221 protein-coding genes, 1 tRNA gene and 1 pseudogene (1 of these 223 running past the window's edge) are annotated in these 222257 nt (G+C 65.5%); 132 read left to right on the top strand and 91 right to left on the bottom strand.

The window, feature by feature from the left end; all coding sequences use genetic code 11:
- Positions 1-936: 936 nt before the first annotated feature.
- From ABGN05_RS25040 to ABGN05_RS25065, 6 genes are all read right to left on the bottom strand, one after another.
- The gene (locus ABGN05_RS25040; protein ID WP_367956752.1) at positions 937-1575 is read right to left on the bottom strand and encodes a hypothetical protein; all 639 of its coding nucleotides are present in this window, start codon (positions 1573-1575) and stop codon (positions 937-939) included.
- Between the two features lie 44 nt (positions 1576-1619).
- Complete coding sequence (locus tag ABGN05_RS25045) at positions 1620-4787, bottom strand: phage tail tape measure protein (protein WP_367956753.1); 3168 nt, start codon at positions 4785-4787, stop codon at positions 1620-1622.
- Between the two features lie 21 nt (positions 4788-4808).
- Positions 4809-4994 carry a hypothetical protein gene (locus tag ABGN05_RS25050; RefSeq protein WP_367956754.1) on the bottom strand — a complete coding sequence of 62 codons (186 nt, stop codon included), beginning with the start codon at positions 4992-4994 and terminating at the stop codon, positions 4809-4811.
- Positions 4995-5088: 94 nt separating this feature from the next.
- Complete coding sequence (locus ABGN05_RS25055; RefSeq protein ID WP_367956755.1) at positions 5089-5367, bottom strand: hypothetical protein; 279 nt, start codon at positions 5365-5367, stop codon at positions 5089-5091.
- The gene (locus tag ABGN05_RS25060) at positions 5364-5606 is read right to left on the bottom strand and encodes a hypothetical protein (RefSeq protein ID WP_367956756.1); all 243 of its coding nucleotides are present in this window, start codon (positions 5604-5606) and stop codon (positions 5364-5366) included. Before ABGN05_RS25060 ends, ABGN05_RS25055 begins: the two co-directional genes overlap by 4 nt.
- 5 nt (positions 5607-5611) lie before the next feature.
- The gene (locus ABGN05_RS25065) at positions 5612-5803 is read right to left on the bottom strand and encodes a hypothetical protein (RefSeq protein ID WP_367956757.1); all 192 of its coding nucleotides are present in this window, start codon (positions 5801-5803) and stop codon (positions 5612-5614) included.
- Between the two features lie 469 nt (positions 5804-6272).
- On the opposite strand from ABGN05_RS25065, the gene ABGN05_RS25070 reads away from it, so the two are divergent.
- The 7 genes from ABGN05_RS25070 (at position 6273) to ABGN05_RS25100 (ending at position 14741) form a co-directional block, all read left to right on the top strand.
- Complete coding sequence (locus ABGN05_RS25070; RefSeq protein WP_367956758.1) at positions 6273-6803, top strand: hypothetical protein; 531 nt, start codon at positions 6273-6275, stop codon at positions 6801-6803.
- Positions 6804-6975: 172 nt separating this feature from the next.
- Entirely contained in the window at positions 6976-9720 is a 2745-nt protein-coding gene (locus ABGN05_RS25075) for a hypothetical protein (protein ID WP_367956759.1), read from the top strand.
- A gap of 1307 nt (positions 9721-11027) precedes the next feature.
- Entirely contained in the window at positions 11028-11591 is a 564-nt protein-coding gene (locus ABGN05_RS25080; RefSeq protein ID WP_367956760.1) for a hypothetical protein, read from the top strand.
- A 106-nt stretch (positions 11592-11697) separates the two neighbouring features.
- Positions 11698-12378 carry a hypothetical protein gene (locus tag ABGN05_RS25085; protein WP_367956761.1) on the top strand — a complete coding sequence of 227 codons (681 nt, stop codon included), beginning with the start codon at positions 11698-11700 and terminating at the stop codon, positions 12376-12378.
- Positions 12375-12608 (top strand): hypothetical protein, encoded by a 234-nt coding sequence (locus ABGN05_RS25090; RefSeq protein ID WP_367956762.1) that lies wholly within the window; start codon positions 12375-12377, stop codon positions 12606-12608. The genes ABGN05_RS25085 and ABGN05_RS25090 overlap by 4 nt, the downstream gene beginning before the upstream one ends.
- Before the next feature lie 723 nt (positions 12609-13331).
- Complete coding sequence (locus tag ABGN05_RS25095) at positions 13332-13787, top strand: hypothetical protein (protein WP_367956763.1); 456 nt, start codon at positions 13332-13334, stop codon at positions 13785-13787.
- Positions 13788-14021: 234 nt separating this feature from the next.
- On the top strand, positions 14022-14741 hold the full coding sequence (locus ABGN05_RS25100; RefSeq protein WP_367956764.1) for a hypothetical protein: 720 nt from the start codon (positions 14022-14024) through the stop codon (positions 14739-14741).
- Positions 14742-14745: 4 nt separating this feature from the next.
- Here the strand turns inward: ABGN05_RS25100 and ABGN05_RS25105 are convergent, their stop codons facing one another.
- The 4 genes and pseudogenes from ABGN05_RS25105 to ABGN05_RS25120 all read right to left on the bottom strand — a co-directional run bounded on the left by ABGN05_RS25105 (position 14746) and on the right by ABGN05_RS25120 (position 17126).
- Complete coding sequence (locus tag ABGN05_RS25105) at positions 14746-15003, bottom strand: hypothetical protein (RefSeq protein WP_367956765.1); 258 nt, start codon at positions 15001-15003, stop codon at positions 14746-14748.
- Between the two features lie 20 nt (positions 15004-15023).
- Complete coding sequence (locus tag ABGN05_RS25110) at positions 15024-15518, bottom strand: hypothetical protein (protein ID WP_367956766.1); 495 nt, start codon at positions 15516-15518, stop codon at positions 15024-15026.
- 163 nt (positions 15519-15681) lie between these two features.
- A pseudogene (locus ABGN05_RS25115) lies at positions 15682-16125 on the bottom strand (aminopeptidase); the annotation flags it as partial.
- An 86-nt stretch (positions 16126-16211) separates the two neighbouring features.
- Positions 16212-17126, bottom strand: a complete 915-nt coding sequence (locus ABGN05_RS25120; RefSeq protein WP_367956767.1) for a LysR substrate-binding domain-containing protein — start codon at positions 17124-17126, stop codon at positions 16212-16214.
- A 92-nt stretch (positions 17127-17218) separates the two neighbouring features.
- Here ABGN05_RS25120 and ABGN05_RS25125 point away from each other — a divergent pair, with 92 nt between their 5' ends.
- The 3 genes from ABGN05_RS25125 to sbmA all read left to right on the top strand — a co-directional run bounded on the left by ABGN05_RS25125 (position 17219) and on the right by sbmA (position 20253).
- Entirely contained in the window at positions 17219-17440 is a 222-nt protein-coding gene (locus ABGN05_RS25125; RefSeq protein WP_367956768.1) for a hypothetical protein, read from the top strand.
- 218 nt (positions 17441-17658) lie between these two features.
- Positions 17659-18828: a YbfB/YjiJ family MFS transporter gene (locus ABGN05_RS25130; RefSeq protein WP_367956769.1), complete on the top strand. Its 1170-nt coding sequence runs from the start codon at positions 17659-17661 to the stop codon at positions 18826-18828.
- A gap of 147 nt (positions 18829-18975) precedes the next feature.
- Entirely contained in the window at positions 18976-20253 is a 1278-nt protein-coding gene (gene sbmA / locus ABGN05_RS25135) for a peptide antibiotic transporter SbmA (RefSeq protein WP_367956770.1), read from the top strand.
- 12 nt (positions 20254-20265) lie between these two features.
- On the opposite strand, the gene ABGN05_RS25140 is transcribed toward sbmA, so the two are convergent.
- A complete protein-coding gene (locus tag ABGN05_RS25140; RefSeq protein WP_367956771.1) occupies positions 20266-21255 on the bottom strand; it encodes a polysaccharide deacetylase family protein in 990 nt (329 codons plus the stop codon).
- Between the two features lie 2 nt (positions 21256-21257).
- Here ABGN05_RS25140 and ABGN05_RS25145 point away from each other — a divergent pair, with 2 nt between their 5' ends.
- From ABGN05_RS25145 to ABGN05_RS25185, 9 genes are all read left to right on the top strand, one after another.
- Positions 21258-21968 (top strand): NnrU family protein, encoded by a 711-nt coding sequence (locus ABGN05_RS25145; RefSeq protein WP_367956772.1) that lies wholly within the window; start codon positions 21258-21260, stop codon positions 21966-21968.
- Positions 21969-22075: 107 nt separating this feature from the next.
- On the top strand, positions 22076-22741 hold the full coding sequence (locus tag ABGN05_RS25150) for a tetratricopeptide repeat protein (RefSeq protein WP_367956773.1): 666 nt from the start codon (positions 22076-22078) through the stop codon (positions 22739-22741).
- A 9-nt stretch (positions 22742-22750) separates the two neighbouring features.
- Positions 22751-24181, top strand: a complete 1431-nt coding sequence (gene der, locus ABGN05_RS25155) for a ribosome biogenesis GTPase Der (protein WP_367956774.1) — start codon at positions 22751-22753, stop codon at positions 24179-24181.
- Positions 24182-24288: 107 nt separating this feature from the next.
- Positions 24289-25476 carry a cell wall hydrolase gene (locus tag ABGN05_RS25160; RefSeq protein ID WP_373695982.1) on the top strand — a complete coding sequence of 396 codons (1188 nt, stop codon included), beginning with the start codon at positions 24289-24291 and terminating at the stop codon, positions 25474-25476.
- 215 nt (positions 25477-25691) lie between these two features.
- Positions 25692-26102: an AtpZ/AtpI family protein gene (locus ABGN05_RS25165; protein ID WP_373695983.1), complete on the top strand. Its 411-nt coding sequence runs from the start codon at positions 25692-25694 to the stop codon at positions 26100-26102.
- 51 nt (positions 26103-26153) lie between these two features.
- Positions 26154-26903 (top strand): F0F1 ATP synthase subunit A, encoded by a 750-nt coding sequence (locus tag ABGN05_RS25170; RefSeq protein WP_367956777.1) that lies wholly within the window; start codon positions 26154-26156, stop codon positions 26901-26903.
- Between the two features lie 70 nt (positions 26904-26973).
- Positions 26974-27198: a F0F1 ATP synthase subunit C gene (locus tag ABGN05_RS25175; protein WP_367956778.1), complete on the top strand. Its 225-nt coding sequence runs from the start codon at positions 26974-26976 to the stop codon at positions 27196-27198.
- A 68-nt stretch (positions 27199-27266) separates the two neighbouring features.
- On the top strand, positions 27267-27854 hold the full coding sequence (locus ABGN05_RS25180) for a F0F1 ATP synthase subunit B (RefSeq protein ID WP_367956779.1): 588 nt from the start codon (positions 27267-27269) through the stop codon (positions 27852-27854).
- A gap of 9 nt (positions 27855-27863) precedes the next feature.
- Complete coding sequence (locus tag ABGN05_RS25185) at positions 27864-28343, top strand: F0F1 ATP synthase subunit B (RefSeq protein WP_367956780.1); 480 nt, start codon at positions 27864-27866, stop codon at positions 28341-28343.
- Positions 28344-28412: 69 nt separating this feature from the next.
- On the opposite strand, the gene rnhB is transcribed toward ABGN05_RS25185, so the two are convergent.
- The 3 genes from rnhB to ABGN05_RS25200 all read right to left on the bottom strand — a co-directional run bounded on the left by rnhB (position 28413) and on the right by ABGN05_RS25200 (position 31590).
- On the bottom strand, positions 28413-29093 hold the full coding sequence (gene rnhB / locus ABGN05_RS25190; protein WP_367956781.1) for a ribonuclease HII: 681 nt from the start codon (positions 29091-29093) through the stop codon (positions 28413-28415).
- 67 nt (positions 29094-29160) lie between these two features.
- Positions 29161-30585, bottom strand: a complete 1425-nt coding sequence (locus tag ABGN05_RS25195; RefSeq protein WP_367956782.1) for an FAD-binding oxidoreductase — start codon at positions 30583-30585, stop codon at positions 29161-29163.
- Positions 30586-30588: 3 nt separating this feature from the next.
- Positions 30589-31590, bottom strand: coding sequence for an L-threonylcarbamoyladenylate synthase (locus ABGN05_RS25200; protein WP_367956783.1), 1002 nt, complete (start codon positions 31588-31590; stop codon positions 30589-30591).
- 175 nt (positions 31591-31765) lie between these two features.
- Here ABGN05_RS25200 and ABGN05_RS25205 point away from each other — a divergent pair, with 175 nt between their 5' ends.
- Positions 31766-32386: a hypothetical protein gene (locus ABGN05_RS25205; RefSeq protein ID WP_367956784.1), complete on the top strand. Its 621-nt coding sequence runs from the start codon at positions 31766-31768 to the stop codon at positions 32384-32386.
- 162 nt (positions 32387-32548) lie between these two features.
- On the opposite strand, the gene glyS is transcribed toward ABGN05_RS25205, so the two are convergent.
- From glyS to ABGN05_RS25220, 3 genes are all read right to left on the bottom strand, one after another.
- Positions 32549-35143 (bottom strand): glycine--tRNA ligase subunit beta, encoded by a 2595-nt coding sequence (gene glyS / locus ABGN05_RS25210; protein WP_367956785.1) that lies wholly within the window; start codon positions 35141-35143, stop codon positions 32549-32551.
- A gap of 110 nt (positions 35144-35253) precedes the next feature.
- Entirely contained in the window at positions 35254-35844 is a 591-nt protein-coding gene (locus ABGN05_RS25215) for a cysteine hydrolase family protein (RefSeq protein ID WP_367956786.1), read from the bottom strand.
- Between the two features lie 28 nt (positions 35845-35872).
- A complete protein-coding gene (locus ABGN05_RS25220) occupies positions 35873-36793 on the bottom strand; it encodes a glycine--tRNA ligase subunit alpha (protein WP_367956959.1) in 921 nt (306 codons plus the stop codon).
- 203 nt (positions 36794-36996) lie between these two features.
- Here ABGN05_RS25220 and ABGN05_RS25225 point away from each other — a divergent pair, with 203 nt between their 5' ends.
- A complete protein-coding gene (locus ABGN05_RS25225) occupies positions 36997-37308 on the top strand; it encodes a hypothetical protein (RefSeq protein WP_367956787.1) in 312 nt (103 codons plus the stop codon).
- A gap of 151 nt (positions 37309-37459) precedes the next feature.
- Positions 37460-37759, top strand: a complete 300-nt coding sequence (locus tag ABGN05_RS25230) for a hypothetical protein (protein ID WP_367956788.1) — start codon at positions 37460-37462, stop codon at positions 37757-37759.
- An 81-nt stretch (positions 37760-37840) separates the two neighbouring features.
- Here the strand turns inward: ABGN05_RS25230 and ABGN05_RS25235 are convergent, their stop codons facing one another.
- Positions 37841-39820, bottom strand: coding sequence for a tetratricopeptide repeat protein (locus ABGN05_RS25235; RefSeq protein WP_367956789.1), 1980 nt, complete (start codon positions 39818-39820; stop codon positions 37841-37843).
- 141 nt (positions 39821-39961) lie between these two features.
- Positions 39962-40978 carry a polyprenyl synthetase family protein gene (locus tag ABGN05_RS25240; RefSeq protein WP_367956790.1) on the bottom strand — a complete coding sequence of 339 codons (1017 nt, stop codon included), beginning with the start codon at positions 40976-40978 and terminating at the stop codon, positions 39962-39964.
- 157 nt (positions 40979-41135) lie between these two features.
- Between ABGN05_RS25240 and ABGN05_RS25245 the strand changes: the two genes are divergently transcribed.
- The 6 genes from ABGN05_RS25245 (at position 41136) to moaB (ending at position 44837) form a co-directional block, all read left to right on the top strand.
- The gene (locus tag ABGN05_RS25245) at positions 41136-41360 is read left to right on the top strand and encodes a putative signal transducing protein (protein ID WP_367956791.1); all 225 of its coding nucleotides are present in this window, start codon (positions 41136-41138) and stop codon (positions 41358-41360) included.
- Between the two features lie 13 nt (positions 41361-41373).
- A complete protein-coding gene (locus ABGN05_RS25250; RefSeq protein WP_367956792.1) occupies positions 41374-42159 on the top strand; it encodes a tRNA1(Val) (adenine(37)-N6)-methyltransferase in 786 nt (261 codons plus the stop codon).
- 84 nt (positions 42160-42243) lie between these two features.
- Positions 42244-43113 carry a S49 family peptidase gene (locus ABGN05_RS25255; RefSeq protein ID WP_367956793.1) on the top strand — a complete coding sequence of 290 codons (870 nt, stop codon included), beginning with the start codon at positions 42244-42246 and terminating at the stop codon, positions 43111-43113.
- Positions 43114-43193: 80 nt separating this feature from the next.
- Positions 43194-43379, top strand: coding sequence for an NfeD family protein (locus ABGN05_RS25260; protein WP_367956794.1), 186 nt, complete (start codon positions 43194-43196; stop codon positions 43377-43379).
- 22 nt (positions 43380-43401) lie between these two features.
- Positions 43402-44280, top strand: a complete 879-nt coding sequence (locus tag ABGN05_RS25265) for a 4-(cytidine 5'-diphospho)-2-C-methyl-D-erythritol kinase (RefSeq protein WP_367956795.1) — start codon at positions 43402-43404, stop codon at positions 44278-44280.
- A 2-nt stretch (positions 44281-44282) separates the two neighbouring features.
- The gene (gene moaB / locus ABGN05_RS25270) at positions 44283-44837 is read left to right on the top strand and encodes a molybdenum cofactor biosynthesis protein B (protein ID WP_367956960.1); all 555 of its coding nucleotides are present in this window, start codon (positions 44283-44285) and stop codon (positions 44835-44837) included.
- 12 nt (positions 44838-44849) lie between these two features.
- Here the strand turns inward: moaB and ABGN05_RS25275 are convergent, their stop codons facing one another.
- Positions 44850-45386, bottom strand: a complete 537-nt coding sequence (locus tag ABGN05_RS25275) for a glycosyltransferase (RefSeq protein WP_367956796.1) — start codon at positions 45384-45386, stop codon at positions 44850-44852.
- Between the two features lie 138 nt (positions 45387-45524).
- Here ABGN05_RS25275 and ABGN05_RS25280 point away from each other — a divergent pair, with 138 nt between their 5' ends.
- Positions 45525-46679: a PA0069 family radical SAM protein gene (locus ABGN05_RS25280; RefSeq protein WP_367956797.1), complete on the top strand. Its 1155-nt coding sequence runs from the start codon at positions 45525-45527 to the stop codon at positions 46677-46679.
- A gap of 436 nt (positions 46680-47115) precedes the next feature.
- A complete protein-coding gene (locus ABGN05_RS25285) occupies positions 47116-47679 on the top strand; it encodes a DUF6101 family protein (RefSeq protein ID WP_367956961.1) in 564 nt (187 codons plus the stop codon).
- 15 nt (positions 47680-47694) lie between these two features.
- On the opposite strand, the gene ubiA is transcribed toward ABGN05_RS25285, so the two are convergent.
- Complete coding sequence (gene ubiA, locus ABGN05_RS25290) at positions 47695-48678, bottom strand: 4-hydroxybenzoate octaprenyltransferase (protein ID WP_367956962.1); 984 nt, start codon at positions 48676-48678, stop codon at positions 47695-47697.
- Between the two features lie 173 nt (positions 48679-48851).
- Here ubiA and purD point away from each other — a divergent pair, with 173 nt between their 5' ends.
- The 6 genes from purD to ABGN05_RS25320 all read left to right on the top strand — a co-directional run bounded on the left by purD (position 48852) and on the right by ABGN05_RS25320 (position 52203).
- On the top strand, positions 48852-50132 hold the full coding sequence (gene purD, locus ABGN05_RS25295) for a phosphoribosylamine--glycine ligase (RefSeq protein WP_367956798.1): 1281 nt from the start codon (positions 48852-48854) through the stop codon (positions 50130-50132).
- A 328-nt stretch (positions 50133-50460) separates the two neighbouring features.
- Positions 50461-50718 carry a hypothetical protein gene (locus ABGN05_RS25300; RefSeq protein ID WP_367956799.1) on the top strand — a complete coding sequence of 86 codons (258 nt, stop codon included), beginning with the start codon at positions 50461-50463 and terminating at the stop codon, positions 50716-50718.
- Positions 50715-51017, top strand: coding sequence for a hypothetical protein (locus tag ABGN05_RS25305; protein ID WP_367956800.1), 303 nt, complete (start codon positions 50715-50717; stop codon positions 51015-51017). Before ABGN05_RS25300 ends, ABGN05_RS25305 begins: the two co-directional genes overlap by 4 nt.
- Positions 51010-51153, top strand: coding sequence for a hypothetical protein (locus tag ABGN05_RS25310; RefSeq protein WP_169858323.1), 144 nt, complete (start codon positions 51010-51012; stop codon positions 51151-51153). Before ABGN05_RS25305 ends, ABGN05_RS25310 begins: the two co-directional genes overlap by 8 nt.
- Before the next feature lie 136 nt (positions 51154-51289).
- Positions 51290-51634: an ArsR/SmtB family transcription factor gene (locus ABGN05_RS25315; protein ID WP_367956801.1), complete on the top strand. Its 345-nt coding sequence runs from the start codon at positions 51290-51292 to the stop codon at positions 51632-51634.
- Positions 51631-52203 carry an SRPBCC family protein gene (locus tag ABGN05_RS25320; protein WP_367956802.1) on the top strand — a complete coding sequence of 191 codons (573 nt, stop codon included), beginning with the start codon at positions 51631-51633 and terminating at the stop codon, positions 52201-52203. Before ABGN05_RS25315 ends, ABGN05_RS25320 begins: the two co-directional genes overlap by 4 nt.
- Before the next feature lie 14 nt (positions 52204-52217).
- On the opposite strand, the gene ABGN05_RS25325 is transcribed toward ABGN05_RS25320, so the two are convergent.
- Positions 52218-52433 carry a hypothetical protein gene (locus tag ABGN05_RS25325; RefSeq protein WP_367956803.1) on the bottom strand — a complete coding sequence of 72 codons (216 nt, stop codon included), beginning with the start codon at positions 52431-52433 and terminating at the stop codon, positions 52218-52220.
- A 250-nt stretch (positions 52434-52683) separates the two neighbouring features.
- Between ABGN05_RS25325 and ABGN05_RS25330 the strand changes: the two genes are divergently transcribed.
- The 5 genes from ABGN05_RS25330 (at position 52684) to ABGN05_RS25350 (ending at position 57807) form a co-directional block, all read left to right on the top strand.
- Positions 52684-54456, top strand: coding sequence for an acyl-CoA dehydrogenase family protein (locus tag ABGN05_RS25330; protein ID WP_367956804.1), 1773 nt, complete (start codon positions 52684-52686; stop codon positions 54454-54456).
- A gap of 16 nt (positions 54457-54472) precedes the next feature.
- Complete coding sequence (locus ABGN05_RS25335) at positions 54473-55225, top strand: crotonase/enoyl-CoA hydratase family protein (protein ID WP_367956805.1); 753 nt, start codon at positions 54473-54475, stop codon at positions 55223-55225.
- A 346-nt stretch (positions 55226-55571) separates the two neighbouring features.
- Complete coding sequence (locus ABGN05_RS25340) at positions 55572-55937, top strand: cupin domain-containing protein (protein ID WP_367956806.1); 366 nt, start codon at positions 55572-55574, stop codon at positions 55935-55937.
- A 215-nt stretch (positions 55938-56152) separates the two neighbouring features.
- Positions 56153-56761 carry a TetR/AcrR family transcriptional regulator gene (locus ABGN05_RS25345; protein WP_367956807.1) on the top strand — a complete coding sequence of 203 codons (609 nt, stop codon included), beginning with the start codon at positions 56153-56155 and terminating at the stop codon, positions 56759-56761.
- A 233-nt stretch (positions 56762-56994) separates the two neighbouring features.
- Positions 56995-57807, top strand: coding sequence for an adenylate/guanylate cyclase domain-containing protein (locus tag ABGN05_RS25350; protein ID WP_367956808.1), 813 nt, complete (start codon positions 56995-56997; stop codon positions 57805-57807).
- Between the two features lie 12 nt (positions 57808-57819).
- On the opposite strand, the gene pdxH is transcribed toward ABGN05_RS25350, so the two are convergent.
- The gene (gene pdxH, locus ABGN05_RS25355; RefSeq protein ID WP_367956809.1) at positions 57820-58434 is read right to left on the bottom strand and encodes a pyridoxamine 5'-phosphate oxidase; all 615 of its coding nucleotides are present in this window, start codon (positions 58432-58434) and stop codon (positions 57820-57822) included.
- Between the two features lie 43 nt (positions 58435-58477).
- On the opposite strand from pdxH, the gene ABGN05_RS25360 reads away from it, so the two are divergent.
- From ABGN05_RS25360 to ABGN05_RS25375, 4 genes are all read left to right on the top strand, one after another.
- Positions 58478-58951, top strand: a complete 474-nt coding sequence (locus ABGN05_RS25360; RefSeq protein WP_367956810.1) for an RT0821/Lpp0805 family surface protein — start codon at positions 58478-58480, stop codon at positions 58949-58951.
- Positions 58952-59055: 104 nt separating this feature from the next.
- On the top strand, positions 59056-59973 hold the full coding sequence (locus ABGN05_RS25365; RefSeq protein ID WP_367956811.1) for a DnaJ C-terminal domain-containing protein: 918 nt from the start codon (positions 59056-59058) through the stop codon (positions 59971-59973).
- Between the two features lie 88 nt (positions 59974-60061).
- Positions 60062-60880, top strand: coding sequence for an enoyl-ACP reductase FabI (gene fabI / locus ABGN05_RS25370; RefSeq protein WP_367956812.1), 819 nt, complete (start codon positions 60062-60064; stop codon positions 60878-60880).
- 43 nt (positions 60881-60923) lie between these two features.
- Positions 60924-61511, top strand: a complete 588-nt coding sequence (locus ABGN05_RS25375) for a histidine phosphatase family protein (protein WP_367956813.1) — start codon at positions 60924-60926, stop codon at positions 61509-61511.
- Between the two features lie 34 nt (positions 61512-61545).
- On the opposite strand, the gene ABGN05_RS25380 is transcribed toward ABGN05_RS25375, so the two are convergent.
- Positions 61546-61794 (bottom strand): DUF1344 domain-containing protein, encoded by a 249-nt coding sequence (locus ABGN05_RS25380; RefSeq protein WP_367956814.1) that lies wholly within the window; start codon positions 61792-61794, stop codon positions 61546-61548.
- A gap of 200 nt (positions 61795-61994) precedes the next feature.
- Here ABGN05_RS25380 and aroC point away from each other — a divergent pair, with 200 nt between their 5' ends.
- The 6 genes from aroC to ABGN05_RS25410 all read left to right on the top strand — a co-directional run bounded on the left by aroC (position 61995) and on the right by ABGN05_RS25410 (position 67657).
- Positions 61995-63119: a chorismate synthase gene (gene aroC / locus ABGN05_RS25385; protein ID WP_367956815.1), complete on the top strand. Its 1125-nt coding sequence runs from the start codon at positions 61995-61997 to the stop codon at positions 63117-63119.
- 137 nt (positions 63120-63256) lie between these two features.
- The gene (ribB, locus tag ABGN05_RS25390) at positions 63257-64366 is read left to right on the top strand and encodes a 3,4-dihydroxy-2-butanone-4-phosphate synthase (protein WP_367956816.1); all 1110 of its coding nucleotides are present in this window, start codon (positions 63257-63259) and stop codon (positions 64364-64366) included.
- Positions 64363-65343, top strand: a complete 981-nt coding sequence (locus ABGN05_RS25395; protein ID WP_367956817.1) for a hypothetical protein — start codon at positions 64363-64365, stop codon at positions 65341-65343. Before ribB ends, ABGN05_RS25395 begins: the two co-directional genes overlap by 4 nt.
- A 37-nt stretch (positions 65344-65380) precedes the next feature.
- Positions 65381-66373, top strand: coding sequence for a hypothetical protein (locus tag ABGN05_RS25400; RefSeq protein ID WP_367956818.1), 993 nt, complete (start codon positions 65381-65383; stop codon positions 66371-66373).
- Between the two features lie 100 nt (positions 66374-66473).
- A complete protein-coding gene (locus tag ABGN05_RS25405; protein ID WP_367956819.1) occupies positions 66474-67400 on the top strand; it encodes a histone deacetylase family protein in 927 nt (308 codons plus the stop codon).
- 5 nt (positions 67401-67405) lie between these two features.
- Entirely contained in the window at positions 67406-67657 is a 252-nt protein-coding gene (locus ABGN05_RS25410; protein ID WP_367956820.1) for an exodeoxyribonuclease VII small subunit, read from the top strand.
- Positions 67658-67673: 16 nt separating this feature from the next.
- Here the strand turns inward: ABGN05_RS25410 and ABGN05_RS25415 are convergent, their stop codons facing one another.
- The gene (locus ABGN05_RS25415; protein WP_367956821.1) at positions 67674-68069 is read right to left on the bottom strand and encodes a winged helix-turn-helix transcriptional regulator; all 396 of its coding nucleotides are present in this window, start codon (positions 68067-68069) and stop codon (positions 67674-67676) included.
- A 264-nt stretch (positions 68070-68333) separates the two neighbouring features.
- Here ABGN05_RS25415 and ABGN05_RS25420 point away from each other — a divergent pair, with 264 nt between their 5' ends.
- From ABGN05_RS25420 to ABGN05_RS25445, 6 genes are all read left to right on the top strand, one after another.
- Positions 68334-68522 carry an MAPEG family protein gene (locus ABGN05_RS25420; RefSeq protein ID WP_367956963.1) on the top strand — a complete coding sequence of 63 codons (189 nt, stop codon included), beginning with the start codon at positions 68334-68336 and terminating at the stop codon, positions 68520-68522.
- Between the two features lie 157 nt (positions 68523-68679).
- Entirely contained in the window at positions 68680-69132 is a 453-nt protein-coding gene (locus ABGN05_RS25425; RefSeq protein WP_367956822.1) for a MarR family winged helix-turn-helix transcriptional regulator, read from the top strand.
- Between the two features lie 73 nt (positions 69133-69205).
- Positions 69206-69919 carry a DUF8737 domain-containing protein gene (locus ABGN05_RS25430; protein WP_367956823.1) on the top strand — a complete coding sequence of 238 codons (714 nt, stop codon included), beginning with the start codon at positions 69206-69208 and terminating at the stop codon, positions 69917-69919.
- 141 nt (positions 69920-70060) lie between these two features.
- Positions 70061-70321, top strand: a complete 261-nt coding sequence (locus tag ABGN05_RS25435; protein ID WP_367956824.1) for a type II toxin-antitoxin system Phd/YefM family antitoxin — start codon at positions 70061-70063, stop codon at positions 70319-70321.
- The gene (locus tag ABGN05_RS25440) at positions 70318-70710 is read left to right on the top strand and encodes a type II toxin-antitoxin system VapC family toxin (RefSeq protein WP_367956825.1); all 393 of its coding nucleotides are present in this window, start codon (positions 70318-70320) and stop codon (positions 70708-70710) included. The genes ABGN05_RS25435 and ABGN05_RS25440 overlap by 4 nt, the downstream gene beginning before the upstream one ends.
- Before the next feature lie 15 nt (positions 70711-70725).
- The gene (locus tag ABGN05_RS25445; RefSeq protein WP_367956826.1) at positions 70726-71643 is read left to right on the top strand and encodes a pirin family protein; all 918 of its coding nucleotides are present in this window, start codon (positions 70726-70728) and stop codon (positions 71641-71643) included.
- Here the strand turns inward: ABGN05_RS25445 and ABGN05_RS25450 are convergent.
- Positions 71624-72091, bottom strand: coding sequence for a hypothetical protein (locus ABGN05_RS25450; RefSeq protein ID WP_367956827.1), 468 nt, complete (start codon positions 72089-72091; stop codon positions 71624-71626). The genes ABGN05_RS25445 and ABGN05_RS25450 overlap by 20 nt on opposite strands.
- Before the next feature lie 129 nt (positions 72092-72220).
- Here ABGN05_RS25450 and dxs point away from each other — a divergent pair, with 129 nt between their 5' ends.
- The 4 genes from dxs (at position 72221) to ABGN05_RS25470 (ending at position 76609) form a co-directional block, all read left to right on the top strand.
- Positions 72221-74140, top strand: a complete 1920-nt coding sequence (dxs, locus tag ABGN05_RS25455) for a 1-deoxy-D-xylulose-5-phosphate synthase (protein WP_367956828.1) — start codon at positions 72221-72223, stop codon at positions 74138-74140.
- Positions 74141-74272: 132 nt separating this feature from the next.
- Complete coding sequence (locus ABGN05_RS25460) at positions 74273-74545, top strand: hypothetical protein (RefSeq protein ID WP_367956829.1); 273 nt, start codon at positions 74273-74275, stop codon at positions 74543-74545.
- Between the two features lie 52 nt (positions 74546-74597).
- A complete protein-coding gene (locus ABGN05_RS25465; RefSeq protein ID WP_367956830.1) occupies positions 74598-75362 on the top strand; it encodes a TlyA family RNA methyltransferase in 765 nt (254 codons plus the stop codon).
- Between the two features lie 5 nt (positions 75363-75367).
- Entirely contained in the window at positions 75368-76609 is a 1242-nt protein-coding gene (locus ABGN05_RS25470; RefSeq protein WP_367956964.1) for a class I SAM-dependent RNA methyltransferase, read from the top strand.
- A gap of 1 nt (position 76610) precedes the next feature.
- Here ABGN05_RS25470 and ABGN05_RS25475 read toward each other — a convergent pair whose 3' ends face one another.
- The 3 genes from ABGN05_RS25475 to ABGN05_RS25485 form a co-directional block, all read right to left on the bottom strand.
- The gene (locus tag ABGN05_RS25475) at positions 76611-78287 is read right to left on the bottom strand and encodes an FAD-dependent oxidoreductase (RefSeq protein WP_367956831.1); all 1677 of its coding nucleotides are present in this window, start codon (positions 78285-78287) and stop codon (positions 76611-76613) included.
- Positions 78288-78589: 302 nt separating this feature from the next.
- Positions 78590-80317 (bottom strand): M28 family peptidase, encoded by a 1728-nt coding sequence (locus tag ABGN05_RS25480; protein WP_367956832.1) that lies wholly within the window; start codon positions 80315-80317, stop codon positions 78590-78592.
- Positions 80318-80497: 180 nt separating this feature from the next.
- Positions 80498-81328, bottom strand: a complete 831-nt coding sequence (locus ABGN05_RS25485) for an IclR family transcriptional regulator (RefSeq protein WP_367956833.1) — start codon at positions 81326-81328, stop codon at positions 80498-80500.
- 121 nt (positions 81329-81449) lie between these two features.
- Between ABGN05_RS25485 and ABGN05_RS25490 the strand changes: the two genes are divergently transcribed.
- The 28 genes from ABGN05_RS25490 (at position 81450) to ABGN05_RS25625 (ending at position 114062) form a co-directional block, all read left to right on the top strand.
- Positions 81450-82205: an aspartate/glutamate racemase family protein gene (locus ABGN05_RS25490; protein WP_367956834.1), complete on the top strand. Its 756-nt coding sequence runs from the start codon at positions 81450-81452 to the stop codon at positions 82203-82205.
- Between the two features lie 68 nt (positions 82206-82273).
- Positions 82274-83932: an ABC transporter substrate-binding protein gene (locus ABGN05_RS25495; RefSeq protein WP_367956835.1), complete on the top strand. Its 1659-nt coding sequence runs from the start codon at positions 82274-82276 to the stop codon at positions 83930-83932.
- Positions 83933-84049: 117 nt separating this feature from the next.
- Positions 84050-85027: an ABC transporter permease gene (locus ABGN05_RS25500; protein WP_367956836.1), complete on the top strand. Its 978-nt coding sequence runs from the start codon at positions 84050-84052 to the stop codon at positions 85025-85027.
- A complete protein-coding gene (locus ABGN05_RS25505; RefSeq protein ID WP_367956837.1) occupies positions 85020-85946 on the top strand; it encodes an ABC transporter permease in 927 nt (308 codons plus the stop codon). Before ABGN05_RS25500 ends, ABGN05_RS25505 begins: the two co-directional genes overlap by 8 nt.
- On the top strand, positions 85943-86977 hold the full coding sequence (locus ABGN05_RS25510) for an ABC transporter ATP-binding protein (RefSeq protein WP_367956838.1): 1035 nt from the start codon (positions 85943-85945) through the stop codon (positions 86975-86977). The genes ABGN05_RS25505 and ABGN05_RS25510 overlap by 4 nt, the downstream gene beginning before the upstream one ends.
- A complete protein-coding gene (locus ABGN05_RS25515; protein WP_367956839.1) occupies positions 86974-87966 on the top strand; it encodes an ABC transporter ATP-binding protein in 993 nt (330 codons plus the stop codon). Before ABGN05_RS25510 ends, ABGN05_RS25515 begins: the two co-directional genes overlap by 4 nt.
- Before the next feature lie 14 nt (positions 87967-87980).
- Positions 87981-88979: an NADPH:quinone reductase gene (locus tag ABGN05_RS25520; RefSeq protein ID WP_367956840.1), complete on the top strand. Its 999-nt coding sequence runs from the start codon at positions 87981-87983 to the stop codon at positions 88977-88979.
- Positions 88980-89011: 32 nt separating this feature from the next.
- Positions 89012-90847, top strand: coding sequence for a hydantoinase B/oxoprolinase family protein (locus tag ABGN05_RS25525; protein WP_367956841.1), 1836 nt, complete (start codon positions 89012-89014; stop codon positions 90845-90847).
- The gene (locus ABGN05_RS25530; RefSeq protein WP_367956842.1) at positions 90834-92876 is read left to right on the top strand and encodes a hydantoinase/oxoprolinase family protein; all 2043 of its coding nucleotides are present in this window, start codon (positions 90834-90836) and stop codon (positions 92874-92876) included. Before ABGN05_RS25525 ends, ABGN05_RS25530 begins: the two co-directional genes overlap by 14 nt.
- Complete coding sequence (locus tag ABGN05_RS25535; RefSeq protein WP_367956843.1) at positions 92873-94258, top strand: M20/M25/M40 family metallo-hydrolase; 1386 nt, start codon at positions 92873-92875, stop codon at positions 94256-94258. Before ABGN05_RS25530 ends, ABGN05_RS25535 begins: the two co-directional genes overlap by 4 nt.
- Before the next feature lie 269 nt (positions 94259-94527).
- A complete protein-coding gene (locus ABGN05_RS25540) occupies positions 94528-95685 on the top strand; it encodes an MHYT domain-containing protein (protein ID WP_367956844.1) in 1158 nt (385 codons plus the stop codon).
- Between the two features lie 181 nt (positions 95686-95866).
- On the top strand, positions 95867-96721 hold the full coding sequence (locus tag ABGN05_RS25545) for an FAD binding domain-containing protein (RefSeq protein WP_367956845.1): 855 nt from the start codon (positions 95867-95869) through the stop codon (positions 96719-96721).
- Positions 96722-96734: 13 nt separating this feature from the next.
- Complete coding sequence (locus ABGN05_RS25550; RefSeq protein ID WP_367956846.1) at positions 96735-97226, top strand: (2Fe-2S)-binding protein; 492 nt, start codon at positions 96735-96737, stop codon at positions 97224-97226.
- Positions 97223-99643, top strand: coding sequence for an aerobic carbon-monoxide dehydrogenase large subunit (locus ABGN05_RS25555; RefSeq protein ID WP_367956847.1), 2421 nt, complete (start codon positions 97223-97225; stop codon positions 99641-99643). The genes ABGN05_RS25550 and ABGN05_RS25555 overlap by 4 nt, the downstream gene beginning before the upstream one ends.
- 61 nt (positions 99644-99704) lie before the next feature.
- Positions 99705-100580 (top strand): AAA family ATPase, encoded by an 876-nt coding sequence (locus ABGN05_RS25560; RefSeq protein ID WP_367956848.1) that lies wholly within the window; start codon positions 99705-99707, stop codon positions 100578-100580.
- A complete protein-coding gene (locus ABGN05_RS25565) occupies positions 100580-101767 on the top strand; it encodes a vWA domain-containing protein (protein ID WP_367956965.1) in 1188 nt (395 codons plus the stop codon). The genes ABGN05_RS25560 and ABGN05_RS25565 overlap by 1 nt, the downstream gene beginning before the upstream one ends.
- An 11-nt stretch (positions 101768-101778) precedes the next feature.
- A complete protein-coding gene (locus tag ABGN05_RS25570) occupies positions 101779-102618 on the top strand; it encodes an XdhC family protein (RefSeq protein WP_367956966.1) in 840 nt (279 codons plus the stop codon).
- Positions 102615-102746, top strand: a complete 132-nt coding sequence (locus ABGN05_RS25575) for a hypothetical protein (RefSeq protein WP_367956849.1) — start codon at positions 102615-102617, stop codon at positions 102744-102746. Before ABGN05_RS25570 ends, ABGN05_RS25575 begins: the two co-directional genes overlap by 4 nt.
- 17 nt (positions 102747-102763) lie before the next feature.
- Entirely contained in the window at positions 102764-103225 is a 462-nt protein-coding gene (locus tag ABGN05_RS25580; protein WP_367956850.1) for an SRPBCC family protein, read from the top strand.
- A 297-nt stretch (positions 103226-103522) separates the two neighbouring features.
- The gene (locus ABGN05_RS25585) at positions 103523-104278 is read left to right on the top strand and encodes an ABC transporter ATP-binding protein (protein WP_367956851.1); all 756 of its coding nucleotides are present in this window, start codon (positions 103523-103525) and stop codon (positions 104276-104278) included.
- Complete coding sequence (locus tag ABGN05_RS25590) at positions 104271-105014, top strand: ABC transporter ATP-binding protein (RefSeq protein WP_367956852.1); 744 nt, start codon at positions 104271-104273, stop codon at positions 105012-105014. Before ABGN05_RS25585 ends, ABGN05_RS25590 begins: the two co-directional genes overlap by 8 nt.
- A gap of 44 nt (positions 105015-105058) precedes the next feature.
- The gene (locus ABGN05_RS25595; protein WP_367956853.1) at positions 105059-106252 is read left to right on the top strand and encodes an ABC transporter substrate-binding protein; all 1194 of its coding nucleotides are present in this window, start codon (positions 105059-105061) and stop codon (positions 106250-106252) included.
- 72 nt (positions 106253-106324) lie between these two features.
- Complete coding sequence (locus ABGN05_RS25600; protein WP_367956854.1) at positions 106325-107212, top strand: branched-chain amino acid ABC transporter permease; 888 nt, start codon at positions 106325-106327, stop codon at positions 107210-107212.
- Between the two features lie 53 nt (positions 107213-107265).
- The gene (locus tag ABGN05_RS25605; protein ID WP_367956967.1) at positions 107266-108195 is read left to right on the top strand and encodes a branched-chain amino acid ABC transporter permease; all 930 of its coding nucleotides are present in this window, start codon (positions 107266-107268) and stop codon (positions 108193-108195) included.
- 126 nt (positions 108196-108321) lie between these two features.
- Positions 108322-109083 (top strand): hypothetical protein, encoded by a 762-nt coding sequence (locus ABGN05_RS25610; RefSeq protein ID WP_367956855.1) that lies wholly within the window; start codon positions 108322-108324, stop codon positions 109081-109083.
- Positions 109080-111017 (top strand): hypothetical protein, encoded by a 1938-nt coding sequence (locus tag ABGN05_RS25615; protein ID WP_367956856.1) that lies wholly within the window; start codon positions 109080-109082, stop codon positions 111015-111017. The genes ABGN05_RS25610 and ABGN05_RS25615 overlap by 4 nt, the downstream gene beginning before the upstream one ends.
- Positions 111017-113029: a vWA domain-containing protein gene (locus tag ABGN05_RS25620; RefSeq protein WP_367956857.1), complete on the top strand. Its 2013-nt coding sequence runs from the start codon at positions 111017-111019 to the stop codon at positions 113027-113029. Before ABGN05_RS25615 ends, ABGN05_RS25620 begins: the two co-directional genes overlap by 1 nt.
- Before the next feature lie 196 nt (positions 113030-113225).
- Positions 113226-114062, top strand: a complete 837-nt coding sequence (locus ABGN05_RS25625) for an alpha/beta fold hydrolase (protein ID WP_367956858.1) — start codon at positions 113226-113228, stop codon at positions 114060-114062.
- A gap of 119 nt (positions 114063-114181) precedes the next feature.
- Here the strand turns inward: ABGN05_RS25625 and ABGN05_RS25630 are convergent, their stop codons facing one another.
- From ABGN05_RS25630 to ABGN05_RS25655, 6 genes are all read right to left on the bottom strand, one after another.
- Positions 114182-115036: a fumarylacetoacetate hydrolase family protein gene (locus ABGN05_RS25630; protein WP_367956859.1), complete on the bottom strand. Its 855-nt coding sequence runs from the start codon at positions 115034-115036 to the stop codon at positions 114182-114184.
- A 29-nt stretch (positions 115037-115065) separates the two neighbouring features.
- Complete coding sequence (gene gtdA / locus ABGN05_RS25635; RefSeq protein WP_367956860.1) at positions 115066-116115, bottom strand: gentisate 1,2-dioxygenase; 1050 nt, start codon at positions 116113-116115, stop codon at positions 115066-115068.
- 35 nt (positions 116116-116150) lie between these two features.
- A complete protein-coding gene (locus tag ABGN05_RS25640; RefSeq protein WP_367956861.1) occupies positions 116151-118109 on the bottom strand; it encodes a TRAP transporter permease in 1959 nt (652 codons plus the stop codon).
- Positions 118110-118163: 54 nt separating this feature from the next.
- Complete coding sequence (locus ABGN05_RS25645; protein WP_367956862.1) at positions 118164-119129, bottom strand: TAXI family TRAP transporter solute-binding subunit; 966 nt, start codon at positions 119127-119129, stop codon at positions 118164-118166.
- A gap of 91 nt (positions 119130-119220) precedes the next feature.
- Entirely contained in the window at positions 119221-119886 is a 666-nt protein-coding gene (locus tag ABGN05_RS25650; RefSeq protein WP_367956863.1) for an NADPH-dependent FMN reductase, read from the bottom strand.
- Positions 119887-119896: 10 nt separating this feature from the next.
- Positions 119897-120745, bottom strand: coding sequence for an SDR family NAD(P)-dependent oxidoreductase (locus tag ABGN05_RS25655; protein WP_367956864.1), 849 nt, complete (start codon positions 120743-120745; stop codon positions 119897-119899).
- Positions 120746-120936: 191 nt separating this feature from the next.
- Here ABGN05_RS25655 and ABGN05_RS25660 point away from each other — a divergent pair, with 191 nt between their 5' ends.
- Positions 120937-121632 (top strand): GntR family transcriptional regulator, encoded by a 696-nt coding sequence (locus ABGN05_RS25660; RefSeq protein WP_367956865.1) that lies wholly within the window; start codon positions 120937-120939, stop codon positions 121630-121632.
- 42 nt (positions 121633-121674) lie between these two features.
- Here the strand turns inward: ABGN05_RS25660 and ABGN05_RS25665 are convergent, their stop codons facing one another.
- Both ABGN05_RS25665 and ABGN05_RS25670 read right to left on the bottom strand, forming a co-directional pair.
- On the bottom strand, positions 121675-122847 hold the full coding sequence (locus ABGN05_RS25665; RefSeq protein WP_367956866.1) for an LLM class flavin-dependent oxidoreductase: 1173 nt from the start codon (positions 122845-122847) through the stop codon (positions 121675-121677).
- Positions 122847-123623: an alpha/beta fold hydrolase gene (locus ABGN05_RS25670; protein ID WP_367956867.1), complete on the bottom strand. Its 777-nt coding sequence runs from the start codon at positions 123621-123623 to the stop codon at positions 122847-122849. Before ABGN05_RS25670 ends, ABGN05_RS25665 begins: the two co-directional genes overlap by 1 nt.
- Positions 123624-123854: 231 nt before the next feature.
- Between ABGN05_RS25670 and ABGN05_RS25675 the strand changes: the two genes are divergently transcribed.
- Positions 123855-124646, top strand: a complete 792-nt coding sequence (locus ABGN05_RS25675; RefSeq protein WP_367956868.1) for an SDR family NAD(P)-dependent oxidoreductase — start codon at positions 123855-123857, stop codon at positions 124644-124646.
- A 171-nt stretch (positions 124647-124817) separates the two neighbouring features.
- Here ABGN05_RS25675 and tldD read toward each other — a convergent pair whose 3' ends face one another.
- Positions 124818-126233 carry a metalloprotease TldD gene (gene tldD / locus ABGN05_RS25680; protein WP_367956869.1) on the bottom strand — a complete coding sequence of 472 codons (1416 nt, stop codon included), beginning with the start codon at positions 126231-126233 and terminating at the stop codon, positions 124818-124820.
- 87 nt (positions 126234-126320) lie between these two features.
- On the opposite strand from tldD, the gene ABGN05_RS25685 reads away from it, so the two are divergent.
- Complete coding sequence (locus tag ABGN05_RS25685) at positions 126321-126746, top strand: DUF1801 domain-containing protein (protein ID WP_367956870.1); 426 nt, start codon at positions 126321-126323, stop codon at positions 126744-126746.
- 22 nt (positions 126747-126768) lie between these two features.
- On the opposite strand, the gene ABGN05_RS25690 is transcribed toward ABGN05_RS25685, so the two are convergent.
- Positions 126769-127284, bottom strand: a complete 516-nt coding sequence (locus ABGN05_RS25690) for an invasion associated locus B family protein (RefSeq protein WP_367956871.1) — start codon at positions 127282-127284, stop codon at positions 126769-126771.
- A 418-nt stretch (positions 127285-127702) separates the two neighbouring features.
- On the opposite strand from ABGN05_RS25690, the gene coxB reads away from it, so the two are divergent.
- From coxB to rnhA, 11 genes are all read left to right on the top strand, one after another.
- On the top strand, positions 127703-128527 hold the full coding sequence (coxB, locus tag ABGN05_RS25695) for a cytochrome c oxidase subunit II (protein WP_367956968.1): 825 nt from the start codon (positions 127703-127705) through the stop codon (positions 128525-128527).
- 37 nt (positions 128528-128564) lie between these two features.
- Positions 128565-130214 (top strand): cytochrome c oxidase subunit I, encoded by a 1650-nt coding sequence (gene ctaD, locus ABGN05_RS25700; RefSeq protein WP_367956872.1) that lies wholly within the window; start codon positions 128565-128567, stop codon positions 130212-130214.
- Positions 130215-130296: 82 nt separating this feature from the next.
- The gene (locus ABGN05_RS25705) at positions 130297-131226 is read left to right on the top strand and encodes a heme o synthase (protein WP_367956969.1); all 930 of its coding nucleotides are present in this window, start codon (positions 130297-130299) and stop codon (positions 131224-131226) included.
- Positions 131227-131237: 11 nt separating this feature from the next.
- Entirely contained in the window at positions 131238-131402 is a 165-nt protein-coding gene (locus tag ABGN05_RS25710; protein WP_367956978.1) for a cytochrome c oxidase system small membrane protein, read from the top strand.
- Between the two features lie 7 nt (positions 131403-131409).
- The gene (locus ABGN05_RS25715; RefSeq protein ID WP_367956873.1) at positions 131410-132042 is read left to right on the top strand and encodes a cytochrome c oxidase assembly protein; all 633 of its coding nucleotides are present in this window, start codon (positions 131410-131412) and stop codon (positions 132040-132042) included.
- Position 132043: 1 nt separating this feature from the next.
- Positions 132044-132934 (top strand): cytochrome c oxidase subunit 3, encoded by an 891-nt coding sequence (locus ABGN05_RS25720; protein WP_367956874.1) that lies wholly within the window; start codon positions 132044-132046, stop codon positions 132932-132934.
- Between the two features lie 189 nt (positions 132935-133123).
- A complete protein-coding gene (locus ABGN05_RS25725; RefSeq protein ID WP_367956971.1) occupies positions 133124-133504 on the top strand; it encodes a DUF983 domain-containing protein in 381 nt (126 codons plus the stop codon).
- Positions 133504-134265 (top strand): SURF1 family protein, encoded by a 762-nt coding sequence (locus ABGN05_RS25730; RefSeq protein ID WP_367956875.1) that lies wholly within the window; start codon positions 133504-133506, stop codon positions 134263-134265. Before ABGN05_RS25725 ends, ABGN05_RS25730 begins: the two co-directional genes overlap by 1 nt.
- 73 nt (positions 134266-134338) lie before the next feature.
- Positions 134339-135343, top strand: coding sequence for a 4-hydroxy-3-methylbut-2-enyl diphosphate reductase (ispH, locus tag ABGN05_RS25735; RefSeq protein WP_367956876.1), 1005 nt, complete (start codon positions 134339-134341; stop codon positions 135341-135343).
- Between the two features lie 9 nt (positions 135344-135352).
- Complete coding sequence (locus ABGN05_RS25740) at positions 135353-136321, top strand: homoserine kinase (RefSeq protein WP_367956877.1); 969 nt, start codon at positions 135353-135355, stop codon at positions 136319-136321.
- Complete coding sequence (gene rnhA / locus ABGN05_RS25745; protein WP_367956972.1) at positions 136315-136791, top strand: ribonuclease HI; 477 nt, start codon at positions 136315-136317, stop codon at positions 136789-136791. The genes ABGN05_RS25740 and rnhA overlap by 7 nt, the downstream gene beginning before the upstream one ends.
- On the opposite strand, the gene ABGN05_RS25750 is transcribed toward rnhA, so the two are convergent.
- Complete coding sequence (locus ABGN05_RS25750) at positions 136792-137277, bottom strand: peroxiredoxin (protein ID WP_367956973.1); 486 nt, start codon at positions 137275-137277, stop codon at positions 136792-136794.
- An 86-nt stretch (positions 137278-137363) separates the two neighbouring features.
- Positions 137364-138170: a protein-disulfide reductase DsbD domain-containing protein gene (locus ABGN05_RS25755; RefSeq protein ID WP_367956878.1), complete on the bottom strand. Its 807-nt coding sequence runs from the start codon at positions 138168-138170 to the stop codon at positions 137364-137366.
- A gap of 143 nt (positions 138171-138313) precedes the next feature.
- On the opposite strand from ABGN05_RS25755, the gene ABGN05_RS25760 reads away from it, so the two are divergent.
- Positions 138314-138922: a YqgE/AlgH family protein gene (locus ABGN05_RS25760; protein ID WP_367956879.1), complete on the top strand. Its 609-nt coding sequence runs from the start codon at positions 138314-138316 to the stop codon at positions 138920-138922.
- Here ABGN05_RS25760 and ABGN05_RS25765 read toward each other — a convergent pair.
- From ABGN05_RS25765 to thrC, 4 genes are all read right to left on the bottom strand, one after another.
- Entirely contained in the window at positions 138913-141720 is a 2808-nt protein-coding gene (locus ABGN05_RS25765; protein WP_367956974.1) for an EAL domain-containing protein, read from the bottom strand. The two genes, ABGN05_RS25760 and ABGN05_RS25765, sit on opposite strands and share 10 nt — an antisense overlap.
- An 85-nt stretch (positions 141721-141805) precedes the next feature.
- Entirely contained in the window at positions 141806-142417 is a 612-nt protein-coding gene (locus tag ABGN05_RS25770) for a GNAT family N-acetyltransferase (protein ID WP_367956880.1), read from the bottom strand.
- Between the two features lie 27 nt (positions 142418-142444).
- A complete protein-coding gene (locus ABGN05_RS25775; RefSeq protein ID WP_367956881.1) occupies positions 142445-143737 on the bottom strand; it encodes a M16 family metallopeptidase in 1293 nt (430 codons plus the stop codon).
- A 23-nt stretch (positions 143738-143760) separates the two neighbouring features.
- Positions 143761-145158, bottom strand: a complete 1398-nt coding sequence (thrC, locus tag ABGN05_RS25780) for a threonine synthase (RefSeq protein WP_367956882.1) — start codon at positions 145156-145158, stop codon at positions 143761-143763.
- 117 nt (positions 145159-145275) lie between these two features.
- Here thrC and ABGN05_RS25785 point away from each other — a divergent pair, with 117 nt between their 5' ends.
- Positions 145276-145854 carry a hypothetical protein gene (locus ABGN05_RS25785; RefSeq protein ID WP_367956883.1) on the top strand — a complete coding sequence of 193 codons (579 nt, stop codon included), beginning with the start codon at positions 145276-145278 and terminating at the stop codon, positions 145852-145854.
- A 173-nt stretch (positions 145855-146027) separates the two neighbouring features.
- On the opposite strand, the gene ABGN05_RS25790 is transcribed toward ABGN05_RS25785, so the two are convergent.
- From ABGN05_RS25790 to ABGN05_RS25800, 3 genes are read right to left on the bottom strand one after another with little or no spacing between them, the layout of a single operon-like run.
- Positions 146028-146390, bottom strand: coding sequence for a nuclear transport factor 2 family protein (locus ABGN05_RS25790; RefSeq protein WP_367956884.1), 363 nt, complete (start codon positions 146388-146390; stop codon positions 146028-146030).
- Positions 146391-146413: 23 nt separating this feature from the next.
- Positions 146414-146698: a putative quinol monooxygenase gene (locus ABGN05_RS25795; RefSeq protein ID WP_367956885.1), complete on the bottom strand. Its 285-nt coding sequence runs from the start codon at positions 146696-146698 to the stop codon at positions 146414-146416.
- A gap of 37 nt (positions 146699-146735) precedes the next feature.
- Entirely contained in the window at positions 146736-147113 is a 378-nt protein-coding gene (locus ABGN05_RS25800) for a nuclear transport factor 2 family protein (RefSeq protein ID WP_367956886.1), read from the bottom strand.
- Positions 147114-147180: 67 nt separating this feature from the next.
- Here ABGN05_RS25800 and ABGN05_RS25805 point away from each other — a divergent pair, with 67 nt between their 5' ends.
- Positions 147181-147759, top strand: coding sequence for a TetR/AcrR family transcriptional regulator (locus ABGN05_RS25805; protein WP_367956887.1), 579 nt, complete (start codon positions 147181-147183; stop codon positions 147757-147759).
- A gap of 253 nt (positions 147760-148012) precedes the next feature.
- Here the strand turns inward: ABGN05_RS25805 and ABGN05_RS25810 are convergent, their stop codons facing one another.
- Positions 148013-148699 carry an HAD family hydrolase gene (locus ABGN05_RS25810; protein WP_367956888.1) on the bottom strand — a complete coding sequence of 229 codons (687 nt, stop codon included), beginning with the start codon at positions 148697-148699 and terminating at the stop codon, positions 148013-148015.
- 168 nt (positions 148700-148867) lie between these two features.
- Here ABGN05_RS25810 and ABGN05_RS25815 point away from each other — a divergent pair, with 168 nt between their 5' ends.
- Positions 148868-150001: a site-specific DNA-methyltransferase gene (locus ABGN05_RS25815; protein ID WP_367956889.1), complete on the top strand. Its 1134-nt coding sequence runs from the start codon at positions 148868-148870 to the stop codon at positions 149999-150001.
- A gap of 120 nt (positions 150002-150121) precedes the next feature.
- On the opposite strand, the gene ABGN05_RS25820 is transcribed toward ABGN05_RS25815, so the two are convergent.
- Together ABGN05_RS25820 and mutY are read right to left on the bottom strand one after the other, a co-directional pair.
- Positions 150122-150748, bottom strand: coding sequence for an HAD family hydrolase (locus ABGN05_RS25820; protein WP_367956890.1), 627 nt, complete (start codon positions 150746-150748; stop codon positions 150122-150124).
- Entirely contained in the window at positions 150748-151881 is a 1134-nt protein-coding gene (gene mutY / locus ABGN05_RS25825; protein ID WP_373695984.1) for an A/G-specific adenine glycosylase, read from the bottom strand. The genes ABGN05_RS25820 and mutY overlap by 1 nt, the downstream gene beginning before the upstream one ends.
- Before the next feature lie 76 nt (positions 151882-151957).
- Between mutY and ABGN05_RS25830 the strand changes: the two genes are divergently transcribed.
- The 3 genes from ABGN05_RS25830 (at position 151958) to smc (ending at position 156820) form a co-directional block, all read left to right on the top strand.
- On the top strand, positions 151958-152455 hold the full coding sequence (locus ABGN05_RS25830) for a DUF721 domain-containing protein (RefSeq protein ID WP_367956891.1): 498 nt from the start codon (positions 151958-151960) through the stop codon (positions 152453-152455).
- Between the two features lie 162 nt (positions 152456-152617).
- Positions 152618-153298: a DsbA family protein gene (locus tag ABGN05_RS25835; RefSeq protein WP_367956892.1), complete on the top strand. Its 681-nt coding sequence runs from the start codon at positions 152618-152620 to the stop codon at positions 153296-153298.
- Between the two features lie 60 nt (positions 153299-153358).
- Positions 153359-156820 carry a chromosome segregation protein SMC gene (gene smc, locus ABGN05_RS25840; RefSeq protein WP_367956893.1) on the top strand — a complete coding sequence of 1154 codons (3462 nt, stop codon included), beginning with the start codon at positions 153359-153361 and terminating at the stop codon, positions 156818-156820.
- Between the two features lie 8 nt (positions 156821-156828).
- Here the strand turns inward: smc and ABGN05_RS25845 are convergent, their stop codons facing one another.
- From ABGN05_RS25845 to ABGN05_RS25860, 4 genes are all read right to left on the bottom strand, one after another.
- Positions 156829-157173, bottom strand: a complete 345-nt coding sequence (locus tag ABGN05_RS25845; protein WP_367956894.1) for a VOC family protein — start codon at positions 157171-157173, stop codon at positions 156829-156831.
- 88 nt (positions 157174-157261) lie between these two features.
- Positions 157262-157588, bottom strand: coding sequence for a hypothetical protein (locus tag ABGN05_RS25850; protein ID WP_367956895.1), 327 nt, complete (start codon positions 157586-157588; stop codon positions 157262-157264).
- A 70-nt stretch (positions 157589-157658) separates the two neighbouring features.
- The gene (locus tag ABGN05_RS25855) at positions 157659-158282 is read right to left on the bottom strand and encodes a nuclear transport factor 2 family protein (protein ID WP_367956896.1); all 624 of its coding nucleotides are present in this window, start codon (positions 158280-158282) and stop codon (positions 157659-157661) included.
- 91 nt (positions 158283-158373) lie between these two features.
- The gene (locus ABGN05_RS25860) at positions 158374-159135 is read right to left on the bottom strand and encodes a hypothetical protein (protein ID WP_367956897.1); all 762 of its coding nucleotides are present in this window, start codon (positions 159133-159135) and stop codon (positions 158374-158376) included.
- A 286-nt stretch (positions 159136-159421) separates the two neighbouring features.
- Between ABGN05_RS25860 and ABGN05_RS25865 the strand changes: the two genes are divergently transcribed.
- The 4 genes from ABGN05_RS25865 (at position 159422) to ABGN05_RS25880 (ending at position 163213) form a co-directional block, all read left to right on the top strand.
- The gene (locus ABGN05_RS25865) at positions 159422-160468 is read left to right on the top strand and encodes an ABC transporter substrate-binding protein (RefSeq protein WP_367956898.1); all 1047 of its coding nucleotides are present in this window, start codon (positions 159422-159424) and stop codon (positions 160466-160468) included.
- A gap of 64 nt (positions 160469-160532) precedes the next feature.
- A complete protein-coding gene (locus ABGN05_RS25870) occupies positions 160533-161345 on the top strand; it encodes an ABC transporter ATP-binding protein (RefSeq protein WP_367956899.1) in 813 nt (270 codons plus the stop codon).
- On the top strand, positions 161342-162424 hold the full coding sequence (locus ABGN05_RS25875; RefSeq protein WP_367956900.1) for an ABC transporter permease: 1083 nt from the start codon (positions 161342-161344) through the stop codon (positions 162422-162424). Before ABGN05_RS25870 ends, ABGN05_RS25875 begins: the two co-directional genes overlap by 4 nt.
- Before the next feature lie 123 nt (positions 162425-162547).
- The gene (locus ABGN05_RS25880; RefSeq protein ID WP_367956976.1) at positions 162548-163213 is read left to right on the top strand and encodes an SDR family NAD(P)-dependent oxidoreductase; all 666 of its coding nucleotides are present in this window, start codon (positions 162548-162550) and stop codon (positions 163211-163213) included.
- A 20-nt stretch (positions 163214-163233) separates the two neighbouring features.
- Here ABGN05_RS25880 and ABGN05_RS25885 read toward each other — a convergent pair whose 3' ends face one another.
- The 7 genes from ABGN05_RS25885 to ABGN05_RS25915 form a co-directional block, all read right to left on the bottom strand.
- Complete coding sequence (locus tag ABGN05_RS25885; RefSeq protein WP_367956901.1) at positions 163234-163752, bottom strand: pyridoxamine 5'-phosphate oxidase family protein; 519 nt, start codon at positions 163750-163752, stop codon at positions 163234-163236.
- 79 nt (positions 163753-163831) lie between these two features.
- Positions 163832-164365 carry an Hsp20/alpha crystallin family protein gene (locus ABGN05_RS25890; RefSeq protein WP_367956902.1) on the bottom strand — a complete coding sequence of 178 codons (534 nt, stop codon included), beginning with the start codon at positions 164363-164365 and terminating at the stop codon, positions 163832-163834.
- A gap of 396 nt (positions 164366-164761) precedes the next feature.
- Entirely contained in the window at positions 164762-165586 is an 825-nt protein-coding gene (locus tag ABGN05_RS25895; RefSeq protein ID WP_367956903.1) for a universal stress protein, read from the bottom strand.
- 426 nt (positions 165587-166012) lie between these two features.
- Positions 166013-166180: a hypothetical protein gene (locus ABGN05_RS25900; protein WP_367956904.1), complete on the bottom strand. Its 168-nt coding sequence runs from the start codon at positions 166178-166180 to the stop codon at positions 166013-166015.
- Positions 166181-166260: 80 nt separating this feature from the next.
- Positions 166261-166653: a hypothetical protein gene (locus tag ABGN05_RS25905; RefSeq protein WP_367956905.1), complete on the bottom strand. Its 393-nt coding sequence runs from the start codon at positions 166651-166653 to the stop codon at positions 166261-166263.
- A 71-nt stretch (positions 166654-166724) separates the two neighbouring features.
- Positions 166725-168350, bottom strand: a complete 1626-nt coding sequence (gene groL / locus ABGN05_RS25910) for a chaperonin GroEL (protein WP_367956906.1) — start codon at positions 168348-168350, stop codon at positions 166725-166727.
- Positions 168351-168393: 43 nt separating this feature from the next.
- Positions 168394-168711, bottom strand: a complete 318-nt coding sequence (locus ABGN05_RS25915) for a co-chaperone GroES (RefSeq protein WP_367956907.1) — start codon at positions 168709-168711, stop codon at positions 168394-168396.
- 283 nt (positions 168712-168994) lie between these two features.
- On the opposite strand from ABGN05_RS25915, the gene ABGN05_RS25920 reads away from it, so the two are divergent.
- Positions 168995-169258: a DUF1488 family protein gene (locus ABGN05_RS25920; protein ID WP_367956908.1), complete on the top strand. Its 264-nt coding sequence runs from the start codon at positions 168995-168997 to the stop codon at positions 169256-169258.
- 160 nt (positions 169259-169418) lie between these two features.
- Here ABGN05_RS25920 and ABGN05_RS25925 read toward each other — a convergent pair whose 3' ends face one another.
- The 3 genes from ABGN05_RS25925 to ABGN05_RS25935 all read right to left on the bottom strand — a co-directional run bounded on the left by ABGN05_RS25925 (position 169419) and on the right by ABGN05_RS25935 (position 171433).
- Positions 169419-169976: a hypothetical protein gene (locus ABGN05_RS25925; protein WP_367956909.1), complete on the bottom strand. Its 558-nt coding sequence runs from the start codon at positions 169974-169976 to the stop codon at positions 169419-169421.
- A gap of 129 nt (positions 169977-170105) precedes the next feature.
- The gene (locus ABGN05_RS25930) at positions 170106-171200 is read right to left on the bottom strand and encodes an AI-2E family transporter (RefSeq protein ID WP_367956910.1); all 1095 of its coding nucleotides are present in this window, start codon (positions 171198-171200) and stop codon (positions 170106-170108) included.
- Positions 171201-171358: 158 nt separating this feature from the next.
- A tRNA-Gln gene (locus tag ABGN05_RS25935) sits at positions 171359-171433 on the bottom strand.
- 184 nt (positions 171434-171617) lie between these two features.
- On the opposite strand from ABGN05_RS25935, the gene ppdK reads away from it, so the two are divergent.
- Positions 171618-174278 carry a pyruvate, phosphate dikinase gene (gene ppdK / locus ABGN05_RS25940; RefSeq protein ID WP_367956911.1) on the top strand — a complete coding sequence of 887 codons (2661 nt, stop codon included), beginning with the start codon at positions 171618-171620 and terminating at the stop codon, positions 174276-174278.
- A 143-nt stretch (positions 174279-174421) separates the two neighbouring features.
- On the opposite strand, the gene ABGN05_RS25945 is transcribed toward ppdK, so the two are convergent.
- Together ABGN05_RS25945 and ABGN05_RS25950 are read right to left on the bottom strand one after the other, a co-directional pair.
- Positions 174422-174733: a hypothetical protein gene (locus tag ABGN05_RS25945; RefSeq protein ID WP_367956912.1), complete on the bottom strand. Its 312-nt coding sequence runs from the start codon at positions 174731-174733 to the stop codon at positions 174422-174424.
- The gene (locus tag ABGN05_RS25950; protein ID WP_367956913.1) at positions 174730-177951 is read right to left on the bottom strand and encodes a type ISP restriction/modification enzyme; all 3222 of its coding nucleotides are present in this window, start codon (positions 177949-177951) and stop codon (positions 174730-174732) included. Before ABGN05_RS25950 ends, ABGN05_RS25945 begins: the two co-directional genes overlap by 4 nt.
- A gap of 280 nt (positions 177952-178231) precedes the next feature.
- Between ABGN05_RS25950 and ABGN05_RS25955 the strand changes: the two genes are divergently transcribed.
- Positions 178232-178894, top strand: coding sequence for a hypothetical protein (locus tag ABGN05_RS25955; RefSeq protein ID WP_367956914.1), 663 nt, complete (start codon positions 178232-178234; stop codon positions 178892-178894).
- A gap of 37 nt (positions 178895-178931) precedes the next feature.
- Here ABGN05_RS25955 and ABGN05_RS25960 read toward each other — a convergent pair whose 3' ends face one another.
- The 3 genes from ABGN05_RS25960 to ABGN05_RS25970 form a co-directional block, all read right to left on the bottom strand.
- The gene (locus ABGN05_RS25960; protein WP_367956915.1) at positions 178932-179306 is read right to left on the bottom strand and encodes a DUF427 domain-containing protein; all 375 of its coding nucleotides are present in this window, start codon (positions 179304-179306) and stop codon (positions 178932-178934) included.
- Positions 179307-179332: 26 nt separating this feature from the next.
- Complete coding sequence (locus tag ABGN05_RS25965; protein ID WP_367956916.1) at positions 179333-180727, bottom strand: aminotransferase; 1395 nt, start codon at positions 180725-180727, stop codon at positions 179333-179335.
- A gap of 105 nt (positions 180728-180832) precedes the next feature.
- Positions 180833-181411, bottom strand: coding sequence for a TetR/AcrR family transcriptional regulator (locus ABGN05_RS25970; protein WP_367956917.1), 579 nt, complete (start codon positions 181409-181411; stop codon positions 180833-180835).
- Positions 181412-181602: 191 nt separating this feature from the next.
- Between ABGN05_RS25970 and ABGN05_RS25975 the strand changes: the two genes are divergently transcribed.
- From ABGN05_RS25975 to ABGN05_RS25985, 3 genes are read left to right on the top strand one after another with little or no spacing between them, the layout of a single operon-like run.
- The gene (locus tag ABGN05_RS25975) at positions 181603-182103 is read left to right on the top strand and encodes a (2Fe-2S)-binding protein (RefSeq protein ID WP_367956918.1); all 501 of its coding nucleotides are present in this window, start codon (positions 181603-181605) and stop codon (positions 182101-182103) included.
- Positions 182100-183158: an FAD binding domain-containing protein gene (locus ABGN05_RS25980; protein WP_367956919.1), complete on the top strand. Its 1059-nt coding sequence runs from the start codon at positions 182100-182102 to the stop codon at positions 183156-183158. The genes ABGN05_RS25975 and ABGN05_RS25980 overlap by 4 nt, the downstream gene beginning before the upstream one ends.
- Entirely contained in the window at positions 183148-185403 is a 2256-nt protein-coding gene (locus tag ABGN05_RS25985) for a xanthine dehydrogenase family protein molybdopterin-binding subunit (RefSeq protein WP_367956920.1), read from the top strand. The genes ABGN05_RS25980 and ABGN05_RS25985 overlap by 11 nt, the downstream gene beginning before the upstream one ends.
- Before the next feature lie 61 nt (positions 185404-185464).
- On the opposite strand, the gene ABGN05_RS25990 is transcribed toward ABGN05_RS25985, so the two are convergent.
- Both ABGN05_RS25990 and ABGN05_RS25995 read right to left on the bottom strand, forming a co-directional pair.
- Positions 185465-185839: a hypothetical protein gene (locus tag ABGN05_RS25990; protein ID WP_367956921.1), complete on the bottom strand. Its 375-nt coding sequence runs from the start codon at positions 185837-185839 to the stop codon at positions 185465-185467.
- Between the two features lie 221 nt (positions 185840-186060).
- Positions 186061-186489 carry a lipocalin-like domain-containing protein gene (locus ABGN05_RS25995; RefSeq protein ID WP_367956922.1) on the bottom strand — a complete coding sequence of 143 codons (429 nt, stop codon included), beginning with the start codon at positions 186487-186489 and terminating at the stop codon, positions 186061-186063.
- Between the two features lie 376 nt (positions 186490-186865).
- Here ABGN05_RS25995 and ABGN05_RS26000 point away from each other — a divergent pair, with 376 nt between their 5' ends.
- Positions 186866-188494 carry a 3-(methylthio)propionyl-CoA ligase gene (locus ABGN05_RS26000; protein ID WP_367956923.1) on the top strand — a complete coding sequence of 543 codons (1629 nt, stop codon included), beginning with the start codon at positions 186866-186868 and terminating at the stop codon, positions 188492-188494.
- Positions 188495-188583: 89 nt separating this feature from the next.
- Positions 188584-189360 carry a DUF1499 domain-containing protein gene (locus ABGN05_RS26005; protein WP_367956924.1) on the top strand — a complete coding sequence of 259 codons (777 nt, stop codon included), beginning with the start codon at positions 188584-188586 and terminating at the stop codon, positions 189358-189360.
- 16 nt (positions 189361-189376) lie between these two features.
- On the opposite strand, the gene ABGN05_RS26010 is transcribed toward ABGN05_RS26005, so the two are convergent.
- From ABGN05_RS26010 to ABGN05_RS26020, 3 genes are all read right to left on the bottom strand, one after another.
- Positions 189377-190645, bottom strand: coding sequence for a cation:proton antiporter (locus ABGN05_RS26010; protein WP_367956925.1), 1269 nt, complete (start codon positions 190643-190645; stop codon positions 189377-189379).
- Between the two features lie 111 nt (positions 190646-190756).
- Positions 190757-191347, bottom strand: a complete 591-nt coding sequence (locus ABGN05_RS26015) for an exopolysaccharide biosynthesis protein (RefSeq protein WP_367956926.1) — start codon at positions 191345-191347, stop codon at positions 190757-190759.
- A 117-nt stretch (positions 191348-191464) separates the two neighbouring features.
- Positions 191465-192370, bottom strand: a complete 906-nt coding sequence (locus ABGN05_RS26020; protein ID WP_367956927.1) for an MBL fold metallo-hydrolase — start codon at positions 192368-192370, stop codon at positions 191465-191467.
- 131 nt (positions 192371-192501) lie between these two features.
- Here ABGN05_RS26020 and ABGN05_RS26025 point away from each other — a divergent pair, with 131 nt between their 5' ends.
- Positions 192502-193095 (top strand): biotin transporter BioY, encoded by a 594-nt coding sequence (locus ABGN05_RS26025; RefSeq protein WP_367956928.1) that lies wholly within the window; start codon positions 192502-192504, stop codon positions 193093-193095.
- 365 nt (positions 193096-193460) lie between these two features.
- Here the strand turns inward: ABGN05_RS26025 and ABGN05_RS26030 are convergent, their stop codons facing one another.
- On the bottom strand, positions 193461-194744 hold the full coding sequence (locus ABGN05_RS26030; protein ID WP_367956929.1) for a DUF2793 domain-containing protein: 1284 nt from the start codon (positions 194742-194744) through the stop codon (positions 193461-193463).
- A 261-nt stretch (positions 194745-195005) separates the two neighbouring features.
- Positions 195006-195875 (bottom strand): helix-turn-helix transcriptional regulator, encoded by an 870-nt coding sequence (locus ABGN05_RS26035; protein ID WP_367956930.1) that lies wholly within the window; start codon positions 195873-195875, stop codon positions 195006-195008.
- 247 nt (positions 195876-196122) lie between these two features.
- Here ABGN05_RS26035 and ABGN05_RS26040 point away from each other — a divergent pair, with 247 nt between their 5' ends.
- The 8 genes from ABGN05_RS26040 to ABGN05_RS26075 all read left to right on the top strand — a co-directional run bounded on the left by ABGN05_RS26040 (position 196123) and on the right by ABGN05_RS26075 (position 206738).
- Positions 196123-197535 carry an aldehyde dehydrogenase gene (locus tag ABGN05_RS26040; RefSeq protein WP_367956977.1) on the top strand — a complete coding sequence of 471 codons (1413 nt, stop codon included), beginning with the start codon at positions 196123-196125 and terminating at the stop codon, positions 197533-197535.
- A 418-nt stretch (positions 197536-197953) separates the two neighbouring features.
- The gene (locus tag ABGN05_RS26045; protein ID WP_367956931.1) at positions 197954-199420 is read left to right on the top strand and encodes an aldehyde dehydrogenase; all 1467 of its coding nucleotides are present in this window, start codon (positions 197954-197956) and stop codon (positions 199418-199420) included.
- A gap of 71 nt (positions 199421-199491) precedes the next feature.
- Positions 199492-200688 (top strand): amino acid ABC transporter substrate-binding protein, encoded by a 1197-nt coding sequence (locus ABGN05_RS26050; RefSeq protein ID WP_367956932.1) that lies wholly within the window; start codon positions 199492-199494, stop codon positions 200686-200688.
- A gap of 205 nt (positions 200689-200893) precedes the next feature.
- Entirely contained in the window at positions 200894-201760 is an 867-nt protein-coding gene (locus ABGN05_RS26055) for a branched-chain amino acid ABC transporter permease (RefSeq protein WP_367956933.1), read from the top strand.
- Entirely contained in the window at positions 201757-202719 is a 963-nt protein-coding gene (locus ABGN05_RS26060) for a branched-chain amino acid ABC transporter permease (protein WP_367956934.1), read from the top strand. The genes ABGN05_RS26055 and ABGN05_RS26060 overlap by 4 nt, the downstream gene beginning before the upstream one ends.
- Positions 202716-203444 (top strand): ABC transporter ATP-binding protein, encoded by a 729-nt coding sequence (locus tag ABGN05_RS26065; RefSeq protein ID WP_367956935.1) that lies wholly within the window; start codon positions 202716-202718, stop codon positions 203442-203444. Before ABGN05_RS26060 ends, ABGN05_RS26065 begins: the two co-directional genes overlap by 4 nt.
- The gene (locus ABGN05_RS26070) at positions 203437-205275 is read left to right on the top strand and encodes an ATP-binding cassette domain-containing protein (RefSeq protein WP_367956936.1); all 1839 of its coding nucleotides are present in this window, start codon (positions 203437-203439) and stop codon (positions 205273-205275) included. Before ABGN05_RS26065 ends, ABGN05_RS26070 begins: the two co-directional genes overlap by 8 nt.
- 2 nt (positions 205276-205277) lie before the next feature.
- Positions 205278-206738 carry an aldehyde dehydrogenase family protein gene (locus ABGN05_RS26075; RefSeq protein WP_367956937.1) on the top strand — a complete coding sequence of 487 codons (1461 nt, stop codon included), beginning with the start codon at positions 205278-205280 and terminating at the stop codon, positions 206736-206738.
- Between the two features lie 64 nt (positions 206739-206802).
- Here ABGN05_RS26075 and ABGN05_RS26080 read toward each other — a convergent pair whose 3' ends face one another.
- The 9 genes from ABGN05_RS26080 to ABGN05_RS26120 form a co-directional block, all read right to left on the bottom strand.
- Positions 206803-207000: a hypothetical protein gene (locus ABGN05_RS26080; protein WP_367956938.1), complete on the bottom strand. Its 198-nt coding sequence runs from the start codon at positions 206998-207000 to the stop codon at positions 206803-206805.
- Between the two features lie 404 nt (positions 207001-207404).
- The gene (gene ligM / locus ABGN05_RS26085; RefSeq protein WP_367956939.1) at positions 207405-208820 is read right to left on the bottom strand and encodes a vanillate/3-O-methylgallate O-demethylase; all 1416 of its coding nucleotides are present in this window, start codon (positions 208818-208820) and stop codon (positions 207405-207407) included.
- A 131-nt stretch (positions 208821-208951) separates the two neighbouring features.
- Positions 208952-209686, bottom strand: a complete 735-nt coding sequence (locus ABGN05_RS26090; protein ID WP_367956940.1) for a GntR family transcriptional regulator — start codon at positions 209684-209686, stop codon at positions 208952-208954.
- A 100-nt stretch (positions 209687-209786) separates the two neighbouring features.
- Entirely contained in the window at positions 209787-210503 is a 717-nt protein-coding gene (locus ABGN05_RS26095; RefSeq protein WP_367956941.1) for an ABC transporter ATP-binding protein, read from the bottom strand.
- The gene (locus ABGN05_RS26100; RefSeq protein ID WP_367956942.1) at positions 210496-211260 is read right to left on the bottom strand and encodes an ABC transporter ATP-binding protein; all 765 of its coding nucleotides are present in this window, start codon (positions 211258-211260) and stop codon (positions 210496-210498) included. Before ABGN05_RS26100 ends, ABGN05_RS26095 begins: the two co-directional genes overlap by 8 nt.
- Positions 211257-212246 carry a branched-chain amino acid ABC transporter permease gene (locus tag ABGN05_RS26105; RefSeq protein ID WP_367956943.1) on the bottom strand — a complete coding sequence of 330 codons (990 nt, stop codon included), beginning with the start codon at positions 212244-212246 and terminating at the stop codon, positions 211257-211259. The genes ABGN05_RS26100 and ABGN05_RS26105 overlap by 4 nt, the downstream gene beginning before the upstream one ends.
- A gap of 7 nt (positions 212247-212253) precedes the next feature.
- A complete protein-coding gene (locus tag ABGN05_RS26110; RefSeq protein WP_072602760.1) occupies positions 212254-213117 on the bottom strand; it encodes a branched-chain amino acid ABC transporter permease in 864 nt (287 codons plus the stop codon).
- Between the two features lie 102 nt (positions 213118-213219).
- Positions 213220-214401, bottom strand: a complete 1182-nt coding sequence (locus ABGN05_RS26115) for an ABC transporter substrate-binding protein (protein WP_367956944.1) — start codon at positions 214399-214401, stop codon at positions 213220-213222.
- 464 nt (positions 214402-214865) lie between these two features.
- Positions 214866-215252 carry a PRC-barrel domain-containing protein gene (locus ABGN05_RS26120; protein WP_367956945.1) on the bottom strand — a complete coding sequence of 129 codons (387 nt, stop codon included), beginning with the start codon at positions 215250-215252 and terminating at the stop codon, positions 214866-214868.
- Between the two features lie 175 nt (positions 215253-215427).
- Between ABGN05_RS26120 and ABGN05_RS26125 the strand changes: the two genes are divergently transcribed.
- Entirely contained in the window at positions 215428-217908 is a 2481-nt protein-coding gene (locus ABGN05_RS26125; RefSeq protein ID WP_367956946.1) for an EAL domain-containing protein, read from the top strand.
- Positions 217909-217915: 7 nt separating this feature from the next.
- Here ABGN05_RS26125 and ABGN05_RS26130 read toward each other — a convergent pair whose 3' ends face one another.
- From ABGN05_RS26130 to ABGN05_RS26150, 5 genes are all read right to left on the bottom strand, one after another.
- Positions 217916-218665 carry an ABC transporter ATP-binding protein gene (locus ABGN05_RS26130; RefSeq protein ID WP_367956947.1) on the bottom strand — a complete coding sequence of 250 codons (750 nt, stop codon included), beginning with the start codon at positions 218663-218665 and terminating at the stop codon, positions 217916-217918.
- On the bottom strand, positions 218665-219423 hold the full coding sequence (locus ABGN05_RS26135) for an ABC transporter ATP-binding protein (RefSeq protein WP_367956948.1): 759 nt from the start codon (positions 219421-219423) through the stop codon (positions 218665-218667). Before ABGN05_RS26135 ends, ABGN05_RS26130 begins: the two co-directional genes overlap by 1 nt.
- A 12-nt stretch (positions 219424-219435) precedes the next feature.
- Positions 219436-220569: a branched-chain amino acid ABC transporter permease gene (locus ABGN05_RS26140; RefSeq protein WP_367956949.1), complete on the bottom strand. Its 1134-nt coding sequence runs from the start codon at positions 220567-220569 to the stop codon at positions 219436-219438.
- 1 nt (position 220570) lies between these two features.
- The gene (locus ABGN05_RS26145; RefSeq protein WP_367956950.1) at positions 220571-221593 is read right to left on the bottom strand and encodes a branched-chain amino acid ABC transporter permease; all 1023 of its coding nucleotides are present in this window, start codon (positions 221591-221593) and stop codon (positions 220571-220573) included.
- A gap of 86 nt (positions 221594-221679) precedes the next feature.
- Positions 221680-222257 carry the 3' portion of a substrate-binding protein gene (locus ABGN05_RS26150; RefSeq protein WP_367956951.1) on the bottom strand. 763 nt of this gene lie beyond the right edge of the window, so the window shows 578 of its 1341 coding nt (coding positions 764-1341); the start codon falls outside the window, past its right edge — the gene reads right to left on this strand; its stop codon occupies positions 221680-221682.

Raw genomic sequence — 222257 nt, forward strand, 5'->3', positions numbered from 1 at the left:
AGACGCTCCAGATGCTCGGAGAGACCAAAGAGAGACCGCTGTTCCATTGCCCTGCCTCCAAATCACGACAGGGCAAGTGAATCACGAAATCCGAGACCGCGCGAGGTTCTTGCGGGTGTCCAGCTTGCGAATTCGGCAATCTCCATCGTCCTTAGCCACCTCCTGCGCCACGTCATGGAGTACAAGGTCTCTTGGGGACTGACACGAGCTCCGTATCTATCGCGCGCGCACTGCCTTCAAGGCAGCTCAGCTGGCTCCGGGGAAATACCACAACCCGATTCCAATCTGACGAAGACTTATGCTTTCGTTCAATCTTTGGCATTGCCAAATTCTTCGTTCTTGATTCGAAACTCCCGACAGTATTATTTTTTGCGCAATCCTCTACGAATATGAGAACTGGATCGACGTTCAAACCCCTGTAGAATTCCGTTTCCTTTACAAGGCAGTCGAACCGTTCCTTAGGCATAACCCAAGCCTCAGAAGCATCGCATGGTTTTGCGAGCGGTAGTGCTGAGCAAACAGCTACAAACGCGATCACCCTCTGCAAACTTACACCGTCCAGTCGCCTGGCCTCCGCTAATGAACGAAAGGTACCATATCACGTTCTTACGGGAAACCGCCGTATGCGCAGCGCTAGCGCACTTGGGTGTCTTTTCCACTTCCTACGGCTGTTGAGGGTTTGCGGTCGGCCAAAAGGAGGGACTTGGAGAACTATACGTCAGCGATCATGGATGTCATCCTCGTCGTTCGAGCCCGGGTGGGGCCACGACGAAAAGAGCGATGGTCATTTGAGTTTCATACCGTTGATTGATGCTTGGAACTTCGCGTCATCTTTGTAGGCTTCGATGAGATGTCCAAGGCGATACAGTAACTTACGCAACGGTAACGAACTCAAATCTCCGCCAGTGTGATAGGCCATACGATTGGCCGTCTTGATCAACTTGCGGGACTGACTTCCAAAAAACGCGGGGCGATCCTCGTCATGATGAAAAGGCCGTCCGTCATGGTGATCTGATCGAGCGCCCAGGACGGGAGCCGCAAGAGGTTGACGTCACCGCTGGCCGGCTTGGCGATGTTCATGATGGCGATTGCTTGATCGATCTTGTTGTCCGCGATCACGGCGTCTTCCAGATCGGCGAGAGTTTCGGCGATGAATTCGAGGTCGGTGATGTTCTTTCCGTCGCCTGTGCTGAGCGGCGTTCCAAGGGTCATCATGACCGCCTTGCTGATCCCGTCACCATCAATCGAAATCTTCGGCGTGCCTCCGGTTGTCTCTTCGGAAACATCATTGAGCGCCTGCTTGAGACGCAACGCAGCCTTGATTGGCAATCGAGGGATCGTATCGTCGGTGAGTCGCGCAGTCGAGCCGTCGGCCATTTCGACCGCGACCTGTCGCTTGAGGCGTTCGCGAAAGAGGTTCTTCTGGACATCGTTGTCGGTTGCCGCCGCCTTGGCAGCTATCGTTCCCATTTTGGCGAATTGGATGAACCCAACGCCGGTCACGTGAAACTCCTTCGCTTCAACCTCGCCGATTTTGAATTGTTCCTTAGGTTCGAACTTGACGGTGATAGTCATTGGGGGGTGCTCCCTTGTTGAAAGTTAAGTCGAACTCACGCGTACTAATCGGCCACGTTCACAGCGCCCGTATTGGTTGGTTGCTGTTGAACTTTGATATTGACTGCTGCTTGATTGATGATCGCAGCCGCGGCTTGCCCGATCGCCGTCCCGATGCCTGGGGCGAATGACGCGATGGCGGCGCCTATGACTGGTCCCATTATGGACGCTGTCGCATCGAGCGAGGCCGCCGCTTGCACGCCCCCCGTGGCAATCGAATTCGTGATATCGTCGGCGGACACTTTCAATTGGGCATCCCATGCCGCGATCTGTGCCTCGACAGACATCTTCTGCGTTTCGAGGGCCTGAACCTGAGCGTCCGACGATCCGGGAATCTTCTCAGCTTCTTTGGCCGCGCGAATCTTTTCGTTGATCGCTGCGAGTTCGGCTTTCAGTGCCACCATGCCTGCATCGAAGTCAGTCGGCGTTATCGGTTCGGATTCGACCTGCTTCGCAAACAGATCCTCGAAACCCTGCCATACCCCTTCTAACGTGGGTTCGGCTCCACCATGAAGAAGATCAACGAACCTTTCAGGTAGCATAGATTCGAGGTTTTCGTTTGCGGCCGCTGTTCGTTGTTTCGTCGCTTCTAGTTCGGCAAGCATCTGCTCGGTTGTTTTGCTGAAGTCAGAAACTATTGCCTCGCCCACCGAGAGGATATTGGACAGAGCGATGAACTGCCCGCCGACGCCAAGCGCGGAATCAGTACGAAAGTCCTTTGCACTCAATTGACGCGGTCCACGCGTTTGAGCCGGGCCGGGCAGACGTTTTGGCTTGCCCGTGTCGTCAGTGATCGTATCCAGAATGTCGTCGGCCGCTGAATCTAAGGCGTCGTCAAGGCCAGTGCGCCCCTTACCCTTCTTGCCTCTGAAACCCTGTGCCACAGCAGCGAGTGACAACATCCGGGCTGCGCCTGTCAGAGCGACGGCTGAACCATCGAGCGCCGCGGCCGATACGTTCAGTGGGTTGAGAGCGTTGAAAACCCCCTTAAGCAGGAGTGCGCCGATTCCGACCAAGGCCGCATCCTTACCGAGGCCAAGCGCGGCATCCGCCGCACCTTCCGGCAAAGGGTCCCCTCGGATCAGGGCATCAATCGACTGCGCGACCGTGGCAATGTTGTTCAGGGACTCAATGAACGGACCTTCCAGCTTGGAGGATATCGTTCCGAACAGATCGGAGATGCGCTTGCCTGCTTCATCGAGCGCGACGAGTGAGGACGTGGCGTTGCGCGCGGCGACCTTCAACGGGTCGAACGGGTCTGCTGCCGCGAACTGTTCGAAGAACGCCGTGAGAGGGGCGAAACCTTCGATCAATTCGAGCGCCATGTCTCGTGAGTTTTCGCGACCAATGAACGGCTGCAATCTGCTCGCCAATTCGGCCGGGTCCATTTCCGAAACGGGTTTGCCTGCTGCCTTTTCGAGGGCCGGCACGAGATGCGTCGCGATCCATTTTGGTGGGTTTCTTCGAAGAAGATCCTCGTCAACAGTTTTGCCATTCTTTCGCAAACCGATATCGGTCAAAGCCTTGTTTGCTTCTTTCGATTGATTGCCCGACAGGTTGGTAATCAGCGAGTTCATCGAGTTCGCGGCGCGCATGCCCTTATCGGCGACGATGGAGAACATGGCCGCAAGACCTTCGGCATCCATCGTTCGACCGGCTGTCTTCGAGAACGCTAGAGCAGTGCCGATCTTTTCCGGATCGAACTTCTCGCCCATCGCCACGACGGCCATTTCGAGCGCCCGGAAAATCTTCTGTGTGTCGGCCGTGAACTCGTTAGTTTGAGGATCGACCAATTCGCCGGCTGCGGCTTGTATCGCTCGACCAATCGATCCCGCTTGATCCGTTCCGAACTCGCCGGTTGATCGCAGACCGACAAGAAGATCATCGATGCGGTCCACCAGTTTGATTGCACTGGTTACGCGTTGCTCGTCGGTGCCCTGAATCTGCGGAATGATGTCGGCAACTGCCTGATCACGCGCGGCTCGAGTCATGAAGCGACCGGTCATGTCACGGCCTTCCAGCCGCTCCTTCATCAAAGTCTGCTGTTCGACAGTGAGAAGCTGAACTTTCAAGTCCGAGATGTCGGTTGCGGCCGCGGCTTCCTTGAATCCTTGGAAGGTTGCATTCGTGACGTTGAAGATCGCACTGCCGACAATGATGCTCTTCGCTAGATCCCACGTGTTGCTGCCCATGACAGGCGCGAACCCGCCCTCAGAACGAGCACCTGGTCGCCTGGCGCCTGCACCATCGGTTCCTCCCCCTGTGGCAATGCGTGCCCCTGCACCCGACAACGCGGAGCGGATCGTCTCGGCATCTCTTCGCATCTTGCGCAACTCGGCCGCCATGCGATTGAGACCGCTGGTATCGACGTCTCGCCCAAGGCTGTTCAGCAGGGCATCGGTCTCGCGGATCTCTTGTTGCAGACGCTCCATTCGTGTTTGAGCGCCACCTGTTCCAACCGATGGCACTGAAGTCTTGACGGCAGTCAGCTTGTTGAGCCGCTTCAATGCGCGTTCGGTGGCCCGTACTTCTGCGAGGAATGCCTTGATGCCCGTGGTGTCGAACTTGATGTTGACTGGGTTGGATTCCAGGCGGGTCATCGTCGCGAAGAAGCCATTCAGATTGCCGTGCGCGGTGCTCTCGCCGAGCAACGTGACACGCACCTGAGCCTCCCGCCCGTTAAGGCGCCGGAGCAGGGAATCGACCCGACGCAGATCAGCGACGGCCGATGCGATCCCCGTGACATCCACGAGCGCGGATGACTTCTTGCCCGCCATACGCGTCAACATGCGTTCGAGCGCGCTCACTTCGGTCCGTGCCGCGTTTACCCCTGCAATATCGACGCTGGCTGTTGAGCGGCGTCCTGAAAGGCGTGCCAATTCATTTTCGAGATTGCGAACCTCAGTGCTGGCTGACTGGATGCCTCGAATGTCAACGAGCGGGCGAGCACGGATGCGAGAGAGGCGCGTGAATTCGCGTTCCAGATCACGAACCGCGCTCTTTGTCTTCTTGATCTCACGGTCATCGAGACCGAGCTTGCCGAGCAGGTTGCCGCCGCGTTGCAGCTTCTTCGCCGTCGCAAACAGCTTTTCGAGTTCGCGATTGACTTTGCGGACATCTTTCGACGCGCGATCTTTAAGGAGTAACGTCGCGCTTTCTACGAATCCCACCACGTGCGTAATCCTTACGAGTTATCAGGCTTTGTTGTGCACCTGCGCCATGCGGGCGGCGTGCCGTGCTTCGAGCTGCACTCGCATCGGGTGATCGGCAGGAAGCGGCGGCGGGATCGGGCTCGGGTCGACCTGCGGCTCCACGACCTTCTTCCTCGAATTCGCCTTGGGCTTCGAACCTCGCGTGCGGGTGTTCCAATCGCTGCTCATTGGGTGTTCTCCGTCGCGTATTCTTTCGGTTGAACTAGCGGAAGCGGTTGCGGTGCGTTCGAACATTGGGGCGGCTTGGTTGAGAGCGTCATGATCACGGGCTCCAATGGCCTGAGCCCATTCGGTTCATGGCGACATCGAGTTGCTGCTTGCCTGCCCGGCGGTCGTCCTTGTCGAAGTGCAGGGCCACGCCGCCTGTCGATTCCAGCTCATACGTCGCGACGATCACGAACTTGGTTGCGTTCTCGAACAGGACGGCCGCATGCGTTTGATTGCTCGCGACGACATGCCCAAAGAACCCGGTCGCCTTCTGCCGAGTCTCGTGACCGACAGGAAAGCTTTCCAGATCTGAGCCGTCGTCGCGTGGCTTCATCTCTGCATGGCCGCCAGCTTGAGGTTCTTGATGGCCAGCGCGAGGTTCAGGTGCTTCGCGGCAATGGGCTTCGAAAGCGCACCGGGTTTGTTCGGGGCGGTGCGCGTCACAGGGGCGGCCTTGGCCATGTACACCTTGCCGTCGCCGTTCTCGCGTTGGAGATACGTACCTGCGGTACACGGGCCGCTCGTGAGCCGTTGGCCGAGGGTGATGGTGGGTCTGTTTCCCTTGGTGAACATGTGCGTCAGTGCCTCATGGCGGAATGCATCGTGAGCGGGATGCGCGGGACAAGCGGCATCTCCAACTCGCGAAGAGCTTCCAGCTGTTCAGGGTTAAGGATCGGGATGAGCGAACCCGTCAGCGTCATGTAGATCGGCTTGGACGGGTCGAGATGGCGATGCTTACGCGTGGTCGCCGTGGCGGGTTTCTTGTGCATGGGATGACCCCATGTTGTCGGCAACTCCGTTGCCTAGTTCACGACCCGAACCGGTCGGGCTAATTGACGCCGCATCGATCACAAGAGTCACGAAGTGACTAAACCCGCCAAGGTTAGTCGATGCGGCGATCACCGTTCGCGTCCTCCGGGGACAGCTTGGGCGATCTGAATGGGTGCTAGCATTGCTGATATCGTCGCTTGTGATTCGGCGGGTTCGAACGATGTCAATATGCCTAACATAGAAATCGTAGAATATCAAGCACTTTTTTGACTTTTATTATCACCATTTTAGTATAGTCGAGATTAATAGTTGCACCACTCTAACGACGAGTGTCAAAAAGGATTGACAAGGTGTACGCCTATAGTTGCCGCGGGAAATATAATGCTTGAATGCATATTGAGAATGTGCAATTTGTTGTTTGGTGATTGATGTGCGTCACGTACGCACGGGAAACAGGATTTGAAAAACATGACGGAGATTGTCGCAGTTGGTACCTATGATGATTTGAACCAGGCGGTTCGGGAATTACTTCCCGATTCCCGCGTCGACTGTGTCGCTGCTGGTTTGATCCCCGAATTCAGCGAGGGTGTTCTCAGCGGAGTCAGGACTCAGCGTTTGAAACCCAAATTCCAAACGATGGAAGACCTGCTCGCGATCCTTGATCCTGAACTGTGCTTTGCGCTCGTTCGCGTATCGAAGGAAGAAGCCGACGAGATCAGGCGGCGCCGGGCCGAGCAGCGGGCAATCGACAGTCGGGGCACGCGCAAGGGTACGGGCGCGCCGAGTGGGGCGGTCCTCGTCAAAGAGCCACAGGAAACGACGGTCACGCGTTCGGGCTCGCGCGTGTCGCACATGATGACGGACGGCGCGATTGCAGCGGCTTCGCGTGTCAAGGAATGGCGGCCACTGCCCGACAAAGAGGGGTTTGAATACGGCGTTGATGCAGCCGGAAAGTTCGTGGACGGGGCGGTGCGCCGGGTTGCAGGCGTCGCAGCATGAGCCCCTTTGAAAAGAGCGAACCTCCCTCAAGCGGGGCGATGCGTGAGGGAGGCTCTTTGCGAGGTACACACTAACGCGAGGGGATCAACATCGCGCTATTCCGATGCGTGCATGATCAATATAAACGCCCTCGCGCGACACGTCAACAATAATATTCAGATGTGAGCGCCAAATGATGTCAAGTTCTGACGACCAAGAAAAGAATAACAATCAGTCATCTGTTGTCAGCGCGCCTCCGGGTCGCGAAACCCAATACGATAAAATACCTATCGAACTACAGGCGATTGACAATTGGGTCATCTACAAAACCGGTCCCGGTAAGGACGGCAAACTTTCGAAAACTCCGCTGTACTGGTACAATCCTGATCTCGGTGCGGTGAACGTTCTCGATCCCGTTTATCAAACATCGTTCGAGAACGTGCGCACAACCTGTGAGAATGATCCGCAAGGGCGCTACGGTGTCGGGTTTGTCCTGACTGAGCAGTCGGAGTTCGTGGTTGTCGATATCGACAAGAAGATCAGCGCTGTTGATCCCGACCGCGTCGATACGGCCGCAGAGCGACTTCTTGCACAGGTTCCAACCTATAACGAATTTTCGATTTCCGGAGGCGGGCGCCACATCGTTTACCGTGGAAAGTTGCCACACGGCATTGCATCGGCGAATGGTTTGATTCCGGGTGTAGAGATCTACGCATGGAACCGCTTTATCGCTTTCACGGGCAAGGTGACGCCCGGAGGTGATCGCCCGGTTGCTGACGGGTCCGAGATCATTGAGCGCCTGTTCGCTGCGCGCCCTGAGTACTTGGACGAGAAGGAACGGCTTGCACAAGGGGTCGCCAAAAGCGTGGAATCCACGCGTGACCTCGGCCGGTCGCTTGGATACCCTGACGAGCACATATTGCGCGTGATGCAGCTGAGGTGTGAGGCGTCTTATGACCTCATGAACGCCGACAACTGCGACGACTTCTCCGTGGCAATGCTCAAGATCATAGGTGACCTCGACAAGATCACTGGCGATCCAAATCAGATACACCGTATCGTCGCCCGCTCAAACGTCGTGGTGAAGGGGCCGCCAAACGCCGCAGGCGAGGACCGTCCGGATAAGCTGCACCGCCTGTTCGACAAATGGATGTACGATGCTCGTCACGGGAAGAACAAGAATACCAGGGCGATCCTTGCACATGTGACACCTGAGGCGATAGAGCACGGGAGGCAGCAGGCAGAGGTTTTGATGCAGGCTTTTGATAAAGATCGCCAAGAGAAGATCTCTCAAGAGCAGGCAAAAAGTGAGGAGGACACACGAGAAAGCTACGAGGTAATGCAAGCTATCGTGTCTCGCGACACGGGCTCTGTTCTTTCATTGGAGGCGAAGAGCGTGTTCGCCCTTTTTCCAGGCGACATGTGGCCAAATACCGAGCACGAAATTTATACGCCACCCGGTGTGATGGGGTCGATTATCCACGATTCCGTGCAGACAATGTCGTATCCGTTCCTTAAGTATGCGGTACCTTCGGCGTTCTCGTATATTTCCGGCGTGACTGGGCGCATGTATAAGCAGGCAACCGTTTCATACAAAGGTGAAACGATGCTAGGTGTAGGACTTGCCACCCAATGGTTGTTGGGCGGACCTTCGTCGTCAGGAAAAACAGAATCTATCGAAGGCACAGACGTTTCGTTTCGAACGGGGCACTTCGAGGAGATCACGATCCGAGACGAGAACGACCAACCAAAGAAGGTTGAGCATCAGCCTATTCGGTATCGCCCACGCTCCTACAACCAAAACTTCGCGTCAGCAGCGGAACTCAGTTACCAGATCAGCAGCATGGGCTGCGGCGTCATCTATCGGGACGAGTGCGCATCGATCCTAGAGCAGCTGGTAACCCCGAAGACCCAGGTCGATAAGGACCTAGAGGATGTGTACCTCAACATATACGACTGCTCCTACGCGACAAAGCTTGCTCCGGCGACGGGATCAATAGCAGCTCGAAAGGAAAAGCGACCGCGCGCGGTAAACGTCAACATCAGCACTTTCTTCTCGACTGTGACGAGCAAGATGCTCGCGATCCTTGGAGAACGTGGCGTCTCGTCTGGATTCATGTCGCGGCACATACCGGTTATCCATGATCGAGCAGCTGGAAAGACAAAGAACAAACACCGATACATGCGAACCACCGCAGAAATTAAACGCATGTATCGCCTCATGAATGAGGAACTAAAACTGCTTGACGAACTATGCATGCCAAGTGAGACGGCCGAAGGGCAGATTCTTCCGCCACGTCTCGATCCGAAGCGCGACCTGCGCCCGGTGTTCTTTTCTGCCGAGGCAGAGACATTCGCCGACAAGATCGAGGACATCATCGCGAAGATGTCGCAGGGGATAGACGATAAGATTTCCCATCTGCCCGAGCATTACAAGCTCCTCGCCCGCGCGGAGAAGAACGCAAGACGCATTGCTGGCACCTGCGCTGCCGTGGATCACTGGTACATACGTGCCAACATGCTCGAAGCGCAACGCAACGAAATCCCTCCTGCGATGGTCACTGTTTCGCAGATGAAGTGGGCATTCGCCTACATTTTGATGAACCAACTAATTTTCGCGTCCTATTACGACAGGGGCGAAATCGCAGTATCGGCCGCCAGCAACGTCGATGCCGCAGTGAACAAGATAAAGTCGTTGTTGAAAAAAACACCCCTTTACCGTGAACGTGGTGGCATCCCGAAGGGGGAACTGCACAAGGAATTGAAGCGCGTCCTACCGTTCAAAGATAGCATGAACCCATCGGCGATGGTTGAGATGACCATGCGGGAAATGATCGACCACGGATACCTTGCCCCAACGCTCGTAAAGATGGTCTTCGACAGCCAGCGACCGTCAGACGCGTATCGTCTCGCCAAACACAAGGTCTGGAAAGATTAAGGCGCGAAATCGCCGCTACTCTAAAACGGTACATTATCAGCTCGAAAACCGAATTTCTGTGCACTGTCTCAAACTGCGGTGCCTGAGACACAGGTCGTGCGTCGGGTCCGTTTGACGTATGTTTGAGGCTTGGTAGGGAGATGCATAGACGGGATGCGATTAGCGAAGGCTGGTTGTTGAGAACGGGACGCGATGCGATGCTGTCCTGTCCTGTCCTGGGGTATTCGGTGTCGAGACCAATTTGTCACAGTGCGGTGTTTATGCGGAGAGTGTGGGCGGGAGGTGCATTTCAGTGATGATTTTGGCCCTTGGTTGATCGGTTGCAAAACTGGTGGGTGTTCGGGGTATCTAGAGTCTATATCGTTGGAAAATGGGCGAATTATCCGCGTTGGCGACGATTATAGTGTGCATTTTTCGGGGGGATGTATACTATGATGCACGTCGTAATGCGCACCATAATGCATATTATATCGCCTCTAACGCTATGAAATAGTTAGACAAAAAATTACAGTGTACATCGATCATCGATATTCAACGCGAGCGCGATCATGAACAGAGTAGTCACGAGTCCTAATATATGGAAATGGCAAAGGGAATCGAAATTCCGATGCATACTGTGATTATTGTCCATAAATATCAATGATTTGCGTACGTTATAATATGCATTGTAGTATTCATTACGGTATTCATTATAGTGGGCATGGTATACATTCGCATTGAGTGTCCTTGGGTGATGTTAATGTAGGGCAGGATTGAGGTTCGATTAGCGAGCGTGAATGCCCTATGCGTGTGATAGGGCAGGAGAGGGGATATTTTTGGTACTCTTCAGTTAATGACTCAAGACTGATGTGTACACATGCATGCTCATAACCGCATCTGTATTAGGTCTTCGCGTCGATTTGACTCCTCGCCGAACCTCGCATGCTCAATATCTCGCTCGACGCGCTGCTGTGGCAACGAGATACTAAATACACCGCCGCATCTTTATTTATACCACCACAAAGAGTTCAGATAGACATTCAGTTATACGTGCCTTATATTCGCTGCATCGCACAAATCACATATCAAATGCGAGGCGAGTTGATCAAGTGAACCAACACACGCCCCCACCTCCCCCACCTCCCCCACCGCCATTGTCTCCTGAGATTGCAGCGCAGGTCGCCGCCAATAGCGCGCCTCCACCTCTGCCGAATGTGCCCCTACCCGGAAATGGGACGCCGATCATTCCGAAGAAGGGCAAGACGGGACCTCAAAAGGGGTCGGGAATGGCAGGACCGAAACCGGGATCGCCCGGAAGGGCAGCACCATTGCCACCCGGTATCGGTACGGACGACGTGGTAATCCCCAAACACGTCACCCCAGGTTTCGCTCGTAGGGACGGTTTGCCGACGGAATCAAAGCGGGTCGGCGAGGCAATCCAGAATGCTCTCGGCGCCGATATCAAGGAACTGCTCAAACGCGCGGAGCAACTAGGGTTCAAACGTCGGGAAGGCGCCATCACTGCTATCGAAGTTGCGCATCTGTTCATCCATGACGCGATGATCCGCATGGTCGCGATGATAGACGATCCGGACGCGACGAGTGCTCAGGTGAAGGCATGCGAGAATATTATCTCATGGGGTGCAGGCCGCCCCGAACAGTACATCACCAACGGTCTCAATCTCGGCGGGAAGACGATTGTCGAGGCGATGGACGAGGTAATTACGGCATACGCGGCCGGCCTGATCTCAATCGAGGCGTCGCAACACTGCGTCAGCCTGCTCAAACTGAAATCGGACGCAATCGATATCTCCATGATCATGGAACGCATGGAGGAAATGAGCGCCGAAATCCGTCGATTGAAGGGCGGGGACCGTACGATCGATCAGTGAACGTGCGGGAGGGCGTGACGACACGTGCAAACGCGTACGGGGGCGGGACGAGGCGGACAGCATGCGTTCGCGCGCGTTCGATTGACGTTCACAGGGACGTAACGACATGGCGAAGAACTTCCGACTGACCGCACTGAATAACAAGCTCGACAAACTCGAGAGCCAGCTACGTCAGACGTCCAAAACGAAGGTCATCCATTTCGCCCTGTGGCAGCACGACGGCGACCGGACGCTTACCCCGCACCCGACGCTGCACGACAATCCGGAGTCTGACCGCGCACCGAACTACCTAATCAACTTCATTGCGATCCCATCGGGCAAGTTCATACACCCGAACATCCCGCCGGCGCCTGTCGGTCCAAATGGTATGGCGATGCCCGTTCTTTGCGATGCCCCGGACCCCGATCCGATCTTCTCGCAGGTCGAGAGGTTGCGTGCCGAAGCGCTCAAGGAACTGGAAGAGGTCGATGCCGCTCAACCGACCGAACAACTCGATGCCAAACAGGTCGAGGGCGGCGACAAATACGCCGGCATGACGCCTGAAGAAATCGAGGTTCGCAAAAAGATCGACGCCATGACCGCGGGATTCATGGAGGAATTGCGCGCGAAGCAGGAGGCATATGTGCCGCCCCCGCTCGAACCTCTCGATGTCAGCATGATCGTTCCGCTCATGGCGCAGTCTCGTCAGCAACTCATCAACGAGAAGGTCAAGGGTTACATGGACGGCGGGATGGCGGCGCTCGAAGCACACCGGTTAGCGCGCTCCGAAGTCGGGAGCATGCGATGAGTGAAGATGCCCCTGCATCCGTCCGTCGATCCGCATGGGAACAGTTGAAAATCGATCAGCGCGAACGTCGTAAACGGATCTCGCGCGAGAACGAGCAACGCGCCGAAGAACGCGAAAGCGAGCAAGAATCCCTGCGACGGCGGACCCGTGTCTATGCCTCACCCACCGCCGACGACATCGAACCTAACGAGGAAACGCACGTCGGCATCCCGGTGACCTGGCGCCCCTGATAAGCGCGAAATCCACGTTTTCTCCTCGACCCTAACCACATGGAGCATTTCTTTCGCCTCGTTGACACTATATTTAGTGTTTGACGTTCGGCATGGTGTAATTGGGAGGTCATCTTCAACGGCAGGGATTCGCCCGGATGACCATCGCAGACATCGCTCACGCCCTCCTCGCAATCGGATACGCTCTTCTACTCGTCGCTGCATGGTGGGGGATGCATTGACCACTACATGTAGGGTCTCTTAATTCGACATAAGGGCAGGGCGCACTGAAGGTTACAGGTGGCGTTATGCGTCTGTTAACACTAGATTTAGTATGTGCGACTCACCGAAATACGGTGTAATTGGATCGGTCATCGAAATACGGAGTTTCTCGATGACCCTTCTCCAGATCGCCTACATCGTTGTCGCCTTCGGATACCTGCGCGCCGTCCTCGCGCTGTGGTATCCGGCGCATTGATCCGAGGTCTCTGGCAGTCCATTTTAGAAGCGTGCTTGTCGCCAACGGTGCAAGTTGACTCCACACCTTGTTAGCCTAGGGTTGTGCGCGTATGACGATACTGCGTAGGCGTTGATTGGTTGGAGTGATCGACTGCAAAACAACAGGGGTGGCCCATGTAGCCGCCCCCTTTTCTTTCCACGCCTTTCGTCGTCCTTTCCGGCTTGATCCTTGCAACCTAGACGCGCATATAAACCATGCAGGTTGCAAACATGAAAGGACACGACATGACCGACACGACCGAATTCCCGACCTACGCATCTCCTGCCATCGCCCTTCGCTCCGCACGCCGGCAGGGGCTGACCGAGGGTACGTACACCCTCGAAAAAGACGCCGTGATGGGCAGGCATTACATCGCGGCGTTCAGCGCGGTTCCGACGACCGATGCGAATTCCGAGAAGGCGACGGGTTCGAGCAAGGGCAAGGCCAAAGCCAAAGCCAAAGCCAAAGATGTCTCCTCGAAACGCCCTGCTGTGGCACAGGGTAAGGATTCAAAGGACGGTCCCGTCGCCCAGGTGCGCGCGTTCTATCTTGCCAATCCTGATATCGACCGCAAAGCATTCATCGCGGAACTCGTCGGAAAGCGCGGCTTGAACCCGAATATGGTCAGCACACGCTGGCAGTGGCTCCGCAGCGGGAAGGACCCGGCAACGCGCCCGCACGTGCAGCAGGGTAACGGCTGACACTTCGCTGCATCCGACTCCGAATTTGTGCCCCGTCAGCGATGGCGGGGTTTTGCTGGATGTCCATCTTCCACTTCATATTTTCAGAATGAGCGGGGCGTGGCGAAAAGGGCAACTGCAATAATGACCCGCTCTGGAAAACCGCTGCCCTAATGGAGTTGAAAAGTACGCGAAAGATTTTTAGAACAGCCCTTAGAGGGATCAGTACCTACAGTGCGTAGCGAGGATCAGGAGATGGATAAAGAGAAGAACGAAGCGGAGCAATCCGCCGGAAAAATAGTATTTAGTTGGCCATCCGCCCTAGATATCACCGCTTACTACGATTTGATAGAACGCCTGATAAGCGATATAGCCGGACTGATTTCACGGGAAAAGCGCGCACGATACAAACCTCTAAAGAAAATATACGATCTATTCGTGTTAATTCATACAGATTATGTACATCTTCTAGCAAATTTTCAAGACGCCGTACAGGAAGCCGAGTCGGCGCGTCGCGATAAAGGGATCGGACCTTCGTCAAATGGCGATGAAATTCTTGCCGCCGCTAAGGCTGAGTTCTTAGAACAGAGAAAAAAGAGACGAAACGATAGGGGGGAGGTTAAATCGTTCGCCAGCTCTCGTTTGGATAACGCGGTCGATACCTTCGAGAGAAACTTCTTGTACCAGCTCCACTGGTATTTTCAGTACGAAGCATCGATAACAAAAAGAGGTGAGAGGCCAAAAAGCAGAAGCTATGACTTATATAATGATTATTTAGGAAAGGACAAAGAACTTCTGCATAGATGGGACAGTTATTCGACATCGTTAAGTGTAGCGATTCGTAAAACAGAAAATCCGCGCAAGATCCTAGCATATGTAAATCGAGCTCAAAGATCTGCTGATTATCGAAGAGGGTTGGTGGATCTGGCTTTCCTGGAGCTGCAGCGCGAGTGGGGAATGCTACCTAGGAAATGAGCGGCTATCTCCGTAGATTTGACGTTGATTCGCGGCGAATGATTTCGCCATGTGTCAGCGGCGACACGATCAACCCGACGTTCTTCGATCCGCACGTGCTGCACCGGAGCTTCGGCGCGAGGTTGTGATGCAAGGTTCCATGTTCGGGGCCGAGCCTGTCGCGCAGTGCGATCAGATCGAGCGGACGGGTGCGCAGGCACGTATTTTCCTTACAACCCGCATGCAGCGTGTAACCCTCGTCAATTAACTCTTGAACCGTCATCGCTGGCAGTCCGTTTTGGCTCAATCCGGCTTCTGCGAGGTGCGATCCCACCCTAACGCCTCGGCGATCTTCCGTTGCTCGTTTTCAATGAACTCCGGCGAGAAGTGATCGGGTACAGGATGAAGCTCTTCGTGATAGCGCTCTGTCGCCTCCTGTAGCGCCTCGTAGTCGAAATCCTCGCTCGGGGTGTGGAATATCACGGGCGCGCCCTCTAGCGCGTCACGGTCGGTTTGTGGCGGCCCTGCGGCCTCCTGTGTCAACTCGTCGGGATCAACCCACGGAATCGTGCCGGGCTCGCAATCGGGGTATTTGAGATACACCGGCGAGATCGCTGCCAAATCTCTAATGTGCCGCGAAACCTCGCGAGGATCGTAGAAGATTTCCCGGCCGCTTTTTAGGTATGCGAGGGTCTTGTTGCGGCGATGGCTTGCAGGGACGTTTATCGACCATCCGGTGCGCCGTCGCACATAGTTGTCGCCCCGTTTCAGGTCAGAATCTTCGTCGTCGCTTTTCATACATCGATCATAACGCGACAGCGTCGGACCGCCAAGGTGGCGCTTTCATACATCCATGCTCAACGCAGCGTCATCACAGTGTATGAAAGGGCGTCGTAACGAAAAAAATACGCGACGAAAATTCTAATTAATTCATGTATTTACGAAAATGTTTCGTTTCGATGTCGAAACCTGCGATCTTTTCCAGCGCCGGCTGGTAGGCGATCGAGTTCGCCTTATTGGCGCGCGACACCTTTGCCGGGTCCTGGCCCGAGAGCAGCATCGGGTTGTCGCCCGCGATCGCCAGCCGCGCGGCATTGCCGGCAAAGGCTTTGCCCATGCCCTCGTAGAGCCAGCCGGCGGCGCGGTCGAAGCTGGCTTCGGAGCCGTGGCGGAAGCGCGCGAGCGTCACCTCCTCGTCGGAGAGGAAGGGCGTCACGAGCCCGGCGCCGGCCTTGTAGGCGTGCTCGGCGATGCGGCGCACCAGTGGCAGCGCGGCCACCGGCGCGGTCATGACGAGGTCCTGTCCCGGCTGGAGCTGCAGCCCGACCCTGACGGCCACCTCAGCCAGCCGGTCGAGCTTGATCGGATCGATCGAGGCGGAGATTGCGCGCGGGTGGGATGTCATGGTCCTGTCCTGTCCTGATGCGGTCGCTGGGTGGCTTGCCCCGATACATAGCTCCACCGCGGCTACCTTTCCACCGGGGAGGCGCGTCACGCGGCGGGAAGCCTCGCATGCAGCCGCGCGGTCTCCGCCATCGCCTCGCGGAGCCAGGCAACGAAGTCTCGCACCTTGCGGCTCGGGCGGGTGCCGGCCGCGGTGCAGACGTAATAGCCGAGCCCCAGGTCTGAGCGTATGCCGAGCGGCGCGGCTAGCCGGCCGTCGAGCAGCGCATCGGCGGCGATGAGCTGCCAGGCGAGCATGATGCCCTGGCCGGCGATCACGGTATCAAGGCAGAGCAGCGGGTCGTTCAGCCGCGCGCCTTGCAGCGGGCGGACGGGAGGGATGCCCGCCGCCGCGAACCACCGCTCCCAGTCGATCAGCGTCGAATCGTCGTCGATCGATGTCTCCCGGGCAAGGTCGGCGGCAGTCTTGATCCGGTGCGCCTTGGCCGCCGCCGCCACCACGAAGACCTGCTGCGGCAAAAGAAGTTCGGCGTCCACGCCGGGCCAGTGTCCGGTCCCCATGCGGATCGCGACATCGACGTCGGAGTCCCGCAGGTCGACCAGCCGTCCCGAAGCGTCGACGCGGACCAGGACCTTCGGGTAGCGGTCGAAATGAGTGCGCAGGCGCGGCACTAGCCATTTCGAAGCGAAGGCCGGCGCGACGGAAACCACCAGCGTGTCCTCCCCCGACGAACGAGCCTGACCGACGGCGGCGTCCAGTTCGCGGAAGGCGGTGGAAAGCCGCGCGAACATGACCGCACCCGCCTCGGTCGGCAGCAGCCCGCGCGCGGTGCGCCGGAACAGCGCCTTGCCGATCTGCTTCTCCAGCCGGCTGACCTGCTGGCTGACCGCGCTGGCGGACACGGCGAGTTCGTCGGCCGCGCCCTGCAACGATCCCGTTCGCGCCACAGCTTCCACGGCGCGCAGCCCGTTCAGGTGGATGCTGTTCAGGGATTGGTTCAAGATTTTCTAAACACGGATCGCGAACTTCTGGATCGCGGTTTGGCCTGAAAGTGCCGTATCAGAGCATGGATCGAACTGCAAGGAGACCGGTCATGCTGAAGTTTTTCTCAAGCATCACGAAGCAGTTCGCGCCGGGGCCACGCATGCCGCTCGCCGCGGACGAGGAAATGTCCGGCTGGCAGGCCGATCCGCTCTCGCATCCCGTGATCGCGAGCATGGATCTCCGGCAACTGGCCGACCTGCAGTTCCCGCGTCCCGCGGCGCAAGCTTCATGCACGCAGATGCGGGTCCGCCGGAACGGCCGTTCGGCCTGACCCCGGACGGCGGAATTCACATCCATCCGCGCTCCGCGGCACACGGCTTTTGGTCGCGGCAAGATCTGCGCTACGAAAGGCATTCGTCCGGATATGCCGAGTTCGGCGCCTGCGAGGCGTGGAAGGAATTCGGCGCCTCGCAGGTGCTCGCCGGGTGGCCCTATCGTTGGTCGCGGCCATCGCATTGAAACAGCGGCGCGCCCGGATATGGTCGCCGCATGAATTCCGAGACGGCCGCCCCCTTCCGCTACGCCATCGCCGGCATGATCGCCATGGCGGCAGCCATGGGCGTCGGCCGTTTCGTCTTCACGCCCATCCTGCCCGGCATGATGGAAGGCCTCGGGCTTTCTGCTTCCGACGCCGGGCTCATCGCGTCGGCCAATTATCTCGGCTATCTCGCCGGTGCGGTGCTGGCGAGCGGCGGCTGGGCGCACGGGCGGGAGCGCCGGGTCATGCTGGCCGGGCTCGGGGTCAACGCCCTCCTGCTCGGCTGGATGGGCATCGCCGACACGCTCCCCGCCTTCCTGCTGATCCGCTTCGTGGCGGGTTTGGCGAGCGCGTTCCTGATGATCTTCATGACCGCCATCGTCTTCAGCCGTTTCGCCGCCGCCGGGCGCGGCGATCTGCAGGCGGTGCACTTCGGCGGTGTCGGGATCGGCATCGCCGTCTCCGCGCTCATGACCGGCACGCTCTATCTGGGCGAAGCAGGATGGCGCACGGGTTGGCTCGCCTCTGGCGTCATTGCCCTGTTCGCCTTCGCGGCCGTCTACATCATGGCGCCGGGTGGAACCCTGCATCAGGCCGGCACGAGTCCGGCGACCCGCGAACCGGCCCTGCCGCGCAGCGCCGAACTCGCGAAGATCATCTTCGCCTACGGCATCTTCGGCGCGGGATACATCGTCACCGCGACCTTCCTCGTCGCGATCGTCCGGCAGGGCGGGGACGGACGTCTGTTCGAGTCGGTGGTGTGGCTGGCGACCGGCATCGCCGCGGTGCCGTCGGTCTGGCTCTGGGGCAAGGCCGCGCGCCGCATCGGGCCGACGATGACCTTCGGCATAGGCTGCATCGTGGAAGCGGTCGGCGTGGTCGCCAGCGTCTCGATTCCCGGACCCGCCGGGCCTCTCGTCGCGGCGGTCCTGCTCGGTGGGACGTTCGTCGCGGTGACCGCCTACGGTCTCCAGGCGGGGCGGCAACTCGCTGCCGCCGCACCGCGGCGCGCGCTGGCGCTGATGACCGCCTCCTTCGGGACCGGCCAGATTCTAGGGCCGATCGCTGCCGGCTATGGCGCCGACTGGACCGGCAGCTTCGCGGCGCCGTCCTTCGGGGGCGCGCTTGCACTGCTTTGCGCCGGAGCGATCGCATGGTCTGCGGGCGGGGCGCGGCGGTAGAGCGCTGCGAACCCGACAAAACTGTAACTTTGCATACCAACCATTCGCGGCTAACGATGATGGCCTAAGTCCGCCGGCAACGGCCGCCTGATTCCGGGCGACCCGTCCAGCGCGCCAGCCGCATACGCTCTCCGAGGATGATCGCCAGTGTTCGTATCGTTCTTCCCCAAGCCGAAGCTGTTCTTCATCTCTTTCGTGGCCTGGACCGCCTTCGCGGTCGCGGTCTGGTACATGTTCGGTCGGGATCTGGGTACCGCGTTCGGCATGCCGCCGGCGGCGGCGGACGCCGTTCCCATCGTCGGCGCGCATTATTTCTGGGCGCCGGAGTTCCTCTGGTTCTACATCTACTTCGTTGTCGCGACGGGCCTCTTCGCCGCGTTCTGGTACGTCTACTCGCCGCATCCATGGGCGCACTGGTCGATCCTCGGCTCGGCGCTGATCCTCTTCTCGACCTATTTTTCCGTCCAGGTCAGCGTCGCCATCAACAACTGGCGTCGCCCGTTCTTCGACATGGTCCAGCAGGCGCTCACCCCGCCCGCCTCCGTGGCGCCGGCCGATCTCTACGCGCTGATCCTGGTCTTCGCCCAGATCGCCTTCCTGTGGATCGCGGTCTACGTCGCGACGCGCTTCTTCGTCAGTCACTACATCTTTCGCTGGCGCACCGCGATGAACGACTACTACATGGCGCACTGGCCGCGGCTGAGGAAGATCGAGGGCGCCTCGCAGCGCATCCAGGAAGACACGATGCGCTTTGCCTCGACGGTCGAGGGGCTGGGCGTCGCGATGGTCGATGCGGTGATGACGCTGATCGCCTTCCTGCCGATCCTTTACGCATTGTCCGCGAACGTCACCGAACTGCCGATCATTGGTGCGGTGCCGGCACCACTGGTCAACGCCGCTATCTTCTGGTCGCTCTTTGGCACGGTTCTCCTGGCGGTGGTCGGCATCAGGCTGCCCGGCCTCGAGTTCCGCAACCAGCGGGTCGAGGCGGCTTACCGCAAGGAACTCGTCTACGGCGAGGACCACGAGGACCGCGCCCGGCCGCCGACGGTGCACGAGCTCTTCGCCAACGTGCGGAAAAACTATTTCCGCCTCTATTTCCACTACATGTATTTCAACGTCGCCCGGTCGTTCTACATCCAGGCCGACAACATCTTCGCGTACTTCATCCTCATCCCGACGATCGCGGCCGGCCGCATTACCTTTGGCTTGCTCCAGCAGATCCTGACGGCGTTCACGCAGGTCAGTTCGTCGTTCCAGTATCTCGTCAACGCCTGGCCGACGATCGTGGAGCTTCTGTCGATATACAAGCGCCTCCATTCCTTCGAATCGGTGCTGAGCGGCGAGGGACTGCCCGAAATCGACCGCCGGTACATGGAGCGCGAGGCGGCAGGCGTTCCACCGGAGGACCAGCCGGCGGCGTGAGGTATCGGCCCGTCAGCCGCCGGCGTGCATCTCGGCCGCCTCGTCGAGGCGGTTGGAGAGGTCGGCATAGGTGAGGCACTCGACGTCGGCCCTGATGCAAACTTCGCCGGCGAACCGCTCCAGCGCGCGCCAGTAGGCGCCGCCGTTCATCAGCGTGAAGTGGAAGCCGGCCTGGAAGGGAATGCGTTCCCCGTCATACTGCCGTTGGAACGCCGCCATGAAGGCGCGGTAGGTGCGCTCCTCGAAGCTGCCGTCCGCGTCGTCTCTCTCGAAGCCGCCGGAATGGCGCACGAAGAGATTGTAGTCCATGGCGATGATCCGCCGCTCCTCGGGTCCCTCCGGCACCATCGGAAGCGCGAAATGCCGCAGCCCGTTCTTGGCTGCCGGGAAGACCGGACCGCGCGAGACGGTGCTGGCATCGTAGGTGAGGCCGCGCTCCCTGAGTGCTGCGTCGAGATTGTCCCCGGTCGATAGATACGGCGCCCGGAAGCCGTGGATGGCGGTCGACGCGAACGTCTGCCAGCCTTCGGGCTCGGGCTCGATGCCGTTGATCGTCCAGGCGTCGCGAAAGATGCGGTCGAACTCGGAGAATTCCGCCTTCCAGTCGGCGCGAGTCCACTCCTTGCCGTCGAAATGCCCGCAGCCATGGCTGGCGATCTCGTGGCCTTCGCCCGTCGCGGTCCAGACCTGCTCCAGCCGCTCCGCCACTTCTTGCCTCGACCTGGCGAAGCCGACATTCGATCTGCCGGCCTTCATTTCCGGCGGCCGATAGGTTTCCTTTGTCTCGGGCGAGAGCAGATAGACGCAGGACAGGAAATAGGTGAAGCGCGCCCCGGTCGCCGTCGCGAGCGCACGACTGCGCTTCCACTGCGCAATCTCGTGCGCTCCGTCGAACGAGATGACGACGTATTGGACCGGCTTATCCGGTGTGTGTGAACCGGCGGGGGAGGCGAGGGAGAAGGGGGCGGCAAGGCAGGCGAGGACGCGAAGGAATACAGGCATTTATGAAACTGCTCGATTGGAATGCCGCAGGCGTGACGGCGAAATGTGGCGAGGGTGGGGAGTGCGGCGACGTTTCCGGTTTCCAATCGGCATCGGCCGGGATAGGTTCCCCTCCAACAATCCGCGGGGCCGACATGCTGATCCTCATCCTGGGGCTGATCCTCTTTCTGGGAATCCATTCCGTGCGGATTTTCGCTCCCGCATGGCGCGAGGCGCGGATGGCGGCCATGGGCGAGCAGCCATGGAAGGGCATCTATTCGCTCGTTTCCTTTGTCGGTCTGATCGTCATCATCTGGGGCTATTCGCTCGCATGGCCCACGGCCCCGGTTCTTTACGAACCGCCGGTCTGGATGAAGCACGTCACGGCGCTGCTGATGTTGGTCGCCCTGATCTCGCTGATGATCTCGGTCGTTCCGACCGGCCGGCTGAAGCCCGTGCTGAAACACCCGATGCTGCTCGCGGTGAAGATATGGGCGTTTGCGCATCTGCTCGCGAACGGCGATCTCGCCTCGATCCTCCTTTTCGGCAGCTTCCTTGTCTGGGCCGTTCTCGCCCGCATCTCGGCCAAGCGCCGCGGCGACAATGGCCCCGCGGCGGCGGGTCCGGTGCGAAACGACGCGATAGGGGTCGCCGCCGGCATCGCGCTCTATCTTCTGTTCATCTGGCGGCTGCACCTTTGGCTTTTCGGCGCCGTGCCCCTGCCGGTCGCCTGAGCGGCATTTTCCGCCATCGCCCTTCCATATGGCGCATTTTCGGATAAAAGGCGCAGTCAACAAGACCCCGGACGAGAAGTGCGGGGAGGAAACGACGGTTTTATTGAATGTCGGACGACAGTTTCATCCGCGAAGTCAACGAGGAACTTCGCCAGGACCAGGCGCGGGCGCTCTGGGACCGCTACGGCACCTATGTCATCATCGTCGCCGCGGTCGTGGTGCTCGCAACCGGGGCGTGGGTAGCGTGGGAATACTGGACCGAGCGCCGCGCCAACGCCTCCGGTGACGCCTTCTCGCAGGCCCTGACGCTCGCCGACCAGGGCAAGACGGACGAAGCGCTGGCCGAACTCGCGCGGCTGCAGGAGGAAGGCTACGGCTCCTATCCGGTGCTGGCACGCATGCGCTCGGCAACCGTGCTCTCGGCGCGCGGCGATGCCGAGGCGGCGGTCGCCGCCTTCGACGGAGTGGCTGCCGAGAATTCGGTACCCGAGCCGATCCGCGACATGGCGCGGCTCCGTGCCGGGCTGATCCTGGTGGATCACGGGTCGTATGCGGATGTCTCGGCCCGTGTGGAAGGACTTGCGGCCGACACCAACCCTCTGCGCCATTCGGCGCGGGAGGCGCTGGGCCTCGCCGCCTGGAAGGAAGGCCGCCCGGCCGATGCTCTCGTATTCTTCGAGCAGATCGTCGACGACCAGGAAGCGCCGCGCAACACGCGCGAGCGCGCCACCCTCATGTCCGAACTGATCCGCGGTTCGGGCGCCTCGTCGTAACGTCGCGAGATGACCTTCAAGATCGCGATCGTCGGCCGACCCAATGTCGGCAAGTCGACGCTTTTCAACCGGCTGGTCGGCAAGAAGATCGCGCTCGTCGATGACACGCCCGGCGTCACGCGCGACCGGCGCGTGCACGATGCGCGGCTCTACGACCTGCGATTCGAGGTGATCGACACTGCCGGTTTCGAGGAAGCCGCCGCCGCGTCGCTCGAGGGCCGCATGCGCGCCCAGACCGAACTGGCGATTTCGGAAGCCGACCTCGTGCTCTTCATGATGGACGCCAAGGCCGGGCTCACGCCCAACGACCGTGCCTTCGCCGATGTCGTTCGCCGCTCGGGAAAGCCGGTCGTCCTGGTCGCCAACAAGGCCGAGGCGCGCGGCGCCGAATCCGGCATGTTCGAGAGTTTCGAGCTCGGCCTCGGCGAACCCATCCCGATATCGTCCGAGCATGGCCAGGGAATGCCGGACCTGCGCGAGGCGATCATCGCCGCGCTCGGAGAAGAACGCGTCTTTCCCGACGAACACGAAGAGGAGACGGCCTTCGCGCTGGAGCCGCTGGTCGGCGAGGACGTCGACCCCGACGCGGAGGACGTGCCGGCCTACGATCCGACCAAGCCGATGCGCATTGCCGTTATCGGCCGCCCCAACGCCGGCAAGTCGACGCTGATCAATGCCCTCTTGGGCGAGGAGCGGTTGCTGACCGGCCCCGAGGCCGGCATCACGCGCGATTCGATCTCGGTCGAATGGGAATGGCGCGGCCGCGGCATCAAGCTCTTTGATACCGCCGGCATGCGCCGCAAGTCGAAGGTGCAGGAAAAGCTGGAGCGGCTTTCGGTCGCCGACGGGCTGCGCGCCATCCGCTTCGCCGAGGTGGTGATCATCGTCCTCGACGCCACCATCCCTTTCGAGAAGCAGGACCTGCAGCTTGCGGACCTGATCATCCGCGAGGGGAGGGCGCCGGTGATCGCATTCAACAAGTGGGACCTGATCGACAACCCGCAGTCGCTGCTCGCCGAATTGCGGGAGAAGACGGATCGGCTCCTACCGCAGGCTCGCGGGATCCGCGCGGTCACCGTTTCCGCCGAGACCGGCCGGGGCCTCGACAAGCTTATGGACGCCGTCCTCAAGACGCACGAGATCTGGAACCGTCGCATCTCGACCGGAAGGCTCAACCGCTGGCTGGAGGGCGTCATCGCCCACCACCCGCCGCCCGCCGTGGCGGGCCGCCGCCTCAAGATAAAGTACGTCACGCAGGTCAAGGCGCGGCCGCCAGGTTTCGTGATCTCCTGTTCGCGCCCCGACGCGATGCCGCAGTCCTACATCCGCTATTTGGTTAACGGGTTGCGCGAGAGTTTCGATATCCCGGGCGTACCGATCCGCATCATGCTGCGCGCTCCCGACAATCCGTATGCCGGCAAGGCGAAATCGCGCCGGTAGAGGTGCCGCAGGCCTCTCCGGCGGCCATATTGATGCCGTTAACTCTCCCTCAAGGTTAATTCCGCATTGTCACTCCCCAGTGGTGTCGAGTGGCGTCCTGGAGAGTGCTGGTGAAACGAAAACTGGTGTCGCGGCAGTCTGCCGCCACGACCCACAAGTCCCCCTGCGTGTCCATCCTTCTCGTCGGCTTCGGTCTCTGGATCGGCTTCCCGACGACGGCAGCCCAGCAGGATATGGCGAGCTATGTGGCGGGCATCGAGGCGCCCAAGGAGCGCTGGGGCGCCGTGATCGAGAAGGCGGTCGCCGGATCGGTTCACTCGGCCGAGATGCGTTTTGTCGACGGCGACGTCACCGGTTCGATCTCCGGATCCGGCATCAGAACCGAAGAGATGGGCGCAGTCGCCTTCACCGGCAAGAACGGCTCCACCAGCGACATTCCGGACGAGGAGCGCATCAATCGCGGCGAGAAGAAGGACCGCATCGTCGATGTCACGCCCGTAGCGCCGCCGAAAGACTTCAACGCCGGTTCGGTGTTCAAGCGCACGAGCCTGCTTCAGCCTCCCTCGCTCGGCCAGGAGATCGTGATGGCCTTCGACAAGCCGGCGATCGCCGGCAGGGAGATCGAGATCGCCGCCGCCTTCCATCAGCGCGTGGAAAAGAAGGTCGATCCCGGCGTTCCCGCGATGCTGGCGAGCCTCGTCACGAGCGAGCAGGCGGACGTTCTCGCCACCGCCTATGCGCCGCCGGAACCCGACTACGCCGAAGCCTCCCCCTTCGAGACGCTTCTCAAGGGCGAGACCGATCCCAATGCGGGCCGCTTCATACCTCCGCTCGCCAAGGGCGATCACGCATGGATGAGCCAGCCCCTGCCCCCCGCCGTCTTCTCGGACGGCGAGCAGAAATGCCTGACCGCAGGCGTCTATTTCGAGGCGCGCGGCGAGAACCTGAAGGGCCAGGCCGCCGTCGCCCAGGTGATTCTCAACCGTGTCCGCAACCCGACCTATCCGAACTCCATATGCGGCGTCGTCTACCAGAACGACAGCTGGCGCAACCGCTGCCAGTTCTCCTTCGCCTGCGACGGCATCCGCGACCGCGTCGCCAGCCCGGCGCACTGGAAGACCGCCAAGGAGATCGCCATGGCCGTCACGGCCGGGAAGATCTTCATCCCGGAGGTGGGCTCGTCGACGCACTACCACGCCACATACGTTCATCCGCGCTGGGCGAACGCCATGGAGAAGATGAAGAAGATCGGTCTCCACGTCTTCTATCGCACCCATGGCGGCGGCTGGAACTGACCCGGCCGCGGCGGCGCGGCGCGCGGATTCGTCCCCCTGCCGGCGAACTTGATTCACGGACGTAGTGTCGCAGTGACTTAAGTATCTGAAATAAAGACAAAAAATGCTTCTGTGACAGGTGCTTCCGCTGGCTTGACTGCCAGAAGCGCCCTCACTATGGTGCGCGCGACTTTGAAGCGGGCAATCCGTCCAGGATTGAACGGGCAGGAGGTTGGATCGCCATGTCGGAACGGCCAGGCGATACCGGCAACCGGACACCCGGGCAGGACAGGGACGCGGGCGGCCGCGAGGACGATCTCGACCGCAGGCGCAAGGAACTCGACGCTGCCATTCTGGCGCGCCGCCCTGCCGCAGGCGAGAAGGATCGCGCCGATGGGTCGAGTGGCATGGCCGGGATCGGCAACGCGCTGAAGCTTTCCAGCGAATTCATCGCGGGAATCGTCGTCGGTGCAGCGATCGGCTGGATAATCGACCGCTTGGCGGGCACGTCGCCTTTCGGGCTGGTCGTCTTCCTGTTGCTCGGTTTCGGCGCCGGGGTGTTGAATGCGCTACGGTCCGCGGGGCTGATTACGCAGGCGGGGATACGTTCGTCCGGAAAGGACGAGGGCGGTTCCGGTCGGAAATGAATGGCGCCGCGTGCGCTGTGATATTGATGTTGATGAAGGCGGGGTAACACGGTGGCAAACGATCCGATCCACCAGTTCCAGATCTCCAGATGGGTGCCGATCGAGATCGGCGGCCTCGATTTCTCCTTCACCAATTCGTCCGCCTTCATGGTGGCGACGGTCGTGGCGGCAGGCGGCTTCCTCTATCTGTCGACCGCGAGCCGCGGGCTGGTGCCGAGCCGCATGCAGTCGGTCGCCGAGATGTCCTACGAGTTTGTCGCCAACATGCTGAGGGACGCGGCCGGCTCGCAGGGGATGCGGTTCTTTCCGCTGGTATTCTCGCTGTTCATGTTCGTGCTTTTCGCCAACCTGTTCGGCATGTTCCCGTATTTCTTTACGGTGACGAGCCACATCATCGTTACCTTCGCGCTGGCGCTGCTGGTGATCGGGACCGTCATTGTCTACGGCTTCATGAAGCACGGTTTCGGCTTCCTGAAGCTGTTCGTGCCCGAAGGCGTGCCCGGGATACTGGTTCCGTTGGTCGTCGCGATCGAGGTCATCTCGTTCCTGTCGCGTCCGATCAGCCTTTCGGTGCGTCTCTTCGCCAACATGCTGGCCGGCCACATCACGCTCAAGGTGTTTGCGGGCTTCGTCACGTCGCTCGGCGCCATGGGCGCGATCGGCATCGGCGGCGCCATCCTGCCGCTCGCCATGACCGTGGCGCTCACCGGCCTCGAGTTCCTCGTCGCCTTCCTGCAGGCCTACGTCTTCGCGGTGCTGACCTGCATGTACCTCAACGACGCGCTCCATCCAGGGCACTGACGTTTCACCGGCGGATCATCCGCCGCAACACCACCAACCGACTTTTCAAGCTTCAAGAAGGAGAATTCTCATGGAAGTAGATGCAGCTCAGGCGATCGGCGCGGGTATCGCATGCCTTGGCATGGGTGGCGCGGGCATCGGCCTCGGCACCATTTTCGGCAACTACCTCGCCGGCGCCCTGCGCAACCCCTCGGCAGCCGACGGCCAGTTCGGCCGACTGATCTTCGGCTTCGCCGTGACGGAAGCGCTCGGCATCTTCTCGCTCCTCGTCGCGCTGCTGCTGCTGTTCGCGTAAGAACCGGCCGCACGTCGCACGTTGCCGGCCGCGCATTCGCGGCCGGAAGGTTTTGACAGGAAGAGCGCATGTTTGTTGTACCGGCATATGCCCAGCAAGAAGTACCGGCAGGGCAGGACGCGGCACATGGCGAAGTGATCGAGGGGACCGAGACCGGTCACGGGGAAGGTTCCTTCCCTCCCTTCGAGCCTGCGTCGTATCCGTCGCAGATCCTGTGGCTGGCGATCATCTTCGGCCTCTTCTACCTGTTCCTCAAGCGCGTGGCACTGCCTCGCCTGGGCGGCATCCTGGAGGTGCGGCGCGACCGCATCGCGCAGGATCTCGACCAGGCCGCGCGGCTTAAGCAGGAGGCGGACGAAGCCATCGCGGCCTACGAGCAGGGGCTGGCGGACGCCCGCAAGAAGGCCAACCTGATCGGCCAAAAAGCCCGCGACGCCGCCAAGGCCGATGCGGATGCCGAACGCAGGAAAGTCGAGGCCGGCCTTGAGAAGAAGCTGGCGGAGGCCGAGGCGCGCATCGGGGAGATCAAGGCTTCGGCAATGCAGGACGTCGGCGCCATCGCGGAGGAGACCACCGCCGCGATCGTGCAGGCGCTCATCGGCGGCTCCGTCGGTAAGGCCGAAGTGGCCTCGGCCGTCCGGTCGTCGTCGAAATAGGAGGGCGGGATGGACGCAACATTCTGGGCAACGGTCGCCCTCGTCATCTTCCTCGGGATCATGATCTACGTGAAGGTCCCGGGCATGATCACGAAGTCGCTCGACGACCGCGCGGATCGTATCCGCGACGAACTGGAGCAGGCCCGCAGGCTGCGCGAGGAAGCGCAGGAACTCCTGGCGGAATACCAGCGCAAGCGCAAGGAAGCCGAGAAGGAAGCCGACGACATCGTCGCGGCAGCGAAACACGAGGCGGAACTGCTGGTCGGCGAGGCCAAGCAGAAGACCGAGGAATATGTCGCGCGTCGCACCGCGCTGGCCGAGCAGAAGATCGCCCAGGCCGAACGCGAGGCGGTGAATGAGGTCCGAGCCAACGCCGTCGACATCGCCGTTGCCGCCGCCCGCAAGCTCCTGGCCGACCGGGTCGACGCCAGCGTCGCGGACAACCTCTTCAAGTCCTCGGTGCAGGACCTGAAGACCAAGCTCAACTGAGCTACTTGGTTGTCATCTCTTGAAAAATGCCGCCCGCGAGGCGGCATTTTTCGTTCGAGAGAATGATCCTCACTCGAACTCCATCGCCATCGGCTCGGCGTCTGCCTTGAGCGGCGCGAATGTCATGCGGTGGATGCGCATGACGGCGCCGCTCTCCACGATCGCGGCGCGGTGGCGCACGGTCGCGTAGCCCATGTGGAGCTCGAAGCCGTAGGATGGATGCACCGCCGCGCAGCGCGTCATCATGCGGTCGCGAGTCACCTTGGCGACGATCGAGGCGGCGCCGATCGACTGCGAGCGTTGATCGCCCTTGACCAGCGCGTCGGCCTCGCAGCCCAGCCCCGGCGGTATGTCGCGGCCGTCGACAAGCGCGTGGCGCGGGTGCACGCACAGCGTCGCGGCGGCGCGGCGCATGGCCTCCAGGCTGGCGCGCAGGATGTTGATCGTGTCGATCCCGCCGGCGGCGACCGAGGCCACCGAGACGGCTGTGGCCTTGCGGATGATCTCCTCGAACAGGCGCTCGCGGTCGCAGGGCTTCAGCCGCTTCGAATCGTCGAGCCCCTTCGGTATCCGTTTCGGGTCGAGGATGACGGCTGCCGCGACGACGGGACCGGCCAGCGGCCCGCGTCCGGCTTCGTCGAGCCCGCACACCGGGCCCCGCCCGCGCGCTATCAGCCGCTTCTCGAACGAGAAATCAGGCGCCTGCGGCAGGTCGAAGAGCAGCGGGGCGGCGGTCTGGGAGCGAGTCATCGTGTCGCGAGTCTTTCATCCGTCGCGGATTCCCGCAAGACGGATCGGGCGGGTTCTCCCCGCTTTCCTAGATCACCTTGCCCGGGTTCATGATGCCGGTCGGATCGAAACTCGCCTTGATGCGCCGCATCAGGTCGGTGGCGACCGGCGGGGCGGTGGCGATCAGTTCGTCGCGCTTCATGCGGCCGATGCCGTGCTCGGCCGAGATCGAACCACCGAAGCCCCGCACGACGCCATGCACGATGTCGTTGATCTCGCGGTAGCGCCCGAGGAAGGCATTATCCTCCATGCCCTCGGGCTGCGAGACGTTGTAGTGCAGGTTGCCGTCGCCCATGTGGCCGAAGGTGACGAGCCGCGCGCCGGGTGCAGCCGCCAGCACCGCCGCCCCCGCCTCGCGGATGAATTCCGGAATGGAAGCGACGGGCACGGATATGTCGTGCTTGATCGAGACGCCCTCCGGCTTCTGCGCCTCCGACATCGCTTCGCGCACCGCCCAGAAGGCGTCGGCCTGCGACAGGTTCTGGGCGATCACGGCGTCGTCGGCGAGTTCCCGCTCTATCCCTTCGGCGAGCATCTCCTCGATCAGCCCGCGCGCATCCTCGGCCGAGCGGCCGGAGGAGATTTCCACCAGCACCAGCCATGGATGCTCGCCCGCAAGCGGTGCGACGATGCCGGGGATGTGCCGAACCGAGAAGTCGACGGCGATCCTGGCGCAGAGCTCGAAGGCCGTCAGCCCGCTGCCGGCGCGGTCCGAGGCCAGCGCGAAGAGCGCCAGCGCGGCCTCCGGCGAACGCAGGCCGATCCAGGCGACTTCGCGTCCCTTGGGCTTCGGAAAGAGTTTTAGTACCGCGGCGGTGATCACGCCAAGCGTGCCTTCCGCGCCGACGAAGAGGTTCTTCAGGTCGTAGCCGGTGTTGTCCTTCTTGAGCTTGCGCAGGTCGTCGAACACTTCGCCGGTCGGTAGCACGACCTCGACGCCGAGGCAGAGCTCGCGGGCGTTGCCATAGGCGAGCACCCCCGTACCGCCGGCATTGGAGGAGAGGTTCCCGCCGATCTGCGCGGTCCCCTGCGAGGCGAGCGAAAGGGGAAACAGCCGCCCCACCGCGTCCGCTGCCTCCTGAGCGCGCTGCAGCACGACGCCTGCCTCCACGGTCATGGTGTTCGAGGAGACGTCCACCTCGCGAATGCGGTCGAGGCGGGAGAGCGACAGCACGACCTGCCCGCCGCTCATGTCGGGCGTCTGTCCTCCGACCAGCCCCGTATTGCCGCCCTGCGGCACCACCGGCGTCCCGGTTTCCGTCGCCAGCGCCAGGATACGCGACACCTCCTCCACGCTGCCCGGCCGAAGCACGAGGCTCGTCCGGCCGCCAAAAAGTCCGCGCCGCTCGCTGACGAAGGGCGCGACGTCGGCTTCGGCTACCAGCGCGTGGCGCTCGCCGACGATGGCGGCGAAACGGGCGACGAGCGAGGGGAGGGGAACAGCCGCTGGCATGGTTCAGAAATCCGCCACCTCGGCGTCTTGGGAGACAATCGTAGAATCACCCCGCGGCGCCGCCGCCCGCGCCAGGCGGTCGTTGATCGCCTCGCCGAGCCCCTGCCTCGGCACGGGCTCGACGGCGATCGAATGCGCGCCGCAGCGGTCGAGCGCCGCGAGATGCGCGAAGAGGCTGGCCGCCGCCTCGCGCAGATCGCCCGAAAGCGACAGGTTCTCGACCGCCACGGCATTCTCGGCTTTAGCGATTCTCTTCGGCCCGAAGGCGAGCAGCGCCTCTCCGGTGCGCACCTCGGACGCGTTCAGCCGCACCGTGGCGTTCGGCGCGTAGTGGGAGACGAGCATACCGGGTGCCTCGACCGTGGCCCCCGCTCTCCCGCGCGACAGCGGCGCGCCCAGCACCGCCTCGATCTCCTCGGCCGCCACGCCTCCGGGACGCAGGAGCTGCACCCTGCCGTCCTCTACCTTGACGATGGTCGATTCGACCCCGACCGAAGCCGCGCCGCCGTCGACGATGAGCGGGATGCGCTCACCGAGATCGGCCTCGACGGCCCTGGCGCTCGTGGGGCTCACGCGGCCGGAGGAATTGGCACTGGGGGCCGCGATCGGCCTGCCCGTGCTGGCGGCGAGCCGTGCCGCGAAGCCGCGCGGCATGCGGATTCCCACCGTACCGAGCCCGGCCGTGACCAGCGGGCTCACCGGCGCGCCCGCCTTCAGCGGCAGCACCAGCGTTAGCGGACCGGGCCAGAAGATGTCGGCGAGCCGGGCCGAAACGGGATCGAACGTGCCGATCCGGTCTGCCATATCCCGGTCGCAGACATGCACGATCAGCGGGTTGAAACGCGGCCGGCCCTTGGCCTCGTAGATGCGGGCCACCGCCTCGCCGTTCGTGGCATCGGCGGCGAGTCCGTAGACCGTCTCGGTCGGCACGGCGACGGGAAGGCCGGCGAGGATCAGCTCGCACGCCCGTTCCAGCGCTCGGTCTTCCGGGAGGATCTCCGCCATCGGCCGCCTTTCGTCTCTTCGGCGCTGCCTATCGCGCGGAATTGCCGGCGGCAAGTGACGCCGTGTCATCATTTTCTTAATCGGTCAAATGTTATCGGTGGCGGCAATGGGAATGAAGGCGCCTGGATGCTAGGCGCCTTCCGTTGCATGTCCACGCCATGAAGGCGGGAGCGGTATGAAATCTTTGGGCCTGGCCGTGTTCGCATGCGGCTTGCTGTTGACGCAGCAGGCGGGCGCCTCCTCGTTCGCAGTTTTCGGCGCGCCTCCGGCCGGGCCTTCGCGTTCGATCATCGTCATCGGCGAGCCGGCGTTCGAGGACCCGCAAGTGGTCCTGGCGCCGCCCGACGACACCATCCGCACCGCGGCATTTTCCGGTTCCGGCGAGACACCACAAGACGCCGCCGCAACGCTCTCTTCCGTCCGTCAGGAAGCCGCAGACGACTGGCCGCCGGCGCTCAGCAGTTCAATGGTCGCCTATGGCGAACCATCGGCGCGGCCGAGGCCGGACGCCGATGGTGGACCTGGCGGCCTGCCGATGGTGATCCGTGGTGGACTGGTGGGCGATGCTTATCCGACGACAACGGCACGCTCCGAGGCCTCGCCTGCCTCTATCGGCGCGCCGCGCACGGAGCCGACCGAAAAACGCGCCGGTCGAAAACCGGATGCGCCGGCCGTGGCCGAACGGCACGGCAGCCTACCATCCGATAGGCCATCGGGAGGCGACAAGGCGCCGGATCCGGCTACCACGCCACCGGCCCCCGCGCCGCCCCCGCCGCCGACGCAGCGGCTGGAGTAGGCTTCACATACAGCCCGGCGTCTCCCTCGCAGTTGATCGAAATGCGTGTCGGAGCCGCGCAGCGCCCCACGGGATCACGGGTCGTGGCGGCCGAGCGCTCCGAGTACGCCCACCCTCGACGCCGTCGCACCGCCGGGGGGGGGGGGGCGGAAGTGGGCAGCCTCAGCCCGCGATCCTGGAAAAATCCGCCACCTGGCCGGTGACGGCGCGGATGCGCGTCAGCAGCGCCAGCCGGTTGGCCCGGATCGTTTCGTCCGGGTCGTTCACCAGCACCGTGTCGAAGAAAATGTCGATCGGCCCGCGTAGCCGTGCCATGGCCCGCATCGCAGCCGAAAAATCCTCGGCCCGGATCGCATCCGCGGCTTCGCGGTCGGCGATACCGATCGCCTCGAACAGCCGATTCTCCTCGGGCGCGACGAAGAGTTCGGGATCGACATGGGCGCCGATCTCGGTGCCCTTCTTCTCCTCCGCCGCGATGATGTTGACCGCGCGCTTCGTGCCCGCGAGCAGGTTCTTCCCGTCCTCGGTATCGAGCAGGTCTGCCAGCGCCTCGACGCGCCGCACGATCATCAGGAGGTCGTCGTTGGCGGCGGTTACTGCGGCCTGCGATTGGCTGATCTCCCCCACTGGGGGGGAGATCGAACTGCCGGTGCTCGCCAGCACCGCATCAATCAGATCGTGCCGCGCCCCTTGGTCGCGGAGATAGACTTTCAGGCGATCGTGGAAGAAGGAGAGAAGGTCAGATCGAAGCCCACTCGCCCATTCCGCCATCGGCCTTCCTAGGGCATCAATTCTCATGAACCCCTCGACGTCCTTTCCGCCGGAACGGAATTCCTCGACGCGTCCGACCCACTCGGTCAGTGCGTCCAATCGGTCTATCCATTCTTCCTGAATCAAATCGAAGCCGCGCTCAGGAAGCTTTTGAATTTGCTCATACCTTTGCGGCGGTATCGCAACAAACGTCGCTACAAAGGGCGCAGTTGCCGCGACTTTCGCCAGCGTTTTCAGATCCTCAAAGGATTCGGTTTGTGTGTAGGCAATCCAAGGCGCCGAGAGGGCGAAGTCATCTATTGAGGCTACCCATTCTAGCCAATGCCTAAGAAGGATCGACTGCAGCCCCAGCCGCACCCCGTTCTCCACTAGGATCCGTATCACCCCCAGTGCCGCCCGCCTCAGCGCATACGGATCCTTGCTGCCGGTCGGCTTCTCGTCGATCGCCCAGAAGCCCACCAGCGTGTCGAGCTTGTCGGCGAGCGCCACGGCGATCGAGACCGGGTCGGTCGGCGCGGTGTCGGACGGCCCCTGCGGGCGATAATGCTCCTCGATCGCGGCGGCGACCCTCGAGTCCTCGCCCTGCAGCTCCGCATATTTGCGCCCCATCGCGCCCTGCAGCTCGGGAAACTCGCCAACCACCTCTGTCTGCAGGTCTGCCTTGGCGAGGATCGCGGCGCGGCGGGCGAGGGCTGGATCGGCACCGACCACCGGGGCAATTTCCTCGGCCAGCCGCGCGATGCGCTCGACCCGCTCGCCTTGCGTGCCGAGCTTAGCATGGAACGTCACGCCGAGGCGGTCGAGCCGAGCCATGCGCTGGTCGAGCGGCTTTTCGAGATCCAGCCCGAACTTCGTTGCCGAATCCGTCAGCTGCCCGAGGTCGGGCAGATCCGACTGGTCGGTTTTCCAGAAATACAGCGCATCCGAAAGCCGCGCCCGCACCACCTTGCCGTTGCCCCGCGCGATCTCGGCGCCGCCGTCCGTCGCCTCGATGTTGGCGGTCAGGATGAAGCGGTTGGAGAGTTGTGATTGACTGATCTCCCCCTCAAGGGGGGAGATCGAACCGTGCGGCCTCGTCACGAAACACTTCTGGTTCGCCCTGATCGTCAGCCGAACCACCTCCGGCGGGATTTCGAGGTATTCCTTCTCGAATTCGCCCATCAATACGACCGGCCATTCGACAAGCCCGGAGACCTCCTCCAGCAGACCCTCGTCCTCGACGAGTTCCAGCCCGCTGGCGAAGGCGAGGGTGCGTGCATCGTCGAGGATGATGTGCTTGCGGCGCTCGGCGTCGAGCACCACCTTCGCCGCCTCCAGCTTGGAGACGTAGTCTTCGAAGCGGCGCACGCTGATCGCCTCGGGCGCGTGGAAGCGGTGCCCGTAGGTGACATTGCCTGAGCGGATGCCGTCGACGGAGAAATCGACCACGACCGGATCGGCGGTCTCCGGCCCGAAGGTGCAGACGATCGATTGCAGCGGGCGCACCCAGCGCAGGGTCTCGCCGCCCTTGGCCTCGTCGCCGTAGAAGCGCGTCCCCTTCGGCGCCGACGCGCGGCCCCAGCGCATCGACTTCGGCCACGGGAAGTTCCGGATGACGCCCGGCATCAGCCCGGCGATGATCTCCTCCGCCGCGCGTCCCGGTCGCTCGACCACCGCCACGTAGAAATCACCCTTCTTCGGATCGGTCCGCACCGCGAGCTGCTCGGTCGAGTCGAAGCCCGCCTTGCGCAGAAAGCCCTGCACCGCCTGCTCGGGCGCCTTCACCGGCGGGCCTTTGATCTCTTCGCGCACATCCTTCGAGCGGGCGGTCAGGCCGCGCAGGTCGAGCGCCAGCCGGCGCGGCGTCCAGTATTCTTGGCAACCCTCGTAGGTCAGGCCCGCCTCGACCAGCCCGTCGGTCACCAGCTTCCTGAGGTCGGCGGCCGCCTTGCGCTGCATGCGGGCGGGGATTTCCTCGGAGCGGAGTTCGAGCAGAAGGTCGGGCATTTGTGACTCTTGGACGCGAAGGAGGTCAGGGCTGGCCTCTAGCAACTCCACCCCTGCCTGTCACCTAACGATGAAGCCGAAGGATGTGTTCGCGTCCCGCGCCGCCGCGTTCAGCCAACGAGGTCGGCGGTGCGGCAGACGATCGAGAAGCGGTCGGCGAGCGCCGCGAGCTCCGCGGCATGCAGGTCGGCCGCGGCGATCGTCCCGCCGCCCGGGGCCGGCAGGTGGCGGGTCGCCGAGGCGTCCGACACCACCGCCGTGCGGTAGCCAAGGTCGAGGGCTGCCCGCGCCGTCGATGACACGCACATGTGCGTCATGAAGCCGGCGAGCACCAGTTGCTTGCGCCCGAACCCTTCCAGAACCTCCTGGAGGTTGGTTCCGGCGAAGGCGTTGGGCAATGCCTTCTCGACCACTGCCTCGCCGGACACGGGAGCGGCCTGCTGCGCGATGCGGAAAGCGGGCTTCTCCGGATCGAACAGGCCGCCCGGACGGCCACGATGCTGGACGTGGACGACCGGCGCACCCGCATTGCGCGCGGCTTCCAGCAGCGCGGCGATCCTGCCCAGCGCCTCGCCGACGCCCGGCAGCGGCAGCGCGCCGTCGACGTATTCGTTCTGCGCGTCGATGACGACGAGCGTCGCCTCCTCGAAGCGCGGCGGCGTCAGGTCGGCGCCGGCCATCTCGAGCAGGGTCTTGGTCATTCGCCGTCCTCCCGAAACATGAAATACATCAGGGGGCGAGCCCGCCCGCCTCGGTCTTCAGGAACGCCTCGCCGCAGGCCTTCGCCAGGTTGCGCACCCGCAGGATGTAGCTCTGCCGCTCCGTTACCGAGATCACGCCGCGCGCATCGAGCAGGTTGAAGGCGTGGCTAGCCTTGATGCACTGGTCGTAGGCGGGGAAGACCATCCTGTGTGTGCCGCGATTGTCGTTGCCGGCAGGGGACCCGGCCTCGAGCAGCGCCTTGCATTCCTTCTCGGCATCCTCGAAGTGCCGGAACAAGATGGCGGTGTCGGCATGTTCGAAATTGTGGCGCGAATACTCCTGCTCGGCCTGGAGGAAAACGTCGCCATAGGTCACCTTGTCGGTGCCTTCGCCGCCGTTGAAGTTCAGGTCGTAGACGTTGTCGACGCCCTGAACGTACATGGCGAGCCGTTCCAGCCCGTAGGTGAGTTCGCCGGAGACCGGCGCGCATTCAATGCCGCAGACCTGCTGGAAATAAGTGAACTGCGACACCTCCATGCCGTCGCACCAGCATTCCCAGCCGAGCCCCCAGGCGCCGAGCGTAGGGCTCTCCCAGTCGTCCTCTACGAAGCGGATGTCGTGACGCAGAGCGTCGATGCCGATCGCTTCCAGCGAGCCGAGGTAGAGTTCCTGGAGGTTTGACGGGTTCGGCTTCAGGATCACCTGGTACTGGTAGTAGTGCTGCAGTCGGTTCGGGTTCTCGCCATAGCGCCCATCCTTCGGCCGGCGCGAGGGCTGTACGTAGGCCGCGTTCCACGGCCGCGGTCCGAGCGCGCGCAGCGTGGTGGCCGGATGGAAAGTACCGGCGCCGACTTCCATGTCATAGGGCTGCAAGATCACGCAGCCATATCGCGACCAGTAATTGTGCAGCGTCAGGATCAGATCCTGGAAGGATCGGATCGGACGCAGGTCTGCTGACAGATTGGCATTCAAGACGGGCTTCCCGGCGGTCGGAGATGCGGCGAGCACGTCGTAGAGACGCGAGGGTGTCAGGTCAAGGATCGAGGCGGCAAGCGCGAGGGCGCTGGAACGCCCGGGTCTGCCGCACTATTATGGGGGGACGTCGCCGCTTCGCGGCAACCGCCGTCCAGACCCGCACCAGAGGAACCTCCATGTTCACATTTCCCACCGGAAAAGCCAGTCAGGCCCGGCTCGCTTCATACGCCGTCGGCGCCATCCTGGCACTTGCCCTTCCGGCCTCCGCCCAGAACTGGCCGGACGTCAACAGCAACACGCGCGACGACGTTACCGGCTATCTGTGTGTGACTCCCGGCTGCGACGTGGTGCGGCTTCCGCAGACCAAATGCCTCTGCCAGAAGGAAAACCCCGCCGAACGGGATCTTCGCAAGCTCAAGCTGACCTGCAGCACCACCGTCGGCCTGAAATGGGTAGCCTGCCCGGTCAAGCCGCCCTTCGGCAACTGAAAGCTGTCCGGAGCTCCGGCTCTCTTCGTAACGTCCCGGTCGCGCGGAATTGATCCGTCCGACGCTGTCCCGTTACGGCAGGCGGAGTACTTTCTCGTCGACCGGCGGCGGATGCATCGATCCGTCCCGAGTCCCCTGAAGGAGTTTTCCCATGGTCCGCATCGCAAGTCACGCATTCCGGCAGATCGCTCGCACCGCGCTCGTCGGCGGAGTCCTGCTTCTCGCATCCGTTCCCGGAGCTTTCGCCCAGTCGGGCGGCCATGGCTCGAACACCGATTCGGTCACCGGCTGGCGTTGTATCAATCCGTTCTGCGACACGATCGTGCAGCCGAAAACGCGCTGCCTTTGCCAGAAGAACAATCCGAACGAGACGGTGGCGTCGAAACTGTCCCTGACCTGCGTTCCGCCGCGGGCGGGGCAGACCTGCCCGGCACCGCGCTTCGGCAGGTAGGCCATCGGTCGTCCGCGGTCTCCGGACCGCCGGAGATGCCGGCCTTGACTCAAGCGTACCCAAGAATCCGGCCGCGGATGCCTAACCGGGCGGGAGGACCAGTTCCTGCCCGGGCCGGATGTTGCCCGGATCGCCGCGAAGCCCCGGATTGAGTTCCAGGATCTCCCGGTAGCGCTCGCCGTTTCCGAGCTTGTCGGTGGCGATCGACCAGAGCGACTGGCCGGGACGGACGGTATGCATGGCAGGCTGCGGCTCGGCTGCGGGCTTCGGCGCGGGAACGTCGGGCAGCATGATCGGCGGGATTTCCGCCTTCTGCTCTTCCTTCAAGGGCGCCGTTTCGGGCGGCAGGCCTTCGGTGAGCTTGCGCTCCACTTCGACCAGCACGCTGGCGTCCGGCTTCAGGTCGCGGGCATGGGCCCACTGGAAAGTCGCCTCCAGCTTCCGCCCGGCGCGCCAGTAGGCGTCGCCGAGATGGTCGTTGAGCACCGGGTCGTCGGGCTTCAGCGTGACGGCGCGTTCCAGTTCCGTTACCGCTTCCTCGTAGCGCCCCATCCGGTAGTGGGCCCAGCCGAGCGAATCGACGATGTAGCCGTCGTTCGGGCGCAACTCGACCGCCTTCTTGATGAGGTCGAGCCCTTCCTCGAGGTTCATGCCCATGTCGACCCAGGAATAGCCGAGATAGTTCAGGACCTGCGGCTGGTCGGGATAGAGTTCCAGCGCCTTGCGGAAGTTCGGTTCGGCCTTGTCCCACTCCTTCAGCCGCTCGTAGGCGATGCCGCGCTGGTAGAAGAGGTTCCAGTCGGACCGCTGCGGCTCGTCGATGCGCTGCAGGGCGCGGTCGTAGAGGTCGGCCGCCTCGCGATACTCCTCCTTGGACGCGTAGACGCCGCCGAGCGCGAGATAGGCGCGCATGTCGCTCGGGTCGCTGTCGATCAGCGCCTTCAGATGCGCCTTGGCTTCGTCGGGACGTTCCAGGTCGGCGAGGTTCAAGCCGAGCTGGAGTTCGGCGATGCGCTTCAGAGGCGAAGCCTCGGGAACACGCTCGTAGAAGGAAATCGCCTCCTCCGCGTGTCCCTGCTGCTCGGCCACCTGTCCGAGCTGGATGAGAACGCCGTCGAGATCGGGCTTCAGCGCCCGCGCATACTGGAGATAGAGCCGCACGAAGGCTTCGCCGCCGCCGCGGTTCAGCGCGCTTCCCATGTCGTAGAGCACTTCGGCAGCGCCGTCCCGGACGCTCGTCACCATTGGCGCGATCTCGGCGCCCGCCTCGATCTCCGCGCGGAGCGCCACGATCGAGGGGCGATTGGAGGCGAAGGCCTCGCTTTCGTCGAGCACGGCGAGCGCGTCGTCCCTTCGGCCTTCCCGCGCCAGCAGGCGGGCATGGGCTTCCACCGCGCGCAGGTAGGTGTCGGGCGCCGCACTTCCGGCGGCCGCGTTCTTCACCGTCTCGTCATAGGCCTTCAGCGCCTCGTCCGTCAGTCCGGCCTGCTCTGCGATCAGGCCTTCGTGGAAGCCCTTGAAGAGCGCGTACCATTCCGGTCCTTCGAGCGCGCGCACCTGCTCGAGCCCTTCCTGCGCCTCGCCGGCCCCGAGCATGGCCCATCCGCTCATCAGTCCGGTGATCAGCCGGTCGAGATCGGATTCCAGCGCGAGCTTCAGGTAGTTCTGCGCAGCTCCGAAATCCTTTTTCTGGATCGCCGAGACGGCAAGCGCGAGCCGCGAGAAGCGCTCCACCTCGGGAACCGTCTTCAGCTTCTCGGCATACGGAAGCGCCTCCTCGAAGGAGCCGCGAGAGATCAGCGCCAGCATGACGCTCTGCTGCAGTCCGAGATTGTCGCGGTCGAATGAGAGTGCCCGCTTGTAGTATTCGATCGCGCTGTCGAGGTCGTTGTCCACCTCGGCGATGCGCGCGGCCAGGAACGCGCCGGAGAACGAGCCGATACTGACCGTCTCCTGGCCGTCCTTCGGAGTCGCTTCCTTGGCCATGCCGGGGGTCGCGCCGATCGCACCCGCCAGAGCGATCGCCGTCGCGATCAACCATTTGCCGCCAATTCGCTGCATACTTTACCTTCCCGCGCCCAGCGCTAGACCGGATACCCTATGCGGCCCGAGCATGGCCTTTTTGGGGACGCACATCAACGTGCTTCGGACCCTCGCCAGCTGTCGCGCCGCCGAGACGCCGAATCGATGTCCTTCGGGCAGCTACGATACACGATCGATGCAGAAATCGATGACTTCCAGCAACGCGCTCTTTTGCGGCGTTTGCCTGAGCGGCGCGAGCGCGTCGCGAGCGATGTTGCCGAAATGCCGGGCGCGGCTGATCGTCTCGCCGATCGCCCCGTAACGCCCCATCAGCGCGGTCGCCTTCTCCAGCGCCTCGTCGTCGTTGCCGCTGTCCTCGATGGCGCTTTTCCAGAATAGCCGCTCCTCCTGGGTGCCGCGCCGGTAGCTCAGGATAACCGGCAGCGTGATCTTGCCCTCCCGGAAATCATCGCCCGTGTTCTTGCCAAGGTCGCGCGCATTGCCGCCATAGTCCAGCGCATCGTCTATGAGCTGGAAGGCAAGGCCGAGATTGGTCCCGTAGGAACGCAACGCTGCCTGTTCCGACTTGCTGGCCGAGGCGATCACCGGGCCGACCTCCGCAGCCGCGGAAAACAGCGCCGCCGTCTTTGCCTTGATGACCGCCAGGTACTCGTCCTCGGTGGTTTCCAGGTTCTTTGCCGCGGCAAGCTGCATCACCTCGCCCTCGGCGATCACCGACGCGGCGGAGGAGAGGATTTCCAGTGCCTTCAGCGAGCCGACCTCCACCATCATGCGGAAGGCCTGGCCGAGCAGGTAGTCGCCGACCAGCACACTCGCCTGGTTTCCCCAGATCATGCGCGCCGTCTTCTTGCCGCGGCGCATGTCGCTCTCGTCGACGACGTCGTCGTGCAGCAGGGTCGCGGTATGCATGAACTCGACGCTGGTGGCGAGCTTGACGTGGCCGTCTCCCGCGTAGTCGAACATGCGCGCGGCGGCCAGCGTCACCATGGGCCTCAGCCGTTTCCCGCCCGAGGAAATCAGGTGGTTTGCGACTTCCGGGATCATCTCGACGTCGGAGCCGGCCTTGGACAGGATAAGCTCGTTGACCCGCGACATGTCGCTTTCGGTCAGCGCGATCAGCGGCTGGATCGACGCCTGTTGCTTCTTGCCATCCTCAAGCGATACGACGACGCCCACCGACACTTCTCCACTCCGTACCCGCCACGCGGCAACTTTTCGTCCTGACACTATGGTGCGCCGGCGCGGCCAGACAAGGGGCGAATTGGCGCGCAAGGGAACCGTCGACGGAGCAATATAAGTTTACAGGGTCGGGTCAAGCTGCGAACCTTGCGCGATGATCGAGCTCGTGCGCACCAACGACCCTATCGTGATTTCCTTCATCGAGGCGTTGATGCGCGACGCCGGGCTCGCCTTCTTCGTGGCCGACCAGAACATGAGCATCATGGAAGGGTCGCTTGGCGTCCTGCCGCGTCGTGTGCTCGTGGCCGAGGACGACGTGGACGAGGCGCGGCGCATCCTGATCGATGCGGGGTTCGCGGCGGAAATGCGCGACGGCTGAGCGACGCGGCCCCATGGAACCGGTAAGGGAACCGGCCGACTCGACGCTCGATGCGTACCATCGCGGCGCGTTCTGGCTGGTCCAGCCGCGTTCGGGCGGGCACAGGGCGGGCATGGACGCGATGATGCTGGCGGCGGCGGTCCCCGGCGGATTCGCGGGACGTCTCGCCGACCTCGGCGCAGGCGCGGGCGGGGCGGGGCTCGCCGTGCTGGCCCGCTGCGGGCAGGCGAGCGCGGTGCTCGTCGAGCGCGAGCCCGGCATGGCCGATTTCGCCCGACGCACTCTTTCGCATCCCGCTAACGCGGCGCTTTCGTGGCGCGCATCGCTTCTCGTGGCGGACGTTTCGCTTGCCGGAGCGGCGCGTGCCGCCGCGGGCCTCGCCGACAATTCCTTCGACTTTGCGATCATGAACCCGCCCTTCAACAGCGGACGCGACCGACAGACCCCGGACGAACTGCGAAAGGTCGCGCACGTGATGGAAGCGGGGCTGTTCGAGCGCTGGATCAGGACCGCCGCCGCGATCGTGCGTCCCTCCGGCGGCCTCGCGCTGATCGCCCGGCCCGAGTCCCTCCCGGACATCCTGGCCGCACTGAAGGGCCGTTTCGGCGCCGCTGAGATCAAGCCGATCCACCCGCGCCCCCACGCCGCCGCGATCCGCATCGTGCTGCGCGCGGTCAGTGCCTCGCGCCGCACGCTGTCGTTTGCGCCGCCGCTGGTCCTGCACGAGGCAGACAGTGACCGGTTTTCCGCCGAAGCCGATGCCATCAACAACGGCAGGGCTTCCCTCTTCGGCGACTGAGCGCCGCGATCCGACCACCGCGCGGGATTGCAGCGCGCCGCCGAGTTCCTACATCGGGGGAAACCCTCCGAGACAAGGCCACCCGTGACCAGTTTCCTCAAGCGCCTCCTCCCGAAGTCCCTCCGCGGCGACAACGTGGTCATTCCCGTGGTCCGGCTGCACGGCACGATCATGGCGAACAGCGGTCCGATGCGGCAGAATCTCTCCCTCGCGAGCACGGCGGGCGTGCTCGAAAAGGCGTTCTCCTTCAAGAGCGCTCCTGCGGTCGCTATCGTGGTGAATTCGCCGGGCGGATCGCCGGTCCAGTCGCGCCTGATCTACCAGCGCATCCGCGATCTCTCGATGGAAAAGGGAAAGCCGGTCTTCGTCTTCGTCGAGGACGTGGCCGCGTCGGGCGGCTACATGATCGCCATCGCCGGCGACGAGATCGTCGCCGATCCTTCCTCCATCGTCGGATCGATCGGTGTCGTCTCCGCCTCGTTCGGCTTCCAGGACCTGATCAAGAAGATCGGCGTCGAGCGCCGCCTCTACACGGCAGGCAGGAACAAGGCGACGCTCGATCCCTTTTCGCCGGAGCGGCAGGAGGACGTCGACCACCTGAAATCGCTGCAGCTCGAGGTGCACCGGACCTTCATCGACATGGTGAAGTCGCGCCGCGGCCCGAAGCTTGCGGACGACGACGATCTTTTCACCGGGCTTTTCTGGTCGGGCATCCGAGGCAGGGAACTCGGACTGGTCGACCATCTCGACGATATGCGCGGCTTCCTGAAGAGGCGTTTCGGCGAGAAGGTGAAGCTGCGCCTCGTCTCGGCGCCGCGCGGCCTGTTCGGCCGCAGGCTGGGCTTCTTCGGCATCCGCAACGGCACGGACACGGCCGAGCTTTCGGCCGGGCTCGCCAACGGCGTCCTCGATGCCGCAACGGAGCGCGCGCATTGGGCCCGCTACGGGCTTTGAGCTTTTCGCGTCGGCTGCCGGCGCGTTCTATGGTATGGTGCCGGCGAGAAGGGTCGGCCTTGCTTGAGGAGCAGGAACACATGCCGCAGTTGATCTTCTTCGTCGTCGTCGCGGCGGTCGGCTACATCGGCTACCGCGCCTTCCTCAAGGAGGCCGAACGCGTGTCGGCGCGTGTCCGCCGGGCCGAGAAGGAAGCCTCGGTCGGCTCGACCGGCACGCTGGTAAAGGATCCCGAGACCGGCGAATACAGGCTGGCCAAGGACTGAGCGTCCGGGCTACTGGCGCGGCATGGCCCAGGCTCCGCTTTCTCTTTCCGCTCCCGCCAAGATCAACCTCGCCCTGCATGTGACGGGCAGGCGCGCCGACGGCTACCATCTCCTCGAAACGCTCGCGGTCTTCTGCGAACTCGGCGACCGGCTGCAGTTTCATCCCTCGGCTGAGGACGAATTCGCCGTCACCGGCCGCTTCGCCACGGGGCTTTCCGCTGACGACAGCAACCTCGTCCTTCGAGCCCGCGACCGCGTGCGGCTGGCATCGGGGGCCGCGCCATGCCCGCCGGTTTCCATCCTGCTCGAGAAGAACCTCCCGGTCGCGTCGGGCATGGGCGGGGGATCGAGCGATGCCGCCGCCGCCCTGCGCGCGCTCTCGCGGCTCTGGGACCTGCGTCTCTCCCATCCGGCGCTCGCCGTTCTCGGAGCCGACCTTGGCGCCGACGTGCCGATGTGCCTTTCCGGACGGCCGCTTCTCGCCCGCGGGATCGGCGAGGAAATCAGCCCGCTGGAAGACTGGCCAGAGCTGGACGTGGTTCTGGTCAACCCGGGCGCGGGGGTCTCGACGCCCGACGTGTTCAGGCGCCTCGCCAGCCGCGAAAACCCGCCGCTTCCCCCTATGCCGCGGCACGCGGATCATGGCGCGGTCTGCGATTGGCTCGCCGGAACCCGCAACGACCTCGAGGAGCCGGCGCGCGCGATCGCTCCCGACATCGGGCAGGCGCTTGACGCGCTGCGCGCGGCGGGCGCAGGCTTTGCCCGGATGACGGGCTCGGGCGCGACCTGCTTCGGCCTGTTTCCCGGGCCGCGGGCCGCCGCGCGCGCCGCGGCGGCGATCCGCTCGGGGCATCCGGGGTGGTTCGTGGAACCGACGAGAACGATGGGAGCACACGCATGAGCCTGGAGCGACTCGACGAGATCCGGCCTTTCATTCCGGTCGGCGTCGCCGTCCTGACCGTGTCCGACACGCGCACGCTGGACGACGACAAGTCGGGGCGCACGCTCGCCGAGCGCATCGCCGACGCCGGCCATCGCCTCGCCGACCGCCGGATCGTCACGGACGACGCGGGAAAGATCGCGGGAATCGTAATGGACTGGTCGCGCGATCCCGCAATCGACGTCGTGATCACCACGGGCGGGACGGGGTTCACCGGCCGCGACGTCACGCCCGAGGCGCTGGAGCCGCTGTTTCAGAAGCGCATGGACGGATTCTCGGAAGTCTTTCACCGCATCTCGTACGACAAGATTGGCACCTCGACGATCCAGAGCCGGGCGACTGCCGGCCTGATCAACCAGACCTTCGTCTTCGTGCTGCCCGGCTCGCCGGGCGCCTGCCGCGATGCCTGGGATGGCATCCTCAGGGCGCAGCTCGACTATCGCCACATGCCGTGCAACTTCGTCGAGATCATGCCGCGTCTCGACGAACATCTCAGGCGCGGCGGCACCCTGACCTGACAGCCTCGGGCGTCAGCGGGTATCCGCTATCCTGCGCCTGTTCTGCCTCGCCTCTGCAGGGATGATCTCGGCCGGGATGCGTTGGCCGGAAATGCGCCGGGCGAAGGCTTCGACCTCTTCACCGGGTCTCAGCTTAGCCAGAGCCTGCGGCTTGCTCACCAGCAAGCCTTCGGCGAGCGGCCGCTTTCTCGTGAACCAGCGCGAGAGGAATCTCGGCTCTGCGGACCGTGAGCGCAGGAAGCGTCCGGGGGTGGTCCGCCGCGCGACATGCGCGACGACGGCGTCGATCCAGCCGTCCGAAAGCTTCGCTCCGGGCTCGATGAAAAGCAGCCAGTCGCCCTTGGCACGCCGCATGCCGCTGGCGAGTTCGCCGTTAGGGATCAGCGCGCATCCGGCGTGGTCGGCGACCGCGGCGGTGTGGTCGGTCGATCCCCGATCGTGCACCATCACCTCGCGCACGATGCCTTCCACGGCGCCAGAAACGAGCGACATCAGCGTGCGCGCGAGTGCGTCCTCGTCGTTGCGCGTCTCGATGAGCACCGTCAACATGTCTCCCGCTTAGCCGAAAGATTAGCCGAATTCCAGCGCTGCACCGCACAACGATAAAGTTCTTGATTTGTTCTCATCTCACCGATAGGAATAGTTTCATCGAAACGACGATTCCCGGGCCGCCGAACGGAGACGAAAATGGAACAGATCGCACGCGCGGACATTGCCGCTTTTGCAAGCGGAGACAGCGGATTGGCCAATGCCATGATTGAACAAAGCGGTGTCAGGATCGGCGGCGAACGCCGGCGGGGCCGCGCCGCGGGGATCAATCCGGCAGGCCGCTTCGAGGCCATCCGGCGCGACGTCTTTGACGACGGCTGGAACACGCTGGAGGATCTGCCGCCGTTCAAGACCGAAGTCCAGGCAGAGAAACCGCGCAACATCATCACGCGCAACGACTCCCCCGACATCTCCTTCGACCGCTCGATCAATCCCTATCGCGGCTGCGAGCATGGCTGCGTCTATTGCTTCGCCCGCCCCACGCACGGCTACATGGGCCTGTCCGCCGGACTGGATTTCGAATCGAAGCTCTTCTCCAAGCCGGATGCCGCGAAACTCTTGGAGCGGGAACTCGGCAAGGAAGGCTATCAGGCGAAAACCATCGCAATCGGCACCAACACCGATCCCTACCAGCCGATCGAGAAACAGTACCGCATCATGCGCGAAGTGCTCGAGGTTCTCGAAGCGCATGATCATCCGGTCGGCATCGTCACCAAGTCGGCGCTGGTGACCCGCGATGCCGACATCCTCGCGCGCATGGCGGAAAAGGGCCTCGCGAAGGTGGCACTTTCGGTCACGACGCTGGACCGCCGGCTCGCCCGTACCATGGAGCCACGCGCCGCGACGCCGACGCGGCGGCTCGAGGCGATGAAGGCGCTGGCCGGCGCGGGTATCCCGGTCTCCGTCATGGTGGCCCCCGTCGTGCCTGGCCTCACCGACCACGAAGTGGAGCGCATCCTCGAATCGGCCGAGGCCATGGGCGCTCGGGAGGCGGGCTACATCGTCCTGCGGTTGCCGCTGGAGGTAAGCCCGATCTTCAAGGACTGGCTGCTCAGGCACTATCCGGACCGCTACCGTCACGTGATGTCTCTGGTGCGCTCGATGCGCGACGGCAAGGACTACGATTCCGCCTGGGGAACTCGCATGAAGGGCACCGGTCCCTATGCCTGGCAGATCGGCCGCCGCTTCGAGATCGCCGCCCGCCGCCTCGGCCTCAACCGCTCGAAGCTGACGCTTCGGATCGACCTCTTCAAGCCGCCGGCACGCGCCGGCGAACAGATGATGCTGCTTTGAAGCATGTCTCCAGAAAGCGGGACACCTGCTTCTGAAACATGACATCCGACAAAACGAAGACCTGAAGCGCGGGAAGCGGATCTGAACGTCGTGGTGCACCTTGCGCCACGCTCCCGCTGCTCCCCTTCGTAGCCCTCCGTCCGGCCCGTCCCCCGTCCCTGGCCTGACGGCGCCCTCCCGGTCCGCCCCTCCGGGAGGGCTTTTTCTTTTTTTCTGCCCGTCCGCGCGTCGCGCCGGGTTTTTCCGCGCACGCTGGCTGGTGTTGCCGCGCGCGCTGGTTGCAATCCGCTAACCATCGAAAAGATCAGCAAAATTTAACCCAACTTCTTAAGTCCGCCAGTAAGGCTGCCGCGCTAGCCTGCAAGACATAAAGAGGCCGGAAAATCGGCCCGCGAGGACCGCAAAACCGGCTCTCAGGGATGCAGGAAGGCGAATGATGAATACGGTGACCAACCCCGCCTGGGCTGGCCGCGCATTGCGGCTCGATCCGTTCCGACTGCCGCAGGTGACGAGCTTCGCCGCTCGCGACGATATGGGCGAGGTGTCCGTGACAATCGACCGGCGCGGCGCGGTGATGCGGCGGATGCTCGAGCGCTCGGGACTGCCCGTGTCGATCCTGTTACCGGCGCGCACCTTCAGGGGCGTCGCCGCGCGTGCGATCGAGGACGGGGGCGGCGGCGTGACGGTCACGCTTGAACTCCTGCATTCCGACCCGATGCTGTGCATTCCGCTGCTGGTCGCCTACGATCTCGACGATGTCGCTGCCGACTGGCGCGCCTGGGCCGATGCCTACGGGTTGCCGATGCTCCTGATAGAGGCGGACGGCATCGCCCGCACGCTGGAGGAATCGCTTTCCGCAGCGGCCCGGGCCGCGCCGGTCGGGCGCCGCAAGCGCACCGGCTCGCAGCCGCGCCGCCCGCGCTTCCTCGCCCGCCGCAAGACCGCGACGCTCGGTCTGCGCCTCGTCATCCGGGGCGAGGAAATCATCGCGCGCTCCTGAGGGGCGCGTTCCCGTTCAGAACCGCGGGCTGATCGCCGCCCAGATTCCGGCCCCGACAAAGCCGAGAAAGACGAGCCAGCCCACCACATTGTTCGACCGGAACAGGCGAAGGCACTGGTCGGGATCGTCGATGTCGAGCGCCTGCACCTGCCGCATCATGTGGGCACCCGCCGCCAGAAGCCCCGCAAGCGCGGGAAACGGCGCCATGGCGGAGGCGCAGGCCGCCCCCATCAGCACCAGCGCGCCGCCATAGAGGCCGATCAGCCAGGGCTTCGTCCGTGCCCCGAAGAGCCGCGCCGTGGAGCGCACGCCGACCACGGCATCGTCTTCCTTGTCCTGGTGGGCGTAGATCGTGTCGTAGCCGATCACCCACAGGATCGAGCCGGCGTAAAGCAGGAGCGCTGGCGAGCCGAGTTCCCCGAAGGCGGCGGCCCAGCCCATCAGCGCGCCCCAGGAGAAGGCGAGCCCCAGGCCGAACTGCGGCCAGTCGGTGAAGCGCTTCATGAACGGATAGATCGCAACGACGGCCAGCGAGGCGATGCCGAGCAGGATGGTGAAGCCGTTGAACTGCACGAGCACGGCAAGCCCGATGAGCGCCTGCGCGACCAGGAAGGTCCAGGCCTGCCGGCGCGTGACCTTGCCGGCCGGCAACGGCCGCGAGCGCGTTCGCTCGACGCGGGCGTCGATGTCTTCGTCGGCGAGGTCGTTGAAGGTGCAGCCGGCGCCGCGCATCGCCATCGCGCCGGCGAGGAAGAGCACCAGGTGCCACGGGTTAGGCAGGAGGCTCATCACCGGATCGCCCGGCCGGGCGTATGCGATTGCCGCGAGTGCCGCCGACCACCAGCATGGCCAGAGCAGGAGCTGCCAGCCGATCGGCCGGTCCCACCGTGCGAGCTGCGCATAGGGCCAGAACCGCGGCGGCAGGACGCGGTAGACCCAGTGCCGGCTCGGCGCGTCGGCGACGCGCCCCTGCGCGTCGCGGGATTGGATCGTCTCCATGCCGGTGGAGTGGCAGGGCAGGGCGGTGGCGTCAAGGGAAGGCGCCGCGCGTTTCTTCTCCCCGGCCACCGCCTTCCGGTCTCTCCGGCAGGGCAACGGCCGCTTTCGCTTGACCCTTCCCGCCCGGCAGCCTAGGCGGTCCCGCGACAGGTGATGAGCAGGAACCGGCGACAATGAACGTGCTTCTGATCGGGTCGGGCGGACGCGAACATGCGCTGGCCTGGAAGCTCGCCGCTTCGCCCATGCTGACGAAGCTCTACGCCGCGCCGGGGAATCCCGGCATCGCGCGCGATGCCGAATGCGTGGCGCTGGACACCGCCGATCACGAGGCGGTGCTCGCCTTCTGCCGCGCACATGCGATCGATCTCGTCGCGGTCGGGCCCGAGGCGCCGCTGGTGGCGGGGCTCGCCGACCACCTGCGCGCCGGCGGGGTAGCTGTCTTCGGTCCCTCGGCCGAGGCCGCAAGGCTCGAAGGCTCCAAGGGATTCACGAAGGACCTCTGCGCCCGCATGGGCATCCCGACCGCCGCCTATCGGCGCTTCGACGACGCGCCGGAGGCCAGGGCATATGTGAGAGAGGTCGGCGCGCCCGTCGTGGTCAAGGCCGACGGGCTCGCGGCCGGCAAGGGTGTGACCGTCGCCACGACGCTCGACGAGGCGCTCTCTGCCGTGGACGACTGTTTCGACGGCGCCTTCGGCGGAGCCGGCGCGGAGGTGGTAGTCGAGGAATTTCTCACCGGCGAGGAGGCGAGCTTCTTCTGCCTGTGCGACGGCAAGGTGGCGCTGCCCTTCGGCACGGCGCAGGACCACAAGCGCGTCGGCGACGGCGACACGGGGCCGAACACCGGCGGCATGGGCGCCTATTCGCCGGCCTCGGTCATGACGCCGGCACTCGTCGACCGGGTGATGCGCGAGATCGTCGAGCCCACCATGCGCGGCATGGCCGAGGCCGGCGCGCCGTTCTCCGGCGTGCTCTACGCCGGGCTGATGCTTACGGCCGACGGGCCCAAGCTCATCGAATACAACGTCCGCTTCGGCGATCCCGAATGCCAGGTGCTGATGATGCGGCTGAAGGACGACCTTCTGGTGCTCTTGAAGGCCGCGGCCGACGGGCAGCTTGGGCACATGTCGGTCCGCTGGCGCGACGAGGCGGCGCTCACCGTCGTCATGGCGGCGCCTGGCTATCCCGGCACGCCGGAGAAGGGCAGCACGATCCGCGGCCTGGCCGAAGCGGCGGCCGGCGGCGTCGAGATCTTCCATGCCGGCACCGTCGAAAGGGACGGCGCAATCGTTGCGAACGGAGGCCGCGTGCTGAACGTCACCGCGACCGGCCGCACCGTGGCCGATGCGCGCGAAAAAGCCTATGCCGCGGTCGACCGTATCGACTGGCCGGAGGGCTTCTGCCGCCGCGACATCGGCTGGCGCGAGATCGACCGGGAGCGGGCGGGCGCCTGAACGGCGCGCCCGCAAGGGTGCACATCGGTCGTCTTAGCGCCGGCTCCACCACTTCGGCACGATCGCCGCTCTTGCATTCCCTCCGCACAAGGCGTATCTGATAAATGCGTTGATTTGGCCGACTTGGCTGTTGCGGTGTCAGAGACCCGCCATTCACCCCCGAATTCACGAACACGACCGCATGCGCCGGAAGGCGCGGCTGGTCGTTCTGTCCGGACACGGAAACAAGCCCCGGCGCTGACCACGGATGTACTGGCAGTCCGGCGGCGTTCCGGTTCGGACATGAACAATCAAGCGGCCCGCTCGCGTTGCCGCGGGGGAGCCGACCGTGACGACACGAACCACGCAGACCACCGTCTCCTTCTCCTCCGCCTTCCTGCTGCCCGGCTTCGATGCGCCGCAACCGGCCGGAGACTATCTCGTCGATCATGACGAGGAGGCGATCGAGGGGGTTTCTCGCACGGCATGGCTACGCGTCGGCGCTTTCATCCATCTGCCCGCGATCGGAGTTCGCTCGACCATGCGGCGCATGGTGCCCATCACTCCCGGCGATCTCGACGCCGCACTGAAAAAGGACCAGACATGACCACGACACCGATCAGGACTCGGCCGCTGGCCGCTCGACCCGCCCGCCGCGAGGTGCCCACGCATCTCTTCGCCATCGGCCAGGCGGTCCGCTTCCGCGGCGGCTTCGGCCAGCCAGCCGCGTTGGCGGAAATCTATCACGTCACGCGCACCCTTCCGCCGCGCGGCGACTCGCCCCAGTACCGCATCCGCAACGACGAGGAGCGCCATGAGCGCGTGACCTCTCAGAGCGAACTCGAAGCCATCCGCGAAACCTCGACGGATGCTTCACTCATCGAAAGGACGTTCGGTCATGGCTAAGGGTCAGAAACGCAGCAGCCGCGAAATCAGGAAGCCGAAGCAGGAGAAGGTGGCTGCAAAGGCCGAACCGACGCTCGGCAGCCAGATCAAGCAGGCGACGAGCGGTACCTCGACGCTGGCGCGCAAGAAGAGCTGACACGGGACGCGGCGGCCGCTCCGGAGCGGCTGGCCAACCGACCTCATCCGGTCGCGCGCGCCAGCGCCCAGGCGACGTTTGGCTTGACATCAGCAAGTGTATATCCGATAAGTTATATAACTGAACGGATATACTAATGCCTGATCCACTCTCTCAGACTTTCTCGGCACTGGCCGACCCGACCCGCCGGGCGATTCTGGCGGAACTTGCGCTCGGCGAGCGCACGGTGAGCCAACTCGTCGAAGGCCGCGGGATGAGCCAGCCCGCAATCTCCAAACACCTCAAGGTTCTGCAGCAGGCTGGGCTGATCGAGCGCGGGCGCGAGGCACAGACGCGACCTTGCCGCATCGCGCCGCGGGGGCTCGACGCGGCGAGCGGCTGGATCGACCGTTGCCGCGCCGACTGGGAAGATACCTTCGGACGGATGGACGCGTTTCTGGCCGGAATGGCCGCGCCGCGCGACAAGGGAGGAACGCCATGACCGCCCCCGCGGACCGCCGCCACAACGTGCTTCGCCTCACGCGCCGTTTCGCCGCCGCGCCCGACCTGGTGTGGCAAGTCTGGACCGATCCGGACTGCGTCTCGGTATGGTTTGCCTCCTCGCATGGTTTTCGCGCAAGCGTGCTCGAACTCGACCTGCGCCCCGGAGGGCTCTGGCGGCTGGAAAACCGCAAGACGGGCGTGATCGAGCATCCGTGGGGCGTCTATCACGAGGTCGAGCCCGAGCGGCGGCTGAGTTACTCCTATCTCTTCGCCGGGACTGACTTTCACTCCACGGTATCGGTCGATTTTTCGCCCGATGGTGACGGCACTCGCATCGAGCTCGTCCAGACCGGTTTCCCGGACGCCGAGGCCGAGCGCGAGCACGGCAAGGGTTGGCCGGTCGCGCTCAAGATCATGGGGGATGCGCTGCTTGCCGCGAGCGGGATCGGATCGGTACTGCCATCCTTGCCGAAGGCGCGCGCTTCCGGCATTTCCGCCGACCTGGAGGCGGCCCGCCGCCGCTGGGAGGATGAGCACGGCGGAAAGCCTTCAAGCGAGCGCGACTAGAAGGATGTCGCTCCTCATCCCATCGGATTGTCCGCCGGCCTCTTCGGCAACGTGCCGTCCGCCGCGCGGCGGCGGGTGTGGGCGAGCGAGCATGCGGGCGAACACAGCACACCGCGATCGCACCAGTAGGCCGGGCCGTTGTCCAGATTGCCGTAATAGTTGCTGAAACCGTCCTCGCCGAAGGCCAGGCCGCATTCGATGCATCTGAACTTTTCCGGCCGCGCAAGCATGGCGAACTCCTTCAGCCCGAGTTGTAGCCGGATGGGTCGAGGCGGTCGACCCCCGCGCAGCGGCGACCCATTTCAGCCGAGTAGGCATGATGGGGTGCGAACTGCGCGATCAGGCCGTATCTCACACGGAATTGCCCGCGCCGCCCGTCTGCTCTGATTGACGTAAACGTCAAAAGACACTAGCCGTGAACGCGGTAGGTGCTGGCCGAAAGACCGCGCCCGTGCGCCGAGGAATGCAGGAGGAAGACCCATGTACCGTGCCCCCGTCGAGGACATCGCCTTCGCGCTCAACGACATCGCCGGCCTCGGCGCGGCGATCGAGGACGGCGCCTTCCCCGACCTGACGCCGGACCTGGTCGAGGCGATCCTGTCGGAGGCCGGGCGCTTTGCCGGCGAGGAGGTGGCGCCGCTGGCGATGATCGGTGATGAGCAGGGCGCGCGGCTGCAGGACGCAGCCGTCACCATGCCCGAGGGCTGGAAGGAACTCTACCGGCGCTGGCGCGAAGGCGGCTGGAACGCGCTGTCGGGACCCGGGGAGTTCGGAGGGCAGGGACTGCCGCAGATGCTCGGGGTGGCGGCGCTCGAGATGTGGAATGCCGGCTCCATGGCCTTCGCGCTTGGGCCGACGCTCACCATGGGCGCGGTCGAGGCGATCGAGAAGCACGCCAGCGAGGAACTGAAGGCGCTCTATCTTCCCAGAATGGTGTCGGGCGAGTGGATGGGCACGATGAACCTGACCGAGCCGCAGGCCGGTTCGGATCTTGCCGCACTCAGGACACGGGCGGAGCGGGCGGACGACGGCACGTACCGCATCTTCGGCCAGAAGATCTTCATCACTTTCGGCGAGCACGATTTCACCGACAACATCGTCCACCTGGTGCTGGCGCGCCTGCCCGATGCGCCGGCCGGCACGCGCGGCATATCGCTGTTCCTGGTGCCGAAGTTCCTGCCCGACGGGGAGGGCAATCCCGGCGCGCGCAACGACGTCTTCTGTTCTTCGATCGAGGAAAAACTCGGCATCCACGCCTCGCCGACCTGCACCATGATCTACGGCGACGGCTTCGCGAAGGATCGCGAGCCAGGCGCTGTTGGCTTCCTTGTCGGGGAGGAGAACAAGGGTCTCGCCTGCATGTTCACCATGATGAACAATGCCCGCCTGGCCGTCGGCATGCAGGGCGTGGCGATCGCCGAAGCCGCCTGGCAGCGGGCGCACGCCTACGCCGTCGACCGGCGGCAGGGCAAGGCGCCCGGCTTCACGGGCGAGGGCATGGCGCCGATCGTTCTCCATCCCGACGTGCAGCGAAACCTTCTGACCATGAAGGCGCTGACAGCGGCCTCCCGCGCCATCGCCTACTCCTGCGCCCACGCCACCGACATGGCCCGCGCCAAGGCTGGCGATGCGGCGCGCCACTGGCAGGACCGCGCCAATCTCCTGACGCCGGTGGCGAAGGCCTTTCCGACCGATGTCGGCGTCGAGGTTGCCTCGATAGGCGTGCAGATCCACGGCGGCATGGGCTTCATCGAGGAGACGGGCGCGGCCGCGCTCTATCGCGACGCGCGCATCGCGCCGATCTACGAGGGCACCAACGGCATCCAGGCGATCGACCTCGTGGTGCGCAAGCTGCCGACCGGCGGCGGCGATCATGTCGCTGGCTACATCGGCGAACTGCGCGCCGACGCCGAGGCCGTTCGCGCCTCGAACCTGCCGGAGTTCGGCCGCACGGGAGAAAAGATTTCCGCCGCGCTCGACGATCTCGATGCCGCCACGCGCTTCCTTCAGGGCTGCCACACGGACGGGAAGATGCACGCCGCGCTCGCCGGCGCCACGCCCTATCTCCGCCTCTTCGCGCTCGCCGCGGGTGCGGCCTATCTCGGCCGCGGCGCGGTGGCGTCCAAGGCCCCGGACCGCATCGCCCTCTGCCGCTTCTTCGCCGAAAACCTGGCCGGCGAGACGGCCGCCTTGCGCGAACGGGTGATCGACGGCGCCGACAGCCTCGCCGAAGCCGCGAAGGCGCTGGGCTGACCGGGGAAGAAGAGAAATGACTGACCACATCGACATCGCGCGGCAAGGCCCGGTGCAGATCATCCGGATGAACCGTCCGGACAAGAAGAATGCGATTACCCGCGCCATGTACGCCGCGATGGCCAAGGCCCTGACGGACGGCGACGCCGATGCGTCCGTGCGGGTGCACCTGATCCTCGGGGTGCCGGGGGCATTCTCCTCCGGCAACGATCTTTCCGACTTCATGGCGGTGGCGACCGGCAGCGAGGGTGGCATGGAGGTCTATGATTTCTTGCTGGCGCTGGCGAAGTCGCAGAAGCCGCTGGTCTCGGCGGTCGACGGCATCGCCGTCGGCATCGGCACGACAATCAACCTGCACTGCGACCTGACCTTCGCCACACCCCGCACCGAGTTCCGTACGCCCTTCGTCGATCTCGGCCTGGTGCCCGAAGCAGGCTCCAGCCTGCTCGCGCCGGCGGTGCTGGGGCGCCAGCAGGCCTTCGCGCTGCTCGGTCTCGGCGAAGGTTTTTCGGCAGAACGGGCCTTGGCCGCCGGCCTGATCTACGCCGTCGTCGCCGAGGACGAGCTGGAAGCCGCCGCCCTGAAGGCGGCCGAGGCGATCGCCGCCAAACCGCCCGAGGCGCTCAAGATCGCCCGCGACCTGATGCGCGGCGACCGCGAACCCCTCGTGGCCCGCATCCAGGAAGAAGGCACCCACTTCCGCGCACGGCTGAAGTCCGACGAGGCCCGCCAGGCGTTCATGGCGTTCATGAGCCGCAAGAGGGCGTAGCGGAACGTGGGGCCATCGATGAGCCTCGCGAGGGTGCGCCATTCTCGGTAGATGAGAGCTTCGCACCACCTCGGTCGTCGAGGTCAGCGATACTACGGCTAAGTCCGGACACTGCGGGCGACCACGCGGGAGGCGACGGTTGCGGCACTCCTGCCAGGGAGCAGCCCCTCGATCCTTGCGCGCCGACGTTGATCGGCTACGCCACCGATTCTGATTGCGGTGATTGACGCCCGCCTTTTCACGTGCGATCTTCTCTCTAGACCGACCGGTCTAATAGTGCCGGAGCGGACTATTGTTCCGGCGCTATTCGTCAGCAGTCAGCAGTCAGCAGAGAGGAGATGACGTCATGACCACAGCCATCGAGACGCGGCGCTTCGACAAACCCGACGAAGTGCTCGACATGAAGGAATGCGGTGGTATCGCCATTGTCAAAATGGGGACCGGAGCGGCCGGCATGCACGCGGTGTTCGAGCCGGGCTGGACCTGGGAAAAGAACGAAAAGCCTCTTCTCGGCAATCCGGACTCCTGTCCGATGCACCACACCGGCTACTGTATCGCCGGTACTCTCGTGGTCCGCATGCTCGGTACCGGGGCAAGCACGACGATCGCGCCGGGCGATTTTTTCGAGATTCCGCCTGGCCACGACGCTTATGTCGAAGGCGACAATCGCGTGGAACTGATCCTCTTCGCACCGCCCGAACACCGGCACTGATCCGCGGCGCGCCGGAACTCGGCCAGACACCGGCGCCATCACCGTTCTAGGTGGTCCGAGGAGACGCCGGTGCTGCGCTCAAGAGGCGCTCGGATCGACCGATTTATGAAGCGCCTTCCGCGGAGCCGTCCCGCATTGAGCGGGACGGCCTTGACCTTCGGGACGAGGCGACCGACCTCTCACGTAGAAGGAACGATGCATCGGACGGTTTTTCCATGAACTACTCCACCAAGGAACGCATGCTCAACGCGGGACTGACCATGCTCCTACGCCACGGCTACAACGATCTTGGCATCCAGGCGGTGCTCAAGGAGACAGGCGTGCCGAAGGGTTCGTTCTATCATCACTTCGCCAGCAAGGAGGATTTTGCCCTGCAGGTGATTGAGCGCTACATGGATGAGGTCCACCGTGGCCTTGACGAGTCGCTCGGCGACCAATCGCTTCCACCGCTCGACCGGGTTCGCAAGTTCTTTGAGTCCACGCGCGACAAGTATCGCGAAGACGGCTATCTCGGATGCATGCTCGGCGGCCTCGGGCAGGAGCTTTCAGGAGTGAGCTCTGCCTTCCAGGAAAAGATCGAGGCGTGCCTGAGCGCCATCGCCGGCCGAATTGCTGACTGCATGGAGCAAGCGCAAGCCAGCGGCGATCTGCCGCCTGGCGCTGATCCGCGCCACATGGCGAACCTCGTCGTCAATTGCTGGGAGGGCGCCGCACTGCGCAGCCGCCTGTTGCGCGATCCGGCGCCGCTCAACTCGATGCTCGACTTCTATTTCTCGGCCCTCGGCACGACGCCGAGCTCCCGGATCGAAGCAGCCGCGGAATAAGCGTCGGTTAACATTCCGCGACGATCACGCCATCCAAGGGTCAACACGGCCTGATCTTGGAACTGGTCTCGAAATGTACCGGAAGGACTCGGCCGGCCTCCGGTCCGCGCCCGTTTTTCGAGGTCCGCGCGACCCTGGACGAATACGCGTAGTCCCTCCGGCGCCGTCCTGCACCGCTGGCATCCACCGCCAGGATTGGCTACATCCTTCCTGCCAGCCGAAGGATCCCGCCCATGGCCGCAACGATACGTAAGCTGACGACGGTTTTCGCCGCCGACGTGCAGGGCTATTCGCGCCTGATGGAGCATGACGAGGAAGGCACGCTCGCCACGCTCAAGCAGTACCGCGAGGCCATGGGGCGGTTGGTGGAGACGCACAACGGCCGGGTGGTGAACACCTGGGGCGATGCTGTCATCGCCGAGTTCGGCAGCGTCGTCGAGGCGGTGCGCGCGGCCATCGACGTGCAGAACGAGCTCGCCCAGCGCAATGCCGCGCGCCCGCAGGAAGCGCGCATGTTCTTTCGCATCGGCATCAATCTCGGAGACGTCATAGCCGACGGCGACGATATCTACGGCGATGGCGTCAACATCGCCGCGCGGCTGCAATCGGAGGCCGAGCCGGGCGGCATCCTGATCTCGAACACCGTCTACGAGCAGGTCCGCAACAAGGTCGCCGTCAGCTTCGATTTCCTCGGCGACCTATCCGTCAAGAACATCGAAGAGCGCGTGCCGAGCTACTCCGTGCGGATCGGCGACGAGGCGGCCAAGCCGCGGCGGCACGAAACGCCCGAGCAGCCGCATGCGCCCGAGCGGGAGTCCTGGGGACGCAACGCGCCGCCGGTGCCGTCGCAAGGCGGAGACGTCGCCGCCAGGTTTCCGATACCGAAGGAATTCGCCGGTCTTGCGATCGTGGCGATCGTCGTGACTGCGATCAACCTGTTCACCTGGAGCGGAGAATTCTGGGCGAAATGGCCGCTTCTCGGCATCGCGGTGGCGACCGCGATCAGGCTGTTGCGCTATTCCGGCCGCGGCCGGCGCGGCAACTGACAGCCTACCCGTTCACGGATAAAGCCGCGTCTTATCCCAGCCACCGTCCCGGCCCTCGAAGCGAACGCGATCGTGCAGGCGGAACGGGCGGTCATGCCAGAACTCCATTGCCTGCGGTTTGAGGCGGAAGCCCGACCAGTGTTCGGGGCGGGGTATCTCGCCGATGGCGTAGCGCGCGGTGAACTCCGCCACGGCCTTCTCCAGCGCAAATCGGCTTTCGAGCGGACGCGACTGCTTGGATGCCCAGGCGCCGATGCGGCTGCCGCGCGGTCGCGAGGCGTAGTAGGCGTCCGCCTCCTCGGCCGACACGATCTCTACCGAGCCGCGGATGCGCACCTGGCGGCGCAGCGATTTCCAGTGGAAGCACATGGCCGCCTTCATGGAGGCGAGCAGTTCCGCGCCCTTGGCGCTCTCGAAATTTGTGTAGAAGACGAAGCCCTTCTCGTCGAAACCCTTGAGCAGCACCATGCGCACGTTGGGCAGGCCGTCCCGGTCGACGGTCGCCAGCGCTACCGCGTTGGGATCGTTGGGCTCGCTCTTCTCGGCATCGGCCAGCCACTCGGCGAAGAGCCGGAACGGCTCCGCGCTTTCGGTGAAGTCATGCTTCGTTAACTCTGTTTCCGCCATTGTTTCCCGGGGAGGTGGTGAGGCCTGGGAAGGAGATGGCCCATTGTCGCGGCGCGTTCAAGCATTCTCGGACGGTCCGCGGGCGGTTTTCGGCTGTGCCAGCCGCTCGCTCGCTGCTGCCGCCGTGGGTGTCGCCATGCTGTCGGGCTGCGCGTCCAAGGGGCTCGACCTCGACAGTCTCGCGGTCGACACCAGCATCACCACGAGCGCGACTGCCAGTTCCCGCTCCCGCGCGCCCGCCCCCGATGCCGAGAGGCTTTCCGACGAGGTGTCGATCCGCAACGCGGTGTCCTCCGCCAATCTCGACGCGTTGCGGGACGGTCGGCTCTACTGGGCCAATCCCGACACCGGGTCGCGCGGCGAAATCAGCCGCATCGTCGAACGACGCGAGGAGGCGTCGCTCTGCCGCCGATTCACGGTCTCGCGCGAGAGTTTTCAGGGGGTGGCGCTCTATTCTGCCGAGGTCTGCCTCGCGCAGGACGGCAGCTGGTTCACCCGCGCCTTCGAGGCAACCTGAGCATCCATCATTTTGCGGCGAAATCCCGCCGCAAAAACTGGAATTTCTTCCTAGAATCCTCATATTGAGGGCAATCCAGGTTCCTTTCACCACAGGCAGCTCACATGCGTGATCCCTACGAGACATTGGGCGTGGCTAAGTCCGCGAGCGCGAAGGACATCAAGTCCGCGTTCCGCAAGCTCGCCAAGAAATACCATCCGGACCAGAACCCGGAGGATCCGAAGGCCAAGGAGCGGTTCAACGCTGCCAACCAGGCCTACGAGATTCTCGGCGACGAGACCAAGCGCGCCGCTTTCGACCGCGGGGAAATCGATGCCGAGGGCAAGCCGCGCTTCCAGGGCTTCGAGGGCGCGGCGCATGGAGATCCGTTTTCTGGCTTCCGGCGCGGGCCGGGCGCCGGCAGCACGCGCTTCGAATTCCGCAGCGGCGGACCCGATGGCGCCGGCCTCGGTTCGGAGGACATTTTCAGCGAACTGTTCGGGCAGGCCTTCGGCCGTGGCGGCGCGGGTGCTACCGGTCCCGGCAATCGCCGCGCCGGGCCGCGCCCGGCCGACACCACGGCGGCGCTCGACATCTCGCTCGAGGAAGCCGCGACCGGCGCGCATGTCAACGTCATGTTCCCCAGCGGTCGCAAGCTGGCCGTGAAGTTGCCGCGCTACGTCGAGGACGGCCAGACGATCCGCCTCAAGGGCCAGGGCGAGAACGGCGGCGACGCGCTGATCAAGCTCCGGTTCCGGCCGCATCCGCGCTACCGCATCGAGGGCCGCGACCTTCACCTCGACCTCTACGTCGACCTGAAGGATGCGGTGCTTGGCGCCAAGGTTCCGGTAGAGACCGTGAAGGGCAGGCTCGCGGTGGCGGTTCCCGCATGGTCCGGCTCCGACAAGGTGCTGCGTCTCAAGGGCCGCGGCCTGCCGGAAAAGACCGGCGGCGAGGGCGATCTCTACGTGCACGTCCGCATCATGCTGCCCGAGGACCAGCGGACCGAACTGGAATCCCTGGCCCGCCGCACGGCGCACTGATGCCGCACGGCTGACCGGTCCGCTTGTCCCGGCAAGATCGCTGTGCGATAGGCAGTGCCGCGAGCAAGTCAGTCCGGGAGAGAATGCGATGGCGACGGGAAATGGTCTGATGGCCGGCAAACGCGGCCTGATCATGGGCATCGCCAACAACCGTTCGATAGCCTGGGGCATCGCCAAGGCCTGCGCCGACCAGGGCGCCGAACTCGCGCTGACCTATCAGGGCGACGCCTTCAAGAAGCGCGTCGGTCCGCTCGCTGCGGAACTGGGCGCCCATCTCGCAGGCCATTGCGACGTCACCGACCTTGCGACCGTGGACGCCGTGTTCGATGGCCTGAAGGAGCGCTGGGGCGGGATCGATTTCCTGGTCCACGCCATCGCGTTTTCCGACAAGGAGGAACTCGACGGACGATATGTCGAGACAACGCGTGAGAATTTCCTGCGCACCATGGACATCTCGGTCTATTCGCTGACGGCCGTCGCCAAGCGCGCCGAACCGCTGATGACGAATGGCGGATCGATCCTGACGCTGACCTACTACGGCGCCGAGAAGGTGATGCCGCACTACAACGTCATGGGCGTCGCCAAGGCGGCGCTGGAGGCCAGCGTGCGGTATCTCGCGGTCGATCTCGGCGGAAACGGCATCCGCGTCAACGCGGTCTCGGCCGGCCCGATCAAGACGCTCGCGGCCTCCGGCATCGGCGATTTCCGCTATATTTTGAAGTGGAACGAATACAACTCGCCCTTGAAGCGCACTGTCTCCATCGAGGAGGTCGGCGATTCGGGCCTCTATTTCCTGTCCGACCTGTCGCGCGGCGTCACCGGAGAGGTGCATCACGTTGATTCGGGCTATCACGTCGTCGGCATGAAATCCGTCGACGCGCCGGACATCTCCACCGTCAAGGACTGACGCGCGACCTCACGCGCTCCGACCGTCCCGGAACCAGGAAGCGATGGCCCCGCTCGTCTACTTCGTCCGCCACGGCCAGACTGACTGGAACGTCGAAAGCCGGTTTCAGGGCCAGCACGACGTCGACATCAACGCGACCGGCCGCGCGCAGGCGCACGGCAACGGCCGCAGGCTCGCCGAACTGATCGATGAACCGGCGCGGTTCGACTATGTCGCGAGCCCGCTCAGGCGGACCCGCGAGACGATGGACATCGTCCGAACGGAACTCGGGTTGGAACCGAACGGCTACCGGCTTGAACCGAGGCTCATGGAACTGCATTTCGGCGACTGGCAGGGCCTGACGATCGATCAGGTCGAGAAGGCCTTTCCTGGCTCGGAGGAGGCGCGCGAGCGCGACAAATGGGGGTTCCTGCCGCCGGGCGCGTCGGCCGAGAACTACGAAATGCTCTCGGAGCGTGTCCGGCCGTGGTTCGAAGCGATCGACCGCGACACGGTCTGCGTCACCCATGGCGGCGTCATCCGCTCGATCTTCCTGCAGACCGGCTCGGCCAGCCGCGCGGAGGCCGAGATGCTGGACGTCCCGCAGGACAGGATCTTGCGCTTCGCAGGGGGGCGGCTCGACTGGCTGTGAGCCGCCGGGCAGTAGGCTTGGCCGCGGACGGCCCTTATTCGTAGACCGCCATGTCGGTGATCTGTTTCACGCCGTTGATGACGTCGAAGGCGATGACGATGTCGATGCCGGGCTCGATGCCCGCCAGGTCGACTTCGCCGGGGAGCTTGTAGGTCTGGCCGTCTTCCAGCGTGATCGTCAGCTTCTCCTCGTCGACGGACTTGATCGTGCCTTCGGTCTGGTCGGCGAAGGCGGCGGCGGACATCAGGAGGATCGCCGACAGGGCGGACAGCAGGATGCGCATGGGAAACCTCGTTCTTGCTGGTCCGGCTGGTCCCGGACGGTATTGGGGATCGGATTGGAAGAGAGCAGAAATACGGGGATTGTGTCAAAACTAATTCCTCCCCGGCGACCGTTTGACCCGTTCGGCAAAGGCCAATAGAAGGCGGCGGGGCGCGGCCGCTGCGGCAGGCGCCTGCCGTCTGGATACTTAGCGCGCCCGCCATGTCGCACAACACCTTCGGCCATCTCTTCAGAGTGACGACATGGGGCGAGAGCCACGGTCCGGCGCTCGGCTGCGTCGTCGACGGGTGCCCGCCCGGCATCCGCTTCACGGTGGCCGACATTCAGGCCGAACTCGACAGGCGCCGCCCAGGAAAATCGCGATTCGTGACGCAGCGCCGCGAACCCGACGCGGTGAAGGTCTTGTCGGGCTTCGTTCCGCACGAGGATGGGGAGACGCTGGTGACGACCGGCACGCCGATCTCGATGATGATCGAGAACGTCGACCAGCGTTCGAAGGACTATGGCGAGATCGCGCGGCAGTTCCGACCGGGCCACGCCGACTATACCTATCAGGCCAAGTACGGCATCCGCGACCACCGCGGCGGCGGGCGCTCTTCGGCGCGCGAGACGGCGGCGCGGGTGGCTGCGGGCGCCATCGCCCGCAAGGTCGTGCCGGGGCTGGTGGTGCGCGGCGCGCTGGTCGCCATGGGAGAAAAGTCGATCGACCGGGCGAACTGGGACTGGAATTTCACCGACGATCCGGAAAACCCCTTCTTCACCCCGGACCCGAACTCGGTTCCCGTCTTCGCCGATTATCTCGACGGCATCCGCAAGGCCGGATCGTCGGTGGGCGCGGTGATCGAGATCGTGGCGGAAGGCGTGCCGGCCGGGCTCGGCGCGCCGATCTACGGCAAGCTCGACCAGGACATCGCCTCGCTCCTGATGTCGATCAACGCCGTGAAGGGCGTCGAGATCGGCAACGGCTTCGAGGCCGCGCGCATCACTGGGGAACAGAACGCCGACGAGATGCGCATGGGCAACGACGGACGGCCGATCTTCCTGTCAAACAATGCCGGCGGCATCCTGGGCGGGATCTCGACAGGCCAACCCGTCGTCGCGCGCTTTGCCGTCAAGCCGACCTCCTCCATCCTCAGCCCCCGCCAATCCATCGACCTCGACGGCAAGAACGTCGAAGTCACCACCAAGGGCCGCCACGATCCTTGCGTGGGCATCCGCGCGGTCCCAATCGGCGAAGCCATGGTCGCCTGCGCCATCGCGGACCACTATCTGCGGCACCGGGGGCAGGTGGGGGGTGGGCAGTCGGCAGTCGGCGGTCGGCAGTAGGGGGAGCGATCGCGCCTTCTGGCCTCCCCGACCGATCGCCTTTGCGTCTTTCCTTCCATCCCGAGCTATCCTATTCCCGACTGCCGACTGCCGACTGCCGACTGCCGACTGCCGACTGCCGCGAACGAAGTGAGCCCATGCCCTACGATCAGAAAAAAACCGTCGAAGCCCTGCGCGCGTTCGAGCGCGGCGAGATCGTCGTTGTCATGGATGACGACGGCCGCGAGAACGAGGGTGACCTCATCGTGGCGGCGGTGCATTGCACGCCCGAGAAGATGGCCTTCATCGTGCGGCATACGTCGGGCATCGTCTGCGCGCCCATGCCGCGCGAGGAAGCCCGCCGCCTGAACCTCCAGCCGATGGTGGCCGACAACGACGCCCCGCACTCGACCGCCTTCACCGTCAGCGTCGACTTCAAGCACGGCACGACCACCGGCATCTCGGCCGACGACCGGACGCTGACTGTGCGCAACCTCGCCAATGGAAATGTCGGCGCATCGGATTTCGTGCGCCCTGGCCACATCTTCCCGCTGGTGGCGCGCGAGGGCGGCGTGCTCATGCGCTCCGGCCACACCGAAGCGGCGGTCGATCTCTGCAAGCTCGCCGGGCTGCCGCCGGTCGGCGTCATTTGCGAACTGGTCAACGACGACGGCACCGTCATGCGCGGACCGCAGGTGACGGCCTTTGCCGACTCGCACGGCCTGAAGCAGGTCTCGGTGGCCGATCTGATCGCCTATCGCCAGCGCCAGGAGAGCTTCGTCCAGCGTATCGAGAGCTTCGAAATCGATACACCCGGCGGGCCGGCGCGCGCCCACACCTACACGCTGCCGTGGGACCCGATGCACCATCTCGCCATCGTCTTCGGCGACATTCGCGACGGCGAGGACGTGCCGGTCCGGCTTCACCCCGAGGACGTCGTGCTCGACATCTTCGGCAGGACGGACCGCCTGCAGCGCATCATGAAGATCATGGGCGAGCGCAAGCGCGGGGTTATCGTCTATTTGCGCGAAGGCTCGGTCGGCGTCGGCCATCACGAGCGCTACCGTCCAGGCCAGGGCGGCGGCGAAAACCATGAGGAAGCGGTTCGCCGGGAAAGCGAATGGCGTGAAATCGGGCTCGGCGCGCAGATCCTGCGCGATCTCGGCATCGCCTCCATCCAGTTGATGGCCTCGCGCGAACGCCATTACGTCGGGCTGGAGGGATTCGGCATCCGCATCACGCGAACGGAGATACTGGAACGCGATTGAGACGTCTTGCCACATTCCTGTCGCTGCTCGTGGCGGCGGGCGGCGCATGCGCCGGCGAACTCCGCGCGATCGGGACCCCGGCGCCGGTCCAGCGGATCGCAGTTTCCGCAGACGCGGTGTTCCTCAAGACGATCGCGGGCTCTGTCTTTCGCCTCGATGCCTGTCCGGACCGGCTGATCTGCCTCACGCCCGCGAACGCCATGCCGGAGCGCGGGAAGCCGCCTGCCGGCGGGCTGCCCGACGGGGCCGTGGCCTCTGCCGCCTCGGGGGACATTGCCCGCGCTTGGTACACGCGCCCGACCGGTCGCTATGGCCATGGCGTGCTCGGGGACGCGATCGAAGCGGGCGGCCTGAAGGTCGAGACGCGATCCGGCGAGGAACTGGAATTCGTACTTCCCGATACGCACGTCTTCGAGGACCTGACGCCGCGGATCGCCGATCTCGACGGCGACGGGACGAACGAGGTGGTGGCGATCCGATCCTCGCTGATCCGGGGCGCCGCGGTCGCCGTCTACGGCCTCCGCGATGGCGCCTTGCTGCAACTCGACGTCGCGCCGGAGATTGGCCGCAGCGGCCGCTGGCTCAACATCGCCGGCATCGACAGGTACTGGGGCTCGCAGTCGCCCCTGATCGTGTGGGTTGAAACCCCGCATATCGGCGGCATGCTGCGCATGGCGCGGTTCCAGGACGGACGCCTCCAGGTCCTGCCCGACGAGACACGGGGCTTCTCCAACCATGTGATTGGCTCGCGCGAACTCGGACTTTCGGCAACCGGCGATCTCGACGGCGACGGCATCGCGGACCTCGTGCTTCCCACCGTCGACCGGCGCGGCATCGTCGTTTTGACCGCCCGCGGATCGGACATCGTTTCCCTTCCCGCACCGGTGTCCCACCGCATCGCAATCGTTTCGGGCATCGTCGTCTCGGCGACAGACGATGGAAACCTGCTTGCGATAATCCCCGATCGGGGCCGATGATACCGGTCGCCATCCGCATCAGGAAACGGGGGTTCGCATGTGGGATTTCGACATCGGCCGCACGCTCGGTATCCTGGCCCGCACCTGGCCGTTCATCCTGCTTCGGCTCGTCGTCTATTTCGGTATCACGATGGGCTACATCCTGGCGACCGGGGCCGGTGCCGGCGTAGGCTACGGCGTCGGCCACATCGTGGCGGATCCCGACGGGCCGCTGACCTTCGCCTTCTGGGGCGGCATACTCGGCTTCGGCGCGATCTCGCTGCTGCTCTACTGGCTGCGGGAGTACATCCTCTACATGATCAAGGCCGGGCACATCGCCGCCATGGTCCTGCTGATCGACGGACGCGACCTGCCCGAGGGGCAAGGCCAGATCGCCTATGCCCGGAACATCGTTACCGAACGCTTCGCCGAGGCGAACGCGCTGTTCGTCCTCGACCAGCTGGTCAAGGGCGTGATCCGCGCCATCACCGGCCTGATCGGCGGTGTCGCGGCCTTCCTGCCGATACCGGGATTGCAAGGCATCGTCGGCTTCATCAACAGCGTGATCCGCATGTCGCTGACCTATGTCGACGAGATCATCCTCGGCTACAACATCAGGGCGGAGAGCGACACGCCCTTCGACACGGCGCGCCAGGGTGTCGTCCTGTATGCCCAGAACGGCGCGACGATGGTCAGGAACGCCGTCTGGCTGTCGGTTTTCATGTGGCTGATCGCCATCGTCATCTTCTTTTTCATGCTCGCGCCGGCCGCGGCCGTCCTCTATGCCATGCCGGGCCAGCTCGCCGGATGGTCCTTCGTCCTGGCTATCGTCTTCGCCTGGGCGCTGAAGGCGGCGCTGCTCGAACCTTTCGCGATCGCCGCGCTGATGGCGGTCTACTTCCGCACCATCGAAACGCAGACGCCGAATGCCGAATGGGACCGCAAACTCAGCGATGCCTCGAAGCACTTCCGCGAACTGAAGGCGAAGGCCGCCGCGCAGTTTCGGCCGGCGGGCTCCTCCGGCCCGGCGGAAGAGCCCAGGCCCGCCTGAGACCCGCGCGGGGCCGATCCTGCCGCAAGCCTGTTGACGGAGGCGCCCCTGCGGCGGTTCGCAGGTGGCGCTTCGCCGCGGGAGTGCTAAGTTCCCGCGCATGACGACACGCCTCTACACCCACCCGATCTATCTCGAACACCTCACCCCGCCGGGACATCCCGAACGGCCGGACCGCCTGCGCGCCATCGCCAGGGCGCTGGAGCACGAGAGCTTCGAGGCGCTCGACCGGAAGGAGCCACCGATGGCGGATCCCTCCGCCGTGCTTCTCGCCCACCCGGAAGAATATCTGGAGCGAATCCGCAAGGCCATGCCCGAGGAAGGCATGGTGCGCATCGATGCCGACACCTCCGCGAGCTCCAAGACATGGGAAGCGGCGCTCACCGCCGTCGGCGCCGCAACCGCCGCCGTCGATGACGTCTTCACCGGGAAGGCCGACAACGTCTTCGTCGCCGCCCGCCCGCCCGGGCATCACGCCGAGAAGCTCACCGCCATGGGCTTCTGCCTGTTCAACAATGCGGCCATCGCGGCCCGTCATGCGCAGAAGAAGTTCGACGCCGAGAAGGTCGCCATCGTCGACTGGGACGTCCACCACGGCAACGGCACGCAGGACATCTTCTGGGACGACCCGACAGTGCTCTACTGCTCCACGCACCAGATGCCGCTCTATCCTGGTACTGGCGCCAAGGACGAGACGGGGGCGGGCAACATCGTCAACGCGCCGCTCTCGCCGCACACCGGCAGCGACAATTTCCGCGAAGCTTTTCGCTCGCGCGTGCTGCCGGCGATCGACCGGTTCGGGCCGGACCTGATCATCGTCTCGGCCGGTTTCGACGCCCATCACCGGGATCCGCTGGCCGAGATCGACCTTTACGAGGACGATTTCGACTGGGCCACTGGTGAGCTGATGGACCGCGCTGGCCGCTTCTGCTCCAACCGCCTTGTCAGCCTGCTGGAGGGCGGTTACGACCTCCAGGGCCTGGCGATGTCGACGGCGGTGCACGTCACGCGACTGATGAGGGGATAGGACGAATGCCGGAACAGGCAAACGAGGACGTCAGGGCTATGAGCTTCGAGCAGGCGCTCGAGGCGCTGGAGCGCATCGTCGACGACCTCGAGAAGGGCGACGTCCCGCTGGAAAAGTCGATCGCCATCTACGAGCGCGGCGAAGCGCTGAAGCGCCACTGCGAGCAGCTTTTGAAGGCCGCCGAAGCCAAGGTGGAAAAGATCCGCCTGTCGCGCGATGGGCAGCCTGTCGGCACCGAGCCGCTCGATCCGGAATAGGCAGCACTCCCGCGCTTCATCGGCCCGGCCTCCCGCCGCGGGAATCATCACCGAAATCCTCCGGCCGCGCGGCGTAGAAGCGCTCCGGAGACGTCCAGCGATCCGGCAGTTCCGCCTCGCCCCAGCGGGCGAGCGCCTGCAGCGCCGGAACGAGCCCGCCGCCTTTGGCCGTCAGCGCATAGGCGCCGCGCGTCTGTCCCTGCCGCGCCTGTCTCCGCGCGACAATCCCCGCCTCCTCGAGCCGCTTCAGGCGATCGGCCAGGATATTGGTCGAGATCTTCTCCGGCATGGCCAAGAAGTCCGAATAGCTGCGGGCTCCCATCACCATCGATCGGATGATGACCAGCGACCACCGGTCGCCGACAATGTCGAGCGTCGAGGCAATCGGGCAGCCTGTGCGGAATTCGATCATGACCGGAATCTGTCATTTTCACTTGCAATTTGCAAGTTCAAAAGCGATAGTCGCTGCATCGACCCGCCCTGGAGGAACCCGCATGCTGCCGGTCACGTCCGCTGTTGCCGCGCTCGCCGCCGTCGCACTCGTCCTTCTCAGCGTTAGGGTCAGCCTGCGCCGCATGGCCGTCGGCACGCGCATCGGCACCGGCGACGACGAGACGCTGCTGCGCCGCATCCGGGCCCAGGGCAACTTCATCGAATATGTCCTCTCGGCCTCATCCTGCTCGGCCTCGCCGAATCCGCGCGCGCCGCGCAGCCATGGCTCTGGACGATCGCCGGGCTACTCGTGGCGGGACGCTGCCTCCACGCGGTCGGTATCTCGCTCGGTCGCTCCAGCATCCGCGCCCCAGGGATGATCGCGACCTACCTCGCGCTCCTCGCCGGCGCGGCGGCCCAGTTCCTCGGCTAGCGCAAGCCGGCCGGACACGGCAGGTGCTTGCGGCCTTTGGGGAGGGCGGCGTCCGCGCCGCGCCGGTGCCACCGGCAGGGGATTCGTGTACCAGGCCATGGATTCAGGGTGCAGAAAATCGATTGCGCGATCAGAAGAGTGCATATACACTCATTCCATGATTGAAGCAGCAGATTTCTCGGACTGCCCAAACTGCCGCTGCATGTCGGCGCGCCGCGAGGCCGCGCGCCTGACGCGGCTCTATGACGACCATCTTCGGCCGCACGGCCTGACCGTGAACCAGTTCACGCTGCTGGCGACGCTCGTCCTTGCCGGCCCGCTGTCGATGCGCGACCTGGCCGAGCGTCTCGGCATCGACCGGACGACGCTGACGCGCAACATCGCCCTCAGCCGATCGGCCGGTCACGTGACCGAGACCCCGGGCCGTGACGCGCGGCAGCGCTTTGTCTCCGTCACCCTTGCGGGAAGGGCGATAGCCGGTGAGGCGCTTCCGGCATGGAAGGCCGCGCAGGCGAAAGCGGTGCGGGAGCCTGGACAGCGGAACCTGCCGGACGGCGCACCCCCCGGTGCGTCCGCGACGACCGGGCGGACGTCCTCCGGCATGCCGTGAACCATCGCCCAGTCTCCGGTTCTAGTGATTTGACGTGCCTGAAAACGTGTAGATACACTTGAAAGGAACGACGATGTTTCTCGATTTTCTGGGTGGAACGGTCCTCACCGCCGTAGCGGTGGTCAATCTCAATGCTGTGCTCAGCGCGCTCCAGGTATCGCGGACGGCGAGGCTCGCCCTCGCCACGGCGGTCGGCCTCTGGGTCGGCCTGCAGGTTTCACTTGCCACCGCCGGCGCCTTCGCGGCCGAACTCGCGCTCACGGTTCCAATCCTCGGCCTGATGGTGCTTGCGCCCGTGACCGTGGTCGGGTTCGCCGCGTGGCGCTCGCCCGCGGTCCGGTCGGCTCTTCTCGACCTGCCGATGCCGCTCCTCGTCGGCCTCAACGCAGGCCGGCTCCTTGGCGTCTTCTTCCTGTTCCTGGCGGCGGCCGGCCGCCTTGGCGGACCGTTCCCCCAGGCGGCCGGCTGGGGCGACATCGCCGTCGGTCTCCTCGCGCTGCCGCTCGCCGCCGCGCTTGCCCGCGGCACGGCCTCCCATGCCGGCGTCGCTGCCTGGAACTACCTGGGCGCCGCCGACCTGATCCTCGCGGTCACCCTCGGGACGATCTCGACCAACGGCTTCGCCCTCCAGGTCATATCCGCCGGTGCCGGCTCGGCGGCCATCGCCCAGCTGCCCTGGTCGCTGATCCCGACGGTGCTGGTGCCGTTCTACCTGATCCTGCACGGCATCGTCTTCGCGCAGCTTCGGCGCGCGAGGACCGGCGAGGCCGCAGTGCGCACGGCCTGAGTGACGCCTGCACCCGGTGGTGCAGCTTGGTGCGAGACGCCGGTCCGGGGCGGATACTCCGGGCGGGCGGTTCATCCAGGTCCCATTGCCATCCAGTCTCGTCTGTCTTATCTTGGTCAGGGTTGGCTAAGGAGCGCAACGATGCCCATCGTCAATATGCTCGATGCAAAGACGAACCTATCCAAGCTGGTCGACGCCGTCGAAACCGGCGCGGAGGAAGAGATCATCATCGCCCGCAACGGCAAGCCGGCGGCGAAGCTGGTTCAACTGGACGCACAGCCGAAGAGGAAGATCAGGCTGGGACTGGCGGTCGGAAAGTATCCGCCACTGGATTATGAGTCATTTCAAGCCTTGGATGCCGAAATCGAAAAGATGTTCCTTGGCGAGAACGAGGACAAGTGAGACTGTTGCTGGATACGCATGTAGCGATCTGGGCGACCAACACCCCGCAGCGCTTGCCTGCACATATCAAGGAAACACTCCTCGAGAATTCCGGCTCGGTAGCGGTGTCCGCCGCAGCCGTCTGGGAGATTGCGATCAAGCATCCGCTCGGCCGGGCCGATGCTCCGCCCCTCTCGGCCCACCAGGCCATAGCTGAATTCCAGACCGCCGGCTTCTCTCTCCTCGACGTCACGGCTGGACACGCCGCCATGGTGGAGCGGCTGCCGCCGATCCACGCCGATCCCTTCGACCGGCTCATGCTTGCGCAGGCGATCATGGAAAATCTTCAACTGGTGACATACGATAGGCATCTTGCGCGCTACGATGTCGCCCTGCTGACCTGGTCCTGACGAAGGGAATCCGCCATGAGCTTCTTTCCCGGCAACGATCCCGAGCCCGGCGATGCCTTCGCCTGCGACGCCATCGAACTGATGGTCATCCCGAACGCCAAGGACATCGGCGGCTTCGAGGTGCGGCGCGCGCTGCCGACGGCCAAGCGCCGGCTGGTCGGTCCCTTCATCTTCTTCGACCGCATGGGGCCGGCGATCCTGCGTCCGGGCACCGCGATGGACGTCAGGCCGCACCCGCATATCGGGCTCGCCACCGTCACCTATCTCTTCGACGGCCGCATCCGCCACCGCGATTCCCTCGGCACCGAGATGGTCATCGAGCCCGGCGACGTGAACCTGATGACGGCCGGTCGCGGCATCGTCCATTCGGAGCGCACGCCCGAGGAACTGCGCGGCTCGCCCATGTCGATGTCGGGCTTGCAGACCTGGATCGCGCTGCCCGACGACAAGGAGGAGGTGGCGCCGACTTTCGAGAACACCGGCCGCGCGCTTTTGCCGGAGTTCGATGACGATGGCGCGTCTGGCCGCATCGTCATCGGAAATTTCTCGGGCGTGCGTTCGCCGGTCCGCACCGCCAGCGACACGCTCTATGCCGATATCAGGCTGAAGGCCGGTGGGCGCGTGCGCATTCCGGCCGATGCGGAGGAGCGGGCGATCTACGTGCTCGAAGGCAAAGTGACGATCGCCGGCGATCGTTTTGGCGCCGACCGCCTGCTCGTCTTCCGCCCAGGCGACGAGATCGTGGTGGAATCGGAAGACGGCACCCACTTCATGCTCTTCGGCGGCGCCTCGCTCGGCTCGCCGCGGCACATCTGGTGGAACTTCGTTTCGTCATCGAAGGAACGCATCGAGCAGGCCAAGAACGAGTGGCGCACCCGCCGGTTCGCCATCGTTCCGGGCGACGCGGAGGAATTCATTCCGCTGCCTGAGTAGGCGCGTTCGGCCGGAAATAGCCGTCGAGGAATGCGGCGGTTTCGTCCGAGATGCCAACGATCTTGTCGGTGGCCTGGCGGTAGAACTTGAAATTGAGCTCGGTCTCGGACCGGCCGTCCCGCCAGTCGTCGAAAGGCTTGAGGTCCTTGCGCCCCAGCTGTCGCCTTGCGGTGGCGGTGCGGTTGACGGAAACGTTCACGAGCGGCGTCTGCCGGGCGATCCCCGGTACCTTGGCGATCGCCTCTGCCGAAGTGACGATGCCGCGGGCGATCAGACCTCGGCCGCCCTCGTTTTCGCTGGCGAACAGGAAGATGGTGTCTCCCTCGGCGATCCGCTTTCCGCCATACATCGTCTTCTGTGCGGTGAAGACGAAATTCTTCGCCTCTGGATCGCGGATCTCAGTCTTGATCGCGTAGGCCATGCCGTTCTCCGGGGTACGAAGCAGCATCAATCCACACCGCACGGGCATCCGCCAGCGCGACGGCTCGGGAGATGTGCCGCTTCGGCGCCAATCGCCGCGTTTACTTTCTATGGTCGAGCCCCTATTTGCAAAGATCGACCGAATGCAAAGAAACAGATGAACGCCAAATCGCCGCCCGAAACGCCGCTGCTGGACAAGGTTTCCGTTCCGGCAGATCTCCGGAAGCTTTCAGAGACCGAACTCCCGCAGCTCGCCAGGGAACTGCGCGCGGAAATGATCGACGCCGTCTCCCAGACAGGCGGACATCTCGGCGCTGGTCTCGGGGTGGTGGAGCTCACTGTCGCGATCCATTACGTCTTCGACACGCCGCAGGACAGGCTGATCTGGGACGTCGGCCACCAGGCCTACCCTCACAAGATCCTGACCGGGCGGCGCGACCGTATCCGCACGCTGCGCCAGGAAGGCGGGCTGTCGGGCTTCACCAAGCGCGACGAAAGCGAGTACGACCCGTTCGGCGCGGCGCATTCCTCGACCTCCATCTCGGCCGGGCTCGGCATGGCCATCGGGCGCGACCTGAAGGGTGGGAAGAACAACGTCATCTCGGTCATCGGCGACGGCGCTATGTCGGCCGGCATGGCCTACGAGGCGCTGAACAATGCCGGCGCGCTGGACGCGCGGCTGATCGTCATCCTCAACGACAACGACATGTCGATCGCGCCGCCGTCGGGCGCCATGAGCGCCTATCTGGCGCGGCTGGCCTCCGGGCGCACCTACCAAGGTTTCCGCGAGTTCGGCAAGAAACTCACCTCCTACCTCGGCAAGGCCGCCGACCGGGCGATCACGCGTGCGGTGGAACACGCGCGCGGCTACGTCACCGGCGGCACGCTGTTCGAGGAGATGGGCTTCTTCCACATCGGCCCGATCGACGGGCACAATCTGGAACACCTGATCCCGGTGCTGAAGAACGTGCGCGACAATGCAAACGGGCCGGTGCTCATCCACGTCGTGACACAGAAGGGCAAGGGCTACGGCCCCGCCGAAGCGGCCGACGACAAGTATCACGGCGTCGGAAAGTTCGACGTCATCACCGGCGCTCAGGCCAAAGCGCCCGCCAACGCGCCTGCCTACACGAAGGTCTTCGCCGAGAGCCTGATTCGGGAAGCGCGAGAGGACGAGAGCATCGTGGCGGTCACGGCGGCCATGCCGGGCGGTACCGGCCTTGACCTCTTCGGCGAGGCCTTCCCGAAGCGCACCTTCGACGTCGGCATCGCCGAGCAGCACGCAGTGACCTTCGCCGCCGGCCTCGCCACGGAAGGACTGAAGCCCTTCGCCGCGATCTATTCGACATTCCTCCAGCGCGCCTACGACCAGGTGGTGCACGACGTCGCGATTCAGCGCCTGCCGGTGCGGTTCGCCATCGACCGCGCCGGGTATGTCGGCGCCGACGGCGCGACGCATTGCGGCGCCTTCGACGTAGGCTACCTGTCGATGCTTCCCGGCTTCACGGTGATGGCGGCCGCCGACGAGGCGGAACTGCGCCACATGGTGCGGACCGCGGTCGAGCACGGCGACGGCCCGATCGCCTTCCGCTATCCGCGCGGCAACGGCGTCGGCGTCGACATGCCGGAACGCGGCATCGCGCTGACCATCGGCAAGGGCCGGATCATGCGCGAGGGCACCAAGGTGGCGCTTCTTTCGCTCGGAACGCGGCTTGCCGACTGTCTGGCGGCGGCCGAGGAACTGGACGCGGCCGGTCTTTCGACCACGGTGGCGGACGCGCGTTTTGCAAAGCCGCTCGACCGGGACATGATCGCGCGCCTGGCGCGCGAGCACGAGGTGCTGATCACGGTCGAGGAGGGTTCGGTCGGCGGCTTCGGCAGCCATGTCCTGCATTTCCTGGCGCATGAGGGCCTGCTCGACAACGGGCTCAAGGTGCGGCCGCTGGTCCTGCCGGACGAATTCACCGACCAGGCGAAGCCCGAAAGCATGTACGCCAACGCCGGGCTGGACACGGCAGGCATCGTCCGCGCCGTGTTCGCCGCTCTGGGCGCCGCCTCACGGGCCGTCCGCGCCTGAGGCGGGGACGGAGGTGCCCGGCCGCCTCATAACCATCTGTTTACGCTGAACGTTTTCCTCCCGCTTACCCTCTCCCTTGGCCGAATATTAGCTCGCCTGCGCTAGACAGGAGCCGGGACAGGGAGAAAAAAGATGACAAGGCTCTTGGGGGCGGTGGCGCTGTTCGCCGTGGTCTGCTCGCCCGCCGTCGCGGACGATAAATACGACCGGTCGATCGACGAGGCGGCCGCGCGCATCCTGGCGGGGAGGATCGGCGATATACGCGGCAGCTTCGCGCCGGACGCCAATCCGCTGTTCGTTTCCGGTGCCGAGGAGCACACGGGCTCCACGGGACCGGCGCGCAACTGGCCGAAAGGGCTGGTCCGGGCGCGCGATCCGCTGGTGGCGGTCAACCTCGCTTTCTGAATTCGTTCACGCGCTGCTTGCCTTGCGGCGGTGCATCCCCCAATGAGTGCGGATGCTCCCCAGCGAAAACCATTCCGGCAAGCGCCGCCTCGATGACCTGCTCGTCCGGCGCGGCCTGTTCCCGTCGCGCTCGCGGGCGCGCGACGCGATCCTGCGCGGCACCGTGTCGGTCGACGGCAGGGCCGACGTCAAGCCGGGCCAGGCCGTTCCCGATACCGTCGCCGTCGAGGTCCGGGACCCGGCGCGAGGCTATGTCTCGCGTGCCGCGCTGAAGCTCGCTGCCGCGCTCGACCACTTCGGCCTCGATCCGAAAGACGCGACAGCACTCGACATCGGCGCATCCACGGGCGGCTTCACGCAGGTGCTCCTCGAGCGCGGCGCGGCGCGCGTCTTCGCATTGGATGTCGGACACGGGCAGCTTCACGAGCTTATCCGCAACGATCGGCGCGTCGTCAGCATCGAGGGGATGAACGCCCGCGATCTGGCCTCCGACGACATCGGCGGCGCGGTGCCCGATTTCCTCGTCTCCGACGTCAGCTTCATATCATTGCGGCTCGCCCTGCCGCCCGCGATGGCGCTCGGGGCAGCCGGCGCCCGCGGCGTCTTCCTGGTCAAGCCGCAGTTCGAGGCCGGGCGCGATGCGATCGGCAAGGGCGGTATTCTTCGCGATCCCGCCGACGGCGCGCGGATTGCCGCCGACATAGCCGGCTGGCTGGAGACGCAGCCGGGGTGGCGCTCCCTCGGCGTCGCTGCGTCACCCATCGAGGGCGGCGACGGCAACCGCGAGTTCCTGCTGGCGGGAGTGAAGGACCGATGAGGCAGGTGACGACACGCCTGAAGATCGGACGCCTCGGAGGGCAGGGCGACGGCATCGCCTGGACCGAACGCGGCCAGACCTACGTTCCCTTCGCCCTGCCGGGCGAGACCGTGACGGCCGCTGTGGAGGGCGAGCGGGGCACATTGATGGCGCTGATCGATCGCTCGCCGCTGCGCGTCGAGCCCAGGTGCCGGCATTTCGGGGTCTGCGGCGGCTGCGTGTTGCAGCATCTCGAGCCGGCGGCCTACGGGCAGTGGAAGCGCGACAAGGTGGTGCAGGCGCTCAAGTCGCGCGGCATCGAGGTGCCGGTCGACGATCTCGTCGCCTGCGCCCCCGAGAGCCGCCGCCGCGCCGCCTTCACCGCCCGCCATACCGAGCGCGGCGTGCTCCTCGGCTACAACGAGGCGCAGTCGAACAGCCTGATCGATGTCGAGGAATGCCCGATCCTGCTGCCGGAGATCGTCGCGGCGCTGCCGGAACTGCGCAAGCTGGCGTCGATCGTCGCCATGTCGGGTTCGCCGTTCCGCCTCTTGGTCACCGCGACCGCCTCTGGCCTGGACATAGCGGCTTCCGATCAAGGCACATTGTCCGACGAGGCGCGCCACGCCGCTGGCCGTTACGTCCTGAAGGCAGGTTTCGCGCGGCTGTCTGTCGACGGCGAGATCGTGGTGGAATCGCGCAAGCCGATGGTCATGGCCGGAGAGATGGCAATCGAGCCGCCGCCCGGCGGCTTTTTGCAGGCGGTGGCCGCGGCCGAGGACGCGATGGCCGCGTTGGTGGTGCCGCATCTCGCGAAAGGAAAGAAGGTGGCTGATCTGTTTGCGGGCGCCGGCGCCTTCGCTCTGCGCCTTGCCCGACATGCGGAAGTTCATGCAGTGGAGGCTGACGAGGCCGCGCTTGGCGCGCTCGACCGCGCCTTCCGCTTCGCGACGGGGCTGAAGCGCGTCACCACCGAGAAGCGCGACCTCTTCCGCCGCCCGCTCACCTTCAAGGAGCTGAACGCATTCGGCGGCGTGGTCTTCGACCCGCCGCGCGCCGGCGCCGAAGACCAGGCGAAGCAACTGGCGCGCAGCGACGTCCCGAAGCTCGCCGCCGTCTCCTGCAACCCGCTGACGCTGGCGCGCGACCTGAAGATCCTGATCGACGGCGGATACCTGTTGCAGCGCGTCGTGCCCATCGACCAGTTCCTCTGGTCGGCCCATGTCGAGGCTGTGGCGCTGCTAGATAAGCCGAAGAAGCGTCGGTGAGTCAGACGCGTTCCACGACCGCGAGGTCGCGCCCGAGCAGGCGCGAGAAGATCGCCTCGGCATCCTCGTCGTCCGCGCCGCGCCAGGCCACGATCTGGTCCGGCCGGATGAGCACCAGCGGCATTTCGTAGAGCGCCGCGACCTCCTCGTCGGCGATGCCTACCACCGTCAGGTCGATCCCGATCCGCCTGGCTTCGCGGAGAAAGGCCTCCCCGCCCGGCGGGTTGCCGCCCAGGCGCAGCAGCGTCCATTCGAAGCCAAACGCGTCGTAGAGCGAGCGTCCAGGCGCCAGCCAGTAGTGCGGCGGGCGTCCGCCGGGCACCGCCGACGGACGGTATTCGTTGACGAGGTCCTCCGGCGGGGTCGCGCCGTCCGGAACGATCGCCGGCGATCCGTCGTAGCGCGCGCCGAAGGTGATGCCGGGGATGTTGAACTCCTTGCGCCCGTGTGCTTCCAGATAGGCCCCGGCCTCGCGGCGCGCCGCCTCGCCGGCCGGCGTCTCATCCTCGATCTCGGGGGCGGGGACGTAGTTGCCGAGCGAATCGGCGAATGCGCGCGCGAAGTTTGTGTTGCGCACTGCGACCGCGCGGCGCTCGATCTCGTAGCTGGCAAGCAGACCGTGGCCGGCGACGCCTTTCAGCGCCGCGGCGAGTTTCCAGCCGAGATTGACCGCATCCTCGATCGCGGTGTTGTAGCCGAGCCCGCCGGCGGGCGTGAAGAGATGCGCGGCGTCGCCGCCGATGAAGACGCGACCATCGGCAAACCGGTCGGCGACCAGCGCATGGCCGGCGGTCCAGCCGGTCTTCGACAGAATTTCGCAGTCGACCGGCACGCCGATGGCTGCCTGGAACATGCGCCGGGCGTCGTCGTCGGAGATCGCATCCTCGTCCTCGCCTTCGCGCAACTGGGTGTGGAAGGCGAATTCGCCGCGTCCGTCCACCGCCGCCATGAAGGCGCGGCGGTCCTCGTTGAAGGTGCAGTTCATCCAGGCCGGCGCATGCGGCACGACCTCGTAGAACTGCGAGCAGCGAATGTAGATCGCGAACATGCGTCCGCCGAAGAAGTGGCGCCGCACACCCGTCTCCCCGCCGTAGGCGATGCCGAGCTGGCGCCGCACCGTGCTGCGCGGCCCGTCGCCGCCGACCAGATACCGCGCCACGATTTCCCGCTTCCCCGACCGGTCGTTGCGCTCGACCCGGGTGCGAACTCGCTCGCCCTCGTCTTGGAACCAGGTGAGCCGCCAGTCGAAATTGACTTCGATGCCCGCCAGCGCCTCGGCGTGGCTGCGCAGCACGCGCTCGACATATTTCTGCGAGACCCGGTGCGGCGGTTCCGCCGCGTTCCACGAACCGGCGTTGGTCGCGGTGGTCCTGTGCGCATCCTTCGCCGATGGCAGCTTGAAGCGCGCTAGCTCGTGGCCGGCGTAGCGGGTGAAATAGGCGATGTCGGTCGGATAGTCCGCGGGCAGGCCGAGCCGCCTTATCTCGTCGGCGAAGCCGAGGCGGCGATAGTGCTCCATCGTGCGTGCCTGCGTGGCGTTCGCCTGCGGATTGAATGCAGTCGAGGGCTTGGCATCGAACAGCGCGGCCTTGACGCCGCGCCGCCCGAGTTCGTTCGCCAGCATCAGCCCGAAGGGACCGCCGCTCGCGATGAGAACGTCAACTTCGCTGTCGTTCATTCGCCGCGCCTGCCTCCATCGCCCGGAGGGATTATCGCGCCCGGTGCCCCGTGCCAACAGCCGACGGTATCGACGGCAGTTGTGGCCGCAAAATCTCTTGCAGCCAACGGCGTCCGATGTCCGATCCGTGACGCCCGCGCCGAAACCTCTCCGTCGTTCCGTCCCCGGGCGGAAATCCCATCCGGTCAGCCGCCCCGGATTTGTGCCGGTGCCCGGGTGGCCATTGACGGCGATGCGCGCTTTGAAGCCGTCATCCGCTCCGTGGTGCGGCGATCAAAGCTGGAGGCGATTGCCGACCCGGGTCATGCCGTGACCAGTCCGATGTGGCGCGTCGCCTGCCGCAAGGCCGAGATGAGCCGGTTCTGGCCGCGCACCAGTTGCGTCCTGGCGAAACCGATCGTGTCGTCGTCGAACTTGTCGAGTTCGGCGGCCGGTGCGATCGACGGCAGCGGCGGGATGGTCAGGGCCGGGTCGTGGCGGAAGCGGTTCACGCGGGTGAAGTTGATCGGCACGAGAATGCGGGCCAGGTCCTGGATGACGGTGTTGGCCGCCTTCGGTTTGATCGTGCCGGCCTTCACGCCGGCGTAGAATCCGTCGAGCGCGGCGGCGAGTTCGGCCACCGCCTTTTTCGACGCCGACAGGTCGAAGCGGCTGCCGGCCTTGGCCTGGTAGTCGTCCACCGTTTCGGCGAATTCCTTGGCTGTCGCCCGCCAGTCGAAGGGCAGCACCTCGTTGTTGGCGTTGCGCAGCACCGCCAGCAGGTAGACCTTGATGTCGCGCAGGAGGATGTCGCGGTCGGCGATCTCCAGGGTGTCGTTTTCGGTGTGCCAGGCGATGTTGGCACCGCAGCCGCCCACGGTGTAGTAGCCCTTCTCCTCGCGCAGGATGTCCGGCATCGTCGACGACAGCATCAGGTAGGACGAGATGCCGATGTTGTTGAAGGAATAGTCGCCGGCGCGGTGCGGCCGCTCGCCGTTAAGCGCCTTGCCGGCCACTTCCCGGATCACCTCGGCGAGGAAACCCTCGGTCTCGGTCATCCGGGAGAGGTTGTTGAATTCGGTCGCCCAGCGGCAGCCGGGGCTGTCGCAATTGACCTGCGAGACGGCGTTCTGCTCGAGGTCGAGCGCGAAGGCGTCGGAAAACCAGGTCGAGCCGGCATAGCGACCAGTCGAGTGGCCCGGCCACCAGCAGATACGCACGGAGCGCTTGAGGCTGCCGCGATTGGCCCACAGCACGCGGGCGATCTCCAGCATGGTCGCGTCGCCTGTGGCGTTGTCGCCGACGCCGACGTCCCAGGAATCGAGGTGGCCGTGCAGAAAGACGTATTTTTCCGGCTCCTCGGTGCCGGGGATGAAGACCTCCGGCAGCTTCGAGGTGAACCAGCCTTCCTCCATCTCGGTGAAGATCGTGACCTCGCCGCCGCCCTCGGCGATTCCGATCAGCGCCTCTCCGTCCGGTTTGTTGACCGCGACCGCCGGTATCTTCGGCTTGCGCGGCAGGTCGTCCAGGTCAGGTGTGCCCCACACCGTTGTACAGATGCCCCAGTGGATGTCGATGCCGGGATTGATGCCGATCACGCCGATCGCGCCCAGTTCCTCGAACTGCGAGATCAGGCCTGGGCTGGCAAAGCCTTCCGAGATGACGATCTTGCCGCGCACGCGCGCGGCCATCTCGGTCGAACTCTCGACCTTGCGCTCGAACATGTCCTCGATCATCGCGTTGTGGCGGGCGCCGACGTAGACCAGGCTGCCGGTCATGCCGTTGCGGGCGTCGAGGCTGTAGGCCGGCGGCTTGGCGCGGAAGGTCTTGCCGCCTGCCTCGACGCGGGCGAGGCCGGGCAGGCTCAGATAAAGGCTCGGTTCATGGACCTTGACCTCGACGCCGTGCTTGCGCAGGCGCTCCACGACCTCGTCCATGCCGCGGTTCACGTCAGTCGGGTGTTCGCGCTTGAACGTCGAGAAACTCTCGACCAGCGCCCATGGCTCGTCGAGCGTGACCTGCGACAGGATGCCGGATTCGACCTCGTTCATGGCAAACTCCCCTCATCGTTTTATTGAATGAAACAGTGTTTCAATGACAAGGGAAAGCTAGCAGAGAGATTTGCGCCTCGCAAGCGGGGCTGATTCGGCGACAGGCGCGGGTAAGGCGTACGCGGCCGCGGCTACCACCGGTCGGAGTGCAGGCGGAGTTTCCGCCGCGCCGCGGTGCGATCAGGCGATTGAGCGGACTTCCTGTCGCGCGCTCACCGGGTCGCTGCGATGCAGCGACAGCTTGCCCGATATCTCGGCCGCTGCATCGAGCGCGGCGCGGATGTAGCGTTCGCGCCGCTCCTCATCCAGGCGCACCATGGCGCCGGCGACCGAGATGCAGGCGATCACCGTGTCATCGGAGCCGAAGATCGGCGCCGCCACCGAAAACGCCCCCTCGTCGAGGTCGTTCAGGGCGATGTTGTAACCATTGGCGCGAATGCGGGCGAGCGCCTGGCGCAGCTTGTCGCGGTCGGTGATCGTGTAGGGCGTGTACGCTTCCAGCGGATTGGCAAGCACTGCCTCCACCACGCTCGGCTCGGAATAGGCGAGGATGCAGAGCGAACCGCCGCCGGCATGGAGCGGGCCGTGGCGGCCCGCCTGCGCGAAGAGCCGTATCGAGTGGTGGCCGGACCGCGTCGCCACGACCAGCGAGCGAAGCCCCTCGCGCATCACCAGATTGACGTTCTCGGAGGTGCGGTCGCGCAGCGCATCCATCACAGGGCGCGCCGCCACGAGCAGGCTGCCGTCGCGCCCGACCCTCTCGCCGAGCACGCCGATGCGGTAGCCCAGCGAATAGACCGCGTGATCGGGGTCGCGGAACACGAAGCCGCGATCCTCCAGCGTCTGCAGCAGGCGGAAGACGATCGACTTGGTCATGCCGAGCGTCTTGGAGAGCTGGGTCACGCCCTGTCCCGGCCGGTCGGCGAGCGCCTCGAGCACCAGCAGCGCCCGGTCCACGGCCGCGATCGTGTAGTCGTTGCCCGCGGCGGGCTTGGCCCCGGTTTCCTTCATGTCGGCCATCCTCCCGGATCGATTATCGTTCATTGAAGGCCTGTTGCAATATTGCAGATTTGTGTTTTACTCAATCCCATAGAGAAACAATGTTTCAGTCAATGAAACAGAGGGGCCGTCGATGCGCATCGCCTATGTCGTACCCGGACCGATGTCCAAGGGCCCGATGGGCCTTAGGGAAATGCGCCGGCGCGAGGGATTGCTGAACGCTTGGGCGTTCCCCGGCACCACGGTATCGGTTGTCGACGTGCCGACCGGCCCGGTCTCGATCGAAAGCGCCTACGAGGAGGCGCTCTGCGTCCCGGCCACCATCGACCTGATCATGAAATGCGAGCGCGATGGCTTCGACGCCGCCATCATCGGCTGCTTCGGCGATCCGGGGCTCGAAGCCGCGCGCGAACTCGCCACCATCCCGGTCGTCGGCCCCTGTGAGAGTTCGCTGTTGCTCGCCGCCGGCCTCGGCCACAAGTTCTCCGTGCTCACCGTTTTCGACAGCCTGATCGCCGGCCAAGAGCTTCTGGCGGTCAAGGCCGGCGTCCACGCCAAGCTCGCCTCGGTGCGAGCGACGGGCATTCCCGTGCTCGACCTCATGAAGGATCCCGCCTTCACCAAGCGACGGCTGATTGAGGTCGCCGACGCCTGCGTCCGGCAAGACCGTGCCGACGCCTTTTTGTTCGGCTGCATGACGATGTCCTTCCTCGATCTGGGAGACGAGGTGGCCGCAGCGGTCGGCGCGCCGGCAGTCAACGCCGGCAAGGCTGCGCTCAAGCATGCCGAGATGCTCGTGTCGATGGGCCTTTCCCATTCGAAGAAAGCCTTTCCCCTGCCTGCCAAGATGCAGGCCGGCCAGCCTTTCGAGGCACTGCGGGTCGCCTGAGCGCTCCGCCAAGAACGACAAGAAGGTCGACAAGCCCAAGCCGTGTCCACTCCAGAGGAGAAGTCAGCATGAGGTCCAGTTTCAAGTCGGTCATGGCGACCGCATTCCTGGCGATCGTCGCCGCATCGCCGGCTCTCGCCGGCGACCCGATCCGCAAGATCGAGATATTCACCCGTCCGCAGGCCGCCCAGCCGCAGGAGTTCCAGTCCGTCCAGCTGATCGCCCAGGAATGGCGCAAGCTCGGCCTCGACGTCGAAGTCAAGGTCATGCCGTGGGAACAGATGTCCGACGTCGTCTGGTACCAGCGCGACAAGTGGGACGTGACGGCCTGGCAGATGGTCGGCCGGCCCGAGCGTTCCGACCCTGACGAGATCGTCTACAACCTGTTCCACTCCTCGACCGCCGAGAAAGGCTACAATTTCATCGGCTACATGAATCCCGACTATGACGCAGTGGTCGAGGCGCAGCGCGTCGAGATCGACCAGGACAAGCGCAAGGACCTGATCTTCAAGGCGCAGGAAATGCTGGCCGCCGACCAGCCCAACATGATGCTGGTGCATCCGAAGTCGACCTTCGCCTTCGACAAGACCGTCTGGAAGGCGGAATCGGTCGTCAACCAGAGCGGCATCGGCATTCGCAACACCTGGACCTTCATGGGTCTCGAGCCGGCCGGCGACAAGAAGGACATCGTGCTCAACTCCGGCGACAACGTGCAGGCGATCAACCCGCTCTACATCTCGGGCGGCGTCGATTCCTGGGTGTTCGAGCTGGTCTACGACCGCCTCGCCCGCGTCGGGCCCGATGGCCTGCCGAAGCCGTGGGCAGCCGAGAGCATCGATTTCACCGATCCGACCACCGTCCAGGTCAAACTGCGGCCGGGAATGCTGTGGCATGACGGCAAGCCGGTGACGGCCGACGACGTTAAGTTCTCCTACGAGGCCGTCGTCTCCGGCGAGGCGCCGATGTACGCCCCGTTCGCCTCCAACGTCGAATCGATCGAGGTGATCGATCCGACGACGCTGACCTTCAAGCTCAAGAAGGCGGCCGCCTCCTTCGTCACCTCCAGCATGGCCAAGATCAACCTCATTCCCAAGCATGTCTGGGAGCCGGTGATCGAAGACCTCAAGACCAAGGATACCAACGCGGAGAGCTTCCAGGAGCAGACCCCGATCGGATCCGGACCGTACAAATTCGAGCGCTGGCTGACCAACGAGGAGATCGTCCTCCACGCCAACAAGGATCACTTCAACGCACCCAAGGCAGACCGCTGGATCCTGCGCATCGTGCCCAACGTTGAGGCCGCGCTCGGCATGCTGCGTTCGGGCGAAATCAATTTCCTGGCCGAGTTCACCGGCGATCCGCAGGTGCTGATCGACGCGGCCGCCGCCGACGGCGATCTCGAAGTGGTGTCGACCGTCGACATGGGCTTCCGCTACGTGGCCTTCAACGGTCGCCGCGCGCCTTTCGATGATCCGGCCTTCCGCAACGCGCTGTCCAGGGCGGTCGACCGCCAGCTGATCGTCAAGGCTGCCTTCAAGGGCTTCGCCGAGCCGTCCAATTCGGTCGTCTCGCCGGCGCTGGGCTTCTGGCATGACGCCGCGGTGGTCAGCGGTCTCAAGACCGGTCAGGACGTGGCCAAGAAGCTGCTCGAGGACGCCGGCTACACTCTGGAGGGCGGCAAGCTCACCTATCCGGGCGACAAGAAGGAAGAGCTGGCCGCCGAGTAAGGCCGGCCTCAGGCGCGTCCCGGAGCAAAGGGGCGCGCCACTCCTCGCCTCGCGTCGTCGCGCGGGGCATGGTCGGCGGCGCCTCCCGCGGCGCGCCGCAATAGGGAACCCCCACGGATGTCGCATCTGAAGGCCGCCGCCAGCAGGACGCTCCAGCTTGCCCTCGTGCTGTGGGCCGTGGTGACGATCCTTTTCCTGATGTTCCGTCTGATGCCGGGCAATCCGCTGGCGGCCTACATCGACCCCACTTTCACGGTCGAGCAGCAGGAAACGCTGATGGCGCAGTTCGGCCTCGACCGGCCGCTGTGGGAACAATACTTCATCTATCTAGGCAACCTCCTGCAGGGCGAGTTCGGCCAGAGCTTCCGCTACCGCGAACCGGTCGCCGAGCGTATCGTGGCGCTCCTGCCCAACACGCTTGTGCTTACCTTCTCCTCGCTGATTATCGCCTACGTCTTCGGCATTCTGGCCGGCGCCTATCTGGCTTGGAAGCGCGGCACGGTAGTCGAGCAGGCGGCGATCCCGCTGGTGCTGACCACGCGCGCGATGCCGGAATTCTGGCTGGGCATGGTGCTTCTCGCCGTCTTCTCCTTCGGGCTCGGCTGGTTTCCGGCCGGCGGCACGAGGCCGGCCGGTGCCAGCTATGACAGCCTTTTCGCGCTCTACACCTCGACCGATTTTCTTACCTACCTGGCTCTGCCGGCGCTGACGCTGGCCATCTACAGCCAGGGCCTGCCGCTGCTCCTGATGCGTTCCAACATGCTCGACGTGATGAAGGAGGATTTCGTCACCATGGCCCGTATCAAGGGCCTGTCGAACTGGACGGTCGTGGTGCGCCACGCCGCGCGCAACGCGCTGCTTCCCGTGATGACGTCCTTCGCCATCGCGGTCGGCTACCAGCTGCAGGGAAACGTCGTGGTCGAGTCAGTCTTCTCGTGGCCGGGCCTCGGCCGCGAACTGGTCAACGCGGTATCGGCCTCGGACTATCCGCTCGCGCAGGGCGCGTTCCTGATGATCGCGGTCGTGGTGATCCTGATGAACCTCATCGCCGACCTGCTCTATGCCTTCCTCGATCCGAGGGTGAGCCGTGCGTGACGCTATCGCCATGACGACCGGTGCCGCGCGTCCCGCGGAGCCCAGAGCGGGCCTGCTGGTCCGGCTGTTCCGCAGCTTGCGGCTTCCGCTGAACGATCCCTTCGCGGTGTTCGGGCTCGTGATCTACGCGACCTTCCTCGTCGCGGCGATCTTCGCCGACGTCATCGCGCCCTACGACCCGACCGAGATTCTCTTTACGCCGGAATACGACCTCGCCGCCGACCTGCGGCCGGGCGAGCAGGGCTACATCCTTGGCACGACCAGCCTCGGACGGGACATCTTTTCCCAGATCATCTACGGCTCGCGGTCGGCGCTTCTCATCGGCGTCACAGCGGCCTTCATGGTCGCGCTCATCGGTTCGATCGTCGGTCTCGTCTCGGGCTATTTCGGCGGCTGGGTCGATGCGGTGCTGATGCGGCTGGCCGACATTGCGTTCGGCATTCCCTTCCTGCCCTTCGTGATCGTGCTCGCCGCGTTTCTGGAGCCGTCGATCTGGAACGTGGTGCTTGCCATGGCGCTGGTCCTGTGGCGCGACACGGGCCGGGTGATTCGCAGCCAGGTCCTGACGCTTCGATCGCGCGGCTATGTCGACGCGGCCAGGGTTTCCGGCTCCTCGGACCTCAAGATCATCCTGCGCCACATCGCGCCGAACATCCTGCCGCTCTCCTTCCTCTACGGCTCCATCGCGATCGGCTGGGCGATCCTGACCGAAGCCTCGATCTCGTTCCTCGGCTTCGGCGACCCGACGTCGATCAGCTGGGGCTACATGCTCCAGGACGCGTTTGCGAGCCAGGCGCTGGCCAAGCAGTCCTACTACTGGTTCGTGCCGCCCGGCATCTGCATCATCCTCGTCGTCTCCGCCGGGTTCTTCATCACTCGCGGATACGAGAACATCCTGTTTCCGAAGCTCGGCCGATGAATGAAACCCTGCTTTCCGTTCGCAACCTCAAGGTCGGCTACCGGGTCGGCAAGAATAGCGTCGATGCCGTCGACGGCGCGAGTTTCGACGTGCCGCGCGGTTCCATCGTCGGCCTCGTCGGCGAATCCGGTTGCGGCAAGACGACGGTGGCGCGTGCGCTGACGCGGGTGATGGCCGACAATGCCTCGATCACCGGCGGACAGATGGTCTTCGACGGACGCGACCTCGTGACACTGCCGGAGCGCGAGATGAACGCGCTGCGCTGGCGCGACATCGCATTCATCCCTCAGAGCGCAATGAATTCGCTCGATCCGGTCTACACCGTCGAATACCAGCTCAACGAGGTGCTGAGGCGGCGCGGCGGGCTCGGCCGGCGCCAGGCGCGCGCGCGTTGCGAGGAACTGTTCGAGATGGTCGGCATCGAGGTCGGCCGCCTGCGCGACTATCCGCACCAGTTTTCGGGCGGAATGCGCCAGCGCGTGGCGATTGCGCTCGCGCTCGCGCTCAATCCGAAGCTGGTGATCGCCGACGAACCGGTCACGGCGCTCGACGTCATCGTCCAGCGGCAGATTCTCGACCAGTTGCGCGAGCTTCAGTCGATGCTTGGGATCTCGGTCATCCTCGTGACGCACGACATCTCCGTGGTCGCCTATGTCTGCGACCGCACCGTCGTGATGTATGCGGGACGGGTCGCGGAATCCGGCGCGATGGACGCGACGCTGACCCAGCCCTCCCATCCCTACACCATGGGCCTTCGCAACGCGTTCCCCGATCTGCAGGGCGCGGCCAGCGGCACGCTGACGCCCATCGAAGGCGCGCCACCCGACCTCTCGGATCCGCCGGCCGGATGCCGCTTCGCACCGCGCTGCCCGTTTGCGCTGGAGATCTGCGCGACCACGCAGCCGCCGCTCGCCGACATCTCGCCCGACCACGCCGTGGCCTGCCACCGCGCCGGCGAAGCGGTGGTCCTGCGGGAACGCGCCGCCCGCGTCGAGACGTGGATGACCGAACCGGCTATGGCCGAGGCATGAGGTCGCCCTTGGTCAACCAGGACGGACCGCTCGTCTCGATCCGCGATGCCCGGCTGCATTATCGTGTCGGCGGCGCGCTGTCGGCGCTGAGCGGGCGCTCGAACGTGGTCAAGGCCGTCGACGGCGTCTCGTTCGACATAAGGCGCGGCGAAGGCGTCGGCCTGCTCGGCGAATCCGGCTGCGGCAAGACCTCGATGGGTCGGCTGCTGCTGAAGCTGGAAAAGCCGACCGGCGGCACCATCCTTTTCGACGGCGAGGACGTTTCGGCGCTCAGGGGGAGGGCGCTGAAGACCTACCGCGCCCGCACGCAGCTGATCTTCCAGAATCCCTTCGACGCCGCCAATCCGCGCTTCTCGATCCGCTCGATCCTGGCCGAGCCGCTGGAGAACGCCGGCATCGCGAAAGCCGAGCACGACGCCAGAATCATCGCCGCGCTCGAACTCGTCCGCCTGTCGCAGCCCCGGCAATATCTCGACCGCTTTCCGCACCAGCTTTCGGGCGGGCAGCTGCAGCGCGTGGTCATGGCGCGCGCGCTGATCCTGCAACCCGATTTCGTCGTGGCCGACGAACCGGTCTCGATGCTGGACGTGTCGGTGCGGGCAGGCGTGCTCAACGTCTTCCGCGACGTACGCGATCGCCTAGGGTTGACCGCGATCTACATCAGCCACGACCTGGCCCTGGTTCGCTACGTCTGCGAACGCACCATCGTGATGTATCTCGGCAAGGTGATGGAAGACGGGCCGACCGAGGACATCGTCCGCGAGCCGCTACATCCCTATACGAACGCACTCGTGTCTGCCGTGCCGGTGCCGCATCCCGACCAGAGCCACGCGCCGCTCCCGATTGGCCGCGGAGCGCCCGACCCGCGCAACCCGCCATCGGGCTGCGTCTTCCGCGACCGCTGCCCGAGGGCCTTCGACCGCTGCGCCGTGGAAGTCCCCGCGCTGCGCGAGGTCGGCACCCGCCAGGTCGCATGCCATCTGTTCTGACAAGAGACGTTCCCATGCTCGCCGCCACCTACACAAGGACCGGACCCGCCGCCGAGGTGCTTGTGGTGGACCATCGGCCGGATCCCGTGCCGGGTCCGGGCGAGGTTCTGGTGCGCGTGCACGCTTCCGGCATCAATCCGGCCGACGTCAAGCGCCGCGCCGGCTGGAACGGCATGCAGATGGAGCACCCGCTGGTTATCCCGCACACGGACGGCGCGGGGGAGATCGTCGAGGTCGGTGCCGGCGTCGATCGCGCCCGCATCGGCGAGCGCGTCTGGCTGTGGAACGCGCAGGGCGGGTACGGTACCGCCGGCCGGGCGTTCGGCACGGCGGCCGGTCTGATCGCCATCGATGCGGACCAGGCGGTGCGCCTTCCGGATGAGTTCGATTTCGTCGCCGGCGCCTGCATCGGTGTCCCGGCCATGACCGCATTCCGTGCCGTGCACGCGGACGGGCCGGTCGAAGGCCAGACGATCCTCGTCAACGGAGCGGCCGGAGCGGTCGGCCACTGCGCGGTGCAGATCGCGGCGGCAGGTGGCGCGCACGTGATCGGCACCGTGGGCAATGAACAGGCCGCGGCGCACGTCATGGCAGGCGGCGCCTTCGCCACGATCGACCGCAGGCGCGAGGATGTTTTCGCCCGCGTCATGGACCTGACGGACGGCACGGGCGTCGACCGCGTCATTGAGGTCGATTTCGCGTCCAACATGGCACTCGATGCGGCGGTATTGAAGGCCAACGGCACCGTCGCCTCCTACTCGTCGAGCAGCAATCCGCAGCCGGTGCTGCCCTACTACGCCTTCCAGTCCAAGGGCGCCAATCTACGTTTCATCCAGGGCTTCGCCATTCCCGCGGCCGCGCGTCGCGAAGGCGAGGCGCTGATCGCCAGGCTCGCGGCCGCCCGCAGACTCACCATCGCCATCGCCCGGACCTACCCGCTCTCCGAGATCGCGCGCGCTCACCTCGACGTCGAACGCGGCGGCAATCTCGGCAACGTCGTCGTCACCATCTGAACATCCGACCGACCCTCCCAAGGACCAATCTCATGCAGCTGACCGCCAGGACCGCTCCACCGCCACAAGATCCGATAACGGATCGCCGGATCTGCGATCCCGTCTCGCTGGAAATCATTCGCGGCGCGATCGCGGCCGCGCAGTCGGAGATGGAGGCGCTGCTCGAACGCACCGCCATTTCCGCCTTCATCCGCGAGAAGAAGGATTTCTACACCGCCCTCTTCGACGAGAACGGCGTCATGGCCGTGGGCTCCATGGTGCCGATCTTTGGCGACATGACCAGCCCGGTGTTCGACCACTTTCCCGCCGATACGATGAAGCCCGGCGACCTCTACTGGTACAATGATTGCTACGGCTCGCGCGGAGCGGTGTCCCATTCCAACGATCAGGTGCTGCTTGCGCCCGTATTCAAGGACGGCAAGCGCTGCGCTTTTGTCATGAGCTGGGCGCACTTCGCCGACATCGGCGGTATGCGCCCCGGTTCGATCAGCCCCGACGCGACCGACATCTTCCAAGAAGGCATCATCGTGCCGCCGACGAAGCTGATCGAAAAGGGTGTCACCAACGAAGCGGCGCTGGCGATCTTCCACCGCAACTCGCGCTTTCCGGAGCAGAGCAATGGCGACATGCGCGCGCTCATGGCCAGCGTCGACGTCGGCGTGAAGCGGGTCGGCGACATTCTGGAGCGCTTCGGCGCCGACGTCGTGGCCGACGCCTTGGCCCAATTGCTCGCGCGCACGAAGCGGCTGGTGCGGGCAAGGCTGGCGGAGACTTTCGACTACGGAACGCATCGTTTCACCGACGCGATCGATTCGGACGGGCACGGCAACGGGCCGTTCAAGATGCGCTTCGCGCTCATCCGCGAACCGGGTGCAGACGGCGAGGACAGGTTCATCTTCGACGCCACCGAAAGCGACGACCAGGCGCCCGGTCCGGTGAACTATCTGATGAACCGGGGCGTGCCCGGCATGGCGCTGGGGCTCTACTATCTCGGCGGCGACGCGGCCCAGGTCTGCAACGCCGGCGGTCCCGACGCGATCGACGAGATTCGCCTGCGCGAGGGCTCGTTCCTGCAGCCGCGCTTTCCCGCGCCGCTCGGCATGCGCGGGCTGACCGCCATGCGCGTGATCTCGGCCATGAGCGGTCTGGTCAACGTCGCGGGGGGCGGCGCGCCGGCGGCCAACTCCGCCTATGTGATCTCGATCATGCGCGGCAATTTCCGCAACGAGGCGGGCGAACTCGAACGCTTCCTGCTCGCGGACGGCATCGGCGTCGGCTATGGCGCGCGGCCGACATCGGACGGCATCGACGCGGTCTATTTCGTCGCCCAGGAAAACTATCCCGTCGAGTTCCTCGAAAGCGGATATCCGGTGCGGCTGAGACAATACGGCGTCGTGCCCGACTCCGGCGGTGCGGGGAAGCATCGCGGCGGCTGCGGCATCGTGCGCGAATACGAGATCCTTGCCGAGGATGCGTTGCTGGCCGTACGCATCGACAGCGTCCGGAACCCGCCCTGGGGCATCGACGGCGGCATGGGCGGCGGTACCGGCCGGGCGATCGTCAACCCCGGAACGCAGAACGAGCGGCTGCTTGCGCCGCTCTCCGACGGCAACCGGCTCGTGCGCGGCGACATACTGCGCATGGAAACCGGCGGCGGCGGCGGTTACGGCCACCCCTTCGACCGTCCGGCGGGAAAGGTGCTCGAGGACGTGCTCGGCGGTTATGTCAGCCGCGAGGCAGCGGCCCGCCTCTACGGCGTCGTCCTGTCCGGCAATGGCGTGGACGAACTGGCGACGACCCGAGCGCGCACCCTGCGTCCCGCGACCCGCCGCTTCCACCGTACGGAGTATGTCGATGTCCTCGCCTGACACCTCGCTTGCCATCGCCGTGGATATTGGCGGCACTTTCACCGACATCTCCCTGCTCGACCGCGCCAGCGGACGGGTCTGGCGCGCCAAGACGCCGAGCGTGCCCTCCGATCCGTCGGAGGCCTTCCTCGCCGGCATCCGGCTGGCCCTTCTCGAAGCGGGGGCGGACGCGTCCTCTCTCGGCCAGGTGCTTCACGGCACCACGGTTGCCACCAACATGATCCTCGAAGGCAAGGGTGCGCGTGCGGCCTTGGTGACGACGCGCGGATTTCGCCACGTGCTCGACATCGGCCGGCAGGACATCCCCCGCAAGGCGAACCTCTACACCTGGACCAAGCCGCAACGGCCCGTGCCGGCCTCGCGCATCGTCGAGATCGACGAGCGCGTCGCAGCCGGCGGCGGCGTCCTCGAGGCTTTGGACGAAGCCAGCGTGCGGCAGGCCGCCGACGCACTGCGCGGCATGAACGTCGAGGCCGTCGGGGTGTGCCTCATCCACGCTTTCGCAAACCCGGCGCACGAGCGCCGCGCCGCCGAGATCCTGCGCGAGGAGCTGCCGGGGATCGCCGTCACCGCGTCAACCGACGTGCTGCCCGTCGTCCGCGAGTACGAGCGTTCGCTGACGACGGTTCTCAACGCCATGGTCATGCCCGGGGTCACCACCTATGTCGGCCGTATCGAGCAGCGCCTGTCGGACGAGAAGGTTTCAGCTCCGCTTCTGCTCATGCAGTCCAACGGCGGCGTCGCGGGCGCGGCGGCAATCCGCCAGGCGCCCGCCCTCACGGCGCTTTCAGGCCCGGCAGCCGGCGTGGTCGGCGCGCGGGCGATCGCGGCAGCCTGCGGCATCGGCGACATCATCACCGTCGACATCGGCGGCACCAGCGCCGACATCTGCCTGATCAAGGACGGCCGCATCGGCCTCACCCAGCACGGTAAGGTCGGCGACTGGCCGTTGCCGCTGCCGATGGTCGACATGGTGACGATCGGCGCCGGCGGCGGATCGATCGCCGCGGTGGCCGACGAGACGCTGACGGTGGGGCCCAGAAGCGCGGGCGCGCGTCCGGGTCCGGCCGCCTACGGCCATGGTGGACGCGAGGCGACCGTCACCGACGCCCACGTGGTTCTCGGCCACCTGCCGGCCAAGCTGCTTGGCGGGCGCATGGCGCTCGACGTCGAGGCGGCGAGGGCAGCCGTTCGCGGCAGGGTCGCAGAGCCGCTCGGCCTTTCCACGGACGAGGCCGCGCAGGGCATCCTCGCCATCGTGGACAACCATATGGTGGGTGCCGTGCGCGTCGTATCAGTGGAGCGGGGCCACGATCCCCGGCATTTCACCCTCGTGCCCTTCGGTGGCGCCGGACCGCTGCACGGCGTCGCGCTCGCCGAGCTTCTCGGGATTTCCAGCGTGATGATCCCTCCGGCACCGGGCATATTATGCGCCGACGGTCTGCTTGCAGCCGACCTCAGGGCCGAGTTCAGCCGGGCGCTGCCGCGCGCAGGCGCCATCGACGTCGCCGAGGCGGAAGGGATCTACACGGAACTGGAAGCGCAGGCGCGGTCCTGGCTCGACGTCGAAGGCGTGGCGGAAGAATCGCGCCTGACGGCACGGGTGGCGCTGCTGCGCTACCATGGCCAGGGCGGCGAGATAGCGGTCGGATGGGCAGGGACCCGCGCGGCGACCGAGGCCGCCTTCACCGCCGAGCACCAGGCGCTCTACGGCTTCACGCTGGCCGCGGCGATCGAACTCGTCACGTTGCGTATGGAAGCCACGGGGATGACCGCACAGCAGCCGGCCACGAAGTTGCCCCCATCGGGCGCGGTCGAACCCTATGACCACGTACCGGTGCGTTTCGGTGGCGACACCGTGACGACGCCGCTGATCGACCGTGCCTCGCTCGGCGCGGGCGCCCGCTTCGACGGGCCGGCGATTCTCAGCCAGCTCGACACCACGACCCTGGTGCCGCCGGGCTGGTCGGGCACGGTGCACGAAACCGGCGCGATACTGCTCACCAGAAGGAAAGGGGCTCTTCAATGACGACGGTCGACACGGCGCTAGAGGCGGTCTTCGACCATATCGAGGCCAACCGGGACGGCTTCGTCGCCCGGGTCATGGATTATGTCCGCCATCCCTCGATCAGCGCGCACGACATCGGTATCCGCGAGGTCGCCGCGCTGCTTGTCGCGCATCTGGAAAGCCTCGGCATGGAGGCGGAGGCGGTATCCACCGCCAATCACCCTATGGTACTCGGCAAGCGATTCGTCTCCGCGGACAAGCCGACTGTCCTTCTCTATGGTCACTACGACGTGCAGCCGCCGGATCCCCTGGACTTGTGGGTGAGCCCGCCCTTCGAACCCACGATCCGCGACGGGCGCATCTATGCGCGCGGCATCGGCGACAACAAGGGTCAGCACTTCGCACAGCTGCTTGCGATCGAAGCGCATCTCGCGGTTCACGGCGAACTGCCCTGCAACGTCATCTTCCTCCTCGAAGGCGAGGAGGAGATCGGCAGCCCGCAGATCGCGAGCTTCGTCAGAGAGCACGCCGACAGGCTCGAGGCCGACCTGGTCATGACCTCCGACGGACCCCTGCACGAATCCGGCCTTCCCATCGTCACGTTCGGGGTGCGCGGGGTGGCGAGTTTCGAACTGCGCTGCAAGACGGCCAGCCGCGACGTCCATTCGGGCAATTTCGGCGGCATTGTGCCGAACCCGATCTGGAAGCTGGTGCACCTTCTCGCGACGATGAAGAACGCCGACGGGGAGATCACGATCGAGGGCATCAACGAGCCCGTGATCCCGGCCACGAACTCCGAGCGCGAGGCGGTCTCGAGGCTGCCTCTCGACCTCGACCAGGTGAAGGCCGACCTGGGTCTGTCGGAACTCGACGGACCGAAGGCCCGCGGCTACTACGACCGCATCATGTTCCACCCTACGCTGACCATCAACGGGTTTCATGGCGGGTATGGCGGACCGGGGATGAAGACCGTGCTTCCCTGCGAGGCCTTCGTGAAATGCGACATGCGCCTGGTCGAGCCGCTGACGCCCGACCATGTCTACGCCAGGGTGAAAGAGCACGTGGCGCGCCACGCGCCAGACGTCGAATTCGTGCCGCTCAACAGCATGCTGCCGTCGAAGACGCCGATGGATTCGGCCTTCGCCGGCCCCATCAGGCGCGCCGTGGTGGCGGCGCGCGGCGTCGAGCCGCTGCTCTATCCGACGGTCGGCGGCAGCCTGCCGGACTACGCTTTCACAAAGATCCTCGGCATCCCGTCCTTCGTCGTCCCCTACGCCAATGCCGACGAGGCGAACCATGCACCCAACGAGAATCTTGAACTGGTGCGTTTCATCGACGGGATCAGGACCGGGGCTGCCCTGCTCTGGGAACTCGGCAAGCTGAAGTCCGGCGCGGCCGCATAGACGTCAGCGACGGGGTCGCGTTCGAAAGGGCTGCCGGGGAATCGCGCAGCGCCCCGAAGGGCTTCGGACGCAAGCCGACCCGGCGGGCAATGCCGGCCCCGCATCTGGAGAACGGAGCTGTCCGTCGCCCGCTGGCGGATTGCTGTCGGTGCTCGCCGTGATGCGTGCCGCGGCGCTGCTCACTGCCTGGATGCGTGACACGCGATCATCATAAGTGGTATTCTGCGATCGTCTGGGACACTGATGGGAAGAGCAGTACCCAAAACGAGATGATCACGCCCACCTACGACTATCTGCTGGTCCTGGCGTCCGTCCTGGTGTCGTTCATGGCAACGTTCACGGGCCTTACGCTGACCAGCGGCATCTCGGCATTGCCCGAGAACCGGCGCAAGATGCAGATTGTCATGGCCGCGTTGGCCCTCGGCGGCGGAATCTGGTCGATGCATTTCGTCGCCATCCTGGCGATGCGGTTTCCGTTTTCGATCGACTACGATTCCCTCTACACGCTCGGCTCGGCGCTGATTGCCATCCTGATGGCCGGCCTGGCGCTGCTGATCGTGCATTTCGCGCCGCCCACCCGCGGCTACCGCGTCGCGGCAGGCACGATCCTCGGCAACGGCATCGTCGCCATGCACTATGTCGGAATGTCGGCGATCCGCGGCTGCCTTCCGATCTATGATTCCGTCGGGGTCGTGCTGGCCGTCGCCGGCTCCACCATCATCGGCATCGCCGTCATCTCGCTCACCTATGGCAGGCGCGATACCGCGCACGTCGTCGCTTCGTCGGTGATCTTCGGCGCTTCCGTCGTGGCGGTGCATTTCGTCGCCATCGCCTGGACGACGTTCCAGCCGAGCGAGGAGATCACCGTCTTCACGCCGCTGATCGAGAGCGGCACGCTGCCCCTGCTGGTCATGTTCTCGGCATTCGTCATCTGCGGAACCTTCCTGCTTGCCTCGACCAACTACGTTTTCGCGGGCTTCGGCGGCGACGCTGCCCTGGTCGCGGCCGACGGGCGGGGCGCTAACCCGGCCACCGGACCAGTCCCCGCGCCGACGGAGCCGCGCGCCACGGCGCCGGTAATGCTTCCCGGCGAGATCCCGCGCATCCCCTACGAGCGCGACAAGCGGACCCATTTCATCTCGGCCGACCAGGTGATCGCGCTGCGCGCGGAGGGGCACTACACCGTGCTCTATACGTTCGACGAGAAGCTGTTCTGCCCGTGGTCGATCTCGGAGGCCGCAAACCGGCTGCCAGAGTCGCTGTACCTGCGCACCCACCGCAGCTACCTCGTCAACATCCACCATGTGACCGCCTTCGAACGGCACAAGGACAACGGCTCGTGCCACTTCGACGGCGCGCGCTCGCTCAAGTTCGTCCCCGTCAGCCGCGGCAACGTCGCTGGCGTGCGCGAGGCGCTCGGTCTCTAGGCAGCCCGACCGAAACCGCCGTGGCATGCGGCTTTCGCATCTCGTGTAACAAACGCGCATTTCGTGAAATGCACCTCGCGCGCCGTGCCTTTCCCGTAGGCGGCCGGCGATCTGGACCTATCGTCGGACCGAGGCGATGCGCCTGTCCGATCGACAAGTCGGCGCATCGGGGAGGAGAAGAATGATACCCGACAAATTCGATTATCACCGGCCGGAATCCGTCCAGGACGCGGTCGCGCTGCTTGCCCGGTACGGCGAGGCGGCCCGCGCCATAGCGGGGGGCCACAGCCTGATCCCGATGATGAAACTGCGCATGGCCGACGTCTCGCACCTGGTCGATCTGCAGGCCATCGGCGCGCTGAAGGGCATAGCCGTCGACGGCGGCACGATCACCATCGGCGCGATGACCACGCAGCACGAGCTCATCGCCAGCGAGCCGCTGGCCAGGGCCGCGCCCATCCTGCGCGAGGCGGCGCTGCAGATCGCCGACCCGCAGGTGCGCTATGTCGGAACCGTCGGCGGCAACGTCGCCAACGGCGATCCGGGCAACGACATGCCGGGGCTGATGCAATGCCTCGACGCGACCTACGTGCTTACCGGCTCTGGCGGCACGCGCGAGGTCACGGCCCGCGACTTCTACGAGGCGGCCTACTTCACCGCCCGTGCCGACGACGAGCTTCTCGTCGCTATCCGCTTCGCAGCGCCCAGGGGCGGCCATGCCTACGAAAAGCAGAAGCGCAAGATCGGCGACTACGCCACCGCCGCCGCCGCCGTCCTGATCGCGATGGAGGGCGGGACATGCTCGGCCGCTTCCATCGCCATGACCAATCTCTCCGACACGCCGGTCTACTGCGCCGATGCGGTGGATGCGCTGGTCGGCACGCGCCTGGACGCGGCGGCCCTCGACGCGGCGGTTGCCGCCATGCAGGGAGCGATCGACCCGCAGGAGGACAATCGCGGACCGGTCGATTTCAAGAAACACGTCGCCGGCGTGGTGCTGCGCCGCGCCATCGCGCGCGCCGCGTCGCGGGCCTGAGCGGGAGGAAATCATGGGCAAGATGCAAGTCACGCTGACCGTCAATTCGAAACGCGAGGAGTTGCTGGTCGAGCCGCGCGAACTGCTGATCCACGTGCTGCGCGAGCGGCTCGGCATCACCGGACCGCACATCGGCTGCGAGACGTCCCATTGCGGCGCCTGCACGGTCGACATGAACGGCAAGTCGGTCAAGTCGTGCACGGTGTTCGCCGCCCAGGCCGACGGCGCGGAGCTCATAACGATCGAGGGGCTCGGCGCGCCGGGCGGGCTGCACGTGCTGCAGCGGATGTTCAAGGAGCATCACGGCCTGCAATGCGGTTTCTGCACGCCGGGTATGATCACGCGCGCCTGGCGCCTGCTGCAGGAAAACCCGGACCCGACGGAGGAGGAGGTGCGCTTCGGCATCGCCGGCAACCTGTGCCGCTGCACCGGCTACCAGAACATCGTCAAGGCCGTGCTCGCCGCCGCCGCAGAACTGAACGCCGCCAGGGAGGCCGCGCAATGAACGACATGACACCCCCGAAGGCCGAACGCGCCGCCGCCCTCAAGGGCCTCGGCTCGGCCCGCAAGCGCGTCGAGGACGCCCGCTTCACCCAGGGCAAGGGCAACTACGTCGACGACCTGAAGCTGCCGGGCATGCTGTTCGGCGATTTCGTGCGCTCGCCCTATGCCCATGCCCGCATAAAGTCGATCAATGCCGACAAGGCGAAGGCGATGCCCGGCGTGGTCGCCGTTCTGACGGCTGCCGATCTCGCGCCGCTCAAGCTGCATTGGATGCCGACGCTCGCCGGCGACGTGCAGATGGTGCTAGCCGACGGCAAGGTCCTGTTCCAGGGCCAGGAGGTCGCCTTCGTCGTGGCGCAGGACCGCTACATCGCGGCCGACGCCATCGAACTGATCGAGGTGGACTACGAGGAGCTTCCGGTCGTCGTCGATCCCTTCAAGGCGCAGGCACCCGACGCACCGGTGCTGCGCGAGGACCTCGAATGCAAGACGGAGGGCGCCCACGGCCCGCGCCGCCACCACAACCACATCTTCACCTGGGAACAGGGCGACAAGGAAGCCACGGAGGCGGTGCTCGGCTCGGCCGATGTCGTTGCCGAGGAGATGGTCTATTATCACCGCACGCATCCCTGTCCGCTGGAGACCTGCGGCTGCGTCGCCTCCATGGACGCCGTCAACGGCAAGCTCACCGTGCACGGCACCTTCCAGGCGCCGCATGCGGTGCGCACCGTGGCCTCGCTGATCTCCGGCATCGCCGAACACAACATCCGCATCATCTCGCCCGACATCGGCGGCGGTTTTGGCAACAAGGTCGGCGTCTATCCGGGCTACATCTGCGCCATCGTCGCCTCCATCGTCACCGGCGTGCCGGTGAAGTGGGTCGAGGACCGCATGGACAACCTGATGGCGACCGCCTTTGCCCGCGACTACTGGATGCAGGGCAGGATCTCCGCGACCAGGGACGGGAAGATCACCGGCCTGTGGTGCCACGTGACGGCCGACCACGGCGCCTTCGACGCCTGCGCCGATCCGACCAAGTTCCCGGCCGGCTTCTTCAACATCTGCACCGGCTCCTACGACATCCCTGTCGCCTATCTGGCGGTCGACGGCGTCTACACCAACAAGGCGCCCGGCGGCGTCGCCTACCGATGCTCGTTCCGCGTCACCGAAGCGGCCTACTTCATCGAGCGGATGATCGAGGTGCTGGCGATCAAGCTCGGCATGGATGCCGCGGAGCTGCGAACGAAGAACTTCATCCGCAAGGACCAATTCCCGTATCACTCGGCGCTCGGCTGGGAATATGATTCCGGCGACTACCACACCGCGTGGGACAAGGCCCTGAATGCCGTCGGCTACGACAGCCTGCGCAAGGAACAGGCGCAGAGGCTCGACGACTTCAAGGCGGGCAGGACACGCAAGCTCATTGGCATAGGGCTGGCGCATTTCACCGAGATCGTCGGCGCAGGGCCGGTCAAGAACTGCGACATCCTCGGCCTCGGCATGTTCGACAGCTGCGAGATCCGCATCCATCCGACCGGATCGGCCATCGCCCGCCTCGGCACGATCAGCCAGGGCCAGGGCCACGCCACGACCTTCGCCCAGATTCTTGCCTCCGAGATCGGCATACCCGCCGACGACATCACGATCGAGGAGGGCGACACCGACACGGCGCCCTACGGGCTCGGCACCTACGGCTCGCGCTCCACGCCGGTGGCCGGCGCCGCAACCGCCATGGCGGGGCGCAAGATCCGCGCCAAGGCGCAGATGATCGCCGCCTATCTCTTGGAGGTGCACGACGACGACGTCGAGTGGGACGTCGATCGTTTTGCCGTCAAGGGCGCGCCGGAACGCTTCAAGACCATGAAGGAACTGGCGTTTGCCGCCTACAACCAAGCGATCCCCGGCCTCGAGCCCGGCCTCGAGGCGGTGAGCTACTACGATCCGCCCAACATGACCTATCCGTTCGGGGCCTACATCTGCGTCATGGAGGTCGACGTCGACACCGGCGAGCACGAAATCCGTCAGTTCTACGCGCTCGACGATTGCGGCACCCGCATCAACCCGATGATCATCGAGGGGCAGGTGCATGGCGGCGCGACCGAAGGCTACGCCATCGCCATGGGCCAGGAGATCGCCTACGACGAGATCGGCAACGTCAAGAACGCGACGCTGATGGATTTCTTCCTGCCGACCGCCTGGGAGACGCCGCACTATACCACCGACCATACGGTGACGCCGAGCCCGCATCACCCGATCGGCGCCAAAGGTGTCGGCGAGAGCCCCAACGTGGGTTCGGTACCCGCGTTCTCCAACGCCGTTCACGACGCGTTCCGGCCCTTCGGTCTGGTGCACTCGCACATGCCGCACGACCACTGGCGCATCTGGAGGATCGCCCGTGACCTCGGCCTGCACGGTTGACGGAGCGGCGCGCGCGGCCAGCGCCGGGCGTGCCCGAAACCGCGAAGAAGCGAGCTGACGCATGTCGTGGCAAGACTTGCAGACCGGCCTGTCGGAGAGGGGCTACGTCGCCTCCGACGACCTGGCGATGGCGCTGTTCCTGGCGGTGACGCTGGAGAAGCCGCTGCTGCTCGAAGGTCCGGCCGGCGTGGGAAAGACGCAGATCGCCAAGACGCTGGCGGAGATGCGGGGCACGAAGCTCATCCGGCTGCAGTGCTACGAGGGGCTGGACGCCTCGCATGCCATCTACGAATGGAACTACCAGCGGCAGCTCCTGTCGATCCGCGCGGCGGCGGAAGATCGCAGGTCGGCCGAGCACATCGAGGAGCACATCTTCTCCGAGAAGTTCCTGCTGCAGCGGCCGCTCCTGGAAGCGATACGCCAGGACAGGCCGGCCGTGCTCCTCATCGACGAGATCGACCGCGCGGACGAGGAGTTCGAGGCCTACCTGCTGGAAATATTGTCGGACTTCCAGATCACGATCCCCGAAATCGGCACGGTCGCGGCCAAGGCGCGTCCGCACGTCATCCTGACGGCCAACGGTGCGCGCGACCTGTCGGACGCTCTGCGCCGGCGCTGCCTCTACAGTTTCATCGACTATCCCGACCGGCGGACCGAACTGGCGATCCTCAAGGCGCGCCAGCCGGGACTGGAAAGCCGGTTGGCTGAGCAGATCGTCGGTTTCGTGCAGGCGCTGCGCAAGGAGGAACTGGAGAAGAAGCCGGGCGTCGCCGAGATGCTGGACTGGGCCGCCGCCCTGTCGGGGCTCGGCGTCAACGATCTTGCCGACGATCCGGCGCAGACGCAGGCGACGCTAGTCTGCGTGCTCAAGACCGCGCGCGACCGCGCCGCGGTGCCCACGGAGGTGCAGCAGCGCCTGGCAGGGAAGGCGGCGTGATGGAGGTCACACGTTTTCCCCGACGCGCCGGCGGCCCAGCCGATCGCCTGGCGGGCTTCGTCGCGCACCTGCGCCTCAATGGCATCGCCGCCGGCCTGCCGGAGACAGAGACGGCGATGGCCGCTCTCGCCAGGGTGGATGCGGCGCGCATCGGCGAGGTGCGCTCGGCGCTGCGGGCCGTCTGCGTCTCCGATGCCGAGCAGAACGGCCGCTTCGACGACCTGTTCGACGCCTACTGGCTGAACCGCGGTCGTCGCGAGCGGCAGCGCGAGACGGCCGCGAACGCGGCCCGCAACGTGCTGGCCGAGAGCGGCAAGAACTATCGCCTCGCCCCGGGCGCCAGCGACGACGCGGGCGAAGCGGATTCGCCCGACGATGCGCCCGATGGCGGCGCGACCGGCACCGGAACGGGCCGCCTCGTGGCATCGCGCAGCCACGGCATCGACAAGACCGATCTGCGCAAGCTGATGACGCCGCAGGATCTGGAGCGGGCCGAACGCGTCGCCGAGCGGATCGCGCGGGCCATCCGCGACCGCCGTTCGCGCCGCCGCAAGGCGGCGCTGCGGGGCGCCAGGCTCGACATGCGCAAGGTGCTGCGCCGCTCCGTCAGCCGCGGCGGCGAGCCGATCGATCTGTTCTACCGCACGCGGCCCGACCGTCCCGTGCGCCTGGTCGCCCTGCTCGACGTCTCCGGCTCCATGACGGTCTATGCGCGCGTGTTCCTCGCCTTCCTGAAGGGGCTTGTCTCCGCCGACCGGCGAACCGACGCCTATCTCTTCCACACGCGGCTGGTGCGCATTTCCGACGCGCTGCGCGACGGCGACACGCTGCGCGCCGTCAACCGCCTGTCGCTGATGGCGCAGGGCTTCGGCGGCGGCACGCGCATCGGCGCCAATCTGCAGCAATTCAACGCGCAGTACGCGGCGCAGTCTGTCAACGGGCGAAGCGTCGTCGTCATCCTGTCGGACGGCTACGACACCGATCCCCCCGAAGTCCTCGCCGGACAGCTCGCGCGGCTGAAGCGGCGCGGGGCGCGGATCGTCTGGCTGAACCCGCTGAAGGGCTGGGCCGGCTATGCGCCGGTCGCGCGCGGCATGGCGGCGGCGCTGCCGTTCATCGACCATTTCGCCGCGGCGGGCACGCTTGCCGATCTCGCCGCGCTGGAACCCGAACTGAACCGTTTGTGAGCGAGGCGATGATGGGACACAGACCGGATATCCTCACGCAGGTGGCCGACCTCACGCAGGCCGGCGAGGCTTTCGCTCTGGCAACCGTGGTGCGCACGGTCGCTGCCACGGCCGCGAAGGCCGGCGCCAAGGCGATCATCCGCGCCGACGGCGCCATTTCGGAAGGCTGGATCGGCGGGGGCTGCGCCCGGGCAGCGGTGCTCAAAGCGGCGCGGGAGGCAATCGACGACGGCAAGCCGCGGCTCGTCTCGGTGCAGCCGGAAGACCTACTGGCCGAGCGCGGCGTGGCGGCGGGCACCGAGCGCAACGGCATCCGCTTCGCCCGCAACATGTGCCCCAGCAAGGGCACGATGGATGTGTTCGTAGAGCCGATGCTGCCCGCGCCGGGCCTCGTGATCCTTGGCTCCAGTCCGGTCGCGGTGGCCCTCGCCGACATCGCGCCGCGCTTCGGCTTCCACGTCACGGTCTGCGCGCCGAAGGCCGAACAGGCCGCCTTCGTCGAAGCCGACGCCCGCATCGACGGCTTCATGATGGACACCGCCGACGGGCGCCGCCGCTACGTCGTGGTGTCGACGCAGGGAAGGGGCGACGAAGCGGCGCTGTCTGCGGCCGTCTCGACCCCCTCCGCCTATCTCGCCTTCGTCGGCAGCAGGGCCAAAGCGGAGACGCTGGTGTCGCGGATGCAGGAAAGGGGCGTCGATGCCGGCGCGCTGGCTGCGCTGAAGGCGCCGGCCGGCCTCGATATTGGCGCCATCACGCCTGACGAGATCGCGCTGTCGATCCTCGGCGAGATCATTGCCCTTCGACGCCGCGATCTGCGCCACCAGATTCAGCGCGTGGAGGCCACGTGAACACGCTCGTCATCCTCCTGCGCCGGCTGTTCCGCGCGACCAACATCCCTCCTCCGGGCGAGGATCGAAGCCGAGAACAGGCGCGCATCGTCGAAATCATGCTGATGGGCCGCTCCTGCTGCGGCTGACCTCGAGGACAAATTCCATGGAAATGAAAGACGAGATCCTGATCGAGGCGCCGCGCGACCGGGTCTACGCGGCGCTCAACGACACCGACATCCTGAAGGCGTGCATCCCGGGCTGCGAGGAACTGATCCGCCATTCCGAAAACGAGCTCGAAGCCAGGGTGGTGCTGAAGGTGGGACCGGTGAAGGCGCGGTTCGGCGGCAAGGTGACGCTCGACAACAGCCTGGCGCCGGCGCGCTTCTCGCTGTCGGGCGAAGGGAGCGGCGGCGTCGCCGGTTTCGCCCGGGGCGGCGCCGATGTCGAGCTCGTCGACGCGGACGGCCGCGCGACGCTGCTGCGCTACGAGGCGAAGGCCGATATCGGCGGCAAGATCGCCCAACTCGGCGGCCGTCTCATCACCGCCACCTCGCAACGGCTCGCCGGCAAGTTCTTCGAGAGCTTCAAGCAGCAGGTGGAACGCGCCGCGGTTCCGACCACCTAGGTTCCGCGGATCCTCGCCGACCGGGCCGGATTCCCGGTTCCGCCACCCGGACCGTCGATCGGCGCCAAGAGAGTTGCGCCGCTGCGGTTTCCCGCCTATCGTCGCCTACATTAGCGACCCGAGATGCAGGATGGTATTTATACCAGCTTGAAAATCGCCTCCTGTCCCGGTTTGCTACGCAGGTTGCCTGTGGCAGCGAATGACGTGCGCTTTGGGAGGAGCAATGTCGTCCGATCAGATCGATCCCGGCCATGAATCCCGCAGTGTACCGGGTGCACTGCGGAGCATGAACCGCGCATGAACGGCGACATCATCCTTGAAGCTTCTGGTCTGACAAAGGAATTCCGCGGTTTTGTGGCCGTCGCCGACGTTCGGCTGGCGGTCCGGCGCGGCTCGATCCACGCTCTCATCGGGCCCAATGGTGCGGGCAAGACGACCTGCTTCAACCTGCTGACCAAGTTCCTTCAGCCGACGCGCGGCATCATCCGCTACAAGGGACACGACATCACCGCGATGGCGCCCGCCGACATCGCGCGCCTCGGACTGGTGCGCTCGTTCCAGATATCTGCCGTGTTCCCCAACATGACGGCGCTGGAGAACGTCCGCATCGCGCTGCAGCGGCGGCGCGGCGACAGCTTCGACTTCTGGCGCTCCGAGAAGGTGCTTGCCCGCTTCGAATCCGACGCGCAGCGGTTGCTGGCCGACGTCGGTCTGACGGAATTCGCCGCCACGCGTGCCGCGGAGCTTCCCTACGGCCGCAAGCGCGCGCTGGAAATCGCCACCACGCTGGCGCTCGAGCCGGAAATGCTGCTACTCGACGAGCCGATGGCCGGAATGACGCAGGAGGACATCGACCGGATCTCCAGTCTGATAAAACGCGTGGCAGCCAACCGCACCGTGCTGATGGTCGAGCACAACCTATCGGTCGTCGCCGACCTCTCGGACACGATCACGGTGCTGGCGCGGGGCCAGGTCCTGGCGGAAGGCGACTACGAGACGGTTTCGAAGGACCCCCGGGTGATCGAAGCCTACATAGGGGCGGGTCATGATTGAGGCACTCGCGCCCGTGGGTTCCGCCGGCGTCACCGGAAAACCGCTGCTGAAGGTGGCGGACCTCCATGGCTGGTATGGCGAGAGCCATGTGCTGCACGGGGTCGACCTCGAGGTCGCCGCCGGAGAGGTCGTGACGCTGCTCGGCCGCAACGGAGCCGGCAAGACGACGACCCTCAAGGCCGTCATGGGCATACTGCCGAAGCGGCGCGGCTCCATCGTCTTCGACGGACGGGAAACGATCTCGCTGCCTTCCCGGGCGATCGCGCGCGCCGGTATTGCTCTGTGCCCCGAGGAGCGGGCAATCTTCTCGTCGCTCTCGGTGGAGGAAAACCTGATGCTGCCGCCGCAGGTCCTGCCGGGCGGCCTGAGCAGGGAGCAGATCTTCGAGCTGTTCCCGAACCTGGCGGAGCGCCTCTCCAGCCAAGGGACGAAACTCTCGGGCGGCGAGCAGCAGATGCTGGCGATCGCGCGCATCCTGCGGACCGGCGCCAAGCTGCTCCTGCTCGACGAGCCGACGGAAGGGCTGGCACCCGTCATCGTCCAGCATATCGGCCGTACGATCTCCCGCCTGAAGCAGGAGGGGTTCACGATCGTGCTGGTCGAACAGAACTTCCGGTTTGCCGCCTCGGTGGCCGACCGGCACTACGTCGTCGAACAGGGGCGGGTCGTCGACATGATTCACAACGACGAACTCGACGAAAACATCGACAAGCTGCACGCCTATCTGGGCGTGTGACGACGGAAAAGGCGCAACGCGCCGTTAATCGGAGGAGAAACAGCATGAAGAAGACCGGACTCATAGCGGCATCCATAGTGGGCTTGCTCATGGCGAGCGCCGCGCACGCGCAGACCAGCATCAAGATCGGCGTGCTCAACGATCGCTCGGGCATCTATTCCGACATCACCGGCGAAGGCTCCGCCATCGCCGCGCAGATGGCGGCCGAGGATTTCGGCACCGACAAGGGCATCACCGTCGAAGTGGTTTCCGCCGACCACCAGAACAAGCCGGACGTGGGCTCCAACATCGCCCGCCAATGGTACGACACCGAGAATGTCGACGTCATCGCTGACGTGCCGACCTCGTCGGTCGCGCTCGCCATCAACGACATCACCCGCGAGAAGAACAAGATCTTCCTGAACTCCGGAGCGGCCACGTCGGACCTGACCGGCTCGAAATGCTCGCCCAACACCGTGCACTGGACCTACGACACCTGGGCCCTGGCCAATGGAACGGGCAGCGCCATGGTCAATGCCGGCGGCAAGACCTGGTTCTTCCTCACTGCCGACTATGCCTTCGGCCATGCGCTCGAGCGCGACACCTCGGCCGTGGTCGTGGCCAATGGCGGCGAGGTGCTCGGCGTCGTCCGCACCCCCTTCCCGGGCACCGACTTCTCGTCCTTCCTGCTCCAGGCGCAGGCGTCTGGTGCCCAGGTCATCGGGCTGGCCAATGCTGGCGGCGACACGATCAACTCGATCAAGCAGGCATCGGAGTTCGGCATCACCCAGGGCGGCCAGGCGCTGGCCGGGCTGCTGATGTTCGTCAACGACGTGCATGCGCTGGGCCTCGACGTTGCGCAGGGCCTGGTGCTGACCGAGAGCTTCTACTGGGACTTGAATGACCAGACCCGCGAATGGTCGGCCCGCTTCGAGGAGAAGACCGGCAAGAAGCCTTCGATGATCCAGGCCGGCGTCTACGGCGCGGTTCTGCACTACCTCAAGGCCGTCGAGGCCGCCGGAACCAAGGACGCGGAAGCGGTCATGGCCAAGATGAAGGAAATGCCGACCGACGATCCGCTCTTCGGCAAAGGCGTGGTGCGTCAGGATGGACGCAAGGTCCACCCGATGTATCTCTTCCGCGTCAAGACGCCCGACCAGTCGAAGGGCGAATGGGATCTCTACGAGACCGTCGCCACCATCCCCGCGGATAAGGCGTTCCGCCCGCTCGCCGATGGCGGCTGCGAACTGGCCAAGTAAACCGACCGACACCATGGCGGGTGCGCCGCTCCGGCGCGCCCGTTACCGCCTCGGCGTATTGCGGGAATGACGATGTTCGAACTGCTGGGAATTCCACCGCAGGCCCTGTTCGGGCAGCTGCTGCTCGGCCTCATCAACGGGTCGTTCTATGCCATCCTGTCGCTGGGCCTTGCGATCATCTTCGGCCTCCTCAACATCATCAACTTCACGCACGGCGCGCAGTACATGATGGGCGCCTTCGCGGCCTGGATGCTGCTCAACTATCTCGGCATTCCCTACTGGGGAGCGCTGATCGTGGCGCCGATCGTCGTCGGCGCCGTTGGCATCGTGCTGGAGCGGCTCCTGATCTCGCGGCTCTACCACCTCGATCACCTCTACGGCCTCCTGCTCACCTTCGGACTGGCGCTCATCGCCACGGGGGTCTTCCGCAACTTCTATGGCATATCGGGCCTGCCCTACGGCATGCCCTCGCAGCTTTCCGGCGGCCAGAACCTCGGCTTCATGTTCATGCCCAACTATCGCGGCTGGGTCATCGTCGCCTCGCTGGTGGTCTGCTTCGCCACCTGGTTCATCATCGAGAGGACGCGGCTTGGCGCCTATCTGCGCGCAGCGACCGAGAACCCGACCATGGTCGGCGCCTTCGGCATCAACGTCCCGCGGCTGATCACGCTGACCTACGGGTTCGGCGTCGGACTGGCGGCCTTCGCGGGCGTGCTCGCCGCGCCCATCTACAACGTCAACCCCAACATGGGAGCCGACCTCATCATCGTCGTCTTCGCGGTGGTGGTGATCGGCGGCATGGGGTCGATCCTCGGCTCGATCGTGACCGGCTTTGGCCTCGGCCTCATCGAGGGCCTCACCCGCGTCTTCTATCCCGAGGGCTCCGCCGTGGTCATCTTCGTCATCATGGCCATCGTGCTCCTGGTGAAACCCGCTGGCCTGTTCGGGAGGACCGTCTGATGTCCGCCGTTTCCGAGGCGATCAACCTGCCGTCCGCCAATGCCAGCCACGAGATGGGCATGTCGGGGCTGCACAAGTCGATCTTCGCCGCGCTGCTTGTGGCCGGCCTGGTGGCGCCCTTCGTGCTCTATCCCGTCTTCGTCATGAAGGTGCTCTGTTTCGCGCTGTTCGCCTGCGCCTTCAACCTCCTGCTCGGCTTCGGCGGGCTGCTCTCCTTCGGGCACGCGGCCTACTTCGGCGGTGCGGCCTATGCCTCGGCCCACGCCGCCAAGGTCTGGGGCTTAACGCCCGAACTCGCGATCCTCACCGGCACCCTTGGTGCGGCTCTGCTCGGGGCGGCGATCGGCACGCTCGCCATCCGCCGCCAGGGCATCTACTTCGCCATGGTTACGCTCGCCTTCGCGCAGATGGTGTTCTTCTTCTCCGTGCAGGCCCCGTTCACCGGAGGCGAGGACGGCATCCAGTCGGTGCCGCGCGGGCTGCTGTTCGGCTTCATCGACATGCGCCCGGACCTCAATCTCTACTTCCTCGTGCTCGGTGTCGTGTTCCTCGGGCTGCTCGCCATCTACCGCATCATCCACTCGCCCTTTGGCCAGGTGCTCAAGGGCATCCGCGACAATGAGGCCCGGATGACGTCGCTGGGCTACCGGGTCAATCGCTACAAGCTCGCGGTCTTCACGCTCTCGGCCGGGCTGTCGGGCCTTGCCGGTGCGACGAAGGCGATCGTGTTCCAGCTCGCATCGCTGACCGATGTCTACTGGACGATGTCGGGGGAGGTGGTCCTGATGACGCTGCTCGGCGGGATGGGAACCGTCTTCGGGCCGATCGTCGGCGCGACCGTGATCGTCTCGCTCCAGAACTACCTCGCCACCTTTGGCGACTGGGTCACCATCGTCCAGGGCGTCATCTTCGTGGTGGCGGTGCTGCTCTTCCGGGAGGGCATCGTGGGTGTGATCGCGAAGCTCATCCGCAAGCCGCTCTAGGACGGCGCGGCGAGGCACTCCGGAGCGGAAAATTCGCTGTCCTGCCTCGCGGCGTTGCGCTAGAAAAGGAGCCTCGGCTTACCCAGGGTAAGCTCGGGAATACCTCTCGGTAGAAGGGCGGTCGCAATGCCTTCTCTGGCAAGGGTACGCCGGCGCACGGCGGTGGGCATGCTGGCTTCCGTGCCGCTCGCACTTCTCCTGCCCCGCGCCTTTGCACAAGGCGGCGCTCCGGACCTGATGACGCCGGTTTCGGCGCGATATGCGGGGCTCGCCTCCTACAGCGACAGTGGCACAGTCGAGACCAGTTACATATGGCCGGGTAATCCGCCGCTGGTCGAGAGGCACCGTTTCGAGACGGCGTTCCGCGCGCCGCGCAACTTTTTCTTCCGCTTCGACCAGGATCCGGCTGCCGGAGGCGATGCCTTCGTGATCTGGTGCGACGGGGGGCCTTTCCAGAGCTGGTGGAAGGCGACCGGCGTCCACGAGGTGCATGATGGCGGCCGGGGTGCCGTCGCCTTCTTCAACGGTGAATCGCCGACCAAGGGCGCGGCCAATCTCGTCGCTCCCCACGTCTTCCCGCAGGCGGGGCTCATCGGCACCACGTCCGGCCTGGTGGAACCCCGCGACGGCGGGCAGGACACGCTCGGCGGCCGTCCCTGCGTCAGGATCCTGGCCGACAGTCGCATCACCGGCGTGCAGACGGTCGAGCACAGGCCGATCACGCTCTGGGTCGACGAGGAGAGCGGCCTGATCGCCCGGGTTCTCGTCGAGGCGGAGGCGGGAAGCCCGGAAGGTTTCGTCGACACGCTGCTCTACGAGGTCGATCCCGTGGCCGACCCGGACCTCCCCGACGAGCGCTTCGCCTTCGACCCGGAGACGGCGCGGTGAAGCACGGGCGGCTCGCCGGGCTCTGCTTCGCCCTCTCGACCCTGCTCGCCGCCCCGGTCCCCGCCCAGGAAGGCCCGGAGGGAGGCAGCAAGCAGGTTCCGATCTACGTCGACGTGTCGAACGCCGACAATCCGGTCGGTGCCTTCCAGCCGGGCGACACGCTCATCGTATCGCCGGGGACACGCGTGCGCATCAGCGGCGCGGCCGGGCTCGACCTCGCCGGAAGCACGGTTCTCGTCACCGTCACGCCGCCGGAGGCCGAATGGGACATCGATCCGGGCACCGACGAGGTGCGCTGCCCGGGCGACGAGACGCCCGGAGCCAAGGTGGTGGGTACCTATGTGGAAGATCCGCCGAAGACGGTCGAGGTGGCCGTCGGCTCGGGCGGCAGCTTCGAGACCGAATTCGTTCCGAAGATCGACGGCGAACACGAGGTCGTCGTGACCGATCCGGCCCGGCGCTATCGCGGCGAGACCAGCTTCATCTCCGGGACGCCGGAGATCGAGGAGGAGTGCAAGGACATCCCGCAGGACGAGGTCGAGGAGACCGCCGCAGCGATGACCGGGATCCTCTGCGAGGCGACCGAGGCGCTGAACCAGCGCGTCAAGGAACTGCCGCCTTCTCCGGCTGTCGAAGAGCTGACGCGCAGGCTCCGGCAAGTCGAGGACGAGGTGGAGGCCGCGCTACCGTGCGAGGAGGCTCCGCAGTGGGTGAACGCGTCCTACCACGTCAACAGGCTGCGCAAGGTGGCGCCGCAGATGCGGCAGGCGACGCGGCCGGTAGTCGAGGAGATGGACGCGTGGCTCGTCGCCGCCAGGCAGGCGCGGTCGGAGGCGCCGAGGGCGCTGGCCCAGATCACCCAGGGCAACGTGGTCTGCGACCAGCTCGACATCGTCATCAACGGGCTGAAATTCGTCGATTTTTATCTCGGGCTGATCATCGAGCCGGCGAAGTTCCTGGGCGACTGGGCGAAGGAGAACATTCCGACCAAGCTTGTCGGGCTGATCCCGCTAGTGAACCGCACGCCGGCGGTCAAGGATGGCGTGGAGCTGGCCTGGAAGGGCGTGACCAGCTACCAGCCGAAGCTCGAGGCCGGCAAGGTCAAGATCAGCGCGGAAGGCTTCGACCGCACGCTTTCCGCCGGCAAGATGGTGAACGGCGTCGTCACCTATGCGGCCAGCCGCATCTTCGAGCAGCTCTGCCAGACGTTCCAGGGCTCCGTCGAGGGCTCCATGGCGGCGAGCTTCCAGACCGGCGCGCGGATCTGGTGGCAGTACGACATCAACATCTCCGGCCAGCTGATCCTGCGGTATCCGGCGAATGCCAAGGGTGACGTGATCGCGCTGACGGGCGAGTTCCTGGGCAATGCGACGCACATCAAGTCGTGGGACAATGCCGTGCCGGTGCTGTTTCCCGAGCTGGCGCAGGGGACCGTGTTCCGCACGATGCGCATCGAGCCGATCGTGATGGACACCATCCCGATGCTCTACAAGAAGAATCTCGGCGCCAAGCTCGGCGAAGCGACGCCGGACTTCAACCCGGTCAAGTCGACCATCGACCAGGGCGGCGCCATCACCCAGTTCGTCATGACACCGGCCTTTTTCCGCGTGCCGGTGCGCGCCGAACTGCGCGGCAAGAAGCTGCGCCTCGAACTGCAGCCTGCCGCCGTCGATTTCGACGATCTGCGGGTCAAGGTGATCCAGATCGTCCTGCCGGTGCTGAGCCTCTGGCCGGAGGTCATCGACTATGCGCTTCCCTACAAGGGAGCGCATTTCCTCATGCTGCGCGCCATGAACGACGGACCGGCCGATTTCGACGTCGCGTATGAAGGCGAGACCATGAAGATTACGCGCACGTTCGACCGGAAGAAGGCGACCTCGGAGACCGACGCCACGTACATGCTGAAGATCAACGCGTGCAATCCGGGGTGCTGATGGCGACGATTCTCCGGCGGGCCGCGGTTCGGTGGGCGGCGGCCATGCTCGTTGGCCTCTCGCCGGGCGCGGCTTTCGCTCAGGTGGAAACGACCACCGTGCCCGCCGCGCTGATCATCGATTCGTCCGGCAGCATGGCCGCGCGGGAGCCCGACGGGCGCGTCAAGCTCGACGCCGCGCGTGCCGTCGTGGAAGACGCACTCGAAGCGTGGCCGGCCGAGGGGCGGCTCGCGGTCGTGGCCTATGGCCACCGCCGCCAGTCGGACTGCGCCGATATCGAGACCATCGTGCCGCTCGGGGCGGTCTCGACATCGGTCGTGCACGACAGGCTCGCGGCGTTGCGCGCGCGCGGCAAGACGCCGATCTCGCGGTCGCTCGTCCATGCGGCCGGGCTCCTGCCCGAGGGCGACGCGGCGATCGTCCTGGTCAGCGACGGGCTGGAGACCTGCGAGGCGGATCCCTGCGCGGTGGCGGCCGAACTGAAGCAGGCAAACCCGCGGCTCGTGATCCACGTGGTGGGTTTCGGCCTCGCCGAGGGCGAGGCTGCCCAGCTTTCGTGCATCGCGCGGAATGCAGGCGGCCGCTTCCTCAATGCCGGCTCGGCGGAAGACCTTGCCTCGGCCATGACCACTGTGGTCGAGACGGTCGCCGCCGAGCCGTCCGTTCCCAAGGCGCCGCCCGCCCCGGAACCGCCGCCAGTCGTCGACACTCCGGCCCCCGAGCCGCCGCCGGCGCCCGTGCCGGAACCGCCGCAGGTCGCGCGCGTCGGCATCGCGGCGCTGGCCGGCGGTCTCGGCCGCCTCGTCGATGCGCCGGTGCGCTGGGTCGTGCGTGACACGGCCGGTGTCGCGATCTACGAGGGCGAGAGCCGCGGCCTGTCGCTCGATCTTGCCGAAGGCAGCTACGGCGTCGAGGCTTTCGCCGCCAATGCCAGGGGCAGGGCCACGATCGAGGTGTCCGGTGAGCCGGGCCAGGAGTTCGACGTCGAAGTGGACGCAGGGCGGCTCGACCTGTCGCTCTCGGCGGGCAAGGTCGCGCCGCCCTTCAGCGACCGGGAGGCTGCCGGCACAGTCTGGACGCTGGAGCCGAGGGACGGACAGGGCGCAGTCGAGGTGCCTCAGCTCGCCCGCCCGTCGCTGTTGCTTGCCCCCGGCCGGTACCTCGTTCGCGCGCGCCTGAAGGGGCTGGAGGCGGAGGCGGAGGCCACGGTCGCGACCGGCGCTGCGGCGGCGTTGCGGCTGGACGTCCCGCTCGGAGCGCTGGTCCTCGAGGCCGCGCTCGCCGAGGAGGAACCGGCGCTGACCGACGCATCCATGCTGGCGTGGCGCGTGGGCGAAGGCGACACGGCGCAACTGGTCGCCGGCCAGGCGCGGCCGCGGCTGGTGCTGCCTGAGGGCAAATACGCCGTCGCCCTCTCTATCGCCGGCGGCGAGGTGCTTTCGGCGGCGGACGTGGTTGCGGACGAGGAACGGCTCCTTCGCGTCGTCGTGGGCGGCGGCGAATTGGAACTCGGCGCTCGTCTCGGGCCGGAATCGCCGCCCGTCGAGGACTGGCGCGATGCCTACTGGACACTCACAGCGCAGGACGGTCCGGCGGCAGGACAGGAGATCGTGCTGCCCGCCGCCGCGCCCGTCGTGCCCGTTCCGCCGGGGCGCTGGCGCATCTCGGTCCAGAGCGGAACCGTGGTCGTCGAGCACGAGGTGACCGTCGGTCCCGGCGGAAGGAGTGCGCTCGTCTTCGACCTCGACGCGGCCCGGCTCGGCATCAAGGCCGCGCCCGCGGATGGCGGACCGCTCGCGATGAACACGGTCTTCTCCGTCTATGCCGTCGGCACGGATGGCGCGGCCGCCGAGGCGCCCGTCTACTCCGGCGGGGCTTCCGAGGAGGTCTCGACGATCGTCCCGTCCGGCCGGTGGCTGGTGATCGCCGAGGATTCCGACGGTCGCCGCGGTACCGCTGAAGTCGACCTCGGCGCCGGCGAGGAGACCACGGTCGAACTGCCGCTTCGTTGACGTTTGTGCCGAGCGACCCACGGAACTGTCACCGAAAGCCGATAGAAATTACGGACCATGTCGGTCACGATGCAATGACGGATATCGGCAAGGCCGCTCAGACGTCAAAGTCATGGCCGCCGCGACGATCGGCGCCGCGGCACTGCCGATGGCGGCATGGACAGCGCCGGATGCAACCTCGAAAGGAACGAACAGGATGTCATACGTCACCACCAGCGACGGTGTCGAAATCTTCTACAAGGATTGGGGCCCGAAGGACGCCCAGCCGGTCGTCTTCCACCACGGCTGGCCGCTCTCGGCCGACGACTGGGACGCACAGATGCTGTTCTTCCTGCGGAACGGCTACCGCGTCGTCGCCCACGACCGCCGCGGCCACGGCCGCTCGGCGCAGGTTTCCGACGGCCATGACATGGACCACTATGCCGCCGACGCCTTCGCCGTCGTCGAGCATCTGGATCTCAGGGATGCCATCCACATCGGCCATTCGACCGGCGGCGGCGAGGTCGCCCGCTATGTGGCGAAGCATGGCGAGCCGGCCGGACGGGTGGCCAGGGCCGTGCTGGTCAGCGCGGTGCCGCCGCTGATGCTGAAGACCGACGCCAACCCCGAAGGCCTGCCGCTCGAGGTGTTCGACGGCTTCCGCCAGGCGACCGCCGCTAACCGCGCGCAGTTCTTCCTCGACGTGGCCTCCGGCCCCTTCTACGGCTTCAACCGGGAGGGCGCGACCGTCCACCAGGGCGTGATCCAGAACTGGTGGCGCCAGGGCATGATGGGCAGCGCCAAGGCCCATTACGAAGGAATCAAGGCCTTCTCCGAGACGGACCAGACCGAGGACCTGAAGGCGATCTCCGTTCCCACGCTCGTCCTGCACGGCGAGGACGACCAGATCGTGCCGATCCACGATTCGGCCATGAAGTCGATCAAGCTCCTCAGGAACGCGACGCTGAAGACCTATCCCGGCTTCTCGCACGGCATGCTGACGGTCAATGCCGATGTGCTGAACGCCGATCTTCTCGCCTTCGCGAAGGGCTGACCGGCATGACGTCGATCCCGGTGGCGGCGAGTCCCGGGATCTCAACGCATGAAGTCGTTGCGATGCCGGGCGCGGCGTCCACCCTGTTGTCGTTGTTGTTGCGGACGAGGGCGGGCCTCTCAGCCACCGACCTTGACATCCATCGAGCCGATCCTGTCGATCCAGGCATGCATGGTGTCGCCCGGCGAGACCGGCGCGACACCTTCGGGCGTGCCGGTCATGATCACGTCTCCGGGATGAAGCGTGTAGGCCTTCGAGGCGTAGGCGATGAGCTTCTGGACGTTCCAGATCAGGAGGCGCGTATTTGATTTCTGCCTGGTCTCGCCGTTCACCTTGATCTCGAAATCGAGATTGCCGGGATCGCCGATCTCGTCCGCCGTGACGACGTGCGGTCCGAGCACCGTGAAGGTATCGAGCGACTTCCGGAAGGAGCGGTCTTCGGTGCCGCGGATGGTCATGTCGAGCCCGATCATGTAGCCGGCGACGTGTTCGAGCGCGTCGGTTTCCGAAATGCGGAAACCCCGCTTTCCGATTACCACCGCAAGCTCGATCTCGTGATCGATGCGGCGGTCCGGCCAGTCCGCGACCACGGTCTCGCCCGCGCCGATCAGCGAACTGGTCGCCTTGAGGAAGACGCCATAGTCGGCGATCGTCTTCACTTGCGTGCCGAAGTTGATGCCTGTGTCTGCCCGGGACTCGTCGAGATGGAGCTGATAGTTCACCGGAGCCGCGACGATCTTGCCGGGATTGGCGACCGGAGAGAGAAGCTTCACTTCGCCGACCGGTCTGCCGGGCACCGACTTCGCAAGGGCCTCCATCGTCGGACGCAACCGATCGAAATGGTTGAAGAAATGATCGCCGCGCGGCACGGGCCACCTAAGTGGCGGCAGTTCGTCGAGAGCTTTGGTCACGTCGTGGACGAGATCGCCCACGACCACGCCGAGGCGGTCGTCGTCGAAGCGGCAGAAACGCATGTTCTATTCCCTGGTATGCGGATGATCGTCTAGTGGGCGGGCCCGCGCTCTTCGCGCCAGAGGCCGAGTTTTTCCTGGGCGACGCGGTCGGAGAAGCAGAACAGGAAGCTGTCTTGCGTGGCCTTGAAGCTACGCCACGTCCAGCCCGGCGTGACCGCCACGTCCCGCTCGGTGAGGTCGAAACTTCTGTCGCCGATCTTCGCCGTAAGTGCGCCTTCGCCCAGCGCCATGACGATGCCGTCGGTAGAGCGCATCGGCGCGGTCTCGAACCCCTTCGGCAGATGCATCATCCAGGCGGACATGGTGGGCATTGCCCAGCCGCCGTCGATCGGATTCGCATAGCGCAGCGAGACCGCTTCGTGCGCATCCGGGCCTTCGCCTTTCGCCGCGGCGACGAGGGCCGCGCGCGTCCTCTCGTAGGGATAATTGAAGATCGGCGTCGTCTGCCCGTAGCGCTCCACCGGGGCGAGCGGCAGCATGCCGGAGCCGAAGCGCGCGAGCGCATCGCCCTCGGGGCGGACGATCGACTGGCGCTCGTCATTGTAGTGCTCGTTGAAACCGGCTTCGAAGAAGGACACGAGCGGCAGGTCGAGCCCGTCGAGCCAGGCGCACGGATCGGAACCCTCATTGCCGTGGTCGTGGAAGGCCCAGGACGGCGTGATGATGAAATCGCCGCGGCGCATGGTCGTGCGCTCGCCGCCCACAGCGGTGAAGGCGCCTTCGCCTTCCAGCATGAAGCGTAGCGCCGACGGCGTATGACGATGCGCCGGCGCCGTCTCGCCCGGCATGATCAACTGAATGCCGGCATACATCGTCGACGTCGCGCGCGACATGCCGGCGAAGTTCGGGTTCTCCAGGACGAGCACGCGCCGTTCCGCCTCCTGCGCCGTAAGCAACCGCCCGGACTCCATCAGCAGCGGGCGGATGTCGGAATAGCGCCAACGGTGGGGCGCGGCCTTCGACTTCGGCTCGTTCGGCAGCAGCCCGCGCAGTACCTCCCAGAGAGGTGCGAGGTTCTGCGGTGCCAGCCGGTCGTAGAAATCCTTGCGCTGTTCGGGCGTCGAACTGGGTTGGGTCATGTCGTCGTCCTTCAAGAAACTCGTTCGCAAATGCGCTATTCGGCGGCAACCTTGCCGGCTTCCGCCATCGCCCGGCTCGCGACATACTCGCTGGCGAGAACCGAAGCAGCCAGAAGGAAGCCGGCGACGTTGGCGATCCACGCCCATCCCGTCATCTCGGGTGGCAGCAGGAGCAGGAAACCGCCGACCGTGGAAACGATGCGCCAAAGCGCTGGCATGCGTCTGAGCCCATACCCGATCATGCCCGCCGACACGAACCAGACGCCGATGATCGCAGTCGAGACCGAAAGCAGGATCGCGCTCCACGACGTGCTCTGCAACAGCAATGTCGGGGAAAAGACGAACAGGAACGGCACGATGTAGGCGGTCCAGGAAAACCGCATTGCGGCCCAGCCCGTCTTCATGGGATCGGCCTTGGCGAGGTTGGCTGCGAAGAAGGCGGCGATCGCTACGGGCGGCGTCACGAAGCTCATCATGCCGAGGTAGAGGATGAACATGTGCGCGGCCAGCGGCGAGACCCCGACCTCCACCAGCGCCGGGACGATGAGCACGGCAAGCAGCACGTAGACGCCGAGCGTCGGCATGCCCATGCCGAGAATGATGCACAGCACCGCCGAGATGAAGAGCAGCAGAAGGACGTTGCCGGCGCCCATGTCGACGAGGAAGATCGTCAGCGCGAAGCCGAGTCCGGTGATCTGCAATATGCCCATGATGAAGCCGGCGGCGGCGGCGATCATGATGATGTCGGCCGAAGATACCCCGGCGCGGACAACGCAGTTCCAGATCTCCGCCAGGGTCAGGCGCTGGGCGCCGTAGCCGAAGGTAAATCCTATCAGCATGACCGCGAGGCAGGCATAGATTGCCGCGTTCTCCGGTTCGCGGTTCAGCCAGAACAGGGCGTAGATGAGGACCGCGAAGGGCAGCATGAAGAGCCAGCCCTTGGCCACGACCCGAAGCAGCCGCGGGATGTCCTTTGCAGGGACGCGCAGGATGTTGCCCTTGGCCGCCTCGAGATCGGCCTGGATGAAGAGCGCGAAGTAGTAGAGCAGCGACGGCACCAGCGCCGCCACCGCGACCTCGCCGTAGCTGATCTGCAGGAAGTCGGCCATCAGGAAGGCGACAGCGCCCATGACCGGCGGCATGAGCTGGCCGCCGTTCGAGGCGCTCGCCTCGATCGCCGCCGCGTGCTCGGGCTTGAAGCCGGACTTCTTCATCATCGGGATGGTGATGACGCCGGTGGCGAGAATGTTGGAGACGACGATGCCGTTGATCGACCCGAACAGCGACGAGGCGAGCACCGAGATCTTCGCCGCGCCGCCGCGGAAGCGGCCCATCAGCGCCAGCGAGATGTCGTTGAAGAAACTCGCACCGCCGGAGGAGGAAAGGAGCTGGCCGAAGAAGACGAACGGAATCACCACCGTCACGCCGATCAGCAGCACCAGCCCGAACAGGCCGCTGGTGTCGAGGCCGAGATAGACCACCATCGCGTTCAGCTCGACCTCCCTCGTCTGAAGGCTTCCGCTCACCAGATGGCCGACCAGAGCGTAGGCGAAGAAGGCAAGGACGACGATGACGAGCGGCCATCCGGAAGAGCGCCGAAGTCCCTCCAGGACCAGTACCAGCAGCAGCCAGGTGACAATCAGCACGTCCCAGGGGAAGTTGAAGAATTCGCCCAGCATGCGCGGATAATGCCACCCCATGTAGATCCCGGTTGCCAGTGAGACGGCCGCCAGGATCCAGTCGTACCAGGGCACCCGCTCCCGCGGCGCATCGGCTGCGCGGAACGGGCGAACGATGTAGACCATCGCCAAAGCCATGCCGAGCACGACGGCGAGGAACTGCTCGGCGAGGAAGTTCCAGCCCGCGGCGCGGTAGAGATCGGCGCCCCAGGCGATGCCGGCAAGCGCGATACACGCGCCAAGCAGCGTGGTCGCGATCCTGACGGCGCCGCCGGGTGGCGGCGCCTCCAGTTCACGTTCGGCCTGCATTGTCATGTGCGGCGTCGTCCCGTTGGGCTGGATTTCGGCTGTGGTCGGGTGGGCCGCCGGCTACTCGCCCGGCCAGATGCCGATTTCCTTGTAGTAGCGGATAGCTCCCGGATGATACGTCACGCCCGGCTGCTGGACTGCCAGGTTGTCGGGGGTCATCGCGTTGAACGAGGGGTGCGCGGCGACGAGTGCGTCCTTGTTGTCGTGGATCGCCTTGACGATGTTGTAGACCGTCTCCTCGTCCGTTTCGGCGCTCACCGCAACCGTCATGGCATACTGCATCAGGTCCGTTTCGCCGATGACCCCGTTGAGGTGGGGCAGGGGGACCTGCTTGGCCACGGTGTATTCCGGCCGGATGGAGGCCATCGCCTTCTTGGCCTCCTCGGAGTCGTCGAGGTCGAGGAACTTGATGCCCACCGCCGCGTCGACTTCCGCCATCTTCGGCGCGCCGACGGCGAAAATGGTTGCGTCGAGCCGCCCGGCCTTGAAGTCGTCCGCCGCCCGCAGGAGGTTGGCCGTCGGCACCCCGTCGGTGTCGTCGAGCGTCAGCCCGGCCGTGGCCAGGATCGCGTTGGACAGCGCGACGCCCTGCGGAAAGCCCTGCCAGCCGATCGGGAAGCGCTTGCCCTTGAGATCGGCGACGGTCTCGATGCCGGAATCCTTGCGCACCAGCACGCCCACCTTGAAGGGGAACACCGTTGCCGCGAGCTGCAGCTTGTCGAGCGGCTTGCCCTCGTGCTCGTCCTTGCCGCGCACAGCGATGCCGACCTCGTCGTTCGACATGAATGTAGCCGCTGCCTGTCCGGCCTGCACCGCGCCCATCGAGGCGGCCGGCGAGTTGAAGGTGACCACGCGCATCTGGATGCCGGTCTCTTCCTGGACCACCTTGGCGATCGCTTGGGTCTGGACGTTGTTGATGGAGCCGGGCGGCAGCGTCGAGATGGACACTGTCTGCGCCGCCGCGGACGTCGAAAGAATGGCCGTCGCCGCAAGCAGGGCGGCCGCGTACCCGATGATGGATTTCATTTCTCTTCCTCCCAATTTTCCGCTTCGAGCGGATCTGTGCGTGGCTGTTGACGGGCCGGCAATTCCTCCCGCGGCCCGCCTCGGTCGATCGTCAGCCGTTCATCACGGCACGATTTCCTACCATTTCCGTATCGAATGGAGCCAGTCGCTGCATTGCTGCGAACTGCACGACCTGCGTGGCCACGGTGCCGAGCTGGCTTTCGATCTCTGCATTCGCCGGCCTGCCGTTGACGAACGGCTTCGTCTGCGAGTTGATCGCCGCCGCATAGGGCGTCGGCCAGCCTCGCAGAGCGTGGATGATCGATCGCAGGCCGATGAGTGTCGTGCCAAGACCCTGCGCGCCGAAGGCGGTCACCACGATCCCGACCGCGCGACCGTCGAAGTACGGGCGGGGATCGTCGCGCATGTCCTCGACATAGTCGAGCGCGTTCTTGATGACCCCCGACAGGGCGCCGTGGTAGCTCGGCGACGAGACGATGATCCCGTCCGCGTTTCGTAGCGACTGGACGAGCCGGCGCGCCGAGGGGCTGCGGTGATCGTCGGAAGGATCGTACATCGGCAGGTCGAGCAGCGGTCCGGCGATCAGTTCCGTGGTCGAGCCCAGCGACTGGCAGATGGAGAGCACGTGCCTGAGCGCGGTTTCGGACGAGGAACCGATGCGTGTGGTTCCCCCGATACCCACGATATGCGTCGGACGATCGGTAGGACCCGCCGCGCGGCGCCCATGTGTCGCATAGAAGCCTGGACTGTCGAGCATGTCGCCTTGCCTATTCCGCCGCCATCGAACCGGCACCGGCCTGCCGCGCCTTGGCGAAGGCTTCCCGGATGGAAGCCTGGCGGCGGTCGAGCCATTCCTCGGTTTCGGGATGGGTGAAGATGTAGAAGTCTTCGTCCTCGATCGCCTGCGCGACGCGCTCGCCGATCGCTTCCGGTCTGGCGCTTCCCTTGATCAGGTCACCCATGAAGTGGTTCTGCGGACGCACGTAGGCACCGCCCAGCCGCTCGGGCCTGCTGCGTTCGGACAGGTGGATGCCGGTGTCGACGGCCGCCGGCGCGAGCACCGAGATACCGACCGTCGTGTCGGCGAGTTCGTTGCGGAGCGCCTCGCTCAGGGCCACGACCGCGTATTTGGTCATGGAGTAGGCGCCGGTCAGGAAGTTCGGATTGACCTGGAAGCCTCCGATCGAGGCGGTGTTGACCATGTGTGTGGGGCCGCCGCGATCGAGAAGGCGAGGCACGAAGCTCCTGATGCCGTGGATGACGCCATAGACGTTGACGCCGATCGCCCAGTCCCAGTCGCTCATCTCGATCTCGTGCAGCGGCACGCCGTGCATGGCCACGCCGGCGTTGTTGCAAACGATCGAGACTGGCCCGAAGGTCCCTTCGATGTGGTCGGCGGCAGCCTCGACCGACGAAGCGTCGGAAACGTCAACCGGCAGCGGAATCGCCTTGCCACCCGCGGAGGTGATCTGGCGGGCGGTCTCGGCGGCGTCGGATTCGCGGATGTCCGCCACGCCGACATTCACGCCGCGGGCGGCGAGAGCCAGCGAAATACCCCGGCCGATGCCGGAACCTCCGCCCGAGACATAGGCGGACATGCCGCGTTCGATCTTCATACTGCGTTTTCGCCGGCTTGGCGACCCGATTGAGAGTGCTGGTCAAGGGTATACAAGAAAGCCCCGGCGTCAATAGAAAACTGCGACATTCTGTCCATTCTGTGCCTTCTGGTATACAATCGGCCCGCGCTTGCCGGATTCCCGTCCGGCGTGCGAAAAGCGGTTCCGAAACGGCGGGAGTGTCGAAGAGGATGGGCAGCACGAACGAAGCGGCGCTGGAGCGTGACGGGGCCGATGCCGCCGGAGCCGTGGAAACGGCGTACCGCTTCATTCGCGGCGCAATCATCTCCGGCGATCTTCGCTCGGGCGAGACGCTGCAGGAAGCAAGGCTCGCCGAGCGCATCGGCGTCAGCCGCACGCCGGTGCGCGAGGCGCTGAGCCGGCTTTCGAACGAAGGCCTCGTCGTCCTGGAGCGCTATCGGCGCGGGCAAGTCGCGAGCTTCTCGCAAAAGGACGTCGCCGAGATCTTCAGGCTGCGCGCCAAGCTCGAGGCGCATGGTGCCCGACGCGCCGCGCGCCGCATCGGCGATGCCGACATCGCCCGCCTCGAGGCGCTCGAGGGAGAGATGGAGGCCGTGTTCGACGAACTTGGCTGGCACGGGCATCTCGCCCGCTTCGATCAGCTGAACAACGAATTCCACGCCCTCATCGCCAGGGCAGCCGATAGCCCGCGGCTCGAACGCATCCTGGCGTCCTCGCTTGAGCTTCCCGCGTCCATCTTCAACTTCTATGCCGAGCCGGTCGAGGAGCGCACCAGGCGCACGCACAGGCAGCACCACGAGATCATCGACGCCTTGAAGGCGCGCAATCCCGACTGGGCGGAAGCCGCGATGGGCGCTCATCTGTTCTCGATCCTCAACGATCCCGATCCCGATCCGGAGCCCTGACGGTGGGCCCTCCTCCGGCGGAGGAGAGCCCGCCCCGGAAGATCATTCGGCAGCGACCGAGACCTTCTTGGCCGCATGGTCGCGCAGATAGGGCATCACCTCGTTTGCGTAGAGTTCCATGTTCTTGCGCGTCAGTTCCGCCGGCAGCGTGCCGAACTGGAGCAGCGTCAGGAGATGGCCGAAGCCGATCTGCGAGTGATACTCCGCCAGCTTCTCGCGCACCGTCTGCGGGCTGCCGCAGATGAACATGCCCTTCTCGATCACCGCATCGATCGTCTGCTTCGTCCCGATCGAGGACTTCGCCTTCATGACGCCCAGCATCGACTTCAGCGAAAGGTAGCCGGGCGGCAGCAGCATCTCCTTGGGCATGCGCAGGAACTTGTTGAGGAAGTTCTCGATGTGCGGCTGCGCCTCGCGGCGCGCGATCTCGTCGGTTTCGGCGACGTAGAGCGGCACCGACCAGCCGAGTTGATCCTCGGTCGCCTCGTAGCCGTGCTCGGCGGCCATGTCCCTGTACATCTGCATGTACTTCACCAGCATCGCCACCGGGGTGAAGGTCTGCAGGTAGGTGTAGCGGCGCGACGGATGCGACGCCCATTCGATAGTCTCGCTCGACCCTTGCGACGGGATCCAGATCGGCGGATGCGGATCGTTCTGGTAGGGGCGCGGCCAGAGGTTCACATATTCGAAGTGATACTGGTCGCCCTCGAACGCGAACGGTCCGGTCTCCGTCCACGCCCGCACGATGAGGTCGTGCGCCTCGTGGAAACGCTCGTGCGAGAGCGCGGGATTGGAACTCCAGGCGTGGTACTCCGCGCCGATGCCGCGGACGAAGCCGGCGATCAGGCGGCCCTCGGTGATGTTGTCCACCATCGCGAATTCTTCCGCGACCGTGAGCGGATTGTTGAGCAACGGCAGGGCGCGGCCGAGGATGGCGATCTTCGCCTTCTTGGTGCGTCGCGCCAGCGCTCCCGCCATGACGCCTGGCTGGGGCATGAGCCCGTACGCGTTCTGATGGTGCTCGTTGACGCAGATGCCGTCGAACCCGAGCTGGTCGGCATATTCGAGTTCGTCGAGGTAGCGGTTGTAGAGCTTGGCGCCCTTCTTCGGGTCGTAGTAGCTGTTGGGCAGCGTGATCCAGGCGGAATTGTGCTTCTGGTCGTAATCCAGATCGAGATCCGCATACGGCATCAGGTGCATCATGTAGAATTTCATCACGCGGCTCCTTCGATGAAGCTGACGACCTTCGAGGTGAACTCCTGCGCCTTCTCGACGTGGGGGAGATGGCCGCATTCGGCGATCACCTCGAGCGAGGAGTTCGGGATGAGATCGCGATAGGCCGGTCCGTACGCGGCGGGGATGAGCTTGTCGTCGTCGCCCCAGATGATCAGCGTCGGCACGTCCACGCGGTGCAGCCACTTCTTCAGGTGCGGGTTGTACATGCGCGGCTGCCAGCCGAGCTTGGCCGTCATCAGCCGGTTCTTCAGCACGACCATCAATTCGTCCTCGTTGGCCGGCTGCGGCACCGCCTTGGCGATCTCCTGGTTGTGGAAGAGGTTCTGCGCCGTTTCCTCGGGCGACCACATGAAGATGTCGCCCTTCTTGACGCCCTTCACGTGGATGCCCGCCGGGGCGACCAGCGTCAGCGTCCTGACCTTTTCGCACGACCGCGTCGCGAGTTCCGCCGCGATCCAGCCGCCGATCGACGTGCCGAGCAGGTGGACCTTGTCGAGGCCGAGATGGTCGATCAGGTCCAGATAGAAGAAGGCGAGGTCACCGATGTTGTCGAGCCAGTCAGGCGTGTCGGATGCGCCGAACCCAGGGTGCTCCGGCACGATCAGGTCATACTTCTCGGCCAGCATGTCCATGAACGGCAGCCAGCGCGGTACGCCGGTAGCACCGTGCAGGAAGAGCAGTGGTTCCCCCTTGCCCTTCCGCATCATGCGGATGCGGCAGCCGGTGACGGTTTCGAATGATTCGCGATGCGCCATCCTGCGCGACCTCCCTGAAGCGCCAGCCGGTGTGCCGGCGTCGTTTTGCAGCCTTATTGTACACACTCTTTCGGAAAAATCGTCAATCGATAAGTCGACACAAATGTGCCGCCACTAGCATGATATTGTCCTAAATAGCTGAAATCGCTAAAGGAAAATCCAGATCAGGAAATTCTCTTGTCATGACGCGATTTTCCGTCTTGCATACCAAAACGGAATGGGAGGGACGGAATGACGCATACGGAACGGTTCTCGCTGAAGGGCAAGGTCGCCCTCGTGACAGGCGCGGCGAGTGGCTTGGGGCTGGCAATCTCCGAAGCGCTCGCGGAGGCTGGCGCTCACGTCGTCCTGACGGACATGGATGGAGCCGCCCTTGATCGCGTCTGCCCGGGCGTCGCGAAGGCTGGCGGTAGAGCCGAAACGCTGGTTCTGGATGTCTCGGATCGTGCCGCGGTTCGCGCCGCTGTGGATGAAGTGGCGGCGAGGCACGGCAGCCTCGACGTGATGGTCGCAAATGCGGGCGTGTCGGCGGGACCCGGCTATCTCACCGAAACCGGTCAGATCAACGCCGTCGACGATGCGCAGTGGGACCGGGTGCTCGGCATCAACCTGACGGGCGTCTTTGCGTCGGTGCAGGCCGCGGCGAAGCACATGAAGCGGCAGCGCGGCGGCCGCATCGTCGCGGTCGCCTCGGTCGCAGGGCTGAAGTCCGAGGTGATGTGCGGCTATGCTTATACCGCGACCAAGGCCGCCGTGGTCAATCTCGTGCGCCAGGCGGCGATGGAACTGGCGCCCTATGGCGTGATGGTGAACGGCATCGCGCCGGGTCCCTTCCGCACCAACATCGCCGGCGGACGGATCAGGCAGCCCGAGGTCGAGGCGCAATTCGCCTCCATGGTGCCGCTCGGCCGCATCGCCGATCCCGAAGAGATAAAAGGCCTGGCGCTCCTCCTGTCGTCGCCGGCCTCTAGCTTCATGACCGGCGCCACGATCCCCGTCGACGGCGGGGTCATGGCTCGCTGACTGGGTACCTCGGAAAACCCAAAGCGGGGAATGCCGGTGGGTGGCGCCGTCAGTACTTTGCCAGCAACATACTGACGGCGTCGGGAACGGACGCACCATTGAAGTTCCAGCTGCAAGAATCGAAACCAGGCACTCGGGTTCAAATCCACTCGAACGCTTCCCGGCTGACGGCTATGCCTGCGTGCCGCCCACCGTCATCCTGTCCATCCTCAGATGCGGCTGGCCGACGCCGACCGGCACTCCCTGGCCGGCCTTGCCGCACATGCCGATGCCGGTGTCGAGCTTCATGTCGTTGCCGATCATGGAGACGCGGTGCATGGCGTCCGGGCCGTTGCCGATCAGCATGGCGCCCTTGATCGGCCGGGTGACCTTGCCGTCCTCGATCATGTAGGCCTCGGTGCAGCCGAACACGAACTTGCCGGACGTGATGTCCACCTGTCCGCCGCCGAAGGAGACCGCGTAGACGCCCTTCTTCACGGACGCGATGATCTCTTCCGGCGTCTTGTCGCCGGCGGTCATGAAAGTGTTGCTCATGCGCGGCATCGGCTGGTGCGCATAGCCCTCGCGGCGACCGTTCCCGGTGGCCGCCACACCCATCAGGCGGGCGTTCTGACGATCCTGCATGTAGCCCACGAGCCTGCCGTCCTCGATCAGCACGTTGCGCGCCGAAGGCGTGCCCTCGTCGTCGATGGTCAGCGAGCCACGCCGCTCGGCGATCGTGCCGTCGTCGACCACAGTGACGCCCTTCGCCGCCACCTGCTGGCCCATCAGCCCGGAGAAAGCCGAGGTCTTCTTGCGGTTGAAGTCGCCCTCCAGCCCGTGGCCCACCGCTTCGTGCAACATCACGCCCGGCCATCCGGAGGATAGAACGATGTCGAACGTGCCGGCGGGCGCCGGCACGGCTTCGAGGTTGACCAGCGCCTGGCGCAGCGCCTCGTCCGCCGCGTGCTTCCAGGATTCCTCCGCCACGAACTCGCCGAAACCCTTGCGGCCGCCCATGCCGTAGGAACCGCTCTCCTGGCGGTCTCCCTCGCCGACCACGACCGACACGTTCATGCGGACCAGCGGGCGGATGTCGCGCACGAAATGGCCGTCGGCGCGCAGGATCTCCACCTGCTGCCACGAGGCGGCGAGCGACGCGGTGACCTGCCTGACGCGTGGGTCCCTGGCCCGCACCCAGCCATCGATCTCCTGCAGGAGCTTCGCCTTCTCGGCAAAGCCGGGCGCTGCGATCGGATTGACGTCGTCGTAGAGCCTGCGGTTCGTGCCGGTCGGCGCGGCAGCGAGCGTACCCGAATATCCCGCCTTGACCGCGGAGACCGCGTCCGAGGCGCGCAGAAGCGCGGCTTGCGAGAGCTCGCTCGCGTGCGCGAAGCCTGTCGCCTCGCCTGCCACCGCGCGCAGCCCGAACCCCTGGTCGGTGTTGAAGTTGGCCGTCTTCAGCCGCCCGTTATCAAAGACGAGCGCCTCGCCCTCGGAGTATTCGAGGAACAGTTCGCCGTCGTCGGCGCCGGAGACCGCATCGGAAACGATCCGGCGGATGGTCTCTTCGGAGACGTCGAATTTTTCTAGGAGGCTTTGGGTCATGCCTGGATTCCCGATCGGATTGGGTTGTCGTTCCTGCTAGATAGGCAAATGTCGGGACCATTCCCACACCCCGGGAGGCAATTGGCGATGGCCTACACGCAAAAGACACTGCCGACGGATGCGAGTGTGGCGGACTTCGTGGCCGCCATCGCGGACGAACGTCGCCGCGACGAGGCAGCGCGCATCGTGCCGATCCTGGAACGCGCAAGCGGCGAGACGCCGCGCATATGGGGCGTATCGATGGTGGGCTTCGGCGAGTATCACTACAAGCACCCCGGCGGCCAGCAGGGCTTCTGGTTCCTGACGGGATTCGCGCCGCGCAAGGCGGCGATGACCATCTACGTCATGCCGGGCTTCGAGCAGTGGCCAGATCTGATGCGCCGCCTCGGCCGCTTCACGACGAGCCAGTCGTGCCTCTACCTGAAGCGGCTGACCGATGTCGACGAAGCGGTACTGGAAGAACTCGTGCGCCGGTCGGTGGATGTCATGCGCGAGCGCCACGCCGTGCGGTAGTGAACCTGCCCGATGGCGGGCCTCACGGCAGCGCGGCGAACCCTTCCGCGAAACCCTTCAGGTCGACCGGTATGCCGATTCCCTCTTCGGGCGTCTGGAAGACGATGAAGGTGGCAGCCGTGCCGGTCCTCAGCGTCTCCAGGAGCGGTTCCTCGAGGATCACCTCCGCGTAGCAGCCGTCCTGGAAGCACCGCACGAAATAGGCGCGGCCAATGTCCTTGCCGTCGACGTTCAGCCCCAGCCCGTTCGGCAGGAGAACGCCCAGCGGCGCCAGCACGCGAAGGATCTCGGCCTTGTTGTCGGCGGTCTTCAGCACCACGACCGAGAGGCCCACCTCCGGTCTGTCCTCCGCCACGACGTTCTGCATCATCACGCACTGCTCGCCGGTGGCGCCCGCCGGTATGTCGCAGATGATGGACCAGGCTCCGTGCGTTGAACGGGCGGGGCTGGTCTGTTGCGCGCCGGCCGGAACGGCTGCGGTCGCGAAGGCCGCGGCGCCGAGGCCGGCCAGGAAAGTCCGTGCGGAAAGGATGCTCATCTGCGCTCCATGGCGAATCAGGTGGAATGTACCGCGTGGCACGCGCCGGACCAAGCGCACACCCGGCCGCGCGGGTTTCTCACCGTCGTACTGTCGGGGGAATTTGCTCGAATTGCGACGCCCGCGGCGATTCGGCGCGCCCGCCCACGGTCTTTGTCTGCTGTTCGCCGCGCATGGTCGCCCAACTTGCCATCCCGCGCCCGGCATCGATTTGATCTGGCGCAAAAATGCCGCACGGATCGGAACGGGCGTTTTGTTGCGGTCGGCGAGAGAGTATGGTTTTAACGGCGCGAGTCATGCCGGGCTTTTCCAGCCCGGCTGGGAAATGTGCGCGGCGGCCCGTCCGACCGCGGCGATCGAGGAGAAATCGAGCGTGACGAGAAAGTTCCTGACGCTGGTGTCCGGCACGATTGCGCTTATGGCCGCGGCGTCGGCCGCGGTGGCAAACCCGGTCGACTGGCAGACGACCATGAACCCGGCCGCCACGCCGATCATGGAAGAAATCCGCTGGTTCGAGCAGTACACGCTCTGGTTCATCGTCCCGATCACGCTCCTGGTGCTCGTGCTACTGGCCTGGGTGATCTTCCGCTACCGCGCCAGCGCCAACCCGGTGCCGTCCCGCACCAGCCACCACACGGTGATCGAAGTGATCTGGACTGTCGGTCCGGTGGTGATCCTGCTGTTCCTGGCCATTCCCTCGTTCCAGCTGCTGACGGCGCAGTACACGCCGCCGGAGGAGCCGGAACTCACGATCAAGGCGATCGGCAACCAGTGGAACTGGGACTACGAGTACCAGCTCGACGAGCCTTTTAACTTCAACGCCGCTCTCCTGCAGGACGACGCGCGCGCCGAACTCGGCAAGGAAGACATGGTCGGCTATCCGCGGCTCCTGGCCGTCGACAACGAGGTCGTGGTCCCGGTCGACGCGACCGTCCGAGTGCTCGTGACGGCCAGTGACGTGCTGCATGCATTCGCCATGCCGTCCTTCGGCATCAAGGTTGACGCCGTGCCCGGCCGCATCAACGAGACCTGGTTCAAGGCGACGAAGGAAGGCCTCTATTACGGTCAGTGCTCCGAGCTCTGCGGCAAGGACCACGCCTTCATGCCGATCGCCATACGAGTCGTGAGCCGCGACCAGTACGATTCCTGGTTGACGGCGGCGCGGGAGGATCTTCCCGGCGCCAACAGGGCCCTGATGGCACAGATAGAAGCGAAGACCAAAGTAGCGGCGGCCGGCAACTGAGCCCGGACCCTGACAGAATGACAATGGAGCGGTGAAGATGGCAGGCGCTGCAGCTCACGACCACCACGAGCACAAGCCGTATGGCTGGACGCGGTGGGTCTACTCGACCAACCATAAGGATATCGGAACCCTCTACCTGATATTCGCGATCTGCGCCGGCATCATCGGCGGCGCGCTCTCGGTCGTCATGCGCTGGGAGCTGGCCGAGCCCGGCATCCAGATATTCCACGGCCTGGCGGGCATGGTCTACGGCGTGGAAGGCGATTCTGCCCTCGACGCCGGCAAGTCGATGTACAATGCCTTTACCACCGCGCACGGGCTGATCATGATCTTCTTCATGGTCATGCCGGCGCTGATCGGCGGCTTCGCCAACTGGATGGTGCCGATCATGATCGGCGCGCCGGACATGGCGTTCCCGCGCATGAACAACATCTCGTTCTGGCTGCTGCCGCCCGCCTTCATCTTGCTCCTGATGTCGGCATTCATGCCGAGCGCACCCGGCGCCCACGGCGTCGGCGGCGGCTGGACCATCTACCCGCCGCTCTCGACGTCGGGCCAGCCTGGCCCCGCGATGGATTTCGCCATCCTGTCGCTCCACATCGCGGGCGCCTCGTCGATCCTCGGCGCCATCAACTTCATCACCACGATCTTCAACATGCGCGCGCCGGGCATGACGCTGCACAAGATGCCGCTCTTCGCCTGGTCGGTGCTGATCACCGCCTTCCTTCTGCTTCTGTCGCTGCCGGTCCTGGCGGGCGCCATCACCATGCTCCTGACGGACCGCAATTTCGGCACGGCCTTCTTCGCGCCGGAAGCCGGCGGCGATCCGATCCTGTTCCAGCATCTCTTCTGGTTCTTCGGACATCCCGAGGTGTACATTCTCATCCTGCCGGGTTTCGGCATCGTCAGCCACATCGTCTCGACCTTCTCCAAGAAGCCGGTCTTCGGCTATCTGGGAATGGCCTATGCGATGGTCGCGATCGGCGTCGTCGGCTTCGTCGTGTGGGCGCACCACATGTACACGACCGGCCTGTCGCTCGACACGCAGCGCTACTTCGTCTTCGCCACGATGGTCATCGCGGTGCCGACGGGCGTGAAGATTTTCTCTTGGATCGCCACCATGTGGGGTGGATCGATCTCGATGCGCACGCCGATGCTGTGGGCGATCGGGTTCATCTTCCTGTTCACCGTGGGTGGGGTGACGGGCGTGCAGCTCGCCAATGCAGGCCTCGACCGCGCGCTCCACGACACCTACTACGTCGTGGCGCACTTCCATTATGTGCTGTCGCTCGGCGCCGTCTTCGCCATCTTCGCGGCCTGGTACTACTGGTTCCCCAAGATGACCGGCTACATGTACTCGCCGCTGATCGCGCGCACCCACTTCTGGGTCACCTTCATCGGCGTGAACCTTGTGTTCTTCCCGCAGCACTTCCTCGGCCTCGCCGGCATGCCGCGCCGCTACATCGACTATCCGGACGCGTTCGCCGGATGGAACATGGTGTCGTCCTACGGGTCCTACCTGTCGGCGATCGGCGTGGTGATCTTCCTCTACGGCGTCTTCGAGGCGTTCTCGAAGAAGCGCGAGGCCGGTGCCAATCCCTGGGGCGAGGGTGCCACGACGCTGGAATGGCAGCTCTCCTCGCCGCCGCCCTACCACCAGTGGGAGCAGCTGCCGAAGATCAAGTAGGCTGCCGCGCATTGACATCGAGGCCACGACGGCGGCGGCTTCGCACCAAGAAGAACAAGGACTGGAAGCGTTTCAAATGGCCATGGCCGGACTAGACAGCCGCTTGGAAGCCGGCGTCCACCTCTCCGAGGCGACGCCCGGCGACTATTTCGCGCTTCTGAAGCCGCGCGTGATGGCGCTCGTGGTGTTCACCGCGGTCGTGGGGCTGCTTTCAGCGCCCGTGACGATGAACCCGTTCATCGCGTTGATCGCGATCCTGTCCATCGCCGTCGGTGCGGGCGCGTCCGGCGCGCTCAACATGTGGTACGACGCCGACATAGACGCGGTGATGTCGCGCACGGCGAACCGTCCCGTCCCGTCGGGCCGGGTTCAGGGCGGCGAGGCGCTGGCTTTCGGGCTCGTGCTGTCGGCGCTCTCGGTGATGACGCTGGGCGTCCTGGTGAACTGGCTCGCGGGCTCGCTGCTCGCCTTCACTATCTTCTTCTACGCGGTCGTCTACACGATGTGGCTGAAGCGCTCGACGCCGCAGAACATCGTCATAGGCGGTGCCGCCGGTGCCTTCCCTCCGATGATCGGCTGGGCTGCGGCGACCGGCTCGGTCAGCCTCGAGAGCGTCATCCTGTTCCTCATCATCTTCCTGTGGACCCCGCCGCATTTCTGGGCGCTCGCGCTCTTCAAGGCGGGTGACTACGGCCGCGCCGGCATTCCGATGATGCCCAACGTCGCCGGCGAGGCATCGACGCGCCGCCAGATCTTCGCCTATTCGGTGGTCGTCGCAGCCGTCGGTGTCGCGCCCTGGGTGCTGGGCTTTTCGAGCGCGGCTTATGGGGCCAGCGCGGCGGCGCTGGGTGCCGGCTTCGTGTGGTATGCGTGGCGTGTCCTGAACCAGGCCGACGAGGATCGCGTCATGAAGCCGGCCAAGGCGCTGTTTGCGTACTCGATCGTCTACCTGTTCGGCATTTTCGCGGCCTATCTGGCCGATGCGGTCGTCCTGCGCGCTCTGGTGGCATGAGGATGATGGTCTTGGCTGACGAAGACAAGGACGGCATCACGCTCACCGAGAAGCAGCGCAAGGCGCGCCGCGCCCGTTCGATCGCGATCGGCCTCGGGCTGGCAGCGCTGGTGATCATTTTCTACATCGCCACGATCGCCAAGTTCGGTCCGGCGATCCTCGACCGGGCCCTGTGAGAGTGCGATGACCGGCGCGGCGAAGAACGGCAACGAGAAGTTCAGGACGCGGTCGAACCTGCTCGTCGCGGGAGCCTGCCTGGGCACCTTCGCGGCCATGGTCGGCATGTCCTACGCCGCCGTTCCGCTCTACCAGATGTTTTGCCAGGTGACCGGCTATGGCGGCACCACGCAGCGCGTCGACCGCTACTCCGACAAGGTGCTCGACCGGAAGATCACCGTTGCCTTCGATGCCAACGTCGCCGGCAACCTTCCCTGGGACTTCAAGCCCGTCCAGCGCCGGGTGACCATGCCGGTCGGGGAGACGACGCAGATCTCCTACACGGTCAGGAACCCGTCGAGCCGGACCACGCGCGGGCGCGCCTCCTTCAACGTCACGCCCGAGATGGCGGGCGCCTACTTCAACAAGGTCGAGTGCTTCTGCTTCACCGACACCGAACTGAAGCCGGGCGAGACGCTGGACATGCCGGTGGTCTTCTACGTCGATCCCGCGATCGACGAGGTGCCTGAACTGAAGAACATGACGACGATCACGCTTTCCTACACATTCTTCGCGATCGACGAGGAACCCGCGGCCGCCAGTGCTGCTGCGGCTTCGCCGGACGCGACCACCAACAAGTCCAGCAATCTCGGGGGCTGAAATGGCTGACGGACACGCCAAACCGCAACACGACTACCATATCATCGACCCCAGCCCGTGGCCCTTCATCGGCTCGGTCGGCGCGCTCGTCATGGCGATCGGGGGCATCGCCTGGATGCAGAGCATGAAGTCGGGGTCGGTCCCGTTCTTCGGCCTCGACCTTGCCGGTGCCCGCTTCTGGATCTTCGCGGTCGGCTTCCTGATCGTTATCTACACGATGATCTCCTGGTGGTCGGACACGATCAAGGAGGCACACGAGGGTCATCACACCCGTGTGGTGTCGCTGCACCTTCGCTACGGCATGATCATGTTCATCGCCTCCGAGGTGATGTTCTTCGTCGCCTGGTTCTGGGCCTTCTTCGACGCCGCGCTGTTCCCCGGCGAGGCAGCGCAGGTCGCGCGGGCGGAGTTCACCGGCGGCCAGTGGCCTCCGCAGGGCATCGAGGTGCTCGATCCCTTCCACCTGCCGCTCTACAACACGATCATCCTGCTGCTTTCCGGCACGACCGTCACCTGGGCGCACCACGCCCTGCTGCACGATGACCGTAAGGGCCTCGTCTGGGGCCTGGTGCTCACGGTGGCGCTCGGCGTGCTGTTCTCCTGCGTACAGGCCTACGAGTACGTACACGCGCCGTTCGCGTTCAGGGATTCCATCTACGGCGCTACCTTCTTCATGGCGACCGGCTTTCACGGCTTCCACGTGCTGATCGGAACCATCTTCCTGCTGGTCTGTCTGTTCCGCGCCATGGCCGGCGACTTCACGCCCAAGCAGCATTTCGGCTTCGAGGCGGCGGCCTGGTATTGGCACTTCGTCGACGTGGTCTGGCTGTTCCTCTTCGCCTCGATCTACGTCTGGGCGTCCGCCGGAGCGACCATCGCCGCAGGGCATTGACAGCCCACGCTGCACGACAACGAGCGGCCGCGGAGACGCGGCCGTTTCTTTTTATGGCCGCCATGCTGCACCATATGCGACGTTGATGAGGGTGCGTGAAGACGGCATGCGTCAAGACGAGAGCCTGAAGCGCCGCGAGCGAACCCTGAGTCGTGGCACGCTTTCGGCGTCCAACCGCGGGGTAACATGATGAACGAAGATCGAGCCCATTATCCGCCGGTCGATCCAGTGTCCGCCGGCCTCAAGGGCCGCTGCCCGCGTTGCGGCGAGGGAAAGCTGTTCAAGGGATTCCTCGCGGTGGGCGACCGCTGCGCCAATTGCGATCTCGATTACTCCTACGCGGACGCGGGCGACGGGCCGGCCGTCTTCGTCATCCTCATCATCGGCTTCGTGGTGGTTGGCCTGGCGCTGTGGATGGAGGTCACCGTCAATCCGCCGCTGTGGGTCCACTTCCTTCTGTGGATCCCGCTCACCATCGCGCTTGGGCTGGTGTCGCTGCGCCTCATCAAGGGCGTCCTTTTGACCTTGCAGTACAGCAACAAGGCCGCCGAGGGCCGCCTGGACAAGTGATGACGCAGGACATGCCCTTGCGCCTCGGCGCGCGACGGCGGTGGATCGCGCTCGCCGCGGGTCTGGTCGTCTTCTCCATCCTCATCGGCCTCGGCACCTGGCAAGTGCGGCGCCTGCAATGGAAGGAAGCGCTCATCGCTCAGATCGACGAGCGCACGCATTCGCAGCCCCGAAACATCGCCGAACTGGAGGAGTTGGGCCTGCAGGAGGGGTCGCTGGAATACACGCCTGTGACGGTGCGCGGGCGTTTCCTCAACGACCGGGAGATGTTTTTCTTCGCCACCAGCGAGGGACAATCGGGCTGGTACGTCTACACGCCGCTCGTTCTCGCCGACGGCGAAAGCCACGCATCGGGCAATACCGTCATCGTCAACCGCGGCTTCGTTCCCTACGACCTTCGGGATCCCGCACGCCGGCCGGGCTCGCAGCCTGCCGGCGAGGTCGTGGTAACGGGCCTCGCGCGCGAAAGGCTCGACGGCAAACCGAGCTTCATCGTACCGGACAACAAGCCGGAGGAACGCACATTCTTCTGGAAGGACTGGTCGACCATGGCCTCGATCTCCGGGCTCGACCCGTCCGACACGGTTCCGTTTTTTATCGATGCCGAAAAGGGCCGGGATGCGAATGGGCTGCCGATCGGTGGCGTGACCATCATCGAACTGCCCAACAACCATCTCCAGTATGCGGTGACCTGGTACGGGCTGGCCGCGGCGCTGGCGGCGGTGCTGGCGGTGTCGCTGTGGCGCGACGAGCGGCGCTGACAGCCGTCTGCGGCCGGCCCCGCCCTTGACAGGGCGGGGGAGGGGACATCATGTCCGCCCCGGAGATTTTCGAATGACGCAGCCCCCGAGCAAGCCGCCCCTCACGATCCGCCTCTGCGAACCGCGCGGTTTCTGCGCGGGCGTCGACCGTGCGATCCAGATCGTCGTCCTGGCGCTGAAGAAGTACGGCGCGCCCGTCTACGTCCGCCACGAGATCGTGCACAACCGGTACGTGGTGGAGGGGCTGCAGACGCTTGGCGCCGTGTTCATCGAGGAACTCTCCGAGATCCCGCCCGAACACCGCGAATGCCCGGTCGTCTTCTCCGCGCACGGCGTGCCCAAATCGGTCCCCGCCGACGCGAGGGCGCGCGAACTCTTCTTCCTCGACGCCACCTGCCCGCTGGTTTCCAAGGTGCACAAGCAGGCGATGCGCCACCAGCGGCTAGGGCGGCACGTCGTGCTGGTCGGCCATGCAGGGCACCCCGAGGTGATCGGCACGATGGGGCAGCTGCCGGATGGCGCCGCGACGCTGATCGAGACAGAGGCGGACGTCGCGGCCTTTTCGCCGGAGGATAGCGAGGCACTCGGTTTCGTGACGCAGACCACGCTGTCGGTCGACGACACGGCGGGCATCATCAGGGCGCTGAAGGCGCGCTTCCCGGCGATCCAGGCGCCCGCGGCCGAATCGATCTGCTACGCCACGACCAATCGCCAGGACGCCGTGAAGGAAACTGCCGCCGGCGCCGATCTCTTCCTCGTCGTCGGCGCGCCGAACTCGTCGAATTCGCGCCGGCTGGTGGAAGTGGCCGAACGCGCCGGCGCCCGGCGGTCGCATCTCGTGCAGCGGGCGGCCGACATTCCCTGGGACGATACGCGAGGCATCTCGGTGCTGGGGCTTTCGGCCGGCGCATCGGCGCCCGAGATCATCGTCAACGAGATCATCGAAGCATTCCGCGGCCGCTTCGACGTGACGGTAGAGCTTGCCGTTACGGCAACCGAAACGGAGGAGTTCCCGGTGATGCGCACCTTGCGCGACGTCGCGCTCACGCGGGCCGACATGGCCTTCGTCAACGGTTGACGCACGCGGATGGCCGTCTACACCGACGTCACGGAAGAAGAACTTTCGCAGTACCTCCGGGGCTATGCCGTGGGCGACTTGATGTCCTACAAGGGCATCGCCGAGGGGTCTGAGAACTCCAACTATCTCCTGCACACGACTGCCGGCACCTACATCCTCACGCTCTACGAAAAGCGGGTCGACGGTGCCGAACTGCCGTTCTTCCTTGGCTTGATGCAGCATCTGGCGCGCAAGGGGATCAGCTGCCCGCTGCCTGTCGAGCGTCGGGACGGAAGCCTGATCGGCACGCTCGCCGGCCGGCCGGCGGCGATCATCACCTTCCTCGAAGGGGTATGGATGCGGCGGCCCACGGCGGCGCATTGCCGCGAGGTCGGCAAGGCACTGGCCGGTATGCACCTTGCCGGCGCGGATTTCGAGATGCGGCGGGAAAACCGCCTCTCGGTCCCAGGCTGGAGACACCTCTGGGAGATGACGCGCCCGCGCGCGGACGAGTACGAGGCCGGCCTTGCCGCCGAGATCGACGGGGAGTTCGCGGCCTTCGCCGAAGCCTGGCCGGACGACCTGCCGTCCGGCGTCATCCACGCCGACCTCTTCCCCGACAACGTCTTCTTCCTCGGAGACCGGCTGTCGGGCCTGATCGACTTCTATTTCGCCTGCAACGATCTCTTCGCCTACGACGTGGCGACCTGCCTCAATGCATGGTGCTTCGAGAAGGACAATTCCTTCAACCTGACCAAGGGACGCGCCCTGCTTTCAGGCTACCAGAGCGTAAGGCCGCTGGAACCGGCCGAACGCGAAGCGCTCCCGCTCCTGGCGCGCGGCTCGGCCCTGCGCTTCATGCTGACGAGACTCTACGACTGGCTGACGATCCCCGACGGCGCGCTGGTGCAGAAGCGCGACCCGTCCGAGTTCATCCGCCGCCTCCGCTTCCACCGCCACATCGCCTCCGCCACGGAATACGGACTGACAGCATTATGAAGACGATCGAAATTTTCACCGACGGCGCCTGCTCGGGCAATCCGGGACCCGGCGGCTGGGGAGCTGTCCTGCGCTTCAACGGAAAGGTCAAGGAGCTTTCCGGCGGAGAGGCGGCGACGACCAACAACCGCATGGAACTGATGGCCGCGATCTCGTCGCTGAACGCGCTGAAGGAGCCGTGCGCGGTGCTGATGCACACCGACAGCAAGTATGTGATGGACGGTATCAACGGCTGGATTCATGGCTGGAAGAAGCGCGGCTGGAAGACCGCCGACGACAAGCCGGTGAAGAACGTCGAGCTCTGGCAGGCGCTGGACGAGGCCAACCGCCGTCACACGGTCACCTGGCACTGGGTGCGCGGCCATGCCGGCCACGCGGAGAACGAGCGCGCCGACGAACTGGCGCGCATGGGCATGGCGCCGTTCAAGCGCGGCGGGGCGGAACGGCCCCGCTCGCCGCTCGCTGGCTGATCAGAGCTGTTCGAGGATCTTCGCGGCGCCCGATTCGACGGCCTTGCCGGGCATGTCCTCGATGTTGAGGGCCGCGACCTTGCCGTCCTCGACGATCATCGAGAAGCGCTTGCAGCGCAGGCCGAGCCCGCCACCGCTCGCGTCCATCTCCAGCCCTGTCGCGCGGGCGAAGGTGCCGTTGCCGTCGGCCAGGAAGAGCAGCCGTCCTTCGCCGCCGGTGAAGCGCGCCCATGCCCCCATGACGTGATGGTCGTTGACCGAAACCACCGCGATCGTATCGACGCCCTTGCCGATGATCGCATCGTAGTTCTCGAGATAGCCGGGAAGATGATTGTTGCTGCAGGTCGGCGTAAACGCACCCGGAACGCCGAAGAGCACGACCTTCTTGCCGCCAAAGACATCGGAAACGGTCATGTCCTTGGCGCCGTCCGCCGTCATCGTCTTGAACGTTGTGTCCGGCAGTTTCTCGCCAACCGAAATCATTATTCGCAAATCTCCGAGTGAACGCCCGGAGCCCCCGGGTCATGGTCCCTTCATTGCCGAGCCGAAAGCGTTTGTCCAGTTCCGCTACGTCAGGGAAGTCGGAAATCGCCCGAGACAGAAGCGCCGCCAGAGACCAGCGTGTAGGCGATCGCGGCGACACCGCCGCTCTTGGGCTCTTCCAGGATCGGAAGCGTGAAGACGATCTCTCCCGGAGCCGATCCGTTCTTGCGCGGAATCCCGAAGACGTAGCCTTCGCTGCCTGCCACGAACAGTTCCGCGTCCCCGCTTCCGCCCGGCAGGGCCGCTGTGACGGTTGCAACCTCGCCGGAGACGCTAGCCTCGACTATGCCGAAATGCGCGTCGGCGGGCGCCGGCAGGCGAGCGAAGGCCGCCTCGACGAATTGCCTGTCCCCCGCGCCGTCCGGATCGCTGCCCGGTTCCACCGAAAGGCTTGCCTGGACCGGAATGCAGATGGCTTCGCAGATACCGAGGAAGAGACTTGCCTCAATCAGCGAATAGCGGTCGGGCGTGGAGATGGCGAAGGTGACCGGCAGGCTGACCGAACCGCCATAGCCTGCCCAGGCGCCATAGCTGTCCTCGTGCCATTCCGGCGCCGGGAAATGCAACTCGGCCGACAAAACATTGAGGCTTCGTGACACGTCGATCTGCGGCGGCACGCCCGAGGATCCGGGCTCGCGCCAGTAGGTCTTCCACCCCGGTTCGAGCGCGATCTCGAGCGCTCCGCGCACGACGCCGTCAGGGCCGGCCAGTCCGGTCGTCACCAGGCGCAGCGAGCCGCCGTCGGTGCGGAAGACATCGCTGGAGGAGGCACCGGCGGGCGCCGGTAGAAGAATAACGAGTGCGAGAATGGCAAGGGTGGCGCGAAGCGGGTTCATGCGATGAGATGTTCCACGAAGCGCCTGCTTCGCAACCCAATTCGAATGACCTGCCTTCATTTCTGCGTGACGCTCCGTGCTGGCGCGCTAGCCAACGGAGGATTGGTCTTCCAACGCAGGGGAAAAGGCTGTAAATTTTTCTGATGGATATGCTGCGCCCGAAGAAGAGGTCCGCGACGAGCGGCTTCTTGGACGACCAGTTCCTGATCGCCATGCCAGGCATGCAGGACGACCGTTTCGCGCGTTCCGTCGTCTATATGTGCGCCCACAGCGAGGAAGGCGCCATGGGCATCATCATCAATCAGGCGCAGCCGATGCGCTTTCCCGACCTCCTCGTGCAGCTTGGCGTGGTCGACGAGCAACAGGCCATCCGCCTCCCTCCCGGCGCGCGCGATCTTCCGGTGCGCAACGGCGGTCCCGTGGACCGGAGCCGCGGCTTCGTCCTGCATTCCGATGATTACGTGGTGGAATCGTCCCTGCCGGTCTCCGAGGACGTCTGCCTGACCGCGACGATCGACATCCTGCGCGCCATTTCGGCAGGCAAGGGGCCCCGCCATGCCCTGATGGCGCTCGGCTATTCCTGCTGGGGTGCCGGCCAGCTCGAGCGGGAGATCGCCGATAACGGCTGGCTGACCTGCCCGGCGAGCGCCGATTTTCTCTTCGACGGCGACATGGACCGCAAGTACGACCGCCTGCTCGCCTCGCTCGGCATCGACGTCATGCATCTCAGTCACGTGGCCGGTCACGCCTGAGTGAGCGGGAACTGCTCCTTGAGCATCCGCGTGACTGCGTCGGCGGTCATCGGCGATCCGAACATGAAGGCCTGGACGTATTCGCAGCCCATCTGCCTGAGCTGAAGCGCGTCGGCCTCCGTCGACACGCCTTCTGCGACGACCGAGAGGCCGAGGTCGTGCGCCATGCTCACCATGGACTTCAGGAGGACCGGCTTCTTGGGGCTTTGGTCGTCGATGAAGCTCTTGTCGATCTTGATCGTGTCGAACGGGAACCGCGTCAGGTAGGAGAGCGACGAATAGCCAGTCCCGAAATCGTCGAGCGACAGGCCTATGCCGAGCTGGCGCAGCTTCTCCAGGATGTGCGTCGACCGTTCGGGACTGTCCATCACCAGTGATTCCGTCAGCTCGAGCCGGAAATAGATCGGCTTCAGGTTGGCGCGCGCCAGCACGGAGCGGACGTCGGACACCAGGTCCTGCCGCATGAGCTGCCGGCTGGAGAGGTTGACCGAGACCGATAGCGGCGTCTCGCCGGTCTGCTTCTGCCACGAGGCGAGATCCTCGGCAGCCTTTTGCATGGCGAAGAAGCCAAGCTGCACGATGAGTTCGCAGCCCTCGGCGATCGGGATGAAGTCCGAGGGCGGGATCATGCCTCGGCGCGGATGCTCCCAGCGCAAGAGGGCTTCGAACCCCGCCACGGACGTGTCCTCCAGGCGGATGATCGGCTGGTAGGCGAGGCGGAACTCGCCACGTTCCAGCGCCCGCCGCAGGTCGGATTCGAGCTGCAGCCGGTCGGTCCCGTAGGCGCGGAACGCCGGCCGGAAGGGTTCGATGCGGTCGCCGCCGAAGCGCTTGGCCTGGTGCATGGCCAGTTCCGCGTCCTTCATCATGTCCTCGGCCGTCGTCTGCGGCGACGTCCATGAGATGAGGCCGAGCGAGGCGGTGAGCACGATGTCGCGCTTGGCGAAGTTGATCGGCGCGCGGATCGCCTGCTTGACGGCGTCCGCGAAGGCCGCGACCCGGGCAGGATTGAGCTCCGACAGCAGGATCAGGCCGAACTGGTCGCCGGAAAGCCGCGACAGCGAGTCGTTTGGCTTCAGGAGCCTGTGCAGCCGGCGTGCGATCGTCAGGAGCATCGTGTCGCCCGCCGACATGCCGAGCCCTTCGTTGACCTGCTTGAAGCGATCGATGTCGATGATGAAGACCGTCGGCCTGACGGTTTCCTCGGTCCGCGCGATGGAGATGACGGTCTCCAGCCGGTTCATGAAGAGTTCGCGGTTCGGCAGTCCGGTCAGATTGTCGTGGACGGCGTCGTGGAGAAGCCGCTCCTCCGCCTTCTTCTGTTCCGTCACGTCGAAGAGTGTGCCCACGCAGCGGATGATCTCGCCGTCCGAGCCGATCACCGGCCGCGCGCGCAGATGGTACCAGTGATAGTAGCCGTCGGCGCCGCGCAGGCGGAAGCTCAGCGAGACGCGGCCGCGCCGGTGCTCCAGCACCATGTCGAGAGTCGTTCGGAACGTGTCCCGATCGTCCGGGTGAAGCGCCGGCAGCCAGTTCCGCGCCGGGCCGTGCAGGCTGTTGAGCGCGAGGCCGAGGGGCTCGCCGATGTCGGGCCGCGTGACCACGCGGTCCCGCAGCACGTCCCAGTCGAACACGATGTCGCCGGACCCGGTGATCGCAAGCGCCTGGCGCTCCATGTCGCTGAACAGGCCCTGGTGCAGCGCCCCGCCCGAAAACGCGTGCTGCATGACCGTGAAGCCGATCAGGAGGATGATGAGGATCAGCCCGCCGCCGAGCGCCGGCTGCACGATGTCGTTGTCGAGCAGCCCCGTGATCGCCATCCACGCGCCGACCAGCCAGACGAGCACCATCAGCCAGCTCGGCACGAGCATGATGGCCCGGTCGTAGCCGCGGAAGCCGAGGAGGACGATGAGGAAGATGCCGACGACGGCCGTGGTGGCGAAGGAGATGCGCGCGATGCCGGCCGCGATCGAGGGATCGATCACGGCGACGCCGGCGATCATCATCAGGCCGAGGATCCAGGCGACCGCCCCGTAGCTGAAATGGCCGTGCCAGCGGTTGAGGTTGAGGTAGGCGAACAGGAACACCACGAAGGTGCCGGCGAGCGCCACCTCCGTTCCCGCCCGCCAGATCTGCTCGTTGCCGGGCGCTATCTCGATCACCTTGGTCAGGAAGCCGAAGTCGACGCAGATATAGGCCAGCACTGCCCAGGCGAGTGCCGCGGTGGCGGGAAACATGGAGGTGCCCTTCACCACAAACAGGATCGTCAGGAAGAGCGCAAGCAGTCCGGCGATCCCGATGACGATGCCGCGGTAGAGCGTGTAGGAATTGACGGTGTCCTTGTAGGCTTCCGGCTCCCAGAGGTAGACCTGCGGGACCTCCGGCGAGCCGAGATCGGCGATGAACGTCACCACGGAACCCGGATTGAGTGTGAGCAGGAAGACGTCGGCGTCCGGGCTCGGCTGGCGGTCGAGTGCAAAACCCTCGCTCGGCGTGATCGCCGCGATGCGGCTGGAGCCGAGGTCCGGCCAGATGATGCCGGAACCGACCAGCCGGTAGTGCGGCGCCACGATCAACCTGTCGAGCTGCTGGTCGGTGGTGTTGGCAAGGGCGAAGACCGCCCAGTCGCCGCTCGATTTCTGGTCCTTCGCCTCCACCTCGATGCGCCGCACGATGCCGTCGATGCCCGGAGCGGTGGAGATCTGGAAGTTCGCGCCCTGGTTCGGATGGAAGTCGAGCGCGCCCGAGAGGTCGAGTGCGACGTCGTCGCGCGATATCTTGATTGGCTCGATCGCCATCGCCGGGAAGACGAAAGCGACGACGGCCAAGAGGAGAGCGGCAAGGGCCGTCAGCAGGGCCTTTGGCGGTTGCCGGTGTCTCGATTCAACTTCCAACCGCCTGATCCCGATATTCCTGCACGTGATACTCTTCGGCCAACAGCGAGTAAAGGTAGTGGTCCTGCCACATGCCGTTGATCTTGAGGTAGGACCGCAAGAGGCCTTCGCGGGTAAATCCGGCTTTTTCAAGCACGCGCACGGAGCGCTCGTTGCCGGGGATGCAGGCGGCCTCGATTCGGTGCAGCCGCAGCGGGCCGAAGCAGTGGCCGACCACCAGCCGCACCGCCTCCGCCATCAGCCCGCGTCCCGCGAACGGCTCGCCCATCCAGTAGCCGATCTGGCCGCTCTGGGCGACGCCCCGGCGGATGTTCCCCAAGGAAATGCCGCCGACGATCTCGCCCGTCTGCTTGAGGACGATGAGGAAGGGCACGCCATTGCCCCGGAAGAATTCCTCGCGGTAGCGGCGCACCCGCAGGTGCCATGCCGATCGCTCCAGCTCGTCGCTCGCCCATTTCGGCTCCCATCGTTCGAGGAAGCCGCGGCTTTGCCGCCGCAACGCGGCCCACTCCGCGAAGTCCGATTTCTGTGGAAATCGCAGAACGACCCGTTCGCCGGTCACCCGGGGCAGCTCTCGTCCGAAATGGGGCAGGCTCAGCATGGACTGCCGGCAGGCCGCGACGGCGGCTCAGACGGCGAGCTTGCGCATGGCGAACGGCGGCGCGGAGAGCATGCCCGAAATGTCCTCGAAGCCAGCCAGCGTTCCCACCGGTCCGACCGCCGCGATGGTCGGCTTCGTGGAAAAGAGCCGCGAGGAGAGATCGGTCAGCCGCTCGATCGTGATGCCGGACAGCCTTTCCATCAGCTCTTCCTTCGACACGGGGCGTCCAAACAGCATGATCTGCCGCGCGATCTGGGAAGCCCGGCTCGCCGCGCTCTCGCTCGACATCATGAGGCCCGCCCGATACTGCGCCCGCGCGCGGTTGAGCTCGTCCATGTGGATGAAGTCGCCGGTCTTCTGCAACTCGCCGAGCAGGACCGGGACCAGTTCCTCGATGTCCTCCTTGCCGGTGGCGGCGTGGATCCCGAAGACGCCGGTATCGGAAAAGCCCCAGTGGAAGGCATAGACGGAATAGCACAGGCCGCGCTTTTCTCGCACTTCCTGGAAGAGCCGCGAAGACATACCGCCACCGAGGATCATCGACAGCAGCTGCGAGGCGTAGAAGTCGCGCACGTGGTAGGCGCGTCCCTCGAAGCCCAGCACGATCTGGGCATCCATGAGGTCGCGGTCTTCCCTGTGGTCGCCGCCGACATAGTTGGCGCTGGAAGGTGCTTCGCCCGGCGCCTTCTCGCGAAACGAGCCGAGCCGCTTCTCGACTTCGCGGACGAACTCGTCGTGTTTCACCGCGCCCGCCGCGACCACGACCATCCGGTCGGCGCCGTACTGCCGCGCCATGAAATCGTGGATCTGCCGCGGCGTGAACGACTGGACCGTCTCGGGCGTGCCCAGGATCGAGCGGCCGAGCGTCTGGTGTCGGAAGGCCGTTTCGGTGAAACGGTCGAAGACGATGTCGTCGGGCGTGTCGTGCGCGGCGCCGATCTCCTGCAGGATGACGTGCTGCTCGCGCGCCAGCTCGTCGGCGTCGAAGCGCGAATCCATCAGGATGTCCGCCAATAGGTCGATCGCGAGCGGGATGTCGTCGCGCAGCACCCTGGCGTAGAACGACGTCGTCTCGACGCTCGTCGCGGCGTTGATTTCCCCGCCCACGTCCTCGATCTGCGACGCGATGTCCCAGGCGGAGCGGCTGCCCGTTCCCTTGAACGCCATGTGCTCGAGCAGATGGGCGATCCCGTGTTCGTCGTCGCGTTCGTTGCGGGATCCGGACCTGACCCAGACCCCGAGGGCGACGGTCTCGATGTGGGGAAGGTTTTCGGTTGCAACCGTCAGGCCGTTCGACAGACGGCTTACCTCAACTCCCATATATGGTGAACTCCTCGTACTCCCTAAGCCGCCGTACGGGCCCGGCTGCTTATGTGATCTTCCACCATTTTTTCGTCGGATGGAAGGACAGTGTACTTTTCCTCACGTTCCATAAGCCCGGCAAGCCATGATGGCAAGTTCGGGCGCATTCCCGCCGCCGCCTCGACGGCATCCGGGAACTTCGCCGGGTGGGCGGTCGACAGCACGATCATCGGCGCCGAACCCGTCGCTTCCCGCCGCGCCACCGCGAGAGCGGTGGCGGTATGAGGGTCGGCGAGATAATCGCAGTCGGCGAGCGTGCCGGCGATCGTCGCCGCGGTTTCCTCCATGGATGAGCGCCCGGCGGAGAACTCCGCGCGGATCGCGGCCAGCGTCCGTTCCGGAATCGTGAAGGCGCCGGACTGCTTCAGTCCCTGCATCGCCGACACCGTAGCCTCGGCGGAACGGCCCGCCGCCTCGAAAAGCAGGCGCTCGAAGTTGGACGAGATCTGGATGTCCATCGACGGCGAGGTGGTCGCGATCACCGGGCGCGTCTCGTAGCGGCCCGTCTCCAGGGTACGGGCCAGGATGTCGTTGTCGTTGGTGGCGATGACCAGCCGCTCGATCGGCAGGCCCATCTTCTTGGCGGCGTAACCGGCGAAGATGTCGCCGAAATTGCCCGTCGGCACGGTGAAGGAGACCGGCCGGTCCGGCGCGCCGAGGCTGAGCGCGGAGGAGAAGTAGTAGACGATCTGCGCCATGATCCGCGCCCAGTTGATCGAGTTCACGCCAGACAGGCCCACGCGGTCGCGGAAGCCGTGATCGTTGAACATCGCCTTCACGATGGACTGGCAGTCGTCGAAATTGCCCTCGATCGCCAGCGCGTGGACGTTGGCGGCCAACGAGGAGGTCATCTGGAGCCGCTGGACGGCGGACACCTTCCCGTGCGGGAAGAGCACGAAGAGGTCCGCCCTGTCGCGGCCCGCGAAGGCCTCGATCGCGGCGCCGCCGGTGTCGCCCGAGGTAGCGCCGACGATCGTGGCGCGCTGGCCGCGTTCGGCCAGCACATGGTCTATCAGCCGGGCCAGCAACTGCATGGCGACGTCCTTGAAGGCGAGCGTCGGCCCGTGGAAGAGTTCCAGCACGAATTCGTCCGGTCCGGTCTGTACGATCGGGCAGGTGGCGGGATGGCGAAAGGTGGCGTAGCTCTCCTCCACAATGCGCGCGAACGTCGCATGGTCGATCTCTCCGCCGAGAAACGGCGTCAGGATGCGGGTGGCGATCTCGGGATAGGGTAGCCCGCGCAGCGCGCGGATCTCGGCCGGCGACAGCTGCGGCCACGCTTCGGGCAGATAGAGCCCGCCGTCGCGGGCGAGGCCCGCGAGCAGCACGTCGCCGAAGCCGAGTACGGGCGCAGCGCCCCTGGTGCTGATGTAGCGCATGATTTCCTTGCCGATGGCGGACGCGGCCCGCGTCCTCGAAAAACCTTATTCGTTCGGTCGCATTTGTCGCGCGGCGTTGATATAGAACGTCCGCTTTGCCAAGGGGAAGTGCGCTAGATGGCCTTTGTTTCGAGGATTGCACGTTCCGGTGCCGGAATCACCGGCCTGGTGATGACGATGGCGCTGGCGGGCTGCCAGTCCGGAGCCGGGGGGCTGGGCCTGGGGCTCGGCGGAGGCGGCAAGCCGCAGGACACCGCGCAGCAGGAAAAGTACAACGCCGACGAATTGCGCGCCTATTGCCCACGGGTGACGCTGCAGTCCGGAACCGCCTTCTACAACTCCTTCGAGAAGGGCGCCGAGGGTGACCGAGACAGGATTGTTTACCAGGCCTCCATCAGCGAAGTCACGAGAAGCTGCAGCTACGGCGCCGGCACGATGACCATCACGGTCGCCGCCGCCGGTAAGGTGGTGCCCGGACCGGTCGCGAAAGACGGCACCATCACCATGCCGATCCGCGTGGCGGTCGTGCGCGGCGAAGAGGTGCTCTATTCCAAGCTCCACCAGTACCAGACCGCGATCGCGGCCGTGTCCCCGGCCACCCAGTTCGTCTTCACCGACCCCAATGCCACTATCCCGACGCCGGACGGTCACAACATCCAGGTGTTGATCGGCTTCGACGAAGGGCCGGCGAAGTAGGTTTGCGAGGTTGGCGGTTTGCCCCGGCATGGAATGGCGGGAATCGACCGCCATTGTCGCCGTTCGGAGTGCCGCCGCCGCCCGACAGCGCACAATCCGCTCCCCGAGCCGCCAGGGGAAAAGCCGCCCCTTCAGGTCACGATTCAGGCGCTGACTTTCGGCCCCCTGATGTTTTATCCCTTCACGTATCCTCGCCCTTCGACGATCTTTCCGTCCCGAACGCGCATGCTGTTGACCCCCCGGACCCGGTTCGCCGCGCTGTCGCCCCAACGGAGCCGCCATCGGATGATCCCGCGATCCTGACTGGCCCAAATTTCTTCGGCTTCGAAGGCGAGGTTCGCAGAGGATGCAATCCCCTTCCAGAATTCGAGGCAAGCTTCACGCCCTTCATAGCGCGCGCCATCAGGTGCGGGCGCCGTGTTCTCGAGAACGCAGCCTTCACCGATCAGATCGTCGAGGTTTTCGGGGCAATGCCTTTCGAACGCATTATGGAAACGGGTGACGACTTCGCGTGTGATTTTGCTATCGGCATTCATCTTTTCACCTCTTGAGATCAGGTCTAGAAGGGCTTTTCGGACTTGTCGGTGCGATAGAGGCTAACAGCCACCTCCCGGGGTTTTCCCCTCGGACCCCCCTTCGCGACCTTGCGCCAGGCGTCAAGCGTGGTCTGGTCACGCCAGCACTCGAAGAGATTGACGCGCTCCGGATCGACCGCGTCCGCGCTTATGGAAAAGTCGAGACAGCCGTCATAGGCCCTCGCGCGTTCGACCATGCCCTTGAAGGCTTGCACGGCACCGTCCCGCTTCTCGGCATCGGTGCGGGTGTAGCCAGCGATGATAATCATGAGCTCTCCTCCTTGAAGCGCTGATTGATTGTTGCTGTCACTCAGGCAGGGGCGCCGACTGGCCGGGGATTTTTGAGTAACCCAGCGCCTCGATGATCCGTCCGTGACGGACGTGCATCAGGTTGACGCCGCGAACCGATTCCCCGTCGCCGAAGTTAAACCGCCAGCGGATGATGGCGCGATCGCCCATTGTGATCGTGTCTTCGACGTCGAAATGCGCGACCGGATCTTTGGCCAGGGCCTCCCAGAACACGAGGCAGGCGTCATAGCCTTCGTATCGCGTTCCATTGGGCGCCGGCTGAATAGACTCCATCACGCAGTCCGGGGCGATCAGGTCCTTGAGGATCGCCGGTTCGTGATCACGGAACGCCTGGTTGAACCGGCGCATGATCTCGGCTGTCTCGTTCGTCTGCATAATCACCTCCTATTCAGACAGGTCTGTCTATTTGCAGCATACAGACCTGTCTGTTAGAGTCAAGCGCATGAACACAACCGTTTCGCCGACCGCTTCTGGAGCCAGCACCGCGCGCCGCCGCCTGCTCGATACCGCTACCCGTCTCTTCTACACTGAGGGCATTCGTGCAGTCGGCATTGACCGCATCATCGCGGAGGCGGGCGTGGCCAAGGCGACCTTCTACAATCACTTCCCTTCGAAGGACGATCTCGTCCTCGCATATGTCAATGAGCAGGATCGGATCGGACGGGATGCCGTGTCAGCACTTCCCGAGCAACGGCCACCGGAAATGATCGCGGCGGTCATGGGGCGCATCAGCGAGGCCGTGGTCGCAGGAGGTTGGCGTGGGTGCCCCTTTCTCAACGCGGCGGCCGAGTATCCAGACCCAAAAAGTCCCGTGCGGCAAGCCATCGATGCACGCCGCGCCTGGTATCACGGCGTGCTACGGGACCTCCTTCAGGCGGACGGCGATCCGACCCCTTCTGTTACTGCCTCGTTGCTTGTCGCCCTATCAGACGGCCTGCTCGAAGCCGCATACCTTGACGACCCGGCAGCCGTTCCCGCCCTTGTAGGCGAAGCACTGAAAAGGTTGCTGGTCCGGCCTTGAGAAGCGGCGGATGGCTCAAATCCGCTGAAATTCATGAGCTTTGGGTCGAGGTCCCAGGCGCTGTTTCTTCAAGGTAATTTTCGTCGCAAGACCGATCGCAAGAAGCGGTCTATCTGTCGCGGACTTTGGCCGCCAAACCACGGGCCGTTCTCCGACTCGCCTGCCCAATAGCGGCCAGTCCACTCCCCACCTCAAAGCGGTCCCGGACGTTGAATACGAGCGGGAGACTTCCCCACCAACTCCGCCACCCCGCCTATACCGCCTCCGACCACTCCGCCAACGCGGCCACCGTCGCGGCAAAATCGACCCAGCGGTTGATGACCGTCTCCGCGCCGGCCTCCGTCAGCCGGTCGGCGTGGCCCGGATAGGAGTGGCTGGCGCCGGTGAAGCCGATGACGCGCATGCCCGCCGCCTTGGCGCCGATGACGCCGTGGACGGAATCCTCGATGACGAAGGTCGCAGCGGGATCTTTCGACATCGCCTCCGCCGCGTGCAGGAAGACGTCGGGTGCCGGCTTGGTGCGCTGCGAGGGAATTTCGCGCGCCGAGAAGATGCGACCCTGGAACAGCGGCAGCATTCGCGTACGCGTCAGCATGGCCTCGATGCGCGAGAGAGGCGAGTTCGAGCAGATGCAGTAGGGACCGCGCACCGCTGCCACGGCCGCGGCGGCGCCATCGATGGCGCGCACGTCGCTCGCGAGTTTCCTGTCCAGCGTCTCCTTCATGCGGTCGATGAGGCTCGCCTGGAACGGCACCTGCGATTCCGCCTCGATGCGCAGGAGGATGTCCTTGGACGTCAGGCCTGAATAGCGCTCCATCATCTCCTCGGGCGTGATGGCGAAGCCGGCCTCCGAAATCATGGCTGCCTCCACGCGAGCGGCGATGATCTCGGAATCCACGAGGACGCCGTCGCAATCGAAGATGATCAGTTGGGGCTGCATTCCGGGCTCTGGTCTCGAAGGGGAGGGGGCGCCGCCGGGCGCTCGGGCTGTCCCCGAGATAGTGCGCAATCCCGGCTCACGCAAATGATGCGCCGCATTTCACTGATTCTTTACGCCGAACGGTAACCATAACGACGAGTAAACCGTGTCCAGCGTTCCAGGTGTACCATGTCAGCCATTCGCCTCGTCGACGATCTCGCGCCGTCCTCTCCGAACGCTGATTGGATGGACACCATCCTCAAGGGCGATTGCGTAGCGGCGTTGGAGCGGTTGCCGGAAAAATCGGTCGACGTGATCTTCGCCGACCCGCCCTACAATCTCCAGCTCGACGGCGACCTTCACCGCCCCGACCAGTCCAAGGTCGACGCGGTCGACGACGCCTGGGACCAGTTCGAGAGCTTCGCGGCCTACGACGCCTTCACCCGCGCCTGGCTGCTCGCCGCGCGCCGCGTGCTGAAGCCCAACGGCACGATCTGGGTGATCGGCTCCTACCACAACATCTTCCGCGTCGGCTCTTCGCTGCAGGACCTCGGCTACTGGATCCTCAACGACGTGGTCTGGCGCAAGACGAACCCGATGCCGAATTTCCGCGGCCGCCGCTTCCAGAATGCGCACGAGACCATGATCTGGGCGACCCGCGACCAGAACGCCAAGGGCTACACGTTCAACTACGATGCCCTGAAGGCGGCGAACGACGACCTGCAGATGCGCACGGACTGGCTCTTTCCCATCTGCACCGGCGGCGAGCGGCTGAAGGACGAAGCCGGTGCCAAGGTGCACCCCACGCAAAAGCCCGAGGCCCTTCTCGCCCGCGTGCTGATGGCGTCGAGCCGGCCGGGCGACGTGGTGCTCGACCCCTTCTTTGGCTCGGGAACCACGGGCGCGGTCGCGAAGCGTCTCGGCCGCCGTTTCGTCGGCATCGAGCGCGAGCAGGCCTATATCGACGCCGCCACGGCGCGCATAGCGGCCGTCGAGCCGCTGGAGGCGCCCGAACTCGCCTCGATGACGGGAAAGCGCGCCGAGCCGCGCGTCGCCTTCGTCAGCCTGATCGAGTCCGGGCTGGTGGCGCCCGGAACGCTCCTGTCGGATTCACGGCGCCGCTGGACGGCGAGCGTGCGGGCCGACGGCACCTTGGCGATCGGCTCCGAGGCCGGCTCCATCCACCGCATGGGCGCCCGCGTCCAGGGTCTCGATGCCTGTAACGGCTGGACGTTCTGGCACTACGAGGCAGGCGGCAAGATGAAGCCGATCGACGACCTGCGGCGGCAGGTCAGGGACGGGATGGTTGTCGGGGGAGCCTGAGGGTTACGTTTTGTAGTGGAAGCGGCAACAGACGATCGCGGTCGCTTCGGCCTCGCCTGCTCCCGTGATTGCGGTAAACCCGTGATGCGGTAAACGAGAAGATGCTCGATCTGGCCGAAATCAATTCCGCGCGGCGACCGGCCACACGCCGGCCTGCCCGAGATCGCGCCTCAGCGTCTCGGGATCGGTGAACAGCACCGCCTGCCAGCCGGCCGCCTTCGCGCCCTCGACGTTCTTCGGGCTGTCGTCGATGAACAGCGACGCCGCCGGGTCGAGCCCGAAGCTCTCGGCGTGCAGGTCATAGATCGCCCGGTCGGGCTTGATCAGTTTCACGTCGCCCGACACGGTGACACCGCGCGGCCGCGTCAGGAACGGAAATTTCGCCTGCGCCTCGGCAAATGTGTCGGTGGCGAAGTTGGTGAGCATTGTCACGTCGCGCCCGGCATCGATCAGGCCCAGCATGATGGTGACGCTGTCGTCATAGGCATGCGGCACCATCTCGTGCCAGAACCGGCGGAAGGCGCGGATGTTGTCTTCCTCGTCCGGATGCTGCGCGATCAGCAGCGCCTCCGCTTCCTCCCAGGTCCGGCCGCGGTCCTGTTCGACGTTCCAGTCCGATGTGCAGACGTTGGCGAAGAACCACTGGCGCTTCGCCTCGTCCGGGATCAGGCGGCTGAACGGCAGGTTCGGATCGTAGTGGATCAGCACCTTGCCGATGTCGAACACGATATGGCGGATTTCCGGCATCAGTTTCTCCGTTGCTGGCGGTTCGGGGTCGGCTTCAGCGTCGCGCCCGGTATCGCAGCTTCGATCGCTTTTTTCATGACGGTCGGCAGCGCTTCGCTGTGGATATCGGCCGCGGTCGACCACCAGCATCCCTCCGGCGCGGCGCGGTCGACACGCGCGCGATAGACCGAAAGCCGAAGCTCGAAATGCGTAAAGACGTGGCCCACCACCCCGGCCGGCTGCCAGTCAGCGGGAAAAGGCGCCGCGTCGAGCCCCGGCTCGCCGTCCTGCCGCGCCGTCCAGCCGGAGGTCGGCGGTTCGCTCATGCCGCCGAGAAGGCCGGTCTCGGGCCGCTTTCGCAGGAGGATGGCGCCATCGCGCCGCTGCGCGACGAAGGCGGCGCCGAGCCGTTTGGGTTTCTCGGCCTTCGGCGCCTTGAACGGAAAGCGCTCCGGATCGTCGCCGAGGAAGGCGAGGCAGTCTCCGTTCACCGGGCAGAGCGCACAGGCCGGCCGCTTCGGCGTGCAGATCGTGGCGCCGAGATCCATCGTCGCCTGCGCGAAATCGCCCGGGCGTGCGGCCGGGAGGATGGATTGCACGAAGGCACGGATCTGCGGCTTGGCAGCCGGAAGCGGGGTGGCGATCGTGCGCAGCCGCGTCGCGACCCGCTCCACGTTGCCGTCGACCACCGCGACCGGACGATTATAGGCGATCGCGGAGATCGCCGCCGCGGTGTAGTCGCCGATGCCGGGAAGCGATTTCAACAGGCCGAAATCCGAGGGGAATTCTCCGCCGAATCGCTCCACCACCGCCTCTGCGCATTTCTTCAGGTTGCGTGCCCGGGAATAGTAGCCCAGCCCGGCCCACGCCTTCATGATGTCGTCGCCCGGCGCACCGGCCAGCGCCCGCACGCTTGGCCAGCGGCTGGTGAAAGTCTCGAAATACGGCTTCACCGCCTGCACGGTGGTCTGCTGGAGCATGATTTCGGAGAGCCAGACGCGGTAGGGATCGGGCCGATCTCCCGCGGCGATGCGGGCCGGCGGCATGCGCCACGGCAGGCTGCGGTGATGCCGATCGTACCACGCAAGCAGGCGCTCCCCGGTCCCGCGCGGATCGGCGGGCGCGTCCTTATGATTTAACTTCGCCATCGACATGCGGTAGGGTCGCCTTCCAGCGGCATCGAGATCGGGCGCGGCATAGCAGAACCGCCGCCGGTCAGGAACAGCAGTCATGGCAGCCAGACCCCGCAGCAGTCATCCCGTGCCCGTCAGCGACCTAGCGAGCGCCATCATCGATCCGGTGCTGCGCAAGCGCGCCGGGGTGTCGATCGGGCTCGTCCAATCCTGGGACGAGATCGTGGGAACGAGGCTCGCGCATTCGAGCCGGCCGGAAAAGATCGTGTGGCCACGGCGGCTGCACGAGGAAGACCCCTTCGAGCCGGCCACGCTGGTCATCGCCTGCGAGGGCGCGGCAGCGCTGCATCTCCAGCACGAAACGGGCGAGATCATCGGACGGGTGAATGCCTTCCTGGGCTTCGCGGCGATCGGGCGGATCAAGATCGTGCAGAAACCGGTGCGGCACAATCGCGGACCAGAGCCCGCGCGGCTGCGCGAACTGGACCGCGAGGAGGTGTCGCGGATCGCCCGCTCGGTGGGCGGCATCGAAGACGAGGGCCTGCGCGCTTCGCTCGAGCGCCTGGGCCGTTCGGTGCTCGGGTCGCGCAAATAAAGCACGGGTTCCAGCCCGAAGATCCGCGTCATAGCGCCATCGTGAAGTCGGCCATGCGGATTCGTGCTGGGAACCGGCGCGCGCTTGCCTTAAATAGCGCCCATCTATGGCTTATTGGATGCAAGAAGCCGCACAATCGAAACAATGGTCGGGTGATTCGCAATGGTACGTTCGATTTCGCGTCGTCGCTTGGTGGGGTCGCTGGCAATGCTTCCCGCGCTCTCGCTGCTCGCATCCTGCAGCGATTCGGCGGGTGAAGCGCAGGCTCAGACGCCGACCGGCAATGCGCCAAAGCCGGCGGGTACCGTCGACATGTCGGATCTCCTGAAGGCCGGCGCGCTGCCCGATAAGGTCCTGGGCCAGGAAGACGCGCCGGTCACCATCGTCGAATATGCCTCGATGACGTGCCCCCACTGCGCCCACTTCCATGAGCAGACGCTTCCCGTCCTGAAGGAAAAGTATATCGAGCCCGGCAAGGTGAAGCTGATCCTGCGCGAGTTCCCTTTCGATCCGCGCGCCGAGGCGGGCTTCATGCTGGCGCGCTGCGCCGACGACAAGTATTACCCCATGGTCGACGTGCTGTTCGCGCAGCAGGACGCGTGGGCGCCGGTGAAGGATGCTCGCACCGCGCTTCTCCAGATCTCGCGCCTGGCCGGTTTTTCACAGGAGTCCTTCGAGGCTTGCTTGACGAACCAGCAGCTTCTGGACGATGTCAGATCGGTGAGGAAGCGTGGAGAGGATTTCGGCGTGGATTCGACACCGACATTCTTCATCGACGGCAAGCGGTATCCGGGGGCGCTCACGATTGACCAGATGTCGGCGATCATCGATCCGCTGCTCTGACGTCCCCCTGACGGGCGGGCGGGGCACGACCGCGTCCGCATTTCGCGGCGGACGGGCCTGATGCGCTTTTCCCGCCTCCGCCTTCTCGGCTTCAAGTCCTTCGTCGAGCCTGCCGACTTCATGATCGAAGGCGGGCTGACGGGCGTGGTGGGGCCGAACGGCTGCGGTAAGTCCAACCTCGTCGAGGCCCTGCGCTGGGTCATGGGCGAGAATTCCTACAAGAACATGCGCGCGTCCGGCATGGACGACGTCATCTTCTCCGGGTCCGGCACGCGGCCCGCGCGCAACACGGCCGAGGTCACGCTCTTCCTCGACAATGCCGAGCGCAAGGCGCCTCCCGCCTGGAACGACGCCGACGAGTTGCAGATCTCGCGCCGCATCGAGCGCGAGGCCGGTTCCGTCTACCGCATCAACGGCAAGGAAGCCCGCGCCAAGGACGTGCAACTGCTGTTCGCCGACCAGTCGACCGGCGCGCGCTCGCCGTCCATGGTCGGGCAGGGCCGCATTGGCGAACTGATCCAGGCGAAACCCCAGGCGCGCCGGGCGCTGCTCGAGGAGGCGGCGGGAATATCCGGTCTCCATTCGCGCCGGCACGAGGCGGAGCTTCGCCTGCGCGCTGCCGAGCAGAACCTGGAGCGGCTCGACGACGTCACCCGCGAACTCGAGGCGCAGATCGAGAGCCTGAAGCGCCAGGCGCGGCAGGCGGCCCGCTTCAAGAACCTTTCCGCCGAAATCCGCCAGGCCGAGGCGATCCTGCTTCACCTGCGCTGGGCGCAGGCCAAGGCGCAGGAGGCCGAGGCCCAGTCGGCGCTCTCGGCCGCGACGTCCTTGGTGGGCGACCGCGCGCAGGCGCAGATGAATGCCGCCAAGGACCAGGCGGTCGGCGCCATGAAGCTGCCGGAACTGCGCGACGCCGAGGCGGCCGCCGCGGCCGCGCTGCAGCGCCTCACCATCGCGCGGACGCAGATCGACGAGGAGGCCGAGCGCCTCCGCGTCCGCACCGCCGAACTCGAAAAACGCATCGCCCAGCTCGATGCCGACATGGCGCGCGAGGAGCGCATGGTGCGCGACAACGCCGAGACGCTGGCGCGTCTCGACGAGGAAGAGACGGTCCTTAAGGGCGAGCATGCAGGTTCCACGGAGCGCGAGGCGTCCGCGAGGCTCGCATTCGAGGAGGCGACGCAGCGGCTTACCGCCAGCGAGGCCGCGCTTGCGAAGGTCACCGCCGAACGTGCCGAGGCCAACGCCGCGCGCACGCAGTTCGAGCGCGCGGTGCGCGAGCATTCGGAGCGCAGGACGCGCCTCGACCGTCAGCTTGCAGACACGACCGCCGAGATGGCGACAATGGCCGCTCGGCTCGCCGCATTGCCCGACCCGGCCGAGAAGAAGCGTCTCGTCGAAAGGGCGGAATCGGGCGTGGCGGAGGCCGAGGCCGCGGCGGTCGCATCCGAGCGGCGCGTGACGGAGGCCCGCTCGAAGGAGGGTTCGCTGCGGCCGCTGGTGCAGGAGGCGCGCGCCGCGCTGCAGCGCATCGAGACCGAGGCGCGGACGCTGGCAAAGATCCTGAATGCCGGCTCCTCCGATCTCTTTCCGGCCGTGCTGGAGCAGATCAGGGTCGATCGCGGCTTCGAGACCGCGCTGGGCGCCGCCCTCGGCGAAGACCTCGACGCGCCGCTCGACCGTGCCGCCCCGGCGCATTGGGGCGGCATGGACGTCCCCGCCGAGGGCGACCCGCGATTGCCCGGGGGCGTTCCGCCGCTGGCGGATAAGGTGCGGGCGCCGGGCCAGCTCGCCCGCCGGCTGGCGCAGATCGGCATCGTGGACAAGGAGGACGGCCCCCGTCTCCAGAAACTGCTCGCGCCCGGCCAGCGCCTCGTCAGCCGCGACGGCGCGGTCTGGCGCTGGGACGGGTTCGTCGCCGGCGCCGACGCGCCGACGGCCGCCGCGCAGCGACTGGCGCAGAAGAACCGGCTGGCCGAACTCGACCAGGAGGCCTCCTCGGCCGCTGCCCGGGCGCGGGAAGCCGAGGCCGTGCTCGCCGAGGCGGAAGCTGCCGTGCGCACGCTGGTGGACGCCGAAAAGGCGGCGCGCGAGGCCTGGCGCGCCGGACAGCGCGCGCTCGGCGAGGCGCGCGACGAGCTTGCCAAGGCCGAACGATCGGCCGGCGAGCTCGCGACACGCCGCGCCGCCTTGCAGGAAGCGCTGGCGCGCATCGAGGAAAGCCGCGGCGAGGAGGCGCGCCTGCTCGGCGAGGCGGAGGCGGCGCTTTCGGCCGCGGCCGACCCGCGCGACCTCCAGTCCGCCTTCGAGCGACAGACCGCCCTCGTGGCCCAGGACCGGAGCGCCGTGGCCGATGCGCGCGCGGCCAGCGACGGCCTGAAGCGCGAGGCCGAGGCCCGCCAGCGCCGCCTGGAGGCGATCGCCAAGGATCGCGCGACCTGGATATCGCGCGCGGAGAATGCCGATCGCCAGATCGCCGCGCTCGGCGAGCGCCGCACAGAAGCCGTGGCCGAGCGCGAGGCCATGGCCGACGCGCCGGACGAACTAGACCAGCGCCGCCGCGCGCTCCTGTCGCAGCTTTCCGAAACCGAACGCAAGCGCCGCGAGGCGGCCGACCGGCTGGCAGAGGCCGAGACCCGGCAGGCCGCGCTCGACAAGGCCGCCAATGCGGCAATCCAGGGGCTGGCCGAATCGCGCGAGGCGCGCGCCCGCGCGGAAGAGCGCCTCAACGCCGCCGACGAGCGCCGCCGCGACGCCGAGGCGCGCATCCAGGAGGCACTGGGCGTCCAGCCGCATCTCGTGATCCGCCAGACCGGCCTCGCCCCCGGCGATCCGCTCCCCGACATGGCCGAGGTCGAGCGCAAGGTCGACCGGCTCAAGATCGAGCGCGAACGCCTCAGGGCCGTCAACCTGCGGGCGGAGGAGGAGCAGCGGGAACTGTCCGACCGGCTCGAATTGATCGTCTCGGAGCGCGAGGACATCGTCGAGGCGATCAAGAAGCTGCGCCAGGCGATCCAGAGCTTGAACAAGGAGGGTCGCGACCGGCTGCTCGCCGCATTCGACCAGGTCAACGCCCAGTTCCAGCGGCTTTTCACCCACCTCTTCGGCGGTGGCACGGCCGAGCTCCAGCTGATCGAATCCGACGATCCGCTGGAAGCCGGCCTGGAGATCCTCGCTCGGCCGCCCGGCAAGAAGCCGCAGACCATGACGCTGCTGTCGGGCGGCGAGCAGGCGCTGACTGCGATGGCCCTGATCTTCGCCGTCTTCCTCACCAATCCCGCGCCCATCTGCGTGCTCGACGAGGTCGACGCGCCGCTCGACGACCACAATGTCGAGCGCTTCTGCAACCTGATGGACGAGATGGCGCGCACCACACAGACGCGCTTCGTCATTATCACCCACAATCCCATCACCATGGCCCGCATGAACCGGCTGTTCGGCGTCACCATGGCCGAGCAGGGCGTCAGCCAGCTCGTCTCCGTCGACCTCCAGACCGCCGAGCGCATCCGCGAGGCAAGCTGAGCCGAAGTCTACTTCCCCCACACTGCCAGTTCGTTGCCGGCGGGGTCGGCGAAGTGAAAGCGGCGGCCGCCGGGGAAAGAAAAGATCGGCCGTACGATCTCCCCGCCCGCGTTTTCCACAGCGGCAAGCGTTTCCTCCAAGTCTTCAGAATAGAGGACGGGAAGCGGCTTTGGCGGAGCCTCCTCCTTCTCCGCCGAGAATCCGCCTTCCAGACCTTCGTCGAAGGCAGAGTAGGTCGGGCCGTAGTCGGTGAACGACCATGAAAAGGCATCGCTGTAGAACGCTTTGACCCGGTCCAGGGTGCCGCCCGTGGCCGGTAGTTCGAGGTAGTCGAGCTTGCCGGTGCTCTTCATGGCATCCTCCGAATGATGTTCATGATATGTTCTAAGCCGGGCAGCCCGATATTTCAATCCCCCTGCACCGGCCTCCAGCCCTCATTCCCTACCTGCACTTGCGCCGCGAGATGGACCGGTCCATCGCCGCGACCTCGCCGATGGCGCGACCGCGTTGCTTCTCGCTGGCACTGCGATAGTCCGGCACGAGCATGCCGACTCCAGGCTCCAGGTATTTCGGTCTCTCGCCAGGGACGAGCGCTGGCCCGCTCGCCGTGATGGCATAGCGCGCGGCGAGCGCGTCACGCTGGGCGACGAGGTCCGGACAGGCAATGGCGTCGAAATGCAGCGACGACACGATTTCCTCGTCCAGCGCCGACGACATGCATCCGCAAAGGGCAAACAGCGGCAAGGCGAGGACCAGGGCGCACTTCATGGGCTTCTCCGACATGCAATGACGTCGCGACGATTATGCTGCAGATTCCGCCCAAAGAACGACCTTTTTCCTAATGCCGCACTGCGGTTCCCGCCTGGAGCTCGCCGCCGGCAAGCCATTTCCTTCCCCGCTCGTAAAGCGCCTCGACCTCCGCGCCGGTCAGGCCCGGCATGTCGCGCTTGACCGCGTAGCCGATGCCGGTCTGGAGGTAGGCGAGGTGGCGATATCCTTCCGGAAACCGGCCCAGAAGCTCGGGGTCGAGCTTCGGCGCCTGCGTCGGGTCGAGCGGGTCGAGCCTGTCCTTCTCGTAGATCGGCTGGCGCAGCACCACGCCCCAGCGGCCGTCGCGCTTCTCCAGGAAGTCGTAGAAGCGGCCGGTGCACACCACGTCGCATTCCACCCCCTCCACGGCAGCGCGCTGGCTGATCGTCATCTTGGTCTGCGCGATCGCGCGAAAGCCCGAAAGGTCGATCGAGGTGCCGCCGAGGAAGTGCAGGATGCGCACGCCATTGTCGAAGCCCTTGCGGCTGACGGAGATGAACTCGTCGGCGCTGCCCTGGAACCAGGTCGCCATCATCCGACCGTCATCGTGCCACACGGTGCGGAACCGGTCCCAGTCGCCGGCATCGCGCCACACCGCCCAGTTCTCCAAGAGATCCCGGATGGCGAGGCGGTCGATCAGGACGTCGTTCATCGGGCATGCTCGCGGTTCATTTCGTTCGGGACGCCCTTTCTAGGCACCGCGCTCTACCGCGTAAAGGCGCCGCCGCCGCCCGCCGCCCGCGTCATTGTTCGCCCGATTGGAGAAAGTCCGACCGATGCAGCATCACCATCCGGTCGAGCGTGTCCGACGACAGCGCGTGAGCAAGGCGGTAGACGGTCAGCGTCTTCTCCGGCGCGGGCACGCCCGCATCCGACAGCGCCGCAAGCAGCCCAGCCATCGCCTCGAAGAGCGCATCCTCGCCGTAGCTTTCGATCAGGATCGCCCCGTCCCTTGGAAAATTGGGCGCTTCTCCGCCGATCCTGAAGGGCACGTCCGGCACGCCGGCGTCCCTCTGGATGACATGCACGGCGATGAAGGGCGGTCTCGTCAGCAGTCTTGCCAGCGCAGCGTGAAGTTGGCGGTCTTCGAGATCGACCGCGTCGTCCACCATGAGCGCCGCGACGGCGCCTCCGAGACCACCGCCATGCGAGGCGATAAGCCGGCCGCAAAGGCGCATGAAGCCCCGGAAGTGCGGGCGCATGCTGGCCGACCAGTCAGTCGGATTGTCGAGGAGCCTGCGGTAGGGGGCGCTTTCGAGCACGCCAGTGTCCCGCAAATCGTAGAGCGTCAGGTATTCGGGCAGCGGCCCGTCGACGCGGCGATAGCGGCGCGCGCCGATCATGCCTGGCACCGAGATCCGTTCCGGCACGTGTTCGCGGCTGTGCCAGGCGTCGTACTCGTGGCGTACCGCGGGGTCGACACCGTTCCACAGCGCCAGGATTGCCTTGCCTGAAAGATCGATTGTCCTGCTCCTTGTCCATGGGGACCTTCGAATTTTGCCCACTGTGCCATTGGAGCATGCCTCCCGAAAGTCGGAACCGGTTTCGGGACAAAGGCATGCACGAAATCAGGGACCTGAAGCGCAGGGAGCGAAGGCGAAAGACCGCGCTGCGCGTCGAAGGCGGAAAACGTTTGATCAAGCTTTCCCCCGCCCGTACTGTTCCGGTCCCTGATGCGGGCGCGCTCGATTGCGGAGGCGACAGCCGGCTCGTGGGGAAAGAAAGACAAAGCGCGCATGCCGCATGGTTGCCGGTACGTGCACGAGAAGATCGACCAAAGGGAGGAAGACCATGCCGAGATTGACGAGAAGGGGCCTTGGCGCCTGGGCCGCCGCGACGATGCTGCTCCTGGGCGGACCGTTCACCGCCGGTACGAGCCGTGCCGCGGACGTGGCGCCGCTCGATCCGCCGCAGACCGTGAAGGTCGCCTACGTACCCATCATGAAGTTCGCCGCGGCCTACGTGGCCAAGCAGCGCGGCATCTTCGACAATTACGGGCTCGACGTCCAGTTCGAGCGGGTGAAGTCCGGCACGGAGGCGATCGCCTTCCTCGACCAGGGCAGCGTCGACGTCGGCGGCATCGCCATCGTCTCCTCCCTCTGGTCGGCCTGGGACCGCGGCCTCGATATCCGGGTCATCGCGCCCGGAGCGCTCGACCCGATGGAGAACGGACCCACCAAGCTCCTGGTGCGCAAGGATCTGGCCGATAGCGGCGCCATCAAGTCGATCGCCGACCTCAAGGGCAAGCGCGTCGGCGCGGCGGGCGGTCCCGGCAGCGGCGGCGAGTTCTTCGTCAGCAAGGCGCTCGAACAGGCCGACCTGACCATCCGCGATGTCGAACTGATGAACATCGGCAACGCCGACATGCCGGCCGCTCTCGAGGCGAAGTCGATCGACGCGGCGCTTCTGAGTTCGCCCTTCTCCGATCAGGCGATCGGATCGGGCAACGCCGTGGTTCTGGCGCAGGATTTCACCCCCGGCCTGATGACCGTCGCCTTCGTCGCGTCGGGTAAATTCATCAAGGAGCGGCCGCAAGCCGCCGAACGTTTCGTGCTGGCGCTCGCCGAGGCGGCGCGGATGATGCAGGGCGATGACTACCTCGCACCCGAGAACATCGAGGCCTACCTCGCGCACACCGCCTCCACCGAGGAGGCGATTCGCAAGGGCAATCCGGTGATCTACGATCCCAATGTCGCCATCCCCGTCGAGGGCTTGGCCGACGTCGAGCGCGTCCATCGCGAGAACGGCCGCACCGAATACGAGGAGCCGCTCGACCTGTCGAAGGCGGTCGACGAGACCTTTACGAAGAAGGCCATCGAGACGCTCGGCGCGATGTGATGCCGGCGATTTATCCGGCGCGGGCGGAGTGCTTCTGCCCGCGCAGGCCTTTTTGGAACGCCGCATGACGACACATGACAGCGACGGTCGCGCCGGCGCCGCCAAGATATCGGCTCGCAACGTGACCAAGGCCTATCCGACGCTGGACGGCTTCATCGTGGCGCTCGAGGATTTCAGCCTCGAGGTCGCGGAGGGCGAGTTCGTCTGCATCGTCGGTCCGTCCGGATGCGGCAAGTCCACCTTTCTGCGCATGCTGGCGGGTCTGGAGGAGATCTCGTCCGGAACGATCGAGATTCGGCCCGGGTCGGACCCGGGCAAGCCGCTCAACAGCGTCGTCTTCCAGGAATATGCCATCTTCCCCTGGAAGAGCGTCATCGAGAATGTCGCCTTCGGGCTCCGCATGCGCGGCATCGGCCACAGGGAACGCCACGAGACGGCGCGCTACTGGCTGGACCGCGTCGGCCTCGGCAAATTCGCAGACTATTACCCGCACCAGATTTCGGGCGGCATGAAGCAGCGCGTTTCGATCATCCGGGCGCTCGCGAACGATCCCGAGGTCCTCCTGATGGACGAGCCTCTCGGTGCGCTCGACGCGCAGACGCGCGTGGTGTTGCAGGAGGAATTGCTACGCATCTGGGAGGAGACCCGCAAGACAGTCGTCTACATCACCCACAGCCTCGACGAGGCGGTACTGCTCGGGGACCGTGTCATCCTGATGAGCGCCCAACCGGGGCGCCGGCTGGCGACCTTCGAGATCGACCTTCCGCGTCCCCGCAGCATCGACGCCATGAACACGCCGCGTTTCGCCGAATACCGCGCCGGCATCTGGGACCAACTGTCGAGCGAGGTCATCCGCGCCATGGAACTGCAGCAATGACCGAAGTCGCCGCGAAGCCGGTTCCCGTATCCACGGAGCCCGTCCCGCGTTCCGCCTCGCAGGCAGCCGATCGCCGCGCCATTCTCATTCTCGCCGCGGCCATCGTGGCGCTCAACGCCGTGCTGGCGTTCGTCGGGTTGTGGATACCGTTCGCTTGGCTCGCCATCCTCGCGAGCTTTGTGCTCGTGGTCATGATCTGCGAGCGCCTCGGCCGCATGGTACCGCTGCGCCGCCGGACGGCCTACGAGCGCGCGCTCGCCTTCGGCTTTCCCGCCCTCGTGCTCCTCCTGTGGCAGTTCTCGGCGCAGATGGGCCTCATCAATCCCACCTGGTTCCCGCCGCCGACGCGCATCCTTGCCGGGCTCTGGGACATGACTGTGCGCTACGACAAGTTCTCCCAGACCAGCCTGATTGGCAGGCCTTGGCTCATTCCCGAATATTTCGGGCGCGACGGTCTTGCCGGCGTGTGGACCCTCCTGTCGGAGAGCCACGTTCTGGCGACGATCAGCCGCGTGATGATCGGCTTCGTACTCGGCTCCATCCCGGGCATCCTGCTGGGGGTCGTGATGGGCGTGAACCAGACGGTGCGGCTGATGCTCGACACCACGCTCTCGGCCATCTACGTGCTGCCCAAGATCGCCATCTTCCCGATCGTCATGCTGATCTTCGCCGATCCCTTCGGCGAGGGGCCGAAAATCCTCGTCGTGGCGCTTGCGGTCTTCATTCTTATGACCATCAACACGATGGCCGGCGTGCGCGGCATCGACAGGGTCTACCTCATGGCTGGCCGCAACTACGGCGCCAACGGCTGGCAGATGATGCGCCACGTCATCGTTCCCGGCGCCATGCCGGTCATCTTCGCGGGCCTGAGGATCGCGCTCGGCACGGCCATGATCGTCATCATCTCGGTCGAGTTCCTTCGCGCCAAGCAGGGCGTCGGCTTCATCACCTTCTACTACTGGGAAGTGCTGAACCCGGAGAAGATGTATGCCGGCCTCCTCGTCGTCATGATGCTCGGCGTCGTGCTCACCTACCTCTTGCAATGGCTGCAACGCCGGATGATGCCGTGGCAGCGCTGATGCCACGGCGTCCCGTCTGCATGCGGAGGGGTCCTCAATGAAGGTTGCCCTGGTCACCGGAGGTGCCGGCGCGGTCGGCGCGGCGACCGCGCGGATGCTGGCCGAAGACGGTTCGCCGTCGCGATCGCCGATCTGGACGGCGAGGCAGCAAGCGCCGTCTGCGATGAGATCGGCCGCGGCCACGGCGTCGAGACGATCGCCATCCGGGCCGACCTGTCCGATCCGGCCTTCGCGGCGCCGCTGGTCGGCGCGATCGGCGAGCGTTTCGGCCGGCTGGACTGCCTGGTCAACAATGCCGGGCGCTCCGGCGCGCCAAGGATCGGCGAGGTCGATCTCGACGTCTGGAACGCCGTGCTCGCGCTCAACCTCACCGCCCCGATGCTGCTCGCCCAGGCCGCCTTGCCGCTGATGCGCGCCGCCGGCGGCGGCAGCATCGTCAACGTGGCCTCGCGCGTCTACCTCAGCGGCACCGGCATCGGCTACGGGTCGAGCAAGACGGGCCTGATCGGGCTGACCCGCACGCTCGCGGTCCAGCTCGGCCCGGACAACATCCGCGTCAACGCCGTGGCGCCGAGCTATCTCAAGACGCCGTTCAACATCGGCAGCGCCGAGAAGCTCGAAGCGACCGCCGAGGCCTTCCGCGCCTTCACGCCGCTCGGGCGGCTGGGCACGCCGGAGGACGTGGCCGGAGCCATCGCCTTCTTGGCATCCGACCGCGCCTCCTTCATCACCGGCGACGTCATCCACGTCTGCGGCGGCTCGCAGCTCGCCCCCACCCCGCAAGGCTGACGCGGTACGGCCCGTTCCGCTCAGGCGGCTTCGCCCAGCGGGATCAGCCAGTGGTGGCGCATGCTGTCGAGCGTCTCGGCGATGTCGCCCGCCTCGATCGAAACGAGGTCGGTGTGCCCGAAGCCCTTCGAATAGTCGAGGATCGACAATACCGTCGGCCTGACGCGCATGACCTTGACCGAACCCGGCTCCGCCGGCTCCACCGAGGCAATCTGCGGGAAACGATCGGTCATCAGCGTCCAGACTTGTTCCAGTTCCCCGAGCGCGGTGACCTCCTCGGCGATTCCCGCCATCGACAATCCCCTGATCTTCATCCAGTCGCCATAGGGAGCCGTCATGGTGACGGAGATGCGCGGCTCGCGCGCGATGTTCTTCGCCTTCTGGGACTCGGCGCCGCAGCCGAAATAGATCAGCAGGCCGTCATGCACGAAGGAGACGACGGTCGCCTGCGGCGCTCCGTCCGGCCGCACCGTGGCCACGCTCATGTCGAGGCATGACGTCAGGATGTCGAGTGCGGTCCGCTGCAGGTCGTGTTTCATGGGGGAGACTCCGTAACGGTTCCGGGGTAAGGCGCGCCGTATCTCGCGGCACGCCCGGCGTTGCGCGGTCGCGGACGGATCAGGCCGCCTTCACCGCGATCTTCTTCTCGTCCTTCTTGGCCTCGGCGCTCTTGGGCAGCTTCACCGTCAGGACGCCCTTGGTGAGGTTCGCCTCGATCTTGTCGACGTCGACGCCCTCGGGGATCCGGAAGCTGCGCTGGAAGGAGCCGTAGCGGCGTTCGGAGAGGTAGTAGTCCTTCTCCTTCTCTTCCGTTTCCTCCGACTTCTCGCCCTTGATGGTCAGCGTGCCGCTGGCAACCTTCACCTCGACGTTCTTGTCGTCAAGGCCGGGCAGTTCGGCGGAGATTTCATACTCGCCTTCCTTCTCGGCCAGGTCCATCGCCGGCGCGACCTGCCATGCCGCGGCCTTGGGCCATGCGAGTTCGAGGTCCTTCGCTCCGCCGAACGGGAAGCCACGCGAGAACGGGTGGAAGTCGTCGAAGAGCCGGTCGATCTCGCGCCGGAGGTTCGTCAGAGGCAGCCAGGCCTCGTCCTTCCTCGCAGGCTGCTTGTTATCGTTCTTCACGGTGAGTTTGGTGGCGGATTCGGCCATGGTCTTGATCCCTTGCGAAAGAGTTGAGCCGAAGCCGTCCAGTGTCTGCGTCGCCCGGAGGTGCCGGGCGTCTCGGACGCGGACGGCTTCTCCCCGATCGCCTGCGCCGGATCGGACGTCGATGGAGGTCGTCCACCCCAAGGGGCGGCGCTCCCTCCGTTCTTCTTCCGAAGCGATGCGGCTCGAAGAGAACGGCAATCTAGCCGGACCCGCCTGTTCCACATTGATGCGGATCAACTGGCGCCGGAATTGCCCGCTTGTCTTGGCGCGTATGTGTCTGAGGCCTTTCGCAGCCGCGCGACCAACAAAAAAGCGGCCGGACACTTTGGTCCGGCCGAGTCAGGGCCTCAGGGTATCGCCCGAGACGCCGCGTCGCTTGGGAGGATGCGACGCAACTCAGTTGGAGAGGAGCCGGTTCACCGAGCTCGCGTGCAGGAGCCGGCGCGTGACCCCGCCGAAGGCCCATTCGCGCAGGCGGCTGTGGCCGTAGCCGCCCGATACGATCAGGTCGGCGCCCATCTCGAACGCCGTCGTCGACAGCGTGTCGCCAAACTCCTCGTCGGCGGGCAGCAGGCATTCGGAGCGTGCCGCCACGCCGTGCTTCATCAGGAAACGCACGACGTCCGCCAGGCTCTCCTTGGAGCGGATGCGGTCGTCCTCGTCGACCGTGGCGACCAGTACGTCCTTGGCATGGGCGAGGAACGGCATAGCATCGATGACGGCCCGGCGCGCCTCGCGCGTGTCCTTCCAGGCCACCAGCACGCGTTCCGACTTCAGGGGCTCCTGGCTGCCCGAAGCGACGAGCACGGGGCGCCCGGCCGAAAGGATCAGCGTGCCCAGGTCGGGGGAACGGAAGGTGTCGTGCGTGCCTTCCTTGGGAATGCCCGTCACCAGCAGGTCGGCTGCCCTGGCGTTTTCCGCGAACAGTCTCGTCGGATCGCCGACCGAGCCGCGGAACGACACGCTTTCGCCGTGGCCTGCTATGCTTTCGAAGGCCTGGCCGATCTCCTTCAGCCGCGCCTCGATCTCCTCGCTCTCGCGCTGCATCAGTTCGGCGCTGACGATCGCGCCGTCCATGGGAGCGACGGACGTGTGCGGCTGCGCGGCGCAGAAACCGATCAGATCCGCCTCGAAGCGGCCCGCGACGTCGAGCGCGAACCGGATGCGCGGTTCCGGCGCTCCGTCGAGATCGAGCTGAACCATGACGGTGCGGTAGATCATTGCGTGTACCTCCTGAAGCATTTCCGCTTACCGACCACGGAAAGCCGACGCCGGCATTGACGCGGGTCAAACCGGGACGGAGTCGGGCGCAAGGGGTGCGGGCCGGTGGAGGTGTGTATGGAACGGGTGGTGCCGGCTCGGAAGGTCGGGGCGGAGGTGGAACGGTTGCGACATCGCTCTCCACGCCGGCTTCCGAACGGATCGCCGAGGCTCGGGGCGCTTTTTGTCGCGCCTGCGGTTCGTTCAACCCCCCGCCGGACGGCAAGGTTGGGGCCGGGAATGGTCTACCGGCTTTCACGCGGAAGACATCGTGGGTCTCGCTGAAGCCGTTTTCGCGGCGGGGCAGGGCGGCGAACTCGGCGGCGGTTCAAGCCGCGATGGGATGGTGCGCGCGGAGACGTGGCATTCCCGGAATCGCCTGCGCGATCATATCAACTTGGTGTCGTCGGCCGTTTTGCCGTCGCGACGGCTGGCGCCATCGGTGTCGGATTTCCGATGCCGTTCCTTGGCGGCCTTGCGGATATTTTCGAAACGGTTCTCCTCGGGTTCATTGGGCGCGGATTTCGGGTCGGTTTTCTTCGTGAAGGTGATCATTGGTCGCGCTCCTTGAAGGGCTGGCAGAGAGGCGCGCCGGGACCTGTGGCCCGGCGACTGCCGCGTGGGTCGAGCCGGTCTTACGCCGCGAGGGCCGTGGAGCAGCCTTCAGCGCCGCGCCTGTCAGGGGTCGTCTGCCCCGGCATGGTGGCCCAACCGCCCGCCTCGATGAACTGGCGCTTCTTGTAGCCGTCGGTGAGGGCCTTGAACTCGACGAGCCGAGCCGCCGCGTCCGGCGCCGCGTTGAAGCGCTCCACGCAGATGGCGGACGCCAGTTCACCGCGCGCGACATCGCCCGCGGTCGTGGCCGCCGTGCGCGACGTGCCGCCGGTCACCCAGCCGCCCCAGCTGAATCCGACGACGATCGCCGCGACGGCCGCGCCGACGCAAGCCCAGGCGAGCGTCGATTTCGTCGGCTGGTAGTCGTCCCAGTGCTGAGACATGCTCTTCTTGCTGCTGTTCTGCATGGCCATGGAGGTTCTCCTTGCTGATTGCGGTTTGAGATCGGCTTTGCGGCCACGATGACCGAAAGGTTCGGGCGCGCTCAGTATCCCATCCCGCCGCCATTACCGGCCTCGGGCGCATCCTTGGGCGGCGCGTCGGCGATCATCGCCTCGGCGGTGATCAGCAGGGCCGCGATCGATCCGGCATCCTGCAGGGCGGTTCGCACCACTTTGGCAGGATCGACGATGCCCGCCTTGATCATGTCGACATAGGTCTCCGTCTGTGCGTCGAAACCGTGATTGGGGTCTTTGCTGTCGCTGAGCTTTCCCACGACGATTGAGCCCTCGACGCCGGCATTCTCGGCAATCTGGCGGACGGGCGCTTCGAGTGCCCTGAGCACGATGGATATGCCGGCCGTCACGTCGGAATTTGAGCCTGACAGCGAGGTCAACGCGGTTCGGGCGCGCAGCAGTGCCACGCCGCCACCCGGCACGATACCTTCCTCGACTGCCGCGCGTGTCGCGTTGAGCGCGTCGTCCACGCGGTCCTTCTTCTCCTTGACTTCCGTCTCGGTCACGCCGCCGACGCGGATGACGGCGACGCCGCCGGCAAGCTTCGCCAGCCGCTCCTGCAGCTTCTCCTTGTCGTATTCGGACGTGGTCTCTTCGATCTGCGCCTTGATCTGCTGGATACGCGAGGCAATCACGGCCTTGTCGCCGGACCCGTCGATCACGGTCGTCGTGTCCTTCTCGATCACGACGCGCTTTGCGCGGCCAAGCATCTCGAGCGAGACGTTCTCCAGCTTGATGCCGAGATCTTCGGAGATCACCTGGCCGGCGGTCAGTACCGCTATGTCTTCCAGCATCGCCTTGCGCCTGTCGCCGAAGCCGGGAGCCTTGACCGCCGCAACCTTCAGGCCGCCGCGCAGCTTGTTGACCACAAGCGTGGCCAGCGCCTCGCCCTCGACATCCTCCGAGATGATCAGCAACGGCTTGCCGCTCTGCACCACCGCTTCGAGAATCGGCAGCATGGCCTGCAGGTTGCCGAGCTTCTTTTCGTGGAGGAGGATGTAGGGATCGTCCAGTTCAGCCCGCATCTTCTCGGCATTTGTGACGAAGTAGGGAGACAGATAGCCGCGGTCGAACTGCATGCCCTCGACGACGTCGAGTTCCGTTTCGGCGGTCTTGGCTTCCTCAACGGTTATCACGCCTTCGTTGCCGACCTTCGCCATGGCTCTGGCAATCATCTCGCCGACCGTCTTGTCGCCGTTCGCGGCGATGGTGCCGACTTGCGCGATCTCTTCGGACGTATTGACCTTCTTCGACTGCGCCTGGATTTCCTTGACGACGGCGGCGACGCCGAGATCGATGCCGCGCTTCAGGTCCATGGGGTTCATTCCCGCGGCGACCAGCTTGGCGCCTTCGCGCAGGATCGAGGCGGCGAGAACCGTGGCGGTGGTGGTGCCGTCGCCGGCAAGATCATTGGTCTTGGAGGCCACCTCGCGCACCATCTGCGCGCCCATGTTCTCGAACTTGTCCTCGAGCTCGATTTCCTTGGCGACGGTGACGCCGTCCTTGGTGATGCGCGGCGCGCCATAGGACTTGGCTATCACGACGTTTCGGCCCTTGGGGCCCAGCGTCACCTTGACGGCGTTGTTGAGCAGTTCCACGCCCCGCAGCATGCGGTCGCGTGCATCCCCGGCGAATTTGATTTGCTTGGCAGACATGATGTTTGTCCAGTTCGGTTTTGAGAATGCGGAATCGGAGAGGTCAGGCGGCCTTCTTGGCTGGCAGTTCGGACTTCTCGACGATGCCCATGATGTCGGCCTCCTTCACGATGAGGAGATCCTCCCCGTCGATCCTGACCTCGGTGCCCGACCATTTTCCGAACAGGATCAGATCGCCGGCCTTGACGTCGAGAGGCGTGATCTTGCCGGTCTCGTCGCGGGAACCCGGGCCAACGGCGACCACCTCGCCTTCCTGCGGCTTCTCCTTCGCGGTGTCGGGAATGATGATCCCGCCTTTGGATTTGAGTTCACCTTCGGCGCGCCGGATGACGACGCGGTCGTGGAGTGGACGAAATTTCATCGGAATCTTTCTGAGGCCGGCGCATAAGGCGGCCACGCCACTTACATAGCCCTCTTGGCACTCGATTGATAGGAGTGCCAGAATATTTTTAGCCGCACTTGGGAATATTAGGATCCATCGATCTTGAAATTTACTGGTTCTGCGATTTCGGAGAAAGCCAAGATTGCGATATTTTATTGAGTTTAATCAGATCATTGACAAACTTGTGCTGGTTTCGCCTTGCCCGATGGCAGATTCGTTCGTATCTGAATAGGAACTTTTATTTCCGTGAGGAACGCCGCAATTGACCCTGGAATTTCCCAACCGCAGCCGCAGCTTCGACGAAACGCGCAACGCGGTTCGCTTCATCGGCTATGACGGTATGTTCGAGGTGCCGTTCTTCGTCGAGGCAGATGCCCTGTCGAGGCCTGACGGGATCGCCCGGTCGGAAGCGGAATGCCTCACGGCGTTCGACGCGGCGTGCAATTCGATCCATGACGTGGCGCGGAAAGCCTATGCTCCTGGCCGCCGCAGAGCCTACGTTCTGACGGCCACGGATTTCCGGTAGACGAGGCTTCCATTTCTTGCGGCACCGGCGTGATTGCGCGACGCGATCATGCTCCCACGTTCCATCGCCGGAATGTCTGTTTCGGATTCCCAGGAAGGACGGATCAAGGGCATCGTTGATGCGCGTTGCCGCCGCTCTCTGACGTCCCGTTTCGACCCCGTCAGCCCCTATGCGCTTCGATCGGCTCGGCCGGTCCGGCTGGGCCGGCCATGCCGGGCAGGCTCGACGTGTCTAGCATGCGCGAGGTCACCAGCGCCTGCCACAGCGCCTTGATGCTGCGCTGCGTCGTCACGGGGATGTAGATCGCGGCGCGGTCGGTCCCATAGAACGCGACATGCGGGTCGCTGCGCACGACCTGGAAGGCCTGCGCTATCCGTTCAAGGCAGGCGACGAGCTGTCCGGGGTCCGACAGCCGCGTGTGCCGCATGATGTCGGCCACCGCGGCGCGGTGCAGCCCCTGCGGCTCCGCGTGCCCCGGCGCCGTATCGCGGCTGAGCTCGAAGAAGACCTGGCAGGCCAGATAGTCGTCGCGGATGTGCTCCAGGATGGCGCTCGCCTCCTGCGGCGAACAGGCAGCCAGAGAGACGTCGCGGGCGCCTTTCCCGTCGGGCGAGGCAGCCTCCAGCATGAGTTCCTCCGCGAGAAGGGTTCTGATCCATTCCTTCACTTCCGGTGGCGCCGACCGGATCTGGTCGGCGCGCAGCAACAGGTCGGCCATGTCGAGGGTTCCTTGCAGATGCGTCTACCGCATCCGATAGGCCTGCCGGCGGGGAAGGACATTGACGGACATCAAACCGGGACGATGCTGCCTTCGTGCCAACGCCGGTGTGGTCGCGAGGCAGGCGCGCTACTCGTCCTCCGCGTCGGCCATTGGCGCCGCCGCACGGGCCGGCTCGGGTTCCAGGCTGTCGCGGGTCGCGACGAAGATGTCCCACACCGCGATGAACATGGCGGCGATCATCGGACCGATCACGAACCCATTGAGGCCGAACACCGAGATGCCGCCGAGCGTGGAGATCAGGACGACGTAGTCCGGCATCCGCGTCGACTTGCCCACCAAGTAGGGCCTGAGCAGATTGTCCACGAGCCCGATCACCAGCATCCCGAAGGCGATCAGCACGAGACCCTTCAGCACCGCTCCAGACACCAGAAGGTAGATCGCCACCGGCACCCAGACGAGGCCCGATCCGACCAGCGGCAGGAGCGCCAGGAACGCCATCAGTACGGCCCAGAGCACAGGCGCGTGGATGCCGAGCAGCCAGAAGATCAGTCCGCCCAGCGCGCCTTGCAGCGCTGCGACCAGCAGCGAGCCGCGGACCGTCGCGCGCACCACGACAGCGAACTTTTCCAGGAGCGCGTCGCGCTGGCGCGAGCGCAGCGGTATCGCCCGCTTGATGCGCCGCGTCAGCCCCGCGCCGTCCCTGAGCAGGAAGAACAGGAGGTAGAGCATCACGCCGATGCCCACGAAGAATTCGAGCGTGCTCTGCCCCACGATCAGGGCACGCGAGACCAGGACCTGCAGGAACTGGGTGAACGTCTCCGACAGCCGGTCGCGGATGGCGTCCAGGCTGGTCAGGTCGAGCGCCGCCAGCGGCTCCTTCATCCAGCCTGGGATGCCGTCGATGATGCCTCTAAGGATCTGCCCGAGATCCACCTGGCCGGACTGGATGTTCTCGTAGAGCGTGGTGGCTTCCAGCGCCAGCGAGGACGCGATCAGAAGCAGAGGTACGATGACCAGCAGCACGGTCAGCACCACCGTGACGATCGCCGCGAACCCCGGCCGCCCGGTTGCCCGCGACAGGCGGCGCTGCACCGGCAGGAAGATGATCGCCGCGATCACCCCCCATAGCACCGCGCCGAAGTAGGGCCACACGATGACGCCGAACGCGACGGATGTGAGCAGCAGAAGCCAGAGGAACGCCTGGTCCTCGATCGTGCGCATCGTTGCTTCCCGTGTCCCTGCACCCGCCGAACATCACTACAGGGAGCGGCGCAGGAGACACAAACGGTTTCGGAAAGGAGACGAACGTGCCCGCCGGATCGAAGTTCCATCCGCGGGAGAGCCGCGACATCCGGTGTCCGGAATGGACTCTGAAAACCTGGCTGGGGCGCCTGGATTCGAACCAGGGAATGGCGGTACCAAAAACCGCTGCCTTACCGCTTGGCTACGCCCCAATCGCGGTGCCGGCCGGCAGACCGGTCTTATATGGAGATGCTTCCGGGAGCGCAATATCCCGCCCGTCGGGTTTCGAGCGGGGCACCACTTGCCGACCGTTTTTCGGCCGGTACCGCATTTGCGATGGAAATTGCGCGTGCAACGCAATATCACGCATCCGGCACTGACGATGGAGGAGCCGCGATGGCGAAGTGGGTCTATGGGTTCGGCGGCGGCGAGGCCGACGGTGGCGCCGGCGACAGGAACCTGCTCGGCGGCAAGGGCGCCAACCTCGCCGAGATGAGCGGCCTCGGCCTGCCCGTGCCGCCCGGCTTCACCATCACCACCGAGGTCTGCACGCATTACTATGCCAACGGCCACGCCTATCCCGAAGAACTCGACGACCAGGTCGACGCCGCTCTCGATCGCATCGGCGAACTGACGGCGAAGCGTTTCGGCGACCCCGCCCGCCTGCTCCTCGTCTCGGTCCGTTCCGGCGCGCGCGCCTCCATGCCCGGGATGATGGATACGGTGCTCAACCTCGGCCTGAACGACGAGACGGTGGAGGCCTTGGCGCGGGACGCGGGGGACCGGCGGTTCGCCTATGACAGCTACCGCCGCTTCATCCAGATGTATTCCAACGTCGTGCTCGGGCTCGAGCACGAGATGTTCGAGGAGATCCTGGAGGAGGAGAAGGCGCGGCGGGGGGCGGAGTACGACACGGAACTCGCCGCCGAAGACTGGGCCCGCGTCACCGAGCTCTACAAGGCCAAGGTCTTCGAGGAGATGGAAAAGCCCTTCCCGCAGGACCCGCGCGAGCAGCTGTGGGGCGCCATCGGCGCCGTGTTCTCGTCGTGGATGAACCCCCGCGCCATCACCTACCGCCGCCTGCACGACATCCCCGAGAGCTGGGGCACGGCCGTCAACGTCCAGGCCATGGTGTTCGGCAACATGGGCGACACGTCGGCCACCGGCGTCGCCTTCACGCGCAACCCCTCGACCGGCGAGAAGAAGCTCTACGGCGAGTTCCTGGTCAACGCGCAGGGCGAGGACGTGGTGGCCGGCATCCGCACGCCGCAGAACATCACCGAGGAGGCGCGCATCGGCGCCGGCTCCGACAAGCCGTCGCTCGAAAAGCTGATGCCGGAGGCCTTTCGCGACTTCGTCACCATCGCCGACCGGCTCGAGGGCCACTACCGCGACATGCAGGACCTCGAATTCACCATCGAGCGCGGGCGGCTGTGGATGCTGCAGACCCGCTCGGGCAAGCGCACGGCCAAGGCCGCGCTCAGGATCGCCGTCGACATGGCGGGCGAGGGGCTGATCGGCCAGGAGGAGGCGGTCTCCCGCATCGAGCCCGGCTCGCTCGACCAGCTGCTCCACCCCACCATCGACCCGAAGGCGGAGCGCGACGTCATCGCCATCGGTCTGCCCGCCTCGCCGGGAGCCGCCACCGGCGAGATCGTGTTCTCCTCCGACGAGGCCGAGGAGCTCAAGGCCGCCGGCCGCCGCGTCATCCTGGTGCGCATCGAGACCAGCCCGGAAGACATCCACGGCATGCACGCCGCCGAGGGCATTCTGACCACGCGCGGCGGCATGACCAGCCACGCCGCCGTGGTGGCGCGCGGCATGGGCAAGCCCTGCGTGTCGGGCGCCGGCCAGCTGCGCGTCGACTACCGCAACCAGACGCTGACGGCCATGGGCCGCACCTTCAACAGGGGCGACGTCATCACCATCGACGGCGCCAACGGCCAGGTGCTGGCCGGCCAGGTCGCCATGCTCCAGCCGGAACTCTCGGGCGATTTCGCCGCCATCATGGAATGGGCCGACAAGATCCGCCGCATGAAGGTGCGCACCAATGCCGAGACGCCGGCCGACGCGCGCACCGCGCGCTCCTTCGGCGCGGAGGGCATCGGGCTCTGCCGCACCGAGCACATGTTCTTCGAGGACGATCGCATCAACGTCATGCGCGAGATGATCCTCGCCGACACCGAGAGCGGCCGGCGTTCCGCGCTGGCAAAACTCCTGCCCATGCAGCGCTCGGACTTTTCCGAGCTGTTCGAGATCATGGCCGGCCTGCCGGTGACCATCCGCCTGCTCGACCCGCCGCTGCACGAGTTCTTGCCCAAGTCCGGCAAGGAGATTTCGGAGGTCGCGGCGGCCATCGGCGTGTCGCCCGAAAAGCTGCGCCAGCGCACCGAGGCCCTGCATGAGGCCAACCCCATGCTCGGCCACCGCGGCTGCCGGCTCGCCGTCTCCTATCCAGAGATCGCCGAGATGCAGGCGCGCGCCATCTTCGAGGCGGCGATCGAGGCCGGCCGCAAGACCGGCGCGCCGGTGGAGCCCGAGATCATGGTGCCGCTGGTGGGCATCGTGAAGGAGCTCGACTTCGTCAAGGCGCGCATCGACGCGGTGGCGAAGGCCGTGATGGAGGAGACGGGCGAGACCATCGCCTATCTCGTCGGCACCATGATCGAGCTGCCGCGCGCCGCCATCCGCGCCCACGAGATCGCGCAGGCCGCCGAGTTCTTCTCCTTCGGCACCAACGACCTGACGCAGACCACCTTCGGCATCAGCCGGGACGACGCCGCCGCGTTCATGGAAACCTACCGCCAGAAGGGCATCGTCGAGGCCGACCCCTTCGTCACCCTCGACGTCGAGGGCGTGGGCGAACTGGTCCGCATGGCCGCCGAAAAGGGCCGCGCCACGCGGCCCGCCATAAAACTCGGCATCTGCGGCGAACACGGCGGCGATCCCGCCTCGATCCGCTTCTGCGAGGAGGTGGGTCTGGACTACGTGTCGTGCTCGCCGTTCCGGGTGCCGATCGCACGGCTGGCGGCGGCGCAGGCGGCGGTGGGAAAGTAGGGAGTGCGTGGTGCGTAATGCGTAGGGAGTAGGGAGTAGGGATCGGCAGTCGGGAAGCCGCCACCGCCCCCTTCCTCGCCCCCCAACGGGGGGAGAGGTGGCTCGCGAAGCGAGACGGAGTGGGGGGCGCCTTTCCGCGGGGGCTAGCGGTCTGGCCGATATCCGTAGGCCTTCAGGCGCTCTCTCGCTTTGGCAATCTCGTCATCGGTAAACAGGGGATGCCATTTCGGGTTGTCGATCACCCTTGCCTCGACCGTAAGATCTAACCGCCCGCGTTCGTAGAGGCGTGTGTAGCCCTCCGATGGTTGCGTCGCATTGATGAGGTATTTCGCGGTCGCCAACCCACCCCTTTCATGCAGCATCTGCAGAAATACTTTGGCGTTGTAGCCAGCGTCTCTCTTGGCGGTCACATAGATGTCGTGCATCGCCTTTTCGAAGTCGGGTGGCCCCTTCACCGCCTCGCCTCCTTCATCGCTTCCGTGATCGCCACGGTCTCGACGCTCACTCGCGTGACGCGCATCAAAAGGTCGATCACCTTTTCCTTGTAGTCGGCGAAGCGGTAGGTGTTGAATTTCTCGCGGATCGTCGGGTCCTTCGGCGTCTTCTCCTTGTACTGGTCGAGGATCCAGTCCAGCCCGGAGCGGTTGCCGAGCCGGTAGTCCCACGCCTCACTTGGGATGCCCGAGAGCTGCGTCTCCGTGTCGAGCCGGATGATGCCGTTGTCCCTGTCCGCCTTCAGGATGGCGCGCGGCGCCACGCCGGCCGCCCGCGCCTTTTCGTCGGGCGTGTCCAGCCTCTCCAGCGGCCATGGCTCGACCGTCTCGTAGCGGATATGCAGCGCCATCAGCCTTTCGCCCCATTCCGCCCATTTCCGGAAATCCGGGTAGAAGGGGATGCGCGGGAACTCGCGCTTGAGATTGATGGCGTATTTCTCGCGATACACCGGGTCGTGCAGCACGCCGTAGACGTAAGTGAAGATGTCGTCCTTGGTGATCTGGCGAGCCGGCCGGCCCCGGCCGCGATCCGCCTTGGCGTAGGCGGGGTGTTCATGAAGGCCGATCTCCCCCCTTGAGGGGGAGATGCCCGACAGGGCAGAGGGGGGTGCGTCGTGCGATGCGGCATCACCCCCCTCTGTCGACTTCGCCGACATCTCCCCCTCAAGGGGGGAGATCACCGCGTCGGCATCTCGCTCGTTCCTGGAATAGGCCTCCCGGAACTTTTTCAGCGCCCAGTCGGTGATGTTGTCGATGCGCTCGCCGGTGGCGGTGTAGCGGTAGCGGGAAACAACGCGCGAATCGCCAATAAAATGGAAGTCCAAAGGACGCTCCGTTGCCAGGCATCGAAAATCCCCACCATTCGGAAATGCGACGTGGATGTTGCCCTCTCCTCCTTGTTGAACAAGAAAACCAAGTTCATCAATGAGTAAAGGGGAAAGATAAGCATTCACCTTGAAGAATGGGCGATAATCATAAGCTACTACAAGCTCGTTGTTGAATGCCTCATTCCGGGCAGATTTTGCTTTACCCTTGAGATTACGCGACCACTTCAAAGTATCAACATAATTATTCTCATTAACAGATCGTGTGTATAGCGCGAGTGACAGAGCAACCTTTTGTCTTAGGATCACTACCGAAGGGTCCGTTACCCACTGATCGCGCGCAGTATTTACTCCATTTCCAAATTGTCGAAAGACAGCCCTCTCCTGCCCCTTCGCCTTCGCGGCCTTTGTCTTCTTGTCCGCGACCGGGATCAGATCGTCCCATTCGTTTTCTGTCAGGTTGATCCAGTTTGCGTTTTTATCTGGCTCGAGAAGTTCAAGGCGCCTCTGACTCAGAGGAGCGGAGGCAAGGAAACTTCGCTTCTCATCAGACTTGGCGTAGTCTCGAACAGCCTCATAGCGAACAGTGAATCCCTTTGCCCGCCGCTTCTTGACCCAAAAACTTACGGCTATGCCGACCTTGATCTGATCGTCGAAGACATTCCCACCCTCCCGTCGTCGCTTCTCGCCACTGTTGCGAGCGTTGCCTTTTAGGTCGATGATGTACGCTTCGTGAAACTCCTGCGCCACTGCCCTTCGAAACCCGTCGAAGGTGCGGCTGTCGATGAAGGAGCGGTTGGTCACGAAAGCCAGCACACCGTCGTCGTGCAGCCGGTCCGTAGCCCAGCGGAAGAAGCGGGCATACATGTCGTAGAGCTTGGTCTTCTGCGCGGTCGACAGCCGGATGTAGCTCGACTTGATCAGCTCGTCGATGCGCGGATAGGTACGGTTCTGGTTGTTCTCGTTCTCGTTCTGCTGGTTGGCATTGTAGGGCGGATTGCCGATCACGACCGATATCTTGCGCTTGTTCTGCCGCTTCACCCGCTCGACGTTCTCTTCCGAGAGCCCCGCGAACATGTCGTGCTGGTAGCCCGCCTTGATCCCGAGGCCCGCAACATTGTCCAGCGTGTCCACGAAGCACAGGTTCGGGAACTCGGCGAACTGGCCCGAGATCGCGGCATAGGTCGCCTCGATGTTCAGGTTCGCCACATAGTAGGGCAGGATCGCCACCTCGTTGGCGTGCAGCTCGTTCTTGTACTTGTGCGCCAGCTTTTGCGGCTGGCCGCGAAAATGCTCCAGAAGCTCGCAGATGAAGGTGCCGGTTCCGGTCGCCGGGTCGAGAATCTCGACATGCTCATCGATCAGCGCCTTGCCGAAATGTTTCTGGGTGAGCCAGTCTGCGCCCTCGATCATGAACTTCACGATCTCGTTGGGCGTATAGACCACGCCCAGCCGGTCGGCGGCCTTCGGATTGTATACCTTGTAGAAGTTCTCGTAGATGACCTTGAGGAAGGTTTGCTTTTCGTGATGGCTGTTGATCTGCGCCGCGTTGGCGCGGATCGCGGCGTAGTAGGGTTCCAGCCCTTTCAGCGTCTCGCGCTTCACTTGGCCCGTAAAGAACTTGCCCTCCAGCGTGTAGAGCTCCCGGGCGATATTGTTCTCGCGGTGGAAATCCCCCTGGTCGAAGACGTGGTTGAAGATTTCCTCGGTCAGGATGTGCTGGATCAGCATCTCCCGCACGTCGGCCTCGCCCAGCGTCGGGTTGATCGTATCCTTGCAGTGTTCGAGAAACTTCTTCGCCGCCGCCCGGAAATCCGCGTCATCGTCGTAGGCCGTGTCGATGCGCTTCCGCAGCGCATCCAGCACCGCAGGCAGGTCTGCCTTGAACTGCGCCACCGCCTTGCGGAACTCCGCGATCTCCTGCCGCTCGTAGGAAAAGAACAGCGTGAGCAGCCTCAGCAGGCCATCGGTGTCGATCATCGGTGACCGCATCACCTCCTGCCGGTTCTGGATCAGGATCGCCGTCTCCGAATTCTCGAAGATGATGTTGTCCTGCGGATAGCCGCGCCGGAACTTCTTTTCGATCTCCCCCTCGAGGTCGTCCTTGGTGTCCTTGGCCTCCCAGAAGCCGAGCGGCACGCGGATGTCGTGCAGCACCGTGCCGTCCGGATAGACGGTCGTTTTCTGGCTCGTCGCGAAGGGATATTCCTCCAGGAAGACCAGTTTGTGCGACGTGGCCCACTGGTCGAGCAGCCGCCGGAAGGCCGGCCGGATCACCTGCTCGTTTGTGACGCCGGAAAATTTCCGCAGGCGATCGATCTCGTTGAGATAGTTCTGGACGAGCAACTGGCTCATGTTTCCCCCAATGCGGAACGCATAGGAGCAGATCGCAACGCAGGATGGAAGAACGTCTCTGAACCGCGAGGCGCTGATATGCCTCTTTGCCGTTCGTCGCCGTAGCAGCTCTCTCCGGATGTCATCCAAATTTGTCCACGCCCCTACGGTCCTCCCGTATCCTTCAGGCAGTGTCGGACAAATTCGGCCGCCGGTAGCGGTGGGCATTGTCTGCCGGTGACACGACCGGCCGGCGCTTCTTCTCCGGCACGTTCCGAAAAACGCGATCGAGGAGACCGGGATGCCGGATGCTTTGCCGGACGAACGCTGGGAGGGGATCCGGGCGCTGTGCGAGGGGCAGCCGCCGACGCATGAGCGCGTGGCGATGGCCTGCGGGGTCGGGCCCAAGTCGATCTCCAGGCGGGCGGGGCAGGAGGGCTGGAAGACGCTCGACTTCCGCTTCAAGCGCGTGCGCGGCGCCTGGAACCAGGCGATGGAGCTTGCCGCGCGGGCGGGCGCCGGCGAGGAACTCGACCGCGAGATGGAGCCGATCCCCGACGAGCCCTTCGAGATGCCTCCCGCCGAGGTGTTCGATCCGGACGGGGAGGACGACCCCGAGGGCCGCATCGAACGCATCGGCGCCATGCTTTCCTTCCGCGCCGAGGCGATGCTGAAGAGCGCGGTGGCCGGGCGGCCGCTGGAGGCCCGGCAGGTCGCCGCGCTCTCGGCCATGGTCCAGCTTTCCGACCGGCTGGCGGCGATCGCGCGCGAGCACGCGCAGAAGCATCAGGTGCGCAGCGACGAGGAACTCGCCGAGGCTTTCCGGCTCATCGACGAGCGCATCCTCTACATGGCGCGCTGCGAGGCGCGGCGGCTCTTGACCGACGTGTTCGGGATCGCGCAGGAGGAGGTGGACGCGAAAGTGCCGGACCCGGACGCGGAACCGGGGCGGCAGGGACGGTAGGGCGGGAGCAGGAAGGCGCGCCCGCCCGAGCGCCGTGTCAGGTCGTCTCGATCGTCACGCGGTCGGGATAGAAGGCCGCGTGGTCGCGGATCGCCGCCATCTCGTCATAGGGGTTCTCGTAGGCCCACATGGCGTCCTCGCCCGCATCGCCGGCCGGGCGCACGCGCCAGTAGGTGGCGTCGCCCTTCCAGGGGCAGTGGCTGGTCCTGAGCGTCTTTTCGAGCTGCAGGAAGTCGACGTCGGCGAAGGGGATGTAGAGCACCGGCGGGTAGGGCGCCTCGGTGAGCAGCTGGGCGTGGTCCGAGCGGGCGATGGTGACGCCGCCGGCCGTGACGGTGACCGTGCCGGGGTGCGGCTCGACGGTGATGACCTTGCCGGGGTTCTTCGCGAAGCCGGGGGAGGGGTTTGCCATGGGGAGTTCCTTCTCTTCGTCCTCCGTCAGGTAGTGCGCAGGCCCGCCTTCGCCACCCAGGCCTCCGCGTCGGCGAGGCCTTTTTCGAGGCGGTCGAAGAGTTCGGTCAGTTCGGCCTCGGTAATGACCATGGGCGGGCAGAGCGCGATCGTGTCGCCGATGGCGCGCAGGATGGCGCCGTGGCCCTCGAGAATGCGCGCCACCTGCGGGCCGACGCCGCTCTTGGGATCGAAGGGGCGCTTCGTGGCCTTGTCGGCGACGAGCTCGACGCCGCCCATCAGCCCGCAATAGCGGGCCTCGCCGACCAGCGGGTGCTGCGCGACCCTGTCCATGCGCGCGGCGAACAGCGGCGCGAGTTTCCGCACGTGGCCGATGATGTCGCGCTTCTGGTAGATCTCGATCGCCTTGACGCCCAGCGCGCAGCCCAGCGGATGGCCGCCATAGGTAAAACCGTGGCCGAAGGTGCCGATCTTGGCGGAATGGTCGACATAGGCCTGGTAGATGTCCTCCGGCACCATGACGGCGCCGAGCGGCGCGTAGGCCGCGGTCATCTGCTTGGCGGCGGAGATGGTGGTGGGCGTCATGCCGAGCGACTGGCAGCCCCACCACTCGCCGGTGCGCCCGAAGCCGTTGATCACCTCGTCGTCGATCAGGATGATGTCGTGCTGGTCGAGCACCGCCTTGATGGCGGCGTAGTAGCCGGCCGGCGGCACGATGACGCCGCCGGCACCCATCACCGGCTCGGCGATCATCGCCGCGATGGTGTCGGGCCCCTCGCGCTCGATGAGGTCGGAGAGCGACTTCACGATGCGCGCGGTGAACTCCGCCTCGCTCTCGCCCTCCTGGCCGAAGCGGTAGAAATGCGGGCAGTCCGTGTGGAGCACCCGGTCGACGGGAAGGTCCCAGCCCATGTGGTTGTAGGGCAGGCCGGTGAGCGAGGCCGACATGATCGTGACGCCGTGATAGGCCTTCTGCCGCGAGATGATCTTCTTCTTCTTCGGCCGGCCGAGCGCGTTGTTCATGTACCAGGCGAGCTTCACCTGCGTGTCGTTGGCCTCCGAGCCAGACGAGGTGAAGAAGACCTTGGAGATCGGCACGGGCGCTATCTCCTTCAGCTTCTCGGCCAGCTCGATCGCCGGCTCCATGCCCTTGGCGCCGAAGAGGTGGTAGTAGGGCAGGGTGCGCATCTGCTCGGTCGCGGCCTCGACCAGCTCCTCCTCGCCGAAGCCCAGACCCGCGCACCACAGGCCCGACATGCCCTCGATGTATTCCTTGCCGCGCGTGTCGTAGACATAGACGCCCTTGCCGCGCTCGATCACCGTCGGCCCGTTCTCGCGCAGCTTGTGCAGCGGCGTATACGGATGCAGCAGCGCCTCGACGTCGCGCGTCTGGATGTTGGAAAGCGGCGGATGGGTGTTCATGGGGAGCGCTCCGGTGGATGGCCCGATGCTAGCCGGTGTGCGACCCGAATTGAACCCGCGCGGCATGCTGGCGCAATCGATTTGGCGAAGCGCTCGCGCCTTGCCTCAGCGCGTCCGCAGCCCGTCCACAAACACGTCGACGAGGCGCAGCGTGGCCGGCTGCCAGTCTCCGGAGCCCTGCGAATAATAGATGCCGAGCAGGGTGCGCAGCAGGTCTTCCGGCGGGATGTCGGAGCGCACGGCGCCGGCCGCCACCGCACGGTCGAGCAGGAGGCGGATCGCGCCGGTCAGCCGCTCGAAGGAATAAGCCCTCAACCCGGGCGAGGCGGCTGCGACGAGTTGCAACGCTTCCATCATGCCCTTCTTGGTAGCGACGAGCCGCACGTTGGCGTGGAACCAGCGCCGCAGCGCCTCGACCGGGTCGGCGTCCTGCGCATACTGCTCGGCCAGCGCGCCGAGATGGTCGACCTCGTGGCGGTAGACCGCCTCGAACAGGTCCTCGCGGGTCGGAAAGTGTCGGTAGAGCGTGGCGATGCCGACGCCCGCCTGCCGCGCTACGGCTTCCAGGCTCGCCTGCGGTCCGCCCGCGCTGAAGATCTGCGCCGCCGCCTCGAGCAGGCGCTCGCGGTTGCGGATGGAGTCGGCGCGGAGCTTTCGTTTTGCCTTTTTTGGTTCCTGCGCCATTTTTCTTCCCGCGGGACAGCTTGCCCCTTGATAAACGGAGGCTCCCTCCGTATAATTACACGTATCGGGAAACGCACAAAGAGTACGCATCCCGCCGGGGTCCGATCGCTCGCGTAAACCCCGTTCCCGATCGTCCAAGCCGCCAGGCGACGACTTCGTTCCCATCATCATATTCCTGATCGGAGTACCACATGTCACTCTCCATCAGCATCACGCTCAATGGCCGTCCGCACGACATCGCGCTGGACGACCCGCGTGTGACGCTCCTCGACCTCCTGCGCGAACGGCTGGACCTCACCGGCACCAAGAAGGGCTGCGACCGCGGCCAGTGCGGCGCCTGCACCGTTCTCGTCGATGGACGGCGCATCAATTCCTGCCTCTCGCTCGCCGCCAGCCTCGACGGCGCCGAGATCACCACCATCGAAGGGCTGGCCGACGGCGAGGCTTTGCACCCGGTGCAAGCCGCCTTCATCGAGCACGACGCGCTGCAATGCGGCTACTGTACGCCGGGCCAGATCATGAGCGCGGTGGGGCTCATCGCGGAGGGCCACGCGGGCGACGATCCCGAGCGCGTGCGCGAACTGATGAGCGGCAACATCTGCCGCTGCGGCGCCTACCACGGCATCGTCGAGGCCGTTCTGGAGGCACAGAAGACGATTGCGCAGCAGGACAAGCGGAGGGCCGCGGCATGAACCGCTTCGATTTCATCCGCCCCGCCAGCGTGGCCGAGGCAGTCGCGGCAGCCTCCGAGCCGGGCTCGGCCTATCTGGCGGCCGGCACCAATCTCCTCGACCTGATGAAGATCGGCGTCGCGCGACCCGGGCGGCTCGTCGACATCACGCGGCTTCCCGGCCTCGACCGCATCGAATGGGACGGGGACGGCGGGGTGCGCATTGGTGCGCTCGTGCGCAATTCCGATCTTGCGCATGACGAACGCTTCGCCCGCACCTTTCCGGCCGTCGCCGAGGCGCTGCTTTCCGGGGCTTCCGCCCAACTCCGCAATGCCGCGACGGTAGGCGGAAACCTCCTGCAGCACACACGCTGCGCCTATTTCCAGGATACCGCGAGCGCCTGCAACCGACGTGTGCCCGGCTCGGGATGCGACGCGATGCAAGGCGAGAACCGGCTTCACGCGGTGCTCGGCTGGAGCGATCAGTGCATCGCCACGCATCCATCGGACTTCTGCGTGCCGCTTGCCGCACTCGATGCCGTGGCCGAGGTGGAAGGCCCTTCCGGCCGTCGCGACGTCGCGGTCGATGCCCTCCACCTCCTGCCGGGAGACACGCCGCAGGCCAGGAACGCGCTCGCGCCGGGCGAACTCGTCGTCGCGGTGCGCATCCCCGCGGACGCGGCGGCATTCGCCGGCCATTCGCGCTACCTGAAGCTGCGCGAGCGCACCTCCTACGCCTTCGCGGTCGTCTCGGCGGCGGTGGCGCTCGAGATGCAGGGCGGCGCGATCGCCAATGCGCGCATAGCACTCGGCGCCGTGGCCGCGAAACCCTGGCGTGCCCGGGCTGCCGAAGCCTCGCTCGAAGGCCTGCGCCCGACCGCGGAAGCCTTCGCCGCGGCGGCTGATATTGCCCTGGCCGACGCACGGCCCTCAGGGGACAACGCCTTCAAGATCGAACTGGCGCGCCGCCTCGTCGCGCGCGCGCTTTCCCTCGCATCGCAGGGGACACCGGAAGACATGCCCGCTCTCCCGGCCTCACCCTTCTCGACAATTCCGGGAGCCACCAATGTCGCCTGAGACACCATCCCAGCAGACCGTCCGCTTCGGCTCGAATGCCGGCCAGCCCCTGACGCGCCGCGATGGCGTCGCCAAGGTCACCGGCCGGGCGACCTACGCGGCCGACAATCATCCCGACGGGATGCTCCACGCGGTCGCCGCGGTCAGCAAGATCGCCCGCGGGCGCGTGACGTTCCTCGACGTGGAGGCGGCAAAGGCCCATCCCGGAGTCGTGGAGGTGCTGACGCCGTCGAACCGTCTGACCCTTTCGCACGATCCGAACGACAAGATGCCGCCCTTCGGCTTTCGCGTCGAGGTCCTGCAGGACGATACCGTCCGCTACGCCAACCAGCCGATCGCGATGGTGGTGGCCGAGACGCTCGAGGCGGCCATCGAGGGCGCTGCGTTGCTGAACCCGCGCTACGAAGCCGAACCCGCCCGCACGACGCTCGAGAACGGCCTGAATTTCGACCCTGCGTCGGTCGGTGTCGGCGCGCCGCCGCGGACCGCCTATGGCGACGTGGAAGCGGGGCTGGCAGGCGCGGCGAAGGTCGTCGAGGTCGACTACGTCACGCCGCCGCAGTACCACAATGCCATGGAGCCGCACGCGGTCGTGGCGGAATGGGACGGCGACCGCCTGATGCTCGACATGCCGAACCAGGCGCTGGCGATGAGCTGCGCCTCCTATGCCGCCTATTTCGGCATCCCGGCATCGAACGTGACGATCCGCTCCCCCTATCTCGGCGGCGGCTTCGGATCAAAGGCCATCATCAACGGACCGCAGATCCTCGCCATCATGGCCGCGCGCATGCTGAGGCGCCCTGTAAAGCTCGCGCTGCCGCGCGCGCAGATGTACGGGCCGGTCGGCCACCGCGGGCGCACATGGCAGAAGCTGCGGCTCGGCATGGACGATGCCGGCCACCTGACAGCACTCCATCACCGGTCGATCTCCGCCACCTCCTCGTTCGACGACTTCCTGGAGCCGGCGGCAAACGCCTCCCTGCCGCTTTATGCCAGCCCGGCGATCCTTGCGGAGCACAAGGGCCTGCGTCTCGACACGGGCACGCCCGGACCGATGCGCGCGCCCGGCGAGGCTTCGGGATCGGCGGCGCTGGAAGTAGCCATGGACGAGGCGGCGGACGCGTGCGGCATGGACCCGCTCGCCTTCCGTCTCGCCAACTACGCCGAGACGGAACCGGGCAGCGAAAAACCGTTCTCCTCCAAGGCGCTGCGTGACTGCTACGAACAGGGAGCGGAGCGCTTCGGGTGGTCATCCCGCCCGCTGGCGCCGCGCCAGATGCGCGACGAGGACGGCTTCCTCGTCGGCTGGGGCATGGGCACGGCTGTCTTCCCCTGCCCGCAATTCCCGGCCTCCGGCCGGGCCACGCTGCGGGCCGACGGCACGGCGCTGGTCGAGACGGCGGGGGCAGACATGGGGCAGGGCGCCTGGACCGCGCTCGCCCAGGTCGCCGCCGAGGCGCTGGGGCTCGATCCCGAAAAGGTCGAGCTCCATTCGGGCGTCTCCACCCTTCCCGACGGCGGCGTGGCAGGCGGCTCCGCCCATACGGCCAGCGCCGGACTGGCGCTGCACAACGCCGGCGCGGAGGTGATCCGGGAACTGTCGGAACTTGCCACCGCCGATGCGGCTTCGCCGCTCTTCGGCGCCGGCAACATCGGCGTCGTGGCGCGTGCTGGCCGGCTCCACCGCCGCGACGACGAGAGCCGCAGCGAAAGCTATGCCGACATTCTCGCCCGCGCCGGCAGGCGCGAACTCGTCGGCAAAGCCAAGGCGGCGCGCGATCCGGCGGACGCGGCGGCCCATGCGATGTATTCGCACGGCGCCGTGTTCGCCGAGGTGAAGGTCGATCCCGATCTCGGGCAGATACGCACCACCAGGCTGGTCGGCGCATTCGCGGCGGGGCGCATCATCAACCCGCGGCTCGCCCGCAGCCAGTATTTCGGCGGCATGATCTGGGGCATCTCCTTCGCGCTGCTGGAGGAGGCGATCGCCGACGAAAGGACCGGCCGGATCATGAATGCCGACCTCGCCGAGTACCACGTGCCCGTTAATGCCGACGTGCCCCGGCTCGACGCGATCATGGTTCCCGAGGAGGATGCCTTCGTCAATCCTCTCGGCATCAAGGGCGTCGGCGAGATCGGCGTCACCGGCACCGTCGGCGCCATCGCCAACGCGGTCTGGCATGCGACCGGCGTGCGCGTCCGGCGTTTTCCGATCCGCATCGAAAACCTGATCGGCGGCCTTTAGATCGAAAGGCTCCGGGCCGGCGGGACGGGTGCGTTCCGCCGGCCGTCAGAGGACGGTCGGGTCAGGCGGCGATGCTGTCGGGCAGTTCCTTGAGATGCCTGAGGAGCCCGCCATAGGAGAGCGCCATGCCTGCGAAAGGGTTGGCGCTCTCTTCGGCGTTTTCCATGCGGAAGGAGCGGCCGTCGTCCTGGAGCAGGACCAGCACGGTCGACTGGTCCTCGCCGCGGCCGACGCTGACGGCGGCGACGCGCTGGCAGTCTTCGATCATGTGGGCGGGCATCAGGAACAGGAAGTTGCCGTCGGCCTTGTCGGCCGCGTGCCGCACCGCGGCCTCGAAGCCGCTCTCGGCGATGTCCTGCGAATTCAGCGAAAGCTCGAACTCGACGACCTCCAAGGGCGCGCCGTCATTGTTCTGGTTGTTTGGCCGCGTGTCCATGCGGGTACTCCGTCTTCATGATCGCCCCCGCAGATCCAAGCATGACGGTCAGGATGGCGGTATTGTGGCGCGTGGCGGCGGGCGGGTTCAGCGGAGCGCCGCGCGCTCATTTGCGGTGGGGCGCGCAACATAGCTTGGCACTCTGCGACCAGATGCAGACATCGAGAACTGAAACGGAATTGCGAATTCTGTTTCACGCAATGAAGCAGAGCTCCAGAACCTCAGAAAGCCGAAGTCCTTTGCCACTTCAGGATGCCACGTCCTTTCTGGCCAGGAAACATCGGGTGTAACGTCTCTGCGGTAGTGATCGAGAGAATGTCGTCCACGATTGAAAATGTTCGCGCCTGTTCAGTGCCTACCCATCCGGGATGCCACGAAACCTCGACTTCGGTGACAAACTGATCCGCGCCGTCAATTCGGAAGCGACCTGAATAGGCCATCATACTCTTGAAAAGGTCAGCATCGCCGGACTCGCTGTCGGAGGGCTTCCTGCCTCTGGAAGTGATGACGGTAATCATCCGGTTGTCGGGTGTTATGAAGATGTAGCCGAGCGGGTCGGGCCCGTACATGTCCCTGCACTCACTCGTGTCGGTCACAGCGAACTGGAGCGATAACAGCTTCCAAACACCAAGCAGATTTTCGTGGCCCATATCGCCTCGCTATCACCTCGGGCTGGTTCACTGCCGAGTTGGAAGGCGGTGATATCAAATTCGCCGTCGATATGAAAGTTCGCCGGAGCCTCGGCGTCGGGCATCCGGCTTAGCCTACCAAGACGTTCGGACATTGAAACAGAATCATAGTATTCTGTTTCAATGTCCGGTCGGGCACTCATCCGGTCGGGCACTCAAGTGCGAAGCGGGCTTCATTCACCATCGAACTTCCCTCTGATCGCGGTTCCAAGACCTCGACGTCTCGCTCCTGCGACACGGCGCAAATTGCGCCCCCGTGCGAATGCGGCTACTGGACATCGGGACGGCCGCCATCACAATTGACGGCCAATCAAGCGTCGAACCGGGAGGTCGTTTCATGCAGGGTCTGATGCAGCAGTGGCCGCTGCTCTGCCACAAGATCATCGATCACGCCGCGCGCCAGCACGGCGCGCGCGAGATCGTCTCGCGCTCGGTCGAGGGGCCGATCGTGCGCACCACCTATCGCGAGGCGAGGGAGCGCGCGCTCAAGGTGGCGCAGCGCCTGTCGCGCGACGGCTACAAGCGCGGCGACCGTATCGGCACGCTCGCCTGGAACACCGCGCGGCACCTGGAGGCCTGGTACGGCATCATGGGCATGGGCGGCGTCTATCACACGCTCAACCCGCGGCTCTTCCCCGACCAGATCGCCTGGATCATGAACCATGCCGAGGACAGGTGCCTGTTCGTCGACCTGACCTTCATGCCGCTGGTGGAGAAGATCGCGCCGTCGGTGCCGAGCCTCGAGAAGGTGATCGTCCTGACCGACGCCGCGCACATGCCGCAGACCGCGCTGCCGAACGTCGTGGCCTACGAGGAATGGCTGGCCGAGGCCGATGGCGACTTCGCCTGGGTGGAGACGGACGAGAACGAGGCGTGCGGCATGTGCTACACGTCGGGCACGACGGGCGACCCGAAGGGCGTGGTCTACAGTCACCGGTCGAACGTGCTCCACGCCATGATCGCCTGCATGCCGGACGCCATGGGCATCTCCTCGCGCGACGTCATCCTGCCGGTCGTGCCGATGTTCCACGCCAATGCCTGGGGCCTGGCCCAGAGCGCGCCGATGATCGGCGCCAAGCTGGTGATGCCCGGCGGCAAGATGGACGGTGCTTCGATCTACGAGATGCTCGACACCGAGAAGGTGACCTTCACGGCCGCCGTTCCGACGGTGTGGCTGATGCTGCTCCAGTATCTCGAGGAGACCGGCAAGAAGCTCCCATACCTGAAGAAGGTGGTCATCGGCGGCTCCGCCTGCCCGCGCGCCATGACGGAGAAGTTCCAGAAGAACTACGACGTCGACGTGATCCACGCCTGGGGCATGACGGAGATGTCGCCGCTCGGCACGCTGGGCACGATCAAGCCGGAATACGCGGATCTCGAGGGCGACGCGCTGCTCGACGTCAAGGAGAAGCAGGGCTACGCGCCGTTCGGCGTCGAGATGAAGGTCACGGACGACGAGAACCGCGATCGGCCGTGGGACGGCAAGACCTTCGGCCGGCTGAAGGTGCGCGGGCCGGCGGTGGCGTCGTCCTACTATGGTGGCGCCGGCGCCGAGCAGTTCGACGCGGAAGGCTGGTTCGACACGGGCGACGTCGCCCATATCGACTCCCATGGCTACATGCAGATCACCGACCGCGCCAAGGACGTCATCAAGTCGGGCGGCGAGTGGATCTCGACGATCGATCTCGAAAACCTCGCCGTCGGCCATCCCGACGTGGCCGAGGCGGCGGTGATCGGCGTCGCGCATCCGAAATGGGACGAGCGGCCCCTATTGGTCGTGGTACGGAAGCCGGGCAAGGAGCCGACCCGGGAGGCGATCCTCGACTACATGAAGGGCCGCTGCGCCAAGTGGTGGCTGCCCGATGACGTCGTGTTCGTGTCGGAGATCCCGCATACGGCGACCGGCAAGATCCAGAAGACCACGCTGCGCGATCAGTTCCGCGACTATCGGCTTCCCGCGGCTTGAGGGACGGCGACGGATATGTCTTGCCGTGACTCCGACCGGCCGATCGCATGTTTCGGCCGGTCGGGTGCCATGTCGCGGCGGCGCGCGAAATGAGGGTGACGATCGAACGGCGCCCGTCGCCGGCTTGCGAATGGGCGTCGCGGCTGGCCCGGTTCGCGGCTGTCCTCTTCATCACGGGCGGGCTCTCCCATCGATACGGGCTCCTGGAAACGGTCCCGTTCTTCTGGGTCCTCGGCATCGTCGGCCTGCTCGCGGTGGTGGCCTTCGGCCTGGCGATCGCCGGCTTCATCGACGTGTGGGAGCATGGCGACAAGGGCGGGCGCAAGGCGCTTGCCGCCGGCCTTCTCGCCTGCGTGATCCTCGCTCCGTTCGGCCTCGGCGGCTGGCGCGTCTTCGAATATCCCCGCCTGGTCGACGTCACCACCGACACTGAAGACCCGCCCTCCTTCCGCTCGCTGGCGCTCCTACGGCCCCCCACGGCGAATGCGATCGGCGCGATCGACGCCAATGCCGCGAAGCTGATCGAATCGAGCTACCCCGACATCAGCGGTCGCCGCTATGCGGTCTCGCCGGATCGCGTCATGCAGGCGGTCCTCGCGATCATGGCCGAGCGGGGATGGGAGGTCGTGGCGACGCGCGGCATCCCGCAGCAGGACAGCGAGATCACCATCGAAGCGCGGGCGTTTTCCCGATTCATGCGCTTTCCCGCCGATGTCGCCGTGCGGCTAACCGACGAAGACGCCTCGACCTTCGTCGACCTGCGCTCCGCCTCGCACTACGCCAAGCACGACCTGGGCGACAATGCCGACAGGATCGGGCGGTTTCTGACCGATCTCGACATGGCAATGGAAGCGGGCGCGCAGTAGGGCGACGGTAGCAGCCTCAGGTCTCGGGCGGCTGTTCCGGCTCCTCCTGCACCACCTGTTCGACGACGAAGGCGGCGGTGAGGCCGTGGATGAGGGTGGACAGCAGGATGGTGAGCGCGATCGTGGCCCACAATTGTCCCTCGTTGACGAATTCCAGGTGGCTCGCGGCATAGCCGAGATAGTAGATCGAGCCGACGCCGCGCACGCCGTAGAAGGCGATCACCATGCGCTCCTTGGTGCGGGTGTCGGTGCCGAGGAGCGAGAGCCACGCGCCGACGGGCCGCACGACCAGGAGCAGTCCGATCGCGATGGCGGCGTGGCGCCAGTCGAGCTCGGACCAGAGTTCGGGGAAAATCCCGCCGACGAGCACGAGGAGCAGCGCGGTCAGCGCCAGTTCGATCGCCTCGTTGAAGCTGTGAAGCTTGCCATGGAACGCGTGCTCGGCCTTGACACGCCGCATCGTGAGGCCGGCGACGAAGCAGGCGATGAAGCCGTAGCCTTCCAGGATTTCCGTCGCCCCGTAGCTCACGAGCACGCAGGCAAAGGCGAGCACGCCCGAGCCGGTATTGGCGAGTACGTTGTTCCTCGGGATCGCGAAGAGGATACGGCCGAGCAGCCAGCCGGTGGCGACGCCCATCGCGCAGCCGACGGCGATGCGGTAGAAGACGTCGAACAGCAGCCAGTCGCCGAGGATGGCGGGCACGGAAAATCCGACCGAGCCGACGAGAAGCCCGAGATAGACGAAAGGGAAGGCGAGGCCATCGTTCAGCCCGGCTTCCGTGGTCAGCGCGAAACGGATCGGATGTTCGCCCCCCTCCGTCGGCGGTCCCACCTGCACGTCGCCCGCCAGCACCGGATCGGTCGGGGCGAGCACGGCACCGAGCAGGATGGCGCCAGCCAGCGTCATCCCCGCGAAATTGTAGCCCATGAAGGCGACAGCCGCGATGGTGATCGGCATCGCCACCACAAGCAGCCGGACCGTCGGCTGCCATCGCCTGTAGCTCGAGAGATTGTCGATCCTGAGCCCGGTTCCGAACAGGGCGACGATGACGGCGAGTTCGCTCGTCAGTTCCCAGAACCGCGGCGATTCGCGCGGGTCGAGCGCCTCCGGCATGCCCGGGACGAGCGAGAAGGCCACCATGCCGAAGAGGATCAGGAGGCCGGAAGCCGCCGGCTCGCGGCCCGAAAAGAAGCGCGGCAGCCACAGCGCCAGCACGATGCCCAGCCCGATGGTGAGCATGGCGACGTGATAGGCGTTGAAACCGAAGAAGGGCTCGTCGTGCATTTTGCCTCAAGGTAGGAGGCGCGAGCGCCTTGCCGGCCGATCAACACGCGATGCGACCGACGGTTCCCCATTGCACCGGCGCACCGGCATTGCCGGCCACGGCAGTGTGCGTCAGCCGCCGAAACCGAAGTACCAGACCGCGACCGGCACCGCCAGCAGCAGGATCAGCGAAACGACGACGAGGGCTCCGTCGCGGGTGAGCAGACCGGCGGCAAAGAGCGCGATGACGGCCGAGGCAATCGAGCCGGACGTCGGAATGACCTCCATGAAGGGCATGAAGAGCGTCAGCCCCAGGATGAGGAGCAGGGGCAGGAAAAGCCATGGACGATGCAGGAAGAAGGTCAGCCGCGCCTTCAGGAAACGCTCGACGAAGTGGACCGGCTTTCGAAGCCAGCCGATGCCCTTGCGGAGCTTTTCGGAGGACATGCGGCGGCTGGTGACGAAGGAAGGCAGCCAGACGCTGTCGCGGCCGATGATCATCTGGGCGACCAGGATAAAGGTGATAAGCGCGACGACCGCCGTTATGCCGGGTATCGCGCTGGCGGGTGAGGTGGAGATCAGCGCGAAGACAAGCATCAGCGATGCGAAGGACTTGTGGCCGAGTTCCTCGATGACCTCCTGCACCGTGATGCTGTCGCCGTGGGTGGACTTCTCGAGACGGTCGAGAACGTCGCTCAGGGCGTGCGTACGTTCCTTCGGCATGTCCACCCTCACTTGTGTTCGACGAGAAACGCGTTCGGCGAGAAACGCCGCTGCCTGAACAGGCGTTCCCTCGGTGAGGCGGCTTTATCGCTTGGCGAAGCGGGACGGCATTCGCGCTCAGGCGGGGAAGTAGCTGGCGTCGAGCGAAACCTCGGCGTCAGAGGTGACGCAGCTTCGTGCGACGAGGTCCTCCAGGTGGGCGAGCAGCGACAGCCCCGCCGCGCCGTGCAGCCGCGGATCGGTGTCGCGGTAGATCGTGCGCACCATCTCCGGGATCGTCCGGTCGCCAGACCGCAGCCGCTCCATGATCGCGGCCTCCCGCATCTTGCGGTGGGCGCGCAGACCGCGCACGAATTCGGCCGGCTTGCCCACGGGGCCGCCATGTCCGGGCAAATAGACCCGGTCCTGCCGTTCGAGCAGCTTTGACAGCGAATGCATATAGTCGGACATCGATCCGTCGGGCGGCGCCACGATGGATGTCGACCAGGCCATCACGTGGTCTGCGGAAAACAGGATGCCGGTGCCCTCAAGGGAGAAGGCGCAATGGTTGGCCGCGTGGCCGGGCGTGTGCACCGCGCCGATCGTCCAGCCGTCGCCCTCCACCGTTTCGCCATCGGCAAGGGTGCGATCGGGACGGAATTCGGTGTCGGCGCTTGCGTCCAGCGGGTTGATCTCGCCGATCCTCAGCGGCCGCGCCGCGCGGTGCGGGCCCTCGGCGCAGACGATCGCCCCGGTCGCCTGCTTCAGCCGCGCGGTCAGCGGGGAATGGTCGCGGTGCGTGTGGCTGACGAAGATGTGGCTGACCGGGCGGCCGCCGATCGCCGAGAGCAGCCCCTCGAAATGGGCGTCGTCCTCGGGCCCCGGATCGATCACGGCGAGCGTGTCGGTACCGACGAGATAGCTGTTGGTGCCGTGGAAGGTGAATGGACCTGGATTGTTCACGGTCAGTCGATGCACGCCGGGGGCTACCTCCACGGGCATGCCGTGGGCGGGTTCGAAGGCCGTATCGAATGTCACGGACATCTAGCGGAGGAAGAGAATGGGGAGGGCGTGACGCATGGCGGTTGTCGGATAACACGGAACCTCATATAGGGGAACCAGCGGCCGATCGAGGAACCTGCGGCCGGATCACGTTCAACACGATGGAGTTGTCCATGTCGGCAGCGATCGCAATGCGTCCCCTCGCCAGCCTCGCCATTCCGCAGAGCGGAGCCTCGCGCCTCGCGGTCCAGGCATTGCTCGTGATCGGCGGGACGCTCCTCCTGACCCTGTCGGCCAAGACGAAGGTCGTTCTCGGACCGGTCGACATGTCGCTGCAGACGCTCGCCGTGCTGCTTATCGCCACGGCGTTCGGCGCCCGGATGGCGGTCGCCACCGTGCTTCTCTACCTGATCGAGGGTGCGATGGGCTTTCCGGTCTTCCAGAGCACGCCGGAAAAGGGCATCGGCCTCGCTTACATGATGGGCACCACCGGCGGCTATCTCGCCGGCTTCGTGGTCATGGCCGCGATCGCCGGATGGGCCGCCGACCGGGGGTTCGACCGTTCGCCCTTCACACTCTTCGGTGCGATGCTCGTCGCGGAAGCCGTGATGCTGTCGATGGGCTTCGCCTGGCTTGCCGCGTTCGTCGGTTTCGAGAAGGCCTGGCTGTTCGGGGTCCAGCCTTTCCTCGTGGCCGACCTGATCAAGGTGGCACTCGCCGCCGCGATCGTGCCGGCCGTATGGAGCCTCGTCCCCGGCAAGGGCTGACCCTGCGGCAATCTCGTTGCGGACAAGGCTGGAACGGCTCAAACGTCCACCCGCGTGATCGGCGCCAAGAGCGCCGGTCTGGTGCGTTCGCGCAATAGCCGGACCGCTGGCACCTGCGCTGCGATAGAGGATGGACGGCTGATAGACCTGGGGCAAACAAGACCTATCAGCCGGGTGGTCTGCTCATAAGCCCCCCACCGCGGACGTGCCTATACCTTCAATCGCCGAAACGCCATAAGAAATAGTCCTAGTACGATCGGCGGAATGTGCGCACGCCGGGCCGCCTCGGTACTGATTTGGTGAAGAAGTCCGAAGGTTCGCCAGAAGACCTCTCCATCGGATATCTGAACCGCGACTTTCCATCGTCATGCCGGCGTGACCGTCGCCGAGCCGTCCAGCACTTGCCAGGCATCGCCGGCCGCGGTTCCGGAGGCGCGCAGCGCCCGGTTGTTGGTCGTGTCCCAGACGATCAGTCCGCGCAGCTTTCCGGTGGTGTTCACCGCATGGCCGATGCTGGCGATGCTGGCGGCGGAGAATTCGGAACTCGCGCCGACGATGAACCGGCGGCTGGCGTCGATCACGGTGTTCGCGCCCCCCATCTGCAGGTCGCCGGCGTTCGAGATGCGCAACCGCTCGACGCGGGTCGCCGAACCGATAGGTGTCGTTGCAACCACGAAATAGGTACCGTTTGCGGTGCCTATGAATGTCTCCGCTGCCCGAAATGCGAATTCACCAACTGCCGGCGACATCGCCGCGGTGTCGCGCATTCCCTGCGCCAGCAAGCCCGTCAGTATCCAGTCAGCCTGAACCTGACCACCCGTAGCAGATGCGCGCTCACCGACGATCTGCGCCCCGGCGGTCGTGCTGTTGCTCAGACGACGGATGCGGACCGGCGCATTTCCCAACGTCTGCACGATGGCGATCGAATTTCCACTGTTGCCCGTCTTTTCGATAGCCAGCGCGCCCACGTCGGTACCGATGTCATCGATGGCCATTCGCAGCCTGCCGGTCGCGGCGTCGACGACGACTGCCGTCGTCCAAACCGAACCGTCCGCGGAGACCTTCAGCGTCAGGTCGTCGTCGCCGATCAGGCCGAGCTCGGCGCGGCCGGAAAAGCCCGTCTGCATCAGGATCGACAGCACGTCCGCGGTCGTCTCCTTGTTCATCGTGTAGCGCAGGTCTCCGTCGCCGCCTTCGGCCGCGGTCTTGGCCGTCCAGAGCGCCTTGTTGAGCTTGGCCGAGAACGGGTTCGTGGCGTCCGCCATCGTTCCCACGCCGAGCAGCGCGAGGTTCTGCAGGGCGGTCAGCGCCGCGGCCACGTCCGCCCAGGCCGATCCGGTCCAGTAGCAGAGCTGCGCCTCGTCGGCGACCCAGGCCACCCAGCCGGTCCTGGGCGTGAGGAATAGCCAGGCGCCGTCCCGGTAGACCGCGACGTCGTCCTCCTTGCCCGCCCAGTCGCCGGTCGCGGTGGCGGCGACGATGTAGCGGTCGCCCTCGCTCTCTCCGCCGGGCGGGGCGGTCAGATCGCGGTCGATCACCGAAAGCTGGACGAGCGCGTCGAGCATGGCGATCGCCTCGTTGTGGGTGACGTGCTTCTGCGCCTGAGAGGGCATGATGTAGGGGAGGGCGAGATGGGTGCTGCTTTCCACGGCCGGGGTGCTCCATGCATTTTGGTCCCCGGGATGCTAGCGGCGCGGGGTGGCACGTGGATCGATCGGGCGCATTCTTTCGTGATCGTCGCGTCGGCGGAACATGAAACCGCGCCTCTTCGGAGCGGCAAGTCCATGGAATTCAAGCTGTTTCCGGGAGCGGAAATCGTACCGGGCGTTCGGCGACGGTCCCTTCGGCATTGACGCGTGGCGAAATCTGTCCACCCCGCCTCGCGGCCGTTCTCTCGCGGGGGTGGTGCGCTACGGCCAGTCGGCGAAGCTGGCGGGCGGGGCGAGTTCGCCCTGCCGCCGCGCCTCGGCGCGCTGGCGGCGGTAGGCGCCCGGCGAGATGCCCATCATCCGGCGGAAGAAATTCGAGAAATGCGCGGGATCGTTGAAGCCGAGCGAGTGGCCCAGTTGCTGGATGGTCATCGCCGACCGGTCCAGCCGCAACGCCGCTTCGTGCGCCAGCCGCTCGGAAACGAGCGCCTTGGGAGACTTGCCGATGCCGCTCGTGCAGACCGCGTGCAGCCGGTCGGCCGAGATGCCCAGTGCGGAAGCATACTGGACGATGCTCCAGTGGCTGCGGAAGTTCATCTCGACGAGTTGCCGGAACCGCTGCAGGAGCCCGGCCTTCTCGCCGGTGCCGACCAGCGAGGTTTCATGCGCGCCGGAGAGGCGCATCATGGTGACGAGCATGATGCGGAGCAGGGCAGCGAGCAGCAGCGGCGATCCCTCCTGCGGCTGCCGCAGTTCGTTGAGAACGCCGTTGAAGCAGCGCGCGATCACCGACGCCTGCTCGCCCTGTCCGGCGAGCGACAGCACGAAGTTGCGGTCGACGAGATAGCGCAGGTCGACCGATTCGGCCTGGTCGCCGATCGCGTCTACCAGGACGGCGTTCGCCACGTGGCCGCGATAGCCGGTGCTTCCGGCTTCGACGCGCAGGCGCCCCGGCTGCTGGTCGCCCAGCCACAGCAGCGCCGGGGCCTCGATCGAAAGGCGATCCTCGCCGGCCTCCGCCTCGCCGCTGCCGTCGGTGAGCAGCACGACCTGACGTTCCGCCAGGTCGCTAAGGCGGTTGAGCGACCAGAATCGCCGCTGCAGGCTGCTTTCGATGCGTTCGGCCTTCACCTGTCTTCCGCGTCCAAGCCAGATCCGGGATGTAAAATCGTTCGATGACCACCGTTTGCCAGTTTCGTGCAATCAATAGCCAGAAATTTGCCTTCTACAAGAGGCCGCTTGGCTGTTCTGTGAATGGCATGCAGTGGCGCAGGGCTCGGTAAGAGGCCCGCACCGCCAGATTGCACCGGCAAATCAGGCCGGACGCGGGAGGAATCGGAATTTGGCAGGCGCATCGACGGCGATCGCCCGAAGCAGGATGACGGATGGCGGCGCGATCCTCGAAAGGATCAGCCCGGTCACCGGCGACGTCGTGACCCGAGTTCCGGCATCAAGCCCCGACGAGGCCCGTCACGTGGCGAACCGCGCCGCCGCCGCTTTTGCGCAATGGTCGAGGGTCTCCCCGTCGGAGCGGCGCGCGCTGCTCGACCGCGCCGCCGACCTGCTCCTGGCCCGCTCGCACGACTTCGTCGAGGCGATCTCGGCGGAAACGGGCGGGACTCGCGCATGGGGCGAACTGAACTGCCGGCTGGCTGCTTCGATCCTGCGCGAGGCGGGCGCGCTGACGACGCAGGTGACGGGCGAGGTGATCCCGTCGGACCGGCCCGGCGCGCTTTCGATGGCGATGCGCAGGCCGTGCGGCGTGGTGCTGACGCTGGCGCCCTGGAACGCGCCGCTCATCCTCGGGGTGCGCGGACTGGCCATGCCGCTCGCCTGCGGCAACACCGTGGTGTTCAAGGCTTCCGAACTCTGCCCGCGCACGCACCAGATGATCGGCGAGATCTTCGCCGAAGCGGGATTCCCCGACGGGTGCGTCGGCATAGTCCACAATGCCGAACACCACGCGACCGAGATCGTGGAAGCGCTCGTGGCGCATCCGGCGGTGCGACGCGTGAACTTCACCGGTTCGACGCGGGCCGGCCGCGTCATCGCGGAACTCTGTGCCCGGCACCTGAAGAGGCCGCTGCTGGAACTGGGCGGAAAGGCGCCGCTCGTCGTGCTGGACGACGCCGACGTCGAGCAGGCGATAAAGGCGGCCGCCTACGGCGCCTTCTTCCACCAGGGCCAGATCTGCATGTCGACGGAACGTATCCTCGTCCATGACGAGATGGCCGACGATTTCACCGCCAGGCTCGCCGGACACGCCTCCCGGCTGAGGACGGGCGACCCGCGCTATCCCGGCAACGCGATCGGGCCGATGATCAGCGAACAGGCGGCGCAGCGCGTGAAGGCCCTGATCGACGACGCGGTGGACAAGGGCGCGCGGCTGGTCGCCGGCGGAAAGCTGCGCGGCGCCTATCTGGACGCGACGATCCTCGACGGCCTGACGCCCTCGATGCGCATCTACTACGAGGAATCCTTCGGGCCGGTCGCGTCGGTCATCCGCTACTCCGACATCGACGAGGCGGTCTCGATCGCCAACGACACGGAGTACGGCCTCGCCGCCGCCGTCTTCGGCCGCGACGTGACGCGCGCGCTGGACGTGGCGCACCGGCTGGAGACTGGCATCTGCCACATCAATGCCGCGACCATCCAGGACGAGCCGCAGGTGCCGTTCGGCGGCGTGAAGGCCTCCGGCTACGGCCGTTTCGGCGGGCGCGCGGGCATCGACGAGTTCACGGAACTGCGCTGGATCTCGCTCCAGGGCGGGCGCGAGGAGTATCCGATATGAGCGCGCGGGGAGCGACGGGACCGCATGTCGTGGGGACCGGTGTGGCGGGTCGGAACGCGCGCGACGGGTTCCTGCCCGCTGCTGCCGCTAGCGGCGACGGGCGATGTTTCATGTATACATCGCCGTGTGCTGACGTGGGACCGGAGGTGTTCGAGCGCCGCGCCGCGCGTTGTCGGAGGGCAAGGGGAAGAGGCACCCCGGCGATGACCATGCGGGCGGTTTCGCGGCACAGGCGCGCAAGTTTGGCAAGAGGATGTGTATACATGACGTCCGATTGCGCGGTGACAGGCCGGCGGAAAAATTCTATTGTCTCCAGGAGCCGCGCCATCGGGCGGGAGAGAGCGGAACCGCTGTTCCGTCGCCCGATGAAGAAGCCGGGATTGCGTGTCCCGGCGCGGCGTGCCGAGGGAGGATTTGAATGAACGTGATGCACAGACCCGTCGCGGGCCCGAAGGCGCCCGAGCGCTTCTTCATCGGCGGACGCTGGATCGACCCGATTTCGAGACAGACGCTGAAGGTGGTCTCCCCGACCACCGAGGAACTGCTCATGACCTATCCGGAAGCCGGCCCGGCCGACATCGACCGCGCGGTTTCGGCGGCGCGCGACGCCTTCGACAACGGACCCTGGCCGCGCATGTCGCCGTCCGAACGCGCGGGCTACCTGCGCCGTGTGGCCGGGCTCCTGACGGAGCGGCTCGAGGACATCGCGCAGGCCTGGACGATCCAGGTCGGCGCGCCGATCTCGCTGACCCGGAAGCTGGTCGGGCAGAACCCGACGCTCTTCAACTACTATGCCGACCTGATCGAGACTTACCCCTTCGTCGACGACCGACGCCGCGACGACGGCGGCAAGCTCAAGGTGGTGAAGGAGCCGGTGGGCGTCTGCGCCGCGATCACGCCGTGGAACGCCCCGCTGGTGCTTCTGAGCTACAAGGTCTCGGCCGCCCTTGCCGCCGGCTGCACCATGGTGGCGAAGCCGTCGCCGGAAACGCCGCTCGAGGCCTACATTCTGGCCGAATGCATCGAGAAGGCGGGGCTGCCCGCCGGCGTCTTCAACATCGTGCCGGCGGGGCGCGAGGGCGGCGACTACCTCGTGCGCCACAAGGGCATCGACAAGGTCGCTTTCACCGGTTCGACGGGCGCAGGCAAGCACATCGCCGCCGTCTGCGCCGAACGGCTTGCGCGCGTCAGCCTCGAACTCGGCGGCAAGTCGGCCGCGGTGCTGATGGAGGATGCGGATTTCCAGGCGGCACTGCCGAGCCTGATGGTCTACACCATGCCGATCACCGGGCAGGTCTGCTTCTCGTTGACGAGGGTTCTGGTCCCGGAACGGCGCGAGAAGGAGTTCCTCGACCTCTACCTGGGCGCGGTTTCGAACATCAAGGTCGGCGATCCGATGGATCCGTCGACCCAGATGGGGCCGCTGACCATGGCCCGGCAGCGCCAGCGCGTGGAGGGCTACATCGCCGCCGGACGCGCCGAAGGCGCCCACATCGCCTGCGGCGGCGGCCGACCGAAGGGGCTCGACCGCGGCTACTATGTCGAGCCGACTGTCTTCACCGGCGTCACGCCGCACATGAAGATCGTCCAGGAGGAGATTTTCGGGCCGGTCGTGTCGGTCATGACCTACCGCGACGAGGACGAGGCGGTGGCCAAGGCCAACAACTCGCAATACGGCCTGAGCGGCGCCGTCTACACCGCCGATCCGCAGCGCGGCTACGAGATGGCGCGCAAGATGCGCACAGGCAGCATCACGATCAACGGCATGATCGTCGATCCCAAGCATCCCTTCGGCGGCTTCAAGCAGTCCGGCATGGGACGCGAGGGCGGACCGGAAGGCCTCGACAACTACGTCGAGACCAAGACCATCCACTTTGCCGGATGAAGAGCTTCTAGGTCATCCGGTCGAGACGGGAACGAGCAGAGACAGTCACTTCATTCACAGGGAGGAAAACCATGTTGAGACGTTCATTTATCACCCTTGCGGCCTCGGCGGCGGCGCTGGCCATCGCCGGCGGCGCGGCTTTCGCGCAGGAAACCATCAAGCTCGGCGCAAGCGCGCCGAAATCCGGCCCGCTGGCCGGCGGCGCGGCGATGACCCACTGGCCAAACATCCAGCTGTGGATGAAGGAAGTGAACGATGCCGGCGGCCTCAAGGTCGGCGACAAGCAGATGAAGATCGAGCTCGTCGAATATGACGACAAGACGAGCGGCGAAGAGGCGATCAAGAACATCCAGCGGCTCGCCACCGTCGACGAGGTCGACTTCCTCGTCGCGCCCTATTCCACGGGCCTGAACATCGCCGCGGCACCGGCATTCGCGCGCTACGGCTATCCGCAGCTCGCGACGACCGCCGCCACCGATGGCGTCAAGGAATTCGCCGAACGCTGGCCGAACTCCTTCTGGATGCTCGGCACGTCGACGCAGCTTGCCAACGGCATCGTCGACACGATCTCCAAGATGAAGGAGAAGGGCGACATCGGTAACAAGGTCGCCCTCGTCAACGTCGCCGACGCCTTCGGCCTGGAACTGATCGGAGCCGCCAAGCCGGCGCTGGAGAAGGCCGGGTTCGAGATCGTCTACGAGACGTCCTATCCGCTCGGCACGCAGGATCTCGCACCGGTGATCAGCCAGGCCAAGGCCGCCGCGCCCGACGCCTTCATCGCCTTCTCCTATCCGGGCGACACCTTCGCGCTCACCGAACAGGCGCAGGTGCAGGGCTTCGACGTCCCGGTCTTCTATACCGGTGTCGGCACCGCCTTCCCGCCCTTCGCCAAGCGCTTCGGCGACGCCGCGAACGGCATCATGGGCATCGGCGGCATCAACAGCTCGGACGAGAACGTCAAGGGCTACCTCGACATGCACAAGGCCGACCTCGGCTCCGACCCGGACTTCTGGGCGAGCGCGACCACTTATGCCGGCCTTCAGATCCTGGGGCAGGCGATCGAGAAGGCGGGCACGCTCGACAAGGCCGCAGTCGTCGAGGCGATCAAGACCGGTACGTTCGACACGGTGATCGGTCCCGTCTCAATGCCCAACAACGTCAACGAGAAGGTCTGGACCGTCGGTCAGTGGAACAACGGCGTCTTCGAAGCGGTCGCTGCTGACGGGATGCCCGTCGCCGCCGAACCGGTGAAGAAGTCCGGCTGGTAGCAGGGGGAAGAAAGTTACCCCCACCCCTACCGGCGCGGCTTCTTCGAACGGCGAGCAAGCATGCGTCGGAGTTCAGTAGTTCCCCTCCCCCTTGTGGGGAGGGGCAGGGGTGGGGGTACTCTCGTAGTCACCCTCGACCGACCCGCTATCGACCGCCGACGTGCCTGATCCGGCGGAACCAATAGGAAAGTTCCAGAACATCCTCATGAACATCCTCGTCACCGGCATACTTCTGAGCGGCACCTACGCATTGATCGCGCTGGGGCTGACGATGCAGTATGGCGTCGCCCGGATCATGAATCTCGGCAACGGCGAGACGCTGGTCGCCGCCTGTTTCGTCGCCTTCTGGCTCTATACTGGCCTGGCAATCAATCCGCTGGTCGGGCTGCTCATCATCGCTCCGGCCGCGTTTGCCATCAACTGGGGGATCTACGCGGTCGCGCTGCAGCCGCTGGTCAAACGCGCGAAGAACCGGGGGCAGCTGGAGGTGGATTCGATCCTTGCCACCTTCGGGCTCCTGTTCCTGCTTCAGGGGCTGATGATCGTCGGCTTCGGCGGCGAATACCATTCCTACACGTTCCTCGCGGAACGCTTCGAGATCTTCGGCAACTCGTATGGACTGAATCGTGTCGTCGCCTTCGTCGCGGCGGTCCTGATCTTCGTCGCGCTGTGGCTCTTCCTCTACCGCACGCGGCAGGGGACCGCGCTGCGCGCCGTCGCCGTCGATCCGGACGCGGCCAACCTCGTCGCCATCGACGTGGCGCGGACCGCCGCCTTCGCCTTCGCGCTCGGCGGCGCGCTGACGGCCTGCGGCGGCGCGCTGCTTTCGACCTTCTACACCTTCAACGCCTCGATGGGCGTGGTCTTCACCATGAAGGCGCTGATCATCGTCATCATGGGCGGGGTCGGCGACGTTCGCGGCGCGGTGCTCGCCGCCCTGATCCTCGGCGTCTCCGAGACGCTGGTGGCGAGCCTGATCGACCCCGGCCTGACGCTGGCCGCGACCTACACGCTCTTCATCCTGGTGCTTCTCTTCCGCCCGCAGGGCATCTTCGGGAGGGCGCCGACGTGAACGGCATCACCCGCGAGGAAGTCCGCGGACTGGCGGTCGGCGTGGTGCTGGTGGCGCTCGCAGCCGCGCTGCCGCTGTTCGACAAGGGTTTCTACCTGTCGATCTCCGTCAACATCATGCTCTACGCCGCGCTCTGCACGGCCTGGGCGCTGTTTTCGGGACCGACGCACTACGTCTCGCTGGCGACCGCCGCCTTCTATGGCCTCGGCACCTACTCGGTCGGCCTCGGCATCGACATCCTGCCCTTCCCGGTGCTGCTCGCCATCGCGGCGGCGTCCGGCGCGGTTCTGGCGGGGCTGGTCGGCGCCGCGACACTGCGCATTTCCGGCGTCTACTTTGTTATCTTCACCTTCGGCCTGGCGGAACTCGTGCGGCAGGTCGTGACGTGGACGCAGACCAAGCTCGCGACCGCCATGGGGCTCTACGTCTTCACCGACTTCACCGAGAGCCACATCTACTGGATGCTGCTGACGCTGGCGGCAAGCGTCTTCCTGACCGGCTGGGCGATCAACCGCTCGCGGCTGGGCTTTGCCATGCAGATCATCGGTAACGACGAGACCGTGGCGCGCCATGTCGGCATCGACACTGCGCGTTCGAAGATCCTGCTCTTCATGATCTCGGGCGCATTCATCGCTGTCGCGGGTGCGATCATGGCGCCGCGCTATTCCTACATCGAGCCGCCGGCGGCCTTCAATCCGATGATCTCGTTCCTCGTCGTCATCATGGCGCTGCTCGGCGGCACCAAGCGGCTGTGGGGCCCGCTGGTCGGCGTCATCCCCTTCACCATCGTCATGGACATCATCTCCTCGCAGTTCCCCAACCACACCTCGATCGTGATGGGGCTGGCGTTCCTGACGATCGTCTACTTCATCCCCAACGGGGTGACCGGCCTGATCGAGCAGGCGCGCGACCGCTGGCGCCGGCCGGCAGCCGCGGTGGGCGAGGAGAAGACGGCGTGACCGCCGCTCTGACCGTCCATACGGCGCGGAAAGCGTTCGGCGGCCTGATTGCCGTCAACGACGTGTCCTTCGAGGTTCGCCGCGGTGAACTGCTGGGGCTGATCGGGCCGAACGGCTCGGGCAAGACCACCATGCTCAACCTGATATCCGGCGCGCTGAAACCCACCTCGGGCGAGATCATGCTGGAGGGCAGGCGCATCTCCGACCTGCCGGCGCATGCGATCGCCAGGCAGGGCGTGGCGCGGACCTTCCAGCTCGTGCGGGTTCTGCCCTCGCTCGACGCGGAGCAGAACGTGATGGCAGGCGCGGTGTTCGGGCACGTCCGCGCCTGGGGAGCAGATGCGAGGAAGACCGCGCGGGCGCTGCTCGACCGCGTCGGGCTCGGCGCGCGCGCCCACATGCCGGTGTCGGCCATGACCTATATCGACCAGAAGCGGGTGGAACTGGCGCGCGCGCTCGCTGCGAACCCACGCATCCTGCTGCTCGACGAATGGCTGGCGGGGCTGAACCCGAGCGAACTGAAGATCGGCATCGCGCTCGTCGACGAACTGCGCCGCGAGGGGCGCACCATCATCATGGTCGAGCACGTGATGGACGCCATCCGCTCGCTCTGCGACCGCTGCGTGGTGATGAGTTCGGGCCGCACGATCGCGCAGGGAGGCGTGGAGGAGACGCTGTCGGACCCGGAGGTGGTGCGCGCCTATCTCGGAGACGAGGATGCTTGAGGTCCGCAACCTCGCCGTCAGCTATGGCCGCCATCGCGCGCTGGAGAGCGTGAGCGTGCGCGTCGACAAGGGCGAAATCTGCGTCATCCTGGGCGCCAACGGGGCGGGCAAGTCGACGCTGCTCAAGGCCATCGCCGGCATGGTGAAGCCGGACGCAGGCGCCGAGATCTCGATGAACGGCAGGGCGATCGCCGGCATGAAGCCGCACAGGATCGTGGAGGAGGGCATCGCGCTGGTGCCGGAAGGGCGGGGCATCTTCGGCGAGCTTTCCGTGGCCGAGAACCTGCAACTCGGCGCGTTCGCCACGCGCGCCCGGAAATCGGAACGCGAGACGCTCGACCTGATCTACCGGCTCTTCCCGAAACTCGCCGAACGCAAGCGCCAGATGGCGCGCACCATGTCGGGCGGCGAGCAGCAGATGGTGGCGATCGGCCGCGCGCTGATGTCGAAGCCAGACATCCTGATGCTCGACGAGCCGTCGCTCGGCCTGTCGCCGATCCTGACCAAGGAGCTGTTCCGGTCGCTGAAGGAGGTCGCGGCGAGCGGCGTCGGCATCCTGCTCGTGGAGCAGAACGCCAAGCAGAGCCTCGCCATCGCCGACCGGGGCTATCTGGTGGAGAACGGGCTGGTGACCGGGGAAGGCAAGGCGTCGGACCTCGCCAGCGATCCCGCCGTCGTCAACGCCTATCTCGGCGGCACGGGGAAGGAGGGGAAGCGAACCGCGCCCGCGCGCGGGATATCGATCCGGCTTCCGTCCTCCATTCCGCTGCCGATCGATCTTTCCGCCATGCGCGACGCGCTGTCCGGCCTGGCGAGCCGGGCGAGCCGCATCCAGTCCGCATTCGTGCGTTCCCTGCGGCGCGCCGGCGCCATTCCGAGCGCCTTCGTCGGACGCTACGACCCGAAGGCGGGAACCGATCCCTGGGAGGAGGCCGCATCCATGCCCAATGAGTTGATCGTGTCGCGAAAAGCCGGGCCGCGGTCCGTCCGCGTCGACGTGAACTCGGCGGACCTCGCCGACCGCGCAAGCGCGCGGCTGGCGCGGCACGTCAGGTCCACGCGGCTCTCCTCGCCCGTGCCGTCAGCCTTCGTGAACGCGGCGAAACCGGCCGCTGTGGCCGAGGCGGATAATCATATCCGTCAACCGGCAAACGACGACCGGCCGACGACGGGGAAGGCGCCTTCCCGCCTGGACCGGCCGCGCGCCGAGGGATCGCAGGACCCAGCCGCAATGGCACGCCGCGCTTCCGAGCGCCTGGCGGAGTATGTCGCGGCCCGGCGCAAATCCGCTCCGGTGCCGTCCGCCTTCGCCGGAATGCCCGGAGACAAAGACGAGCGCCAGCCCACTGCCGAGGCATCGCGGGGTCGGGTCACGGAGGCGGCGCGCGCGGAGCCGGGTTCCGGGCCGGGCAGGGAGCGCGGCGGCAGCGCCAACCCGCTCGAACTGGCGCAACGCGCGACCGCGCGGCTCGCCGAGCAGGTGCGCGCACGGCGCGCGTCGGCGCCGACGCCGTCCGCCTTCGCGGGCTTACATCTGCGGCCGCCTGCGCGGGACGACGGGGAGCCGCAGCGCATGCCGAACGGCAGCCGCAGCCTGATCGGCCACAACAGCGCGGGGCTCGACCTCGGCGAAGATGCGCCGGCCGCTCCCGCCGGTCCGGCGCCTGCGCCCGCCATCTCCGATCTGGTAGCCCGTGCGGCGGCCATTCACACCGCGCATGTCGCGGCGAGGCGGCGCAAGCTGACGGCATTCGTCATCCCGGCCCAGCCGGACACTGAAACCGATAATTCCGCTCCGGGACGTCCGGCGGAGAGAACGCAAGGAGACTGACAATGGCTCGCGTATTCGAAGGCATGTATATCGGCGGCGGCTGGTCCGCGACGCAGAAGACCTTCAAGGACCTGAACCCGGCCGACGGTTCGGTCTGGGCCGAGGTGCCCGATTCGGGCCGCGCGGAAGCGGCCGCCGCGATCGAGGCGGCGCATGCTGCCTTCCCGGCATGGTCGCAACTGCCGTTTTCCAAGCGCGCCCATATCCTGATGAAGGCCGCCGAGATCTGGGAGCGGCGCAAGATGGAGATCGTGGAGGCGATCCAGGCCGAGGGCGGCGGCTGGTTCGGCAAGGGCATGTTCGAGACCGGCTACGTGACCGAGATATTCCACGCCGCGGCTGGCTCGGTGTGGCAGCCGACCGGCGAGGTCCTGCCGTCGGAATACGGCAAGGTCTCGATGGCGGTGCGCCGTCCGATGGGCGTGGTCACGGTCATCAGCCCGTGGAACTTCCCCTGCATCCTGACGGCGCGCGGCTTCCTCTTCCCGCTGGTCGCCGGCAACACGATCGTGCTGAAACCTTCGGAGGAGACGCCTTATCTCGGCGGGCTGCTGTTTGCCGAAATCTTCGAGGAGGCGGGGCTGCCCAAGGGCGTGCTCAACGTCGTCACTTGCTCGCGCGACAACGTGGCCGAGGTCGGCGACGAACTGATCGAACATCCCTACGTGAAGGGCATCTCGTTTACCGGCTCGACCGCGGTCGGCCGCCAGATCGCCGCCAAGGCCGGCGCGCATCTGAAGAAGTGCTGCGTGGAACTGGGCGGCAAGGATTCTCTCATCGTGTGCGACGACGCCGACATGGAACGCGCCACGCAGGCGGCCAATTTCGGCTCCTTCATGCACCAGGGCCAGATCTGCATGTCGGTGGAGAAGGTGCTGGTGCACGAGAAGATCTTCGACGAGTTCCTCAAGAAGTTCGTCGAGCGGGCCGGCAAGCTCAAGGTCGGCGACCCGACCAAGAGCAAGGAGAACATCATCGGCCCGCTCATCAACGACAAGCAGGTCGGCAAGGTGAGGGAACAGCTTCAGGATGCGATCGCCAAGGGCGCGAAGGTGGTGCTGGGCGGCAAGATCGACGGCCGCTTCGTCGAGCCGACGATCCTGACCGGCGTGACACCCGACATGAAGCTCTACCAGGACGAGACGTTCGGCCCCGTGGTGCCGGTGATCCCGTTCCGCACGGACGAGGAGGCGGTGCAGATCGCCAACGACACCGAGTACGGTCTGTCGGCCGGCGTGATGACCCGCGACGAGGCGCGCGGGCTGGCGATCGTCAACCAGTTGGACACCGGAAACTGCCACGTCAACTGCTCGTCCGTGAACGACGAGCCGCACGTGCCCTTCGGCGGCTTCAAGGCCTCGGGCTCGGGCAAGCATGGCGGGCGCTGGTCGCTGGAAACCTTCACCGAGACGCGCTGGATCACGCTCGACCGCGGCGGCCGGCCGTACCCGCCGATGTTCTGACGCGTCGGCGATGCCGCCCGGTCCGTCCGGGCGGCGAAGCCTGGAACGCTTCGGGGATTGCCGATCAGCGGTTCGCGGAGCGGTGCGTCTGCCTTTCGAAGCCTACCCCGGCTTGCCGGCGGGATGCGCCTCGGCCGCGTTCGAGCGGTCGCTCGGCTTCCGCGCCGAGTTCCTCCAGGCTGCCGAAGCCCGTCATCTCCAGAGCCTCGTTGCCGGTAATGACGCGCTCACGCCACGCTTTGAGAATTTCGTCCCTTCTCATGGCCGTCCTCCGTGGTTCGCCATGCAGGTAGGGTTTTTCTCAGGCCCGTGAAGCCCTCGGACGCGACAAATTTGCCGGGCAACGAAAAACCCCCGCGCCATGGGTTTCTGGCGCGAACGCGGAGACGGATTTCCCGGCCGAGACGAGGGGACTTCCGATGAGCATCGGCGCGGCCCCTCATCCGGCCCTTCGGGCCACCTAGGGCGAGCCGCTTGTCTCGCCCGTCCTTCGGACCCCCGTGAACGGGGAGAAGGGGCGGCTTCATCGAGGCCTTCGCCAATCGCGAAGTTCATAGGTCGGGCGCAAGCATCGCGGCCGGCGTCCCTTCTCCCCGTTTGCGGGGAGAAGGTGCCCGAAGGGCGGATGAGGGGCGGCGCGAGGGTCGGATGAAGCCGTTCGCAGGATCAGGCCGGCTGCTTCGTGCGCCAGCTGTCGGCGTAGTTCTCGCGGGCTTCGCGTGCATAGGGAGTGGGCGACACGCGCACGCGGATTTCAGCCTGCTTGTGGCGTTCGGTGGAACTCTTGCCGCTGCCGCCGTCGGGCTCGCCCCAGACCAGCGTCAGCACGTCGCCCTCCTTGACGTCCGGATCGACGATGCCGAGCGACAGCATGCAGCGCTCGTTGAAGGAGTAGCCGTTGAACATCGAGAGCCCGGCGAGTCGGTCGCCGATCATCACCCGGTCGAAGCCCGAGGAGGCGTAGTTCGGCTGCGGCAGGTCGAGCCACTTGTAGTTCTCCTCGCCCGGCCTGAAGGCTGAGTGGATGACCTTCATGACGTCCTCGTCGTTCCACTCGAAGGTGACCTTCTTGCGCGACGGCTTGTCTTTCATGGACCCGAGCGCATCCTTGCCGATGAAGCCGTCCTTCTTCCAGCCGATGTAGAAGCCGTAACCGAGTTCGAACGGGGTGGTGTAGTAGTCCTCGATGTCGTCGGAGACGAAGCTGCCGCCGATCGAGCCGTTCGCCTCGTAGGAATCGGCACCCAGCCACTCGCGGTATTCCTCCATCATGCCGCCGCCGGTGTAGATGGCGGGCAGGGGAGAGGGGATCCAGCCGGATTCCAGCGTGTTGGTCGAATAGGCGCGGGAGCCGACGCGGCGCAGATCGACGCCGGCATCCTGCGCGGCCTGCAGGATCACCGACTGCACGTAGGCCTTGTCCTCGTAAGGTCCCCAGACCTCCAGCCCCGGCGCGCCGGCCATGCCGTGGCGCAGCGCGCGCACCTTCTTCGAGCCGGCGTTGATCCAGTCGACGTGGAAGAACTTGATCTCCTGGACGGGACCGCCGTTCATGGCGTCGAGCACCTTGTTGGCGTCCGGTCCCTGGATCTGGAAGCGGTAGTGCGTGCGGTAGATCGCCTTGCCGTCGGGGCGCGAATCGGAGCGCGGATCGCGCTGCAGGCGCACGTTCCACTTGCCCACCGCCTGCTGGAACTGCACCCAGTTCGCCGTCGGGGCGCGGCCGACCAGCACGAATTTGTCGTCGCGCTCGCGGAAGATGATCATGTCGCCGATCACGTGCCCCGTTGGCGTCACCGGCACGAAGTGCTTGGCGCGGTTGAGGTCGAAATTGGAGAAGCTGTTGACGCCGACATGGGAGAGAAACTCCGCCGCCTGCGGCCCCTCCACGATCAGTTCGTCCATGTGGTGGGTCTGGTCGAACAGCACGGCTGTTTCGCGCCAGGCGCGCTGCTCGTCGCGCCAGTTGGTGAACTCGTTCGCCACCACCGGGTATACATACATGCCGATCTTCGAATTGCGCAACATCTGCACGACGTTGCCTTTTTCGCGCATCAGCGCCTGCAAGCTGTGGTTTGCCACTGGTGATCCTCCCTGATCGACTGCCGTCATGTATACATAGTCATGCCCGGACGGCGATGAAATTGCAAGCGGGCGAACGGCTTCGGATGCCTTGTTCCATGCTCCCGCGGACGGCTCGAAGGCCCGGAGCGTCAGCCGACGACGAGCGCGAGGCCGGGCACGTGGCTGATCAGGCTGCGGTCCTTCACCAGCACGTATTCGAGGTTGTGCCGGGCCGTGCGGGCGTGTTCGCGCGCCAGCGCCTCGGCACGCGCGCCTTCCCGCGCGGTGATCGCCGAAACGATGGCACGATGCTGTTCCTGGGCGGAGTTCAGCGAGCGGCGGAAGGCGTGAATGTCAGCCTTGTCGGGAAGGAACGCCGAGGGCGAGGCGAAGGGCAGGCGCGAGGCGCGTTCGACCTCGCGGCGGATCATGTCGCTGCCCGAAAGCGCCGCGAGCTGCTGGTGGAACTCTGCGTTGCGTTCCGAATAGGCGTCGAAATCGACGTCGTCGGGCTTGTCCCCGAAACACTCATCGAGCCTGGCGACGACGTCCCTGATCCGCACCAGCGCCGCAGGCTCGACACCGCGTTCGGCGGCGAGCCTGGCGGCGGTTCCTTCAAGGACACCGCGCAGCTCGATGGCATCCACGACGTCGGCGTAACCGAAGGACCGGACGACGAAGCCGCCGCCCCGCACGCGGTCGAGCAGACCCTCCTCGGCGAGCCGCGACATGGCCTCGCGCACCGGAGTGCGCGAGATCTTCAGTTCCTCGGCCATGGGAACCTCGAACAGGCGCGTACCACCCGGCAGTTCGCCGCTGAGAATCTTCTTACGCAGCTCGATGAGGGCGCGCGTGGCGTGGGTCCTGGCCGAAGTCTGGTCCATTGGGGCCGTCATCCTCCAAAAAATCCGCACTCCCGTATACACTCTGGCGCAGAGCAGAGCCAATGTGCCGCCCATGCGTTCCTGGTGCATGCGTTCGCACTCAGCTGCGTTCGAGGTTCATCCCGATATAGCGGTTCAGCGTCTCTTCGTCCCTGAGCAGATCGGCGGATCTGGCGCGGTGTGCGACAAGGCCGCGCTCGATGACGATCGCGTCCTCGGTCAGTTCGAGCGCGACCGTGGCGTGCTGTTCGACCAGCACCAGCGCGATGCCCTCGTCCCTGGCCATCCGGGTGATGGCGGCGGTGAGTTCCTCCACGATGATGGGGGCCAGGCCTTCAAGCGGTTCATCCAGCAGCAGTACGGCCGGGTTGGTCATCAGCGTGCGGGCGATGGTCAGCATCTGCTGCTCGCCGCCCGAGAGCTGGTTGCCCATGTTGGTCCGCCGTTCGCGCAGCCGCGGGAAGAGCGAATAGACGGCGGCGAGGTCCCATCGCCCCTTGCGGGCGGCGACGGTGAGGTTTTCCTCGACCGTCAGAGACGGAAAGATGTCCCGCTCCTGCGGCACCCAGCCGATGCCCTTGCGGGCGCGCTGGTGCGGATGCATGGCAGAAATATCCTCGTCCGTGAAGAAGACGGAGCCTGCGCGCAGCGGCACGAACCCCATGATCGTGAGAAGCAGCGTCGTCTTGCCGACGCCGTTGCGCCCGAGCACCGCCAGGCTCCCCGCCTTCGGGACCGACGCGGAGACGCCGTCGAGCACGATACCCTCGCCGTAGCCGGAGCGGACGTCGCGCAGTTCCAGGATTGCATCAGGCATGGTGGCCGTGCCCCAGATAGACTTCGCGAACGCGGCTGTCGGTGCGGATCACGTCGGGCTCCGCCTCCAGCAGGACCTCTCCCGCCACCAGGACCACAATGCGGGTTGCGAAGTTGAAGACGATGTCCATGTCGTGCTCGATGAACAGCACCGAGATGTCGTCCGGCAGGGCGGCGATCACCTGGAACAGTTCGCCGCTCTCGGCCTTCGGGACGCCTGCGGCGGGCTCGTCGAGCAGGAGCACCTTCGGCCGCGTTGCGAGCGCCAGCCCGATCTCGAGCAGCCGCTGCTGGCCGTAGGCCAGCGTGCGCGTTGTGCGCGTCGCGACATCCCCGAGGCGCAGCTGCGTTAGGATCTCGTAGGCCTCCTCGACCGCGGCGGCGTGAGAGGCGAGACTGCGCCAGAACTGGCCGGACGTGCCCTCCCGCTCGGTGATGGCGAGCATCGTGGCTTCCAGCGGGGTGAGGTCGGGAAACAGCGTGTTGATCTGGAACGTGCGTGTCAGGCCGCGGCGCACGCGCGCGGCGGTCGCCAGACCGGTTACGTCCTTGCCGCCGAGCAGGATGCGTCCCGTATCCGGTCTCAACTGGCCGGTGATGAGATTGATGAGAGTGGTCTTGCCCGCACCGTTCGGGCCGATCAATGCGTGCCGCGCACCGCGCGGGAGCTCGATCGATACATCTTTCGACACGACGAGCGAACCGAAGCGCTTGCCGATGCCTTCGGTCTGGAGCGCAATCGGGCCGGGCTCGCTCATCCGTTCCTCCGGACGAGGCGGGACAGGCCGCCGAGGATGCCCTTGGGCAGGAACAGCACCACGATCATCAGGAGCAGGCCGATCCAGAAATACCAGTATTGGGGATTGAGCCCCGCCGCCTGGTCCCGCACCAGAAGGAAGATGATGGAGCCCAGGATGGCGCCGTAGAGCCGGCCAGTGCCACCGAGGATCAGCATGACCACGACGTCCGCGGAACGCTGGAAGCTCAGCACCTCAAGCGCCACCGTGTTGGTGGACTGGGTAAGCAGGGCGCCTGCGACACCGGCCATGGCTGCGGAGATGGTGTACACCTTCTGCAGGTGCCAGCGATGCTCGGAGCCGATCGCCGGCATGCGGCGCACATTCTCCCGTATGCCGCGCAATGCCAGCCCGAACGACGAATTGACGATGCGCCGACTGATCAGGAAGCCGAGGAGCAGCACGACCAGGGAATAGGAATATGCGGTGTATCCCCAGAGATCGAAGCGGAAATGATTGAAGATCGGCCAGGTGTTTACGCCGCTGAGGCCATCGGTTCCACCCGTCAGCCATGTCATCGCGTTGGCGAGTTCGTAGGTCAGGAAGCCGAGGCCGAGTGTCACCATCAGCAGCGCCATGTGCTGGACGCGCACGATGAGGTAGCTCGCCACGAAGCCGACCAGCCCCGCGAAGGCGCCGGCGATCAACAGTCCCGAGATCGGTTCGCCCCAGCCCAGACGGGCGCTCAGCAGCCCCGCGACGTAGGCGCCCAGCCCGAAGAACATGGCGTGCCCCAGCGTGACGATGCCGGCGTATCCAAGGATCAGATCCACCGAGATCGCGAAGAGGGCGGTGATCGCAACCTGGCTTGCGAGCGTCAGGTAGGTCGGGAAAAAGAAGAACGGCAGAAGCATCGCGAGCCAGAACACGATCTCGAAGACCGACAGGCGGCTCCGCCGCCTGAGCCATGCGACCGGGTCGCTCGATGCAGGGGCCACAACGCTCATCGGGCTCTCACCGCTTGCCGAACAGGCCCATCGGCCGCACCAGCAGGATCGCCACCAGCAGCAGATAGATCAGGAAGGATCCGATTTCCGGCACGAAGTACTTTCCCGCGACGTCGCCGATGCCGAGCAGCGCCGCTCCGACGAAGGAGCCGGTGACCGATCCGAGCCCGCCGACGGCCACGACGATGAGGACATAGACGAGGAAGTGGAACCCGAAGGATGGGTCGAGCCCGACGATCTCGATGGCCAGTGCGCCGCCGAGCCCGGCAAGGCCGCTTCCCAGCGCGAAGGTGATCGCGAAGATGCGCTCGACATTGAGCCCGAGCCCCTGCGCCACCCGCTGGTTGTCGACCGCGGCCCTGATCTGCGCACCGAAGCGGGTGCGTTCGAGCGTGAAATACAGAAGCCCCGTGATCGCCAGCGCGACCACGATCAGGAACATGCGATAGATGCCGAAGCGCAGGCCGAAGAGTTCCACGGACCCGCGCAGCCAGTCGGGCAGGACGATCGGCTGTTGCCCGGTGCCGAAGACGAAGGTGGCGCCTGCCGCCGCGACGAACACCAGACCGATGGTGAAGAGCACCTGGTTGAGTTCGCCGGCCCCGTAGAGCCGCCGAAAGAGCGTCCGCTCGAAAAGGATGCTGACCGCCGCCGCAGCCAGGAACGCCAGAGGCAACGTCAGCAGGAAGGGAAGGCCGAACTGGCGCATCAGCCACACCGCCGTGTAGCCGCCCAGCATGGCGAAAGCGCCGTGCGCCAGGTTGATGAAGTTCATCAGCCCGAGCGTGACGGACAGGCCTACTGACAGAACGAACAGCAGCATCCCGAAGGCAAGGCCGTCGAAGAGCACGATTGCGACGCTGCTGATCACTGGGTAGGCCGCCGTCTGTGTTCAGGCCGCAGAACCGCCCCTCGCCACGACCGTCTCGGAGGAGGCGGGCTGAAGAGGGGCGTTCGCATCAGGCAAGGCGCTTTACTTGGCAGCGCCGTGCAGCGGGTCCTTGACGTTCGGAATCTGGTCGATGATCACGTTCTGGTATTTGCCGTCGACCTCCTGGACTTCGCGGATCCAGACCGTCTGCACGATTTCCCGGGTCTCCGGGTCGATCGAGATCGGGCCGCGCGGGCTGTCCCAGGCCATACCCTTGGCGGCTTCGACGAGCTTCGCCCCGTCGGTATCGCCACCGGTCTTCTTCAGGGCCTCGTCGATGAGGTGCATCCCGTCGTAACCGCCCACCGAGAAGATGTCGGGGCTGCGACCGTTGTTGGCGTCGCGGTATGCCTTCACGAATTCGTTGTTGAGCTGATCGTCGCGCTCCATCGTGTAGTGGAAGGTCGTGATGATGCCCTTGGCGGTATCGCCCATGCTTTCCAGCGCCTCGGGCAGAGTGAGTTCGCCCTGACCGAAGACCTTGACGTCCGGCGGCGTCAGACCGCGATCGGCGAGCGCCTTTCCGATGGCCGGCGGTTGCGCGCCGCCGGGAATGAAGATGTAGACGGATTGGGGATTGGCGTCCTTGATGCGCTGCACGAAGGCGGAGAAGTCCGGATTGGCGACAGGGCTGGCATCGGCGCCGACGATGGAGCCGCCGGCTTCGGTGAAGCCCTTGGCGAAGGCCTTCTCTGCGTCGTGGCCCGGGCCGTAGTCGGCTACGAGCGTGTAGGCGCTGTTCACGCCGCCTTTTTCCACGGCCCACTTGCCGAAGGCGTAGTTGAGCTGAGGAATGGTCAGCGACGTACGCACGATGAGCGGCGATTTCTCGGTGATAACCGACGTCGCCGCGTTCATGACGACCATCATCTTGTTGCCTTGCGTCGCGATGTCGGCGGCACCAAGCGCTTCCGGCGTGAGCGTGAAGCCGGCGATGATGTCGACACCGTCGCGCACGACCAGTTCCTGCGCCAGGCGCTGGGCGACGTCGGCGGCCGGGCCGCCGGTGTCCTTCTTGATCAGTTCGACCTTCTTGCCGCCGACCATCCCGTCGTGCTCGGCCAGCCACAGATCGATGCCGGCCTGCATCTGGTTCGCGGTGTCAGCGAACGGGCCGGAATAGGCCATGATCAGGCCGATCTTGACGGTCTCCTGCGCGAGGGCCTGATATGATACCGACAGTCCGGCTGCCAGTGCGATTGCGTAGGTGGTCTTTGCGAACATCTGCGTGCTCCTCCCAGATTGCGCGTCAGCAAGCCGTCAATGTATACATGGCGTTGCGGAAAGCAATGGCCTTCGGACCATTTGATCGGCGACCGGTGTTGGAGCGAGGGCACTGCGGCGGGTGCACGCGAAAGCGCCTTAAGTGGCGATCCGCCTCATTATTCGACAATCGCTTCCTGTCCGCCTCACATGGCGCCTTTAAAGCCCCGGTGCCGCGCCGGTAGCGGCGGCGGCGATCTTATGTCCGTCCGTTCATGTTGCGGTGCATACACTCATTGGATGCACGTCGGAGTCGTTCGCGGATGTGAACTCCGGTATCCGCTCAAAGTGAGCTTGTCCAAGCCCGAGCGCGATAGGCCGGGCATGGCGCCCGTCACCAACCCGGATGTGAATTCCCATGGACACGCCAAGGGGTGCGCCCGCGTCCGGCGCACCCCCCGAATCGCTGATAGCTAAGAAGGGAGTCAGTCGACCCGCTCTTCCAGTGCTTCCACCTGCTCCTTGGTCAAGGAGGTGACGAACTCGTCCCCCTGCAGGGTCAACTGATCGAGCGGGAAAACCACCTCGGTGTCGCCGATGCCGAGGAACCCGCCGACCTCCGCCGAGACGGCCACGATTTCGCCGCTCGCGTTCATCAGGACGTCGTCGACTTCCCCGATCTCGTCGCCATTGGCGCCGACGATGTCCATGTCGTCGAGATCGTCCACGGTGAGGTTGAACGTCGTGACCATCATCGCGCCGTCCTCGACCTCCGTATAGGCGGATACGGCGCTGGTGGTCGTGGCGTCCTGTGCCGATGAGAGGCCGGTTCCGGCGGCGAGAATGGCCACTGCGGCGAGAATTGTACGCATCTTTTTTTCTCCTGTAGTTGGTTCGAAACCGAACGGCGGGATGGCGCGCGAGTTCCATGCGATATCGCCAGTTTTCCTGAAGCCCCACGCGTCAGGCGTGTTTTCCCGTTCCGTTTAACGCTCTCTTTCGTTGTCTCTCCTATAAGTGCTCCGAAGAAGACGATCGGGCAGAGCCATGGGATCACGACGGGAGAGCAGCGGCGGAACGCGCAGTGTCTGGCAGCACGCGCTCGAACAGGCACGTCTCGGCATGTGGGACTGGAACATCCAGACCGGCGAGTGCTCCTACTCCGACACGTGGTTCCGCATGCTCGGCTACGAGCCGGGGGAACTGACGGCCACCTCCGACTTGTGGCTGACGCTGGTCCATCCCGACGACAGGCAGGAGGCGGTCGCCAGCGGCGACAGGCACATCAACGGCGAGCGCGACGGCGTCGAGACGGAACTGCGGCTCAGGCACAAGGATGGGCATTGGGTCTGGGTCCTGGACCGCGGCGGCATCGTGGAGCGGGACCAGGATGGCAGACCCGTCCGCATGATCGGCGTGCAGACCGACATCAGCAGACAAAAGGCGGCCGAGGCGGCGCTGGTGGAAGTCAACGAGCGAATCCGGCTCGCCTTGGCCGCCAGCGCCTGCGGTATCTGGCACTTCGACATTGCCACCCAAAAGAGCGACTGGGACGCACGCACGCGTCAGATTTTCGGGCTGGCTCCCGGCACGGGGCCGCTTCCGCAGGTCACCTGGCACCGCTTCCTGCATCCCGACGACCGGGAGGAAGCGGAACGGAAACATCTCGATCCGGCTCTCTTCGATCACGGGAGCATGGAGGTGAGGTACCGCATCGTGCGCGGCGACGGCGCGGTCCGCCATATCGAGACGCTGGCCAAATTCTCGCCGGAGCCGGCGCCGCTAGGAAGCATCGTCGGAACCGTCCGGGACGTGACCGACGAAGTCCTGTCGGCGCAGGCGCTTCTGACCGAGAAGGAGCGGCTGCGCGTCACGTTGACGGCGATCAGCGACGCAGTTCTGAGCACCGATGTCGACGACCGCATCACCTTCGTCAATCCGGCAGCCTGCGTGTTGCTCGACCGCCCCGAAAGCGAACTGGTCGGCCTGCCACGGTCACAGGTCTTCGAAGCAATGGGCGGGCTCGCCGCGTTCGCTTCCGGTTCCCGCGCATATGGTGAACTCGTCACGTCGGACGCCCGGGGAAGCGAAAAGGTGGTTCGATACAGCGTAAGTCCGCTCGCACCGGGCCCGGAACGCAACAGCGGCATCGTCTTCACCTTGCGTGACGTCACCAGTGAGCATCGCAAGCAGCAGGAACTCGCCTATGCCGCGCGCCACGACCAATTGACGGGATTGCTCAACCGCGCCGCTTTCGACACGCTGCTGTCGCAAAAGGTCGAGCACGCCGCCGTGAGCCCGTTCGCTCTCCTCTACATCGATCTCGATCACTTCAAGGCCCTGAACGATCTGGCGGGACACGCGGCGGGGGACGTCGCCCTCGTGACGATCGCGGGCGCGATCCGGCGCTGCCTGCCGCAGTCCGCGGCGGTCGCCCGGCTGGGCGGAGACGAATTCGCGGCCCTGTTCGCCTCGCAGGATGTGGACGAGGCCGAGCGATGCGCGGAATGTATCCTGGCGGCGATCAGATCAGCCGATCTGGGACACCATACCGGTTATCGGCAGCTGGGCGCGAGCATCGGCATCGTCATGGTACGAGAGAGCGGCCTCGGCGCGGCCGACGTCCTGGCGCATGCCGACGACACCTGCTACGCCGCAAAATCCGGCGGACGCAACCGCTACATGGTGTTTTCCGAGGACAAGGGCCGGCTGTCGGCCAGCCTGACGGCGGCCCGCATCGTGGGCGACATCGCCGATGCGATGGAAGAGAACCGGCTCGTGCTCTTCGGCCAGGAGATCCGGGCGCTGAACAATCCGATGCAGACCTTGGGAAAGGTCGAGGTGCTCGCCCGGCTGGTGAACCGCGAGGGCAGGATGATGTCTCCGGCCGAGTTCATCCCCGCCGCGGAACGCTTCGGACGCGCCTCGTCGCTGGACCGGTGGATCATCAGGAGCGCGCTTTCACGGTTCGGCGCGGTCATGGCGGCCGGGGACCTGGATCTCGGGTTCAATCTCTCGGCCCAGTCGCTGAGCGATCCGAAGCTATGGAATTTCGTCGAAAGCACCGTGGCCGAGACGGGCGCGCCATTCGACAGTATCGTGTTCGAAATCACCGAAACGGCGGCCGTCACCAATTTCGAGGCGGCCGAGCGTTTCGTCTCACTGGCGCGCGCCAACGGTTGTAGGGTGTGCCTGGACGACTTCGGCGCCGGCCTGAGTTCGTTCGACTATCTCAGGCGCTTCCCGGTCGACAATCTGAAGATCGACGGCTCCTTCATCCATAACCTCACTACGAGCGAGTACGATCGGCAGATCGTCACCTCCATCAACCGCATCGCCCAGGGCCTCGGATATCAGGTTGTGGCCGAGAGAATCGAGGATGCCGAGACCCTGGATCTGCTCGCGGACATGAAGGTCCAGTACGGACAGGGTTATCTCTTCCACCGCCCCGAACCGCTCGAGACGATCGTGGAACGGATCGAGGCGGGGCGGTTCGGACGGCTGGGGCGCAGCGGAACCGCCGGTTAATCCGGCTTCAGATCGCGAGGTACTCGTTGCGGAGTTCGACGTTGTCGAGCACCGCCTGCGCGGAGCCGTCGAAGACGATCTGGCCCATGTCGAGGATCAGGGCGCGGTTGGCGAGTTCGAGCGCGGCGACGGCGTTCTGCTCCACGATGATCGTGGTGATGCCGAGTGCCTTGATCTGCTCCACGATGCGTTCGATCTCCTGCACGATGACGGGCGCCAGCCCTTCATAGGGCTCGTCGAGCAGGAGGAGCTTCAGGTCGCGGGCAAGTGCCCGGGCAACCGCCAGCATCTGCTGTTCTCCGCCCGAGAGCGTCACCCCGTCCTGTTTGCGCCGCTCCGCGAGCCGCGGGAAATGGTCGTAGATCTTCTCGATCGACCAGCCCTTCGGCTCGCTGATCTGCGCCAGCTTCAGGTTCTCCTCGACCGTCAGGCCGGGAATGATGCGGCGGTCCTCCTGGACGAGCTGGATGCCCCTGCCGGCAGCCTGGAAGTCGCGCAGTTTGTGGATCGCCTCGCCGTTCAGCCAGATCTCGCCGCTTTTCAGCTGCGGGTCGAGCGCGCGGGCCAGCGTGCGCAGCGTGGAGGTCTTGCCCGCGCCGTTGCGGCCGAGCAGCGCGACGATGTCGCCTTCCTGGATCTCGAAGCTGACGCCCTGGACGATGTAGCTCTCGCCGTAATAGGCATGGATGTCGCGCACGCTGAAGAACGGCGCCTTTTCCGCTGCCTTCGTCTCGTCGGGCATGATCATGGCATTCATCAATGGGCCCCTCCCAGATAGGCTTCCTGGACCACGGGATTGCCCCTGACCTCGTCCGGCTTGCCGTCCGCGATGATGCGGCCTTGTGCCAGAACGGTAACACGATCCGCGAGCGAGAACACGACGTGCATGTCATGTTCGATGATGACCTTGGTCATTCCGCGTTCCTTGAACTTCTTCAGAAGATCGATCGTGGCATTGGTGTCGTGGCGCGACATGCCCGCCGTCGGCTCATCGAGGAGCAGCAGGCGGGGATGCTGGACCAGGCCCATGGCGAGTTCCAGCCGGCGCTTGTCGCCGCGCGACAGGCTGGCGGCGAGCGTTTCGCGCTGCTTGTAGAGCCCGACGTCCTCCAGCCAGTGTTCGGCCTCCTCGCGGATTGCGCTCTGGCGCGAGGTCAGCTGCAGGGCATTGAGGCGAAAGGAACCGTCGCGCTTGGCGAAGGCGGGGACCATGACGTTCTGGAGAAGCGTTAGGTCCGGAAAGATCTCCGGAGTCTGGAACACCCGCACGACGCCCATCTGGTTGATCTCGTGCGGCCGCTTGCCGGTGATCACCTGTCCGTCGAAGACAACCGCGCCGGTATCGGGCGCGATGCGTCCGATGCAGACGTTGAGCAGCGTGGACTTGCCGGCACCGTTCGGCCCGATGATGGCATGGGTCGTGCCTTCCATCACCTGGAGGTCGATGTCGGACAGCGCCCTCAGGCCGCCGAAGCTCTTGTGGACGTCGGCGACGTGGAGAACTGCGTTACTCATCTGTGCCGATCCTCATTCCGCCGGGGCGAACTTGCCGGTCTCTTCGCGAGCGGCGGGCTTGCGTGTGAAGGCTGTCCGTAACCTGCGCACGCCTTCCATGAGGCCGCCGGGCAGGAAGATGACGATGAGCATGAAGACGATGCCGAGCGTCAGGTGCCATCCCTCGCCGACGAAGGGCGCGGTGATTGCAACGAAGAAGTTCTCGAGCCCGTCCGGCATGAAGGAGAAGGCCTCGTGCAGCTTGGCCTCGTGGAAGGCGGAGAAGATGTTCTCGAAATATTTGATGACGCCGGCCCCGACCACCGGTCCGACGAGCGTGCCGACGCCGCCCAGGATGGTCATAAGCACCACCTCGCCGGACGCGGTCCACTGCATGCGCTCGGCGCCGGCCAGTGGATCGGTCGCAGCGAGCAGGCCGCCGGCGAGCCCGGCATACATGCCCGAGATGATGAAGGCGGCGAGCGTGTAGGGCTTGGTGTTGAAGCCGGTGTAGGCCATCCGGGTCTGGTTCGACTTGATCGCCTTCAGCATCATGCCGAAGGGCGAGCGATCGATCCGCATGGCCAGGAAGAAGCACAGGATGAGGAGCACCGCGCAGAAATAGAAGCCGCTCAGCCCCACGAGCTGTTCGCCGAACAGGCTCGGCGCCGGGATCCCGGGTCCGCCGGTCGAGAGGGCCCTGTCGAGCACCCGGGGATCGTCGAGCGCCAGTTGAAGGCCCGTCTCGCCGTTGGTGATGGGCGTCAGCACCGAATAGGCGAGGTTGTACGACATCTGCGCGAAGGCGAGGGTGAGGATCGAGAAGTAGATGCCCGAGCGGCGAAGGCTGATGAAGCCGATCGCCGCGGCGAAGATACCCGCGATCACGACCGCGAAGATCACCGCGGGGATCACGCTCATCGTCAGGAGCTTGAACGACCAGACCGCGGCGTAGGAGCCGACGCCGAGGAAGGCTGCGTGGCCGAACGAAAGGTAGCCGGTCATGCCGAAGAGGATGTTGAACCCGATCGCGAAGATCCCGTAGATCGCGATCTTCTGCATCAGGTCCGGATAGGCCGCGCCTATCGGCTCGAGCCACAGAGGCATCGCCAGCACCACCAGCGCGAAGACGGCGAGCAGGACGAGATCGTTTCTCAGCATCGCCATGTCAGCTCTCCATCACGCCTTTGCGTCCCAGAAGGCCGCGCGGCATCGTCAGCAGCACGACGACCGCGACCAGATAGATGATGACCTGGTCGATTCCGGGAATGATGTTCTTGACCTCGTTCATGGCGGCGAAGGACTGCAGGATGCCGAGCAGGAAGCCCGCCAGCACCGCGCCCGACACCGAGCCCATGCCGCCGACGACCACCACGACGAAGGACAGGACGAGGAAATCCATGCCGATGTTGTAGTTGGGCGGGACGATCGGCGTGTACATGACCCCGGCGACGCCGGCCACCACCGCGGCCATGGCGAACACCACCGTGAACCGGCGCTGGATGTCGATGCCGAGGAACCCGACCGTCTGGCGGTCTTCCATGCCGGCGCGCACGACCATCCCGTAGGTGGTGAAGCGCAGGAAGGCGATGACGAGCCCTATGATCAGCAGCGCGAAGGCGAGGTAGATCAGCCGCCACCATGGGTAGTAGATGCCGGCGAGACCGACCCAGGAGCCGACGTCGGCGCTTCCCGACAGCGCCGCCGGTGCGGCGACCGGGATGGGGTTGGCGCCGAAATAGGCCTTCACGACCTCCTGCAGGACGATTGCGAGACCGAAGGTCACCAGGATCTGCTCGGCGTGGCTGCGGCGATAGAAGTAGCGGATGAGGCCGCGTTCCATCGCGATGCCCAGGATCAGCATCACGGGAATGGCGAACAGGATTGACAGCGGCACCGACCACTGGACCAGGAAGGCGCCAAAATCGCCGAGCCAAGCCTGCACGAGCGGCGTGCGGATCTCCATGGGCGATCCCCATGGCGTCAGCTTCTCCGGATCGACCGTGACCGTCTCGAGCTGGAGCAGCCGGCTGAAGACGACGGCGCAGAAGGCGCCGATCATGAACAGGGCGCCATGCGCGAAGTTGACGACGCCCAGCGTGCCGAAGACCAGCGTGAGGCCGAGCGCGATGAGAGCGTAGGCAGCGCCCTTGTCGAGGCCGTTGAGCAGTTGCAGAACGAATTGGTCCATGGTGTTTCCGCCCCGCACGGGGGAGATGGGGATGCCGCAAAGGTGAGGCGGCCGGCCCCGTTGGCCGGCCGCCCGAAGTCACCGTGTCAGCACTTGCTGGAGACCGGGCCGAGTTCGCCGCCGAAAATCGACGGATCGTAGGTTACGACCTCGGTATCGACCTGCTTCACGACCTGGAGGAGATCGTACTTGTCGCGCGGGTTCTCCTTGCCCTGCACCACGAGCACCGGCTTGAAGCACTGGTGGTCGGCGGCGCGATAGAGCGTCGGACCGTTGCCGAGGCCGTCGAACTCGAAGCCTTCCAGCGCCTTCACGACGCCTTCGGGATTGAAGGTGCCGGCCATTTCGCAGGCATTGGCGTAGAGCAGCGCCTGGGCGTAGCCCGTCTGGGCGGCCTGTGAGGGCGGCGTGCCGTATTCCTCGCCGAACGACTTGGTGAAAGCCTTCGTGCCCTCGTTGTCGAGCTGCCAGTCCCAGTTGGCGGTGCCGTAGATGCCCTTGATGGCATCGCCCGCGCCCTGGGCCATGAGCTCGGAGAACAGCGGAACGACGATCTCGAAGTTCTTGCCGTTGGCCTGCTTGTCGCGCATGCCGAACTGCACCGCCTGGCGCAGCGAGTTCACCATGTCGTTGCCGTAGTGGTTGAGGACCAGCACGTCGGCGC

The organism is Aquibium pacificum, assembly GCF_040839445.1.
In the GTDB taxonomy this organism is placed as follows: Bacteria; Pseudomonadota; Alphaproteobacteria; order Rhizobiales; family Rhizobiaceae; genus Aquibium; species Aquibium pacificus.

Excerpts from the sequence above, each read along its gene's own strand:
- ABGN05_RS25410 (WP_367956820.1), top strand. The coding sequence starts at position 67,406 with ATGCCGGAACAGGCAAACGAGGACGTCAGGGCTATGAGCTTCGAGCAG.
- ABGN05_RS25570 (WP_367956966.1), top strand. The coding sequence starts at position 101,779 with ATGGGACACAGACCGGATATCCTCACGCAGGTGGCCGACCTCACGCAG.
- ABGN05_RS25980 (WP_367956919.1), top strand. The coding sequence starts at position 182,100 with ATGAACCGCTTCGATTTCATCCGCCCCGCCAGCGTGGCCGAGGCAGTC.
- ABGN05_RS25365 (WP_367956811.1), top strand. The coding sequence starts at position 59,056 with ATGCGTGATCCCTACGAGACATTGGGCGTGGCTAAGTCCGCGAGCGCG.
- tldD (WP_367956869.1), bottom strand. The coding sequence starts at position 126,233 with ATGACCCAAAGCCTCCTAGAAAAATTCGACGTCTCCGAAGAGACCATC.
- ABGN05_RS25785 (WP_367956883.1), top strand. The coding sequence starts at position 145,276 with ATGGCCTTTGTTTCGAGGATTGCACGTTCCGGTGCCGGAATCACCGGC.
- ABGN05_RS25810 (WP_367956888.1), bottom strand. The coding sequence starts at position 148,699 with ATGCAGCCCCAACTGATCATCTTCGATTGCGACGGCGTCCTCGTGGAT.
- ABGN05_RS25175 (WP_367956778.1), top strand. The coding sequence starts at position 26,974 with ATGGAAGTAGATGCAGCTCAGGCGATCGGCGCGGGTATCGCATGCCTT.
- ABGN05_RS25855 (WP_367956896.1), bottom strand. The coding sequence starts at position 158,282 with ATGAACGACGTCCTGATCGACCGCCTCGCCATCCGGGATCTCTTGGAG.
- ABGN05_RS26130 (WP_367956947.1), bottom strand. The coding sequence starts at position 218,665 with ATGAATGCCATGATCATGCCCGACGAGACGAAGGCAGCGGAAAAGGCG.
- ABGN05_RS25435 (WP_367956824.1), top strand. The coding sequence starts at position 70,061 with ATGCCCATCGTCAATATGCTCGATGCAAAGACGAACCTATCCAAGCTG.
- ABGN05_RS25580 (WP_367956850.1), top strand. The coding sequence starts at position 102,764 with ATGGAAATGAAAGACGAGATCCTGATCGAGGCGCCGCGCGACCGGGTC.
- ABGN05_RS26040 (WP_367956977.1), top strand. The coding sequence starts at position 196,123 with ATGACGGATGGCGGCGCGATCCTCGAAAGGATCAGCCCGGTCACCGGC.
- fabI (WP_367956812.1), top strand. The coding sequence starts at position 60,062 with ATGGCGACGGGAAATGGTCTGATGGCCGGCAAACGCGGCCTGATCATG.
- ABGN05_RS26055 (WP_367956933.1), top strand. The coding sequence starts at position 200,894 with ATGAACATCCTCGTCACCGGCATACTTCTGAGCGGCACCTACGCATTG.
- ABGN05_RS25345 (WP_367956807.1), top strand. The coding sequence starts at position 56,153 with ATGAACTACTCCACCAAGGAACGCATGCTCAACGCGGGACTGACCATG.
- ABGN05_RS25520 (WP_367956840.1), top strand. The coding sequence starts at position 87,981 with ATGCTCGCCGCCACCTACACAAGGACCGGACCCGCCGCCGAGGTGCTT.
- ABGN05_RS25765 (WP_367956974.1), bottom strand. The coding sequence starts at position 141,720 with ATGGCGATCGAGCCAATCAAGATATCGCGCGACGACGTCGCACTCGAC.
- ABGN05_RS25815 (WP_367956889.1), top strand. The coding sequence starts at position 148,868 with ATGTCAGCCATTCGCCTCGTCGACGATCTCGCGCCGTCCTCTCCGAAC.
- ABGN05_RS25180 (WP_367956779.1), top strand. The coding sequence starts at position 27,267 with ATGTTTGTTGTACCGGCATATGCCCAGCAAGAAGTACCGGCAGGGCAG.
- ABGN05_RS25475 (WP_367956831.1), bottom strand. The coding sequence starts at position 78,287 with ATGAACGACAGCGAAGTTGACGTTCTCATCGCGAGCGGCGGTCCCTTC.
- ABGN05_RS25830 (WP_367956891.1), top strand. The coding sequence starts at position 151,958 with ATGGCAGCCAGACCCCGCAGCAGTCATCCCGTGCCCGTCAGCGACCTA.
- ABGN05_RS26025 (WP_367956928.1), top strand. The coding sequence starts at position 192,502 with ATGTCGGCAGCGATCGCAATGCGTCCCCTCGCCAGCCTCGCCATTCCG.
- pdxH (WP_367956809.1), bottom strand. The coding sequence starts at position 58,434 with ATGGCGGAAACAGAGTTAACGAAGCATGACTTCACCGAAAGCGCGGAG.
- ABGN05_RS25275 (WP_367956796.1), bottom strand. The coding sequence starts at position 45,386 with ATGTTGACGGTGCTCATCGAGACGCGCAACGACGAGGACGCACTCGCG.
- ABGN05_RS26145 (WP_367956950.1), bottom strand. The coding sequence starts at position 221,593 with ATGGACCAATTCGTTCTGCAACTGCTCAACGGCCTCGACAAGGGCGCT.
- ABGN05_RS25675 (WP_367956868.1), top strand. The coding sequence starts at position 123,855 with ATGACGCATACGGAACGGTTCTCGCTGAAGGGCAAGGTCGCCCTCGTG.
- ABGN05_RS26080 (WP_367956938.1), bottom strand. The coding sequence starts at position 207,000 with ATGAGAAGGGACGAAATTCTCAAAGCGTGGCGTGAGCGCGTCATTACC.
- ABGN05_RS25070 (WP_367956758.1), top strand. The coding sequence starts at position 6,273 with ATGACGGAGATTGTCGCAGTTGGTACCTATGATGATTTGAACCAGGCG.
- ABGN05_RS25490 (WP_367956834.1), top strand. The coding sequence starts at position 81,450 with ATGCGCATCGCCTATGTCGTACCCGGACCGATGTCCAAGGGCCCGATG.
- ABGN05_RS25545 (WP_367956845.1), top strand. The coding sequence starts at position 95,867 with ATGATACCCGACAAATTCGATTATCACCGGCCGGAATCCGTCCAGGAC.
- ABGN05_RS25690 (WP_367956871.1), bottom strand. The coding sequence starts at position 127,284 with ATGAGCATCCTTTCCGCACGGACTTTCCTGGCCGGCCTCGGCGCCGCG.
- ABGN05_RS25140 (WP_367956771.1), bottom strand. The coding sequence starts at position 21,255 with ATGCCTGTATTCCTTCGCGTCCTCGCCTGCCTTGCCGCCCCCTTCTCC.
- ABGN05_RS26120 (WP_367956945.1), bottom strand. The coding sequence starts at position 215,252 with ATGCGTACAATTCTCGCCGCAGTGGCCATTCTCGCCGCCGGAACCGGC.
- ABGN05_RS25085 (WP_367956761.1), top strand. The coding sequence starts at position 11,698 with ATGGCGAAGAACTTCCGACTGACCGCACTGAATAACAAGCTCGACAAA.
- ABGN05_RS25930 (WP_367956910.1), bottom strand. The coding sequence starts at position 171,200 with ATGCGCACGATCGAGGACCAGGCGTTCCTCTGGCTTCTGCTGCTCACA.
- ABGN05_RS26070 (WP_367956936.1), top strand. The coding sequence starts at position 203,437 with ATGCTTGAGGTCCGCAACCTCGCCGTCAGCTATGGCCGCCATCGCGCG.
- ABGN05_RS25630 (WP_367956859.1), bottom strand. The coding sequence starts at position 115,036 with ATGCGTTTCTGCCGCTTCGACGACGACCGCCTCGGCGTGGTCGTGGGC.
- ppdK (WP_367956911.1), top strand. The coding sequence starts at position 171,618 with ATGGCGAAGTGGGTCTATGGGTTCGGCGGCGGCGAGGCCGACGGTGGC.
- ABGN05_RS25245 (WP_367956791.1), top strand. The coding sequence starts at position 41,136 with ATGATCGAGCTCGTGCGCACCAACGACCCTATCGTGATTTCCTTCATC.
- ABGN05_RS25065 (WP_367956757.1), bottom strand. The coding sequence starts at position 5,803 with ATGCACAAGAAACCCGCCACGGCGACCACGCGTAAGCATCGCCATCTC.
- ABGN05_RS25125 (WP_367956768.1), top strand. The coding sequence starts at position 17,219 with ATGCTGAAGTTTTTCTCAAGCATCACGAAGCAGTTCGCGCCGGGGCCA.
- ABGN05_RS25585 (WP_367956851.1), top strand. The coding sequence starts at position 103,523 with ATGAACGGCGACATCATCCTTGAAGCTTCTGGTCTGACAAAGGAATTC.
- ABGN05_RS25265 (WP_367956795.1), top strand. The coding sequence starts at position 43,402 with ATGGCCCAGGCTCCGCTTTCTCTTTCCGCTCCCGCCAAGATCAACCTC.
- rnhB (WP_367956781.1), bottom strand. The coding sequence starts at position 29,093 with ATGACTCGCTCCCAGACCGCCGCCCCGCTGCTCTTCGACCTGCCGCAG.
- ABGN05_RS25185 (WP_367956780.1), top strand. The coding sequence starts at position 27,864 with ATGGACGCAACATTCTGGGCAACGGTCGCCCTCGTCATCTTCCTCGGG.
- ABGN05_RS25865 (WP_367956898.1), top strand. The coding sequence starts at position 159,422 with ATGCCGAGATTGACGAGAAGGGGCCTTGGCGCCTGGGCCGCCGCGACG.
- ABGN05_RS25650 (WP_367956863.1), bottom strand. The coding sequence starts at position 119,886 with ATGCTCGACAGTCCAGGCTTCTATGCGACACATGGGCGCCGCGCGGCG.
- ABGN05_RS25485 (WP_367956833.1), bottom strand. The coding sequence starts at position 81,328 with ATGAAGGAAACCGGGGCCAAGCCCGCCGCGGGCAACGACTACACGATC.
- ABGN05_RS25235 (WP_367956789.1), bottom strand. The coding sequence starts at position 39,820 with ATGCAGCGAATTGGCGGCAAATGGTTGATCGCGACGGCGATCGCTCTG.
- ABGN05_RS25970 (WP_367956917.1), bottom strand. The coding sequence starts at position 181,411 with ATGGCGCAGGAACCAAAAAAGGCAAAACGAAAGCTCCGCGCCGACTCC.
- ABGN05_RS25915 (WP_367956907.1), bottom strand. The coding sequence starts at position 168,711 with ATGAAATTTCGTCCACTCCACGACCGCGTCGTCATCCGGCGCGCCGAA.
- ABGN05_RS25145 (WP_367956772.1), top strand. The coding sequence starts at position 21,258 with ATGAAACTGCTCGATTGGAATGCCGCAGGCGTGACGGCGAAATGTGGC.
- der (WP_367956774.1), top strand. The coding sequence starts at position 22,751 with ATGACCTTCAAGATCGCGATCGTCGGCCGACCCAATGTCGGCAAGTCG.
- ABGN05_RS25350 (WP_367956808.1), top strand. The coding sequence starts at position 56,995 with ATGGCCGCAACGATACGTAAGCTGACGACGGTTTTCGCCGCCGACGTG.
- ABGN05_RS26020 (WP_367956927.1), bottom strand. The coding sequence starts at position 192,370 with ATGTCCGTGACATTCGATACGGCCTTCGAACCCGCCCACGGCATGCCC.
- ABGN05_RS25995 (WP_367956922.1), bottom strand. The coding sequence starts at position 186,489 with ATGGGCCACGAAAATCTGCTTGGTGTTTGGAAGCTGTTATCGCTCCAG.
- ABGN05_RS26105 (WP_367956943.1), bottom strand. The coding sequence starts at position 212,246 with ATGAGCGTTGTGGCCCCTGCATCGAGCGACCCGGTCGCATGGCTCAGG.
- ABGN05_RS25090 (WP_367956762.1), top strand. The coding sequence starts at position 12,375 with ATGAGTGAAGATGCCCCTGCATCCGTCCGTCGATCCGCATGGGAACAG.
- ABGN05_RS25060 (WP_367956756.1), bottom strand. The coding sequence starts at position 5,606 with ATGTTCACCAAGGGAAACAGACCCACCATCACCCTCGGCCAACGGCTC.
- ABGN05_RS25875 (WP_367956900.1), top strand. The coding sequence starts at position 161,342 with ATGACCGAAGTCGCCGCGAAGCCGGTTCCCGTATCCACGGAGCCCGTC.
- ABGN05_RS25610 (WP_367956855.1), top strand. The coding sequence starts at position 108,322 with ATGCCTTCTCTGGCAAGGGTACGCCGGCGCACGGCGGTGGGCATGCTG.
- ABGN05_RS25905 (WP_367956905.1), bottom strand. The coding sequence starts at position 166,653 with ATGGCCATGCAGAACAGCAGCAAGAAGAGCATGTCTCAGCACTGGGAC.
- ABGN05_RS25900 (WP_367956904.1), bottom strand. The coding sequence starts at position 166,180 with ATGATCACCTTCACGAAGAAAACCGACCCGAAATCCGCGCCCAATGAA.
- ABGN05_RS25600 (WP_367956854.1), top strand. The coding sequence starts at position 106,325 with ATGTTCGAACTGCTGGGAATTCCACCGCAGGCCCTGTTCGGGCAGCTG.
- ABGN05_RS25835 (WP_367956892.1), top strand. The coding sequence starts at position 152,618 with ATGGTACGTTCGATTTCGCGTCGTCGCTTGGTGGGGTCGCTGGCAATG.
- ABGN05_RS25565 (WP_367956965.1), top strand. The coding sequence starts at position 100,580 with ATGGAGGTCACACGTTTTCCCCGACGCGCCGGCGGCCCAGCCGATCGC.
- ABGN05_RS25985 (WP_367956920.1), top strand. The coding sequence starts at position 183,148 with ATGTCGCCTGAGACACCATCCCAGCAGACCGTCCGCTTCGGCTCGAAT.
- ABGN05_RS25325 (WP_367956803.1), bottom strand. The coding sequence starts at position 52,433 with ATGCTTGCGCGGCCGGAAAAGTTCAGATGCATCGAATGCGGCCTGGCC.
- ABGN05_RS25055 (WP_367956755.1), bottom strand. The coding sequence starts at position 5,367 with ATGAAGCCACGCGACGACGGCTCAGATCTGGAAAGCTTTCCTGTCGGT.
- ABGN05_RS25770 (WP_367956880.1), bottom strand. The coding sequence starts at position 142,417 with ATGCTGAGCCTGCCCCATTTCGGACGAGAGCTGCCCCGGGTGACCGGC.
- ABGN05_RS25375 (WP_367956813.1), top strand. The coding sequence starts at position 60,924 with ATGGCCCCGCTCGTCTACTTCGTCCGCCACGGCCAGACTGACTGGAAC.
- ABGN05_RS25260 (WP_367956794.1), top strand. The coding sequence starts at position 43,194 with ATGCCGCAGTTGATCTTCTTCGTCGTCGTCGCGGCGGTCGGCTACATC.
- ABGN05_RS25500 (WP_367956836.1), top strand. The coding sequence starts at position 84,050 with ATGTCGCATCTGAAGGCCGCCGCCAGCAGGACGCTCCAGCTTGCCCTC.
- ispH (WP_367956876.1), top strand. The coding sequence starts at position 134,339 with ATGACGCAGCCCCCGAGCAAGCCGCCCCTCACGATCCGCCTCTGCGAA.
- ABGN05_RS25200 (WP_367956783.1), bottom strand. The coding sequence starts at position 31,590 with ATGGCGGAGATCCTCCCGGAAGACCGAGCGCTGGAACGGGCGTGCGAG.
- glyS (WP_367956785.1), bottom strand. The coding sequence starts at position 35,143 with ATGCCCGACCTTCTGCTCGAACTCCGCTCCGAGGAAATCCCCGCCCGC.
- ABGN05_RS25640 (WP_367956861.1), bottom strand. The coding sequence starts at position 118,109 with ATGACAATGCAGGCCGAACGTGAACTGGAGGCGCCGCCACCCGGCGGC.
- ABGN05_RS26100 (WP_367956942.1), bottom strand. The coding sequence starts at position 211,260 with ATGAGCGAGCCCGGCCCGATTGCGCTCCAGACCGAAGGCATCGGCAAG.
- ABGN05_RS25740 (WP_367956877.1), top strand. The coding sequence starts at position 135,353 with ATGGCCGTCTACACCGACGTCACGGAAGAAGAACTTTCGCAGTACCTC.
- ABGN05_RS25805 (WP_367956887.1), top strand. The coding sequence starts at position 147,181 with ATGAACACAACCGTTTCGCCGACCGCTTCTGGAGCCAGCACCGCGCGC.
- ABGN05_RS25415 (WP_367956821.1), bottom strand. The coding sequence starts at position 68,069 with ATGATCGAATTCCGCACAGGCTGCCCGATTGCCTCGACGCTCGACATT.
- ABGN05_RS25955 (WP_367956914.1), top strand. The coding sequence starts at position 178,232 with ATGCCGGATGCTTTGCCGGACGAACGCTGGGAGGGGATCCGGGCGCTG.
- ABGN05_RS25965 (WP_367956916.1), bottom strand. The coding sequence starts at position 180,727 with ATGAACACCCATCCGCCGCTTTCCAACATCCAGACGCGCGACGTCGAG.
- ABGN05_RS25280 (WP_367956797.1), top strand. The coding sequence starts at position 45,525 with ATGGAACAGATCGCACGCGCGGACATTGCCGCTTTTGCAAGCGGAGAC.
- ABGN05_RS26095 (WP_367956941.1), bottom strand. The coding sequence starts at position 210,503 with ATGCCTGATGCAATCCTGGAACTGCGCGACGTCCGCTCCGGCTACGGC.
- ABGN05_RS26090 (WP_367956940.1), bottom strand. The coding sequence starts at position 209,686 with ATGGACCAGACTTCGGCCAGGACCCACGCCACGCGCGCCCTCATCGAG.
- ABGN05_RS25310 (WP_169858323.1), top strand. The coding sequence starts at position 51,010 with ATGGCTAAGGGTCAGAAACGCAGCAGCCGCGAAATCAGGAAGCCGAAG.
- ABGN05_RS25075 (WP_367956759.1), top strand. The coding sequence starts at position 6,976 with ATGATGTCAAGTTCTGACGACCAAGAAAAGAATAACAATCAGTCATCT.
- dxs (WP_367956828.1), top strand. The coding sequence starts at position 72,221 with ATGAACGCCAAATCGCCGCCCGAAACGCCGCTGCTGGACAAGGTTTCC.
- ABGN05_RS25925 (WP_367956909.1), bottom strand. The coding sequence starts at position 169,976 with ATGGCCGACCTGTTGCTGCGCGCCGACCAGATCCGGTCGGCGCCACCG.
- ABGN05_RS25230 (WP_367956788.1), top strand. The coding sequence starts at position 37,460 with ATGGTCCGCATCGCAAGTCACGCATTCCGGCAGATCGCTCGCACCGCG.
- ABGN05_RS25110 (WP_367956766.1), bottom strand. The coding sequence starts at position 15,518 with ATGAAAAGCGACGACGAAGATTCTGACCTGAAACGGGGCGACAACTAT.
- ABGN05_RS26045 (WP_367956931.1), top strand. The coding sequence starts at position 197,954 with ATGAACGTGATGCACAGACCCGTCGCGGGCCCGAAGGCGCCCGAGCGC.
- ABGN05_RS25895 (WP_367956903.1), bottom strand. The coding sequence starts at position 165,586 with ATGATCTACCGCACCGTCATGGTTCAGCTCGATCTCGACGGAGCGCCG.
- ABGN05_RS25450 (WP_367956827.1), bottom strand. The coding sequence starts at position 72,091 with ATGCTGCTTCGTACCCCGGAGAACGGCATGGCCTACGCGATCAAGACT.
- ABGN05_RS25890 (WP_367956902.1), bottom strand. The coding sequence starts at position 164,365 with ATGGCCGAATCCGCCACCAAACTCACCGTGAAGAACGATAACAAGCAG.
- ABGN05_RS25670 (WP_367956867.1), bottom strand. The coding sequence starts at position 123,623 with ATGGCGCATCGCGAATCATTCGAAACCGTCACCGGCTGCCGCATCCGC.
- ABGN05_RS25040 (WP_367956752.1), bottom strand. The coding sequence starts at position 1,575 with ATGACTATCACCGTCAAGTTCGAACCTAAGGAACAATTCAAAATCGGC.
- ABGN05_RS25480 (WP_367956832.1), bottom strand. The coding sequence starts at position 80,317 with ATGAACGAGGTCGAATCCGGCATCCTGTCGCAGGTCACGCTCGACGAG.
- ABGN05_RS25095 (WP_367956763.1), top strand. The coding sequence starts at position 13,332 with ATGACCGACACGACCGAATTCCCGACCTACGCATCTCCTGCCATCGCC.
- ABGN05_RS25605 (WP_367956967.1), top strand. The coding sequence starts at position 107,266 with ATGGGCATGTCGGGGCTGCACAAGTCGATCTTCGCCGCGCTGCTTGTG.
- ABGN05_RS25400 (WP_367956818.1), top strand. The coding sequence starts at position 65,381 with ATGTGGGATTTCGACATCGGCCGCACGCTCGGTATCCTGGCCCGCACC.
- ABGN05_RS25150 (WP_367956773.1), top strand. The coding sequence starts at position 22,076 with ATGTCGGACGACAGTTTCATCCGCGAAGTCAACGAGGAACTTCGCCAG.
- ABGN05_RS26115 (WP_367956944.1), bottom strand. The coding sequence starts at position 214,401 with ATGTTCGCAAAGACCACCTACGCAATCGCACTGGCAGCCGGACTGTCG.
- ABGN05_RS25340 (WP_367956806.1), top strand. The coding sequence starts at position 55,572 with ATGACCACAGCCATCGAGACGCGGCGCTTCGACAAACCCGACGAAGTG.
- ABGN05_RS25320 (WP_367956802.1), top strand. The coding sequence starts at position 51,631 with ATGACCGCCCCCGCGGACCGCCGCCACAACGTGCTTCGCCTCACGCGC.
- ABGN05_RS25845 (WP_367956894.1), bottom strand. The coding sequence starts at position 157,173 with ATGAAGAGCACCGGCAAGCTCGACTACCTCGAACTACCGGCCACGGGC.
- ABGN05_RS25665 (WP_367956866.1), bottom strand. The coding sequence starts at position 122,847 with ATGAAATTCTACATGATGCACCTGATGCCGTATGCGGATCTCGATCTG.
- mutY (WP_373695984.1), bottom strand. The coding sequence starts at position 151,881 with ATGTCGATGGCGAAGTTAAATCATAAGGACGCGCCCGCCGATCCGCGC.
- ABGN05_RS26125 (WP_367956946.1), top strand. The coding sequence starts at position 215,428 with ATGGGATCACGACGGGAGAGCAGCGGCGGAACGCGCAGTGTCTGGCAG.
- ABGN05_RS25495 (WP_367956835.1), top strand. The coding sequence starts at position 82,274 with ATGAGGTCCAGTTTCAAGTCGGTCATGGCGACCGCATTCCTGGCGATC.
- ABGN05_RS25755 (WP_367956878.1), bottom strand. The coding sequence starts at position 138,170 with ATGAACCCGCTTCGCGCCACCCTTGCCATTCTCGCACTCGTTATTCTT.
- ABGN05_RS25305 (WP_367956800.1), top strand. The coding sequence starts at position 50,715 with ATGACCACGACACCGATCAGGACTCGGCCGCTGGCCGCTCGACCCGCC.
- ABGN05_RS25430 (WP_367956823.1), top strand. The coding sequence starts at position 69,206 with ATGTTTCTCGATTTTCTGGGTGGAACGGTCCTCACCGCCGTAGCGGTG.
- ABGN05_RS25380 (WP_367956814.1), bottom strand. The coding sequence starts at position 61,794 with ATGCGCATCCTGCTGTCCGCCCTGTCGGCGATCCTCCTGATGTCCGCC.
- ABGN05_RS25540 (WP_367956844.1), top strand. The coding sequence starts at position 94,528 with ATGATCACGCCCACCTACGACTATCTGCTGGTCCTGGCGTCCGTCCTG.
- ABGN05_RS25625 (WP_367956858.1), top strand. The coding sequence starts at position 113,226 with ATGTCATACGTCACCACCAGCGACGGTGTCGAAATCTTCTACAAGGAT.
- ABGN05_RS25720 (WP_367956874.1), top strand. The coding sequence starts at position 132,044 with ATGGCTGACGGACACGCCAAACCGCAACACGACTACCATATCATCGAC.
- ABGN05_RS26005 (WP_367956924.1), top strand. The coding sequence starts at position 188,584 with ATGAGGGTGACGATCGAACGGCGCCCGTCGCCGGCTTGCGAATGGGCG.
- ABGN05_RS25205 (WP_367956784.1), top strand. The coding sequence starts at position 31,766 with ATGAAATCTTTGGGCCTGGCCGTGTTCGCATGCGGCTTGCTGTTGACG.
- coxB (WP_367956968.1), top strand. The coding sequence starts at position 127,703 with ATGGCCGCGGCGTCGGCCGCGGTGGCAAACCCGGTCGACTGGCAGACG.
- ABGN05_RS25725 (WP_367956971.1), top strand. The coding sequence starts at position 133,124 with ATGAACGAAGATCGAGCCCATTATCCGCCGGTCGATCCAGTGTCCGCC.
- ABGN05_RS26050 (WP_367956932.1), top strand. The coding sequence starts at position 199,492 with ATGTTGAGACGTTCATTTATCACCCTTGCGGCCTCGGCGGCGGCGCTG.
- ABGN05_RS25515 (WP_367956839.1), top strand. The coding sequence starts at position 86,974 with ATGAGGTCGCCCTTGGTCAACCAGGACGGACCGCTCGTCTCGATCCGC.
- ABGN05_RS25105 (WP_367956765.1), bottom strand. The coding sequence starts at position 15,003 with ATGACGGTTCAAGAGTTAATTGACGAGGGTTACACGCTGCATGCGGGT.
- ABGN05_RS25590 (WP_367956852.1), top strand. The coding sequence starts at position 104,271 with ATGATTGAGGCACTCGCGCCCGTGGGTTCCGCCGGCGTCACCGGAAAA.
- ABGN05_RS25990 (WP_367956921.1), bottom strand. The coding sequence starts at position 185,839 with ATGGACACGCGGCCAAACAACCAGAACAATGACGGCGCGCCCTTGGAG.
- ABGN05_RS25535 (WP_367956843.1), top strand. The coding sequence starts at position 92,873 with ATGACGACGGTCGACACGGCGCTAGAGGCGGTCTTCGACCATATCGAG.
- ABGN05_RS25460 (WP_367956829.1), top strand. The coding sequence starts at position 74,273 with ATGACAAGGCTCTTGGGGGCGGTGGCGCTGTTCGCCGTGGTCTGCTCG.
- ABGN05_RS25960 (WP_367956915.1), bottom strand. The coding sequence starts at position 179,306 with ATGGCAAACCCCTCCCCCGGCTTCGCGAAGAACCCCGGCAAGGTCATC.
- ABGN05_RS25050 (WP_367956754.1), bottom strand. The coding sequence starts at position 4,994 with ATGAGCAGCGATTGGAACACCCGCACGCGAGGTTCGAAGCCCAAGGCG.
- ABGN05_RS25100 (WP_367956764.1), top strand. The coding sequence starts at position 14,022 with ATGGATAAAGAGAAGAACGAAGCGGAGCAATCCGCCGGAAAAATAGTA.
- ABGN05_RS25550 (WP_367956846.1), top strand. The coding sequence starts at position 96,735 with ATGGGCAAGATGCAAGTCACGCTGACCGTCAATTCGAAACGCGAGGAG.
- ubiA (WP_367956962.1), bottom strand. The coding sequence starts at position 48,678 with ATGGAGACGATCCAATCCCGCGACGCGCAGGGGCGCGTCGCCGACGCG.
- ABGN05_RS26135 (WP_367956948.1), bottom strand. The coding sequence starts at position 219,423 with ATGAGTAACGCAGTTCTCCACGTCGCCGACGTCCACAAGAGCTTCGGC.
- ABGN05_RS25560 (WP_367956848.1), top strand. The coding sequence starts at position 99,705 with ATGTCGTGGCAAGACTTGCAGACCGGCCTGTCGGAGAGGGGCTACGTC.
- ABGN05_RS25760 (WP_367956879.1), top strand. The coding sequence starts at position 138,314 with ATGGATATGCTGCGCCCGAAGAAGAGGTCCGCGACGAGCGGCTTCTTG.
- ABGN05_RS25775 (WP_367956881.1), bottom strand. The coding sequence starts at position 143,737 with ATGGGAGTTGAGGTAAGCCGTCTGTCGAACGGCCTGACGGTTGCAACC.
- ctaD (WP_367956872.1), top strand. The coding sequence starts at position 128,565 with ATGGCAGGCGCTGCAGCTCACGACCACCACGAGCACAAGCCGTATGGC.
- smc (WP_367956893.1), top strand. The coding sequence starts at position 153,359 with ATGCGCTTTTCCCGCCTCCGCCTTCTCGGCTTCAAGTCCTTCGTCGAG.
- aroC (WP_367956815.1), top strand. The coding sequence starts at position 61,995 with ATGTCGCACAACACCTTCGGCCATCTCTTCAGAGTGACGACATGGGGC.
- ABGN05_RS25705 (WP_367956969.1), top strand. The coding sequence starts at position 130,297 with ATGGCCGGACTAGACAGCCGCTTGGAAGCCGGCGTCCACCTCTCCGAG.
- ABGN05_RS25595 (WP_367956853.1), top strand. The coding sequence starts at position 105,059 with ATGAAGAAGACCGGACTCATAGCGGCATCCATAGTGGGCTTGCTCATG.
- ABGN05_RS25330 (WP_367956804.1), top strand. The coding sequence starts at position 52,684 with ATGTACCGTGCCCCCGTCGAGGACATCGCCTTCGCGCTCAACGACATC.
- ABGN05_RS25555 (WP_367956847.1), top strand. The coding sequence starts at position 97,223 with ATGAACGACATGACACCCCCGAAGGCCGAACGCGCCGCCGCCCTCAAG.
- ABGN05_RS25215 (WP_367956786.1), bottom strand. The coding sequence starts at position 35,844 with ATGACCAAGACCCTGCTCGAGATGGCCGGCGCCGACCTGACGCCGCCG.
- ABGN05_RS26140 (WP_367956949.1), bottom strand. The coding sequence starts at position 220,569 with ATGGCGATGCTGAGAAACGATCTCGTCCTGCTCGCCGTCTTCGCGCTG.
- ribB (WP_367956816.1), top strand. The coding sequence starts at position 63,257 with ATGCCCTACGATCAGAAAAAAACCGTCGAAGCCCTGCGCGCGTTCGAG.
- purD (WP_367956798.1), top strand. The coding sequence starts at position 48,852 with ATGAACGTGCTTCTGATCGGGTCGGGCGGACGCGAACATGCGCTGGCC.
- ABGN05_RS25285 (WP_367956961.1), top strand. The coding sequence starts at position 47,116 with ATGAATACGGTGACCAACCCCGCCTGGGCTGGCCGCGCATTGCGGCTC.
- ABGN05_RS25425 (WP_367956822.1), top strand. The coding sequence starts at position 68,680 with ATGATTGAAGCAGCAGATTTCTCGGACTGCCCAAACTGCCGCTGCATG.
- ABGN05_RS25130 (WP_367956769.1), top strand. The coding sequence starts at position 17,659 with ATGAATTCCGAGACGGCCGCCCCCTTCCGCTACGCCATCGCCGGCATG.
- ABGN05_RS25850 (WP_367956895.1), bottom strand. The coding sequence starts at position 157,588 with ATGAAGTGCGCCCTGGTCCTCGCCTTGCCGCTGTTTGCCCTTTGCGGA.
- ABGN05_RS25660 (WP_367956865.1), top strand. The coding sequence starts at position 120,937 with ATGGGCAGCACGAACGAAGCGGCGCTGGAGCGTGACGGGGCCGATGCC.
- ABGN05_RS25335 (WP_367956805.1), top strand. The coding sequence starts at position 54,473 with ATGACTGACCACATCGACATCGCGCGGCAAGGCCCGGTGCAGATCATC.
- ABGN05_RS25950 (WP_367956913.1), bottom strand. The coding sequence starts at position 177,951 with ATGAGCCAGTTGCTCGTCCAGAACTATCTCAACGAGATCGATCGCCTG.
- ABGN05_RS25730 (WP_367956875.1), top strand. The coding sequence starts at position 133,504 with ATGACGCAGGACATGCCCTTGCGCCTCGGCGCGCGACGGCGGTGGATC.
- ABGN05_RS25530 (WP_367956842.1), top strand. The coding sequence starts at position 90,834 with ATGTCCTCGCCTGACACCTCGCTTGCCATCGCCGTGGATATTGGCGGC.
- ABGN05_RS26000 (WP_367956923.1), top strand. The coding sequence starts at position 186,866 with ATGCAGGGTCTGATGCAGCAGTGGCCGCTGCTCTGCCACAAGATCATC.
- ABGN05_RS25800 (WP_367956886.1), bottom strand. The coding sequence starts at position 147,113 with ATGCAGACGAACGAGACAGCCGAGATCATGCGCCGGTTCAACCAGGCG.
- ABGN05_RS25975 (WP_367956918.1), top strand. The coding sequence starts at position 181,603 with ATGTCACTCTCCATCAGCATCACGCTCAATGGCCGTCCGCACGACATC.
- thrC (WP_367956882.1), bottom strand. The coding sequence starts at position 145,158 with ATGCGCTACATCAGCACCAGGGGCGCTGCGCCCGTACTCGGCTTCGGC.
- ABGN05_RS25510 (WP_367956838.1), top strand. The coding sequence starts at position 85,943 with ATGAATGAAACCCTGCTTTCCGTTCGCAACCTCAAGGTCGGCTACCGG.
- ABGN05_RS25645 (WP_367956862.1), bottom strand. The coding sequence starts at position 119,129 with ATGAAATCCATCATCGGGTACGCGGCCGCCCTGCTTGCGGCGACGGCC.
- ABGN05_RS26075 (WP_367956937.1), top strand. The coding sequence starts at position 205,278 with ATGGCTCGCGTATTCGAAGGCATGTATATCGGCGGCGGCTGGTCCGCG.
- ABGN05_RS25525 (WP_367956841.1), top strand. The coding sequence starts at position 89,012 with ATGCAGCTGACCGCCAGGACCGCTCCACCGCCACAAGATCCGATAACG.
- ABGN05_RS25790 (WP_367956884.1), bottom strand. The coding sequence starts at position 146,390 with ATGAATGCCGATAGCAAAATCACACGCGAAGTCGTCACCCGTTTCCAT.
- ABGN05_RS25820 (WP_367956890.1), bottom strand. The coding sequence starts at position 150,748 with ATGCCGGAAATCCGCCATATCGTGTTCGACATCGGCAAGGTGCTGATC.
- ABGN05_RS25885 (WP_367956901.1), bottom strand. The coding sequence starts at position 163,752 with ATGAAACACGACCTGCAGCGGACCGCACTCGACATCCTGACGTCATGC.
- ABGN05_RS25225 (WP_367956787.1), top strand. The coding sequence starts at position 36,997 with ATGTTCACATTTCCCACCGGAAAAGCCAGTCAGGCCCGGCTCGCTTCA.
- gtdA (WP_367956860.1), bottom strand. The coding sequence starts at position 116,115 with ATGACCCAACCCAGTTCGACGCCCGAACAGCGCAAGGATTTCTACGAC.
- ABGN05_RS25655 (WP_367956864.1), bottom strand. The coding sequence starts at position 120,745 with ATGAAGATCGAACGCGGCATGTCCGCCTATGTCTCGGGCGGAGGTTCC.
- ABGN05_RS26015 (WP_367956926.1), bottom strand. The coding sequence starts at position 191,347 with ATGCCGAAGGAACGTACGCACGCCCTGAGCGACGTTCTCGACCGTCTC.
- ABGN05_RS25795 (WP_367956885.1), bottom strand. The coding sequence starts at position 146,698 with ATGATTATCATCGCTGGCTACACCCGCACCGATGCCGAGAAGCGGGAC.
- ABGN05_RS25405 (WP_367956819.1), top strand. The coding sequence starts at position 66,474 with ATGACGACACGCCTCTACACCCACCCGATCTATCTCGAACACCTCACC.
- groL (WP_367956906.1), bottom strand. The coding sequence starts at position 168,350 with ATGTCTGCCAAGCAAATCAAATTCGCCGGGGATGCACGCGACCGCATG.
- ABGN05_RS25250 (WP_367956792.1), top strand. The coding sequence starts at position 41,374 with ATGGAACCGGTAAGGGAACCGGCCGACTCGACGCTCGATGCGTACCAT.
- ABGN05_RS25685 (WP_367956870.1), top strand. The coding sequence starts at position 126,321 with ATGGCCTACACGCAAAAGACACTGCCGACGGATGCGAGTGTGGCGGAC.
- ABGN05_RS25195 (WP_367956782.1), bottom strand. The coding sequence starts at position 30,585 with ATGCCAGCGGCTGTTCCCCTCCCCTCGCTCGTCGCCCGTTTCGCCGCC.
- ABGN05_RS25445 (WP_367956826.1), top strand. The coding sequence starts at position 70,726 with ATGAGCTTCTTTCCCGGCAACGATCCCGAGCCCGGCGATGCCTTCGCC.
- ABGN05_RS26010 (WP_367956925.1), bottom strand. The coding sequence starts at position 190,645 with ATGCACGACGAGCCCTTCTTCGGTTTCAACGCCTATCACGTCGCCATG.
- ABGN05_RS25315 (WP_367956801.1), top strand. The coding sequence starts at position 51,290 with ATGCCTGATCCACTCTCTCAGACTTTCTCGGCACTGGCCGACCCGACC.
- ABGN05_RS25715 (WP_367956873.1), top strand. The coding sequence starts at position 131,410 with ATGACCGGCGCGGCGAAGAACGGCAACGAGAAGTTCAGGACGCGGTCG.
- ABGN05_RS25620 (WP_367956857.1), top strand. The coding sequence starts at position 111,017 with ATGGCGACGATTCTCCGGCGGGCCGCGGTTCGGTGGGCGGCGGCCATG.
- ABGN05_RS25870 (WP_367956899.1), top strand. The coding sequence starts at position 160,533 with ATGACGACACATGACAGCGACGGTCGCGCCGGCGCCGCCAAGATATCG.
- ABGN05_RS25465 (WP_367956830.1), top strand. The coding sequence starts at position 74,598 with ATGCTCCCCAGCGAAAACCATTCCGGCAAGCGCCGCCTCGATGACCTG.